This window comes from Lentzea sp. NPDC036949 (assembly GCF_055608075.1).
Window position 1 is genome coordinate 1 of sequence record NZ_JBVJRA010000009.1, and the last position, 230,686, is coordinate 230,686.

Below are 230,686 nucleotides of genomic sequence, written 5' to 3' on the forward strand. Positions count from 1 at the left end.
TCGGCACGGGCCTGCAACGCGGTCAAAATCCGCTGCCAGACTCCGGCCCGTTGCCAGCGGCGGAACAACCCGTACACGGTCTGCCAGGGACCGTAGTCAGGCGGGACGTCACGCCACAGGGCACCGACGCGCACCCGCCATCGGATGCCGTCGATCAACTGCCTTTTGCTCCACTTCGGCGGGCGCCCCGGCTTGGCACCGACGGGCAGCAGCGGTTGCAGCACCGCCCATTGCGCGTCGGTCAGGTCGGCTCGCCCCGCTGCCGCTACGCTGGCCACGAGGTCTCCGGTACTGCGGGTTTGCTTGGTCGCTAACCCACTTACCGGAGACCTCGCCACGTTCCGGCACCGACACGCCGCCGATCACCTCACCTTTGAAACACGACCTAGCGGCGGTGCGCGGCACGCCGTCTGCCCCTGCTTGAACGACGGCACCGCGGCCACGCCGGATGCGTGACCGCGGTGCTATTCGAGCGCTACGAGCTCAACGCGGCTGGTAGGTCAGGCAGTTGGCCATGTGGTCGCCTTCGCCCTGCCCGACCCGCACGCTCTGCGCGGTGCACTCCAGCGACGCGTTGTGCACGCAGTCGGTCCGGGTGCAGGCGCCCACCTGGGCCATCACCTTGTCCAGGCCGCCCTTGGTGCTCAGCGGGATGAACGTGCCGCAGTCGGCAGCCCCGTTGTCACCGCGCACGGTGATCGCGAAGGCGTGGCAGCCGTCGTGGTTGTAGGAGCAGCCGCTCACGGTGCACTCGTGGACGGCGGGCATCGCCGGGTTCTCGAGGGTGGTCATGTCCGCTCCTGTGATCCGTGGTGGGAATGTGGTCCGGTGATTCGGACGATGCCACCGCTCACCACGGCCCGCAATTCGAACGGCAATTAGGATAGCCTTCCCTCTCGGGATTCGGCAATGACCCGGAACCGGGCGTTGAGCTGCGGATACATGCTGCGGCCGCATTCATCTCACCATTCTGGTCGCGATCCAAACACCCCCGTCCGTGGACTATCTCCACGCAGTCCGCACATGCGAGCGGACCGGTCGGTCACGGACGTCGGGCTCGTGGTCCTCGCGATCCCGTGGCACCGGTTCGGCGAGCTCGACCCGGCGCCGTTCGCGGGCAAGGTCGTCGTGGACGCGATGAACCACTGACCACCCGCCGGCCGCGCACTCGGCGTCGCCGGCGACGACCCGGCCGCTGTCGCGCTGGTGGCGGAGTTCCTGGCGGGCATCGGGTTCGACCCGGCGCCGGTGGGCGCTCTCGCAGCAGGACGACTGCTCGAACCCGGCAGCCCGGTGTTCGGCGGCGCAGTCGACTGGGTCACTCTGGAAGGGGAACTCCAACACGCAAACCCGGGACTGATCCCGTGTTCATCTGAACACAGGAAGTCATGATCGCGGGAGCAGCGAGCCTTTTCCAACCTGTTTTGGCAGGTCAGGGCGCTGTCGCGAAAGCGCTGCGCGTCGTCGGCGCGCGGAAACGCTCTCACGCTGCCACCACAGAGTTGGTTGCAGTTACAGGCGAATGACAACGTTGTCAGATCACCCCAATTACCGCCAACCGGCCTATGTTCGCCAGTGAGAGCGCGACCATCAAGATCGTGAACGCGGTAACAGCGGGCCACCTGACAACACGGGATTCGTCACGTGTTCCGGTCCACCGCAGCCGACACGCGACCTGGGCTGGGCACGACCACACTTGCACATGCCCGGTGGTTCCGGAACGTCCACCGGCGGGTTCGACGGCGTCGTTGTCGCCGAGGAGCAGACCACCTTCGTGCCGGCCGGCACGAGCGCACGGGAACTTTCAGCGTAAAAGACCACCCAGGGCAAGGGCGACAGCGAGTACGCGAAGAGGCTCACCGGTCCGAACGGCGAGGCCCCAGGAGAGATCATCTGCGTTCAGGTCGTTCTGGCCGCGTGGCCGAAGGCTCCCGAACGGGAGGTAGCACGACGCCAGGAGAAGCGCCGGCTCAACGTGCGGGCCTACAACGTTGATTCGCTCGACACCCCTCGATGCGGCCATCGTCCTGGCGAACCGGGAATCCTCCTCGGCGCTTCTGCTGAAGGAGGTGGGTTCCGGGCCAGGATCACGTGACCCACCTGCTCGGCAACCGCGATTTCGGCCATGAACAGGCATACCGGCTCGGCACGCTTGCCCGACGCAGTTTGCCCGCTCTGCGGCGGCGTCTCGCGGTGTGTCCCGACACCTTCGTGCCGAAGTGGGGCTCGGAACCCGCAGCCGTCCGTGCGCAGGCAGCTTCTCCTCGGGGGCTGGGACGAACAAGCTGGTCAACCCCGGACTCGTTCCCGTGCGGTGGCCGCGGACAAGGCCCACTCCTCCAAAGCCGACCGAGCCTGCCTGCGGCGGCGGCGCATCACCGCGGTCGCATCGAAGACACATGTGATGGCGGTTCTTGCAGGTCTGCCGGAAGTCATGCCGCACAACCGGACCACCGCCCACGCAAAGCGCTCGACTGGGACACCCCAGCCGAGCGCCCGACCACGCTCCTGGCCGAAACCAGGTGACCACCTTTCTCGCGATGACCCCTGATATTTGTGCGGGTGCCGCGGCTACTTCCTCAGCACCTGTCGATACGGCGTGTTGAGGGACGGCCTCGTTGTGGGATCAATCGCCGAGCCCGTTCGATATCCAGTTCGTGATGACGCCGGTCAAGCAGGCTCCGGCAGCAGCGGCGGTCACAGCTCCAGGGCCGGCGGGCCACGCGTAGATGGCAGCACCCACGGCGCCGGCGAGACACGCCCTTGAGGTATCGGCGTACAGGCCAGTGGGGTCGACGCGGTTGACGGGGTTGCCGCCGACGTAGGCGTACCGGCTGGCGATGTCGGGCTCGAGGATCAGGCTGATGGGGTCGAGAGCAGTCCAGTTGCCGGTGGCCGAGTCGTGCCAGCGGACGCCGTGTTTGAGCCAACCGGTGTTCTCGTCAAGCAGACCTCGGGTGTGACGAATGGGGTTGGACGAGGCTGCGGTTCCGGTGGCGCTGAGCTGTTTTCCGGCGGGGTCGTAGGTGTAGGTGGCGGACACGGCTCCGGCGTTGGTGATCAGGTTGACCGGGCTGCCCTGGTTGTCGAGCGCGTAGTAGTGGACTCCGGCAGGGGTGTGCAAGGCGATGGGGGAACCGGTGGGGTCGGTGTCGATGTAGCTGGTTTGACCGTCTTTGGTGATCGACTGCAGCATCGGGACACCGTTGGTGTCGTTGCGTCCGTAGACGTAGCTCGTTGTGCTCCCCCCGGTGGTGGAGGAGACGAGCTCGTTCTGGTCGCCACCGCCCCATGTGTAGGTGCTCGAAGATGATCCTTGAGTACGGGCGGTCGTTTGGCCTGCCGCGTTGTAGGTGAAGTTGCCCCGGGCCGGGTCGGCGGTGCGGTTCCCGGCGGCGTCATGGCTGTAGCCGGTGTTCGAGATCTGGTTGCCCGTGTTGTAGGTCAGGGTCTGCGCGGTGGTGCCGTCGACCTTCGCAGTGAGCCTGTTGCCGGCCTTGTCGTAGGTGTAGGCGTAGTCGTGACCGCCGAGGTTCGAGACCGCGGTGAGCCGGTTGGAGGTGTCATAGCTGTAGAGAGACAGCGCGGAGTTCAAGTTGTCGGTCGACCACTTGATCAGACCTGTGTCGGTGCCGGCCGATGCCGACGGGCACGCTTGCCCGGCGACGTGGGGCGAGTAGCAGAACCCCGTGTCGAACGTCTTGGTCGCGTCGTTGGACGCGCGTGAGGTCCAGGTCCGTGAGATCCGACCGGCCTTGTCGAAGACGGTTTTCGTGTGGGCTGCGAAGGTGGTTCGGGAGACGTTGGCGTTGAACCAGGTGTCGGTGCGCTTGCCGTTGTCGTCATAGGCGAAAGCGGTCTTCTGCCCGTTCGGCAGGGTCATCTCGGTGACTTGGTTGGCCGCGTCGTACACGTAGCCGGTGGTACCGCGGGCGTCGGTCTTCGACGTCAGGTTGCCTGCCTTGTCGTAGCCGTAGGACAGTGTGCCGCCGCCGGAGGTCGCGGTGCGCGAGGTGACCCGGTTCTGAGCGTCGTAGGTGAACGTCGTCGTGCCCGAGGCGTCGGTCCGGGTGAGCACGTTCCCGGCATCGTCGTAGGTGAAGGCCACGTCGGGCGTGGTGTCGGAGTACTGGATGGTCTTGACCCGGTCGGCGCGGTCGTAGGCGTAGATCGTGCGCAGTCCGCGACCGTCGCGGACTGCGTGCAGCCGTCCGAACCCGTCGTAGGAGATCACCGTCGGTTCCAGGCTCGAGCCGGCCGGCGGGGTGATGTCGGTGACCTGGTGATCAGTGTTGGCGGTGTAGTCGGTGAGGTTGTCGCGCGGGTCGGTGGAGGTGTTGAGGGTGCCGTCGGCGTTGTAGTCGACCTTCGAAGTCGCGCTCGCGGTGGCGTTGGTCGAACTGAGCGGGTTGCCGGCGCCGTCGTAGGTGAGCAGCTTGTTGTTGCCCTGTTCATCGGTACCGCCGGACGGCAGGTACCTCGCCGCTCCGGTGTTGGCGTAGGTGGCGGTGGACTTCGCCCCGGTCGGCGACGTGATGCTGGTCAGCGACTCACCGGCGTTCACGGCCGGGTCGTGCCCGAAGACGGTGACGCCTCCGGTGCCGCTGGTCGAGGTCGCGACGTCGTGGAACGGGGTGTAGGTCTTGGCCCGTCCCCGGCCGAGCGGGTCGGTCACGGACGTCACGAGTTCCTGGGCGTTGAGGAAGTAGTCGGTCTGCGGGCCGTTGGCGGGAGTGGCCTCGGTGTTGTTCGGGCTCGCGACCAGCGTCTCCCCGGCGGAGTAGTAGGTGAATCGGGTTGCCGCGCCGCCGGCCGGGTTCTCCTGGGTCACTTTCTTGACCCGGTGCGAGGTGTCGTACTGGATGGCCGTCTGCTTGCCGGCGCCGTTGGTGATCGTGGTCAGATCGCCGGTGGTCGCGTCGTAGCCGAAGCGGGTGTCCCGCGAGGTCGGGTCGGTGATCTTGGTCAGCTTGCCGGAGGTGTAGGTGTAGACGACGCTGCGGGGAGTGCCTTCGTCGCCGGTCTGGGCGATGGTGGTGAGGTTGCCCGACCAGGTGAGGTTCGCCGTCCGGGCACCGGTACCGCCGCGGGTCGACACGATCTGGGTCAGCTTGCCGGAGGTGTAGGTGAACGTGGAGGTCTGGGCGTTGCGGTCCCTGATCGACACCAGCCGTCCGGTCGAGTCGAACGCCGACACCGAGTTGCTGTCGTGGTCGGTGATCGTCCAGCCCGAGGCGGTCTTCACCATCGCGACCTTGAAACCGGCAGGTGCCGTGTACGCCGTCGCACCGGAGGGCTGGAACAGACCCTCGCGGCCTTCGGGCGCGAGGTAGAGCACGGAGTTGTCGGAGTTCAGGACCACCTTGGTGTCCTGGCCGACCCTCATCGCCCATCCTGCGCCGGCCGATCCGGACGGCAGCGCGGCGCCCGTGCCCAGACGCAGGCTGTTGTAGGTCAGACCCAGCTGAAGATCGCCCTGGATGCCGGGCAGCGCCAGGTCGGAGGTCGTGACCAGCAGATTGCCGGTACCGACGTCGACCGACGCGGACACCTTGTCGGAGATCGAGAATGGAATCCGGGTCGCCGATGGGCGAGGACCGGTCATGCCTGCAGTCAGTACTGCGGCGGCCTCTGCCGGAGTCGGCGCAACCGCGACGACACTGCCGGAAAGCAGCATCAGCGCAACCACTGCGGCGTTCACCGAACGACGGCACAGCATACTTCGGTTTAACAAATCATCCCCTTGGGCTGTGAATGGACTTCCTGTGTTTTCGCGCGATGTTCGTGACCGCACGGCCACGCCACACGATGCCGACGCACCTGCACCCGGACAACACGCCACCATCCCGACATGGCGCGACATGCCCTGACCAGGCTCTACCTCCGAGCATGGGATGACTGCCATACTGGCCCGTGACACCTGAGCTTGGGGAGGGCGGTAGGTGTGCCGGAAGGGAACGAAGAACTCGCGTGCCACCTTGCGAAGCTCAAGCAGCGGAGCGGACTGAGCTATTCCGAGTTGGGCAGAAAAGCACACGTCAGCAGTTCCACCCTGCACAGGTATTGCTCTGGAAAAACAGTCCCGCCCGACTACCAGACCGTAGTCGGAATTGCCACGGCCTGTTCAGCCGATGACGTGGAACTGGTCGAACTGCTCGCGCAGTGGAGGGCGGCGACAGGCCGACCGGTGATGCCGCACACCGCGGATCGAGCACCGGAACCTCGTGCACTTCCTCGGTCTCTGCCGCGCACGCGCGCCCTGTCCCGGGTGTGCGTCGTGCTCATGCTCGCGCTCGTCCTGGTGTCGCTGGCAGCCAGCGGCACGGACGTCGGACCCGTTGCCGCGCAGCGGCAGATCACCGGTCCGTCCTGGCAGCGCGAGCAGCCGCTGGCTCCGTCGCTGTTCGGCGTGACGGCATCCTCGTCGAGCGGGGTGATGCCGTCGTTCCGGGTCGGCAGTCTGCGGTTCTGGGACAGTGGTACGCGGTGGGCGAGGCTGCAGCCGCGGCGCGACACCTATGACTGGACCGTCCTCGACCGCCTCGTCGTCGGCGCGCGGAAGGCAGATCTGCCGGCCACGCTGGTGTTCGGCGGCACACCGGAGTGGGCCGCGCCCGCCGGGCCGAAGGCACCGTACGGAGACGGTTCGCGTAGCGCGCCGCCCGACGACCTGACCGTGTGGGAACAGTTCGTCAGCGCAGTGGCAACCCGTTACCACGGCCGGATCGACGCCTATGAGGTCTGGGTCCACGCCAACGACCAGCGCTACTTCTCCGGTACGACGGCCACTCTGGTCGAGATGACCAAGCTTGCCGGGCGCGCCATCAAGGCCGCCGACCCGCAAGCGGTCGTGGTGTGCCCCTCGATCGATCGGCTGTGGACGTACGAGGGCCGCTCCGTACTGCGCGAATTCACCGAGCTGCGCGGCTACGACCACTGCGATGTCGCAGGACTCAAACTGCATCAGCAACGCGCGGCTGACCCGCCGGAAACCATGATCGACCTCCTGCAACAGATCGACGGTGCCCTGCACGACGCGGGCGTGCACCCACGCCTGTGGAACACCGGTGTCACCTATGAATACGTGCGCGACGAACGGCTGGACGAGCAGCGTGCGATCGACTACGCCACACGCTTCTACCTGGTCGCGATCCACGGCTCCCGCTTCAACCTCGAACGAACCTACTTCTACAACTGGGGCGGTGGCGGCCTGCCCATCACGCTGCAGACCGTCGGCAGCCCACCCACGAGCGCCGCACTCGCGGTGGAGGAGCTGCAACGGTGGCTGACCCGCACCAGGACCCGGGGATGCGGTCAAGGGCTCGCCGTCGGCCTGCCTGCCACCGTGTGGCAATGCGAGTTCACCGCGGACGACGGTCAGCTGCTCACGATCCGCTGGACCCACGAGCACACCGCGACGACAGCCCTCCCACCAGACGCCACAGAGGTGCGCACCCTCGACGGCACCAGCCGGCCAGTGCACGCAGGCGACAGCCTCACGGTCACCGGGACACCGGTACTCATCGTGCAGCTGCCAAGGGACTAGAAAGGCGAGTCCGCCCGGACAAGATCGTTGAGGGATCGGACGTCCCGAGAGGGCGGGGAGGAAGGCTCAAACGGTACGCCCGCGCGATCTGCCCAGCGGTATGACGTCCGTCAGCAAGTCTCGAATGGTTGCCACTGCACGGCAGCGCTACGTCCTCACCGAGCTGATTCCCGCACTTCATGCATCACGACGACCAACTTCGATCTGTCGCCGCTGACTTGCTCCACGCGACGCGCAGGTGGTCGCGCACGCCGCGCAGACCGCCTCCGCCGCACCGCGGCTCGACGTGGTCCAGCCGCGCCTAACGCACGCGGGGACTCACGAAACTGGTGATCGTGCGCACCGCCACGGTCGCCCACGACAGCGCCAGGGCCGCGTAGAGCACGACGGCCACGACGACGAACATCGGCGAGTGGACCTTCGCGGCCAGCGCGCTCGTGCCGGTCACCAGCGTGCCGAGGGGGAAGACGAAGCTCCACCACGTCAACGCGAACGACATCCCGGCCCGTGCCGCGCGCACGGTCGCCGCGGTCGCGATGGCCACCCACAGCAGGGCGAAGCCCCACGTGGTCGCGCCGTACAGCACGGCGAACGCGGTCTGGCCGGGCAGCACCGCGACGCCGGCGAGCAGGTTCGCGGCGGTGATCGACTGGCCGAGCGGGCCGAGCACGATCCACAGCGTCGGCACCGCACCGCCGGGGCCGTGCTGCACCAGCCGGTGCCAGATCTGCGGCACCAGGCAGACCGTCGCGAAGAGGCTCACGCCGAACAACGCGTAGCAGAGCAGGACCATCGTCTGCTGGAACTGGCCGGGCGGCAGGTGCGCGGCCAGCAGCGCGCCGGACGCCGCGGACACCATCGGCGGCACGACCGGCATCAGCCAGCCGGCGAACGGCAGCTCACCGCTGCCGAACATCCGCAGCGGCACCACGACCGACGTCACCAGGCCCAGCACGGTGCCGAGCGTCCACAGCGTCCAGTCGATCGCGAGCGCCGCGGTCAGGCCGACGAGGTCGGCGCCCAGCAGCAGCGCGCCGGTGCCGACCGTCATCAACCCCATCGCGGGCGCGCCCCAGAAGTGCGCCATCACCGGGTCGCGCAGCTGCGCGCGCACGGTCGCCCACGTCCAGCTGCGGACTGCGGCAACCGTGAGGAACACCAGCAGTGCCGCGTCCAGCAGCCACACGAACGTCGCCGCGGTGCGCAGACCGGGGACGTGCAGCGGGAGCGAGGCAGCCGCAGTGGCGACGATGCCGGTGCCCATCACGGACGCGAACAGGTTGGGGCCGAAGGGCGCCGCTCGTCGCACCTCATGGGGCACGGTGTGTGGGTGAGGTGCGAGAGCGGTCACGACACCAAGGTGCCCTGCGCGCGCCCACCTCGGTAGGCACCGATCTCCGATGACGACATAGGCTGCCCCTATGCCTTTGCCGGGACGCGTCACCGACCTCGTCAGCTACGAGCTGCTGCTGAGCGTCGCGGAGCTCGGCAGCATCGGCCGTGCCGCGAAGGCCCACGGCATGTCCCAGCCGTCGGCGAGCGAACGCCTCCGGGTGCTGGAGGCCCGCGTCGGCGTGGCGCTGCTCGAACGCACCTCGCGCGGCGCGACGCTCACCACGGCGGGGCAGCTCGTCGCCGGTTGGGCGGCACCGGTGCTCGCGAAGGCGGCGGACCTCGACGCCGGTCTGACGAGCCTGCGCGCCGACCGGCAGAGCCACCTGAAGGTCGCCGCGAGCCTGACCGTGGCCGAGTACCTGCTGCCGGCGTGGCTGATCGCGTTGCGCACGGTCAGCCCGGACACCGCGACCGTCCTGACGGCGGGCAACTCCGCGCACGTCGCCGACCAGGTGCTCGCCGACCGCGCCGACCTGGGTTTCATCGAGAGCACCGACGTGCCCGCCGGTCTCGACAGCCGCGTCGTCGGCCACGACGAGCTGGTGCTGGTCGTCGCGCCCGGCCACCCGTGGGCCCGCCGCCGCAGGATCACCGCCGCCACGCTGGCCGCCACGCCGCTGGTGTCGCGCGAACAGGGCTCAGGCACCCGGCAGGCGCTGCGGTCGGCGCTGCGCGGGATCGACCTGGAGATCACCGCGGACCCGTTGCTGGAGATGTCCTCGACCACCGCGATCAAGGCGGCGGCCACCGGCGGCATCGGCCCGGCCGTGCTCAGCGCCCACGCGGTCGCCACCGACCTGGCGACCCGCGCGCTGGTCCGCGTCGAGGTGACCGACCTCAACCTCGACCGCGCGCTGCGCGCCGTGTGGACCAGGGGCAGGGCACCCCGCGGCCCCGCCTCCGACCTGTTGACCATCGCGATGCGTACGCTTCCACCCCGTGGCGACCGGCGGTAGCAAACAGGTGCGCGCGGCACGCAAACGCCGCAAGCGGATGGCGCGCGTCGCCCACGACCTCTCCGACGCGCAGTGGGACGCGCTGAAGTCCTCGTGGGGCGGCTGCGCCTACTGCGGTTCCGCGGCCGGCTCGTTGCAGAAGGACTGCGTGCAGGCGTTGTCGCGCGGTGGCCGGTACACGCTGGGCAACGTCGTGCCCGCGTGCGGGTCGTGCAACGCCAGCAAGTGCAATGCCGAGGTCACCGGGTGGTTGCGGCGCAAGAAGCTGGACGAGAAGGCGTTCCTGTTGCGGCACCACGAGATCTCGTCGGTGCTCACGACGCGGTTCGAGCAGCCCTAGGCGGCGTTGCGGATGGCGGAGTAGCTCCTGAAGAGTGCGTCCCACGCGTCACGGCACCGCTGGTCCAACCGGGGATCGGCGGTCTGACCGCCCGCGGCGAACCACGGTTCGCACGACTGGATCTCCCCGAGCTGCTTGCGCACGTCCGCGACGGCGGTGCGGGTCGTGGGCGAGAGCCGGTCGCCCTTCTTCTCCACCTCGTCGATCACCTCGGACACGTCCGGCATGACCTTCGCGCAGTTGTCGGCGGGGTCGACGGGCTCGCCGCGCAGGCGGGTGACGCAGGAGGTGAGGAGGGTGCCGATGGCGTCGAGGCGGGCGTGCTGGTCGGCCAGCGGCGAGACGGTCTGCTCGGGGGCGGACGTCGGCGCGATCGCGGGAACCGACGTCTCGGAGCCGCAGGCGCTCAGCAGCAGCGCGAGTGCGACGAGGTGACGCTTGTGCATGGTTGACGAGCTACCACATCTTCTGGCGAATGGGTCTTGGCGGCGGGCTGCCGCCGCTATCCTGCCGCGTGCGCGGGCTGCTGTCAGCGGGAACACGCCAGAGGAGGGGCCATCACCAGGGTGAACGTGCTGGGGCCGCTGGAGGTGTGGCGGGACGGCAGCCGGATGGGCCTGGGCGGGGTGAAGCAGCGGGCGTTGCTCGCTCATCTCGCGTTGAACGCGAACAGCGCCGTGTCCCTCGACCAGATCGTCGAGGTCCTCTGGCCGAAGAGCAAGCCGCGGTCCGTGGTCGCGAACGTTCGCACGTACGTGTGGCAGTTGCGGCAGGTCCTCGGCGAATGCCTGCGCACGAACGGCACGGGTTACGTGCTGGCGTTGACGCCCGACGAGCTCGACGCGCTGCGGTTCGAGCACCTGGTCACCGAGGCGCGCACCAGCGGCGACGCACTCGACCTGCTGCGGACCGCGGAGGGGTTGTGGCGCGGCCGGCCGGTCGAGGACCTGCCGGAGAACGACGCGTGGCAGCCCGTGATCACCCGGTTGGAGGAAGCGCGGCTGACGGCGACCGAGCAGCGACTGGCGTTGCAGGTGGCACGGGGACAGGGCGACGAGGTCATCGCGGAGATGCGCGCCCTCCTCGAAGTGCACCCCTATCGCGAGAGCATCTGCTATCAGCTGATGATCGCGTTGAAGCGCACGAACCAGCGCGTCGAGGCGTTGAAGGTCTACACGGACATGCGCGCACGGCTCGCGAACGATCTGGGACTCGAACCCGGCCCTGTGCTGAAAGAGGCACATCTCGCCGTGCTGCGCGGCGAAGAAGAAGACAACGCACCGCCGATCCGGCAGCTACCGCCGTCGGTCGCCGACTTCTGCGGACGCGCCACGGAGATCGCCGAGCTCGCCGAAGCGTTGCGCGACAGCGGCAAGGTGGCGGTCGCGGGCGTGACCGGCGCTCCGGGCGTGGGCAAGTCGACGCTCGCGGTCAGGGTGGCGCACGAGGTCGCCGCGCACTTCCCGGACGGGCAGCTCTACGTCGACCTCGGCGGCACGGCCGAACGACCGCGCGACCCGGCCGACGTGCTCACCGAACTGCTGCACGCGCTCGGGATCACCGGTGCGGGGCTGCCGTCGCGGGAGGCGGGGCGGGCGGCGTTGTTCCGCTCGAAGCTCGCGGGGCGGCGGGTGCTGGTGGTGCTCGACGACGCGGCGTCGGTGCGGCAGGTGCAGCCGTTGCTGCCGGGTGCGGCGGGGTGCGGGGTGCTCTTCACGAGCAGGCGGCGGCTGTCGGAGCTGCCCGGTGCGCGGCAGGTGGAGCTGCTGCCGTTCGCACCGGCGGAGGCAGCGGAGCTGCTGACCGGGATCGCCGGACGCGATCGGGTGGAAGCCGAGCCGGACGAGGCGGCGGCGATCACGGCGGCCTGCGGGCACCTGCCGCTCGCGATCAGGGTCGCGGGCGCGCGGCTGGCCGGTCGGGGCGGGTGGCCGTTGCGGGTGCTGCGGGCGCGGCTGGTGGACGAGTCGACGCGGCTGCGCGAGCTGTCCTCCGGTGAGCTGGCGGTGCGGGCGAGCTTCGACCTGAGCGTGCGGCAGCTGCCTGCCGACGAGGCGGCCGCGTTCGTGCGGCTGGCGCTGCTGGGGCCGCACGACTTCCCCGGCTGGGTCGTGGACGCGCTGCTGGACCGGCCGGACAGTGAGCACCTGCTCGACGGGCTGGTCGACGCGCACCTGCTGGAGGCGTGCGGGACCGACCGCCTCGGGCAGCCCCGCTACCGGTTGCACGACCTGCTGCGGTGCCACGCCCTGGAGCTGGCCGACGCGCTCCCGGACCGGGCGGAGACGCTCGACCGCACGCTGCGCACGTGGTTGTGGCTCGCCGTCACGGCGGCACGTCGGCTGCCGGTCACGTTCGGCACGACCATCGCCCCGGTCGCCGCGGTGCGGGCGCCCGAGCACCTGCTGGCCGAACCGGTCGGGTGGTTCGAGGCGGAACGGCGCACGCTGTGCGGCGCGGTCGAGCTGGCCGCGGCGGCCGGGCTCGACGACGTGGCGTGGCAGCTGGCGGCGGCGTGCGTGCCGTACTTCGACCTGCACAGCCATTACGACGACTGGGCGCGCACCCACCGGCGGGCGCTGGCGGTCACGAGGTCCGCCGAGGGCAGGGCGGCGTTGCTGCGGGGCATCGCGCAGGTGCACATCTACCGCGACGAGTTCGACGACGCCGAACGCGGCATGCTCGCGGCGCGGGACCTCTACCGCGTGGCCGGCGACCCGCGCGGCCAGGGCATCTCGATCGCGGGCGTGGGCACGGTCTGGCGGCTGCGCGGCGAGCACGAGCGGGCGATGGCCTGCTACACCGAGGCGCTGGAGCTGCTGGAGACGGCCGGTGACCTGCACTCCGTCGCCCACCTGCGGGCGTCGGTCGGCGGGGTGCACGGTTCGCTGGGCGACCAGGAGTCGGCGCGCGTGTGGCTGATGAGCGGCCGCAGGCTCGCGGCGGACCTCGGTGACGCGCACCGGGAGGCGTTGGTGCTGGTCCGGCTCTCCGCCCTGCACCGCTCCCTGGGCGAGCACGACGCCGAGCTCGTCTCCGCGCGCAGGGCCGTGTCGATCCTGCAGGACCTCACCGACGAGCGGTGCACGGCGTTCGCGCAGGTGGAGCTGGCCGAGGCGCTGCTGTCGAACGGCTGCCCGGAGGCCGCGCACGACCTGGTGCAGCAGGCGCTGGAGACCTACCGCCGCACCGGCAACCGGGAGGGCGAACCCGCCGCGCTGCGCACGCTGGCGCGCGCGGCGGGTGCACTCGGTCAGTTGCTGTTGCCGGGCTTCCAGCCGAGGTAGTTGCTGAAGTAGCCGACCGAGCCGGCGTGGCCGATCTTGCCGCCGACGCTGGTCGACCAGAAGCCGCCGTTGCCGTCGGCGATGCCCACGTGGCCGTACTGGCTGATGTTCCAGAAGACGAACGCGCCCTTGGGCGGCGTGCCCGTGGTGCGGCGGGTGCCGTCGGAGGACCGCCAGTGGTCGATCGCCGAGGCGTGGTGCGTGGCGCGGTCCCACGCGAGCCGCACGGCGCGTTCGCAGTAGCCCTCGTAGGCGGTGCTGCCGCGGCGGCTGGACATCCAGTTGACGGCACCGGCCGCCGTCTGCTGGATCGTGAAGTCGCCCTCGGCCGCCGGCACGGACGCGGTGTCCTCGAGCCACGGCGCCGCGACCTCGACCGCGCTGGTGCCGGTGTACTGCTCGGTGGCGTTGGCGGGGGCGGCGGTGCTGATCAGAGCCGCGCCCAGTACGCCGACGACCGCGGCCGTCACTGTGGTGAAACGCATCGGAGAATCCCCTCTTCGCATGACCTGCTGTGTCGCGGTCAGGAGCCTTGCCGCATCCCATCCACGGCCGATACACCGCGGATACACCCGGGGTGCCGGTACCGGAGGGTCAGGCGTGGACGCAGGACTGCTCATCAGCCGGTGCTTCCTGTTGCTGTGACTGACTTTTCACTGCTCCTCCTCCTGGACGGGCGCGGCGGATCTGGGCGTGGAAGCGCGATCACCCCGGCGGCGGTGAGCACGACGGCCGCGCCGAGCAGCAGGGCCGGCTGGTAGCCGCGGCTGAGCAGCGGGGACGCCAGCAGCGGGCCCGCGACCTGACCAGCGGAGTAGCCGGCCGTCAGCAGGGCGGCGGAGTTCGGGTGCAGGCCGGCGCCGAGGTTCAGCGCGGTGAGGGCGATGCCGAGGAACGTGGCGCCGAACAGGACGAAGGCCAGGACCACGACGACCGGGTCCGTGCTCAGCGCGGGCAGTGCGATGCCGGCGGCCTGCACCACGAGGGCGCCGGTCAACGCGCGCCGCTGGTCGAGGCGGGCGAGCAGGAACGGTGACGCGGCGGCGGCCAGGCCGGTCAGGACCCACGCGCCGCTGCCCAGCGGACCGGCGGCGGCGACCAGGAACGTCCCGGCGATGATGTAGCCGACGCCTTCGAGCGCGTACCCCGCGAACAGCCAGGGGAACGAGCCGCCGCGCGCGGTCGCGGTACGAGGGCGCGGAACCGGGCGCAGCTGCCAGGCCAGGGCGGTGAACAGCGCGGACAGGCCCGCGACCAGCCACCACGAGACCTGCCAGCGGCTGTCGGCGAGCACGACCACCCCGGACAGTGCGATGCCGGCGCCGACACCGCTCATCCCCCAGCCGGGCCGGGTGCTGACGGCGAGCACGAAGACCAGCGCGCTGGCTGCTCCCGCGATGAACCGCAGCGCGGACCACGCCACGACGCCGTGGGTCAGCGGCATGCCCGCCAGCGACAGCGTGAGCACCACCAGCGCCGCCCGGTGCACCGCCCGCGTGTGCAGCCGCGCGGCCGTCGCGGCCACCGCCCCCGCGAAGTAGCCGAGGTAGTTGGCCGTGGCCAGACCGGCGCCCGCCGACGCGGTGAGCCCGGCCTGGGCGGTCATCAGCGGCAGGATCGGCGTGTAGGCGAACCGGCCGAGGCCCATGCCCGCCGCGAGGGCAACGGCGGCGCGGGCACTCACCGTCGGACCACCCGACGCCACAAAGGGTCCACTTCGGACTGCACGACGAGTTCGACTTCCATGCTCCCATCGTGCGTTCGCACACCCGTGATCTCCACGACCGTCCATCTCTCTGGTGGAAGGCGCAGCCTCCTACGATGAGACCGTGGAGCTGCGTCAACTCAGGTACTTCGTGACCGTCGCCGAGGAGCTGCACTTCGGCCGGGCGGCCGCGCGGCTGCTGATCGCGGGGCCGTCGTTGTCGCAACAGGTCAAGGCGCTGGAACGGTCGCTGGGCGTGGCGCTGTTCGACCGGGACCGCCGCACGGTGGCGCTGACGGCGGCCGGGGCGGCGTTGCTGCCAGAGGTGCGGGCGCTGCTCGACCGGGCCGACGAGCTGCGCAAGCAGGCGCAGCAGCTGTCCGGGTCGTCGCCGGTGCGGATCGGCTACGTGAACTGGGTGCCGCCGGACCTGTCGCTGCGCACCGCCGGGGTTGCACCGCTCTACGTCGACGCCTGGGTGGTGCCGTCGCACGCGCAGGCCGCGCGGGTCGCCGACGGCAGCCTCGACCTCGCGGTGTGCTGGGTGCGGGCGGCCGACCTCGACCGGCTCGGGCTCACCGCCGACCTGCTCGGCGCCGACCGGCTCTACGCGGTCTCCCCCGGCACCGACACGAGCCCGGTGCGCGCGCGGGACCTGGCGGTGCTGGTCGACGACGACGTGACCTCGTGGCGGTCGTGGAACGAGTACGCCGAGGAGCTCGCGGAGTTCTCCGGCGCGAGGGTCGTGCGGATCGACAACGGCGCGATCACCGGGCCCGCGTTCTTCGACCACGTGCGGCGCTGCGTCACACCGGTGCTGAACTCGCCCAAGGGCCAGACCACGCCGCTGCCGCCGGACCTGGTGGCGCGCCCGGTCGTCGAGCCGGAGGTGCTGTGGACGTGGTCGCTGGTGCGGCGGGCCGACGAGGTGCGGCCGACCGTGCTGGCCGCGGCCGAGGCGATCACGCGGGGCGTGGGCGACCTGGGGCTGCACCGGCCCGGCGTGTGGCTGCCCGCCGACGACCCGTGGCGCGCGGCTCGACCGGTTCCGAGCGGGTCGCCGCCGGAACACGCGTAACGGTCACCCTGGTGAGGATCGCGCCGGGGGTGGAACGGGCATGGGCGCTGTCGTGACGGGCACCCCCGTACCGTGAAGGACGTGAGCACCACTCTCGGCACCCAGTTCGCCACCGCCGTCCCGGAGATGGCCGTCGCCTGGGAGGCGGCGGAGGTCGGGGACCCGACCCTGCTGGCCCTCAACGAGCCGCTGGCCGGCGAGCTCGGCCTCGACCCCGCCTGGCTGCGCACCGGCGACGGCCTGCGGTTCCTCACCGGCAACGCGGCGGAGGGCGTCGCCCAGGCCTACGCGGGCCACCAGTTCGGCGGCTACTCCCCCAGGCTGGGTGACGGCCGTGCGCTGCTGCTCGGCGAGATCGAGGTCGACGGGCAGCTGCGGGACCTGCACCTCAAGGGCTCTGGCCGGACGCCGTTCGCCCGCGGTGGTGACGGGCTGGCGGCGGTCGGGCCGATGCTGCGCGAGTTCGTCGTCAGCGAGGCGATGCACGCGCTGGGCGTGCCGACCACCCGGTCGCTCGCGGTCGTGGGCACGGGCGCCACCGTGCACCGCGAGACGCCGTTGCCGGGTGCGGTGCTGGCACGGGTGGCGGCGAGCCACCTGCGGGTCGGGAGCTTCCAGTACGCGCGCAACACCGGTGACCTGGACCTGCTGCGGCGGCTGGCGGACCACGCGATCGCACGCCACTACCCCGGCCGTTCCTACCTGGAGTTCTTCCGCGAGGTCGTCGGCAGGCAGGCGAGGCTCATCGCCCAGTGGATGCACCTCGGGTTCATCCACGGCGTGATGAACACCGACAACATGACGATCTCGGGCGAGACGATCGACTACGGGCCGTGCGCGTTCATGGAGGCGTACGACCCGGCGACGGTGTACAGCTCGATCGACCACCGCGGCCGGTACGCGTACGGCAACCAGCCGGGCATCGGGCAGTGGAACCTCGCACGGCTCGCGGAGGCGTTGCTGCCGCTCTTCGACGAGGACGAGGACGCGGCGGTCAAGAAGGCCGTCGGTGTGCTGGAGGAGTTCGAGGGCCGGTACCTGACGGCGTGGCAGGAGGGCATGCGGGCCAAGCTGGGCGGTGCCGGCGACGACCAGCTGATCGGGGACCTGCTCAAGCTGCTGCACGAGAACCACGTGGACCACACGTCGTTCTTCCACCACCTGACCAGGGGCAACCCGCGCGACCTCGTCCTGGACCTGGCCGGCGTCGACGCGTGGCTCGCGCGGTGGCGTGCGGAGGGCCCGGACACGGCGGCGATGGCGGCGGTCAACCCGGTCTACGTGCCGCGCAACCACCTGGTCGAGGAGGCGCTCGCGGCGGCGACCGGGGGTGACCTGGGGCCGTTCGAGCGGCTGCTGGACGCGGTGCGCCGGCCCTACGACGAGCGCGAGGGGCTGGAGCGGTACGCGGAACCGGCCCCGCGCGACTTCAGCGAGAGCTACCAGACATTCTGTGGCACATGAACCTGTTCCCGATCGGGCACGTCGAGTCACCGCTCACCGACCGCGCTTCCGCACCCCGCCAGGGTGACGAGGGCGCACCGGAGGCGTGGGTCGTCGTCGTGCCCCAGTACGCGCGGGCGATGGCGGAACTGCAGGCAGGCCAGGAGGTCCTGCTGCTGACCTGGCTGGACCGGGCAGACCGCGCGGTGCTCGCCGTGCACCCGCGCGGTGACGAGGACCGGCCGGAGACCGGCGTGTTCAGCACCCGGTCGCCGGACCGGCCGAACCCGATCGGCCTGCACCGGGTGCTGGTCACCGGCGTCGAGGGCCAGAAGTTCCGGGTGAGCGGCCTGGAGGCACTCGACGGCACACCGGTGGTCGACGTGAAGCCGGTCCTGGCCGACGAACGCTGACCACCTCCTCCCCTCCTTGCTGCCCGGGCATCTGCAAGAGTTGGTAGTACTTGCAGATGCCGGCAGGGGGTCAGGGGTCGCGGGGGCAGCCCTCGTCTGGTTCCAGGCCTGCGGCCAGCCCGCCGCGGAACGGCAGTTCGCCGCACAGCAGCAGCGGTGTCGAGGTCGTGTCGGTGTTGGCGCGCAGCACGAGCACGGCCTTGTCCACCGGCAGGCGGGTCGCGGCACCGAACCCGATCTTGCCGGTGGCGCCCTGGATCGCGTTGTCCGGCCGGATGCTGCCGATGCCCGCGAGCAGTCCCTCCCGCACCCGCGCGCCCGGATCCGTGCGGCGCACCTGCCGGATGCCCTCCGCCAGCACCTGCATGGCGTCGTAGGAGGCGGCGGACCGGCCGTCGCCGAGCTGCTGGCACGTCTGGCGGAACACGTCGAGGTAGTTCTTGTAGAACGGCACCATCGCGCAGTCCGACCACGCCGCGGGGCTCGCGAACGACAGGTAGTCCAGCCGCACGTTGGGGAACTGCGCCATCGTGCCCTCGAGGATGAACCGGGTCGACGAGTCGCTCGCGAGCACCGGCGGTGTGCTGCCCTGGCACCTGCTGTTCATGCCGCGCAGGAACTCCGCGAGGAACTGGGCCCGGCCCGCGTAGAACACCGCGTAGCCCGGTTTCCCGGCGGACGGGCAGGCGCCCTGGCCGAGGCTCGCTGGTGCGAGGCCTTCGTCGTCGTTGGCGACCCGGTAGGACTTGTACTGGTCGACCGCGATACCGAGCAGCGCGAACGCGGTCTTCGCGTCGTCGGCGAGGTTCTGGCTGTAGCGGTCGGTGGGATCGCCGGAGTAGAAGATCGCCACGTTCGACACGCCCAGCCGCCACTTGGCGTAGAACGCCGCCACGGCCGCCTCGCGCAGGTTGTTGGGTCCGATCTGGTAGTAGTACTCGTTGATCGTCGCCATGTCGTCGGCCGAGGTCAGCGAACCGATCACCGGCAACGCGCTGCTGCCCAGCCGCTTCACCACCGACTTGGCCGTGTCGGTGCTGATCGACAACCCGGTCACCGCGACCACGCTGCGGTCGCGCGCCGCCAGCTCGATGATCTTGTCCGCCGCCAGGTCGCCCGACGCCAGACCGCGGCCACCCGGTCCCTCGCCGCCGTTGGCCAGCAGCATCCGGATGGGCACGTCACTGGTCTTCTGCGCCACCCACACGCCGCGGAGCTCCTCGACGAGGGCCGTGTAGCTGTTGGCGGTGCTCGGGGTCAGCACGCTCAGGAACACGATCGTGATGGCGTCCGGCCGGGTGGCGGCCTTGTCGTTCTCGGCCATGATCCGGCCGTAGACGTCCTGCAGCGAGGGCCGCACCTCCTCCGGCACGGACGGCGGCATGAAGTGGCGCAACGGGTCAGCGGACACGCCGATGCACTCCTCGCCGACCCGCTCCAGCGGCGCGCGCACCGACGGGGACCACCACGGCTCGCACCGGGCGTGGTTGACGAACGGCACGGCGGCCACGAGAGCGGCGAGCACCACCATCGCCAGCGGTGCGGCCACGGCACGGCGGAGCCGCATGGGCCCCATGTCCGACAACGCGCCGCTGACGCCCGGTGCCGGTTCGGAGGCGTCGGTCTGCAGCTCCAGCAGCCAGTTGTCCGACCGGGCCAGCTGCACGAGCCACCTGCGGTAGCCCGCCGACGCGTCGGCCGCGTGCCTCGCCGGTGCCTGCGCGGACTCGCCCGCCGCGATCACCAGCAGCGGATCGGGCCGGCTCAGCGAGTTCGCCCGCCAGGACTGTCCCTTGTGGACCGTGACGGTGTTGCGGGCGCGGCCGATCGAGTCGAGCAGCCACCGGCCGGTGCTGTCGCCACCGGCGGGACCGGCGTTCTCCACCAGCAGCCACGGGTAGCCGGTGCGCCGCCGTCCCGTCCCCCACAGCGACCACCGCCGGTGCGAGCGCCGCAGGTCCTCCAGGAACGCGCGCACCAGCAGGTCGCCGACCTCGTCCGCGTGCCGCTCTGCGAGGTGCTCCTTCACGAACGCGCGGGCCAGCCGGTAGAGCCCGCCCCGCGACCGGCCGCCGACCGGCTGCTCCCCCACCCACGTCGCCGGGCGCCACAGCAGCGCCGTCAGCGCCAGCCCGAGCCGCGGCGCCAGGGTGATGACGAGCCGGATCCACCACGGGAAGTCCTGGGCCAGGTCCTGCGACCCGTCGGGCCCGATGTTCATCCGCATCCGGCCGCGGACGTGGGCGCGGAACGCGCGGGCGATGTGCCGTTCCTCGTCCTCGGCGTCGCCGTCCTCGGGCAGGGTCAGCGCCAGCAGCCACCCGACGAGCGCGTAGTGCGGGAACCGCAGCCGCGCCGCGCCGGGCACCTTGCCGGCGAGCTGGCCGATCGCGTCGTCGAGGACCGCCCGCCGCGACTCGGGCGTGACCGGGTCGGCGCCGTCGACCCGTGCGCACGCGATCCGCTTGCCGCGCGCGGTCTCCGGCCTGCTCGCGAGCGGTTCGAGCGGACCGGCCGCGCCGGGAGGCCTGCGCAGGAACACGATCGGCAGCGGCACGTCCCGCGCGGGCCAGCGCGGGCGCCGCGAGAGCCGGTCCAGCAACGCGACGAGCTCGACCGCACCCAGGAAGTGCAGTCCGTCGGCCTGGTCCTCCCCGACGAACCAGTCCTTGGCCGTCACCATCGGCGCCCTCCCGTTCCGCTGGTCCCAAACGGGACCGGCACCCAGCGGATTGTCGGGTCAAGGGAGGTGCTCATTAGCCGGAACGACGGAATTCGTGCCGACCACGAATCCACGCGATGAGCTCAGGGGTGTGAAAACACGGGAGTTGTGGGTATACGGCGGTCATGATCGAGCCCTCTGCGCGCCAGCCTGCCGCGAGCCAGCCCGTTCCGCCGCAGCCGGAGCCGCCGCAGCCCGGCCCCGACCAGCCGCGTCCGGCGGGCCCGGACCCTGACCCCATCCCGCCGACGCCGGAGCCGCTGCCGCAGTCCACTGTGGCCGGTCGTGAGGCGGCGGGTCGGGTGCTCTGCCGCGGGGTTGTGGTCCCGCTGCGCCGGCCGAGTCGCCGCCGTGCGGTCGCGGGCGCCGGGGCGCACCCTTCGCGCAGGTCGGCCTAGCCGTTCACCTGCTCCGCACCGGTGAGCTCGGCAGCACGGGCACCGGTCCCGTGTACACCGGGAACACGACCGTGCCCTGCCTGCGCACGCTGAAGGCCATGCCCGGATAGCGGTCCTGCAGCTGTGCCGCGAGGTCCGCCGGTGGTTCCTCGGCCGTGCCCACCTCGACACCGGACCCGTCCGTCTTCGGGCCGGCGACGTTCACGTCCGCGCCCCGGCTCTTCCAGTGCTCGCGGTCGTCCATCACCCGCGTGACCGCTGCCTGCATCTCCGACTTGGTGTACCGGGCGTCCTGGAACAGGATGCGCGCATGCGGTGCGAGTCCCGCGATCTCGGCGTCGAGCGCCGGATCAGGCTTGCGGTGGACCACCAGCGTGTCGCCGCGGACCTCCAGACCCGCGTAGGTGGCGGTGTACCTCGACTCCAGCACCGGTTGGACGACGTCCGCGGCGGCCGACACCACCGGATCGTTCACCGCGGTGGTGGGCTGCGCCGAGCGGAGCTCACCCGAGCTGTTCTGGCCGCACGAGGCCACGGCCAAGGTCAACGCGATGAGCAGCAGTGCCTTCTTCACATTCCGACCCCCGTCTGGTTCCGCCGATGAAGACGGAAGCGGACGGGGGCCGGGTTGTCGTCCGGTCGGGTGAACTTCCCGGCCGGACGACGGCGATCAGGAGGCGGCCTTCTGCAGCTCCTTCTTCAGCTGCTCCTTGCTCATGCTGGAGGCGTTGGGAACACCCATGTTCTTCGCCTGCAGCAGCAGCTCCTCGCGGGTGGCCTGGCCGGGCATCTCACCGAGGTGGTCGGCGCGGCTGCGCGCGAACTTCTCCCCCAGCTCGTAGCGGCGCTCGGCGCTGAGGCGCTTGCGCATGCCGGGCAGCACGGTCTTCTCCTCCTCCTCCACGTGGTGGGTGATGGAGTCGATGACCTTCTGCAGCATCTGCTCGTACTGCGGGGAGTCCATCTCGGCGTCGAGCAGCTTCGCGAGGAGCTGCTCCGCCTCGGCGTGCTCCTCCTGGCTGTGCTCGACCTCGTCGGACTCGCCGGCTTCCTGCTGGGCCACGGGGTACACCTCGGCTTCCTCGGCCCGGCTGTGCGCGACGAGCAGTCCACACAGGACGGGCGTGAGCAGCGGTCGCTTCTCCGGGTGGTTCTTCAGCTCGTCGAACAGGCGCTCGACCTCGCGGTGGTCCTGCATGATCAGGTCGACGACGTCGTACTGCACGGTGGTTCTCCTCGTTGGTCAGTTCCTGGGAAAGCGGGTGTTGATCGGTGCGACGCCGCGGCGGCCGATGCGGCCGAGCGCCACCCCGAAGGCGGTGATCACGACGGTGGCCACGCAGAGGCCGATGACGATCGACCAGGTGAGGCCGGCGTGCAGCAGTCCGGCCGCTGCGCCCGCGATGGCGCCCGCGACGAGGCCGTTCACGAGGTTCACCAGACCGGCCACGCTCAGCGCGGTGCCGATGAGCCGCGGCCGCCGGGCGTTGCGCCAGGCGGTCTGGCCGGAGTCGACCTCGACGCCGACCGTGTCGTCGTGCACCTGCCGGACGAACACGTCCCTGGTGCAGGGTTCGATGTCGCCGTACATGTGCCGGATGCGGTTGATCCCCAGGCCGGCCTGGACGTCCTCGACGCCGAGCTCGACCGTGCGGAAGAGCGTGGCGAGGCCGATCAGGAACAGGCCCGTGAAGATCACCAGCATCAGCGTCAGCAGCACCGGCAGCGGCACGACCTGGGCCACGAACCCCAGCGCGATCATCGACGCGGAGATCGTGGTGAGCAGGTGGCCCGCCCGGCTGGACGCGTCGGCGATCGTCGCGCTGCGCACCATCTGCAGCGTGTAGTGCTCGGTGGTGAGGATCGTGAGCGTGGAGCCCTTGTCCTCGACAGTGGTGGTGGGTGGCACGTCAGCGTCCGAGGGCGTGGGCGAGCTCCTTCTTCGTCATGGACGAGCGGCCCTTGACCCCGCGCTGCCTGGCCTCGTTGTAGAGCTGGTCGCGCGTGGGGCCCTGGGCGCCGCTGTGGGACCGCTGCCCGCCGCGCTGCTGCGGCGACTTGTCCTTCGTGGACGATCGGCTGGCGGTCTTGGACTCACCGGCCTGGGCGCGGTTCTTGTTCACCGTGCGCGCGGCGATCTCCTTCGCCCGCGCGGGTGACTCACCACGGCTGCGGGCCGAGTCCTCGATGTGCTCGTACTGGCGTTCACGTTTGGCGTTCGATCCGCGTGGCATGATGACCTCCCGCTGGCCGAATACCCCCGGTCGTGCCGGTTCACACGCACACGAGCGGGTAGTCCGGTGCATGGCCATCTCTTCACGACTCGACACCACGCGTGTCTTCGCGACGGTGTTGCTGCCCACGCTGGCGAAAGGCGTCATCGTCCGCAGGCCGGGCGTGATGGCGCTCGCCGACAAGGTCCAGTCCGACTCCACCGCCATCGACACGATGCGGCACCTGCGGGACCGGTACGGGCCCGAACCGGTCCGCCTGCGCGTCACCGGCCGCAGCGTCGCCGTGCTGGTCGACCCGGCCGACGTGGGGCGGTTGCTGCGCGAGTCGCCGGAGCCGTTCGCGTTGGCCACCAGGGAGAAGAAAGCGGCGCTGCGGCACTTCCAGCCGCACGGCGTGCTCATCTCGGACGAACCGGAGCGCGACCGGCTGCGCGAGCTCAACGAACGCGCGCTGCGGCCGGAGAACGTGCCGGTCGAGGACGTCGTGCGCGACGAGGTGGACCTGCTGGTGCGGCACGTGATGAGCAACGGCGAGCTGACCTGGCAGGGGTTCAGCCAGGTGTGGTGGCGCATCGTGCGCAGGATCGTGCTCGGCAACGGCGCACGTGACGACGACCAGCTCACCGACGACCTGAAGGCGTTGCGGCAGAACGCGAACTGGGCGTTCCTGCACCCGCGGCAGGAGGGTCTGCGCGAACGCTTCCAGCACCGGCTCGACGAGCACCTCGCACGGCGCGAGCCCGGCAGCCTCGCCGCGTTCCCCGGCGACCTGTCCGGCCAGGTGCCGCACTGGCTCTTCGCGTTCGACGCGGCCGGGATCGTCACGATGCGGGCGCTGGCGGTGGGCGGCACCGGTGTGCGCGGTGTGCTGGAGTCGGCGCGGCTGTGGCCGACGACGCCTATCATCCTGCGGGAAAGCACGATCGCGACCCGCTGGCACGGCACGTGGCTGCCGGAGAACACCGAGTTCGTGGTGTTCACGCCGTTCTTCCACCGCGACCCGGACCGGTTGCCGTTCGCAGACCGGTACGCGCCGGAGCTGTGGGACGGGCCGCGCGACCCGGCGATCGTGCCGTTCAGCGGCGGTCCCGGCGAGTGCCCCGGCCGCGACCTGGTGCTGGTCACGGCCGGGGCGGTGCTCGACGCGCTCAGCGAACACCTGGCGTTCTCCGGTGTGCTGGGTGAGCCGCTGCCCAGGACGTTGAACCACTTCACCCTCCGCATGCCCGCGACCGCGGCGGGTACTCGCGTCCCATGACCACCGCACCCCTACCCCAGGACCGCGCCGGCGCGCCGCTGCGCGCCGTCGTGACCGGCGCCGACTCCGGCATCGGCAAGGCCGTCGCGGTCGCGCTGGCCGGTGGCGGCGTCGACGTGGGCATCACGTTCCACGACGACGCCCACGGCGCCGAACGCACCGCCGAGGAGGTCCGCGCGGCGGGCGGCCGGTGTGCCGTGCGCCGCCTCGACCTCACCGACCTGCCCGGTGCCGCCTCCGTCGTCGACGAGCTGGCCGAGGAGCTGGGCGGGCTCGACGTGCTGGTGAACTGCGCGGGCACCGGCAGCAGCGAGAAGGCGCTGGAGATGTCGTACGAGAAGTGGCGGGAGGTGCTCTCGGTCGACCTCGACGGCGCGTTCCTGTGCTGCCAGCGGGCCGCGCGGCACATGATCGCCGGTGGTCGCGGCGGCCGGATCGTGAACATCACGTCCGTCCACGAGCACCTCCCCCGCGTCGGTGCCGCACCGTACTGCGCCGCCAAGGCCGGACTCGGTGCGCTGACCCAGGTTCTGGCGCTGGAGCTGTCCGAACACGACATCACCGTGAACTCCGTTGCCCCCGGCGAGATCTCGACGCCGATGACCGGCCAGGAGGACGTGGACCCGCGCACGGAGCCGCGGCCAGGCGTCCCGCTCGGACGGCCCGGTCACGCCGCCGAGGTCGCCGCGGTCGTGGCGTTCCTGACGACCCCCGCCGCCGGGTACGTGACGGGCGCGTCGTTCGTCGTGGACGGCGGGATGTCGCTGATGGGACCGCAGGCGAGCCCGCTCCTCGGCGACGAGGGGTGGAGGCGGCCCTGACCCGCGTGCGCGCCGGGATCAGCGCCTGGTCCCGGCGCGCACGGCCAAGCCGATCACCGCACCGAGCGCCAGACCGCCGATGACGTCGGTCGGCCAGTGCACGCGGGTGCGCAGCCGGCTGTAGGCGACGAGCAGGACCAGCGGCGTGACGAACGCGCCGGCCACCGGGTCCTCCACCGCGGTGACGGTGCCGAAGGCGGCGGCCGTCACCGCGTGCTTGGAGGGGAACGACGACGAGTCCGGGTGCTCCGGCAACGCCTTGCGCGCGGGCAGCACCGAGTGCGGTCTGCGCCGGTGCACCACCAGGCTCACCAGGTGGCCCAGCGGCATGGCGGCCACGGCCGCGAGCAGCGCGTGCCGGGCGGTCCGCTTCCTGCCCGTCGCGGCGATGACACCCGCCACCGGCAACCACAGCAGGCCACCGCGCGCGCTCAGGCCGGCCGCGACGATCACCGGGTGTGGTCGTCTGGCGGGCAGGAAAACGCTGTCGAACTGGGAGTCCTCGTCGAGTTCGTTCACGGCCAGGACGGCTCCTGCGCGTGGGCGATCACGAGCTCGCGGACCTCGCACCCCTCGGGTTGGTTGAGCGCGAACAGGATCGCGGCCGCCACCCGGTCCGGCGGGTTGAGCTGGTCGAGGTCCTTCGGCCGGTACTGCTCGGTGCGGTCGTCGAAGAACTTCGTGCGCATGCCGCCGGGCACGACCAGCGTGACACCGGTGCGGCCCGCGGTCTCGGCCGCCAGTGCGCGGGTGAAGCCGACGACGCCGAACTTCGAGGCGCAGTACGCCGTGGCGTCGCTGACGGCCTTGAGCCCGAGCGTGGACGCGACGGTGACCACCCGGCCGCCCTCCAGGTACGGCAGTGCCGCCCGGACGACGGCCGCGGTGCCGAACAGGTTGACCCGCACGACGTTCTCCCACTCGTCGGCGGGCACCTCCGCGAGCGTGCCGCACCGGTCGATGCCCGCCGCGGTCACCACCGCGTCGAGTCCTCCGTTGCGCTCGGCGAGCGTGCGCACCGCCTGTTCGGCGGCCCGTCCGTCCGCGAGGTCGACCAGCTCGAAGTCGTGCACGCCTTCCGGCGCCGACTTGTCCAGCACCAGCGGGGTTCCGCCCGCTTCGCGCACCGCGTCCGCGACGGCCGCGCCCAACCCGGACGCGCCACCGGTCACCAGCACCTTCATCAAGCCCTCCTCGACAGGATCTCGGTCGTCGAATGCCCGCGGTGGTACGGCACCACGACGGTGCGCCCGCCCCACCGCCGGACCACCGCGGTCTCCGGCAGCAGCTCGGCGGTGTAGTCGCCGCCCTTCACCCAGATGTCCGGCCGCAGCCGGCCCAGGACGTGCTCGGGGGTGTCCTCGCCGAACACGACCACGTCGTCCACGGACTCCAGCGCCTTGAGCACCTCGATCCGCTCGGCCTGCCCGTTGACCGGCCGGTGCTCGCCCTTGAGCCGGCGCACCGACTGGTCGGAGTTCAGGCACACGACGAGGCAGTCGCCCAGCGCCCGTGCCGCCGCGAGCATCCGCACGTGCCCGGGGTGCAGCACGTCGAAGCAACCGCCGGTGGCGACCACGACCCCGCCGCGCCGGCGCACCTCGTCCACGGTGGAGCCGGGCTCCGCCCGCATGCCGGAGACACCGCCCTGCTGCAGGAACTCCGCCGCGCGCGCGACCGCGTCGGCCACGGCGTCGTCCGGTGCCGCGCCCCGGGCCAGCCCGGTGGTGACGGCGACGGCGAACCGGTCGCCGGCACCGCACGGGTCCACGGCCGGGATGACGGGCGCCGGAACGGCGACGGGTGTCCCTCCACAGTGGAGCAACGCACCGGACTTGCCCATCGTGACCACGACGGCACGCGCCTGCCAGGTCTCCCTCAGTGTGCGCGCCGCTTCCTCCGGGTCGGCGGTGCCGCTGAACGCGGTGGCCTCGGACAGGTTGGGCGTGACGAGCCGCGCGCCGGGCACCGGTCGCGGTCCGCGCGGGTGCGGGTCCCACACGACCGGGACGCGCGTGAGCACCGACCGCAGCCGTTCGTCGGCCAGCAGCCCACGCCCGTAGTCCGACGCCAGCACGAAGTCCGCGGTCAGCACCGCGTCGAGCATCTCGTCGGTGACCTGCGGTGCCGGGCCGCCCCCGCCGCGGTCCACCCGTGCCAGCGACGTGCCGCCGCTGCGCAGCCGGGTCTTCACCGGCACCGGTCCCGACTGCCCCACGACGGCGGGCACCTCGAACAACCCGCGCAGCCGCTGTCCGGCCTCGTCATCGGACAGGGCGGTCACCAGCGTGACGTCAAGACCGTCCCGCGCCGCCATGGTGGCGGCCAGCGCGGCACCGCCGGCACGGGCGTGCTCGTCGGCGACGTCCAGCACGGGGGCGGGCGCGTCCGGGCACACGCGGGTGACGGTGCCGCAAATGTCGATGTCGAGCAGCGCGTCACCGACGACCACGAGCTTCATGCCGTCCTCCGCTCTGCTGCGTGCGGTGGGCGGGCGGGCGCCGCACGCCAGGCTGTCGGCACTACCACGTCGCACCGCGCACGCGCCGTACCGCGCGATCCGGCCAGCTCGGGCCGCCCATCCCGCACCGCAGCCCGCGACGTCCCGGCCGCGGTCACGACACCCTCCGCCCCACGACCGGCAGCGCGGCCTCGAACGCCTCGCACAGCGCGTGCACCACGACCAGCTGCGCCTCCTGCACGTGGCACGGGTCGCCCGGCAGCGCGAGCACGTCGTCGGCCAGCGCGGCCAGCGGGTTCGGCAGGGCGCCGGTCAGGGCCCACACGCTCGCCTCCGCCACCCGACCGGCCCGTGCGGCCTCCAGGAGGTTGGGGCTGGAGCCGCTGGTCGAGATGAGCAGCACCACGTCGTCGGGGCGGGCGTGGGCGAGGACTTGGCGGGCGAACACCTGGTCGTAGCCGTAGTCGTTGGCGATGGCGGTGATGCTGGAGGTCTCGGCGTTCAGCGCCAGGGCCGCGAACGGGCGGCGGTCGTGGCGGTAGCGGCCGACGAGCTCCGCGGTGAGGTGCTGGGCCTCGGCGGCGGAACCGCCGTTGCCCGCGGCGAGCAGGCGGCCGCCCGTGGAGAGCAGGTGGGCCAGGCGGGCGCCCCAGCGGTGCACGAGGGAGGCCTGGGACTGCAGGCCGGACAGCGTGTGGTTCAGGCCTTCGAGGTGGCTTTCGAGGGTCACCGGGCCACCGCCAGCCGGTCGGTCGGTACGAGGCGGCCGGCCGCGAGGCCGCGGTAGACCAGCTCGGTGCGGGCCGCCACCTCGTCCCACGAGTACATGGCCTCGACGCGGTCGCGGCCGGCGATGCCGTAGGCCGTGCCGCGGGACGGGTCGGCCAGCAGCGTGCGCAGCGCCCGGCCGAGGGCACGCGGGTCGCGGGGTGCGGTCAGCACACCGGTCACACCGTCGACCACGGTGTCGGTCAGGCCGCCCACCTCGGACGCCACGACGGGCACGCCGCAGGCCATGGCCTCCAGCGGCACGATGCCGAACGGTTCGTACCAGGGCACGCACGCCACGACGTCCGCGGAACGCAGCAACGCGGGCATGTCCGTGCGCGCGACCTGGCCGGCGAGGTGCACGCGGTCGGCGACGCCGAGCGACTGCGCCACGGCCAGCAGCCGTCGTGCCTCCGGGTCCGCGGTGAGGTCCGGTGGTCCGCCCACGATCACCAGCTCGGTGTCGGGCACCATCGGCAACGCGGCGATGAGGTCGGCGAACCCCTTGCGCGGCAACAACCTGCCCACCGACACGATCCGCCGGGGCGCCGACCGCGGCACCACCGGGCCGGCCACGCCGAACAGGTCGGTGTCCACGCCGCAGGGCACGACGACGGTCTTGTCCCGCCGCAGGCCCATGGCGACCAGCTCCCGCACCTCGTCGGCGCAGGTCGCGGCGATGACGGTCGCCTCCTGCCCGACCAGGCGCTCGACCGCGACGCGCTGCGGCGGGCTGGTGTCGTCCGCGCCCTGGTGGCGGCGCTTCACTGTGCCGAGCGCGTGGTAGGTGTGCACGATCGGCACGCGGGAGCGGCGGGCGGCCAGCACGGAGGCGAGACCGGACATCCAGAAGTGGCTGTGCACGACGTCGGGTGCCTTCTCCTGCCACTGCTCGTGCAGGAACCGGCCGAACTCGGCCATGTGCGGCAGCAGCTCGTCCTTCGGCACCTCCGCGGGCGGCCCGGCCGGCACGTGGACGACCTCGTACCCGTCGGGCGTCGTCACGCGGCCGGGCAGTGCCTCGCCGTCGCGGCGGGTGTGGACCACGACGTCGTGACCTCGCCGCACCAGTGCGGCCGCGAGCGACGCGACGTGCACGTTCTGACCGCCCGCGTCCGCGCCGCCCAGCACGGCAAGCGGACTTGCGTGCTCCGACACCATTGCGATCCTCATCCGACCCACACCTCCTTCAGCACCACGTCCCAGCTCCGCAGGAACGCTTCGAGCCCGTAGCGGGCCAACGCGAACTCACGCGCCCGTTTCCCTTTCTCTTGTGCGAGAGCCGGATCTGCGATCAGCTCCCGCACCGCCGACACCAGCTCCTCCACGTCCGTCGAGATCGCACCGGCCTCGGGTGGCACCGCGCGCATGGCCTCCGTGCACGCCAGCGCGACCACGGGCATCCCGATGTGCATGGCCTCCAGCAACGACAGCCCGAGCGACGTCCAGCGCGGTGTGTGCACGTAGACGCGGCGGCGCGCGAGCTCGCGGTGCAACGACTCCAGGTCGTGGTCCCCCATGCCGCCGATCTGCTCGGTGCCCATGCCGAACACGTCGACCGGGTCGAACCGCGGCAGCAGGTCGGTGCCCACGACCCGGCCGCGCCGCACCGGTTCGTTGATCACGGCCGCCGCCCTGGGCAGCTCACCGGTGTAGAGCTGGCCGGGGTCGACGACCCCGTGCTCGACGACGATCGTGCGGGTCCTGCCGCAGTCCCACATCAGGTCGTTGAAGTGCGTGACGTGGACCAGGGTCCCGTCCCAGTCCGCCATCGGGTGCCGCTGGCCGGGCGCGGCGGGCGTGTTGTGCTCCAGGTACACGACCGGGATGCCGCGCGGTACCAGCGACAGCTCCTCGACCCGTTGCACCACGGCCACGTCGGGGTCCACATCGGACAGTTCGATCTCGCGCGCCGCGGGCCACGGCCGCCCGGCGAGCCCGATGCCGTCCGGCGGACCGGGCACCAGGTACTCGTGTCCGCCTTGGACGAACGAGTGCGTCCACGAACCGTGGACGTGCCACAACAGGATCCTCACGCTGTCACCTCCGCGACCGCCGCGACGACCGCGGCCGGGTCCACCAGGTCGAGACACGGATGTCCGGGCACCGGGCACTCGCGCGCCCTGCTGCCCCGGCACGGCGCGTTCTGGTCACCGAGCAGCACGTGCCTGCCGTACGGCGCCCACCGGACGGCGGGCACCACCGGCGCGAACAGCGACACGACCGGGGTGCCGACCGCGGCCGCGAGGTGGGCGGGTCCGGTGTTGCCGACGACGACCGCGGCAGCACCCTTCAGCACCCCGGCCAGCTCGCGGAAGCCGGTGCGCCCGCCCAGGTCGAGCCCGCACGCGCCGGCAACGTGCCCGGTCAGCTCGGCCTCGGCCGGTCCGCCGGTCACGACCACCCGGTGCCCGGCGGAGGTCAGCGCGACCACCGCCTTCGCCCAGCGGTCCGGCGACCAGGTGCGGGCGGGCGCCGTCGCACCGGGGTGCACCACCACGTACGGACCGCTCAGGTCCGCCTCCGGCGGGTCGGTGACGGCGAGCCGGCCGTCGTCGCCCTCCGGCAGCTCGAACCCCGCGGCGCGCGCGACCTGCAGGGCCCGCTCCGCCTCGGGGATGTCCGGGTCGTCGCGCAACCGCACGTCCAGCAGCGACCCCGGGTAGTCGGTCGAGCGGGCCACGATCTTGGGCACGCCCGCCAGCCGCAGCAGCAGCGCCGTGGGCAGCGGGCTCTGGTGGAACGACGTCAGCACCAAGGCCACGTCGGCGCGAATCCCGTGCACCAGCGCGATGACGGCCTCGATGTCGACCGGGCGCACGTCGGAGGCCGGGTTGACGATCCACGGGCACTCCCACTCGACGATCCGGCTGACGTCCGGCAGCAGCTCGGCGGCGCGGACACCGTTGGGGCCGCACAACAGCACGACCTCGCCCGCCGTCGCGGCCGCGCGCACCGCCGGACCGGCCAGCAGCACGTCACCGTCGCTGTCGAGGCGGGCGACCAACGTCCTCATCGGACCATCTCCAGCACGCCGAACAGGTCGGGTGCGGTGTGCGGTGCACCGGCGACCTCGTGCGGCCTGGTCACCTCGGTCGGCACGAGCAACGGCACCGCGCCCGCGGCCTGCGCGGCCTCGACGTCGGAGCCGATGTCCCCCACGAAGAGCGTGCGGTGCGGACTCACCCCGAGGGCTTCGCACGCGGCCAGGACCATCCCGGGAGCCGGTTTGCGGCACGCGCAGCCGTCCTCGGGCGCGTGCGGGCAGATCTGCCAGGTGCCGAACCGGCCGAGCAGCTCGTCGACCCGTGCGTTCACGGCCGTGACCTGCGTCTTCGTGAGCAGGCCACGGCCGATCCCCGACTGGTTGGTCACCACGCCGGTGAGCAGGCCGTGGGCACGCAGGCCGTGCAACACCTCGCGGGCGCCCGGCATGGGTGTCACGGCACTCGGGTCGCCGTTGTACGGGACGTCCCGGATGAGCGTGCCGTCGCGGTCGAAGAGGACCGCGTCGAAAGTCCCGTCCATAGAGGAGATTTAGCCGAGAAAAGCGGCTTGAAACGCTACTCGGCGAAGCGGTTCTCCCCGTCTCACAGCACCGGGCTGGCGTCGACCTCCTGACCGGCGCCGATGCCCCGAACAAGAGCGCGAAGAGCTTCCTGTGACCCGAAAGTGGGCTCCCAGCCCAGTTCCGACCGCGCCCGCGACGCGCTGAGCAGCGGCGATGCCAGTGCGAGGTCCACCCAGCCCGGCGGAGTCGGTTGAAGCCGCAACAACCAGGACGCGTGCGCCAAGAACCGCATCAGCCGCGCCGGCACGGGAACGTGGCGGCCACCGAGGACGTCGGCGAGAACACGGGGAGTGACAACGGGTTCGGCGACGAGGTTCACCGCGCCGTGCGGGCGGTGCCGCAGGATGCGCACCAGACCGTCGGCCACGTCGTCGGCGTGGACGAACTGCAGCACCAGGTGGCGCGGCAGCGGCAGCACCGGGATGCGGTGCCGGAACAGCCACTTCGGCACGAGGCTGCCGAGGAAGTAGTCGCGGATCTCGGACCCGGCGTCGGACTGCAGGATCAGGCCCGGTCGCGGGCGGGAGATGAGCAGCTGCGACTCGAACTGGCCCAGCAGGTGCTCCACCGCGGCCTTGTGCCTGCTGTAGAACGACGACCGCACGCCCTTGACCGGCCACGACTCGTCCACCCTGCGGTCCTTCGTCGCCGGCGAGTACGCGCCGACCGACGACATGTGCACCAAGTGCCCCACGCCCGCGTCGACCGCGGCGGTGAACACGCGTGCCGAACCGGCGATGTTCGTGCGGTACAGCGCGCGTTCGTCGTGCGACGGCTGGATCAGCCACGCCAGGTGCACGACGGCGTCGGCGTTCTCGAACGCGGTGGCCAGCACCTCCTCCGCGCCCGGCCGGCCGATGTCGACGGGCGTCCAGGTGATCCCCTGGTAGGGCGCGGCGTTCGCGGGACGGCGGCGGGAGATGCCGTGCACCTCGATGTCGGGCTCGTCGGCGAGCCTGCGCAGCAGGGCGGTGCCGACGTTGCCGGTCGCGCCGGTGACGACGACCTTCACGAGCGCGCCCGAGCCGTCGCGCGGGTGTTGGCCCTGTCGATCGCGTCGACCAGCTCGTCCTTGGTCATCTGCGACCTGCCCTCGACGCCCAGCCGCTTGGCCAGGTCGTAGAGGTGCTGCTTGGTCGCGTTCGCGTCCACGCCACCGGCGGTCTCACCCTGCTGCGGGGTGCTGCGCTCGGCCTGCGGGTCGGACGGCCCCTTCTCGTCCTTGGCCTCCCAGTGGTCGCCCACCTTCTCGAAGCTGTGCTTGAGCGCGGAGAACGCGGTGCGGTGCGCCCGTTCCCCCTCGCCGTAGGACTCGACGGCCGAGTCGTGCGCCTTGATCCACGTGCGCTGGGCCTTCTTCGACGACCGGGCCACCGTGCTGGGCAGTTCCTCGCGTCCGGGCATGGTTCTCCTCCCAGGTGTTTCTCCCTGCTCAGAAGGGCTACCCGGCGGACATGACCACCATGCACGCCATCGACGTCCGCAGCCCCTTGGACGACCAGCCGGTCGGCTTGCTCCCCGTAGCCGGCGAGGACGACGTGACCGCCGCGCTGGCCGCCGCGCGGACCGCTCAGGCGGAGTGGGCGGCGACACCGGCGGCGGAACGCGGAGCGGCGGTCGCCGCGGCGGCGGCCGAGCTCAGGGCGCGGGCCGGCGACCTGGCCGCGGTGATCGAGACCGAGACCGGGCGGCCGCTCGCCTCCGCGCGGGAGGGCGTGCTCGCGGGCGCCTCGACGCTGGTGCAGTACTCCGAGCTCGGTCCGGTCCACCGTGGACGGTCGTTGCACGGCACCGCGGTCGACTTCATGATCCCGCAGCCGCGCGGGGTGGTCGTGGCGCTGACGCCGTGGAACGACCCGGTGGCGGTGGCGTGCGGGCTGCTGGGGGCGGCACTGGTCACCGGGAACACCGTGGTGCACAAGCCGAGTGAGCGCTGCCCGCACACCGGTCTGCTGCTCGACGCGGTCCTGCGCCCGTTCTTCCCCTCCGGCGTGCTGCAGACGCTCACCGGCGCGGGCCCGGTCGGTGCGGCGCTGGTGAGCGGTGACGTGGACGTCGTCGCGCACGTCGGCAGCACCGCGACCGGACGCGCCATCGCCGCGTCCACCCGCGCGAAGGTGTTGCTGGAGAACGGGGGCAACGACCCGTTGCTCATCGACGACGACGTCGACCCGAGGTGGGCGGCGGCGCAGGCGGCGCTGGGCGCGTTCACGAACGCGGGCCAGCTCTGCGTGTCGGTCGAGCGGATCTACGTGCACAAGACGATCGCCGCACCGTTCCTGGAGGAGCTGTGCGCGCTGGCCCGCCGGTGGAACGAGCAGCCGCAGCCGCTGGTCGACGTGCGGCACCGGGAGTTCGTGCACGGCCAGGTCGCCGCGGCCGTCACCGCCGGGGCGCGGGCCCTCGTCGGCGGGGAGGTCCCGCCCGGTCGCGGCGCCTTCTACCCCGCGACCGTGCTGGCCGACTGCACCTCGGCGATGCAGGTCATGTGCGAGGAGACGTTCGGCCCGGTCGCCCCGGTGCAGGCGGTGCCGACGTTCGACGACGGGCTGGCCGAGGCGTGCTCCGGCGACTACGGGCTCGCGGCGACCGTGCTGACCGGGTCGATGGAGCACGCCACCCGCGCGTGGCGTGCGTTGCCGGTGGGCACGGTGAAGGTGAACAACGTCTTCGGCGGTGCCCCCGGCGGTGCGGCCCAGCCGCGCGGGGCGTCGGGCACCGGGTTCGGGTACGGGCCGGAGCTGCTGGACGAGATGACCACCGTGAAGGTGGTGCACCTCGGGGTCAGCGGCCGGTCGTGACCAGCAGGAAGCCCGCCTCGGCCACCTTGTCGCGCGGCACCACGTTGCGGGTGTCGAGGATGCGCGGGGTGGCCGTGTGGCGGGCGAGCTCCGGCCAGTCCAGCTCGGCGAACTCCGGCCACTCCGTGAGCACCACCAGCATGTCCACGTCCCGCGCCGCGTCGGCGGGGGTGGCGTGCACGACGATGCCGTCGAGGTCGCCGGTGACGCACGGGTCGTAGCCGGTCAGCCGGGCACCCTCCCGGGTGAGCAGCTCCGCGACGGCGAGTGCCGGCGAGTCGCGCAGGTCGTTGGTGCCTGCCTTGAACGTGAGCCCGAGCAGGCCGATCCTCTTGTCCCGCAGCGGACCGGTCTCCGCGCGGATGCGGTCGACGACGCGGTGCGGCTGGTGCCGGTTGGTCGTGACGGCCCCCTCCAGCGTGGGGAAGTCGACGCCGGCCTGCCGTGCGGTGGCCAGCAGCGCGAGGGTGTCCTTGGGCAGGCACGAACCGCCCCAGCCCGGTCCGGGTTCCAGGCAGGACGCGCCGATCCGGTCGTCGAGCCGCATGCCCTCGGTGACGCCGTCGATGTCGGCGTCGACCTGCTCGCACAGCTCTGCCAGGGTGTTGACGTAGGAGAGCTTCAGCGCCAGGAAGCAGTTGCTGGCGTACTTCACCAGCTCCGCGCTCGTGTTGTCGGTGATGACGGTGGGCGCGCCGGTCGGTTCGTACAGCGCGGCCACCTCCAGCGCGTGCCGCTCGTCGCGGGCGCCGACGACGACCCGTTGCGGCCGCAGGAAGTCCTCGACCGCGTGGCCCTCGCGCAGGAACTCGGGGTTCGACACCACCCCCGGGTACCGCGCGGCCGTTCCCACCGGCACGGTGGACTTCAGCACCAGCCGGCACCCCCGCGGTGCCTCGGCGATGACCGCCTCCACCGCCGTGAGGTCGGCCGCGCCGTCGGGTCCGGTGGGGGTCGGCACGCAGACGAACGTGAAGTCCACGTCGGACAGCGCCTCCCGGTTGCCGGCCACGAACCGCAACCGCTCGGCGTTGCGCACGACGAGCTCGCGCAACCCCGGCTCGTGCAGCCCGACCTCACCCGCGGCGAGGGCGGCGACCTTGGTCTCGTCGACGTCCGCGCACACCACGTCGTGGCCGAGGTGCGCGAAGCACGCGGCCGTGGTCAGGCCGACGTAACCCGCGCCGACAACACCGATCCGCTGGGGTCGCACAGCACACCTCCTGCAGCTTCGAGGACCTCGTCCACGGTGATCCGCAGCAGGCCGGGGTCGGGTTCGGCGGCGAACGTGTCGCCGGTGGAGCCGTGCCAGAGCACGAGGTGCGGCCCGTGCCGCGGCCCCCAGAGCTGAGGCGGCACCGGCCCGAACAACAGCACCGACGGGGTGCCGTAGGCGGTGGCGACGTGCGCGACGCCGGTGTCGCCGCAGATGACCAGCCGCGCGGTGGCGACGAGGTCCAGCAGCTCGGCCAGGCTGCCCGAGAACGGCGTCGGCGAGACCCTGCGGGCGAGCTCGCGTTCACCGGGCCCGGCGGTGACGACGACATCGCTGCCCAGCGCGCGCACCACCGTCGCGTACCGGTCAGCCGGCCAGCGCCGCGCCCCGGTGCTGGCGCCGGGGTGGACCACCATCCGGTTCGTGCGCGGCCCGACCGGCGGCAGGTGCAGGTCGGCCGGGTCGCACGGGATGCCGTTGCGCTCCAGCAGGTCGCACCACCGGACCACCTCGTGGTGGTCCTCGCGCCAGTACTCGTGCGTGATCAGCCGCTGCGGCCGGGTCGCCCGCAGCAGCTCCACGCTCTGCGGCCCGCGACCGTGCAGGTTCACGGCGAGGTCGGGCCGGTCGAACGCGATCGGCGCCAGCTCCTCGGTGGGCAGCAGGCGGTCGACCGCGTCGATCCGGTCCACGACGTCCCGCAGCCACTCCGGAGCCGCCAGGGTGATCTCCGCGTCCGGGAACGCGGCTCTCAGGCCGCGCAGGGCAGGTACGGCGGTCAGGAGGTCGCCGAGGCCGAGGGCGCGCAGGACGAGGACCCTCATCGGCCGGCCCGCCGCGGTCGCAGCTCGTCGGCCGGCAGCCGGTCGGGCTGAACGTCCCGGCGGTCGCCCAGGTCGGTGGCCTGGCGGTCGCCCAGGTTGGTGGCCTGACGGTCACCTGGGTGGGTGGCCTGACGGTCGCCTGGGTGGGTGGCCTGACGGTCGTCCAGGTCGGTGGCCTGACGGTCGTCCAAGTCGGCTGTCCGACGGTCGCTCAGCCCGGCAGCCAGCCGATCGCCCACCTCGCCAGAGCGCTGCCCATTCGGCGGCACAGCCTGCGGCTCGCCCACTCCACCGCTCCGCGGCCGGCCACCCTGCGGAACCGGCACCTCGCCGCCCTCCTGCGGCACCCGAGCGACCCGCCGGTGCCGCCACTCCCCGCGCACCCGGTGCCAGCACGCCACCGGCGGGATCGCCGCACTGGTCACCACCATCTCGGCGACCTCCCGCACGTCACGCGGCCCCGGCGCGATCCGCGCCCAGGCGAACCACCCGGTCAGCCCCGCCCACACCGCCGCCAGCACCGCACCGGCCCGCCGCCGGCCCGTCAGCCCGCACAGCACCGCGCCCACCCCGGCAGCGGTGGTCAGGGCGTGCACCCTCAACCGCCCCCGCCGGCCACCGATGCGCGACCGCCAGCCGGGGCCGAGCAGGCGGCGCATCAGGGCGTCGTCGGCGTTGCCGCGTTGCTGCTGCACGCTGGTGAAGAACGTCGCGGGCTTGACCGGGTGCGTCGTGACCCGTTCCCCGTGCACGATCCGGTACCCGCGGTCTTGCACGCGCAGCGCAAGCTCGGCGTCCTCGCGGTAGGCGCGCGGGAACCGTTCGTCGAACCCGCCGCACTCCGCCAGCGCGGAACGGCGGTAGGCCATGTCGGCGGTGATCCACAGGGCGTCGGCGAGGCCGGCGGTGCCGCGTTCGGCGTCGGTTGGCCTGCGGTCGGGTGGCAGCGGCACCACGATCCGCGCCTGGGTGGCGGCCACGTCGTCCGCGAGGCCTTCCAGGTCCGCGGCCAGCTGGGTCTTCCAGTCCCGCGGCAGCACCACGTCGTCGTCGACGAAGGCCACCCAGTCGCCGGACGCGGTGCGCCAGCCGGTGTTGCGGGCGGCGGCCGGGCCCAGGCGGGTCTCGCTGTCGTCGACGACGACGACCTCCAGCGGCTCCGGGCCGGGGCCGTTCTCGAGCACGTCGAGCAGCGCGTCCAGGGACGCGCGGCCGACGGTGGGGATCACGACGGAGTACTTCATCGGCGCACCACGAAGGGGCCGATGGCGAGCAGGTCCACCGGGGACGAGCCGAAGCACTCCAGCGCGTCGCGCGGGGTGTCGACCATCGGGCGGCCCGCGGTGTTGAGGCTCGTGTTGACCACGACCGGCACGCCGGTGAGCTCCTCGAAGCCGCGCAGCATCCGTTCGAGCAGCGGGTCACCGGCCACGGTCTGGGCCCGCGCGGTGCCGTCGACGTGCACCACGGCCGGGATGCGGTCCCTCCACTCCGGACGGACGTCGTGCACGAACAGCATGTAGGGGCTGGGGATCGGGCCGCGGGTGAAGATCGTGGCGGCCCGTTCGAGCAGCACCATCGGCGCCACCGGGCGGAACTGCTCCCGGCCCTTCACGTCGTTCAACCGGTTCAGGTTCTCCGGGAAGCACGGGTTCGCGAGCAGCGACCTGCGGCCGAGTGCGCGCGGGCCGTACTCGCTGCGGCCCTGGAACCAGGCCACGATCTTGTTGTCCGCCAACGCCCGCGCGACCTCGGCGGCCACGTCGGCGGGGCGTTCGTAGGGCACGGCCGCGGTCTTGAGCACCGACTCGATCTCGGCGTCGGAGAAACCCCGGCCCAGCGCCGCGGTCGGCATCGGCTCGACCACGTCGGTGCTCGCGTGCAGCGCGGCGCCGAGAGCGGTCCCGGCGTCACCGGCGGCGGGCTGGACCCACACCTCGTCGAACGGTCCCTCGGCGAAGATCCGGCTGTTCGCCACGCAGTTCAGCGCCACGCCACCGGCCATCGCGAGCCGCCGTTCGCCGGTGTGCTCGTGCAGCCACCCGGCCAGCTCCAGCAGCACCTCCTCGACGCGGACCTGCACGGACGCGGCCAGCTCCGCGTGCTCGGAGGTCAGCTCCTCGTCGTCGGCCCGCTGCTTGGCCAGGGTGTTCCAGTCGAACGGCGTGATCTCGAAGCCGCCGTCGCGGACCACCACGTGCTCGCGCATCAGGTCCAGGTGCACCGGCTTCGCGTGCGAGGCCAGCGCCATGACCTTGTACTCGTCGCTGGACCGCAGGAACCCCAGGTGCTCGGTCAGGTCCTCGTAGAACAACCCGAGCGAGTGCGGCAACCGCTGCGCCGCCAGCGTGGTCAGCTCCTGGTCGACGTACCGGCCGGCCAGGTGCGACCCGCACTCGCCGCGCCCGTCGGCCACCAGCACGGCGCAGTTGCCCGCGAACGGTGCGGCCAGACCGGTGGAGGCGGCGTGGGCGACGTGGTGCGGTACGAACTGGACGATGTCGGGGTCCAGCCCCGGCAGGACGGTGGAGAGGAACTGCGGCGCGCGCCGCACGTACTGCGTGCGCAGGTCCTCCCACGGCGCGTACTGCGCGTCGACCAGGTCCGGGTCGTAGGAGTAGGCGACGGCGTCGAGGTCCGCCGCCGTCAGCCCCGCCTGCTCCAGGCACCAGCGCGCGGCCAGCTCCGGCTGCTCCCACGCGGAGAACGGCACCGGGCGCTTGCCGTGCTTGCGGCGGGAGAAGCGTTCTTCCTCCGCTGCCGCAACGGTCTTGCCGTCGATCACGAGAGCGGCGGCCGGGTCGTGGAACACCGCGTTGATCCCGAGGACTCGCATGGTCAGCGGCTACCCGGCGAAGTGCCGGGCAAACGAGCGCAGCCCCTCTTCCAGCGGAACGCGTGGCTGCCAGCCGAGCACCTGCCGCGCCAGCGCGATGTCGGGGCGGCGGCGGCGCGGGTCGTCGGTCATCGGCTCGACGTGGCGGATCTCCGACGAGCTGCCGGTGACCTCGATCGTCTTGTGCGCCACGTCCAGCACGGTCACCTCGGCCGGGTTGCCGAGGTTGATCGGGCCGGCCTGGTCGGTGCGGGCCATCGCGAGCAGCCCGCGCACGAGGTCCGAGACGTAGCACAGCGACCGGGTCTGCCGGCCGTCGCCGTGCACGGTCAGCGGTTCTCCGGCCAGCGCCTGCCGCAGGAACGTGGGGATCATCCGGCCGTCGTGCGCGCGCATCCGCGGGCCATAGGTGTTGAAGATCCGCACGATGCCCGCGTCCACGCCGTGCTCCTGCCTGAACGCCATCGTCATCGCCTCGCCGAAGCGCTTGGCCTCGTCGTAGACGCTGCGCGGCCCGATCGGGTTGACGTGGCCCCAGTAGGACTCGCGCTGCGGGTGTTCCAGCGGGTCGCCGTACACCTCGCTCGTGGAGGCCACGACGACCCTGGCCCCCTTGCGGCGGGCCAGCTCCAGCGCGTGGTAGGTGCCGAAACCACCGGCGCGCAACGTGTCCACGGGCATCCGCAGGTAGTCCGCGGGCGAGGCCGGGCACGCCAGGTGCAGCACCAGGTCGACCGGGCCGAGAAGGTCGAGCGGCCGGGACACGTCCGCGGTGACCACGCCGACGCCTTCCGGCACGTTGGCCCGCGAGCCGGTGCGGAAGTCGTCGATGCACACGACCTGCGCACCGTCCCGCAGCAGCGCTTCGCACACGTGCGAGCCGAGGAACCCCGCACCCCCGGTGACGACGACCCGTTCAGGCGACATCGAGGACCGTCTTCAACCAGCCGTCCTCGCGCAGGTCGAACGACTTGTACGCGTCGATCGCGGCGGCGGGCTCCTCGTGCTTCGTGATGAACGCCGTCGGGTCCACGACACCGGAGACGACGAGGTCGAGCAGCCGCGGGAGGTAGCGGCGGTGGTTGCAGTTGCCCATGCGCAGGGTGAGGTTCTTGTTCATCGCCTCGCCGATCGGGAACTGCTCGAAGCCCGGCGGGTAGACGCCGATGATCCCGATGGAACCGGCCTTCGCGACCATCTCCACCGCCCACCTGAGCGCGAGGTCCGGCGCGTCACCGGGCTTCCACTGCTCCCCCCTCTCGCCACCGGGCTTCTCGGCGTCGACACCGACCGCCTCGATCACCCGGTCGACGCCGATGCCGCCGGTCAGCTCCTTCACCACCTCGGCGGGGTCTTCAACGTTGAAGTTCACCGTCTCGGCGTTCTGCTCGCGGGCCTTGTCCAGGCGGGACTCGATGCCGTCGACGACGATCACCCGTCCCGCGCCCTGCCGCTTGGCCGACGCGACCGCGAACTGACCGACCACGCCCGCGCCCAGCACGAGCACGGTGTCACCGGAGCCGACCTCGGCCAGCCGGGCGCCGAACCACGCCGTGGGGAAGATGTCGGAGAGCAGGATCGCCTGGTCGTCGCTCACCGCGTCGGGTATGCGCACCAGCGTCGTCATGGCGTACGGGATGCGGGCGTACTCGGCCTGCAGCCCGTCCACCGGTCCGGTCGGCTGGGGGCCGCCGAAGAAGCAGGTGCCGGCTTCCGGGCCGTTCGGGTTGGCGGTGTCGCACTGGGCGAAGTACCCGGCCCGGCAGTAGGAGCAGGTGCCGCAGCCGACCGTCGAGGTCACCACCACCCGGTCACCGGGCGTGAACCCGCGCACCGCGGACCCGACCTCCTCGACGACGCCGACGGCCTCGTGGCCGAGGACCGTGCCCTCCACCATGCCCGGCATCGTGCCGCGGACCATGTGCAGGTCGGTGCCGCAGATCGCGCTGCGGGTGATCCGGATGACCGCGTCGGTCGGTTCCTGGATGCGCGGGGCATCCACGTCGTCCAAGCGGATGTCGCCCACGCCGTGCCACACAACAGCCTTCATCGGCCCTCCTCGTTTCCAGGCTGGTTCCCGTGCCGGAGCGGCACAAACACGCCCGGACGGGTGTTTGCGGCGGGCGCACCCCGGGTAAGGCTCGTCCGATTTGCGCGCGATGTCCGCAGTTTCAGCAGGTCAGCGAGGGGTACCGCTTCCTGGTGAACCGCATCGACGACATCTGGGGACCGCGCACTCCGCACGCTCGCGACGCGCGCTGGCCGGTACGGGTGGACCTCGATCTCGCGGACGGCGTCACCGAGTCCGATGTGGACCAGTGGGTGCCGTCGGCCTGCGTGCTGTGCAGCAACGGCTGCGGCTGCGACATCGCCGTCAAGGACGGCAGGATGGTGGGCGTCCGCGGTCGCTCCGGCGACATGGTCAACCATGGCCGGCTCGGCCCCAAGGGGCTCTACGGCTCCTGGCAGGCCCATCGCACCGACCGCCTCACCAAGCCGCGCGTCCGCCGCGGTGGCGAGCTGGTCGAGACCGACTGGGACACCGCGATGGGCGAGGTCGTGCGCCGGTCGAAGGCGCTGCTGGCCGAGCACGGGCCGTTGTCGCACGGGTTCTACACGAGCGGGCAGCTGTTCCTGGAGGAGTACTACACGCTCGGCGTGATCGGGAAGGCCGGTCTCGGCACACCGCACATGGACGGCAACACCCGGTTGTGCACGGCGACGGCCGCGGCGGCGCTCAAGGAGACCTTCGGGGCCGACGGGCAGCCCGCGTGCCACGCCGACGTGGACCTGACCGACGCGATGTTCCTCTACGGGCACAACATGGCCGCGACGCAGACCGTGCTGTGGGCGCGGGTGCTGGACCGGCTGGAGGGCCCCGACCGGCCGCGGCTCGTCGTCGTGGACCCGCGCCGCACGCCCGTGGCCGAACGCGCGGACGTGCACCTGGCGCCGTTGCCCGGCACCAACCAGGCGCTGATGAACGGCCTGGTGCGCGCGGTGATCGCGAACGACTGGGTCGACCACGACTACGTCGCCGCGCACACCCTCGGGTTCGAGGACCTCAAGGCGGTCGTCGAGCCGTACACGCCCGAGCACGTCGCCGAGATCTGCCGCATCTCCCCCGTCGACCTGCTCAGGGCGGCGGAGATCTTCGGCACCACCGGGCGCGTGCTGTCGACGGTGTTGCAGGGCTTCTACCAGTCCCACCAGGCCACCGCGGCGTCCTGCCAGGTCAACAACCTGCACCTGCTGCGCGGCCTGATCGGGCGGCCGGGCAGCGGCGTGCTGCAGATGAACGGCCAGCCGACCGCGCAGAACACCCGCGAGTCCGGCGCGAACGGCGACCTGCCCGGTTTCCGCAACTGGGACAACCCCGACCACGTCGACGAGCTCGCGCGGCTGTGGAACGTCGACCCGCTGACCATCCCGCACTGGGCGCCGCCGACGCACGCGATGCAGATCTGGCGGTACGCCGAGCAGGGCACGATCCGGTTCCTGTGGATCTCCGCGACGAACCCGGCGGTGTCGCTGCCGGACCTGGCGAGGATCAGGGACATCCTGCGGCGCGAGGACCTGTTCGTCGTGGTGCAGGACGGTTTTCCGACCGAGACGACCGAGCTGGCCGACGTCGTGCTGCCCGCCGCGCTGTGGGGCGAGAAGCAGGGCACGTTCACCAACGCCACCCGTGTCGTGCACCTGTCCGAGCAGGCCGTGCAGCCGCCCGGCGAGGCCCGCAGCGACCTGGACATCTTCCTGGACTACGCGCGCCGCATGGACCTGCGCGACCGCGACGGCGCCCCGCTGATCAAGTGGAAGGACGCCGAGGGCGCGTTCGACGCGTGGCGTGAGTGCAGCCGTGGCCGGCCGTGCGACTACACCGACCTGTCCTACGAGAAGCTGCGCGGCGGCGGAATCCCCTGGGGCGGCGCGGAACGGCTCTACGCCGACGGCCACTTCCCCACCGCAGCCGACTACTGCGAGGACTTCGGCCACGACCTGCTGACCGGCGCGTCGGTCACTCCGACCGAGTACAAGGCGCGGCGCCCCGACGGCCGCGCGTTCCTCAAGGCCGTCGAGCACACCCCGCCGCCGGAGCAGCCGAGCGAGGACTACCCGTTGCTGTGCACGACCGGGCGGTCGGTCTACCACTTCCACACCCGCACCAAGACCGCCCGCGCACCGGAGTTGCAGCAGGCCGCGCCCAACCCGTGGGTGGAGGTCTCCCCCGCCGACGCCGAAGAGCTGGGCCTGGCCCACGGCGACCTGGTGCGCGTGGAGTCGCCGCGCGGCGCGATCGAGGTCCCGGTCCGCATCGGGCGGTGTCGGCCGGGGGTGGTGTTCGTGCCGTTCCACTACGGTTTCCAGGCCGCGAACGAGCTCACCCGCACCCAGTGGGACCCGGTCTCGAAGCAACCGACGTTCAAGATCAGTGCCGTGCGGATCAGGAAGGTGTGACCGGTGCACCTCTCGACTTACCTCGGTCTCCTGCACACCTCGCTGGGCACGCTCGCCGCCGCGTTCCGCGAGATCGCCGCCGGGCACGGCGACGAACCCGACGTGCAGCACATGTGCGAGGTGCTGGCCGGCCGGACCGACAGCCAGGCCGGCCACCTCTGGCCGTTCGTGCAGCGCTACGGCGAGCACCGCGAGGACGAACCGGAACGCCTGCACGCGGCCGAGGTCACCGAGACCCGCGGCGGTGGCGTCGGGCTGCTGCGCGACCTGCAGGACCTGTACGCGCTGGCGTCGTTCACGGACATCACGTGGACCGTCGTCGGGCAGGCCGCGCAGGGGCTGCGGGACCGCGCGCTGCTCGACGTCGTGAGCTCCTGCGAGAAGGAGACCAAGCGGCAGCTGTCGTGGCTGACGACGCGGATCAAGCAGGCGGCACCGCAGGCGTTGATCGCGGCAGCGAACTAGTTCCTTCGAGTGCATCAGGGAGGAATGCGTAATCCGGGACGTGCGGGCGCGATGTAGCTGTCGTGCCGTTCACCGTTCAGCGTCCCGCTCGGGCGCTTCTGCTGGTCGTCGTGGTGCTGCTGACCCAGGGCCTCGTGCCGCCCGGTGCGGCCTGGGCAGCGTCCGGCTACCCGTACTCCATGCCGGCCGACCTCAGCGGCGTGTGGGCCGCCGGAGTGCTGGGGACCGTGGACGGCGGGGCCGTCACGACGTGCAACTCCGAGCGCGCCCCGGTCAGCGCGGTCGGTCTCGCGCCCGGTGGCACCGAGCGGATGCGCATCAGCGCTCCCGCGCAGGGGTGGCGTGCGCTGAGCGGGTGTTCGACGAACACCGCCGTCGACGGGCAGAACCGGTACTTCGCCCCGTACGTCGACCACAACACCGATGACGTCGTGCAGATCGGCGGGTTCGACCCCACCGGCACGCGGCTGTGGCACACGCCGGTCCGGACGTCCTGCTCCAGCTACCGCTACTGGACGCAGGTGCACTCGCTCGCGATCGGCGCGGACGGGAACCTGTACGCGCTGGTCTACAACCACGACTGCCGTTCGGAGAACGTCCGGCTGCTCAGCCTCGACCGCACCACGGGCGCCGTGCGGTTCGACCGCCCGCTGTCCGCCAACGCCGCGGTCTCGCAGTACGGCTACCTCGGGTCGTTCCCGCTGATGTCGCCGCACCGCACCGGTGTGACCGTGCTGGACGGCAGCTCCGTGCGCCACGTCGACCACGACGGCACCGTCCGGCCGGACGCCGCGGAGGTCGTGCGCGGCTACGACACCGTCATCACCGGGTTCTCCGTCAATGCCGCCGGTGACGCGTTCGTCGCGGTCGACCAGCTCGACAACCAGGGTTCGAGCTGCGTGCGGCACGTCCAGCGGGTCGACCTCGACGGCACGAGCCGCGTGCACGGCCTGACGAACGCGGTCGGCTGGTGCACCGCCACGCGGGGGATGCGCGCCACCCCGGACGGCGGCGTGGTGCTGAGCACCTACGGCCGCCACACCGACCCGATGATCACCGTGTCCGCGTCGGGTGAGACTTCCTCCGCGTTCGCGCCGGTGACCGGTGCGGTGGTCCAGCACGTGACGGCGCCGCAGGTCGACCTCGACGGCAACGTCTACGTCGCCCGGTTCCTCACCTACACCGGGTCCGGTGACGAGCACGTCGAGGTGCGGCAGACCGACCGGCGCGGTCGGCTCCTCGCCGTCCACAACACCGGCGCCCAGCCCACGGTCGCACGCGACACGATCGGCACCCCGCACCACGGCGAAGGCCTCGCGCTGACCCAGGACGCGGTCCTGCTGGTCACCTGCGTGCAACCCGAGCACTGCAACCTCGGGCGCATGAACAACGGCCCCACGCCGCCGCTGACGCTGTGGCGGTTGCCGTTCAAGGGCGCGAGCATCGACTACCCGCGCGGAGACCTGCTCGGCCAGTCCGGCCGCGGCACCGGGCCGTTGCGGCACGTCGCGCTGGGCGACTCGTTCTCCTCCGGCGAAGCGGTCAAGCCCTACACCGCGCCCTCGGACGCCAACGGCTGCCACCGCAGCGCGCTCGCCTACGCCGAGCTGGTCGACCAGGACCGGACCCTGGACTTCACCACCGACTTCCGGGCCTGCTCCGGCGCCACGACCGCCACCGTGCAGGTGCCCGCGAACGGAGAACCGGCGCAGCTGAGCGCGCTGGGCGACGACACCCGGCTCGTCACGCTGACCATCGGCGGCAACGACGTGAAGTTCTCCGACTTCGCCAAGGCCTGCGTGTCCGGGTCGTGCGGTGTCGACTCCGCGCGGTACCGCGAGTCCAAGGCGCTCGTGGACTTCGTGCTGCCCGGTCTGCTCGACGACCTCTACGCCAAGATCGCCCTGAGGGCCCGGGACGCGGAGGTGTGGGTGCTGGGCTACCCCCAGCTGATCGCCGGCGACGCCGACTTCACCCCGTGCCGGTACCTGGGCCCCCTCGACGTCGACATCGACGAGACCGACCAGGCCGGCGCCCGCACATTGGTGACCGCGCTCAACGACACCATCCGCGACCGGGTCGGCGCGCGCGGCACGAAGTTCCACTACCTCGACCCCGCACCGCTGTTCGAGGGCCACGAGCTGTGCTCCACCCGCGACTGGCCCTACTTCTACGGACCGCAGGTCCCGGAGCTGGGCAGCAGCTACCACCCCAACGCGGCGGGACAGGCGGCCTACGCCGAACTGGTCAAAGAGCAGGCCATCCGGCAGCACCTGGGGTGGTGAGCCGGTGCGGGTCAGCGTCCGGTGACCACGAGGACTCCGCCGCGCCGCACGAACGACTCCGGCAGCCACGGCTGCTCCACCCGCCGGCCGTTCCACCGCACGCCGTCGACGTGGGTCAGCGCCGACCGCGGCGCCAGGACCGTGATCCCGCGACCGGCGATGCGGGCCTTCGCGAACATCGGGTTGGTCACGTGCAGCTCCGCGCTGCTGGGCGTGCGCGGGTACAGGCCGAGCGCGGCGAAGACGTACCAGGCGGACATGGTGCCGAGGTCGTCGTTGCCGGGCAGGCCGGCCGGGCCGGTGCGGTAGACCAGCGACGCCAGGGCGCGCACGGTCTCCTGCGCCTTGTCGGGGCGGCCGAACTCGCTGTAGAGCCACGGGGTGTGGATGCCGGGCTCGTTGGTCGGGTCGTAGCGCGCCGGGTCGCCGCCGGTGGCCCACGAGCCGTCGGCGCGGTGGAAGAACGCGTCGAGGCGGGTCACCGCGGCGTCGTCACCGCCCATCGCGGCGGCCAGACCGGCGGCGTCGTGCGGGACCATCCACGTGTAGGTGGCGCTGGACCCCTGCGCGAACCCGAGGTCGGAGGACGGGCTGAACGGCGTCACCCACGACCCGTCGGCGCGGCGGGCCTGCTGGTACCCGGTGGCCGGGTTGAAGGTGTTGCGCCACCAGCCCGCGCGGGCGCGCAGCTCGGCGGACGGGCGGCCGAGGCGGTCGGCGAGGTCCGCGAGCGCCTGGTCGGCGACCGCGTCCTCCAGGGTCTCGGCGGCACCGCCCCAGCAGTGGCAGGTGTCCTGCGGGGCGTAGCCGAGGCGCAGGTGCTCGGCGAGGTTGGGGCGCTGGCCCTCGCACTGGCCGGGACAGCCCTTGTCGGACAGGCCGTCCGGGTGCGGGACGGTGGCCTGGCGCAGCAACGAGTCGAACGCGCCGCGGACGTCGAAGTTCTTGGCCCCCATGGCGTGCATGCCGGCGACAGCGGGCGCGGACGGGTCGCCGGTCATCACGTGGGTGGGGCCGTTGACGTGCACCCAGCGGTCCCACACCCCGCCGTTCTGCCGTGCCAGGTTCAGCAGGGACTGGGCGTAGTCACCGGCGACGCGCGGTTCGAGCAGCGCCAGCAGCTGGGTGTGGGCGCGGTACTGGTCCCAGCCGGAGAAGTTGCCGTACTGGACCCGCTGGCCGGGTGCCAGGCGGTGCACGAGGCGGTCGCTGCCGAGGTAGGTGCCGTCGACGTCGCTGGCCACGTTCGGCTGCAGGAAGGCGTGGTAGAGCGCGGTGTAGAAGACCGTGCGCCGGTCAGCGGTGCCGCCGTCGACCTCCACGGCGCGCAGCTGCCTCGCCCACTCGCGCCGGGCGTCCCCGGCCACCGACTCGACGGTGTCCCGCTTCGAGATCTCGGCCTTCAGGTTGCGCTGTGCGGCTTCGAGGCTGGTGTAGGAGATGCCGACGCGCATGCGCACCTTGGTGTCCGCGAAGGACACGTAGCCGCCGGAACCCCTGCCGGCACGGGCGTTGCCGGTCAGGTAGCCCTCGCCGCCGGTCGCGGTGGTGGCACCGGGCTTGAGCGAAGCGTCGACCCACGTGCCGAAACCGCTGAACGCCTGGTCGAAGGAGGCGGTGAAGTACAGGCGGTAGTAGGACCTCTGGTTGTTCGTGCCGCCGTTCGCCCGCCGGCCGCAGAAGGCGCCGGTCAGCACGGAACCGGAGACCGTCCGCGCGGCCGGGTCGATGGTGACCTCGGCGTCCTCGCTGCCGTTCAACGAATTCGAGACGCGGAACAGCAGCGATGCCGGCTGGTCGGCGGGGAAGCCGAACTCGCCGATGCCCGCGCGGGTCGTCACGGAGAGGTCGGCGCTCGCACCGGACTTGAGCCCCACCCGGTACCGGCCGGGTTCGGCGACCTCGTCGGCGTGGGAGAAGTCGCTCGCGAAGACCTGGTCCCCGGTGTCCGCGGTCGGTGACGTGGTGATGGCGCCGACGTGCGGCATGATCGGCACGTCCCCCGCCGCGCCGGGGTGGCAGCCGGCGCCGTTGACGTGTGTCAGGCTGAACCCGCGCACCCGCGTGGCGTCGTAGGCGTACCCGTTGGCGGCACCGGTGTTCGTCTGGTCGCCACGGGTCGACGTCGGGCTCCAGGAGATCATCCCGAACGGCCGCACCGCGCCCGGATAGGTGTTGCCACCACCCGCCGAGCCGATCAGCGGGTCGACGGAGGACGTGTCGTCCCGCACCGCCGCGCTCGCGGGAGCCGCCAGCGCGGCGGTGAGGACAGCGACCAGGGTGATCGAGAGCGCTCTCACGCGCCGGAACGTACCCGGTCGCGACAACGCTGTCAGTAAACGCAGGGTGGCCGGTACCCGTCCACCTTCAGCCCCTTGAACGTCAGGTCGTTGGGCGTCTTGCCGACGAAGACCAGGCCGCGGGCGTCGTCGAGCGCGTCCGCCAAGGGGTAGTTCGGCGCACCGAGCTCCGCCAAGGTCGTCCACTTGTCAGGCGCGAAGCTGAAGAACCGCGAGACGACCTTGCCGCGGGTCGACGGGATCTTGGTGACCCACTTGGCCCCGCCGCTCCAGTCGGACGCGGGCCGCAGCTGGACGTACAGGTCGTCGGTGGCGCTGTAGGTCATCAGGAACCCGCGCGAGCGCGACAGGTCCGCCTCTGCCTCGAACCGGTTCCCGAGCCAGAGCACCATGACGTGCCACTCGGGGTTGAGGAACTTGATCTTCGCCGCGTACCGGTGCCGCCCGTCGGGGACGAGGGTGCTGCCGGTCGCGGGCTCGGTGGTGCCCTCACCGCTGGCCAGCCACTGCTGGTAGCGGTCGATGGACGGGGTGGCGCACTCGTGGCGGGCCGGAGCGGCCGCCGCCGCCACTCCGGAGCCGAGCGAGACCGCCACCAGCACGGACGCGATCACTGTTTTCAGGCGCATGCAGCCAACCTAATGGTTCAGACCACTGCGCGGTCGAGCTGAGACGGGTTCCGGTACCGATGGATCAGTGGAGCCGGAGCAGCGCCTGGATCGGGAGGTGGTCGGACGGGTACTGGGTGCCCTCGGCGTAGGTGTTGATCGCGGCGGCCTCGGTGGTGGCGCCGCGGGTCATGATCCAGTCGATCCGCGGGCCGTCCGGCACCAGCGGCGCGTAGCCGTGGAACGTGCCGTACGCGGGCGTGAGGCGGGAGCCGTTCCAGGTGTCCTCCAGGCCGAGGACGCGGTAGGCCTTCGACCCCGGCACGTCGTTGAAGTCGCCGGTGAGCACGACCGGCAGCGTCTGGGCGTTGAGGCGGTCGCGGATGGCCTCGGCGCTGCGCAGCCGCGCGAGCTCCGACTCGTGGTCGAAGTGGGTGTTCACGAAGACGAACTGGGCACCGGTGTGCTTGTCGGCGAAGCGGACCCACGTGACGATCCGGACCACGTTGTTGCCCCACGTCCGCGAGCCGATCACGTTCGGGGTGTCGGAGAGCCAGTGGTGGTCGAACGCGAGCGGGTCGAGCCGCGCGGTGTCGAAGAAGACGGCGACGAACTCGTCGTGGCTGCCGCCCGCGCGGCCGACGCCGATCCAGTCGTAGCGGTCCGGCAGGTCGGTCGCGACGTCCTTGACCTGTCCGTACAGGCCTTCTTGAGTGCCCAGGACGGTGGGTTGCTCCGCGTTGAGCAGCCGGGCCACCACCGGTCGTCTCGTGGCCCAGGAGTTCGGCTCCACGTTCGAGGCGAAGCGCAGGTTGAACGACATCACGTGCAGTCGGTCGTGGGGAGCCGGTCCGATCACCATTCGATCGAGCATAGGCCCGCCCGCGCCGGTGCGCGGGCGGGCCCGTTCCGTGCTATGCGGGCGCATAACCGGTGGGGCGGCTGGTGAACGTGCCGCGGCCCTGCGTCCGGCTGCGCAACCTCGTCACGTAGCCGAACATCTCCGCCAGCGGCACGCTCGCCGTCACCACCGCCACGTCCGCCCTGGTGGTGGAGCCGAGGATGCGGCCACGCCGGGCCGCCAGGTCGCCGAACACGCCGCCGGCGAACTCCTCCGGCACGGTGACCGTGACCTCGGTCACCGGTTCGAGCCTGGTCATGACGCCCTGGCGCAGCGCGTCGCGGAGCCCGAGGCGGCCCGCCGTCCGGAAGGCCATCTCACTGGAGTCCTTGACGTGCGTGGAGCCGTCGGTGAGCGTCACCCGCACACCGGCCACCGGGAACCCGAGCGGGCCCTCGGCGAGCGCGTCGCGGCAGCCCTGTTCGACCGCCCTGACGAACTCCTGCGGCACCCGCCCGCCGGTGACCGCCGAGCGGAACTCGAAGGCGTCGGCCGGTTCGGTGTCGATCACCACGTGGGCGAACTGCCCCGCACCTCCGTCCTGCTTCACGTGCCGGTAGACGAATCCGGACACACCCCGTTCGACCGTCTCGCGGTAGGCGACCCTCGGCCGTCCCGTCACGACCTCGACGCGGTGGGTCTGGCGCACCTTCTCCACCGCCACCTCCAGGTGCAGCTCACCGAGGCCGGCGAGCAGCAGCTGATCGGTCTCCCGGTCGGTCGTGACCTTCAGCGACGGGTCCTCCTCTGTGAGGTGGGCCAGCGCCTGGACCAGCCGTTCGGTGTCGGCGGCGGACCTGGCCTCCACCGCCACCGAGACGACCGGGTCCTGCGTGACCGGTTCTTCGAGCAGCAGCGGGGCGTCGGGCGCGCACAGGGTCGCCCCGGTGCGCGTGTTCTTCAGCCCCACCACGGCCACGATGTCACCGGCCGTCGCGGTGTCGACCGGCGTGTGCCGGTCGGCCTGGACCCGCAGGATCCGCGCGACGCGTTCCGTTCGGCCGTTCACGAGCACCGTGTCTCCCTTGTGGAGGGTGCCCGAGTAGACGCGCACGGAGGTCACCCGGCCCGTCGCGGTCGAGTTCACCTTGAACGCCAGCGCGGCGAACGGTTCCTCCGGATCCGCCCGTCGTCGTTGCCCGTCCACGCTCTCGATCGGCCGTACGTCCACAGGGGACGGCAGGTACGCCACGACCGCGTCCAGCAACGGTTCGACGCCGCGGTTGCGGTACGCGCTGCCGCACAGAACGACTGTCGCCTTGTTCGCGTGCGTGAGGTCGCGCAAGGCGTTCCTGAGCGTGTCGTCGGTGAGCTCGTCCTTCGCGCAGAACTCCTCCAGCGCACCGGGGTGCAGCTCGGCGACCGCTTCCTCCAGCCTTCTCCTGCGGGCGTGTGCTTCTTGCGGCACAGTGGTTTCCGCGCATTCGTCGGTCCAGACGTACGCGCGCATCGCGACCAGGTCGACGACCCCGCGGAAGCCGTCCTCCCGGCCGATGGGCAGCTGGACGACCAGCGGCGTGGTGCGCAGCCGGGTCCTGATCGACTCGACGGCCCGGTCGAGGTCGGCGCCGGCCCGGTCGAGCTTGTTGACGAACGCGATCCGCGGCACGCCGTACCGGTCGGCCTGCCGCCACACCGACTCGCTCTGCGGCTCGACCCCGGCCACCCCGTCGAACGCCACGACCGCGCCGTCGAGCACGCGCAGCGCCCGTTCGACCTCGTCGGCGAAGTCGACGTGGCCCGGCGTGTCGATGAGGTTGATGCGGTGGTCGTCCCACGTGCAGCTCACGGCGGCGGCGAAGATCGTGATGCCGCGGTCGCGCTCCTGCGGGTCGAAGTCGGTGACGGTCGTGCCGTCGTGGACCTCGCCGCGCCGGTGGGTGGTGCCGGTGACGAAGAGGACGCGTTCGGTGAGGGTGGTCTTGCCGGCGTCGACGTGGGCGAGGATGCCGATGTTGCGGATGGCGCGCATGGCGCGGTGCCTTTCGGGTGGTCTCTGGTGGTGCGGTCGGCGCGATGCGGCCGACGAGACCCGGACGGCACGACAGGTCACGTGCCGGGAGAAGAGGGGTCTTCGCGGACTACCGGTGCCCGGCGCGCAGCGGGCAGCCGGGGTGCGAGGACACGAGGATCACGTCGAAGCGGGGAGCGGTGCGGACGCGCACGGCCGTACTCCCCTCGCTCGGTGATGGTGATCAGAAGTCTACGAGGCGCGTTGCGGACGTGGAACCGGATTATTGCGATCACGGGCTCGGCGTCGTACGGTCTGCACTAAGTTCAAGCTTTGAACGAAAGGGTGGATCATGAGCGCGCCCACTCCGGCGGACAAGTTCTCCTTCGGCCTGTGGACCATCGGCTGGCCGGGTCGTGACCCGTTCGGCGAGGCCACGCGACCCGCACTGGACGTGGTCGAGGCCGTGCACAAGCTGGCCGAGCTCGGCGCGTGGGGCATGTCGTTCCACGACGACGACCTCTTCGACTCCTCCAACCGCGACCAGCAGGTCGGCCGGTTGAAGGGGGCGCTGGAGGAGACCGGGCTGACCATCCCGATGGTCACCACGAACCTGTTCACCCACCCGGTGTTCAAGGACGGCGGTTTCACCAGCAACGACCGGGGCGTGCGCCGGTACGCGCTGCACAAGGTGCTGCGCAACGTCGAGCTCGCGGCCGAGCTCGGTGCGAAGACGTACGTGCTGTGGGGCGGCCGCGAGGGCTCCGAGTACGACACCGCGAAGGACGTGCGGGCGGCACTGGACCGCTACCGCGAGGGCCTGAACCTGCTCACGCAGTTCGTCACCGACCGCGGTTACGACATCAAGTTCGCCATCGAGCCCAAGCCGAACGAGCCGCGGGGCGACATCCTGCTGCCCACGATCGGTCACGCGCTAGCGTTCATCACCTCGCTGGACAAGCCGGAGCTGGTCGGCCTCAACCCCGAGGTCGGGCACGAGCAGATGGCGGGCCTCAACTTCGTGCACGGCATCGCGCAGGCGTTGTGGCACGGCAAGCTGTTCCACATCGACCTCAACGGTCAGCGCAGCATCAAGTACGACCAGGACCTGGTGTTCGGCCACGGCGACCTGATGAACGCGTTCGCGCTGGTCGACCTGCTGGAGACGGCGGGCTACGAGGGGCCGCGGCACTTCGACTACAAGCCGTCGCGCACCGAGGACTTCACCGGCGTGTGGGAGTCGGTCAAGGCGAACATGCGGACGTACCTGCTGCTCAAGGAGCGTGCGGCGGCGTTCAGGGCCGACCCCGAGGTGCAGGAGGCGCTGGCCACCGCCGGTGTGCCGGAGCTGAGCCAGCCGACGCTGAACGACGGCGAGGGCTACGACGAGCTGCTGGCCGAGTCGTTCGACCCGGACAAGGCCGCCGAGCGCGGGTTCGGGTTCGTTCGCCTCAACCAGCTGGCCCTCGAGCACCTCATGGGAGCGCGCTGACATGACGCTCGTGGCGGGGGTCGACTCGTCTACGCAGTCGTGCAAGGTCGTCATCAGGGACGCGGACACCGGCGAGCTCGTGCGCGAGGGCCGGGCCGCGCACCCCGACGGCACGTCGGTGCACCCGTCGCACTGGTGGCGGGCGTACGAGGAGGCCGCCGCCCAGGCGGGCGGGCTCGACGACGTGGCCGCGCTCAGCGTCGCGGGGCAGCAGCACGGCATGGTGTGCCTCGACGACGACGGCGAGGTCGTGCGGGACGCCCTGCTGTGGAACGACACCAGGTCCGCGGCAGCCGCCGCGGACCTGACCGCCGAGCTCGGCGCGGACGTGTGGGCGGCGCGGATCGGCCTGGTGCCGGTCGCGTCGTTCACGATCACCAAGCTGCGCTGGCTGCAGCAGCACGAACCGGAGAACGCCAAGCGCACCGCCGCCGTCTGCCTGCCGCACGACTGGCTGACGTGGCGGCTGCGCGGCACCGGCGACCTCGCCGACCTGGTGACGGACCGCTCGGACGCCTCCGGCACCGGCTACTTCGACTCGGTGGCCGACGAGTACGTCCCGAGCCTGCTCGAACGCGGCCTCGGCCGCGCCGACGTGCAGCTCCCCCGCGTGCTCGGCCCTGCCGAGTCGGTCACCGCGGGCCACCTGCGCCTCGGTCCCGGCGCCGGCGACAACGCGGCGGCGATGCTGGGCGTCTCGTCGGGCACCGACGTCGTGGTGTCCCTGGGCACCTCCGGCGTGGTGACCGCGACGAGCGAGGTCCGCGCGACGGACCCGTCCGGCATCGTGGCGGGCTTCGCCGACGCCACCGGCCGCTACCTGCCACTCGCGTGCACCCTGAACGCCGCCCGCGTGCTGGACGCGACCGCCCGCATGCTGGGCGTGGACCTCGACCGGCTGAGCACGCTCGCCCTGTCGGCCCCGGCCGGCGCGGAGGGCGTGGTGCTGGTGCCGTACCTGGAGGGCGAACGCACCCCGAACCTCCCGGACGCGACCGGCGCCCTGCACGGCCTGACCCTGTCGAACGCCACCCCGGCGAACATCGCCAGGGCCGCCGTCGAGGGCATGCTGTGCGGCCTGGCCGTCGGCCTCGACGCACTCGCCGCCCAGGGCGCCGACGTGACCGGCGTGCAACTGGTCGGCGGCGCGGCTGCCTCACCCGCGGTCCGCCGGATCGCGCCGACCGTGTTCGGCGTGCCGGTGACCGTGCCGTCGCCCGGCGAGTACGTGGCCGACGGTGCGGCCCGGCAAGCCGCGTGGGTGCTCGCCGGTGGTGCGCAGCCGCCCGTGTGGTCGCGCGGGGCGGCGGAGGTGTTCGAGGCCGCCGCTGTTGCGGAGGTCCGGGCCCGGTATGGCGAGGCGGCGCAGAAGTACCTGAGCCGGTGATGGTGTGACCGGGGGCTTGGGAGTGGGCTTGGGCGGCGTGCGCGCGGTGGGAGTCGTGCGCACGCCGGCCGGGTTGTGTGTGGGGTGCGGTGTGGGCGCATGTGCCACCACCACGCGACTCGCCGCTCCCCCGCCCACCCGCGTCGGCCCACCAACCGGCATCCACGCGCACCCCTCCGCCCCCGCGCGGCGATACTGATGGCGATGACCACCGTCGACCACCTGCGGCAGGTACGCCTCGGCAACCTGCGCACAGTCCTGCTCGCCCTGGTCGACAAACCCGGCTCGCGCGCCGAACTGGCCGCCCGCACCGGTCTCACCAAGGCGACCCTGTCGAACCTGACCGAACCGTTGCTGGCCAACGGTGTCCTGGTCGAGGAGCCCGCGACCCTGACCGGGGTCGGACGGCCGTCGAAGCCGCTCCGGTTCCACCCGGAGGGGCCGGTCTCGATCGGCGTGGAGGTCAACGTCGAGCACCTCGCCGTCGAGGTGCTGGGGCTCGACGGCGAGACCGTGCACCGGCACCGGGTGCCCGCCGACAACCGGCACGCCACCGCCGAGCAGGTGCTCGCCCGCGTCGCCGACCTCGTCGAGAGTGCGAAGACCACGAGAACCGTCCTCGGTGTCGGGCTCGCGGTGCCCGGCGTGGTCCACAACGGAACGGTCGTCCGTGCGCCGAACCTGCCGCACCTCGTCGGCCACGACCTCACCGCGCACCTGACCGCGCGGCTCGGGCTGGACGTCGAGCTCGACAACGAGGCCAACCTCGCCGCCCTCGCCCACCTGTGGCCGAAGCACCTGGCGGGCGAGGACTTCGTGCACGTCTCGGCGGACGTCGGCATCGGCGCTGGGGTGGTGCTCGGCGGCGAGGTGTACCGCGGGGTGAGCGGGTTCGCCGGCGAGCTCGGGCACGTGGTCATCGAGCGCGATGGTGTGCAGTGCACGTGTGGCAGCCGTGGGTGCGTGGAACGGTATGCGGGGCTTGACGTCATGCTGCGGGATGCGGGACGCAAGCACCTCGACGAGCTCACGGAAGCCCTGAAGACCGATGAACGCGCACGGCACGCCGTCAGCGAGGCCGGACGGGCGCTCGGAGTGGGGCTGGCGACGTTGATGAACCTCTTCGACGTGCCGACCGTCGTGCTCGGCGGCAGCTATGCCGTCCTGCACGACCACTTGAGCGCCGCGATCCGGTCCGAAATGGACAACCGGGTGCTGGCGGGCGGTGAGCGGCACACGCGGCTGGTCGCGTCGCCGCTCGGCGAGTTCGCGGTCGTGCGGGGTGCGGCGGGGCTCATCACCCGGCGGACGGTCCAGCAGCCCGAGCGCCTCTACGCCTGAGCACGGCGGTGACCACCGCGGCCAGGCCCACGACCAGTGACACGTAGCCGCCGACGATGCCGTGGCCGGTGCCGGGACCGCCCTTCGCGAACGCCACCACCAGCACCCCGGCCACCGCGCCGGCGGTACCCGCGGTGAGAGCGGCCACCGCGAACCGGCGGCCGGCGAACGCGAGCACCAGCCCGGCCAGGCCGAGTGCTGCGCCGATAAGCGACCACGTGCGGCCCGCCGTCATCCCGTACGTGTCGGCGATCTGTGCGAGAACCACGACTTTCCCCTTTCAACGGATGGCCCCAGCGTGGCCGTGCAGACCGTCCGCGTCGTCGTGCGCGCACAGACACCCGTCTACTGCGTCCGCGGTAGCCGGAAGGTCCTCCCCGTGCAGGATCTACCAGCGTGAACATCCGGTTAGGGTGCACGCATGAGCAGGCGGTGGACGGACTGGGCGATCGCGGCCGGGGTGGCGGCGAGCCTCGTGGTCGCCGGTGCCTCCCGGCCGGTCACGACGCTCGAACCGCTCGGTTTCGCACTGCTGGCGGCGAGCGGACTGGCGTTGGTCGCGCGGCGCAGCCACCCGCGTGCCGTCCTCGCCGCCACCGGGCTCACCGCGCTCGGCTACCAGGCCGCCGGGTTCGACGTGCCGGTGATCGCGTTCCTGTTCGCCGTCTACGCCGCGATGCGCGCCGGTCACCACGTCGTCACGGTCGCCGGGTCGGTGCTGATGCTGGCCGCGCTGCCGCTCGCCGTCGTGCTGTCGCCGCGCGGGCTGACCACCGCCGAGGCGTTCACGCAGAGCCGGGACGTGCTCCAGATCGCCTGGCTCGTCGCGGCCGCGGCGGCGGGAGAAGCGTTGCGGCAGGCGGAGAGGAGGGCGGACGAGGCCGAGCGCACCCGTGAGGAGACCGCGCTGCGCCGGGCGAACGAGGAACGCCTCCACATCGCCCGCGAGCTGCACGACTCGCTCACCCACCAGATCTCGGTGATCAAGCTGCAGGCCGAGGTCGCCGTCCACCTCGCGCGGAAGCGGCGGGAGGACGTTCCGGACGCGCTCATCGCCATCCGCGACGCCAGCCGCGAGGCGACCAGGGAGCTCCGCGCTACGCTGGAGGCCCTGCGCGACGACACCGAGTACCACGGCCTGGGCGACGTGCCCGACCTCGTCGACCGCGCGCGGACCACCGGCCTCGACGCCCGGCTCACGATCGAGGGCGACCGCGCGGACCTCCCCGCGGCCGTCGACCGGACCGCGTACCGGATCGTGCAGGAGTCGCTCACCAACATCGCGCGGCACGCGCGGGCCGCGTCCGCCAGCGTCCACATCGACCACCGCGAGGACGCGCTCGTCATCCGGGTCGACGACGACGGCACCGCCACCCCGAACGGCACTCCCGGTGTCGGCCTGCGGGGGATGCGCGAACGGGTCACCGCGCTCGGCGGGCACCTGGACGCCGCGCCGCGCACCGGGGGCGGCTTCCGCGTCCACGCCGAGCTGCCGGTGGCACAGCCGTGATCCGGGTGCTGCTGGCCGACGACCAGCCGTTGATCCGCAGCGGGTTCCGCGCGCTGCTGCAGGCCGAGGACGACATCGCGGTCGTGGCGGAGGCGGCGAACGGCGCCGAGTGCGTCGAGCAGGCCCGTGCCCACCTGCCGGACATCGCGCTCGTCGACGTCCAGATGCCCGAGGTCGACGGCATCGAGGCCACCCGCCGGATCGCCGCCGACCCGGCGCTGGCGGGCGTGCACGTCGTCATCCTCACCAACTACGGCCTGGACGAGTACGTGTTCGAGGCGCTGCGGGCGGGCGCGGCCGGGTTCCTCGTCAAGGACGTGCACCCGGAGGACTTCCTGCACTCGGTGCGGGTGGCGGCCCGCGGCGACGCCCTGCTCGCGCCGTCGATCACCCGCAGGCTCATCGACCGGTACGTGAGCCAGCCGCAGCTCAACCGGCACGGCCTGAGCGAGCTGACCAACCGCGAACAGGAGGCCGTCGTGCTCGTGGCCCAGGGCCTGTCGAACGACGAGGTCGCCGCCCGCATGGTGATCAGCCCGCTCACCGCCAAGACCCACGTCAACCGCGCCATGACCAAGCTGCACGCCCGCGACCGCGCCCAGCTCGTGGTCCTCGCCTACGAGTCGGGCCTCGTCACGCCGCAGCGCCCGTGACGCGGACCCTGCTCGCCGACTTCAGCCCGTTGCCACAACGGGTGCCGCTCGCCGTTGCAGGGCAAGCGGTTGCGCGTGGAGACGCGGCAGGGCAGATGACGACGCTGTGGGTGAGGGCGGCCGCCGCGGAGGCGGCACCGGAGGCGGGCGCCGGTCAGGCGATGCCCGCCGCGATCAGCTTCGACCAGATCTCGCCCTGGTCCACCACCTCGACGCCGAGCTTCTCCGCCTTGGTCAGCTTGCTCGCGCCGACGTCCGCGCCCGTGATGAGCATGTCCGTGGTCGCCGAGACCGAGGAGGCGGCGGTGGCGCCGGCTTTCTCGCACATGCGCTGGAAGGTGGGGCGGGCGACCTTCTCGCCGGAGCGGGGGTCGCTGATGGAGCCGGTGATGACGATGGACTTGCCTTCGAGCGGGGCGCCGGCGGCGACCACGGGTGGGAGGTCCTCGTCGCGGACGTCGAGGTTCACGCCGCGGGCGCGCAGGCGTTCGATCTCGGGGCGCAGGCGGGTGAGGTGGTGGTTGAGGGACTCGGCGACCTTCGCGCCGATGTCGTCGACGGCGACCAGGGCCTCGACGCCCGCGTCGGCCACCTCTTCGAGGGAGCCGAAGCCGGCGCGGCACAGGCGGGCGGCGGTGCCCTCGGAGGCCATCGGGATGGCGAGGCCGATGAGGGCGCGGCGCAGGCCGACGGCGCGGCTGCGGTCGATCGACTCGATCATGCGGGTCGCGGAGACCTCGCCGACGCGGTCGAACTCCAGCAGGCGTTCCTTGGTGAGGGTGTAGAAGTCGGACGGGTTCACCAGGTCGCCGGTCTCGGCGAGGCGTTCGATCCACACCTGGCCGATGGCGTCGATGTCCGCCGCCGCGCGGGAGGACCAGTGGATGAGGCGGCGCACGGTCTGCGCGGGGCAGGCGGCGTTGGTGCAGAACAGTTCCCGGCTGTTGCCCTGCTCGGTCAGCGGCTGCGCGCACGAGGGGCACTCGGTCGGGGGCACGATCTCGCGCTCCTCGCCGGTGCGCTTCGAGGCGTCGAGCACGCCCGCCACGAACGGGATCACGTCGCCGGCGCGGCGGATCAGGACCGTGTCACCGATCTTGATGTTGCGGGCGCGGATGACCTCCTGGTTGGCCAGGGTCGCGCGGGTCACGGTCGTGCCGCCCACGAACACCGGCTCCAGCCACGCGACGGGGGCGATCTTGCCGGTCTTGCCGACGTCCCACACCACGTCGGCGAGCACCGTCGTCTTCTCCTCGGCGGCGAACTTGTAGGCGATCGCGCCGCGCGGTGAGCTGGACCGGGTGCCGGCGGCGGCGAACGCGTCGCGGTCGGCCAGGCGCAGCACGGCGCCGTCGAGGTCGTAGTCGAGGGAGTTGCGCTGCTCCTCGATCGAAGCGATGACCTCCTGCGCCTCCGCCGCGGTGCCGCAGTGCCGCATCTCGGCAACGCTGAAGCCGAGCTTGCGCAGACCGGCGTCCAGGTCGGAGTCCGCGCTCTCCGGCTCGGTCGTCAGGTCGAACGCGAAGAACTGCATGCGCCGGCCCTCGACCGCCTTGGGGTCCTTGGCGCGCAACGTGCCCGCCGCCGCGTTGCGCGGGTTGATCAGCGGCTTGTCCGGGTTCTTCCTGTTGTAAGCGTCGAAGGTGGACCGCAGCATCACGCACTCGCCGCGCACCTCGACCCGCCCCGGCGCGTCCACCCGGTCGGGCACGCCGTCGGTCAGCGCGCGCGTCAGGTACGTGACGTCGTCGCCCGTCGTGCCGTCGCCCCGCGTGACCGCGCGCGCCAGCCTGCCGTTCTCGTACACCAGCGCCAGCGACAGCCCGTCGAGCTTCGGCATCACCACCACCTGCTGGCCGGGGAACCGCCCGAAGAACGCCTCGACCTGCTCGGGCCGGTTCGCCTTCTCCAGCGACAGCATCGGCCGCGAGTGCCGCACCGGGGCGTGCAGCACGGTGGGCGCCCCCACCGAGTCGAGCGGGTTGTCCTCCGGCGTCAGCTCGGGGTGCTCGGTGAGCAGCGCCCGGAACTCGTCCTCCAGTGCGTCGTACTCGGCGTCGGCCACCAGCGGCGCGCCCTGGTAGTACGCGTCGCGCAGCTCGAAGAGGCGGGCGGCGAGCTCCTGAATCCGGTCCCCAGCGTTCATGGGCCAGACGTTACTCGGGGGGACCGACAACATCGGCTCGTTCCTGGTGGAGGCCCGCTTGAGTCCTCGTCAAGCCCGCTCCCGCGGCCACCCGATCCACATGCGACTCCGGATACTGGTTCGCGTGCCGGCGCCACGTGCTCAGCGGTGTCCACTCCGGACCTCCGTGAACGCCCGCAGGAACCTGTCGTCGGCGAACAGCCCGTGCGTGAGCATCTCCAGGCCCGTCACCGCCGAGGGTCGTGGCCGCGACGCCGTCCGCACCGAACGTGTTCGGTCTTGCCAAGATCAATTGATTCGGCGAACTCCCCGGAAAAGTGGACAAATGCTGGCCAGGCGATCACGGACTTGCTCGTGCCGCTACGCTTTCCGCTTTCCCCAGGGCGTTCAGGAGCGGAACGGATGCGGGCCCACGAAAACCGGAGACGAGACGGTCTCGAATCCGACGTGCGCAACGACTTCACCGGGCTCGCGACCGGTCCGGTCGTGCAGGTCGGGCACATTGGTGGAAACGTCAACATCCATTCCCGCAGACGCCGCTACGACCTGCGCCCGTTCACCAGCCCCATCCCACCGGACCCCGCTGAGCTGCGCAGACAGCCCAGCCAACTGCTGCTCGCCGGCAACCAGGTCGTGCCCTTCACCGGCCGGGAGAACGAGCTCGCCCGGCTCGACGAGTGGCGGCGCGGCGAGGGCCGGATCAGCGCGATGCTCGTGCACGGTCCGGGCGGCCAGGGCAAGACCAGACTGGCCACGGAATTCGCGGCGGAATCGATGTGGGCGGGCTACTCGGTGCTGGTCGCGCACCACGGCGGCGATTCTTCGGAGGCCTTCGCCGAACAGCTCACGGTCACCGAGCCGAACACGGGAATTCTCGTCATAGTGGACTACGCGGAAAGGTGGCCGCGTGCCGATCTGCTGGCGTTGTTCGAGGACCGGCTGATCCACCACGCCGGTCCCACCAGGGTGCTGCTGCTCGCCCGCTCGGGCGCGCGGTGGTGGGACCTGCTGCGCTACCCGCTGCTCAAGCGCGGTGTGGCGGCCGAGTCGGAACGGCTGACCGACCTCGCCGCCGACGTGGACGCGCGGCAGGCGGTGTTCGACTCCGCGCGGGACAGCTTCAGCACCGTGCTGGGCACGGACGCGCGGGACGCGACGCCCGCGGGGTCGTTGGCCGACCCCGCCTACCAGTCCGTGCTGACGATCCTCATGGCTGCGCTCGCCGCCGTGGACGCGTGCGACCGCAACCGGGTGCCGCCCGGTCACCCCGGCGCGCTCGCCTGCTACCTGCTCGACCGGGAGACCGACCACTGGGCCGGGATGCGGGCCGGTGGCAGCGTCGGGGCGAGCACGGACGTGCTGGGGCGGGTGGTGTTCCTCGCGACGCTGACCGGCCCGATGTCCTACCGCGAGGGCTGCCTGGCGTTGCGGGTCACCGGGCTCGCGCGGTCGCGGGAGGAGGCCGACCGGCTGCTCGACGACCACCAGGCCTGCTACCCGCCCGCCGACGACGGCACCGTGCTGGCCCCGCTCGCGCCCGACCGGTTGGGCGAGGACCTCGTCGCACGGGGCCTGAAGACCGATCCGCGCTGCCGGGACATGGTGCGCGCGCTGCTGACGACGGGCGCGCTCAGCCAGGTGATCACGGTCCTCGCCGAGACGGGCAAGCGGTGGCCGCACGTCGGCGAGCACCTCGACGCGGTGGTGCGCGAGGACCCGTGCCGCGTGATCGCCGCGGGTGGCAGCGCGTTGATGGCGGTCGTCGACACAGCGGGGACGGACCTGCTGGCCGCGATCGAGCCGCAGCTGCCGGAACGGCACGTGGACCTGGACTTCCCCGCGGCCCGGCTGACCCAGCGGCTGACCGAGCACCGGCTGGAGCAGACCCACCACCCCGCCGAACGCGCACGGCTGCTGACGGTGCTCGCCCGCAGGCTGGCCAACGCGGGCGCGTTCGACGAGGCGGTGAAGGCGAGCGAGCCCGCGGTGCAGATCTACGAGGGCCTGGCGCAGCGGCAGCCGGACAGGTACCCGCTCGTGCTGGCCGAGGCGCTGCACCACCTGGGCACGCACCTGTCCGGCGCGGGGCTCGGCCAGCGGGCGCTGGACGCCACGGCCCGCGCGGTGGAGCTGCGCCAGCGGCTCACACCGGCGTCGGCGGAGCTCGCGTCGTCGTTGAACAACCTCGCGATGGACCTGTCGGCGCTGGGCCTGCGCGGTCAGGCGCTCGGCGCGACCCGCACGTGCGTGGCGATCCTGCGCCGCCTGCGCCAGCCGCAGGAACCGCTGCTCGCGGTGGCGCTGAACAACCTCGGCATGCACCTCGCGGGCGTGGGCCGACGGCACGAGGCGCTGGAGGCGGCCCGGCACTCGGTCGACCTGCACCGCAGGCTCGCCGCGGTCAACCCGGCCGTGTTCGACCCGGACCTCGCGGGCGCGCTGCACAACTTCGGCCTGCACTGCTCCCACCTCGGCGGCTGGGAGGAGGCGCTGCGGGCCACCGAGCAGGCCGTCGCGATCCGCCGCCGGCTGGCGATCACGAACCCGGCGCTGTTCGAGCCCGGTCTCGCGCTGTCGTTGCGGGAGCTGGCCGCGATCTGCCTGGAGCTGGGCCGCGCGGCCGAAGGGCGGGAGTGGAGCGCGCAGGCCGTCGACCTGCACCGCACGCTCGCGACCGTGAACCCGGCGGTCTACGACGCCGAGCTGGCCACGTCCCTGCACAACCACGGCGTGCACCTGGCCCGCGCCGGTGAGCAGGTCGGCGCGCTGGCCGCCACCCGCAAGGCCGTGGTGATCAGGTCGAGCGTGTTCGAGGTCCACCTGCACGCCCACGAGCTGCGCCTCAACTCCGTGCTGACGCAGCTCGGCATCGCGCTGCCCGGCACCCCGCGCGCGTCGTCCGACAGCGACCTGCAACGGCGGGTGGACGAGATCTTCAACTTCCCGCGCCCCGGTTTCATGCAGTCCACCGACAACCTCGCGGCCCGCTCGGCCATCGCCCACCGCCTCACCGCCGCCGTGTGCGCCGTGCACCCGCGCTGGTCGGACCACCTCACCCCGTCCGCCGCCGCGCTGGTGACGATGGAGGCCCTGCTCGCCCGGTCGCTGGGCAACCTCAGCGCCCGCCACGCCGACCTCGGCAAGCAGGCGGAGGCCCTCACCGCGGCCGAACAGGCCGCCGACTCCTACCAGCGCCTGGCCGACCTCGACCACGCCCACCGCGCCGACTTCGCGACGTGCCTGGCCTCGCTCGGCACCCGCCTCGCCGAGTACGGCCGCCGCGACCAGGCCCTCAAGGCAACCCGCTGGGCCGTGGCCGGCATCGGCACCGGCCGCACCCCCCAGGTCGCCGCGGCACTGCACGCCTTCGCCTGGGTCCGCATGCACTCCAGCCTCGAACTGGACGACGCCGTCCGCGCCGCCGAGGCCGCCGTCCGCATCTACCGCGACCTCGGCCGGACCTCACCGGCGGTGGCGGCTGACCTGCGGTGCGCGCTCAAGACCTGTTCGGCGCTGCTGAGCCAGGTCGGGCGGGGCCGGGAGTCGCTGACGATCGCACGGGAGCTGCGCGCGCCGGGCGGTGAGGAGGCGCCGGCGACGGTGCGGTTGACGGCGCTGGAACGGCGTCCTGCTCTGACCTGATGCCCGCCCTCAGCGCGGGTCAGCGCGCACTCGTCCGCTTGAAGAGAGCGGCGACCTCTTCGGTCATCCAGTAGTGGGCGGTCTTGCCACCGGGATACCCCCAACACCACACCAACGCGCGGCCGAGCTGGTAGCAGCGCTTGCCTGCCGTGCCGAGGACGCCCGCCACACTGCTCTTGCCCTTGGGCAGGTCGAGCAGTCGGCTCAGCTCGTCACCGCTGAACTTCCTCCCCGGCTCTGTCATCAACTCCGAGAAGAGGGCTTTGGCGCTGTCGTTCAGCGTCTCCCACAGCTGCTCCGCAGCGGCACCGTCGGCACGGCTCCACGCGAGCCGGTCTTCAGGCACGGACCGCTCCTCTTCCTGGTCGGGTCGAGGCCCGACCGGCCACGCACGAGTCGCCACGAAAGATCATCGACGATTCGCCCCGCGTGTTACAGCACCTGCGCCGCGGCATCACGAACGGCAACCGCCCCGGTGCTAGTCCCGAGGACCGCGCAACGTCAGCACCACCCGCAGCACGTGCTCCACAGCAGCCGGGAACACCGCCCCGCGCAGCTCGTCGCGGTGGGCCAGGGTCTGGCCGGCGAACTCCACCATCCGGTCGGGTCCCACGCGGCGGACCACGAGCGCGGCGACCTCCTCCAGGTCGAGGCCGGGGTGGTCGAGGCGGGTCAGGGCGAACTCGACGACCAGCTCGTCATCGGTCACGGCGCCTCCTCCCACCGCGGTCCAGCCTAGTGGAGAACCGGTGGGCGAACCTGACGAGCAGGCGTCGCGAACGCGCGCTGGACCGACGGCTCGGCCAGGCCCCAGGCTGGGCACCATGATGTGGTTCACGCGGCCGGGTGCCCGGCAGTGGCGGTGTGCACCGGCGCCGCGCGAGGTGCGCGCCTTCCACGCGGGGCTGCCGGGTTACGCGCCGACGCCGCTCGTCGAGCTGCCGGACCTCGCGGCGGAGCTCGGGGTCGGGCGGTTGCTGGTGAAGGACGAGTCGGACCGGCTGGGGCTGCCCGCGTTCAAGGCGCTCGGGGCGTCGTGGGCCGTGCACCGCCTCCTCGAACGGGTCACCGCGCCGGTCACGCTCGTCGCCGCCACCGAGGGCAACCACGGGCGGGCGGTGGCGCGGATGGCTCGGCTGCGGGGGCGGGCGGCGCACGTGTTCGTGCCGGAGGCCGTGCACCCGCAGGTGGTGCAGGCGATCGCCGGCGAGGGTGCGCGGGTCACGGTCGTGCGCGGGTCGTACGGCGACGCGGTCCGTGCGGCCGCGGAGGCGGACGGGGTTCTGGTGCAGGACGTGGGGTGGCCCGGTTACGAGGAGGTGCCGGGGTGGGTCGTCGAGGGGTACGCCACGCTGTGCGCCGAGGTCGACGAGCAGCTCGGGCGGGCACCGGACCTGGTCGTGGTGCCGGTCGGGGTGGGGTCGCTCGCGCAGGCCGTGATCACGCACTACCGCAGCACGACGGCCGCGCCCTGCGTCCTCGCCGTGGAACCGGAGACCGCCGCGTGCGTCACGGCCAGCCTCATCGCCGGCGAACCGGTCACCATCGGCACGAGCGACACCATCATGGCCGGGCTGAACTGCGGGACGCCGTCGACCACCGCGTGGCCGTTCCTGCGCAACGGACTGGACGCCGCCGTCACCGTCTCCGACGCCGAATGCACCAAGGCAGCAGCGGATCTGCACGCGCGCAACGTCCACTCCGGACCGTGTGGTGCCGCCCCGCTCGCCGGGCTGCGGGCGGCACCACACGGGGACCTCGGGCTCGACTCCACGTCCGTCGTCGTCCTGCTCGGCACCGAGGGCACGAGCGCCAACCCGCGAGGAGCGACCGGCTGACGGCGATGATCATCCGGTTCTGCGGCTGAGCGGCGCCCGCTACCTTGCTCGGTACGCGAGGGCAGGGGGATTCGGGGATGCCACGCAGGGAACGACCGCTCGACGCGGGCGACGGCGCGGTGCTCGCGTTCGCGCGCGAGCTGAGGGCGTTGCGGGAGCGGGCGGGGAGCCCGACCTACCGCGAGCTGAGTGCGCGCACGCACTACTCGGAGGCGGCGTTGTCGCAGGCCGCGGCCGGGCGCAAGCTGCCGACGCTGCAGGTCGCGCTGGCATACGTGCGGGCGTGCGGCGGTGACGAGGACGAGTGGCGGCAGCGCTGGCAGGAGACGTCCGCAGGCCAGCGGCCCGCCGACGTCGACGACCGGAGCGCGCCGTACGCGGGGCTCGCGGCCTTCCAGGCGGAGGACGCCGACCGGTTCTTCGGCCGCGACCGGCTCGTCGAGCAGCTGGTCGAACGCACGGAGGAGCAGCGCGTCGTCGTGGTCGTCGGGGCGTCCGGTGCGGGCAAGTCGTCGCTGCTGCGGGCCGGGCTGCTGCCGCGCCTGGGCAACGCCGTGCTGTTCACGCCCGGTGCGCAGCCGCTGGAGGAGTACCGAGCACACGCACGTGAGAACGCCGTCCTGGTGGTCGACCAGTTCGAGGAGGTCTTCACCCTCTGCGCCGACCGCGAGACCCGGCGCCGGTTCGTCGAGAAGATCACCGCTCACCGGGTCGTGCTGGGGGTGCGCGCCGACTTCTACGGCCACTGTGCCGACTTCCCGGTGCTGGTCGAGGCGATGGGGTCCGGCCAGGTCACCGTCGGGCCGATGAGCACCGACGAGCTGCGCGCCGCGATCGTCCAGCCCGCCCGCGGCGTCGGGTACGCCGTCGAGACCGCGCTGGTCGCCGAGCTGGTCGCGAACGGGACCGGCCACGCGGGCGCGCTGCCGCTGCTGTCGCACGCGCTGCTGGAGACGTGGCACCGCCGCAAGGGCAACACGCTGACGTTGCAGGGGTTCCAGGCCGCCGGCGGGTTCGAGGGCGCGCTGTCCAGGACGGCGGAGTCGGTGTTCGGCGAGCTGACCGGGGCACAGCGGGAGCGCGCGCGGTCGTTGTTCCTCCGGCTCACCGCGGTCGGCGACGGCACCGAGGACACCCGGCGCCGAATCGCCCGCGCCGAGCTGGACGACGAACCGGACACGCGGCTGGTGCTGGAGGCGTTCACCGCGCAGCGGCTGGTCACGGTGGACCACGACCGGGTGGAGCTCACCCACGAGGCGCTGATCCGCTGCTGGCCCCGGCTGCGCGAGTGGCTCACCGCCGACCGCGACGGCCTGCGCGCCCACCGCGACCTCACCGAGTCCGCCGGTGTCTGGGAGTCGCTCGACCGCGACCCCGGCGCGCTGGTGCGGGGTGCGCGGCTCGCGGCGTTCCGGTCGTGGCTCGACGAGCCGCCGCACCCGCTGACCGCCCGTGAACGCGACTTCCTCACCGCGAGCCTGGCCGCCGAGTCCGCGGAGCTCGCGAAGGCCCGCTCCGACCGGCGCCGGCTCGGCCTGCTCACCGCGCTGCTGTCGGTGCTGCTCGTGGCCACGGCCATCGGTGCCGTCACGGCGGTCGACGCGGGTTCCGAGGCCACCCGGCAACGCAACAACGCGCTTTCGCAGAAGGTCGCCCAGGACGTGCACCGCCTGCGCGGCACCGATCCCGCGCTCGCCGCCCAGCTCGCGCTGGCCGCGTTCCGCCTGTCCCCCACCGTCGAGGCGCGCAGCGCGTTGCTGGGCTCGTTCACCCCGTCCTACGCCACCCTGCTGACCGGCCACACCGACGCCGTCAACGCGGTCGCCCACAGCCCGGCGCGGCACCTGCTGGCCAGTGCGAGCCACGACCGCACGGTGCGGCTCACCGACATCGCCGACCCGCACCACCCCCGTGAGGTGCGCACGCTGACCGCCCACACCGACAACGTCCCGCACGTCGCGTTCAACTCCACGGGCAACGTGCTCGCCACGGCCGGTTGGGACCGCACGGCACGCTTGTGGGACACCAGCTCCGGCGCCGTTCTCGCGACGCTGACCGGTCACACCGGGCCGGTCAACGCCGTCGCGTTCAGCCGTGACGACCGCCTGCTCGCGACCGCCGGATCGGACAACTCCGTGCGGTTGTGGGACCTCACGGACCTCCGCTCACCCCGCGAGGTCGCCGTTCTCCCGCACCCGGCACCGGTGGTGGCGCTCGACCTGGGCGACCGGCACCTCGTGACGGGGTCGTGGGACGGCTCGGCGCTGCTCTGGGACCTCGGCACCCGCCGGGCACGGCCGTTGACCGGGCACACCGGCGCGGTCCAGGCGGTCGCGGTCAGCCGGGACGGCGCCCTGGTCGCCACGGCGGGCCAGGACCGGGTGGTCAGGGTCTGGCCGGTCGAGGGCGGCGAGCCGCGCGTGCTGACCGGGCACACGGACGCCGTGCGCGGGCTGGCCTTCGAGGGCTCCCGGCTGGTGAGCACCGGCGTCGACCGCACGGCCCGCGTCTGGGACCTCGACCACCCCGGTGACCCGCTGGTGCTGACCGGCCACACCGCCGCGGTCGTCGGCGCGGTGGTCGCGGGCGGCACGCTGGTGACCGCGAGCGACGACCACACCGTCCGGCTGTGGGACCTGCCGTTGCCGTTGAGCCACAACGACTCGGTGTACTCGGTGGCCTCCTCCGGCCCCCTCGTCGCCTCCGGCGGCTACGACCGCACGGTCCGGTTGCTGGCGGACGGCCGGACGGCCGCGGTGCTCACCGGACCGGCCGGCGCGGTGAACTCGGTGGCGTTCTCCGCCGACCGCCGCACCCTCTACGCCGCGAGCGCCGACCAGCGCGTGCACCGCTGGGACATCGGCGATCCCCGGCAGCCACAACCGCTGCCGCCGCTGACCGGGCACACCGACGCGGTGAACGCCATGGCCGTCAGCCCGGACGGCAAGGTGATCGCCACCGGCAGCACCGACCGCACGATCGTGCTGTGGGACACCGCCACCGGCACGTCCCTGGGCACCCTGACCGGGCACGCGGAGTCGGTGCAGGCACTGGCGTTCAGCCCGGACAGCCGCAGGCTCGCGAGCGGCGGCGGCGACTTCGGCGTGCGGATCTGGGACGTGGACACCCACCGGGTCACGACCCACCTGCCCGGCCAGGGGCACGTGGTGAAGTCGGTCGCGTTCAGCCCCGACGGCACCCGGATCGCCACCGGGACCACCGACTTCGCCGTCCGCGTCTGGGACGCGGCGACCGGCGCCCGCACGGCGGAGCTGACCGGGCACACCGACACCGTCCACGCCGTCGCGTTCTCCCCGGACGGCACGACGTTGGCCAGTGCGAGCGCCGACCACGACGTGCGGTTGTGGCGCCTGTCCGACCACACCCCGTTCGCGGTGCTCAGCGGGCACACCGAACGGGTGTACGGGCTGGCCCACCCGGACGCGCACACGGTGCTCAGCGCGAGCGGCGACCACACCGTCCGGACGTGGGAGGCCGACGAAGAGCATGCCGCGCAACGGGTCTGCGCCACCGCGTCACCACCGTTGTCACCGCAGGAGCACGACCGGCACTTCCCCGGCGTCGGGCACACCCCGCTCTGCGGATCGTGACCTTCCCCGAACGGGGTGCCGGCCGTGGCGGGAGGCCCGGTACGTCCCCCGTACCGCACGCTTCCCGCCGGACGAGGGCAGACTGGCGTCCGTGACCCAAGACGTGAGGACCCGCTGACGTGCACGCCGCAGGACTGGTGCTGCACCCGCGCCGTGACTCCGCCGCCGCGGTCGAGGCCGTGCTCGGCTGGGCGGCCAACCGCGGTGTCGAGATCCTCGGCATCGACGACGAGATCCAACGCCTGCGCTGCGCCGCCACCCCGGTGTCGGCGGTGGAGCTGGGGCGGCGGGCCGACCTGGTGGTGAGCCTGGGCGGTGACGGCACGATGCTGCGCGCGATGCGGCTGGCCGACGGGGAGAAGGCGCCGGTGCTGGGCGTGAACCTGGGCAAGCTCGGGTTCCTCGCCGAGGTCGACGTGCCGGACCTGCCCGCTGCTCTGTCGGCCATCGACGCGCACGAGTTCACCGTCGAGCCGCGGCTGGCGGTCGACGCGACGTTCGGCGATCAGGAGGTGACCGCGTTCAACGACGTCGCGGTCGTGCGCACGCCCGGTCAGGGCAGTGCGCGGGTGGCGGTGCGGGTCGCGCGGCAGCCGTTCGTGAGCTACGCGGCGGACGCGGTGATCGTCGCGACGCCGACCGGGTCGACCGCGTACAGCTTCTCGGCCGGTGGGCCGATCACCAGCCCGTCGGTGGAGGCGTTGCTGGTCACCCCGGCCGCGCCGCACTCGGCCTACAGCCGCGGGGTGGTGCTGTCGGTGGCCGACGAGGTGGACCTCGACCTGCTGCCGTCGAGCGGGCGGCTGGCCGTCGAGGTGGACGGGCAGGTCGCGGGCTACGTCGAGCCGGGTGAGCGGGTGTCGTTGCGCGGGCGGCCAGCCGCCGCGAAGGTGGTGCGGCTGGGGATGACCACGTTCTACCAGCGGGCGCGGCGCAAGCTGCAGCTCACCGACTCGGCCGAGCTCACCTGAGCACCCAGTAGGTTGACCTCATGCCACAGATCACCGTCGAGTACTCCGCCGAGCTGGCCGGCGCGTTCGACCGCCGCGGGTTCGCCCTCGCACTGCACCGGGCCGTGTCACCGCTGGTCTCCTCCGAGGTGGCCGCGTTCAAGACGCGGTTCCGGCAGATCGAGGAGTCGGTGATCGGCGAGGGCGCGCCGGCCGCGATGGTCCACGTCCGGGTCGGTCTGCTCTCCGGTCGTCCGGCCGAGCTGAAGCAGGAGGTCGGCCGCACGGTCGTCGGGCTCGCCGGTGAGCACCTCAAGCCGGTGGAGGGCCTGCCCACGCAGGTGACGCTGGAGGTCTACGACATGGACCGGGAGCAGTACCGGCAGCTGGAGTCCTAGCCGCTCCTGCGGCGGGCGCGGTACTGGGCCGCCTTGATCCGGTTGCCGCACTCCTCCATGTCGCACCAGCGCCGGTTGCCGGTGCGCGAGCGGTCGATGAAGATCCGCGTGCACTCGGCGCGCCCGCACTCCCTGATCACCAGCTCGTCCGCGCGCTCCAGCAGGGCCGCTGCCGCACGCGCGATCTCGCCGCCCACCGCACGCGCGGTGCCGTGCCTGCGCACCCCGGTTTCCGTCAGCGTGAACGACGGCGCCGGGGCGTCCGCGTAGGAGTTCACCCGCAGCAGGTCGTCCTCCGGCCGGCCGCTGCCCGCGAGCGTGGCCCTGACCAGCCGGTACACCGACTCCCGCAGCTCGACGAGCGCGGTGAGCTGGGCCGCGGTCACCTCCGGCTGCTCCGTGACCAGCCCGGCCGCCACCGCCCACGCACCCACGTCCCGCGGGCCGGTCAGCAGCTCCTCGTCGTCGCCGCCGCGCCACTTCAGGGTGCCCAGGAAGTCCAGTGCCAGGTTGCCGCTGACGAACGCGAAACTCACGTCACCATCTTGACAGGTGACGCGGGTGCCCGGCAACGTTCGCGTCACCATCTGAGAAGGTGACGCGAACTGATGATCACTGTCGAGCAGTACCTCCACTTCACCGGCCAGGCCCTCGACGGCATGGCCGCGACCGTGCGCGACCTCGGAGCCGAGCGCGCGAACCGCACGCCCATTCCCGGCGTGAGCAGCCCGTACGCCCTGCTCACGCACTGCTGCGGCGTGGTCGACTACTGGGCGGGTGAGCTCGTCACCGGCCGGCCGGCGCACCGCGACCGCGACTCCGAGTTCGTCGCCACCGGACCGGTCGAGCCGCTGCTCGCCCGCGTCGGCCGCACGAAGGCCGCGCTGGAACGCGCTGTGCGGCAGGCGGACTTCCGCGCGCCGCTGAAGGCCGAGCCCGACTCGAACTTCCTCGGCCCCGGCCTCCCGCTCGACCAGGGCGCCGCCCTGCTGCACGTGTACGAGGAGCTCGCCCAGCACCGCGGTCACGTGGACATGCTGCGGGCCGTTGTCGAACGGGGCACCGCGTGAGCTTCGACCGGATCGACGAGTCCCGGCTGCGGTCGGGTTCGGGCGTGAAGTGGGGTTCGCTGCCCACGGGCACGATCGGCGCGTGGGTCGCGGACATGGACTTCGGCCTCCCGCCCGCGGTGAAGGCCCGGCTGTGGCAGGAGGTCGAGCGCGAGGACTTCGGCTACCCGCACTGGCCCTCCGGCGACCCGGTGGTCGCGGCGTTCGAACAGCGGATGCACACGCGCTACGGCTGGACGCCGTCGGCGGGCCACACCAGGGTGTTCAGCGACCTCATCCAGGTGCTGCAGGTCGTCATCGAGCACACCACCGCACCCGGTGACGGCGTCGCGCTGCACGTGCCGACGTACCCGCCGTTCCTCGCGAGCATCCGGCGCGCCGGCCGCCGGGTCGTGCCGATCCCCCTGCGGCACACCGGGGACGGGTGGCGGTTCGACGCGGAGGTGCTGCGCGGGACGGGGTGCCGGTTGCTCGTGCTCGTCAACCCGCAGAACCCGACCGGCCGGGTCTTCACCCGCGCGGAGCTGACCGGGATCGCCGCACTGGCAGAGGAACTGGACCTCGTCGTGCTGTCCGACGAGATCCACGCCGACCTCACCCACCCCGGTCACCGGCACCTCCCGTTCGCGTCGCTGAGCGCGGAGACGGCCCGGCGCACGGTGACCGCCACGTCGGCCACCAAGGCGTTCAACATCGCCGCCCTGCGCTGCGCGGTGGCGCACATCGGCGTTCCGGCCCTGCGCAGGGCGCTCGACGCGGCACCGCTCGACTACTTCGGCACGCCGAACACGCTGGGGCGGGCGGCCACCGTGGCGGCGTGGCAGGACGGCGACCCGTGGCTCGCGGAGCTGCTGGAGACGTTGCGGCGCAACCGGGACACCGTGACCGCGTGGCTGGGGCCCGACCGGCGCTACCACCCGCCGGAGGCCACCTACCTGGCGTGGTTCGAGGGCACGGCCGCGCCGGGGGTGAAGCTCAGCGAGGGCGCGGAGTTCAGCGCGGGCACCGGCGTGGACACCTCGGCGTTCGTGCGGCTGAACTTCGCGACGAGCCCGGACACCCTGGCGGAGGTCCTGCGGCGGTTGGCATCCTCGTAACGGTGTGCCCGCCGCGCTCGATGTCCTGCGGCACGCGTTGACCGGCACCCCGGACGTGCCCGCTCCCCCGTCCCGCCGCGAGCTCGCCGCCCTGCTCACCGCTCCGAACTGGACAGAGGTGCTGCACGTCCTCGCCGCGTCAGAGCCGGAAGCCCTGCGGCAGCTCGCGGAGGCGTTGCCGGCGCTGCACCGGTAGCGGTCCCACCGCACGGGACCCGCGGGCCGCCGGAAAGTTCCCGGCGGCGTTCAAGATCATCCCTTGGTGGCGCATCGGGCAGGAGGGGTGGCCGCGTGGAGCGTCCACATCGGATACTCCGGTGGCCTTGGCCGCGACCGGAGGAAGGCCGCACGATGACCACCGCGGAAATGCTGCTGCGCCTGGGCACGGGTGTGGGGCTGGGTGCGCTGATCGGCATCGAGCGCCAGTACCGCGCCCGCATGGCCGGGCTGCGCACCAATGCGCTCGTCGCCGCCGGTGCGACGTTGTTCGTGCTGCTGTCCGCGCACGGCTTCACCGGCGGCACCGCCGACCCCACCAGGGTCGCCGCGCAGATCGTGTCCGGCATCGGGTTCCTCGGCGGCGGTGTCATCCTGCGCGAGGGCCTCACCGTGCGCGGACTGAACACCGCCGCCACGCTCTGGTGCTCGGCCGCGGTCGGAGCGCTCGCGGGTGCCGGCCTGCACCTCATGGCGGTGGCCGGAACCGTTGCCGTGGTCGCCGTCCACCTGGTGTTCCGCCCGCTCGGCCGGGTGCTGGACCGGCGCCCGGACACCGGTGAGGAGACACCGGCCACCTACACCTTCCTCGCGGTCACGAGGGACGACGACGAGGCCCACGTGCGCACGCTGCTCGTGCAGGCCCTGTCGCGCACCGACTTCGCGCTGCAGTCGATCGAGAGCACCAACGCCGGCCGCGACGGCCTGGTCGAGGTGCGGGCGGCGTTGAGCGCCGAACAGCGCGACGACAAGCAGATGGAGTCGGCGGTCAGCCGCCTGTCGCTGGAGCCGTCGGTCACCAGCGTGCGGTGGCGGGTGCACGCACCCGGCGAGCGCAACGACGAGGACGGCTGGTGACGCGGTCAGCCGATCCAGTTACCCCGCACGAGGTCTAACACCCCTTCAGGTGGCCGGTACATCAACGCACGATCAGGGCGTGTCGCCCGTTCAGCTATCGCTTGACCAGCATGTTTTCCGCCCTCCGGCACGGTTATTCCCACCCCGGGAGTCACGGTGCTCCGTCGAGAGGAGGGCTCTGCGCGGACGTGGTTCCCATGCTGTGTCCCGCACATCCGAAACGACATCACGTTCCAAGGCAGTTGTCGTCAAGGAAGGAAGACAATGCGCAAGAAACTCAAGGGCGGTCTGCTGGCCGCCGCCGTGGCCGGTGGGCTCGTGCTCGCGAGCGGGCCCGCCTCCGCGGACGTCGCCGCGTTCCACCCGTACTGGTTCGGCGGCGGCGCACACCCGCTGGCCGGGGAGATGCTGCTGCACCACGCTTCACCGTCCACTGTGGCCGCTGAGGACGACGAGGACGACGAGGACGCCGAGGACGGGCACCACCCGCACGGCCACGGTCACCACCACACCGGCCAGGCCGACTCGGACGCCACCGCGCTCGCCGTGGGCGGTCACGGCGCCCCGTCCGGTGAGGGCGGCGACGCCGAGAGCCAGAACATCGCCCTCTCCGGTCACTCCGGTGACTCCGGCGACTCCGGTGACACCGGCGACAACAGCGCGATCATCATGTGCGTGCAGGCCGACTGCGCGGCGGACGTGTCCTCCGGCGACTCGGGCGACACCGGCAGCGGTGACACCGGCGACGCCGTGAACCTCAGCGCCACCAACGGCGGCGACACGGGCAACGGCGGCAACGGCGGCGACGCCGGGGCCATCGCGGAGAGCGCGACCGCGACCGGGTCGGAGGACGACGACCACGGCTCGGCGAACGACTCGGACGCCACCGCGGTTGCCGTGGGCGGTCACGGCGCCCCGTCCGGTGAGGGCGGCGACGCCGAGAGCCAGAACATCGCCGTCTCGGGCAACTCCGGGCACTCCGGTGACTCCGGTGACACCGGCGACAACAGCGCGATCGTGATGTGCCACAAGGCGAACTGCATCGCCGACGTGAGCTCCGGCCACTCCGGCAACACCACCACCGGTGACACCGGCGACGCGGTCAACACGAGCGTCACGAACGGCGGCGACACCGGCCACGGCGGCAACGGCGGCGACGCCGGCGCATGGGCCACTTCTCTGAGCGAGCTGTACGAACTGGACCTCGACTGATGCCGTGACCGCCGGTGGGACGGACGGGATCGCCCCCTGTCCCGTCCGTCCCACCGGCGGTTCAGTCGAATGCGGGTCTTCGCCATCCAGATGACCGGCAGGCACGGCAGCGCCGGTTCGGGCCCGTCCGGCGCTGCCGTTCCGGGCTGCGGCCTCCCGCTCAGCAGCTGATCCCGCACCGGCCGAGCAGCCGGTCCACCAGGTCGGGCAGCGGTTCGTCCGCGCCCTCCAGCCACAGCGCGACGCCGGTGCGCAGGACCGCGAAGAACGTCGCCGCCGTCAGCCGCGCCAGCTCCGGGTCGGGGCCGCGCGCCACCAGCACCTCCGTCAGGTCCCGTTCGACCGCCACCTGGTCGCCCGCCTGCCGCGCGAGCAGCGACGGGTGCCTGCGCAGCATCCGCAGCCGGGCCATCCACTCCAGGTCGGGCACGGGCCACGTGGCGTACAGCCGGGCCGTCGCCGCGCGTAAGGCCGGCCACGGCTCCTCCTCCGCCGGCCGTGCCGCGACCAGGGCGACCAGTGCCCTGGTCCGTTCGCGCTCGGCCTCCAGGACGGCGTCTTCCTTGCCGGCGAAGTAGTTCGAGAAGGTGCGCCGGGAGACCCCCGCCGCGTCCGCGATGTCCTCGACCGTCACACCGTCCAGACCGCGCTCCATGGCCAGCCGCAACGCCGCCGCGGCCAGCGACCGCCTCGTCACCGCCTTCTTCTGCGCGCGGAGCGTGGTGAGGGTCTCCATGCACCCAGACTAGCCGTGGAGTAAGTTGCCCATTGTGCAAATTTGCACGACGCGCAAGAATTGAGGGGACGAAGGGACTCGGGGTGAAGACGCAAGAGAGCGGCGCGATGGGGCACCGGCAGGTGCTCGAGTCGTTGTCCGGACTGCTGCTCGCGCTGTTCGTGGCCATGGTCAGCTCCACGGTGGTGTCCACCGCGCTGCCGCGGATCATCGGCTCGCTGAACGGCACGCAGACCCAGTACACGTGGGTGGTCACCGCCACCCTGCTCACCGCGACGGCCACGACCCCGGTCTGGGGCAAGCTCGCTGACCTGTTCAACAAGAAGACGCTGGTCCAGGCCGCGATCGTGATCTTCGTGATCGGGTCGCTGCTGTCCGGCTTCGCGCAGGACACCGGTCAGCTGATCGCCGCCCGCGCGTTCCAGGGCCTCGGCGTCGGTGGTCTGCAGGCGCTGGTCCAGGTCGTGATCGCCGCGATCATCCCGCCCCGCGAGCGCGGCCGGTACAACGGCTACCTCGGCGCGGTCATGGCGGTCGCCACGGTCGGCGGCCCGCTGCTCGGCGGCCTGATCGTGGACGTGTCGTGGCTGGGCTGGCGCTGGTGCTTCTGGGTGGCCGTGCCGATCGCCGCGCTCGCGTTCGTCGTGCTGCAGGCCACGCTGAAGCTGGAGACCGTGCGCAGGCAGAACGTGAAGATCGACTACCTCGGCGCCGCCCTGATCGCCGCCGGTGTCAGCGTGCTGCTGATCTGGGTGTCGTTCGTCGGCAACTCGTTCGACTGGCTGTCCTGGCAGACCGCGGCGATGGTGGGCGGCGGGCTGGTGCTGCTCGGTGCCGCCGTGGCCGTGGAGCTGCGCGTGCCCGAACCCGTGGTGCCGCTGCACATCGTCACCCAGCGCACCCCGGCGCTGGCGATCATCGCGAGCCTCGCGGTCGGCATGGCGATGTTCGGCGGCGCGGTGTTCCTCGGCCAGTACTTCCAGATCGGCCGCGGCTATTCCCCCACGGAGGCCGGCCTGCTGACCATCCCGATGATGGCGGGCGTGCTCGTCTCCTCGACCGTCTCCGGCCGCATGATCAGCCGTTCCGGCAAGGTCAAGCCGTACATCGTGTCCGGCACGGTCATCCTGGTGCTCGGCTTCCTGGGCCTCGGGTTCGTCGACCACGCGACCGCGCTGTGGATCGTCGGCACCGCGATGGCCGTGGTCGGCATCGGTGTCGGCATGACCATGCAGAACCTCGTGCTGGCGGTGCAGAACACCGTGCCGCTGCGGGAGCTGGGCGCCGCGAGCGCCACGGTCACGTTCTTCCGCTCGCTGGGCGGCACGATCGGCGTGTCCGTGCTGGGCGCCGTGCTGGCCAACCGGGTCACCGCCGACCTGTCCGCCGCGCTGCACGTGCCCGCGGGCCAGTCGACCGGCGAGACCAGCGCCCTGAACCTGCAGGCGCTGCCGCCGCAGGTGCAGACCGTCGTGCACACCGTGTACGGCGACGCGACCGCCCACATCTTCCTGATCTCCGCGGCCGTGGCCGTGGTCGGTGTGGTCGCGGCGCTGCTGCTGAAGCCGATCACCTTGCGCACGACCATCGACCTCGAGAAGAAGGACGCCGACACCGCTGTCGTGAGGTGACATCGTGGACCGTTCGCTCAACACCTTCGAAGCCACCAAGGACGACTTCGGCCCCCGCCCGGTGCCGTCCGCGCGGACCATCCTCGTCGGCGTGGACGGCTCCGACACGGCCATGCGGGCCGCCGCCTTCGCCTTCGGCTCGGCCCGCCGCCAGTGCGCCCGCCTGGTCGTCACGTTCGTCGCCTGCCACTCGACGCTGGCCTCGCTGAGCCCTGGCGCGGCATCGGTGTTCGAACACGAGGCCACGGCCGGCCTGTACGCCGAACTGCGCGGCCAGGTGCGGGCGGCCGCCGAGGAGCTGGACGTGCCGGTGACGTTCGTGAAGACCTTCGGCGACCCGTTCACCACCCTGCGCGACTGCGCCGACCGCTGCCAGGCGGACATGGTGGTGGTCGGCGCCTCGCAGCAGGCGGGACATCGCTTCGCGGGCTCGGTGGCGACCCGGCTGATCCGCACGGGCCACTGGCCGGTGCTGGTCGTGCCGTGAGTTTTTCGTCGGTGCTCGTCGCTACGGTCATCCCATGCCCCACGTCACGTTGCGAGAGATCGAAGAGTCCGACCTGGACGCGCTGTTCGAGCTGATGCGCGATCCCGAGTCGGTGCGCATGGCCGCTTTCGTCGCCGACGACCCGGACGACCGCGCGGCCTTCGACGCGCACTGGCAGCGCATCCTGGCGCGCCCCGACGTCACGAACCGCGCCGTGCTGGCCGACGGCCGGTTCGCGGGCACCGTCGCGAGTTTCGTGCTGGAGGGCGACACCGAGGTCACGTACTGGATCGACCGCAGCCTGTGGGGGCAGGGCGTGGCCAGCCGTGCGTTAACGCTGCTGCTGGAGCTCGTGCCCGTCCGGCCGGTGTACGGGCGGGCGGCGAGCGACAACGCCGGGTCGAGGCGGGTGCTGGAGAAGGTGGGCTTCGAGGTGGTGGGGACCGACGTCGAGTACGCCACCGGGCGGCGTGAGGAGGTGGAGGAGACGATCATGCGGCTGGGCTGAGCCCGGTCGGCTTTGGTCTGCGCGGTCGCGCTGGCCAAGCGGCCTGTGTTGCCCTGCGGGCTCATGGTGTCCGCCGGACCCGCGCCGCCTCGCCGATCCGACGCGCGTCGGATCGTGGGCTCACGTTGCCTAGTTGGCACGCGCCGACCCGCGCCGTCCAGCGAACCTGCGTCGCCCCCGACCCCCGCTGCCCAGCGGGCCTGCGCTGCCCAGCCGACCCGCGCTGCCCAGCCGACCCGCGCTGCCCAGCCGACCCGCGCTGCCCAGCCGACCCGCGCTGCCCAGCCGACCCGCGCTGCCCAATCGATCGCGACGCCCGCTGGCATGCGCCGCCCAACCGATCCGCCGTCCGGCTGCCCTGCCCAGCTGGCACGCGCCGCCAGACCGACCTGCTGCCAGGCGGCTTGCGCTGGCCTGCGCTCCCTGGTGGACCCGCGCTGCCCAGACCAGCCCGTCTCCCTCAGCCGACCCGCACCGCCCAGCCCACCGCATCGCCCACCCCATACCACCCAACTCGCCCGCGCAGCCAACCCCCACGTCGGCCCCAACCACTCTCCCACCCCACCCACTCGTGCTAACGATAATCATTGTCATGTACGCTGCCACCCATGGCAGCGAGGGTCGTATTGGTAGCCGGGTTCACGCAGCACGACGTGGCGGACGAGGTGTGGCGGGCGTCGCCGGACTCGGTGCTGGTCCGGCACGACCTCAGCCGCCTCGCCGACGGGGTGGTGCGCAGGTGGGTCGACGGCCGGTTGACGGTGCTGGAGCTGGCGCACGGGTGCGTGTCGTGCACGTTGCGGCTGGACCTGGTCCCGTTGCTGGAGGGGCTCGACGCCCGTGTGGTCGTGCACCTCGACCCGGCGTTGGAGCCGGAGGCGGTGTGCTTCGCCCTCAGCGCGACCGAGGTCGAGGTGGAGGCGGTGCTCACCGTCGTCGACCCGGCGCGGTGGCTGTCCGACGCCACCGGTGGTGACACGCTGGCCGAGCGCGGCATGGGTGCGGCGGCGGAGGACGAGCGGACGGTGGCGCAGGTCGTCGTCGGGCAGGCGGAGTTCGCCGACGCGCTGGTGCTCACCGCGGCACCAGACCCGGCGACGGCGGCGGTGCTGGAGCGGCTCAACCCGTTGGCGCCGCGGCAGCAGCTCGACGGGATTGACGTGCCGGCGTTGCTCGCCGCCATTCCCGCGACGGCGCGGCGGGGTGGGTTCGACGACGGGTTCGGGTCGTTGCTCTACGGGGCGCCGCCGCTGCACGCCGCGCACGGGGTGTCGGTGGTGTGCTTCAGCGAGGCGCGGCCGTTCCACCCGATGCGGTTGCACAAGGCGGTGGACGTGCTGCTCGACGGGGTGGTGCGCACGCGCGGGCGGGTGTGGGTGGTGAGCCAGCCCGACGAGGCGCTGTGGCTGGAGTCGGCCGGTGGCGGGTTGCGGGTGGGGAACCTCGGGGCCTGGCCGCGGGACAGGGGTCAGGAACTCGTCGTGATCACCACGAAGGACCCGGCGCGGATCACCGCCGCGCTGACGGCCGCGGTGGTCACGGACGAGGAGCTCGCGCTGGCGGACGAGCTCGACTTCGTGGACCCGTTCGGCGAGTGGCACGAGGAGGCGGAGCTCTGATGCGCACGCCCGTGACGGTGCTGTCGGGGTTCCTCGGCGCCGGCAAGACGACGTTGCTCAACCACGTGCTCGCCAACCGCGAGCAGCGCAGGGTGGCGGTGGTGGTCAACGACATGAGCGAGGTCAACGTCGACGCCGCGCTCGTGGCCGGGCAGGGGACGCTCGACCGCACCACCGAACGGCTGGTGGAGCTGACGAACGGCTGCATCTGCTGCACGCTGCGGGAGGACCTGCTGGAGAGCGTGGGCGAGCTGGCGCGGTCGGGGCGGTTCGACTCGATCCTCATCGAGTCGACCGGCATCTCCGAGCCGATGCCGGTGGCCGCCACGTTCGAGTGGACCTTCGAGGACGGCACCAGCCTGTCCGACCACGCCCGCCTCGACACGATGGTGACGCTGGTCGACGCGGCCGGGTTCCTGCGTGAGCTCAAGGCGGGTGACCGGCTCGACGAACGCGACCTGGCCGCCGCGGAGGAGGACGAGCGCACGATCTCGGACCTGCTCGTGGACCAGGTGGAGTTCGCCGACCTGATCGTCGTCAACAAGACGGACCTGGTCGGCGCCGAAGAGCTCGCGACGGTGAACGCGCTGCTCAAGCGGCTCAACCCGGTCGCACGGCTGCTGCACACCCAGCGCGGCGTCATCGACCTGGCCGAGGTGTTCGACACCGGCCGCTACGACCCGGTCACCGCGGCCCGGTCCCCCGGCTGGGCGCAGGAGCTCGCGGGCACCCACACGCCGGAGACCGAGGAGTACGGCATCCGGTCGGTCACCTACCGCGCCGACCGGCCGTTCCACCCCGGCCGGTTGCTGGCCGCGCTGGCGGACTGGCGGACACCGCTGCGCAGCAAGGGTTTCTGCCACATCGCCACCCGGCGGGACGTGCTCGCGGTGTGGTCGCAGGCCGGTCCCAACCTCACGTTCGAACCCGGCCAGCTGCTCACCGGTGACGAGCGGCCGCGGCAGGAGCTGGTGTTCATCGGTGTCGGCCTCGACCCCGACGAGCCGCGCCGCCTCCTCGACCCCGCCCTGCTGACCGACGCCGAGCTGGCGGACCCGGCCGGCTGGGCCGCGTTCGACGACCCGCTGCCGCCGTGGAGCGCCGAGGACCTCCACGCGCACTGACCGGTTCCACCGGTCTTCAAGCGCCGCTTGTTCGGATGTCCGCGCCGAGCAACGGGATGTGGGGGTAGGGACGATGGAGTTGAACAGACGCGGCGTCTTCGCACTGGGCGCCGCACTCGCCGCGGGCACGGGGGTCGCGGGCACCGGGGTCGCGAACGCGGAGGGCGCCGGGGCGAAGCACGCGGAACCGAACCTGCCCGGGTTCAAGCACAACTACGCGCGGGTGAACGGCGTCCGCCTGCACTACGTCACGGGTGGCAGCGGCGAGCCGCTGGTGCTGCTGCCGGGGTGGCCGCAGACGTGGTGGCTCTACCACAAGATCATGCCCGCGCTGGCCGCCCGGTACCGGGTGATCGCGGTGGACCTGCGCGGCATGGGCGGTTCGGACAAGCCGCAGTCCGGGTTCGACAAGAAAACGATGGCGACCGACATCCACGAGCTGGTGCGCGCGCTCGGGTACAGCAAGGTCAACGTCGTCGGCCACGACCTGGGCAGCATGGTGGCGTTCGCGTTCGCCGCGAACTTCCCCGCGGCCGTCGACAAGGTCGCGTTCATGGACGTGCTGCACCCGGACGAGAGCTTCTACCACATCCCGCTGCTCCCGCCGCCCGGCGGATTCAGCCTGTGGTGGTTCGCGTTCAACCAGGTGCAGGCCCTGCCGGAGCAGCTGCTCGCCGGCCGGTTCCGCCACCTCGCCGACTGGCTGTTCGCGAACACCGCGTTCACGCCGGCCGCGATCGACGAGCGGTCCCGCCAGATCTACGCGCGGTCTTACAACTCACCGGACGCGATCCGCGCGAGCAACGGCTGGTACCAGGCGTTCCACCAGGACATCGCCGACGGCAAGACCTACGCCAAGCTCGTCCCGCCGGTGCTGGGCCTCGCGTCCGTCTCGTCCTACGACCAGTTCCTGGGCGCGCTGCCGGCCGTGGCGAACGACTTCCAGGTCGTGCGGGTCGACGGCTCCGGCCACTGGCTCGCCGAGGAGCAGCCCGACTTCGTGGCACGGGCGCTCACCGAGTTCTTCGGCTGACCGCCCAGCGGCAGCGGGACGACCGCGGGCGCCGGGAGTGCGCCTGCCGGATCAGCCGGACCCGTTGTCCCGCAACCGGCGCAGCAGCAGCGCGAGGTGCAGCCGAAACCGCCCGCCCGCCGAGTCGACCTCGAACCCGAGCACCGTCTCGGCGCGGGCCAGCCGGACGGTCATGGTGCTGTGGTGGCGGTGCAGCACGGCGGCGGCCTTGCGCACCGATCCGGTGGCGCACAACGCGTCCAGTGCCGCGAGCGTGTCGGGCTGGACAGCGGCCAGCCGGTCGAGTGCGCGGACGTCGTCGAGCGCGGCGACGTCGTCCCGGTCGACTCGCTCGGCCACCAGCGCGAGGCCGCCGAGCCGGTCCCACCACACCACCGGTTCGCTGTCCGCGGTGAACCGCAACGCCTTCAGCGCGCCGTGCCACGACCGGGCCGCCTCGATCGCGGTCACCACCGGCCCGACGCCGACCCGCACCCCGGCGGCGCCTGGCAGCCCTGCAACGCCCGGTGCCCAGGCGGCATCCGGCACCCCGACGGCGCCTGACACCCCGACGGCACCCGGCAGCCCGACGGCACCCGGAAATCCAACGGCACCCGGCGCCCCGGCTGCGTCCGGCACGTCCGTGCTCAGCACTGCCCGCACGCTGCCCAGCACCACCGACCGCCCCGGCAGGTCGCCGGTGGTGGCCAGCACCCGCAACCGGCTCGTGGCGGCGATGCCGAGCAGGTGCAGCGCCCGCGAGCGCTCCGCCGTGCCGGCGCCCTCCGAGAGCACCAGCTCCACCAGCGCGGGATCGCCCAGTTCGGGCAACGGCACGCTGGAGTGGTCCAGCAGCACGGCGGCGGCGATGGCGAACCGTTCGAGCAGCATGTCGTCCAACGGCGCGGGCGCGCCCTCGCGGGCCATCCACACGTCGGCGCCGCCCTCCAGTGCGCGGACCGCTGCACGTGCGGGGGCCGGTGCGGCCGTCACGCCGGTGCCGGGGGCGGCGCGCAGCACCAGGCCCTGGCCGGGGGCCCGCAGGCCGACCGGGCAGCCGGCCAGCTCGGCCGTGCTGTGCACCAGGGTGTCGAGGCCGGAGCGCTCGGTGATCAGGCGGTCGAAGAACCCGATCACCCGCACGGCGTTCTCGGCATCGGCGTCCAACCCGGACAGCCGCAGCAGCAGGCCCTTCATCCCGTCACGATAGCCCCGCGGGACGGCCGCACCGGGCGATCCGCCACCTGGCTGTCCCGGAGCGCCGATCCCCCGCCACGTGTCGGCTGCCGCCGGAGCCGGAACGGCTCCATGATCGGTGCATGAGCTACGCCATCGACCCGGAACTGCTGCCCTGGCTCGACATGCTGCCCGCACTGCGGTTCACCGACCACGAGGAGCTGCTGGCCGCCCGCGCCAGGCAGTCCGAGCTCCTCGCCGCCATGCCGACGTACGAACCGGTGAACGCGATCGACGTCCGCGACACCACCGTGCCGGGACCCGACGGCGCGCCGGACGTGCCGGTGCGGGTCTACTCACCGACCAGGGACGCGCAGCCCGTGCCCGGCCTGCTCTACGTCCACGGCGGCGGGTTCATCGTCGGCGACCTCGACATGTTCCACTCCTCCGTGCTGCGCATGGTCGACGAGCTGGGCGTCGTGGTCGTGTCGGTGGACTACCGGCTGGCACCGGAGCACCCGTTCCCGGCACCGGTCGAGGACTGCTACGCGGCCATGCGGTGGCTCTCGGCCAACGCGGCCGAGCTGGGCGTCGACCCCGGACGCATCGGCGTGGCCGGGGAGAGCGCGGGCGGCGGGCTGTCCGCCGGGGTCGCGCTGCTGGCCCGCGACCGCGGCGGGCCCGCGCTGTGCTTCCAGCTGCTCGGCATCCCCGAGCTGGACGACCGCCTCGACACCGAGTCCATGCGCGACTACGTGGACACGCCGCTGTGGAACCGGCCCAACGCGATCTTCAGCTGGGCCAGCTACCTCGGTGGTGCCGAGGAGGTCTCGCCCTACGCCGCGCCCGCCCGCGCCACCGACCTGTCCGGGTTGCCGCCCGCGTTCGTGACCGTCTGCCAGTTCGACCCGCTGCGCGACGAGGGCATCGAGTACGCCCGCCGGCTCGCGCACGCGGGGGTGCAGGCCGAGCTGCGCCTCTACCCCGGCACGTTCCACGGGTCGAGCCTCGTCGAGAGCGCGGAGGTCTCGCGGCGGATGTTCACCGACGAGCTGGACGCGCTGCGCCGGGGACTGCGGATCACGGGCTGACCGGGGGCCGGGCCAGGCACGCGGTCAGGTGATCGACGCGCGTCACCCACTTAGGTAAGGGTGAGCTAACGTAGCGGCTCGTGAGCATCGTGGTGGAGCAACGCGGAGTCGACCCCGCACCGGCCGGTGGGGGCGCCGGTCCGCGACGGCGCAGGCTGCTGGGACTCGTCCTCCTGGTGGTCCTGCTCGCCGCCACCGCGGTGCTCTCCACGACGATCGGCGCACGGGCGCTCAGCCCGGCGCAGGTGTGGCAGGGGCTGTTCGGCGACCCCGGCACCGACCAGCGGCTCACCGAGATCGCGCTGATCATCCACACGTCGCGCATCCCGCGCACGGTCCTCGCGGTCGTGGCGGGGCTCGCGCTCGGGGTCGCCGGTGCGCTGATCCAGGGCCACACCCGCAACCCGATCGCCGACACCGGCCTGCTGGGCGTCAACTCCGGCGCGTCGTTCGCGGTGGTGCTCGCGGTCTACCTCTTCGGCCTGCAGAACCCGCTGCAGTACCTGTGGTTCGCGCTGGCCGGTGCCGCGGCGGCCGGTGTGGTCGTGTTCGGACTGGCGAGCCTCGGCCGCGGCTCGGGCAACCCGCTGACGCTCGCGCTGGCCGGGCAGGGCGTCACGATCTTCCTCGCCGCGATGACGACGGCGGTGGCGTTGCAGGACAAGGCGTCGCTGGACGTGCTGCGGTTCTGGAACGCCGGTTCGGTGCAGGGCGTCGGCTGGAACGTCATCGCGGTCGCCGGGGCGTTCGTCGCCGCCGGGCTGGTGCTGGCGGTGGTGAACCTGCCGACGCTCAACCTGCTCAACCTCGGTGACGACGTGGCGCGCGGGCTCGGCGTGAACATCGCGGCCGGGCGGACCGTCGGCGTACTGGCGATCACGTTGCTCGCCGGCGCGGCCACGGCGGCGTGCGGGCCGATTGCGTTCCTCGGGCTGATGGTCGCGCACATCGCGCGCTGGATCACCGGCCCCGACTACCGGTTCCTGGTTCCGTTCGCGGGGCTGCTCGGCGGGGTCCTGCTGCTGGTGGCGGACATCGCCGGCCGGCTGGTCGTGCGCCCGGCGGAACTGCAGGCGGGCATCGTCGTCGCGCTGCTCGGCGCCCCGTTCTTCGCGGTGCTGGTGTGGCTCGGGAAGTTCAGGCAGGCATGAGCACCCCCGCGGCCGACCCGGCCACCGAGAAGATGCCCGCGGGCCTGCGCCTGGGCGGCTGGTCCTGGGTCTGGCGGCCCTGGCTCGTGCTCGCCGCGGTGGTGCTCGCCGCGGCCACGTTCCTGCTGTTCTGCGTGTCCATCGCGGTCGGCGACTTCACCATCGACCTGCCCGCCGTGATCAGGACGATCTTCGGCCAGGGCGAGCGGGTCGACGAGTTCGTGGTCATGGACCTGCGCATGCCGCGGTCGCTCATCGGCCTGATCGTCGGCGTCGCGCTCGGCATCTCCGGTGCGCTCACCCAGTCGATCGCCCGCAACGCGCTCGCGAGCCCGGACGTCCTCGGCATCACCACGGGCGCCGGCGCGAGCGCGATCTTCGTGGTGACCACGTCGGGTGGCGCGGTGGTCGGCGGGTCGATCGGGCTGCCCGCGGCGGCGCTGGCCGGTGGCCTCGGCACCGGGCTGCTCGTCTACTTCCTCGCCTGGCGGAAGGGCATCGACGGGTTCCGGCTGATCTTGATCGGCGTCTCGGTGAGCGCGATGATGACGGCGCTGACGACGTGGCTGCTGGTGCTGGCCGACATCCGCGACGTCGCCCGCGCGCAGTCGTGGCTGGTCGGGTCGCTCGACTCGCGGTCGTGGGCCGAGGTGTGGACGACGCTGTGGATCACGGTCGCGCTGGTCGTGGTCGTGCTGGCGGTCTCGTTCCACCTGCGCCCCATGCACTTTGGTGACGACGTCGCCGCCGGTCTCGGTGTGCGGTACTCGCTCGTGCGGGCGGTGCTGCTGCTGTGCGCGGTCCTGCTCGCCGGAGTCGCGGTGTCGGCGGCCGGTCCGGTGCCGTTCGTCGCACTGGTCGCGCCGCAGATCACGATGCGGCTTCTGCGCACCCCGGTGCCGCCGCTGGTCGCGTCCGGGCTCTTCGGCGCGCTGCTGCTGATCGGTTCCGACCTGATCGCGCGGCAGGTGCTGCCCAACGACCTGCCCGTCGGCATCGTGACCGCGATGATCGGCGGCCCGTTCCTCGTCTACCTGCTGGTGCGCGCGAATGTGAAGCGTCCTGCCTGAGGTGAGCCTCAGTTAAGTAAGGTTGACCTATGACCGCGATGCGCAACGATGTCGCCCGGCTGGGCGCCCAAGGCGTCACGGTCGGGTACGCCGACCGGGTCGTGCTCGACGACCTGGACGTCGCCATCCCGACCGGGGTGATCACCACGGTGATCGGGCCGAACGGCTGCGGCAAGTCGACGCTGCTGCGGACGTTGTCCCGGCTGCTCAAACCGCGCCGGGGCACGGTGCTGCTGGACGGCGACGACATCGCGCGGCTGCGGACCAAGGACGTGGCGAAGCGGATGGGCCTGCTGCCGCAGACCCCGATCGCGCCGGAGGGCCTGACGGTCGCCGACCTGGTCGCGCGGGGCCGGCACCCGCACCAGAGCTGGGTGCGGCAGTGGTCGTCGGACGACGCGGAGATCGTGGCGAGGGCGCTGGCCATGACCGGTGTCTCCGACCTCGCGCACCGGCCGGTCGACTCGCTGTCGGGCGGGCAGCGGCAGCGGGTGTGGATCTCCATGACCCTGGCGCAGGGCACCGACCTGCTGCTGCTCGACGAGCCGACGACCTACCTCGACCTCGCGCACGCCATCGACGTGATCGACCTCGTCGACGACCTGCACGAGAACGGCTGCACGATCGTGATGGTGCTGCACGACCTGAACCTGGCCGTCCGGTACAGCGACAACCTGATCGTCATGAAGCAGGGGTCGATCGTCGCGCAGGGCCACCCGAGCCAGGTGATCACCAGCGAGCTGCTGCTGGACACGTTCGGCCTGCAGGCGAAGGTCATCGACGACCCCGTCTCGGAACGCCCGCTGATCGTGCCGATCGGCCGGACGCACGTGGTATCGAAGAGTGACCAAGGACTAGGTTAGCCTGCCCTAACTGGGTGATAAGGTTCGGCTGTCCTAAATTCCCCCGCCGCGTGGGCAGCGAAGATCGAGGTGCCGAATGGGCTTCAACCGTCCGAGAACAGCCATGACCTGGAAGCGGCTGACCGCTGTGGCCGCCGCCGTGGTCGTCGGCGGCAGCGTGCTCGCCGGGTGCGGCTCTTCCCAGCCGGCGTCCACGCCCGAGGGTGGCAACGCGAGCGGTGGCACGTTCCCGACCAAGGTCGAGCACTTCTTCGGCACGACCGAGATCAAGGAGGCCCCGAAGCGGGTCGTCTCCCTCGGCTACACCGACGAGCAGACGATGCTCGCGCTCGGCACGGTCCCGGTCGGCATGGTCGACCAGTACCCGAACCCCGAGGGCACCAGCCCCGACGTCAACACCCAGTGGCCGTGGGTGAAGGACAAGTGGGGCTCGACCAAGCCCGAGGTCGTCATGAAGAACGGCGACACCGAGCCCAACTACGAGAAGATCGCGCAGCTGCGCCCCGACCTGATCGTCGCGGTCTACTCCGAGGCCGACCAGGCCTGGTACGACAAGCTCAGCAAGATCGCCCCGACGGTCGGCCGCCCCAAGGGCGAGGCCGAGGCGTTCAGCGGCAAGTGGCAGGACACCACCCTGCAGATCGCCAAGGCGCTGGGCAAGCAGGCCGAGGGCGAGAAGATCATCAAGTCGGTCGACGACAAGTTCGCCGAGATCAAGAAGGCGAACCCGGACTGGGCGAACCAGACCGCGGTCGTCACCTCCTGGTACAAGGACGCCATTGCGCCGTTCGCCACGACCGACGTGCGCAGCCAGCTCGTGACCGGCATGGGCTTCAAGGGCAACACGAAGGTCGACGAGGTCGCGGGCGGCAAGTTCTTCACCACGCTGTCCCCCGAGCGCATCGACGTGATGAACGTCGACCGCATCTTCGTGATCGCCGACAAGGCCGACGCGGACAAGCTGAAGTCGTTCGAGCTCTTCGCGAACCTGCCCGCCGTCAAGGCGGGCAAGGTGTCGTGGCTGCTCGACAGCGAGGGCCCCGCGATCGGTGCCGCGATGTCGCAGGCCACGCTGGCCTCGCTGCCGTACGCGATCGACGAGATCGCCAAGTCCGCGAAGTCGTAGTACCCGCTCAACCCCTGCGAAAGGCCTCCGAACAGTGAGCACCACCGCGTCCGCGCCCGTGACCATCCTGCGCACGGCGACCGGACGGGAGGCCCTCCGCTGGGTGTACGACCACTGCCGCACCACCCCGCTGCTGCCGATCGCCACCGTGCTGGCGACGGTGGCCGGGGCGGTGCTGCAGGTGGTCCCGGTGTTCCTGCTGGGCACCGTCGTGGACGGCGTGCAGCAGGGCCGTGACCCGGCGGTGCTGTGGTCCATCGGCACCACCACGGTCCTGGCCGCGCTGGGCGGGGCCGTGATGACCTCCGTGTCGACCTACCTAGTCGGCCGGGTGGGCGCGGACCTGCTGGCACGCCTGCGGGAAGGCGCTGTCCGCGCGGTGCTGGGGATGCCGAGCGCGCGGATCGAACAGGTCGGCCGCGGTGACGTGCTGTCCCGCGTGGGCGACGACGTCGCCGTGATCTCCAAGGGTTTCCGCACCGCGATCCCGACGATCTTCTCCGCGACCGTGCTGGTCGTGATCGCCACGGCCGGCATGTTCGGCCTGGACTGGCGGCTCGGGCTCGCCGGTGCGATGGCGCTGCCCGCCTACTGGTGGGCGTTGCGCTGGTACCTGCCGCGCTCGCAGCCGCTCTACCGCGCCCGGTCCGAGGCGCAGGCCGACCGCGCGCAGGCGTTGATCAGCGGCCTCGACGGCATCGACACCGTGCGGGCCTACCGGCTGGAGAGCGCGTTCCGGGACAGAGTGACCGCCGAGTCGTGGCGGGTGCGCAACATCGGCATCGACGTCTTCCGGTTCTTCGGCCGGTTCATCGGCCGCGAGAACCGCGCCGAGTTCATCGGCCTCGGCCTGATCATCGTGGTCGGCTACCTGCTGGTGGCGAACGGGCAGTCGACGCTGGGCCAGGTATCGGTGGCCGCGTTGCTGTTCCACCGGTTGTTCAACCCGCTCGGCCTGATCATGGCGTTCTTCGACGAGGCGCAGAAGTCCGGCGCGGGCCTGACCCGGCTGGTCGGTGTGCTGTCGGAGTCCGACGGCGACCAGCTCGTGCGCAGCGCGGTGGCCGTGGACGCGAACGCGCGGCCGCTGCCCGTGTCGGTGCGCGGGCTTTCCTTCCGCTACCCCGAGTCCGACCACGTGGTGCTGCGGGACGTGGACCTGGAGATCCCCGCGGGCACGTCGCTGGCGCTCGTCGGCGCGACCGGTGCGGGCAAGACGACCCTGGCGGCCCTGGTCGCGGGCACCGGTACCCCGCTGACCGGGTCGGTGCACATCGGCGGGACCGACCTCGCGGACGTGGACGAGGCGGGTGCGCGGGCGCTGGTGAGCATCCTGACCCAGGAGGCGCACGTCTTCGCCGGCCCGCTCGCGGAGGACCTGCGGCTGGCCGCCCCCGACGCGACCGACGACGAGCTGATGGCCGCCCTGCGCACCGTCGGCGCCGCCGGGTGGGTGCAGGCGCTGCCCGACGGCCTGCGGACCGACGTCGGCGAGGGCGGCGAACGCCTCGACGTGACCAAGATCGCCCAGATCGCGCTGGCCCGCCTCGTGCTGGGCCGCTCCCCCGTCGTCGTGCTGGACGAGTCGACAGCGGAGGCGGGCAGTCAGGGCGCCGCACAGCTGGAGAAGGCGGCGCTGGCGGCCTGCCGGGGCCGGACGACGCTGCTCGTGGCGCACCGGCTCACCCAGGCCGTCGCCGCGGACCGGATCGCGGTGCTCGACGCGGGCCGCGTGGTGGAGCTGGGCACCCACGACGAGCTGGTCGCGCGTGACGGGCGTTACGCCCGGCTTTGGGCCGCTTGGCGACTCGGCTCCGCGACCACTTAGGTTAGGCTCACCTTCACCGAGATGAGGGGATGGCTGAGTCGTCGATGGAACTGGTGGCCGACCGTGACGTGCTTCTTCCGACCGCCCGGATCGACTCCGTCCGGCGCCGCGCCGGCGAGTACCCGCAGCGGACCGTCGCCGTCGCCGCAGCCGTCGCGCTGAACCACTGGGCGGACCCCGGTCTGCGGGTCGACGGCCTGGACCTCTCCCCCGCCACGCTCTTCGGCGACCTGCTCGTCTGGGCGGACAAGGGCGAGGACGCCGCGCGGTGGAACGTCACCGAGCGCCAGGAGGGCTGGACGATCGGCCTTCCCGCGGGCGTCCCGCTCGACGAGGCGCAACGGGTGCTGGACGACCTGGCCGAGTTCCCGAACCGGGCGATCGGCACGATGACCGCCCAGACCCCCGGCGACCGGCTCGCGGAGCTGGCCAGGTGGAACGACAACGACCTCCCGCGCGACCGGCCGAGCATCGTCGAGCTGTTCCGCGCCCAGGCAGCCGAACGCCCCGGCGCCGTAGCGGTCAACGACGGCGACCGCGCGTTCACCTACGGCCAGGTGCTCGCGCTGTCCAACCAGCTGGCCCGCCACCTCCTCGACCGCGACCTGCGGCCGGAGCAGGTCGTCGGCATCTCGCTCGACCGGTCGGCGGAGATGGTCGTGGGCCTGCTCGCCGTGCTCCAGGCCGGTGGCGCGTTCGTGCCGCTGGACCCGCAGTGGCCGGCCTCCCGCCGCGAGTCGGTGATCACCGACGCCGGAGTCGTCCTGCTGCTCGGCAGCGGTCAGGACGGTGAACCCGAGGCGGTGCGGGTCTCGTTGGAGGACTGGGACTTCAGCGCGTACCCCGCTGACCCGACCGAGGTCGAGGTCGGCGGCGCGCAGCTCGCGTACGTGATGTTCACGTCCGGTTCGACCGGCCGCCCCAAGGGCGCGATGATCCGGCACGAGGCGATCAGCGAGCGGCTGCTGTGGCAGGTGCACCAGATCCTCCACTTCGGACACTCCGACGCGTCGCTGTTCAAGGCGCCGCTGTCGTTCGACATCTCGATCAACGAGATCTTCCTGCCGCTGGTGTGCGGCGGGCGGACCGTCGTCGTGCGCTCCGGCGGGGAACGCGACCCGCACCACCTGCTGCGCACGATCGACCGGCACCGGGTGACGTTCGTGTACCTGGTGTCGTCGATGCTGGACGTGCTGCTGAACATCGCCTCGGACGGCGAGCTGGCCAGCCTGCGGCACGTGTGGTGCGGCGGCGAGGTGCTCACGCCCGAGCTGTACGAGCGGTTCCGCACGCAGCTCGACATCCCGATGTACCACGGTTACGGGCCCGCCGAGGCCACGATCGGCGTCTCGCACGTGATCTACCGCGGCGAGGCGGAGCGGCTGTCGACGTCGATCGGCAAGGCCAACCCGAACACCGACCTGTACGTGCTCGACGACGAGCTGCGGCCGTGCCCGGTCGGCGTCGGCGGCGAGCTGTACATCGGCGGGTTCCTGCTGGGCCGCGGGTACGTGAACGCGCCGGGTCTCACGGCTTCCCGGTTCGTCGCGAACCCGTTCGCCACCGACGGTTCCCGGCTCTACCGGACCGGTGACCTGGCGCGGTTCGCCGCCGACGGGTCGCTCGACTTCCTCGGCCGGGTCGACAACCAGGTCAAGATCCGCGGCATGCGGCTGGAGCTGGAGGACGTCGAGGTCGCCCTCGCCGAGCACCCCGGGGTCCGGCACACCTGTGTCGTGGTGAGGAAGAACTCCGCGGGCGGCAACTACCTCGTCGGGTACGTGATCCCGGTGACCGAGGGCCTGACCGCCGACGAGGTCAAGCGCTGGGCGGCCGAGCACCTCGTCGAGTACATGGTGCCCGCCCACGTCGTCGTGATGAGCGAGTTCCCGTTGACCCCCAACGGGAAGCTCGACCGGCGCGCGCTGCCGGAGCCGGTGGTGGACACCGGCCCGGTGACGGCCGCCGCCACCGACGACGAGGCCGTCATCTGCGCCGCCGTCGCGTCGGTGCTGCGGGTCGAGGCGGTCGGTGCCGACCAGGACTTCTTCGAGCTGGGCGGCGACAGCATCCTCGCGATCTCGCTGCTGAGCGCGCTGCGAGCCGAGGGCGTCTTCGTCACGGCCACGCAGATCTTCGTCCACCGCACGCCGCGCGCGCTCGCCGCCGTCGCCGCCCGTGACGGTGGTGCGGTGGCCGACCACGACGACGTGCCGACCGGTCCGGTGGCCGGGCTGCCGATCGTGCAGTGGCTGGGCGAGACCACCGACGCGATCGACGGGTTCGTGCAGTCGGTCGTGCTGAACACCCCCGCCGATCTGACCGCCGAGGCTTTGACGCGGATTCTCGACGCCCTGGTGGCACGCCACGACATGCTGCGCGCCAAGCTCGTGCGCGGCACGCGGTGGTCGTTCGACGTCCTGGAGACCGGTGCGGCGCTGTGGGAGGAGAGCACCGCCTCGCTGGAGGACTGCGTCACGGCGGCGACCGAGGGCCTGAACCCGGACGCCGGGATCATGCTGCGCGCGGTGTGGCGATCCGGTGCGCGGCAGCTCGTGCTCGTCGTCCACCACGTGGTGGTCGACGGCGTGTCGTGGCGAATCCTGTTCGACGACCTGGCGCTGGCGTGGCAGCAGGTGTCCTCGGGTGCGCCGGTGGAGCTGCGGCCGGTGGGGACGTCGTTCCGGCGGTGGACGCAGCTGCTGGAGCAGGCCGACTTCTCGGCGGACCTGGAGCACTACCGGCGGCCGTTGCCGGGTGCCGACGCGCTGCTCGGCCGTCGTGAGCTGAACGACGACGACGTCGTCGCGCGCGAACGGGTCCGGACGGTCACCGTCGGTGCCGCGGCGACCGCGGCGCTGCTGGGCGACGTGCCGGCGTTGTTCCACGCGAAGGTCAACGACGTGCTGCTGACCGGTCTCGCGGTCGCGCTCGCGAAGTGGCGGCGCGACAACGGCCAGGACCAGACGTTCGCGCACGTCGAGCTGGAGGGCCACGGCCGCGAGGGCCGGTTCGTGCCGCTCGACCCCGACCTGTCCCGCACGGTCGGCTGGTTCACCACGCTGTTCCCGGTGGTCGTCGACCCCGGCACGGTCGACGACCTGCCCGCCGCGCTGAAGAACGTCAAGGAGGACCTCGCCGGGGTGCCGAGCAACGGCGTCTCCTACGGTGCGCTGAAGTACCTGGGGCACAACGAGTTCGGCGGCACGCGGCCGCAGGTGCTGTTCAACTACCTGGGCCGGTTCGACGGCGGCGCCACCGGTGACTGGCAGCTCGCGGAGAACGCGGGCCAACTCGGTGAGAAGCGCGACCCGCGGATGCGGCTGCCGCGGGCGCTGGAGCTCAACGCGAGCGCCGAACCCGGTGACAGCGGTGAGCTGGAGCTCGTCACGGTCCTCTCGTGGCCGGAGGGCGTGTTCACCGACGCCGACGTGGAGCGGATCGGCGGCTACTTCACCGAGGCGCTCCGCGCGCTGGCGGCGTTGACGGAGGGCGGCCACTCCCCGAGCGACTTCGACCTGCTGCCGCTCACCCAGGCCGACGTCGACCTGCTCGACGGCCCGGCGTTGCGCGACGTCCTGCCGCTGACGCCGTTGCAGGAGGGCCTGTACTTCCACTCGATCTTCGACGACGAGTCGTCGCACCGGTACGTCGAGCAGCAGCTGCTGACGTTGACCGGCGCGGTGGACGCCACCCGGCTGGAGGCCGCGGCCGCACGGGTGCTGGAGCTGTTCCCGAACCTGGCCGCCCGGTTCACCGGCCTGCCCGACGGCCGGGTCGTGTCGGTGCTGGAGTCCGGTGTGCGCCCGGAGTTCGCCACGGTGGACGGCCAGGGCATGACCGGCGAGGAGATCGCGGCCTTCGCCGAACGGGACCGGCTGGCCGGGTTCGACCTCGCGCGCGGGCCGTTGATGCGCTTCACGCTGATCCGCACCGCACCCGGCCGGTACGTGCTCGTGCAGACCGTGCACCACATCATCGCCGACGGCTGGTCGGTGCCGCCGATGCTGCGCGCACTGCTCGCCGAGTACGAGGAGCCGGGGTCGGTGCACGTGCGCGGCAGCTACGCCGACTACGTGCGCTGGCTGGTCACGAGCGACGCGGCCGAGAGCGACCGGGTGTGGGCCGCCGAGCTCGCCGGGCTGCCGGGGCCGTCGTTCGTGGCGGAGGGGCACACGCCGTCCGAGCGGTTCGCGGACTCGGTGCTCGACGCCCCCGCGGGCCTCGACGAGTCGGTGCGCGCGGCCGGGGTGCCGCTGAGCGCCGCCGTGCACAGCGCGTGGGGCGTGACGCTGGGTGCGTTGCTGGGCAAGCGGGACGTCGTGTTCGGGTCCACCGTGTCCGGCCGGGACGCCGACGTCCCGGGCATCGCGGACATGGCCGGGTTGTTCATCAACACGATCCCCGTGCGGACGCGGTGGGGCGCTGACACCTCCGCGACCGAGCTGCTGGCGTCGGTGCGCGACCACCAGACGGCCGTGCTGCCGCACCAGCACGTCTCGCTGACCCGGATCGGGCGGCAGGCCGAGCACGGGTCGGCGTTCGACACGCTCGTGGTGTTCGACGTGGCGACCGACGTGACGGCGTTGAGCGGCCCGTTCACGATCGCCGAGGTCGTCAACGAGGGCGCGCCGCACTACCCGCTGACACTGGTGGTCGAACGCGGCAACGACGGTGCGCTGCGGTTCAACCTCGTCCACGACACGACCGTGGTCAGGTCCGCCGGTGCCGAGGTGCTCCTGCGGGCGTTCACCGGCACGCTGACCGCGCTGCTGTCCGGTTCGCTGGTCACGCCGGTGCTGGAGCAGGCGCGCCCGGCGGTCGCGGTGGAGCCGGCCACGCTGGTGGAGCTGTTCGACGCTGCGGCACAACGTGACCCGTCCGCGCGGGCCGTGACGATGTGCCACCTCGACGGCAGCTCGGAGGGCCTGTCGTACGGGGTGCTGGCCGACACCAAGAACCGGCTGGCGCGCTCGCTCGTCAACGCGGGCGTCGGGCCGCACGAGCGGGTGGCCGTGGCGATGCCGCGGTCGTTGCAGCAGGTCGTCTCGCTGCTGGGCATCGTGTCGGCCGGTGGCGCGTACGTGCCGCTGGACCTCGCCTACCCGGACGAGCGGCTGGAGTACGTGCTCGCCGACTCGGCGCCGCAGGTCGTGCTGGTCGAGCGGGAGCACCGGGAGCGGTTCGAACGGCTGCTCGCGCGTGCGGGCGTCACCGCGCGGGTTCTCGTGTACGGCGAGGAGGTGCCGGGTGACGGCGTGCTGCCGTCGTTCGACTGGCGCACCCCGGCCTACGTGATCTACACGTCCGGGTCGACCGGCAAGCCCAAGGGCGTCGTCGTCTCGCACGCGAACGTGGTGGCGCTGCTCGCGAACACCCAGCCGGACATGGACTTCGGCCCCTCCGACGTGTGGACCCAGTTCCACTCGTACTCGTTCGACTTCGCGGTGTGGGAGCTGTGGGGCGCCCTGGTCCACGGCGGCGAGCTGCTCGTCCCCGACCACGGCCTGACCCGGTCGCCGGTCGACTTCCACCGGCTCGTGCGGGCGCGCGGTGTCACCGTGCTCAACCAGACGCCGTCGGCGTTCTACCAGTTCATCGAGGCCGATCGGCTCTCCGACCCGCTGCCCGCGTTGCGGCGTGTGATCTTCGGTGGCGAGGCGCTGGACCTGTCCCGGCTGCGCGGCTGGGTCGAGCGCTACGGCACCGACCGGCCGGAGCTGGTCAACATGTACGGCATCACCGAGACCACCGTGCACGTCACGCACCGGGTGCTGGACTCCGCGGACTTCGAGTCCGGTGCGGTGAGCCCGATCGGCGGCCCGATCCCCGGGCTGCGCACCTACCTGCTGGACTCCTCCCTGCGTCCCGTTCCGCCCGGCCGGGTGGGCGCGATCTACGTGGCCGGCGACCAGCTGTCGCTCGGCTACCACGACCGCCCCGGCCTGACCTCGACCCGGTTCGTCGCGGACCCGTTCGGCGGCGGCCGGATGTACAACACCGGCGACCTCGCGCGCCGCACCCTCGACGGCGAGCTGGAGTTCGTCGGCCGCGCCGACGACCAGGTGCAGCTCAAGGGCTTCCGCATCGAGCTCGGCGAGGTCGAGGCGGCTGTCCGTTCCGTTCCCGGCGTCGTGGATGCCGCGGTGACGGTGGCCTCCTCCGCCGACCACCTGGTCGCGCACGTGGTCGGCACGCCTTCCGCTGACGTGGCCGGGTTCCTGGGCGCGAAGCTGCCGGTGCACATGGTGCCGCAGCGGGTGCTGTTCCTGGACGCCCTGCCGCTGACGGTCAACGGCAAGCTGGACCGCAAGGCGCTGGAGGAACGCGCTGCCGGCGAGGTCGAGGCGGTCGCGTCCGCGGACGCTCCGGCGCTGTCCGCTCTCGTCGCGATCTTCGCCGACGTGCTGCCGGGCTCTTCGGTGGACGCCGACACCGACTTCTTCGTCGCGGGCGGCGACAGCATCATCGCGATCGGCGTGGTCAACCGCGCCCGCGCCGCCGGCTTCTCCCTGACCCCGCGCGACCTCTTCCTCCACAAAACCCCCCGCCTCCTCGCTTCGCACGCGGGGCCCTCCCGTGCGCTCCTGGTGAACGAAAGCTCCCCGCGTGCACTCGAAACGGCGGTGGACGGGCCGGTTGTGCCGACGCCGATCGTGCTGCGGCAGCGGGAGCTCGGTGGGGAGCTTCGGCGGTTCGCGCAGGCCAGGCAGGTGGAGTGCGCGTCGCTGGCGGATGCGCAGCGGGCCGCAGAAGCCGTCGTGCGGGCGCACCCGGTGCTGCGGATGCGGCTGACGGTCGCGCACGGGGTGTGGTCGCTCGGAATCGATTCCGACTCGCAGGCCCCCAGGGGGGATCGGGTCCCCACTCCAATCGTCTCAGGCTGGTCTGACAGTTCCGGCGAGTCGCAGGTCGGGGGGCTCGCCGCCACGGACAGGCCGCAGGTCGAGGTGGTCGCCGCCGTCACCGACGACCCGCAGGTCGCCGCAGACGAGGCCGCCGACCGGCTCGACCCCGAAGCCGGTGTCCTGACCGCGTTCACCTGGCTGGAGGCCACCGGCACTCTCGTCGTCGTCATCCACCACCTGGCCGTGGACGCGGTCTCCTGGATGATCCTGCTCGACGACATCACCGCGGCCCTCCGCGGCGAGGACCTGGCGCCGGCCACCACGCCGTTCACCGCCTACGCCGCAGCACTCGCCCTGAGCGCCCACCACACCGCCGACCTGCCCCGCTGGGTCGACGCGCTCGACGCGCCGCCGCTCACCCCGCAGGTCGGCCAGGTCCGCGAGGTGACCGTCAACCTGGCGGCCGACATCACCGACCGCGTTGTCCACACCGCCCCGACCGCGCTCGGGCTTGGGCTGACCGAGCTGCTGGCCGGTGCCCTGCGCACCGCCCTCACCGAGATCCAGGGCACCCCCACGGACCTCACGGTCGAGCTGGAACGCCACGGCCGCGTCCCGGTCGAGGAGCACCACGACTACACGCGCACGGTCGGCTGGTTCACCTCCATCGCGCCCGTGAAGCTGAGCGCGCACACCGACCCGGTCGAGGCGGCACGTGAACTGACCGCCAGGCAGCCTGACGAGCAGCAGCACGTGCGGTACGGGCAGTTGCGCTACCTCAACCCGCAGACCGCGCCGGTGCTCGCCGCGCTGCCCCGCCCGCAGGTGCTGTTCAACTACCTCGGGCGTGGGAGCGAGGCGCAGGCGCTGCACGTCGACGCCGGTCCGCGGCCGGGTCCGTACGCGGTCGAGGTCAACACCTGGGTCGACACCACCACGGGCAGTCTGCGGGCCACGTTCGGGCTCTCCGAGGACGTGTCGGACGAGATCGCGGCACGGTGGCTGCTGGCGCTGGAGCGGATCGCGGACGCCTCGACGACCGCGCGCCGGACCGCGCCGGTGTCGCCGTTGCAGCGCGGGCTGTACTTCCAGGCCGAGCTGGCGCGCAGCGGCGGGCAGTACGTCGCGCAGAGCTGCTTCACGTTCCAGAACCGCCTTGACGCCGATGCGCTCCAGAAGGCCATGGCGCACGTCATCGCCCGGCACCCGGTGGTGGGCGCCGGGTTCGCGGACGAGGACGGTGAACCCGTCCAGGTCCTCGCACCGGGCCGCCAGGTCGCGGTCCGCACGGTGGACGTGCTCAACCAGGACGCCGTGGAGGCGTTGCGGACGGAGGACCGCGGCACTGGGTTCGACCTGGAGAACCCGCCGCTCGTGCGGCTGACGGTGCTGCGGCTGCCGGACGGCCGGGACGCGTTGCTGTTCAGCTACCACCTGCTGCTGTGGGACGGCTGGTCGCGCGAGATCGTGCTGCGCGAGCTGTTCGACGCCTACCGCGCGATCCGGAACGGCGAACCGGTCGACTCCTCCCCCGCCACGCCGAGCTTCGAGAGCTACACCCGCGCGCTGAAGGAAAAAGACGCGCAGGCCGCGGAACGGTTCTGGGCCGGCTACCTCGCCGACCTGCCCGGCCCGACGCTGCTCGGTGACGGGTCCACTTCGGACAGCCTGCCCACGAAGATCGTGCGGACGCTGGACGTCGAGACCTCCGAACGCGTCCGGGACGCCGCGCGCCGGCACGGTGTGACGCTCAACAGCGTCGTCACCGGCGCGCTCGGCCTCCTGCTCGGCAGCGAGACCGGCCGCGGTGACGCGGTGTTCGGCGTGACCGTGTCCGGCCGCGAAGAAGAAGGCACCGACGGGATCGTCGGCGTGCTGCTCAACACCGTGCCGATGCGGGTCACGGCCCGGCCGCACGACACGGCAGCCGCGTTCCTGCGGGGCGTGCAGGCCGGCCGGGTCGACGCGATGGACCACGAGCACGTCGGGCTGGGCGAGATCCAGCGCGCGAGCGGGCAGGACCAGCTCTTCGACACCCTGTTCGTGCTGCAGAACTTCCTGGACGACAGCACGTTCGAGGAGTTCAACACCGTCAACGGCATCGTGGGGCACGAGTCGGAGGACTCGACGCACTACCCGTTCACCTGGGTCGTGACGCCGGGCCGGCAGCTCACCGTCAAGCTGGAGTACCGGCCGGAGGTCACCGATCCCGCGCTGGCGCACCGGTTGTTCGACGAGTACCTGCGGATCGTCGACGACCTCGCCACCGCCGACGGCCCGGTCGGCGCGGTCCGCGGCACCGGCCCGCAGCCGGAGCTCCAGCCCTCCAACGACTTCGGCGACCGGACCGTCGTGGACCTGTTCGACGTCGCGGCCGACCGCACCCCGGACCGGATCGCGCTGGTCTCGCACGGCACCACGATGACGTTCGCCGAGCTGCGGGACCGCAGCCGCCACCTCGCTGGCGTGCTGAAGGACCGCGGCATCGGTGTCGAGACGTCGGTCGCCATCGCGGTGCCGCGCTCGCTGGACTGGGTCGTGGCGCTGTTCGGCGTCCTGCGCTGCGGCGCGGCGTACGTTCCGCTGGAGCTGGACCACCCGGACGAGCGGATCGCCGCGATCGTCGAGGACGCGCGGCCCGCGCTGATCATCACGACGCGAGCGGTCGCACCGCGCATCAACGGCACCCTGTTCGAGCTGGACGGACCGTGGCCCGCCGCCGAACCGGTGACCACGTTCGCACCGGACGACCCGAACCGGCTCAGGCACGCGGCCTACACGATCTACACCTCCGGCTCGACCGGCAGGCCCAAGGGCGTGGTGACCGAGTACGCGGGCCTGACCAACATGCTCGTCAACCACCAGCGGCGGATCTTCGAGCCGGTGCTGGCCGAGCACGGGCACCGGACGTTCCGGATCGCGCACACCGTGTCGTTCGCGTTCGACATGTCGTGGGAAGAGCTGCTGTGGCTGGCCGACGGCCACGAGGTGCACATCTGCGACGAGGAGCTGCGCCGCGACGCCACCGGGCTCGTGGAGTACTGCCTGCGGCACGAGGTCGACGTCATCAACGTGACGCCGACCTACGCGCAGCAACTGGTCGCCGAAGGGCTCCTGGCCGGTGAGCACCACCGGCCGGCGCTGGTGCTGCTGGGCGGTGAGGCGGTCACGCCGGCGCTGTGGCAGCTGCTCGCCGACACCCCCGGCACGGTCGGCTACAACCTCTACGGGCCGACCGAGTACACGATCAACACCCTCGGTGTCGGCACGTTCGACTGCGTGGACCCGGTGGTCGGCGTGGCGATCGACAACACCGACGTCTACGTGCTCGACCCGTGGCTGCGGCACGTCCCGGACGGGGTCGCGGGCGAGCTGTACGTCTCCGGCGTCGGCATCGCGCGCGGCTACCTCGGCCAGCCCGGCCAGTCGGCGGAGCGGTTCGTGGCCTGCCCGTGGGTGCCCGGCGAGCGGATGTACCGCACCGGCGACCTGGTGATCCGGCGCCCCGACGGCAACCTGCTGTACCTGGGCCGCACCGACAAGCAGGTCAAGATCCGCGGTCACCGCGTCGAGCTCGGCGAGGTGGAGGCCCGGTTCGCCGCGCACCCGGACGTCCGGTTCGTGGCGGCCGTCGCGCAGTCCGACCCGCAGGTCGACGGCGCGCACCGGCTCGCCGCCTACCTGGTGCTCGCCGACGGCGCGGACATCCCGTCGATCGCCGCCGAGGTCGGGGCGGGGCTGCCGGACTACCTGCGGCCCTCGCACTACGCGCAGGTGGACGCGATCCCGTTGACGGTCAACGGCAAGGCCGACACCTCGGCCTTGCCCGAAGCGCGGCCGATCGGCACGCTGATGACCAAGGTCGAGGAACGCGAGCTCACCGAGACCGAGACGGTGGTGCGCGAGCTGTTCGCCGAGGCGCTCGACCTCGACGAGGACGAGGTGGGCGTGGCGAGCGGTTTCACCGACCTGGGCGGGCACTCGATGCTCGCGGTGCGGCTGGTCGGTTTGCTCCGCCGCGAGTTCGGCCCGATCATCACCATCCGCGACCTGCTGGCCCTCTCCACCCCCGAAGCGATTGCGCAGCACCTTGACGAACACTGACACCACCCCCGACGTCCGCACCGGCAGGGAGATCCTGCGGATCGCGGTGCGCCGCAACCGGGGCGCGATGACGAGCGGGACCCTGCTGATGGGGTCCTACCAGGCAGCCGAGACCGCAGTGCCGGTCCTGCTCGGCGCGATCGTCGAGTTCGCGTTGCGCGGCGGGCAGCTCAGCTCGCTGGGCCTCGCGCTGCTGGGGCTAGGGCTCGTGATGGCGACGGTGTCGTACTCGTGGCGCTTCGGCATGCGAATCCTGCAGAAGGCCAACACGACCGAGGCGCACCGGTGGCGGGTCGCGGTGGCCGACCGCGGCCTGCAACCTGTGGCGCGCGACGTCGAGCTGAAGTCCGGTGAGGTGCTGACCGTCGCCACCGAGGACGCCGACCAGACCGCGGACATCATCGAGGTGGTGCCGCTGCTGATCGCCTCGCTGGTGTCGATCACGATCGCGGGTGCCGTGCTCGCGGTGATCAGCGTGCCGCTGGGCATCACGGTGTTCGCGGGCACAGCGGCGATCCTGACCGTGCTGAGCGTCATGTCACGGCGGATCGGCACGAGCACGCAGGTGCAGCAGGCGAAGGTGGCGCGGGCCGGCGCGAAGGTGTCGGACCTGATCGCCGGGCTGCGGCCGCTGCACGGTTTCGGCGGCTCGTACCAGGCGTTCCAGGCGTACCGGCGGGTGTCGGACGAGGCCAGGAAGCAGTCGGTCGTGGTCGCGCGGGTCAACGGCGTGTACGCGGGCACAGCGCTGGCGCTGAACTCGTTGCTGGCGGCCGCGGTCACGCTGTGGGCTGGCTGGCTGACGTTCGACGGGCAGATCTCCGTCGGGCAGCTGGTGACGGCGGTCGGCCTGGCGCAGTTCCTGATCGAGCCGCTGAAGCTGTTCTCCGAGATGCCGAAGTACGTGATGATCGCGCGTGCCTCGGCCGACCGGATGGCGCTGGTGCTGGCCGCGCCACCGCGGATGACGCCCGGCGTGGAGGAACCCGGCCCTGACGGCGGGCTCGAAGTCGAGGACGTGCACCACGGGGCGCTGCAAGGGGTTTCGTTCAGCGTGCGGCCCGGTGAGCTCGTCGCGGTGGCGGCCTACCAGCCGCAGGCGGCGGAGGAGCTGGCCGCGGTGCTGTCGGTCGCCGTGCCGCCCGCGGCGTACTCGGGCGTGGTGCGGATCGGCGGGCGCGAGCTGGCGCGGCTGTCGATCGAGGGCATCCGCGGGCACCTGCTGGTGAACCCGGCGCACCACGAGGTGTTCGCGGGGACGTTGCGGGACAACGTGGACCCGTCCGGCACCGCGAAGCTGGTCGACGAGGCCGTGGCGGCGGCGATGCTGACCGACGTCGTGGCGCTGCACGCCGAGGGCCTCGACTACGCGGTGCGGGACCGGGGAGCGAACCTCTCCGGCGGCCAGCGGCAGCGGTTGTCCCTGGCCCGCGCACTGGCCGCGGACCCGGAGGTCCTGGTGCTGCACGACCCGACGACCGCGGTCGACGCGGTGACGGAGCTGCTGATCGCCCGCAACGTCGCCGAGCTGCGCCGCGGCCGGACCACCGTCGTGATCACCAGCAGCCCGGCGCTGCTGGACGCGGCGGACCGCGTGGTGGTGCTCGACAACGGCGTGGTCACCGGTGAGGGCACCCACCGCGAGCTGCTCGGCCGGGACGCCGAGTACCAGCTCGCCGTGGCGCGCTGACCACGCCTCCCCCAGGAAAGGACCTCCACCTCCCATGCAGGCACGTTTCGCCGAGTACGGCCTCACCGCGGTCCCCGGCACCGCCGAGTTCTGGGACGCGGTGCGCGGGCCGGTCCCGGTCCCCGCTGACGGCGGCCACCGGACGTTGTTCCTCTGGCGCGGTTCCGCCGCGGTGCTGCGCTTCGAGTCGTGGTCGGGCCCGGTGCCGTTGCAGCGGTTCGAGGACAGCGACTGCTGGTACGCCGAGGTCGTCCTGCCGCCGCGGCTGCGCGTGACCTACCACTTCTTCGACGGCGACGACTACGACGGCGAGCACGCCGACCCGTTCAACCCGGTCGGCGCCGGTCCGAACCGCTCGATCGCCGCCACCCCGGACCTGGACCCGCAGCCGCACTGGCCCGTCGTGGGCCCGGACGAGGTGCTGGACGTGCCTTCCACTCGAATCCGGTGGAACGGCTCGCTGGGACGCAAGACCGTGCGTGTGCACAAGGGCGGTGAACCGGTCGTGCTGCTGCTGGACGGCGACGACTGGATGTACGTGCACCCGGCGGTGGCCGCGTTCGAGTCGGCGGTGCGTGCGGGCGAGATGCCGTCGGCCACGCTGGTCTTCCTCCCCACGCCCCGTGATCGCGACGCCGAGTACACGGGTGCGGCGCTGTGGCCGGCGGTGCGGGACGAGCTGCTGCCGTTGCTCGCCGAGAACGGCGTGACCGTCGACCCGCGGCGGTTCGTGGTCGCCGGGCAGAGCCTGGCCGGGTTGAGCGCCTTCCGCGCGGCACTGGACTTCCCGGAGCTGGTGACGCGGGTGGCCTGCCAGTCGGGGTCGTTCTGGTGGACGCCCGGCCTGCCCGACCAGGGCCTGTCGCTGGACGGCCCGGCGGGTGGCGACACCGCGGAACGGGTGCGCGGCGCGGACCTGTCCCACCTGCGGGTCGCGTTCGACGTCGGCGAGCACGAGCCGCGGATGCACCGCCACTGCGAGGCGGTCGAGGGCCTCGCGGAGAAGGCGGGGGCGTCCGTGCGTGCCACCCGCTCCCCCTCCGGGCACGACCGCGCGGGCTGGCGGCACGCGCTGGTCCGCGACGTCGCCTGGTTGCTGACCGAACGGTGACAGGCGCGCACTAGCAGGACACGTTCATCGACTGTTCACCTCCTGCTTGCGACCACCCCCAGCGCCACGGCGTCGGAGTGACGAAGGATCTGTTCTCCGGCAGATGGTTCGCAAAGGGTGGGCAGTGAAGAGAACGCTCGGCATCGGTTTGGCGGTCGTGCTCCTGGTGGGCGTGGTGGCCGCGGTCTACTTCGGCCAGGGCGACGGCGGGACCGCGCGGCTGCGGACCGTGCGCGGGGTGATCGGTTCGGAGAAGCTCGCCTTCTTCGCCGACCAGCGCGTCAGGGACGTGTTCGCGAAGCACGGCCTGGAGGTCGAGGTGGACCCCGCCGGGTCGCGGCAGATCGCCACCGCCACGGACCTGGCGCCGTACGACTTCGCGTTCCCGTCGAGCGCCCCGGCGGCCGAGAAGATCCAGCGCGACCGCAAGGCCGCCCGCACCTACGCGCCGTTCTCGTCACCGATGGTGGTGGCGACGTTCGACCCGGTCGTCGAGCTGCTGACCAGGGCGGGGGTCGTCCAGGACGGCCCCGGCTACCGGACGTTCGACGTGCGGGCCTACCTGGACCTCGCCGCCAGGGGCACGCGGTGGGATCAGCTGCCCGGCAACACCGCCTACCCGGCGCGCAAGAACCTGCTCGTCACCACGACGGACCCGCGTGACTCGAACTCCGCGGCGATGTACCTGGCGATCACGTCGTTCGTGGCCAACGGCGGTGTGGTCAGCACGCCGGAGGCCGAGGCGAAGGTGCTGCCGGCGGTGTCGAAGCTGTTCCTGGACCAGGGGTACACGCAGAGCAGCACCGAGGGGCCGTTCGAGGACTACCTGTCGGCGGGCATGGGCAAGACGCCGCTGGTGCTGGCCTACGAGGCGCAGTTCGTGGACCGGGTGGTGCGCGGCGACTCGACGGTCCGGCCGGACATGAAGCTGCTCTACCCGGCGCCCACGGTGCTCTCGAAGCACACGCTGGTGCCGTTGAAGGACAACGGCGACCGGGTGGGACAGCTGCTGCAGACCGACGCCGAGCTGGGGCGGCTCGCGGCCACGTTCGGGTTCCGCACCGCCGACCCGCGGCACTTCACCGAGGTGGTCAAGGAGAAGAACCTCCCGGTGCCGCAGGACGTCGTGGACGTCGTCGAGCCGCCGGCGCACGAGACGCTGGAGCGGATGCTCGAAGCGATCGCGAAGCAGTACTGACATGTCCGACTTCGTGCTCACTCCCCCGGACCCCGTCGAGCCGGTGCCGGTCGAGCGGGCGGCGGGTCTCATCCCGGTGCCCGACGACGCCAGGACCGAGCTTTTCACCAGGGCGCAGGCGTTCGTCGACGCGCTGGGTGCCGTTGACCCGCGGTCGCCGGACTTCGGCCGGATCGTGGACGAGGCGCTGGTGCTCGGCGAGGCGGAGATGCGGGTGGCCGCGCAGATCGCGGGCCGGCTGCTGGACCGCACGCTCGCGTCGGTGTCGTCGCCGAACACCACGCAGGTGACGGCGAGTCTGACCGAGCTGCGCCGGTCGGTGCGCGAGCTCGACCCGCAGGACCTGTCGAAGCTGACCGGCCGCAAGGTCCTCGGGTTCCTCCCCGGTGGCAACGCCGCCAAGGGCCTGCTGGCCCGGCTGCGGGCGGCCGACGAGCCGGTCAACCGGATCGTGCTGCGGCTGCGGTCCGGGCAGGACGCGCTGAAACGGGACAACGCGGTCATCAAGGGCGAACGGCAGCGGCTGTGGGACCTGATGACCAGGCTGTCGCAGGACGCCGCTTTGGCCGGTGAGATGGACGCGGCCGTCGACCGGCAGGTGCAGATCTTCGACCTGTCCGATCCCGGCCGCGCCACCGCGTTGCGCGCCGACGTGCTGTTCGGGCTGCGGCAACGGCACCAGGACCTGCTGACCCAGCTCGCGGTCTGCGCGCAGGGGTACCTGGTGCTCGACGTCGTGCGCCGCAACAACGACGAGCTGATCAAGGGCGTCGAACGAGCCGTCACGACCACGGTCACAGCGCTGCGGATCGGGGTCGCGGTTGCCGCGGCGCTGGCCGGGCAGCGCGAGGTGATCGACCAGGTCGACGCCGTGCGCGGACTGACCGACGAGATCCTGAGGTCGAACGCGACGCTGATGTCCGTGCAGGCTCAGGACGTCCAGCGCATTGCGGCGACGCCGACGGTCGGCATCGACGCGGTGCGGACCTCATTCGACCAGATCTACGCGGCGATCGACGCGATCGACACGTTCAAGGCCCGCGCGGCCGACTCGATGTCCAGCACGGTGCACGCGCTGGACGCCGAGATCCGGCGCGCCCACGACCACCTGAGCCGCGTGCGCGGCACCGAGGAGCCAGCATGATCCGCCGCTTCATCCCGGCAGTCGCCGTCGTGGCGCTGCTCGCGGGGTGCTCCGACGACCCCGACCCGGCCAGACCGGTCGGCGACGCGGAGCCGGGGGTGCTGCGCGTGCTCGCCGGCAGCGAGCTCGCCGACCTGCAACCCGTTCTCGACGAGGCCGCCCGCGCCACCGGTGTCACCGTCAAGTTCGACTTCACCGGCACGATCGAGGGCGCGGAGAAGGTCGCGTCCGGCGCCGCCGAGCAGGGTTTCGACGCGGTGTGGTTCTCCTCCAACCGCTACCTGGAACTCGTTCCGGAGGCGCAGAAGCGGCTCGGCACCGCCACGAAGGTGATGGGGTCGCCGGTCGTGCTCGGGCTGCCCGCAGCGAAGGTGCGGGAGCTCGGCTGGGAGGGCAGGCGGGTCGGCTGGGCGGAGATCGCCGCGGCCGCCGGGCAGAAGAGGTTCACCTACGGCATGACCGACCCGTCGGCGTCGAACTCCGGTTTCTCCGCGCTGGTGGGTGTCGCGGCGGCGTTGTCCGGCTCGGGTTCGGCGCTCGACGCGGCCCAGGTCTCGGCGGTGTCGCCGCAGCTCAAGGAGTTCTTCTCGGCGCAGACGCTGTCGGCGGGCTCGTCCGGCTGGCTCTCGGAGGCCTACGCACGGCGGGCCAAGGGCGAGGACCCCGGTGCCAAGGTGGACGGCCTGATCAACTACGAGTCGGTGCTGTTGTCGCTTAACGCCTCCACGCCGGAGCCGTTGACGTTGATCTACCCGAACGATGGCGTGGTCACCGCCGACTACCCGCTCACGCTGCTCACGTCGTCCTCCTCGGACGCGCGTGAGGCGCACCGGAAGCTCACCGAGCACCTGCGCGGGGCCGACGTCCAGCGCAAGATCGTGGAGTCCACGCACCGGCGCCCGGTCGTGCCGCAGGTGCCGCTGGACGGGAAGTTCGCGGTGCGCGACCTGGTGGAGCTGCCGTTCCCCGGCAGTCAGTCCGCTGTGGACGGTCTGATCACCACCTACTTCGACCAGCTGCGCCGCCCGTCCCGCACGCTGTACGTGCTCGACACGTCCGGGTCGATGGAGGGCGACCGCATCGACGGCCTGCGTTCGGCGCTCGTCGGCCTCACCGGCGCGGACTCCTCGCTGGCCGGCCGGTTCAGCCGCTTCCACGGCCGCGAGCAGGTGACGCTGCTGCCGTTCGACAGCAGCGCCCGGTCCCCGCTGACCTACGAGGTGCCGCAGGCCGACGCCCGCCCGGTGCTCGACCAGATCGGCACCACGGCGAAGTCGCTGGACGCGGGCGGCGGCACCGCGATCTACAGCAGCCTGCGCAGCGGCTACGACGTGCTGCGCCGCCAGCTCGACGCCGACCCGGACCGCTTCACCTCGATCGTGCTGATGACCGACGGCGAGAACACCGGGTCCGAGGGCATCGAGGACTTCACCGTGTTCCACACGACCCTGCCGCAGGACCTCAGGGGCGTCCCGGTCTTCCCGGTGCTGTTCGGCGAGAGCGCGACCGAGGAGATGGAGCGGGTCGCGAAGATGAGCGGCGGCAAGGTGTTCGACGCCCGCAGCCGTTCGCTCTCAGCCGCGTTCAGGGAGATCCGTGGCTACCAGTGACGCGGTGCTGCGCTACCTGGCGTCGTGGAAGAACCTCGCGGGCTGCGCCGGCGGCCTGCTCGGGCTGGCGCTGCACTTCGCCGGGCTGGCCGGGTCCTACTGGGTGCTCGTGGTCGCCGGCCTGTACGGGGTGGGCGCGCTGGCCGCGCCGCCGGAGGAGGTCGTGCTGGTGACCGCCCCCGAGGAGGAGGCGGGGCAGCTGCGTTCCGAGCTCGACGCACTGGTGGCGCGCGTGCACGGGTTCGGCGGCCGGGTGCCCGCCGAGGTGGCGCCGAAGCTCGCCGAGGTCGCCGACGTGCTGCGCGGCATGCTCGACCGGCCGCGCGTGCTGCGCGGCGACCCGGACGCGCTGCACTCGGTGACCCGGTTGATCGGCACGGACCTGCCGCTGTCGGTGCAGACGTACCTGAACCTGCCGTGGTGGTACGCCGCCGCGCGCGGGTCGGGTGCGGAGCTGCTGCGGCAGCTGGACCTGCTCAGAGCGGACGCCGTCCGGGTGGCCGAACGGTTCCACGCGGCGGACGAGCAACGACAAGCCGACCACGGCAGGTACCTGGAGGACCGCGACCGGCTCTGAGGCGGCTCAGGCCCGGCTGTCGCGACCGCGGACCTCGACACGGGCCCTACTGTCGTCGGGGTGACGGACATCGAGGAAGCGCTCACCGGACTCGACCTGGAGCGGAAGGTCCGGCTGCTGACCGGCGCCGCGCTGTTCGCGCTCCACCCGGAGCCCGCGATCGGGCTGGCGGCGCTGAAGGTGTCCGACGGGCCGACCGGCGTGCGCGGTGCCGAGCTGCGCGGCGGCACGATCGCCGCCCTGCTGCCCAACGCCACGCTGCTGGCCCAGCACTGGGACCCGGAGCTGGCGCGCGAGGTCGGCGCGCTGCTCGCCGACGAGGCCGCCGCCCAGCAGGTGCACGTCGTGCTCGGTCCGACGATCAACCTGCACCGCACGCCGCTGGGCGGGCGGCTGTTCGAGGCCTACAGCGAGGACCCGCTGCTCACCGGCGTGCTCGCGGCCGCGTACGTGCGGGGCTTGCAGGACAAGGGCATCGCCGCGACGCCGAAGCACTTCGTGGCCAACGAGTCCGAGACCGAACGGCGCACGGCCAGCTCGGTGGTGGACGAGAAGACGTTGCGCGAGGTGTACCTGCTGCCGTTCGAGGTCGTGGTCGAAGACGCCCGGCCGTGGGCGGTGATGGCCGCGTACAACCGGGTCAACGGCATCGCCGCCACCGACCACGCCGAGCTGGTCGAGGGCGTGCTCAAGGGCGAGTGGGGGTTCGACGGCCTGCTGATGTCCGACTGGTTCGCCACGAAGTCCACGGCGGAGAGCGCGAACGGCGGGCTCGACCTCGTCATGCCCGGACCGGGCGGCCCGTGGGAGGAGCGGCTGGTCGAGGCGGTGCGGGCGGGCGAGGTCGCCGAGTCGACCGTCGACGAGCACGTGCGCCGGTTGCTGCGGCTGGCCGACCGGGTCGGCGCGTTCGGGGAGCGGTCCTGGCCGACCGGCCTGCCGGCGCCGGACAGCCCGCGGCGCCGCGAGCAGCTGCGCCGGTTCGCCGCCGGCGGCATGACCGTGCTGACCAACTCCGGGGTGCTGCCCCTGGACGCGCAGGAGGTCGCGCTCATCGGCCGGCCCGCCCTCGACACCGTGGCGCAGGGCGGCGGTTCGGCCGGGGTGCGGCCACCGCACGTCGTGAGCATCGCGGACGGCCTGGCCGCGGAGCTGGGCGACCGGCTGTCCGTTGTGGACGGTGTGGAGGTGCGCACCCGCCACGCCGCACCGGCACCCGGCGTGCTGCGGAACATCCGTGCCACGACGTTCGACGCCGACGGAGAAGTGCTCGCCGTGCGGGACGTGGAGATCGCCGAGCTCGCCGCGTACGGCGGGTGGGCGCAGGGTGCCGCCGCGATCGAGCTCTCCGGTGAGGTCGTGCTGCCCGGTCCGGCACGGCTGCTGGTGGGCGTGCGCGGCTTCGGCGCCTGGACCGTCGAGGTCGCGGGCGAGCGGTACGAGGAGCGGCTGGCCTGGGCGGACGGCGTCGTGGAGGAGGCGCTGCTCAAGCCGCCGGCGTGGACCACCGAGGTCGAGCTCTCCCCCGGTGACCGGATCACGGCGACCGTGCGCGAGGCCGCCGCGCTCGTCGGCCTGATCACCCAGCCGGTGCCCCGCCCGGCCGCCGCCGCGATCGACGCCGCCGTGCGGGCCGCGCGGGAGGCCGACGTGGCGGTGGTGGTCGTGGGTCTCACCGAGGAGCAGGAGACCGAGGGCTTCGACAAGACCACGCTGGCGTTGCCGGGTGAGCAGGACGCGCTGGTCGCGGCCGTGGCCGCCGCCGCTGCACGGACCGTGGTCGTCGTGAACGCCGCCACGCCGGTGCTGATGCCGTGGCTGGAGCAGGTCGACGCCGTGCTGTGGGCGGGACTGCCCGGTCAGGAGGCCGGTGCCGCGGTGGCGGCGGCGTTGCTCGGCCACGTCGAACCGGCCGGGCGCCTGGTGACGACGTTCCCGCGCTCCGACGCCGACGCGCTGACGCCGGTGCCCGTGGGCGGCGAGCTGGTCTACGGCGAGGGAACCGCGATCGGGTACCGCGGCGCCACCGACCCGCTGTTCTGGTTCGGCCACGGCCTCGGTTACACCGAATGGCGCTACGGCGACCTCTCGGTGTCCACTCGGGACGATGCGGTCGACGTCGTGTCGGTGCGGCTGGACAACGCCGGCAACCGGGACGGGCGCGAGGTCGTGCAGGTGTACCTGCGACCGGAGCTCGAACCGGTCCGGCTCATCGGCTGGGCGGTCGCGGACGTCGCGGCCGGCTCGTCGGCGCTGGTCGAGGTGCGGTGCTCTCCGCGCGTGCAGCGGACCTGGTCGAACGGCTGGCAGCCGTTGACCGGCGACGTGCTCGTGGCGCGCGGGCTCGGTGACGTGCGGGCCGTGCACGTGCGGGTGCCTCGGGACGGACAGGACTGAGCCGCCCGGACGGTCATCCCTGCTCAACGGTGTCGTTGTGGCGCAACGACACCGTTGAGCGAGGAGGTGGCGCGCCGGGACACCGTGGCGGTGTGGGTGGACGGTGCCGGTGTGCGCGAGCCGCGCCATCCGCCACCGCACCACCGCGAGTGAGCGGTGAGAAGCCGGTCCGTTGATCTTCCTCGTCCACGCCGCGCCCTCACCGTCGCGGCGGTACGTTTGGCTCCGGGGGGAGGAATCATGGTCGAGCCGATCACTCCACCGGCGCCTGGGCCCGTGCGGTCCGCGCCGGTCCGCCGGCGGGAGGTCGCACCCGCTCGCGCGCTGCCGGCCCGTGGTGCGGTCGCGGCACCTCCCGGGTGAGGCCGGACCGGTCGAGGCGCACGCCGGGGGTGGTGGCCGCGGCCGGGCTGGGGGCCCCAACCGGGCCACCGGCCAGCGTGCTCCACCTGCCGTGGGTGCCGGTGCGGTCCGGCCGGCCCGCGGCGGTGGGCTGGTCCCAGGTGGCCGGCGTGTGCGGTGACTTTCACACGCCGGCCGGGTTCTTGGGGGAACCGGACCAGACCGCTGCGCCGACCCCCAATTCCCGGTCGGTCCGGCGGCGCAGTTGCCTGATCTGGGTACAAAGGTGCCAGGTGCCGTGCACAGATTTCGCCCAGACGGCGCACAGACCGTGACCAGGGCGAAGGCGACGATGGCGCACACACGCTTCGTGATCATGGAGGAGGACGGTTCAGGGTGGAGTTCCTGGTGCTCGGCTCGCTCGCGGTGCGTCGTGACCGGACGCCGCTGGAGCTGGGCGGGCCTCGCCAGCGCGCGGTGCTCACGATGTTGCTGCTGCACGCGAACGAGGCCGTGAGCGTCGCACAGCTGACCGAGGCGGTCTGGGACTCGCCGCCGGTGTCGCCCGAGTCGAACCTGCGCACATACGTGGCCGGGTTGCGGCGCGCGGTGGGCGACCGGCTCGTGACCCTGCCCGGCCACGGCTACCGGCTCGTCGTGCGGCCGGGCGAGCTGGACCTCGACGAGTTCGACCGGCTGGTGCGCCGGGGCGAGGAGGCGGCGGCCGACAACGACACCGAGGCCGCCGCGGACTTCTTCGCCCAGGCGCTCGGGAAGTGGCATGGCACGCCGGTGGAGGTCACCGCGGGACCGTTGCTGCGCGCGGAGTTCACGCGCCTGCAGGAGCGCAGGCTGACCGCGGTGGAGAAGTTCGCCAAGGCCGCCACCGAGCTCGGGCGGTTCGGCGACGTGATCGACCGGTTGCGCCGCGAGGCGGCCCAGCACCCGTTGCGGGAGGAGCTGTGGGCGCTGCTGATGCTCGCCCTGGACCGCGCCGGCCGCCGCGGCGAGGCGCTCGAGGTGTACGCCGCTGCCCGCAGGCACGTGGTCGAGCAGCTCGGCGTCGAACCGGGGGCCCGGTTGCGGCAGCTGCACCAGGTGGTGCTGGAGAGCCGGGCGCCCTCGCCCGCGGCTCTGAGCGCGCACCGGCAGCTGCCGATGGACATCGCCGAGTTCACCGGCCGCGAGGCCGAGCTGCGCAGGCTGTGCGAGCCGGGACCGCAGTCCACGGTGGTGATCTCGGCGATCGAGGGCATGGCCGGTGTCGGGAAGACCAAGCTCGCCGTCCGCGCCGCGCACCGGCTCGTCGAGCGGTACCCGGACGTGCAGCTGTGGGCGGACCTGCACGGCTTCGACCACGACGAGCTGCCCGCCGACCCGGCAGCGGTGCTGGAGAGCTTCCTGCGCCTGCTCGGGGTGCCCGGCGCGCAGATCCCCGAGTCGCTGTCCGACCGCGCCGCGCTCTACCGCGACCGGCTCGCGGGCAGGCGCGCGGTGGTGCTGCTCGACAACGCTGCGGGTGAGGACCAGGTCCGGCCGCTGCTGCCGGGCAGCTCGACGTGCCTGGTGCTGATCACCAGCCGGCGCAGCCTGCTCGGGCTGGACGGGGCGAAGTCGGTCTCCCTGGACGTGTTCACGCCGGACGAGGCGGTCGCGCTGCTGGCCCGCATCGCCGGCGCGGACCGGGTGTGCGCCGAACGCGAGGCCGCCGCCAGGGTCGCGCAGCTGTGCGGGCACCTGCCGATCGCCGTGGCGCTGGCCGCGAAACGGCTCGCCCGCCGTCCGCAGTGGACCGTGCTGGACCTCGTGGCACAGCTGGAGAGAGGCGGTCTCGGCGCACGGGGCGTGTTCGACCTCTCGTACCAGGCGCTGCCCGAGCACCAGAGGCGCCTGTTTCGGCTCCTAGGACTGCACCCCGGTGAGGACGTCACCGCCGAGTCCGCCGCCGCCCTCGCGGGGCTCACCGCGTACGAGGCGGAGGACCTGCTGGAGACGTTGCTCGACGAACACCTGCTCCAGCAGCACACCCCCGGCCGGTACGTGCTGCACGACCTGCTGCGCGCCTACGCCGTGGAACAGGCGAAGGCTGCCGAGCCGCCGCCCGCGCGCGCCACCGCGTTGCGCCGGGTGCTCGACTGGTACCTGCACACGTCGTGGCGTTCGGCCGTTCAGCTCAACCCGCAGCGCAAGCTGGAGCTGCCCGCGGCGGACCCGGCCGTGCACCCGCGCGAGTTCGCCGACCGCGACACCGCGCTGCTGTGGTGCGACACCGAGCGGGCGAACCTCGTCGCCGCCGTCCGCGACGCCGCCGAGCACGGCCTGAACGGGCAGTGCTGGCTGCTCGCGCAGTGCCTGTGGGACTTCTTCAACCTGCGCAAGCACTGGGCGGACTGGCTGGAGACGCACGGCGTGGCGCTCGGTGCCGCCCGCTCGGCAGGCGACCGTTCCGCCGAGGGCCGGATGCTGATCACCCTCGGCATCGCCCTGCGCGAGGTCCGCCGCCACGACGAGGCGATCGACTGCGGCCGGCAGGCGCTCGCGATCTTCCGCGCGATCGGCGACCGGTACCGGCAGGAACCCGTGCTCAACAACCTCGGCATCGCGTACATGACCACCGGCCGCCTCGACGAGGCGCTGAAGTGCTTCGAGCAGGCAGCCGAGATCGCCCGGGACCTCGGCGACCTGCACACCGAGGCAGTGCTGCTCAACAACATCGCCCTGCTGCACGCCGACGCCGGCCGCTTCCACGAGGCGCTGGACCGCTACCGGCGGGCGCTGGAGATCCGCGGCGAGGTCGAGGACCCCTACAGCGAGGCGATCCTGCTCAACAACATCGGCGAGGTGCACCGGGGGCTGCTCGACTTCCCGGAGGCCGTCGCGCACGTCGAACGCGCGCTGGAGACGTTCCGGCGCATCGGCGACCGCTACGGGCAGGCCGAGTCGCTCGACAACCTCGGTCTCGCGCTCGACGGGCTGGGCGACCGGCGCGGTGCCGAGAAGTGCTGGCTGGAGTCGGTGGCGCTGTTCGAGGAGCTGGGCGAACCCAAGGCGGACGAGGTGCGCGCCCGGATCGGCTGAGCGTTGTCGATCCGGGCTCCAGGCCCGGTCCATCGTGATCTCCGACCCTTCACCCACGGCCTCCCCGGCCTTCTCGTGAAGGGACAACTCCATGAAGGACCTCTCGTTCGACCTGGACGACCTGGAGCTCGGCGACCTCGCGGTCACGTCGATCCGCGACTCCGCGGCGCTGCCCGAGGGCGGTGCGTCCGGAGCGGCGTCGTCGTGTTCGTGCGGCAGCTCGTCGTGCAGCAGCTGCACCCAGCCGAACCTGCCGACGCTGAACGCATGACCGACCCGACGCGGGGAGAACCGGCGCCCTACGCACTGGTGCGCCTGGCCGCCCTGCCCCACCCGGACGGCGCCGCCGACGCGGCGCCGTTCCGGCGTGCCGCGGCGGCGCTGGCGGACAAGGAGGCGGAGCTGCTCGCGCTGGCCGGGCCGCTGGGCGAGCAGCTGCACGACAGCGCCGCCGAGCACGACCCCGGTTTCCACCGCCGGGTCGTGCTGCCGTTGCGCCGCGACGTCCACAACGGGCGGACCCCGCGGCCCGCGCTGGTCGAGGCCGCGGCGGACCTGGTGTCGCGCTACCCGGACCTGCGCAAGTGGCTGGAGCTGCTGGCCGAACGCGCCGCGCTGCTGGCGGAGGCCGACCGCGCCCGGCCCGCCGCGCTGGCCGCCGAACGCGCCGTGCTGGCCGAGGTGTGCGCAGCGGAACCACTGCGCAAGGCCGCCGTCTTCAGCGGCCGGGACCTCTGGCAGGGCCTCGCCCGCGCCGGTGCCGGTGACCGCCGCGCCCGCAAGGCCGAGCCGACCGTGCTGCGCTACGCCCTGCGCGCCACCGCGAAGACCAGTCCGCTGTCCTGGTACACCGCCGTCGGCTGGGGCACCTGGTCCGCCGACGCGCCCGCTCCCGAGTGGGGCGAGCCGGTCGCCGTCACACGGGTCAGCCAGGTGCTGCTGGCCCGTCTGGTCGCCGCGCTGCTGGCCGACCGCGAGCTGCTGTTCGACCACCCGCACCGCCTCGCCGCCGACGTGCACGAGGAGGGCGACCGGGTGCGGTTCCGCCGGGACGTGCCCGCGACCGGCCCGCTGCGCGCCCACGTGGGTGCCGAGGAGGACGTCGAGCTGGCCGCGAGCGCGCCGCTGCGCTACCTCGTCGGCCTGACCGCCGCGAACCCCGGGGGCATCACCCCCGCCGAGCTCGCGAGCGTGCTGGCCACCCGGCTGCCCGACGGCGAGTCCGAGCGCGCCCACTCCTACGTGGCGCTGCTGCTCGACATCGAACTGCTCCTGCCGGTGCTCCCGGTCGACCCGCAGGACCCGTCCGCCTGCCTCGCGCTGGCGGCGTGGTTGCGCGGCACCGGACGCGCGGACCTGGCCGACCGCGTGACCTCGGTGCACCGCGACACCACCGCGTTCAGCGGGCTGCCCGCCGCTGCCCGGCCGGCCGCGCTGACCGCGTTGTTCGCTGCCTGGGCGGAGCTGGGTGAGCTGGTCGGTGCCGACCTCACCGGCGTCACGCCGCTGAGCGAGGACGTGGTGCTGCCCCAGCCGGTCCGGCTCGGCCGCGCCCACGGCTACGACGGCGTGCGCTCGCTGGCCGGCCTGACGCCGTTGCTGATGCTGTTCGACCGGCACCTCGCGATCCGCAGGAACATCCGCGACCGGTTCGTCGTGGAGTTCGGCCACGGCGGTGTCGCCCGGCTCGCCGCGTGCGCTCCCCTGCTGCGCGACTCGCTGTCCGGTGCCCCGACCGGCGGCCTCGGTGCCAGCCGCGCGCAGGTGGCGGACCTGGTGCGGGACGGCGTGATCACCGACGAGGCCGTGACCGCGGCGGCGGACCTGCTGCCCGCGTGGATGAAGACCCGGCCGGTGTCGTACTCGTTCTTCGCGCAGCCCGCACGGGGCGGACTGGTGGTGAACCACGTCTACGACGGGTTCGGCCGCTTCCCCGGCCGGTTCCTGGACCTGCTGCCACCCGAGGCGTACGCGACCGTCCGGGCCACTTTGGACGGTGTGTTCCCGCGCGGTTTCGTCGAGTACCGGCCGGTGCAGGGCTTCACCCCGAACCTGCACCCGCTGCTCGGCCGGCGCGAGGTCGGCGAGGACCCGCACTGGGCCGACCTGACCCCCGACGCGCTGGAGCTGTTCCACGACCAGGAGCACGACGAGCTCCGGTTGCGCCACCGCGACTCCCGCGCCGTGGTCGACGTGCTGTACCTCGGCTACCTGATGCCGATCTCGCTGCCCGACCGGGTCGCCGCCCTGCACACCGACCTCACCTGCGGTGGCGTGGAGCTGAGCCCGTTGCGGCGCACCACGTCCGTCGACGGCGTCCTGCGTTCCGAGCGGCTGCGCCACCACGACGTGGTGCTCAGCCGCCGGTTCTGGGACGCCGACTCCGCACAGCTGACCGCGGAGCTCACCGACGTCGCCGCCGTGGCCCGGTTCCGCGCCCGCCACGGCCTGCCGGCACAGGTGTTCGCCGGACCCGGCGGCGTGATCACCTCGAACGAGGACGCCGTGGCCCGCATGGCAGCGGCGAAACCGCAGTACGTCGACCTCACCAACGCACTGCACCTGCGCGGCCTGTCCCGCCTGCTCGCCCGCTACCCCGGCCGCGTGCAGCTCACCGAGGCGCTGCCGGTGCCGTCCGGCCAGGTGCTCGAAGTGCTGGCGGAGACCTACCGGAGGGCCGGATGACCGACGTCGTCGTGCACTACCACGACCCCGTCAAGGCCCCGTTGCTGCGCGACGGCGTCCTGCCCGCACTCGCCGCGGCCACGGCGGCGTTCTCGGACGTCACGGGCCACGTGGAACGCCACTGGCTGCACGGCCCGCACCTGCGCGTCCGCCTCGACGGTCCGTCCGCCGACCCGGCCGCCCTGCTGCTCGCCGCACTGCTGCGCTCCCACCTGGCCGCCCACCCGTCCACGGTGGAGCTGTCAGAGGCGGAGCAGCTGGCCCACGCCTCGGCCGCCGCGATCACCGAACTGCTGCTGCCACCGTTCACACCGCTGCACCCCAACAACTCCGTGCGCATCGAACCCACCTCGCACGACCGCCTGCTCGACCTGCTGCCCGCGAGCCACATCCCGTTGCGCGCGCACGGCCTGCGCCTGGGCATCCCCGCCGTGCGGCAGTCGCTCGACGTCCCCCGCGCGGTGCTGGCGCTGACCGCGATCGCCGTGCACGCCAGCCGCTACCCCGCCGGCCTGCAGTACGGCTACCACTCGTTCCTCTCGCACGTCGAGGACTTCCTGCTCGCCAACGACCCCGACGGCACCCTGCGCACCCGCCTCGACGCCGTGTGGGCCGCCAACGCCGACACCGCCCGCACCCTGGTCTCCCGCGTGGCGTGGGGCCACCCCACCAGCGCACTCGAAGCCGCCTGGCAAACCTGGACCATCGACCTGCGCCTCGCCGCGGAGGCCCACTACGACGCGGGCCACCTCGACCCGGCCCCCAACCCGCGCCACGGCACCCGCGCCCGCGAGATCGGCGACCCGGCCACCGTCCGCCGCTACAACTACGGCGAACGCACCGAGTTCAGCGCCTACCACAGTGCCATGTGGACGGTCGACCTCTCCGACCCCGGCGTGGTCCGCAACATGACGGTGTACCGCTTCGGCACCAACGTCCTCTACCAGCTCCTGACGCTGTGCGACGTCACCCCGATGGAGCGCTACGCCGCCGCCCACCTGCTGTCCCGCGCGGCCCAGGACGTCCTCGGCACCACCTGGTCCGACCAGTTCGCCGCCCTGCCGAAGGTGGGGTGAGCACGTGCTCGTGCGCCTGCGCCCGGTCGTGTGCGCGACCCGGACCCCTGACGGCCTGCACCTGCGCGGCTGGGCGTCGAGCTGCACCATCACCGGTGGCGCGGGGCTGTGGCGGGTGTGGCAGCGCCTGGCCCCGCAGCTGTCCGCCGGGCTCACCGCGGACGCCCTCGTCGTGCCGGAGGAAACGACTCCGGCGGTGCGGGCGGCGGTGGAGGTGATCCTGGAGGCGTTGCGGGAGCACGACATGCTGGTGACGGTGCCGGCGGAGTGGGACGGGCCCGCGCCGGACGTCGCCGAGTGGCTGGAGTCCGTCGCGGCCGACCCGGTGGACGCGTGGCGGCGGCTGCGGGCCGTCACCGTTGAGATCACGGGATGTGGCGAGCCGGCGAGCGCGGCGGCACGGGCGGTCGAGGCGGTCGGCCTCGCCGTGCGGGTGAGCCCTCGTGTCGAACAGCCGACCTCCCTGCTCCTCCTCACCGCGGGCCCGTTCACCCTCCAGGCGGGGTGCGGCGCCGACGTCGGCTACGTCCTGCCCCCATCCTCTCTTTTAGCCAGCACTGAAGCCACTGCACAAACTGCTCGACTCAACGCCACCGGCACCTCGCCCGCCGTCCTGGCCGCCCTCATCGGCTCCACCGCCGTCCACCGCCTCCTCTGTGCCGTCGCCGGCCTCGAAGACCCCGCCGCAGCCGAAGCCAGAACCCCGCACCCACAGGTCCTGATCGCCCGCACCACCCCGCTCCGCGCCACCTACCACCCCCTGCTGACCGGCCCACCCCCGACGGACCCGTGGCGCGCCCTGGACGCCCTCACCGACGCCGAACTCGGCCTGGTCGAGCCCCCGGTGTTCGGCGAGCTGCCCCAGGTCCCGGCCAAGCTCGCCACCTGCGGCACCGCGCTGGGCATCGGCACCACCGCCGACGCGGCCCGCCTCGACGCCGCCCTCGCCGCGGTCAAGACCGACGCCGTCCTGGGGGTCGACGACCTCCACGCCCGCGGCGCCGCCCTGCGCCTCGCCGCACGCCACCACCCCGGCGAGCCGGTGGAGCCGCCGGACGACCCGACCGCACGGCGGTGGTGGAAGGCGCTGACGGAACGGTTCGCCGTCCCCGCCGAGCTCCGCACCACCCGTCTCGCGCCGGGTGTGCACCGGGCGGAGGTCCACCGGGGCCACCACCTGCTGGCCTGGGCCGTCGAGGCGACCGCGGCGGACGCGGTGGCGTTCGCCGCGCTGGCCGCCACCGGGCACGCGCAGGCCGGCCGCACCGGCACCGCCCACCTCACCGGTGCCGCTCCCCACCGCGCGGACGCCGGCCAGCCGAGCTGGGTCACCAGGGAGTGGTTGTGGCCCAACGACGTCCGTGACCGCGAGCAGGAGTTCCAGGAAGCCCTCACCGCACTGCCCGGTGTCCGGGTCACCCCACGACCGCTCGACCCGGAGCCGCACGCCGCCGGACTCGTCGCCTACGCCGTGGACCCGCGATGATCACCTACACCCCCGCCGACCCACCGGCCGTCCGTGCCGACGGCGCGCTCACCCTCGTCGGACCCACCAGCGGTGTCTGCACGGCCTGCGCGGAACACGCCCGCCTGACCGTCGCCGGCGCCCCGCCGCACGGCGACCTCCGGCTCGCGGGCCTCGTCCCGCCCGCGTTCCGCCCGTTCGTCGAGGCCGTGGGGCAGCTGGAACCCGGCACCGTCCTCGCCCTCCGCACCGACCTCGCCCTCGTCTCCACCCACCGCGTCCGCCCCCGTCCCGGCTGCTGTCCCCTGCCGGAACCCCGGGACACCACGGAGATCACCGGGAACGCCCTGCGCGCCGACAACCCGCTGACCACCGTCGAGAACCTCACCGCCGCGGTCGTGGACCACCGGTTCGGCCCGGTCACCGGGTTGTTCCGCGCGGGCCACCTGCCGCTGCCGACGATGACCGCCGAGCTGCACGGGCACGGCGCCGGTCACGGCCGCACCGCCGACTTCGAGCAGGCGGAACGGGTCGCGCTGTTCGAAGCGGTCGAGCGGTACAACGGAATGCGCCCGCGCAGCCACCGGACCACGTTCGAGGCGTCGTTCGCGGAGCTCGGCCCCGACCACGCGGTCGACCCGGCGACGCTCGGCCTGCCCGACCACCACCGCTACACCCCGAACCTCACCTTCCGCTGGGTCGAAGGCTGGTCGTACACGAGGCAACGCACCATCGCCGTACCGGAACAGGTGGCCTACTGGGACGTCGAAACCCCGCCGGAGCAACGGTTCCTGCACGAGACGTCCAACGGCTGCGGTCTCGGCAACAGCCTCACCGAGGCCGTCCTGCACGGCCTGTTCGAGGTCGCCGAACGCGACGCGTTCCTGATGGCCTGGTACGCGCAGACACCGTTGCGGCGCATCCGGCTCCCCAGGGACCCCTTGCTGCACCACCTCACCGACCGCCTGGAAGAGCTCGGCTACGAGCTGCTGTTCCTCGACGCCACCACCGACATCGGCATCCCGTCGGTGCTGGCGCTGGCCCGCACCGACCGCACCGACCGCACCGACCGCACCACGCTGCCCAGGGCCTTCTTCGCCGCCGGCGCGAGCCCCGATCCCACAGCGGCGCTGCGGTCCGCGGCCGTCGAGGTCGTCGTGGACGTCGAGTCGTTCGTCGACCGCGTCCGTGCGAACCCCGGGGCCTACGACCGGCACCGCCTCCTCCGCCTGCTGCACGAGCCGGAACTGGTGCGGTCGATGGACGACCACGTCGCCGTCAACACCCTGCCGGAGGCCGCCGACCGGTACGCCTTCCTCGTCGGCACCGGCGAGACCGTCCTCGAAGACCAGCGCGACCACACCAGCCTCGAAGGCCTGCTCGACCACTACAGCGCCCGGCTGCGCCACCAGGGCCTGGAACTGGTCGCCGTCGACCAGACCGACCCGGTCACCGCGGGCGGTCTCGGCCTGCACTCGGCCAAGGTCCTCGTGCCGGGTGCGCTGCCGATGACGTTCGGCCACCGGCGCACCGCCGGTCTGCCCCGGCTGCGGGCGAAGGCCCTGCACCCCCACCCGTTCCCGTGAGATGGAGCAGCTGTGACCTGGACCGGCCTGCACTGCAGGGTCTCCTGGAACCGCACGGACGTCGACACGTTCATCGCCGACGCGCTCGCCCCGGCGATGGCCGGCCACGAGTGGTACTTCCTGCGCTACTGGGAGACCGGCCCGCACCTGCGCGTCCGCGTCAAGGACGCCACCGGGGACCAGGTCGGTGACCTCACCGCGACGCTCACCCGGCTCATCGCCGCACAGGACTTCCAGCCAGGCACCGACGACCCGGACTGGTTGCCGCACGGGGACGTCCGCGAGGTCGAGTACGTCCCGGAGACCGAGCGGTACGGCGGCCGGGAGGCGCTGCCGGTCGCCGAGGAGGTGTTCTGCCGCAGCACGGAGGTCGCACTGGCCGTGCTGCGGGCGGCCCGCACGGACAGCGCCCGCCTCACCGCGGCCATCGACCTCACCATCGCCACGGCACGGGCGCTCGACCTGAACCTGCCGCAGGCCGCGAGCTGGTTGCGCAGCCTCGGCGCGGGGTGGCGCAACGTGCAGGAGCAGGCGCCGCCGCCCACGATCGGCTCGCAGCACGCCGCCTACCAACTCCTCGCCAAACGCGGCCGCGACCTCGCCGCCCGCTGGTACCGCGAGCCCCGCGGCGCCGTCTCGCACTGGACCGCGGCGGTCACCGACGCCGGGCGGCGCCTGGGCACCTGGTTGCCGCACGTGTGGGCGTCCCAGCTGCACATGCTGCTCAACCGCGTGGGCGTCACGCCCAACGAGGAGCGGATGATCTGCTGGACCACGGCGGCCGCCGCCCTGTCGCCCACCGGCCTGACCGACTTCCACGAGGACGGCGAGACCGCGCCGGACCGCCGTTACCTGGAGGCGAGCAAGTTCCTGCCCGGCTTCACCGACCAGCTGCCCCGCAAGACCGCCCCGAACCGGCGGGTCTGGCCGGCCACCGCCACGCTGCCCTCCACGGTGGACACCGACACGCTGCGGGCCCGCCGGACCAGCCGCGACCTGACCGGCGACCTCACCTCCGAGCAGCTCGGCACGCTGCTGTGGAACGCGATGTCCCCGAAGGACGGCCGCTGGCCCTACCCGAGCGCCGGGGCCCAGTACTGCGCCCGCATCCGGCTCATCGCGCTCAACGTCGACGGCCTCGCCCCCGGCCGCTACGAGGTGAACGAGGTCGACCGGGCGCTCACCTGGTTCGGCGAGGCACCGCCGGTGCCGGACCTGGAGGCGACCTCGATGTGGTTCGGGCCGGGCACGACCGAGCTCGGTGGTACACCGGCCGTGCTCGCGCTCTACATCCGGCTCGGCTCACTGCGGCAGACCTACGGCCTGCGGGCGCTGCGGTTCGCGTTCACCGAGGCCGGGCACCTCGCCCAGAACCTCACGGTGACGGCCGCGAACCTCGGCATCCGCACCGGGCTCGTCGGCGGGTTCTACGACGACATCGCCCACGACGTCATCGGGCTCGACGGCGTGGACGACGCGCTCGTGTACTTCCTGCCGCTGGCCTCGGACCCCGACTGACCCCGGCACCGCCTCGCACACCTGCGTCAGCATCGACGCCGACACCGAGGACCGGACCACGGAGCCGGCCGAGATCAGGGCCGGCAGCCCCCGTCCGGGCCCACCGCCCAGCTCGCCCCTGCTTGACTGGCGTGTGCAAGGTGCTTAGCTGACCGCTGTCCTGGTCGACGTTCCCTGCGCTCCCAGCGGATTCGGGGGAAGATCGCGGACGTGCTGTCCCACTGGCTCCAGACCGTCCCGCCGCTGCTGGTCTACGTGGTCGTGGGCCTGGTCGTGGGTCTTGAAAGCGTCGGCATCCCGCTGCCCGGCGAGATCGTGCTCGTCACGGCCGCGCTGATGGCCTCGCACCACGACGGCGTGAACCCGGTCGTCGTGGGCATCTGCGCGAGTGCGGGCGCGATCCTCGGCGACAGCGTCGGGTACGCGCTGGGCAAGCGGTTCGGGCCGCGCGTCTTCACGTGGGCGGAGGCCAAGTTCCCCCGGCACTTCGACGCAGGAAAGGTCGGCCGCGCCCAGGCGCTGTTCGAACGGCACGGCGCCCGGGCGGTGTTCTTCGGCCGGTTCGTGGCGCTGCTGCGGATCCTGTCCGGTCCGCTCGCGGCCACGATGGGCATGCACTACGGGAAGTTCCTGCTGGCCAACGCTCTGGGCGGCATCGCGTGGGCCGGCGGCACGACGGCGGCGGTCTACTTCGTCGGCGAGGCGGCCGAGCACTACCTGGCCGAGTTCTCCTGGGTGGCGCTCGCCGGCGTGCTGGTGGCGGTGGTCGCCTTCAGCGTCCGAGCCCGGCTCCGCCGTTCACGCCGATGACCTGGGCAGTGATGTGCCCCGCCTCCGGTGCGGTCAGGAACGCCACCGCGGCCGCGACGTCAGCGGGCGTGCCCGCGCGGCCGTTGGCGGGGTTGCCGACGAGCTTCTTCCGGCGTTCCTCCGACAGCGTGCCGCCGAAGAACTCGGTGTCCTCGACGACGCCCGGTGACACCACGTTGACCGTGATCCCCCGCGTTCCCAGTGCGAACGCCAGGTCCGCCGTCCACGCCTCGACCGCCGACTTGGCCGCGCCGTAGGCACCGGAGCCGCGCCGGCCCGCGATCGAGCCGATCGTGACGACGCGGGCGTTGTCGGCCAGCCGCGGTTCGAGCGCGGTCGTGACGAGCACCGCGCTGATGACGTTGGACTCGTAGTTGGCGATCCACAGGTCGCGGACGTCGGTCAGGTTCCGCGGCGCGGGCAGGCGCCGGGTCATGTTGCCGCCCGCGTTGTTGACCAGCACGTCCACCTGGGACGGCAGGTCGGCCACCGCGTTCTGGACGGCGTCGGGATCGGCGGCGTCGAAGACCACCGCCCGCGCACCGATCTCGTCGGCCGCGGCCTTGAGCACGTCCTCCCGGCGGCCGGTGACCACGACGTCGAGGCCCTGCTCCACAAGCCGCGCCGCCACCGCCCTGCCGATGCCCGTGCCGCCGCCGGTCACCACTGCTGTTCGGGTCATGCACCCGTTGATATCAGCCGGTTTCCCGCACGTCGATCGGCTTGTCGGGGCAGCGCGGTTCACGTCTGTGACTACGCTGCTCAGGGCATCCACAGCACTGGGGAGAACACCATGACGACCCACATCCTGGACACCGAGGGCGCCGCCATCGCCTACGACGTGGAGGGCGAGGGCGGCCGGCCGCTGATGATGATCGGCCAGCCGATGGACGCGAGCGGTTTCACGGCGCTGCGCGCGCAGTTCCCCGACCGCACGGTCATCACCTACGACCCGCGCGGCCTCGGCCGCAGCACCAGGTCGGACGGCCGCACCGACAACACCCCGGAGACGCAGGCGGCGGACGTGCACGCGGTGATCCAGGCCGTCGGCGGCCCGGTGGACCTGTTCGCGTCCAGCGGCGGCGCGGTCACGGCACTGGAGCTCGTCGCGTCCTACCCGGACGACGTCGTCACGCTCGTGGCGCACGAGCCGCCGATGATCGACGTGCTGCCCGACGCGGCCGCCGCCCGGCGCGCGCGTGACGCGTTCATGGCCGCATACCAGGCCAAGGGCGGCGGCGCGGGCATGGCGGCGTTCATCCAGATGAGCTCGTGGCAGGGCGAGTACACCGACGAGTACTTCGCGCTGCCCGCACCGGACCCGGCGCAGTTCGGCATGCCGTCCGAGGACGACGGCAAGCGCGACGACCCGCTGCTCGGCACCTCGTCGCTGGCGATCACCGACTACTACCCGCGCGTCGACGACCTCAAGGCCGCGTCCACCCGCGTCGTGATCGCCGTCGGCGAGGAGACCGGCGACGCGTTCACCGCGCGCACTGCCGTCCACACGGCACGGTTGCTCGGGCAGGAGGCGGTCGTGTTCCCGAGCCACCACGGCGGGTTCATCGGCGGTGAGTTCGGGTACGCGGGCAAGCCGGAGGAGTTCGCCGTCAAGCTGCGCGAGGTGCTCGGCTGAGCACCAGGTCGGCGGCCCGCTGCACACCGCCGCCGCTGCGGACAGCGGCCCGCATCCGGTCGACGTTGCGCCGGATGCGGTCGCTGGTCGCGACCCGGTCGACGACCGCACGCAGGTCCGCGAGGTCGTGCACGCGTTCGCCCAGTCCCAGCGCGGTGATGTGGTCGGCGTTGCTCACCTGCTCGGGCGTCTGCGGGACGACCACCAGCGGCACACCGGCGTGCAGGGCCTCCATGGTGGAGTTCATGCCGCCGTGCGTGACGAACACGGCCGCGTGCCGGAGGACCGCGGGCTGCGGGAACCACGGGCGCACGTCGATCGTGTCCGGCAGCGGGCCGAGGTCGGCGCGGGCGCTCAACGCGACCTGCCACGCGCCGTCGCCGAACTGCTCGACGCACGCCCGGTAGAAGTCCTCGTCGCTGAGCAACGAGCCGAGCGAGACGTAGAGCAGCGGCAGGTCGTGCCGCGGCGTCCACCGCTCGTCCAGGCGGCGGCCCAGCAGGGGTCCGACGAAGTGGCAGGTCTCGTCGAACGTGTCGCCGGCCGGCTGGAACTCCCGTGGCACCAGCACGATGCTGCACTCCTCCGGCGCGTCCAGCGTGCTCGCCACGTCGAGCTCGACGCCCTGCTCCGCCGCGAACCGCGCGCACGGTTCCTCGACCGCCCAGGCGATCGCGGGGTCCATCAGCCGGAAGTGCTCGTTGGACACGAAGTGCGGCACGGTCCGCACCGCCGGGATGTCCAGCTGGCGTGCCACCACCCGTGCGGGCCAGTTCGTGGCGTCGTAGCAGACCACGTCGGGCCGGTCGCGGCGGCAGTGTTCGAGCAGCACCGGGTGGATCGCGGCCATCGCGGCGAAGTAGTGCGGGAACCACTCGTCAACCGGGTTCGCGGTCTTCGGCTCGAACGGCGGCAGCGCGGGCAGTTCCAGCCAGCGCGCGCCCGCCGCCGTGACCGCGTCGGCGTGCTCGGCGGCGGTCGCGTACCACACCTCGTGGCCGCGCCGGGTCACCTCCTCGACCAGCGGCAACGTCGGGGTGAGGTGGCCGTGGCCGAAGAGGGTGACGAACAGCAGCTTCACCCCGCCGATCCTGGCGGGGCGTCATGCGCGCGGCAACGCGATTACCGCAGGAACGCCTCCACGACCTCGGCCACCCGCAGCCCGCTGGCGAAGTCCGCCAGGTCACGCGGGTGCTCCCCGCGCACGGCCTGCGCGAACAGCCCGAGCCGCGCCGAGTCCGAGCCGCGCGCACCGAGCTCGACCGGCTCCCACGGCCCGCCGTCCGAACCGGACAGCTGCGCCCACTGGCTGAGTCGCAACGACCTGCGCGTGCCCCAGACCGTCCACTCGTAGACCTCGGGCCCGGCGAGCCCGGAGAACGCCGACACGTGCACCGGCACGCCATCGCCGCTGCGCAGCACCCCGCGTGCCGCGACCTCGGCGGCGCCGGCCGACGGGAAGTCCGCCGACACCGACTCCACCGCCAGCGGCCCGAGCACCCGGTCGGTGAGGTACACGAAGTGCGACAGCACCTCCCGCACGAACCCGCCCTGCCGCGACTCGGCCAGCCACAGCGCGTCCTTCTGGAACTCCCGCGGCCACTTCGGGAACTGCAGCCGCACCTCGACCCCGCGCAGCTCGCCGAGGGAAGGCAGCTGCCGTTCGACCTCCAGCGTCGCGGCCATGTCCGACAGCGCGAAGTTCACCGCGTTCGGGTGCCCGGCCGCGGCCTCGGCCATCGCCCGCGCCTCGCCGAGGTCGACGGCCAGCGGCTTCTCGCAGAACACCGCCTTGCCCGCGGCGAGCGCTTTGACGGCCTGCCCGGCGTGCACGGCAGGCGGCGTGGCGAGGTAGACGGCGTCCACATCGGACAGCACGTCGTCGAGCGACGGCACCACGGGGACGTCCACCGCACGCGGCACGACGTCGACACCGGCGACCACGGTGAAGTCGGGATGTGCCTGCGCCGCCGTCAGCATCCGGGTGCCCATCGCACCCAGGCCGACGACGGCGAGGCGAATCGGATCAGCGACCATGCCGCACAGTCTCGCCTATTCGGCGGGCGCCCACGCACGGGCCAGCTTGACCCGTCCCCCGGTCTGCAGCAGCGATCCGGTGTAGAGCCGCGAGGCGACCAGCAGGATCACCACGACGGTGGCGGCGAGGATGCCGAGCGACACCAGCGCCTCCCACGGTGCGGCCTGCTGGGCGAACATCCGCACCGGCATCGCGACGCCGGCCGTGAACGGCACGAACGACATGACGCCGAGCACCGCGGGGTTGTCGAAGAAGAACTGGACGCCGAAGTACGGGCCCATCACCGCGAGCATCACCAGGCCCATGGTCGAGCCGAGGTCCTCCTGGCGGCTGACCAGCGCGCCCGCGACCGCCCACAGCGACGACACCAGCACGAACCCCAGGCACAGGAACGGCACGAACCACCCCAGCGCCGGTGCCACGACCGCGAGCAGCTCCTGCTGCCCCGCGACCCGCAGCGCGATCGGCGCGGTGAGGGCGAGCACCACCACCTGCCCCATCGTCAGGATGACGTGCCCGACGATCTTGCCGGCGAGCAGCGCCTTGACCGGCACCGTGGACACCAGGATCTCCACGATCCGGGTCTGCTTCTCGGTCACCGTGCTCTGCGCGATCGCGGCGCCGCCCATGCCGAACATGAGGAACACCAGCCCGAACACGAGCACCACGACGAACCGCTGGTCCGAGCTCACCGCCGACGGGTCGAGCAGCTCCACCGGCGGCGCCTGCACCAGCTGCGAGATCACCGCGGTCGGCGGGTCGTTGAGCGCCAGCACCTTGATGCCGGAGCCGTCGGGCACGATCGCCGCCTCGACCTCGTCCGCGCGGACCAGCTCCTGCGCGGCCTGGACGTCGGCGACCTCCCGCACGTCGAGCGGTTTGCCCTGCACGACCTGGGCAGCGGACCCGACCACCGCGACCTTCGGGTCGTCACCGCCGAACACCGTCGGCAGCACGGTGAGCGCGAACAACCCTGCGATGGTGGCGAGGAAGCCGATCCAGAACCCCTTGGTGCTGACGAACGTCCTCATCTCCCGCTCGGCGACCAGCCACGTCGCCTTCGTGAACGTCTGCGCCACGTCAGCTCACCTCCTTGAAGATCTCGTCGAGCGTGGGCACGACCGGCGCGAACGACCGCACCTCACCGCGTTGCAGTGCCTGTTCGAGCACCGCGCGTGATGCCCCCTCGAACACCACGCGCGGCCCGTCCAGCTCCACGACCGACACACCCGGCACGTCCCGCACCCACCCCGCGTCGGTGTCCACGACGACCTCGTACCGGTCGTTCGCGTGCCGCTGCCGCAGCTCCTCCCGCGACCCGCTGGCCGCGATCCGCCCCTTGGAGATGATCACGACGTCGTCGCACAACCGCTCGACGATCGCGAGCTGGTGGCTCGAGAACAACACCGGCACCCCGTTCGCGGCGCGCTTGCGCAGCACGTCGAGCACCGTGTCCACGGCGATCGGGTCGAGCCCGGAGAACGGTTCGTCGAGGATGAGCACGTCCGGCTCGTGCACCAGCGCCGCCGCGATCTGCACCCGCTGCTGGTTGCCCAGCGACAGCTGCTCCAGCCGGTCGTCGGCCCGGTCGGTCAGCTCCAGGTCGGCGAGCAGCTCGTCGGTGTTGCGCTGCGCGACCTCCCGGTCGACCCCGTGCAGCCGCCCCAGCCACGTGATCTGCTCGCGCACCTTCATCTTGGGGTAGAGCCCGCGCTCCTCCGGCATGTACCCGAAGTGCGGCTTGTTCTGCGGCGTGATCGCCTGCCCCCGCCAGCTCACCGCACCCCCGTGCGCGGCCAGCACCCCCAGCACGATCCGCATCGTGGTCGTCTTGCCGGACCCGTTGGCGCCCAGGAACCCCGTCATGCGACCGGGCCGCACGTCGAAGCTCACGTCGTCGAGCACCCGGTGGTCGCCGAAGCTCCGGCTGATCCCCGTCACCGTCAACATGCCGGGAACGCTATGCGGCCGGGTTCAAGATCGCGTCCGCCGCGCGGCATCATCCTCGCGGAGGACGACCCGTGCCGCGTGCCCGAGCGGGCACGCGGCACGGTTCCGGCCGGTTGCTCAACCACCTAGCACTTCTGGTCGCCCGGCCGTTCCCCGCCGAGGAGGTACGACGTCACCTTCTCGTTGGCGCACGCGTTGCCCGCGAACGGGTAGGCGCCGTGCCCACCGTGGTCGAGGGTCAGCACCGCCGCCCGGTCCCCGAACGCCCGGCGCATCGTCCGCGCACCGGACAGCGGCGTCGCCGGGTCGCGCTCGTTCTGCACCATCAGCACGTTGCGCGGCCCGCGGTCGGTGGGCTTGACCTGCTTCTCGACCGGGTCCGGCCAGAACGCGCACGGCATGATGTTCGCGCCCGCCGCGCCGAACAGCGGGTACCGCACGCGGTCGACGGCCACGTTGCGCTCGTAGGTGCTGACGGCGGTCGGCCAGCGGGAGTCGCCGCACACCACGTAGAACCGGCCGGAGATCAGGCTTTCGACCCGTGCCGGGACCGGCGTGTTGTCCGGCGGCAGCGGGGTGCCGGCGTCGAGGGCCTGCCAGCGGGCGGCCAGCTTGCCGAACGACGCGTCGGTCGTCGAGTACAGGCCGCCGAAGGTCAGCAGCCGGAACAGCTGGCCGGTGACGCCCTCCGGGGACGGCGTGCGGTCGAGCTTCCCGGCGATGGCGAAGTACTTCGCGCGCACCGCCGCGGGGGTGGCGCCCAGGCCCAGTTCGGGGCGTGCGGCGGCCCACCGCGCGAAGTCCGGGAACGTGTCCTCGGTGCCGCGGCCGTAGTTGCGGCTGCCCTCGACGTCCCAGCCGCCCGCGCCGAGGTTGCTGTCGAGCACCACGCGGTCGGTCGTGCGCGGGAACAGCGTCGTGTAGACCGCGCCCAGGTTCGTGCCGTACGAGTAGCCGAGGAACGACGCCTTGCGCTCGCCCAGTGCCTGGCGCACCGAGTCGAGGTCGCGGGCGATGTTCGCGGTCGTGTTGTGCGGCAACAGGTACGCCGTCGACGACGTGGTGCACTGCTGGGCGATCTGGCGGACCTCGTCGGCCCGCTTGCGCACGTCGGCCTGCGTCACCGCGTACGGCGGCACGTTGCCGAGGTACATCTGCTCCTCGGTCAGGTCGCACGTGGCCGGCGTGCTGTAGCCGAAGCCGCGCGGGTCCATGCCGATCAGGTCGTAGCCGTCCAGCACGCTCTGCGGCATCCCGCCGAGCTTGAGGTCACCGGGCAACGTCAGGCCCTCACTGGGCCCACCGGGGTTGGTCAGCAGGATGCCGCGGCGCTTCTCCGGGTTCGTGCTGGCCAGGCGCGAGATCATCAGCTCGATCTTGCGCCCCTCGCGCTTGCGGTAGTCCAGCGGCACCTGCAGGGTGCCGCACTCCAGCCCCGGCCGCGCCACGTCCGCGGGACACTCCCGCCACTGCACGACCGGTGCCGGCGTCGCCGATGCCGCGCCCGGCACCACCAACGCCGTCGCCGCGGCCAGCGCCGCGGCCAGGGACAACGCTTTTCGCATGTCCGAATTCCTCCCCCGACGGCGCGCTGCTCGAGCGCGCCCTCCACTGTGGAAACCCGGCCGTTCGATGCGGAACGACCGGGTCCCAGTCGAAACCGTGCCGTAGCGGCACGGTCAAGGCGGGAGGGCCGGTTTCAGCCGAAGGTCGACGGCAGGTGTCGACCTTCGTCGCCCCCGGGGGTGTCGTTCGTCCTCGTTCGTCGGTACGCACGGCGACCGAGGACGCGTCGGCGTGCTCCGGCAGGCGTTGGTCACGTCGCGTGTCGCTGCCGGCCTTGCCGTGCGACTGCCCTTGCGCGACGACCCCGGCACTGCCGCACGTGGCAACCGGTCAGAGGTCGCGCCCGGCCCCGGCCGACGGCACCGCGACGAACGTCCTGGGTGCGGTGAACCCGTTCTCCACGAACGCTTCCGCGACCCGCCGCTCGACCTCGCCGCGCACCTCCCGCGGCACCAGCGCGATGGCCGACCCGCCGAACCCACCACCGATCATCCGCGCCCCGAGCGCACCGGCCTCCTCCGCGGTGGCCGCGGCGACGTCGAGCTCGGCGCAGGACACCCGGTAGTCGTCGCGCAGGCTCGCGTGCGACGCGCTCAGCAGCGGCCCGATCTCCTCGTACCGGTCCTGCCGGAGCAGCGCGACGGTGTCCTCGACGCGCCGGTTCTCGGTGACGACGTGCCGGACCAGCGGCCGCAGGTGCTCGGGCAGCCCGTCCCAGCCCCCGGCGTCCCGCAGCGACGGCAGCCCGAGCAGCCGCGCCGCCTCCTCGCACCCCTTGCGCCGCTCCCCGTACCCGGACTCGACCAGCGAGTGGCTCACCCGCGTGTCGATCACGAGGACCTCCAGCCCGTGCCGCGCGGCGTCGAACGGCACCTGCTCCCGCTCCCCCGACCGCACGTCGAGGAACAGCACGTGCGCGTCCGTGCAGCACAGCGACGCCGTCTGGTCGAGCAGCCCGGTCGGCGCGCCCACGAAGTCGTTCTCCGCCACCTGCACCCACTTGGCGACGTCGCTCGCGGACTCCTCCCGCCCGCTCAGCCCCAGCAGCGCCAGCGCGCTCGCCACCTCCAGCGAGTGCGACGACGACAGCCCGGCCCCGCGCGGCACGTCCCCGCTGATCACGAGGTCAGCCCCGCCGGTCACGCCCTGCTGCCGCAGCACCCACGCGACCCCGGCGGGGTAGGCCGCCCAGCCCTGCACGCCGCCCGGCTCGACCTCGCCGACGGGGACGGGCTCGGCGGTCGTGGTCCGTTCGCCCTCGACGGTCGCGAGCGTGAGCAGGCCGTCCTCGCGCGCCGCCGCGGCCACCCACGTCCGCTGCGGGATGGCGAACGGCAGCACGAACCCGTCGTTGTAGTCGGTGTGCTCGCCGATGAGGTTCACCCGGCCCGGCGCGGACCACACCCCGGTGGGGTCGGTGCCGTGCAGCCGCCGGAAGGCCTCAGCCGCGTTGTTCGATCCTGTTGAGCTCATGCCACCTGATCCCACGCCGTCGTCCGTGTTGCCGCAGAAGTGCTGGCGATGAGGATGACGGGCGAGGGCCGGTCTTGACAATGTTGGATCTTGGTCGACAAAGTTCGATGACGTTCCCGCCCTGGTCACCCGCCGGGCGTGACGATCCCCTGCTCGTAGGCGAACACCACCGCGTGCGTCCGGTCGCGCAGCCCCAGCTTCGCGAGCACGCGGGACACGTGCGTCTTCACCGTCGCCTCCCCCAGGTACAGCGCGGCGGCGATCTCCGCGTTCGACGCGCCCTTCGCCAGCTCCACCAGCACCTCGTACTCGCGGTCGGTCAGCTCGGGCGGCCGGGTGCGCGCGGGTTGCCGGGGTGCACTGAAGCGGGCGATCACCCGCCGGGTCACCTCGGGCGAGAGCAGCGCGTCGCCGCGTGCCACCACCCGCACCGAGTCGACGAGGTCCTCCGGGGAGGCGTTCTTCAGCAGGAACCCGCTCGCTCCCGCCCGCAGCGCCTCGAACAGGTAGTCCTCGCGGTCGAACGTCGTGAGGATCACCACGCGGGTGCCGCCGTCGGCCGACAGGATGCGCCGGGTGGCCTCCAGGCCGTCCATGCGCGGCATCTGCACGTCCATCAGCACGACGTCGGGCCGCAGCCGCGCGACCAGCTCGACGGCCGCGGCACCGTCGCCGGCTTCGCCGACCACCTCGATGCCCGGCTCGGTCCCGAGGATGACCCGGAACCCGGCGCGCACCAGGTCCTGGTCGTCGGCCAGCACGACCCGCAGACTCACACCTTCTCCTCTGTCGGCAGCGATGCGCGCACAAGGTAACCCGCCGAGGTGCGCCGCGGTCCCGCTTCGAGGGTTCCACCGTGCACGGCAACGCGTTCGCGCATGCCCACGAGCCCGAAGCCGCTCTCACCGGAGGGGCGCCCGCGCCCGTCGTCGGCCACCTCCAGCTCCAGTGCGCTGTCCAGGTACCGCATCCGCACGTCGACGTGGCCCGCTCCGGCGTGCTTCACCACGTTCGTCAACGCCTCCTGCACCACCCGGTACGCCGAGACGGCGACGGCCGGCGGCACCTCGCGCGGCTCGCCGTAGACGCCGTGCGAGACCTCCAGACCGGCCGACCGGGCGGTTTCGAGCAACTCGGGCAGGTCGTCGAGTCCGGGCGCAGCCTGGAAGTCCTGTTCCGCGTCGGCCCGCAGCACGCCCAGCAGCCCGCGCAGCTCGCTGATCGCGGTCCGCGCCGTCTTCTCCACGGTCTGCAACGCGTCCCGCGCCAGCACCGGGTCCGAGTCCAGCACCCGCCGCGCCGCACCGGCCTGGATGCCCATCACCGACACGTGGTGGGCCACCACGTCGTGCAGGTCGCGGGCGATGCGCATGCGTTCGGCGGCGATCGCGCCCCGCACGTTCTGCTCCTGCGACCGGCGCAGCTCGTCGGCCTGGAACTCCAGCTGCGCCTGCCGCCGCGCCGCCGTCCACGCCATCTCACCGACCACATAGGCGAAGACGAAGAAGAAGATGTTGAATTCGAGTCCATAGAGGACACGGGCGAGCACCGGGTCCAGAAGGCCGGGCACGAGGTCCTCCGGCACGTCCGGGCCGAGCAGGAACTGCACGAGGTTGAACCCGAGCCACAGGAACATGGCGGCGATCACGCCGATCCGCGACCAGCGCGCCAGCACCCGGTTCGGCTCCCACGCGCCGACGGTGAAGATCGCGAGGAACAGCACGGCCGACGGGACCAGGCTGTCACCGGCCTTGTTCACCTGGGCGGCGATGAACAGCGCCGACACGACCAGCATCACCGCGATCGGGTACCGGCGGCGCACGACCAGCGGTACCGCCAGCGCGACCATCCAGGCGAGCTGCTCGCGCAGGCCGGCCGGGTCGGAGAACGCGTACCCGCCGATGCTGTCCACCAGGACGGTGAACTCGACCCCGCCCAGCAGCACGAGCACCGCGACGCCGATGTCCCGCCGCCGCTGGGCCGGGGCGGGGCCGGGCCGGCGCCACTGCAACCACTGGGGTTCGTCCACCGGCCAACCCTATCTTTCCGGCGGGCAGCGGACGGCGTTCGCACCGGGGACCGGGCAGGGCGAACTCCCGATTTTTATGGCCAATTGGTATGTACCTATTGGTCTGGACCTCATCTTAGGGTGTGGCGGCAACCACCCTGCACGCAAGGAGCGGACATGAACCGCAAGCTCATCGCCGCCGCCACAGCGGCGATCACAGCGGCCGGACTGGCCGCCGCGGTGGCGCTGACGACCAGCGCCACCGCGGCCGACACGACCGACCAGGGCATGCTGACCGCGATGGCCCGTGACCTCGGCATCTCCCCTGACCAGGCGCGTGCGCGCCTGAGCGCCGAGAAGGTCGCCGGCCAGACCGACGCCGCGCTGAGGGCGCAGCTCGGCGCGGCCTACGCCGGGTCCTGGCTGGACGGCACCGGCCGCACCCTCACCGTCGCGGTGACCGACTCGGCGCTGACGGGCGCGGTGCGCTCACGGGGCGCCGTCGCCGTCGCGGCGAAGCACAGCGCGTCCACTCTGGACAGCGCGAAGACCAGGCTGGACGCCAAGGCCACCACGGCACCTGACGCCGTTCCCGGCTGGTACGTCGACGTGCGCACCAACAAGGTCACCGTGCTCGCCCGCTCCGGTGGCGAGGCGCAGGCGAGGGCGTGGGCGACCGAGGCGGGGGTGCCCGGCGACGTCGTCACCGTCGAGGCCAGCACCGAGGACCCGAGGCCGCTGGTCGACGTCATCGGCGGCAACGCCTACAGCATCCCGGGCGGCGGCCGCTGCTCCATCGGCTTCGCCGTCGAGGGCGGCTTCGTCACGGCGGGCCACTGCGGGTCCGCGGGTGGGCGCACCTCCAACCCCGGCGGCACCATCCAGGGCAGCAGCTTCCCCGGCAACGACTACGCCTGGGTCCGCACCGACGCGGGCAACACCCCGCGCGGCCTGGTCAACCGCTACCCCGGCACCGTCCCGGTCGCGGGTTCCCAGGAGGCCCCGGTCGGCGCCTCGGTCTGCCGCTCCGGCTCCACCACCGGCTGGCGCTGCGGCACCATCCAGCAGAAGAACGCCTCCGTCACCTACCCCGAGGGCACCATCACCGGCCTGACCCGCACCAACGCCTGTGCGGAGCCCGGTGACTCCGGCGGCTCGTGGCTGACCGGCGACCAGGCGCAGGGCGTGACCTCCGGCGGGTCCGGCAACTGCCAGTCCGGCGGCACCATCTACTTCCAGCCGGTGACCGAGATCCTGCAGGCCTACGGTCTGCGCCTGGTCACCTCCGCCGGCCCGACCACGACCACCCAGCCGACCACCACGACCACGAGCACCCCGCCCGGCGGTGGTGACTCGTGGGCCGCGTACACCTACTACGCCACCGGCGCCCAGGTCACCTACGACGGCGGGTCCTACCGCGCGCTGCAGGGGCACACGGCCCTCCCCGGCTGGGAGCCGCCGAACACGCCCGCCCTCTGGCAGCGGGTCTGACGGCACTCCCCTCCCACCGCCCCCGACGGCCACCCGCCGCCGGGGGCGGCCCGTGTGCGGCTAGGGTCGTCCGGTGGTGAGCCTGCGCCTGACCGTGCTCGGCAGCGCGACCCCGTACCCGGCGGCGGACAACCCGTGCTCGGGCTACCTGGTGTCGCACGGCGACACTCGCGTGTGGATGGACGCGGGCACCGGCACCCTGGGCCCGCTGCAACGCCACACGTCGCTGGCCACCCTGGACGCCATCTGGATCTCGCACCTGCACGCCGACCACTGCGCCGACCTGCTCACCGCGTTCTACGCCCTGCGGTACGCCGACGTCTACCGCGCGCCGGTCCCGCTGTTCGGCCCGCCCGGCACCGCCGACCGGCTCGCCGCGTTCCTCACCAACGGCCCGCGGCGCAGCCCGGTCGAGGACGCCTTCGCGATCACCGAGCTCACCGACGGCCACGAGGCGCGGATCGGCGGCCTGCACCTCACGTCCAGGGCGGTGCGGCACGGCCTCCCGGCGTTCGCGGTGCGCATCGAGGCGGGGACGTCCCTGACCTACTCCGGTGACACGGCACCGTGCGCCGCCCTCACCGACCTCGCCCAGGACACCGGCCTGCTGCTGTGCGAGGCCGACGGCACAGTGCCGGACGAGGCGCACCACACGCCGGAGCAGGCGGGCGAGACGGCGCGGCAGGCACGGGCGCGACGGCTGGTCGTCACGCACGTGGGCCGCTCCCTGACCCCGCAGGACGCGGTCACCCGTGCCGGCACCCGCTACGAGGGGCCGGTCGGGTACGCCGCGCCCGGCGCCGTGCTCACAGCTGGTTGATGCGCACCAGGTTGCCGGCCGGGTCGCGGAACGAGCAGTCCCGCACGCCCCACGGCTGGTCCTCGGGCTCCTGCAGCACCTCGCCGGCGCCGGTGGACTCGACCCACTTCCGCGCGCGGTCGAAGGTGCCCTGGAGGTCCTTCGTGGCCAGTGACAGCGCCGTGTAGACGCCCTTGGCCATCAGGACGGCGATGGTGCGGCGTTCCTCGTCGCTCACGCCGGGGTCGGCGGCGGGCGGGTGCAGCACGATGCCGGTCTCCGGCTGGTCGGGTGGCCCGACGGTGATCCAGCGCATGGTGCCCTGGCCGACGTCCTGGCGGACCTCGAAACCGAGTGCGTCGCGGAAGAAGCCGAGTGACTTCTCGGGGTCGTCGGCCGGCAGGAACGCCGCGGCGATGATGACGGACATGGCGGTCAACCTAATCGGACGGACCGGCCGCCGCTTCTCGATTCCTGATGGGTCGCATCACGGCCTTCGCGAGGCAGTTCGGGATGCCCTGGCCGTCCTCGGCCGCGACCTTGCGGTACTGGCTCGGCGACATGCCGACGAGCTCGGAGAACCGGGTGCTGAACGTGCCGAGCGAGGTGCAGCCGACCTCGAAGCAGACCTCGGTGACGGACAGGTCGCCGCGCCGCAGCAGCGTCATGGCCCGCTCGATGCGGCGGGTCATCAGGTAGCTGTAGGGCGACTCGCCGAACGCCGCGCGGAACGCCCGCGACAGGTGCCCGGCGGACAGGTGCACCCCGCGGGCCAGCGCGGCCACGTCGAGCGGCTCGCGGTACTCGCGGTCGATGCGGTCGCGCACCTTGCGCAGGAGCACGAGCTCCTGCAGGCGCGGGTCGGAGGCGGTCACGCCGACCAGCGTAAGACCCGCGCCTGACAGATCGCTGACTCTCCTCAGCCGGGTGTCCGCGCCCCGGTCGCCTGCCGGTCCTGGCCGGCCGCCCACGACGCCAGCAGTGCCAGGCCGTCCGCGGCCGGCGTGCCGGCGGGTGCGGTGTAGACGGTGAGGAGCAGGCCGGGTTCGGCGGGCAGCTCCATCGACTCGACGTCCAGGTCCAGCCGGCCCACCACCGGGTGGTGCAGGCGCTTCCGGCCGGACCGGTGGTGCCGGACGTCCTGGGTCGCCCACCGCTGCCGGAACGGTTCACTGCGCGTCGACAGCTCACCGACCAGGGCGACCAGCTCCTCGTCGTGGGGGCTGCGCCCGGCTTCCAGCCGCAGCTTCGCGGCCACGTCGCCGACGATCCGGTCGTAGTCCACGAAGAACGCCCTCGCCGCCTCGGGTTCCAGGTACACGAACCGCGCGGTGTTCGCCGGCCGTCGCGCATCCGCCGGCAGCGGTGCGTACAACGCGCGGGCGAGCTGGTTCGTGGCCAGGACGTCGTACCGGCCGTTGCAGATCCAGGCCGGCGCGTCGGTGATGGCGTCGAGCACCTGCTGGAGCGCCGGACGCACCGTCACGGCGGGGCGCCGGCGGCGTGGACCGCCGGGTGTCCTGGACTGCCGCGCGAGGCGGAACAGGTGTTCGCGCTCGGCCTCGTCGAGCCGCAGGGCGGCGGCGACCGCGTCGAGCACCCCGTCGGAGGCGCCGGCGAGGCCACCGCGCTCCATCCGCACGTAGTAGTCGACCGACACCCCGGCCAGCACAGCCACCTCTTCGCGCCGCAGACCTCGGACCCGGCGGTTGCCGCCGCCGTGGGCGGGCAGTCCTGCCCGTTCCGGCGTGAGCCGCGCGCGACGCGAGCTCAGGAACTCCTTGATCTCGGTGCGGAGGTCGGTCGTCGCCATCCCCTCACCGTAGGCGTTGGCCAGACGGCGAGGGAGGTCCTGCCGGTACCCCGCACTACGTGCCCGACGCGGTCGTCGCGATGCCGCCGTCCACCGGGATGACGGCGCCGGTGAGGTAGGACGCGGCCCGGCTGGCGAGGAACACGGCGGTTCCCGCCATGTCGTCGTCGCGGCCCAGCCGGCGCAGCGGGGCCTTCGCCGCGATCCGGTCGCCGGCGGTCTCGATCGTGGCCGCCATCATCTGCGACGGGAACGGTCCCGGCGCCACCGCGTTCACCGTGATGTGCTGCGGGCCCAGCTCCCTGGCGAGCACCCTGGTGAGCTGGTGGAGCGCCGCCTTGCTGCTGGCGTAGGAGTAGTTGGGCGCCTCGGCGACGTGGATGGCGGCGATGCTGCCCACGTTGACGACCCGTGCGGGGTCATCGGCGGTGCCTGCCCTGCGCAGTGCCGGGAGCAGTGCCTGCACCAGCCAGAACGGCGACTTCACGTTGAGGTCGAGCACGGTGTCCCAGCCCTCGTCCGGGAACGTCTCCAGCGGCTCGCGCCACATCGCGCCCGCGTTGTTCACGAGGACGTCCAGGCGTTCCGAGCCGGCCTGCACGAGATCTGCGAGACGCCGGCACTCGTCGTGCCGGGACAGGTCGGCGGGAATCGCCCGGACGTCGCCGAACTCGGACAGCCGGCGCTGGGCCTCCGCGCACGCGTCCTCGTTGCGCGAGCTGATGACGACGCGGGCGCCCGCCTGCAGGAGGCCGCGCGCCATCATCATTCCGATGCCCCTGGTGCCACCGGTGACGAGCGCGTGCTTCCCGCTCAGGTCGAAGAGCTCCGCCTGGGTGGTGAACCGGTTGTCCGCCATTGGTTTTCCGTCTCCCTTGAGTCAGCTGCCCCGACACGCTGACAGACGTCCTGGGGAGTTCGGGAGACCCTGCTGTCACCGGTACTGCGAGAGCCCCTGAAGCAGAACGCGGGTCCCGAGCGGTCACACCCGCCCAAGACCCGCGTCCTGACGATCACCGCCTGCTAGCAGGCGCCCTGGTCGCGCCAGACGCCCCACTCACCGGTGGTGCCGGGCTCCTCGCCCTGCGTCCACCACTGGGCCCGCCACTTGCGGCCCTTGTGCGAGACGTCGTTGCCGCCGTTGTAGACCTTGCCCCGCTCCCACGCCGGCAGCGCGCACACCGGCGGGTTGGAGGTGGTCGTGGTGGTGGTCGTTGTCGTGGTGGTCGAGGTGGGCGGGGTGCCGCCGCCGATCCGCGGGTGGTCGGCGGAGATGGCGTAGGACTGGCCACCGAAGGTGAACACGAAGTTCGACGGCGTCGAGATCGGCAGCTGGTAGCTGACGGTCAGCTCGATCGACGCGCCCGGTGCGAGCGACTGCCACGACGGCAGCGCGAGCTCCGCCTTCTGGAAGTCGCCCTTGAGGCCGCCGACGTTCGGCCCGCTGTGCCCCTTCGACACGACCTTGAGCCCGAACCCGGACTGGTCGGCCATGCTGCCCGGCGCGCTGGTGCCGTAGTCGAACGCGATCTTCGTGCCACCGGGGATGGTGACGTTCGAGCGGTTGGTGAACTTGATCTTCGGCGTGATCGGGTAGTTGTTGTCGCCCAACGCGAAGCCGTGGACGTCGACGTCGACCGCGAGCACCTGTGACTGCTGGGTCGTGGCCTTCGCCGCACCGTAGGGCGCCGCGCCGTTCAGGCCGGTGTCGATCGTCGACAGCAGCGTGTCGCCGATGAAGTACTCCTTCTTGACCGAGTCGTACCGGTAGTCACCGGCGAGCTCCCAGATCATGATGCCACCGAGGCCCTTGTCGCGGACGTACTTGGCCTTGGCCGCGATCGACTGCTCGTTCTCGGTGGAGAGGAACACCTTCTTGTCGTTGTTCCACAGCCACGGCGACTGCATGGTGGTGTCGTAGAACGGCGAGTAGGTGCCGGTGAGCCGGTCGGTCGGGTCGTTCACCGGGTCGAGGCCGTACTGCGCCGAGTACGAACCGGTGATCTTGTTCTCCAGGTTCTTCGTGTGCCACAACGGGTTCACGCCCGACGGGACCTCGGCACCACCGGCGGTGACGTCGTGCCAGAGGTTGTCGATGCCGGTCGCGCCGTTGCCGCACGGCGTGGTCGAGCCGACCGACGTGCCGGTGCCGGGCGGGCACTGCGACTGGTTGGGCAGGGCCGCGCGGCCCCACAACCCGTTGGTGCCACCGGTGACGCCCTGCCAGCCGCGCGAGTAGAACGGCACGCCGACGTTGATCCGGCCGGCCTGCATGGCACCGCGGTAGTAGTGGTAGGACCAGTCGGTGTTCAGGTAGCCCATGCCCTCGTACTGCGGTGCCGTGTACACGCCACCGGCCGCGAGCTCACCGTCCTTGCCGTCGTCGTACAGCGCCGCGTTCGGGCCCACGAAGTGGTTCCACGAGCCGTGCAGGTCGTAGCTCATGACGTTGAGGTAGTCGAGGTACTTGACGACCTGGTAGGTCTCCTGGCCGCGCAGCAGCCAGCCGGAGGCGGGCACGGCGGCGGTCAGCAGGTAGTGCTTGCCGTCGGCGGCACCGGCGCGGTCGAGCTTCTCGCGCAGCGTCTTCATGATCGCCTGGTAGCCGGCCCACAGCGTGCCGCGGTTGGCGTTGGAGATCCAGAAGTCGTCCGGGTTGCCGGCATGGTTGTTCGACGTCGCGTACTCGTAGTCGATGTCGGCGCCGTTGAACCCGTACTGGCGCAGGAACGCGACCACGCTGTCGGCGAACGTGTCGATCGCCGCCTGTGACTGGCCGAGCTTGTAGAAGCCGCCGGAGGCGTTGCGGGTGCCGTCGGCGTTGAAGAAGCCACCGGTCTCGGCCCAGCCGCCGACCGAGATCAGCGTCTTGACGTTCGGGTGCTGCTTCTTGTACTTCGTCAGCTGGTTGAAGTGGCCCTTGTAGGGCAGCGACGGGTCCATCTCGGCACCCGCGACGCCCGGCCACTCCATGCCGATCGAGGAGTTGTTCGCGTCCGGCGCACCCACGGAGATCTTGTTCTGCGCGTCGATGTGGGCGAACGCGTAGTTGAGGTGGGTGACCTTGGTCCAGGGGACGTCCTTGGCGAGGTAGCCCGGCTGGCCGTTCTTGCCGGTGCGCCAGCTGGTGAAGTACCCGATCACCCGGCGGGACTTGTCGGTCCCCATGTTCTCGCGGCCGGCGGTGTCGTAGACGGTGCAGTAGGGCACGTCGACGCCCGGCGTCTTGTACAGCCCGTCCGGCCGGCAGTCCTCGTGGGCTGCGGCTGCGGTGGGCGCGTTCGTCACGGCTATCAGGGTCCCGGCTAGCAGGGCTAGCACCGGGACCACTCTGGCGAGCAGGCGCAAGGGAAGGACCTCCTGGCTAGGGCGGCGGCCACTGCCCCGAACCGTAAAATGGTCCAGACCTTTGCGTCAATACTCGATCACTGACAAGAGGTGTCAGCGGTATCGGTTCAGCATCTCCACCATGACTGCAAACGATTTCGACTTCCTCCACGGGCGCTGGCGGGTCGCCAACCGCAAGATCGCCGACATCGCCGGGCGCGGCACCGAGTGGGTCGAGTTCGGCGCGCGGGCCGACGTGCGGCCGGCGCTGGGCGGCGCGGCGAACGTCGACACCTTCGACGCCGGCGACTGGGAGGGCATGACCCTGCGGCAGTACGACCCGGCCGCCGGCCTCTGGCGCATCTGGTGGGCCTCGACCCGCGCGCCGGGCCAGTTGGACCCGCCGCTGGAGGGCCGGTTCACCGGCGGGCACGGCGTGTTCCTCGGCGAGGACGTCGTCGGCGGGCACGCGGTGGCGGTGCGGTTCGACTGGACGGCGGGCCCGGCACCGGTGTGGCGGCAGTCGTTCTCCTACGACGGCGGCGACACCTGGCAGGAGAACTGGGTCATGCGCTTCGAACCGGCCTGACCGGCGAGGAGCGCGGGGCGCCGGGGCGGGTACCCGGCGTCCCGCGCCCCACCCGGCTCAGTGGTGGTGCCGGTGCACGACCGCGTGCCCCTTGCCGCGCGCGATCATCCACCGGTTCACCGGCACCGTCACCGCGAACGCGACCGCCAGCGAGAACACCAGCGCCGCCCAGAACACCCAGTCCGCCAGTCCCGCGTCCATCGCACCCGGCACCAGCAGCATCACCGCGTTGTCGACGACCTCCATCACGGCGATCGACACGGTGTCGGCGGCCAGCGCGACGCCCACGGCCGCCTTGAGGGCGAGGCCGGAGCGCAGGACCGGGCGGATGGTGAGCGAGTAGCCGAACAGGAACGCCAGCGCCACGGCCAGCACGACGGTGGCCAGGTTGCCCCAGCCCAGCGCGGTGCCGACGACCATGCCGAGCACCTCGCCGATCGCACAGCCGGTGAGGCAGTGCAGCGTCGCCGAGACCGCCTGGCGGGTCAGGCTCACGGGTGCGTGGTCCATCTCGTCCTCCTCCGTCAGCGCCGAACGGTACCCCTAGGGGGTATGGGTATCAAGGAGGCGGACAGGTACGGTGGCTCACACGACGAGGCGCCTCCTCACGGCCCTCTGCGTGCTCGGGAACTGCCGAGTCCCGTCCACACGGCACCGTCCACAAGGCGCGGAGAACCCAGCCGCGAACAACGCCGCGGACGTCACGTTCGCCGGCTCGCGCTAGCCGATCTGGGTCAGCGCCAGCCCGCCCGCCATCAGCACCGTGCACGCCAGCGCGTGCACGCCCGGGTTCTGCGCCAGCAGCGCCACGAACTCGCGGATGAACGCGCTCGGCACGAAGTACCACGCCGTCGGCGCGCCGATCACCTGCATCCGCAGTCCGTGCGAGCGGGACAGCACGGCGGTGCGGAACACGTGGTAGTTGTTCGTCACCGCCACGACCGACCCGGTGAGCCCGCGTTCGACGAGCAGTTCCTTGCTGTAGCGCAGGTTCTCGTCGGTCGTGCCGGCCTGGTCCTCCAGCACGACGTCGTCCTCCGGCACCTCGCGCTCCAGCAGGTACCGCTTCATGGCGAGCGCCTCGGACACGTCCTCGTCAGGACCCCTGCCGCCGGTCACGACGATCACCGGCGTGCGTCCGGCTGAGCGTTCCCGCAGGTAGAGGCGCAGGGCGCGGTTGAGCCGGCTCGCGAGCAGCGGGGGCACCTGGGAACCGACCAGCCCGGCGCCGAGCACGACGATGCCGTCGAACCCGCTGCGCCGGCCCGTGCGGCCGTAGATCACCGAGTACAGCAGCAGGCTCACGAACAGGAACGCGATGTAGGCGGAGACGAGGAACAACCCGATCGCGCTGCCGCGGACCCAGTCGTTGGGCTGGGTGATGCCCCAGAAGAAGTAGGCCATCTCGCCGAGCAGCGCGAGACCAGCGAGGAACGACAGGAGGTTGCCCAGCGACCGGCCCTCGCGGCGGATCATCACCAGGCCGTTGGCCAGCAACGCGAGCGGCAGCAGCAACAGCCCGAACACCGCCAGCGCGAACGCGAGCAGCAGCGGCAGGCTCACCGCCGGGTTGTCCCGCCCCGCTTCGGCGAGCAGCAGCAGGAACAGCACCAGCGTGATGCCGAGCCAGATGGCGTTGCTCAGCCTGCGCCGGTCACGGACCACTCCGACGAGGAAGAACAAGGCGGGGATTACGACGAGCAGACCTACCAGCACCGGCCAAGGGTAGTACCCGTGATCACGCGCCGCTCTCGGGCAGGGGCCTCTCGGCGCCCTCGGCCTCCTCGGGAGCGGGCTGCGGCTTGGGGCGGGGCCTCAGCTGGACGACTCCGGTGGTGAGGTCGAGGGGACCGGTCTCCTCGAAGTCCTCACCGGTACCGGAGTCGCCTGCTTCGCTGCGGAGCTTGCGTCCGGGGAACAACTCACCCAACTGACCCATGCCCCGACCATACCGCTCGGACCGGCGGCGGGTCAGAAGACGGCGATGAGCAGGATGATGAACAGGACCACGACGGCGATCGGCAACCACGCGTTGAGCGGGCGCCTGCGGTAGTGGCTGCGGACCGTGGTGGAGCGGAACCAGCTGTACGGCGTGCGACGTCGGTGCCGCTGAACCCAAGGCATTTTTCCTCCCAGCGTTTCGTTGCACCGGGAATACCCAAAGTCAGAACCAGCTACTCCGGTTCTTGATGCCTTCCAGGCCGCTGGCGGCCATCGCCGGGTCGCCGTTGTCGTTGCCGAAGAGCACCTCGTACCACGGCCCGATCCGGTGCCACAGCAGCGAACGCTCCCGCAGCTCCGGCGTGACGCCGTAGGTCGCCGCCAGCGCGTCGGCGAACTCCGGCGGCGTCGAGTGCAGCGCCCACGCCAGGTCGATCGCCGGGTCGCCGACGTGCACGTCACCGAAGTCGATCACGCCGGTCAGCACGCCGTCGCGGCCCAGCACGTGCTCGGGGCCGAGGTCGCCGTGCACCAGCACGTCCGCCGGTGCGGCCGCGACCGCGTCGAGCAGGTCGGCCTGGTCGGGCACGAGCGGCAGCACCTCCGCGCGGAACCGGTCGAGCGGCACCGGCGGTGTCCCCACGCCGCGCGCGACCGCCCCGGCCACCGGGACCGCGTGCAACGCCAGCAGGAACTCCCCCAGCTGCTCGCCCTGCACCGCGTTCAGCGTCGCGAGCTCAGCACCGGGCACGAGCTCGTGCCGCACCACGAACGGGTCCACCGAGACCAGCTCCGGCACCGGGACGGGCAGCGGCAGCAACGGCGCGAGCCACGGCATCACGACCGTCTCGCGCCGCAGCACCGCCTCGATCGCGGGGCGCTGCGGCCGCCGTTCCACCCAGCGCCCGTCGACGAGCGTCGCCGTGCTGTCCCAGCCCTGTCCCAAGAACGTCACGGCGCCAGTGTGGCAAGCAGGTCCCGTGCGCCGGAACCGAATTTCGTCAGAGCACGTACTTGCCCGCCCGGCTCGCGTGCTCGCCGTCGACCAGCACGTCGTAGCGCTTCGCCTCCAGGGTCATGACGCTGGAGAAGTCGCGCTTGCCGCGGGTGGTCCAGTGCGCGGCGAACCCGAACACGGCTCCCCAGAAGGCACCGATCACCAGGCTGAGCACCAGCATCCACACCCAGGCCACACCGGAGGTGAACAGCCCGAACAGCAACCCGATGAGCACGCCGAACCAGGCGCCGCCGGCCGCACCGGAGACCGCGGCCTTCGCGCGCGTCATCCGGCCGGTCACCTGCTCGACCGTGCGCACACCGTCGCCGATGATCCGCACGTGCTCGACCGGGAACCCGTCGTCGGACATCCGGTCCACCAGCCGCTGGGCCTCCGCGTAGTCGGAGAAGCTCGCGAGCAGGCTCGACCGCGCCGCCGGCTGAGCAGGCACAGGCACGGGGGTGGTCGCCGGTTCCGTCGTTCCAGCCTCAGGAGTCACGGTCTACGACTAACCGGTCCGGGCGCCGCGCAAACACCAGGCCGAGCTACCGCCGCCGGCCGCGCACCGAGCTCGGCCTCGAACCGTCGGACCACACCCAGGCCCTCGTCCGCCCGCTGCTGCGCGCCTGAGGTTCGAGCCTCGGCCGGACGGGCTACTCCCCGTCCATGGACCACAGCAAGGCACCGGTGCTCGAAGCGCTGCAGGACTTCCGCTCACGCGGCTTCGTGCCGTTCACCCCACCCGGCCACCGCCAGGGCCGCGGCGTCGACCCGCGCGTGCTCGACGTGCTCGGCGAACAGGTGTTCACCGCCGACGTGGTCGCGCTGAACGGCCTGGACGACCGGCTGATGAGCGGCGGGGTGATCGAGGAGGCCCAGCAGCTCATGGCCGACGCCGTGCACGCCGACCACGCGTTCTTCTCCACGTGTGGCAGCTCGTTGTCGGTCAAGAGCGCGATGCTCTCGGTGGCCGGCCCGCACGAGAAGCTCATCGTCCCCCGGCACGCGCACAAGTCGGTGGTGTCCGGCCTGGTGCTGAGCGGCGTCAGCCCGGTGTGGCTGAGCCCGCGCTGGGACGCCGACCTGCACCTGTCGCACCCGCCGGGCCCCGACGAGGTGCGTGCCCTGCTGGAGGCGGAGCCCGACGCCAAGGGCGTGCTGCTGGTGACCCCCACCGACTACGGCACCTGCGGTGACATCAAGGCCATCGCCGACGTGTGCCACTCGTTCGGCAAACCGCTGATCGTCGACGAGGCCTGGGGCGCGCACCTGCCGTTCCACGCCGACCTGCCGCCGTGGGGCATGGACGCCGGCGCGGACGTGGTGGTGACGAGCGTCCACAAGTCCGGCGCCGCCGTGGAGCAGAGCTCGGTGTTCCACCTCCAGGGCGACCTCGTCGACCCCGCGGTGCTGAAGTCCCGCGAGGACCTGCTCGGCACGACCAGCCCGACCTCCCTGGTCTACGCCACCCTCGACGGCTGGCGCCGGCACATGGTCGAACAGGGCGAGTACCTGCTGACGGCCGCACTGGCACTGGCCGGCGCGACCCGTTCCGCGATCTCCGCACTCCCCGGTCTCCAGGTCGTGGACTTCACCGGCCTCACCCACTCCACCGACCCGCTCAAGATGGTCATCGACGTGTCCGGCCTCCACATCAGCGGCTACCAGGCCGCGGACTGGCTGCGCGCCGAACAGCGCGTCACGGTCGGCCTGTCCGACCACCGCCGCATCGTCGCCCAGTTCACCCACGCCGACGACCAGCGCACCGCCGACATCCTGGTCGAGTCGCTGCAGGCGCTGACGCGGGCCGACCTGCCCACGCCGAAGCCGGTCGACCTCCCCTCCCCCGACGACCTGCAGCTGGAGACGGCGATGCTGCCGCGCGACGCGTTCTTCGCCGAGGTGGAACAGGTGCCGGTCGAGAAGGCCGCCGGCCGGGTGGCCGCCGAGATGATCACGCCGTACCCGCCGGGGGCGCCCGCGGTGCTGCCGGGTGAGGTGATCAGCGAGGAGGTGCTGGCCTACCTGCGGAGCGGGCTGGCGGCGGGGATGGAGCTGCCAGACCCGGCCGACTCGGAGCTGGAGACCGTGCGGGTGGTGGCACGGGGCTGACGCCGGGGGAAGTGGGCGGCTCGCGCTGAGGGCGACCGCGCCGGTAGCGGCTCGCGGTGGCGGCGACGACCTGCGTGGAAGACGCGGCTTGCGGTAGCTGGGACGGCTCGCGGCGGCTGGCGTGGCTCGGGTTCGCGGCGCCACCGCGTTCGCGACGCGGCTCGTTCGCGGCACGGCTCGTTCGCGGCACGGCTCGCTCGCGGCGCGAGCCGCCCCTCCACCGGACAATTCCTGTCCTGCCCGACACCGCCGCCGGCGTTGACCGCTCCTCCTACCCCGCGCCAAGGTGAGAACGTTCTCACCGCCGGACTCCGGGGAGCTGACAACGATGTCAAGGCTGCTGGCCGCCCTCACGACCGCCCTCCTGCTCGCTCCGACCCCCGCCACCGCCGCACCCTCGTCCAGATGGCAGGTCCACGGCCACTCCGCGCTCACCGCCACGGTGGAACTGACCAACGGCTCGCCGACGCTGGGCGTCACCCGCAACGGCGTCCCCGTCCTCGCCCCCGCTCCGATCGGTCTCCGGACCACGACCGCCGACCTCACCACCGGCCTGCGCCTGACCGCCAGGAAAGACCGGACGGTCACCGAGCGCTACTCGATGACGACCGGCAAGGAGCGGCAGCGGTCCACGACCATGACCGAGACGACGCTGACGTTCGAGGGCGCGGGCCGGTTCGACCTGGTCGTGCGGGTGGCCCCGGACGGCGTGGCCTACCGGTACGTGCTCCCGGCCGCCCACACCGTCACCGGCGAGGCGTCCGCGTTCCGGCTGCCCGCGGACGCGCCGGCCTGGCTGCTCCCCTACAACGCGTGGTACGAGCAGAACAGGGTGCGCACGACGGCGGGCGCGGCCACCGGTGAGTTCGGCTACCCGTCGCTGTTCCGGGCGGACGGCGCGTACGTGCTGCTCACCGAGTCCGATGTGGATGGACAGCACTCGGGCAGCCGGTTGCGGCGCACCACCGGCGACTACGAGGTCGTGCTCGCCGACGCGCAGGTGACGCTGACCAGGACGCCGTGGCGCACGGCGGTCATCGGTGACCTCGCGACCGTCTCGACGTCCACGCTCGTCGACGACCTCGCCTCACCGTCCGAGCTCGCCGACACGTCGTGGGTGAAACCCGGCAAGGTCGCGTGGTCGTGGCTGAGCGAGCACGACAGCCCGCGGTCGTTCGAGCGGCAGCAGCGGTACGTGGACTTCGCCGCCCGGTCCGGCTGGCCGTACGCGCTGGTCGACGAGGGGTGGAGCGCGCAGTGGGTGCCGGAGCTGGTCCGGTACGCCCGCGCCAAGGGGGTCGAGGTCCTGCTGTGGCTGCACTGGACCGACCTCGACACCGCCGAGGAGCGCGACACCCTGCTCCCCCGCTTCAGGCAGTGGGGCGTGAAGGGCGTGAAGCTCGACTTCATGGAGTCCGACTCGCAGGCGCGGTACCAGTGGTACGACGCGGTGCTCGCCAAGACCGCGGAGCTGCGGCTGATGGTGAACTTCCACGGCTCGACGATCCCGCACGGGCTCGCGCGGACATGGCCGCACATCATGACCATGGAGGGTGTGCGAGGAGCGGAGAACTCGCCGCCCGCGGGCAACAACCCCGTGCAGTTCTTCACCCGCAACGTCGTCGGCTCGATGGACTACACGCCGGTGTCGCTGGAGGTCGGCACGCGGGAGGCGTCGGTCGCGCACGAGGTGGCGTTGCCGGTGGTCTACGAGTCGGGCTGGACGCACTTCGCCGACAAGCCCGAGGCTTACGAACGGCATCCGCAGGCGTTGCGGTTCCTCAACCAGGTGCCGACCACGTGGGACGAGACGCGGCTCCTCAGCGGTGACCCCGACACGCACGCGGTTGTCGCACGGCGCAACGGCGCGCGTTGGTTCATCGGTGCGATCTCGGCCGACGCGCGCACGCTCGACGTGCCGCTGTCGTTCCTCAGTGGCGGGCAGTGGCTGGTCGAGACGGTCCGGGACCCGGCTGTCCGCGGTGACGTCACGCGTGACCGGCAGGTGGTGTCGTCGGCTCAGACGCTGTCGCAGGTGGTGCAGCGCAACGGCGGGTTCGCGGCGGTCGCGTGCCGTTACCGGCCCGGTCTGCAAACCTGTGACCAGGTGATTCCGCAGGTGCCGGTGACGTCGTTGACGATCACGCCGACCAAGGTGGACGTCGCACGGGGTGCGTCGTTCGAGGTGTCCGGGACGTTCACGAGCACCGCGGACGTGTCCGACGTGGTGCTGACGGCGGCCCCTCCCGCGGGCTGGATGGTCACCGGTGCGCCGGTGACCAGGACGAAGCTGCGGGCGGGCGAGACGGTGACCGGCACCTGGACGGTGCGGGCGGGCGGCCCGGTGGGGTTCACGGACGTGCCGGTGTTCGCGGAGTTCCGCGCGCATCAGACCGTGCACGTGGAACGGGCGGTGCGTGCGTTCGTGCCGCCGCCGGTGCCGAGCGGGACACCGTTCGCGAGCGACCTGCCGTTCGTCAGCGAGTCGAACGGCTGGGGTCCGGTGGAGCGGGACCGGTCCAACGGTGAGACCGGCGCCGGTGACGGGCGGCCGTTGCAGATCGCGGGCGTCACCTACGCCAAGGGCCTCGGCACGCACGCCCCGGCTGAGGTCACCCTCTACCTGGGTCGCGGGTGCCGGGCGTTCGACGCGCTGGCCGGCCTCGACGACGAGACGACGTCACCCGGTTCGGTGAGCTTCCAGGTGTTCGGCGACGGGCGGTTGCTGCACGACAGCGGTGTCGTGCGCGGCGGCGACCCGGCCCGGCCGGTCTCGGTGGACACGACCGGGGTCCGGATGCTGGGCCTGCGGGTCACCGACGGTGGCGACGGCCGCGACTTCGACCACGCCGACTGGGCGGACGCCCGCCTGTCCTGCTGACGCACGGCAACGGCCGGGGCAGGTCAGGTGCCCCGGCCGGTCTTCTCCTGCAACCGGTCGATGAGCTGCGACGCCTCGACCTTCGTGAGCTCGCCCGGCACCTCCTCGCCCGCCTCCTGCGCGAGGGTGTGCAGGTACGACTCCTGCGGCCCGGTCATCGGCTCGTCACCGGTCGTCCAGTCCTGCGGGTCCTTCTCCGGCGTGCGGTTCACGATCGTCCCCTTTCACTCGAACGCCCGTTCGAAATACCCGAGGGGACGCCGGTTCACACCCGGATCGGGGTGGTGGGCGGCACGGCCTGGCTCGGCAGCACCACCGCGGGCTGCCCGGTGCCGGACTGCGCCAGCAGCCGGTGGGCCACCGTCAGCAGCGTCCGCGCCTCCATCAGCTCGCCGTGCGCGAGGTGGTCGTCGGCTGCCCTCACACAGGCCAACGCCTGCGGCGGCACCGCTCCTGCCAGGGACAACGCCTCCCGCAGGTCCTGGACGGCCGGTCCGGGTGCCCCGGTGCGGAGGTGGGTGAGTGCCGAGGTAACGGCATCGTCGAGATGCACGGTCATCGCCGCCTTTGAACAGCCGAAGGTATCGCGCCGACTGCTTGACGCGCCGGACGCGAGTACCCGGTCCGATCCACCTCAAACCACGACTTCACCCGTTCCGGTCACGGTGACGGACGTGGGTGGTGGCGAACTGGCGCGAGAACAGCACGCCGTGGCGCGGTGAGCCCACCTCCTGGCCCGACATGCGACTGATGGCCGTCTGCCGGCTCGCCCACGCCCACGGCACCCACACTGCCCGCCACCCTCCCTCCCCAACCCCCCGCTTGACCGCACGCGGGGCCCTTTCGTGCGCTCCTGTCGCACGCGGGGACCTTTCGTGCGCTCCTGTCGCACGCAGGGACCTTTCGTGCGATGCCCGCGCACGAGGGCTACCTGCGTGCGCAACGAAAGGGCGCCCTCCGAGGAGGGCGCCCTTGGGGAGCGAGGGTCAGAGCTCGTCGAGCGGGCGGCGGGTCACCGGCGGTGTGACGTCGCCGAGAACCGGGGAGGCGGGACCGGTCGCGGGCACCTGCTGCTCGGCCACGACCCCGGTCGAGGTCTCGGCCGGCACGTGGCCGCGCGCCGTGTCCCCGCGACCGCGCCGGTACGCCTGCGGGAGCACGGCCTCGGCGCGACGAGCCAGCCCTCCCACCGCCACTCAACGCTCACGAAGCCGGCCGCAGGTCCCGATCACTCGCCACCAGGTCGCTCCACGTGCGGCCGCGCTGGCTCGGCGGGGCGGACCCGTCCGCCGCGCAGATCGGGTACACCAGACCGAAAGGAACCGGCTGATCGAACTCGTCACCCGTGTGGACGTCTACCAGCCGACGCACGTGTGCCATCACAACCACTCCTCACGACCGAACAGGGCCGCACGCATCCGGGCAATCGCCGGGGCGGGGGGACCGGGGTTTGGAATCATTGATTACCCCGCGAGCTGCGCGAACATGCGCGCAAACGTTGCTGCATAAGAGTGAAACAAGTGTCCTAAGTGGACAAAGTCACGGCGGGGACACCGCTGTGCCGCACAAGATCACCCCTCGACGCGATCACTTCGGCGCGTCACCCGCGCGGTCGACCACGGCGAAGTCCACCGCGGAGGAGGAGACCTCGGTGCCCGGCTCCAGGCCCTCCCACGCGCCGGTGCCGGAGCGGAGCAACACCCACCGCGTGCCGATGTACCGGCCGGTCGCCGGGTCGATGATGATGTCCTCGCGGGCGTCGGCGCGCGCCAGGCCGAGGGCGGTGCCGGTCTTGCCGTCCAGGTTCGCCGTCTCCTCGGTGACCCGCAGGTCCGGCAGGTGCTGCAGCGCCTGGTAGAGCGCGGACCTCAGCTCCGGCGACGCGTCGGGTGCCGCCAGAACCGTTGCGGCGTGGGACAACGCGTTCGCGGCGTCGTTGCGCGCATCGGCCCACAGTCGGTCGTACAGCGCCTGCGGAGCGGTCGGCAGCGAGGCGAGGAAGCGGGGGTTGGGCCGGTACCAGCTGCCCGCGCGCTCGGTGCACGGCTTGCCCCAGTCCGGATCTCCGCCGAGCTCCTCGTTCACGTCGGGGTAGTCGCCGCACGGTCCGCGGCGCTCTTGCACCGGCGGGTTGCCCGCGAACAGCCCCCCGTCGCCCTCGGCCGCGACGAGCTCGTCACTGCCGACCAGCCACCGGCTGCCCAGCGTGGAGCGGCGTTCCAGCCACTCGCCGGTGCGGTCGGCCGGGACCCAGACCTCGACGAGGGTGTGGATCAGTGCCGAGAGGGGCTTGCCCGTTCTGGTCGTCGCACTGCCCAGGTCCCAGGAATGCGTTGCCACGTAACGGTACTGGCCCTCCGACGGCGCGGTGTGCGCGGTCGTGGCCGCGGCGGCGCGGCGCAACGTCTCCGCGGCGCTCGCGGCGGGACCCGAGTCGTCCGACCACAGCGGGGGGACGGCGACGAGGGCGCCGACGACGAGCGTGACCGCCGCCGCGGCGACCAGCCAGCGCTTCCTGCCGGGCCGCGGCGCCTCCGCCGCCAGCATGCGGGCGAGCGCCCGTTCCCGCGCCGCCGCGCTGAACGCCGGACCGGCCGGCTGGTCGGCGATCGCCTGGTCGAGCTCGTCGTCGGTCCACATCTTCTCAGTCATCGTTGTTCTCCAGGACGATGTCGGGACACGCGGTGCGCAGCTGCCGCCGCACGCGGTGGAGCCGGGACCGCACGGTGCCGACGGGGATGTCGAGCGCCTGTGCGACCTCGGCGGAGTCCAGCCCCGCCCAGCCGGTGAGCAGCAGCACGTCGCGGTCACGCGGTTCGAGCCGTTGCACCGCCACGGCGAACTGGCGTGCCCGGACCTCGGCGTCCACGGTGTCCACGACGCGGCTCTCGTGGCTGTCGCTCTCCCGCCCGTGCACGAGGCGCGCGTACGCCTCGCGTTCCCGCCGGCGCCCTCGCAGGTGGGTGTGCAGCAGGTTGGTCGCGATGCCGAAGAGCCACGCTCGCGCCGATCCGCGCGAGGGGTCGAAGCGGGCACGGCTGCGGATCGCCGAGACGAACACGTCCCCGACGAGGTCGTCGGCCGCCATCGGCACCCAGCGGGCCAGGTAGCGGTGCAACTCGTCGGCGTGGCGGGTGAACAGAGCTGTGAAGTCCTCCCCGTCCGAGTGCTCCGCCGAGCGCTCGTCGTCTGGGGGGACTCCGTCCCGCGAACTGCGGTTGATCACGGTCATCACACAGGTACTTAGCCGCAGCCCGCTTCCACGTTCACCGGAGTGGCCCCAGCGTACCGGCAAGCTGGGCCACCCACCGCACCCGTCAGCGTGCTAATTCGAATTATTACAAGGGGTTGACGACACCTGGGCCGCCGCAGCACAATCCGTGCCAATTCGAATTGGCAGGTGGTCATGGCCAAGCGGCTCACCCAGCAGGACATCGCCAGGATGGCAGGCGTCAGCCAGGCCACGGTGTCGCTGGTGCTCAACAACCGCCAGGACGGCGGCGTCCGGATCGCGCCGGAGACCCGCGCACGGGTGCTGGAGGTGATCCGCAGGACCGGCTACGTCGCGAACCCGATCGCGCGCAGGCTGCACGACCGGCGCAACCAGATCCTCGGCGTGTTCACCTACGAGGCGGTCTTCCCGAGCACCCGCGCCGACTTCTACCAGCCGTTCCTGGAGGGCATCGAGGAGCAGGCCGAGGCGGTTGGCTGCGACCTGCTGCTGTTCACCGGCGCCAAGGCCGTCGGCGGGCAGCGGCGGATCTTCAGCGACGACAGCCGGGTGCGGCTGGCCGACGGGTGCCTGCTGATCGGCCGCACGGTCGACCGCGACGACCTGGCCCAGATGCTCGCCGAGGGCATCCCGTTCGTGTCGATCGGCCGCCGCGACGACGCCGGCGCGGCCGTGCCGTGCGTGGGTGCCGACTACCGGGCCGCCGTGCGCGACCTGGTCGACCGGGCCGTCGCCCACGGCCACCGCAGGATCGCCTACGTCGGACCGGGCACCGGTGCCGAGTCGTCCGCCGACCGGTTGCGCGGGTTCCGCGACGCCGTCGCGGCCCATGGGGTCGAGGGCACGCACCTGCCGGCCACCACGCTCGGCCACGTGCGCGGTGCGGGCGTCACGGCCGTGCTCGCCGAGGAGGTCTCCGACGGTGCCGCGCTCGTGCTCGCCGCCCGCGAGCACGGCCTGTCGGTGCCCGGCGACCTGTCCGTGCTCATGCTCGGCGCGGCCACCCGGCCCGCACCGGGCGACGTCGACCTGACCGGGTTCCGCATCCCCCGCCGCGAGATGGGGCGCAGGGCGGTGCAGGCGCTGACCGAGGTGCTCGAACACGGCACCACACCGCGGGAACTGCTGCCGTGCGCGTTCGTCGAGGGTTCGACGCTCGGCGCACCGGTGGACCACTGAGGAGGAAGCTTTGCCGCACCACACGGACGTCGTCGTCATCGGCGGCGGACTCGGCGGAGTCGCCGCGGCGCTCGCACTGCTGCGCGCCGGCCGCCGGGTCGTGCTCACCGAGGAGTTCGACTGGCTCGGCGGGCAGCTCACCAGCCAGGCCGTGCCGCCGGACGAGCACAGCTGGGTCGAACGCTTCGGCGTCACGGCTTCGTACCGCGCCCTGCGCGAGGGCATCCGCGACCACTACCGCCGCAACTACCCGCTGACCCCGCGGGCACGGGCGTGGCGCGAGCTCAACCCCGGCGCGGGCAACGTCAGCCGGCTGTGCCACGAGCCGCGCGTCGCCGTGGCGGTGATCGACGAGATGCTCGCGCCCTACCGCGGCAGCGGCCGGCTCACGGTCCTGCAGCCGGCGCGGCCGGTCAGCGCCCGCACCGACGGCGACCGGGTCGTGTCCGTCACCGTGGAGCACCACGGCAGCGAGGTCGAGCTGTCCGCGCCGTACATCCTCGACGCCACCGAGACCGGCGAGCTGCTCCCGTTGACCGGCACCGAGTACGTGACCGGATTCGAGTCCACACTGGACACCGGTGAGCCGAGCGCACCGGAGGTGGCGCAGCCGGCGAACATGCAGGCGATGTCGGTGTGCTTCGCGATCGACCACGTCGACGGCGACCACACGATCGACAAGCCCGCGCGCTACGACTTCTGGCGCGAGTACCAGCCGGACTACTGGGGCGACCGGATGCTGTCGTTCCGCTCCCCCGACCCGCGCACGCTCACCACCGCCGAGCGCACGTTCACGCCGAACCCGGACGACGACCCGCTGTCCGTGCTGTCGGACCAGCGGCTCAGCGCGGGCGACAGCAACCTGTGGACGTTCCGCCGGATCGCCGCGCGACGCAACTTCGTCGAGGGCGCCTACGACAGCGACATCTGCCTGGTGAACTGGCCGATGATCGACTACTTCGAGTCGCCGGTGATCGACGTGCCGGACGCCGACCACCACATCGCGGCGGCACGGGAGCTGTCCAGGTCCGTCCTCTACTGGCTGCAGACCGAGGCACCGCGCCCGGACGGCGGCACCGGCTTCCCCGGCCTGCGGCTGCGCGGTGACGTCACCGGCGGCGGCGCCGACGGCCTCGCCCAGGCGCCCTACATCCGCGAGTCGCGCCGGATCAGGGCCGAGTACACGATCGTCGAGCAGGACCTGTCGCTGGCCGTGCGCGGCGACAAGGGCGCGGTCCAGCACCACGACGCCGTCGGGGTCGGCATGTACCGCATCGACCTGCACCCCTCGACCGGTGGCGACAACTACCTCGACGTCGCGAGCTGCCCGTTCGAGATCCCGCTCGGCGCGCTCATCCCGCAGCGGGTGGAGAACCTCCTGCCCGCGGGCAAGAACATCGGCACCACCCACATCACCAACGGTTCCCACCGGCTGCACCCGGTCGAGTGGAACGTCGGCGAGGTCGCGGGCGCGCTCGCGGACTTCTGCCTCGCGCACAACACCACCCCCCGTGCCGTGCGCAACACCCCCGGCCTGCTCGCGGACTTCCAGCACCGGCTGGACCGCGACGGCGTCGAGCTCCGCTGGCCGGACGTGTCCGGTTACTAGTCCAGGGAGACAACGATGTCCCGACTGCTCGCCCTCATCTGCACCGCACTGCTCGCCCTCACCGCCTGCGGCGGCTCCTCGGCCCAGTCCGGTCCGAAGACGCTGCGCATGACCGTGTGGACCGCCAACGAGGCACATCTCAAGCTGCTCACCGAGATCGCCACCGAGTACAAGGCCGCGCACCCGGACGTCACCGAGATCAAGTTCGACTCGGTGCCGGCCGACGGCTACACCACCACGCTCACCACCCAGATCGCCGGCGGCAACGCACCGGACCTGGCCTGGCTGCTGGAGGAGTCCGCGCCGGACTTCGTCTCCTCCGGCGCGCTCGCCCCGATCCGCGGCAAGGTGGAGAAGGCCGACGAGCTGGTGCCGTCCGCGACCAAGCTGTGGGAGAAGGACGGCGAGCTGTACGCCTACCCGTTCTCCACCTCGCCGTTCGGCCTGTTCGTCAACACCGACCTGGTGAAGGAGCTGCCCACGACCTGGGAGCAGGCCGTGGCGGCGTCGGCGGGCAAGAACCTCGTGCTGCCGGACTTCAAGTACCAGAACTGGGCCGTGCTGTCGACCATCTGGCGCGGCTGGGGCGCCAACGCCTGGAGCGAGGACGGCAAGAGCTGCGGGTTCGCCAGCCAGGAGATGAAGGATGCCATGGCGTTCGTGCACAAGGCGATCTTCACGGACAAGGCGATCCCCGGACCGGGCACGACCGTCGACTTCTTCGCGGGCAACGCGGCGATGGCCGTCAGCCAGATCTCGCGCGCCGGTGCGTTGAAGGACGCCAAGTTCGGCTGGACGCTGCTGCCGCTGCCCCAGGGCCCGAAGGGCGACTACGCGGTGATCGGCCAGGCCGGCGTCGGCGTGCTGAAGCGCTCGAAGAACGCCGACGCCGCCGCGGACTTCCTCGGGTTCCTCACCAACCCCACCAACTCCGCGAAGCTCGCCCAGTTCTTCCCGCCGGCCAGGCAGTCGCTGCTCAACGCCGACACGCTGGCCAAGTCCAACCCGCTGCTCAAGCCCGAACAGCTGCAGTCGGTCGTCATCGACGGCATCAACAAGGGTGTCGTCAAGCCCAGCCACCAGGGCCAGGAGGAGCTGAACCAGACGATCCGGGCGGCGCTCGACCCGCTGTGGAAGCCCGACGCGAACGTCGGCCAGGTGCTCGACGGGGTGTGCGCGAAGATCAAGCCGCTGCTGGAGCGCCCGTGACGTTCTGGACCTACCGCAGGCGCGACAACCTGGTCGGCTACCTGTTCGTCGCGCCCGCACTCCTCGGCAGCATCGCGTTCGTGCTGGTCCCGCTGGCCCTGGTCGGCTGGTACAGCCTGAACGAGTGGAACGTGCTCGGCGGCACCTTCGAGTTCATCGGCGCGGAGAACTACGAACGCCTCCTCGCCGACGAGAAGCTGCGCGACTCGCTGGTGGCCACGGCGTGGTTCGCCGGCGGGCTGGTGGTGCTGAACCTGTCGCTCGCGCTGCTGCTCGCGGTGCTGCTGAACCAGAAGCTGCGCGGCACCACGTTGTTCCGCACGCTGTTCTTCTCACCGGTGTTGGTGTCGCTGGTGGCGTGGACGCTGGTGTGGCAGCTGATGCTGCAACCGGAGGGCAGCGTGAACGGTCTGCTCGGGTTCTTCGGGGTGGACGGGCCGAACTGGCTGCGCGGCGAGTCCACGGCGATGGTGTCGGTCATCGTCGTGCAGGTCGTCAAGAACGTCGGCCTGAACATGGTGCTGTTCCTGGCGGCGCTGCAAGGTGTCCCGGCGCCGCTGTACGAGGCCGCGGAGCTCGACGGCGCCGGGGCGTGGACGCGGTTCCTGCGGATCACGATCCCGTTGATCAGCCCGACCATCCTGCTCACCTCGATCATCACGATCGTCGGCTCGTTGCAGGTGTTCGCGCAGATCGCCGTGCTCACCCAGGGCGGGCCCGGCACCTCGACCACCGTGCTGATCTACTACCTGTACCAGCAGGCGTTCCAGTTCCACCACTTCGGCTACGGCGCGACGATCTCGGTGCTGCTGTTCGCCATCGTCGCCGTGCTGACGCTGGTGCAGTGGCGGATGCGCCGGAAGTGGGTGCTCCATGAGTCGTAAGGTCTGGCTGTACGGGTTGCTGTGCCTGCTGTGCGTGCCGTTCGTGTTCCCGACGTGGTGGATGGTCACCTCGTCGATGAAGCCGATCGGCGAGATCTTCTCCGTGTCGCTGCTGCCGTCCGACTGGACGTTCTCGACGTACTCGCAGGTCTTCGAGCTGCAACCGTTCGGGCAGCAGTACTGGAACAGCCTCTACATCGCGGTGGTCGTCACGATCGGCACGATGGTGGTGGCGGCGATGGCCGGGTACGCGTTCGCCCGCATCCGCTTCCCCGGCCAGAACGCGCTGTTCGTGGTGGTGCTCGTCGGCCTGCTCATCCCGAGCGAGGTCACCATCGTGCCGCTGTTCCAGCTCTTCCAGCAGCTCGGCCTCACCAACACGCACTGGCCGCTGATCATCGTGCCGATCTTCGGGGCGCCGTGCGTGCTGGCGATCTTCATCATGCGCCAGTTCTTCATCGCCCTGCCCGCCGAGCTGGAGGAGGCCGCCCGCATGGACGGCCTGGGCAGGGCCGGCATCTTCTACCGGGTCGCGCTGCCGCTGTCGCGGCCGGCGCTGGGCGCGGTCGCGATCTTCACGTTCCTGCACTCGTGGAACCTCTACCTGGAACCGATCGTGTACCTGTCCACACCGGACATGTTCACGCTGCCGCAGGCGCTGACCCAGTTCGTCGACATCTACGGCGGTCCGATGTGGAACGTGCAGCTGGCCGCCGCGACGATGACCGCCGTGCCGATCCTCATCGTGTTCGTGCTGGCACAACGGCAGTTCATCGAGGGCCTCGCGCACACGGGCGTGAAGGGGTGATCGACCGGGAGATCGCGGCCGCCGCCGACCTGTCCCGGCCGCCGCTGACGCCCGGCGGCATCCCGGAGCGGCGCCGCACCGGCCGGGTGGTGACCGACGCGGAGCTCACGCGGGGCGGTGCGGTGACGTTCTCGGAGGAGGACGCGGACGGGGTGCCCGTGCTCGTGCTGCGGCCCACCGGCGGTGACGGGCCGCCCGTGCTGCACCTGCACGGCGGCGGGATGGTCGCGGGCACCCGCCGCTCCGACCTGCACGTGCTGGCCGAGTGGGTGGAGGAGCTGGGCGTCACGCTGGTCTCCCCCGAGTACCGGCTGGCGCCCGAGCACCCGCACCCGGCACCTGTGCGGGACTGCTACCGGGCGCTGACCTGGATGGACCGCGCGGGTTTCGCCCCACCGGTGGTCGCCGGAACGTCGGCGGGCGGCGGTCTCGCGGCGGCGGTGACGCTCATGGCCCGCGACCGCGGCGGTCCGGCCGTCCGCGGTCAGCTGCTGATGTGCCCGATGCTCGACGACCGGTGCGAGACCCCGTCCAGCCACCAGTTCCTCTCCGGGACGACGTGGGTCCGCGCGTCGAACCTGACCGGCTGGACGGCGTTGCTCGGCGCGGCCCGCGGCGGCCCGGACGTGTCGCCGTACGCCGCACCGGCCCGTGCCACCGACCTCTCCGGCCTGCCGCCGACGTACGTGGACGTCGGCTCGGTGGACGTCTTCCGCGACGAGGCGGTCGACTACGCGGCCCGGATCTGGCGCGCGGGCGGTGACGCCGAGCTGCACGTGTGGCCCGGCGGCTGCCACGGCTTCGACCAGCTGGTGCCGGACGCCGTGCTGTCCCGCCGGGCCCGCGCGGCCAGGATCGAGTGGCTGCGCCGCGTGCTGTAGCCGCGGCTTCGGGCAGCGGGGCACGACCGGTGCCGGCCAGACGCGTGCCGCGGCGTCGCTGGGCGATGCCGTTCCCGAGGACCGCTGACTAGTGGGCGGATTCTCAGCGGAGAGCATCAATAATCCGCCCGTTGCGGGTACCCCGAGCTCATGACTGCCACCACCCGCACGATGCAAGCCGACGCAGACATCGTGTTCAACACCGCGTCGGACGACACCCGCGCCCTGGCCTGGCTGCCGCCGTCGCTGCGCACCTGCGAGACCGTCGTGCACACGGAGGAACGAGCCCTGGAATGGCGGCGCGACGACGTGCAGCAGGCCTACCTGCGCGTGGCGCCCGGCGGCGCGGGCACGAGCGAGGTCGAGCTGCGGATTCCGGACGACACCGACGGCGACGGCGCGTTGCGCGCGCTGGAGGCCGAGGTGGCGGACAACTTCACGGCGGGCTGAGGGTGCGACCGTCCGCGGGCCAGCCTCGCGGCGGTGTGAACTTCCCCGCGGGCGGCATAGCGCCCGGCCCGCGGGGTAACCGCGCGGCATGACCGATCCCGTGAACCCGGAGGCCCCGCACTCGCCGGGCACCCCCGACCTGGACGACCTCGACACGCCGGAACCCGATGTCACGCAGGATGGCGCCGACACCGAGCCCGAGGTCCCGCAGGAGAACCCCGACGCCCCCGAACCCCCGGACTGACCGCCGGGGCCCGTTCAGACCCGGACCTCCCGGTCCGACCTCGGCCACACGTACGGCAGGTCGTCCGGGACGTCCGGGAAGAACCGCCGGTAGAACTGCGGGTCCTTGCGCACCAGGGCAGACCGGTGGCTGCGGTGCAGTCCCTCGTCACCCAGCCACCACGGCAGGTCGCCGTCCGCCGCCAGCTGCTCCTGGGTGCGCACGACCGTGATCTCCTTGGCCCGCGCCAGGTCCGCGCGCATGGTGGTCTCGCACGTGTCGCGGTACCCGCCCGCGCGCCACTGCGCGCAGATCTCGATGCCGTACCGCACGAGTGCTTCCTCGTAGCCCGCCCACATCCGCACGGCCGGGTGGTTCCGCCAGCCGTGACCCGGCACGACCAACGCGCGCTGCACCTGCAGGGTCTCGACGCGTTGTTTGCCGAGCCTGCGCTGGTCCAGCACGCGGGCCGTGAAGGTGAAGTCCTCGTAGGGCAAGAAGGTCTGCACGACAAAGGCGTACCCGCACAGCCCCGTCGCAATCCCCGCACAGGTTTTCGGGGTCACCGCACGGGTAGCCGAGCGACATGAGCACGGATGTTCGAGTCATGCCGATGGCCGCCCACGAGTACGCCGCCGAGGTGCGCGAGGGCACCGAGACGACCCGGCACCACGTGGTGCTGTCCGAGGGGTTCTTCGACGACCTCGCACTGGTCGAGCCCGACGAGCCCGTCCTCGTCAGCGAGATCATCCACTACCTGCTCGACCGCGAGCCGAACACGTCGGTCCCGCACGAGCTGGACGCCGCCCGCCTGGTGGCCGAGGACCCGGAGTTCCTCCCGGAGCTGCGCCGCCGCCTCACCTGACCAGCCGAGTGGGGCACCTGGGCTGCTCGTGCCGCACGAGGGCACGAGCAGCCCGTCCACGTCACGCCACCGCGGTCCCCTCCAGCTCCATCACCAGTCCCGGCACCGCCAGCCGCGACACGCCGAGCATCGTCGTCGCCGGCGCCACGCCCGCGGCGCCCAACCGGCCGGCCAGCACGCCGTAGTGCGCGAACAGCGCGTCCACGTCGGTCGTGTACACGGTCAGGCGAACCAGGTTCGCGAGCGCCATCCCCGCGGCGGCCAGCACCGCCTCCAGGTTGTCCAGGCTCAACGCCAGCTGCGCGCCCACGTCACCGGCGTGCTCGGGCTCACCGGAGGCGTTCATCGCGGCCTGCCCGGAGCAGTACAGCGTCCGGGTCTGCCCCGACACGACCTCGCCCTGGTTGTACCCCAGCTCCACCGACCACTCCCACGGGTTGACGGCGGTCCGTTCCACTGCCACTTCCAGCTCCATTCGTCGAATCCGAAAAGGAGCTTCGCAAGCAAAACACGACACCCTGTGTCATGTATTGCCGTACGGTTCGGGCATGCGCGCCGATCGCCTGGTGAAGCTGGTACTGCTGCTGCGCCAACGAGGACGGCTCTCCGCCACCACGATCGCCCGCGAGCTCGAGGTCTCCACGCGCACGGTTCTGCGTGACGTCGAGGCGCTGTCGACCGCGGGCGTCCCCGTCTACGCCGAACGCGGGCGCAACGGCGGGTTCGCGTTGCTGCCCGGCTTCCGCACCGAGCTCACCGGGCTCGGCCACGACGAGGCGCTCGCCCTGCTGATCGCGGGCTCACGGCGGGGCGCGCAGGTGTTCGGGCTCGGCTCGGCGCTCGCCTCGGCCGTGCTGAAGGTGGCCGACGCGTTGCCGGCGGGCCACCGCGACCTCGCGGCCGGTGCCGCCCGGCGGCTGCTCGTCGACCCCGACACGGACCTGCTGGAACGCCGCACCGCGACCGAGGAGCTGTCCGACGCGCTCGTGACCGAGGTCCGGCGCGCGGTGTTCGCCGGGCACAAGCTCAAGATCCACTACGCCGCCCGCGGCCAGCAGCCGCGGTGGCGGACGGTCGACCCGATCGGGCTGGTCACCGTGCGGGGCCAGGGCTACCTGCTGGCCACGGCGGACGGTGCCGACCGCACCTACCGGCTGGCGCGCATCAGGGCGGCGGAGGAGCTCGACGCCCCCGCCGACCGCCCGGACCACGTCGACCTCGGCAAGACCTGGCAGGAGCGCGGCACCCGGTTCCGCACCGGCGGCGAGCAGACCACGGTCCTGCTCCTGCTCGACCCGGCGCGGCGGCAGCAGCTCGCCGACACCGCGCTGACCGTCCACTCCGAACACACCGAGGCCGACGGCCGGCTGCGCGTGGAAGCCTCGTTCCAGGACGCCTGGCACGCCGAATGGGCGCTGTGGCAGCTCGCCACGAGCGCGGAGGCCCTGTCACCGCCGTGGCTGCGCACCGCGCTGCACGACCGGGCCGCCGCGATCGCCGGCCGCTACCGGTAGCGCGGGTGCGTGGTGTGCCACTCGAACCCGCCACCCATCCAGGCCTTCACCCCCCTGAGGAACCGGTGCAGCTCCACCGACGGCACCGCCAGCAGCGCCCGGTGCCCGGCCTCGAAACGGCTCGTCGACACCGGTCGCGACGTTCGACTGCGCCCGCAGCTCCCGGTACGGGATGGTGTCGGGCATCAGGGCAGCCTGTTCTCCCACGGCGACGCGGGTGCTCCTGTTCGTTGGAACGCTCACTGCCGAACAGCAACTGACCCTTGCACCTTTCGCAGCAGTCGGCGATACACCGTTCAGGGTTGTTTCGGCCGCGAACGTGTCGGTCGGCTGATCGCGCGGGTAGGTGCCTTAACGCACACTTCAGGTACGAAAGCCCCGCTTCTGATGGTTTGCTGCACCCGTTCGCATGACAACGCTCCGCGTTATTCCACGCGACCTGACAGCACCAAACGGGGGAAAGAACGGCAAAGCACCACACGGCGCCCGGTCGGCGCACCAGGCTGTGAGCGGATGACTCTAGGAGAACCGATGGCGGACGCGGTCGCCGTGCACAACCAGGGCGGTGCGCTGATCGAGCAGTACCAACGCACGGGCGACCACCGCCTGCTCGACGAGGGCGTGTCGGTGCTGCGCGACGCGTTGCGGCTGGGCGGTCTCACCGAGACGATCAGCACCCTCGCGTCGTCGTTGCTGCACCGCTACGAGACCGCGCACGACCCGGCCGACCTCGACGAGGCGATGGACCTGCTGACCCGCCTGGTCGACGGGCCGGGCGTGAACCTCACCCAGGCCACCGAGATCGTCCGCATCCAGCGCCACCGCTACGAGCGCGACGGCGACCTGAGCAGCCTGAACGAGGCGATCGCGCTCGCGCAGGGCGTGGTCGGCCAGACCGGTCCCGGCCAGCGCGACTACGACCTGATGCAGCACCTGCTCGGGTTGGCGCTGGCCGAGCGCTACGACCGCACCCGCCACCTCACCGACCTCGAAGGCGCGATCGCCGCGCACCGCATCGCCGCCGACAACGCCCGTGACGAGCTCCGGCCGGGCATGCTGCTGAACCTCGCGGCCACGTTGCGCGCCCGGATCGCGGCGACCGGCGACCTGTCGATGCTGGAGGAGGCGGAGGCGATGGTCGGCGGTGCGCTCGCCGCCCTGCCCAAGACGGACCCCGAACGCGGCAACGCCGAGTGGCTGATCGGCGCGCTGGCGCAGTTCCGCGCCCAGCTCAACCGCGACACCGACGTGCTGACCGACGGCATCGGGGCGTTGCGCAGGTCCGTGGAGTCCGCGCGCGACCCGGAGTCGCTCGGCACCCGGCTCGACAGCCTCGCCGGTGCGCTGCTGCAGCGGTTCGAGCAGGCCGGGGAGCCGGGGGCGCTGGACGAGGCGATCGAGGTGCTGCGCCGCACGCCGCCGACCGCCGAGCACCTGACGAGCCTGGGCAACGCGCTGCGGCTGCGCTACCGGCACCTCGGTGACGTGGACTCGTTGCGCGAGGCGGTGCGGGTCCTGCGCGACGCGGTGGCGGCGGCCGTCGACCCGCACGCGCACACCGCGGCTGCGACCAGCCTGACGCGCGCGTCGACCGAGATGGCCGAGCGGTTCCCCGAGCTGGTCACCGACGCCGTCAACGCCGCACGGGCCCTGGTGGCCGCGACGCCCAGCGCCGACGCGAACGAGATGCTCGCCGTCGCGCTGCGGATGCGGTTCGACGTGACCGACGCCCGCGAGGCGCTGATCGAGGCGGGCGAGCTGTTCGAACAGGTGCTGCGGCAGCGCCCGGCCAAGGACCCGCTGCACCCGCGGGCGCTCGCGAACCTCGGCGGGTTCTGGCAGCAGATCTACGAGCTCACCGGCACGCCGGAGACGTTGAACGAGGCGGTCATCTACTACGGCAGAGCCGCGCGCGCCGACCCGCAGCAGGCCTCCTACCAGCACTGCTTCGCCCGGTTGCTGCTGCGCCAGGCCGAGCAGGCCGGTGACTCGGGCCGGTTGCGCGCGGCGGCGCGGGCGCTGGCGGAGGCGGCGGCGAGCGAGGCGCTCGACCCGGTGACGCGGGTGCTGGCCGCGCACACGGCGTCGGTGACGTCGGCGGGGATCAACGACTGGGAACAGGCGCTGCGCGGTGCCGAGCGGGCGATGGCGTTGCTGCTGCGGCTCCGGCGGGCCGACGTCGAGAACGGGCTGGCCGAGCTGACCGGGCTGGTGGCCGACGCGGCGGCGTGCGCGGTGCAGGCCGGACAGCTGGCGCTGGCGGCGCAGTGGCTGGAGTACGGCAGGGACCTGTTGCTGGCGCGCGTGTTCGAGGACGACCGGCAGGTGGCGTTCCCGTCCGTCGGCGACCTGCAGCAGTCCGCGGTGGACGGTCCGGTGGTGCTGGTCAACGTGAGCCGGCTGCGCTGCGACGCGCTCACGCTGTGGCCGGGCCGGGTGGAGCTGCTGCCGTTGCCGCGGCTGCGCTACGACGACGCGGTTGCGCACGCCGAGCACTTCGGCAGCGACGACCGGGCGTTCGCCGAGACGCTGGAGTGGTTGTGGGACACCGTGACCGAGCCGGTGCTCGAAGGCGTGCCCGAGCACACGCACGTCTGGTGGTCGCCGACCGGCCCGCTCGCCGGGCTGCCGCTGCACGCGGCCGGGCGGGACGGGCGGACCGTGCTGGACCGCGTGGTGTCCTCCTACACGCCGACGGTGCGCGCGCTCACCTGGGCCCGTGCCCGCGCCGCCGCACCCGTGGGCGCGCCGAGCATGGTCGTGGTCGCGCCTGCCGACGCGCCGTACGAGGTCGCGGTGCTGGCCGAGCTGTGGGAGGCCGCCGCGCTGGAGGGCCCGCTCGCAACGCGGGAGAACGTGCTGGCGGCGCTGGAGCACCACCCGTACGTCCACTTCGCCTGCTCCGGCTCCCCCGACGACAACCCGGCGCGCAGCGGGCTGCGGTTGCACGACGGGCCGTTGACCGCGCTCGACGTCGCCCGGCTGGGACTGCCGGCCGCCCGGCTCGCGGTGCTGTCGTGCGGGCACCTCGCCGGTGCGTTCCTGCTCGCCGGCTACCCGAGCGTCGTCGACACCCTGTGGGAGGTCGGCGAGCAAGCGGCGGCGGACGTGAGCGTCGCGTTCCACTCGGCCCTGCTCGACCACGGCCTGAGCCTGCCCGCGAGGGCGCTGCACGCCGTCGTTTGCGAGCTGCGCGACCGGTATCCGGCGCGGATCTGGGCGGCGTTCACCCACACCGGAGCTTGAGCCCGGCCGACCGCTCGCTCGATTCAGCAGCGTGAGCTGGCGGTGCCCGCGGGCGGTTTCGGAATTCAGTAATTGAAACCCTTTGCAGGAAGACAATTTCAGTCACGTGAATGTTTGACACATTCCGCGGCTGTCGGCTACAAAGATTTCGCCCCGCCCTGCCGAAGGGTTCCCGCAAAGATGCGAACTCCGATAGCTCTGCTGTCCGCGGTTGTGATAGCCGGTCTCGCCCTACCCGTGACCGCGACGGCCACACCTGCGGCGACCGGCCTGGACGTCTCGTCCAGCAACCGGCGGGCCGCCATTCCCGACCTCTACGACTGGTCGAAAGCCGGTTATCGCGGCACCGGCGTGCTGCCCGGCGACAATGACGTGAACCCGAGCGCGAGCTGCCGGATCACGTCTGCGGAACTGGCTTCCCGGTTCGGCGTCCGGCCCGATGACGCGGCCGACGACACCGCCGGGCTGCAGGCCGCGATCGACTTCGTCCGCACGTCGTGCTCACCGGGCGCGAGCTACTCCAGGCTGAGCCTGATCACCCTGCCCACCGGGGTGCTGAAGGTGTCGAAGGAGCTCCACGTCGATGCCGACCACCTGGTCATCAGGGGCGCGGGCGCGACCGCGACGAAGATCGTCTACACCCCGGACGCGACCACCCGCTACGACGCGCTGACCCCGGACGGCTCGGACTGGGACGAGGACGGGATGACGTTCGGGCAGGGCAAGGGCGGCTGGCTGTGGCCGGGCCGCGGCCTGTTCCGCGTGCAGTCGCGCGGCGTTCACCCCGGCTACGCGAGCGACCACTCCCAGGCCCCGGAGAACCGCAAGGACATCTTCGAAGGCACGGTGAACGTGCACTGGAAGGCCGGCACGAAGGTCAGCGCCGCCGCGAAGACCGGTGACCGCACGGTGAAGGTGGCGTCCACCACGAACATCACGGCCGGGTCGCTCGTCAACGTGCGCGCGGCGAACTCGGTGAAGTTCTACGAGCAGCAGAACGCCACCGGCACCCCGCACCCGTTGCTGAACATGCACATGCGGCAGCAGATCTTCACCGTCGCGTCCGTCTCGGGCACGACGGTGACGCTGGACAAGCCGCTGGAGTTCGACGTCCCGGTCAACTCCACCTCGGACGGTTCGCCCGCGATCGACGGGACGACGTACGACTCGAAGGTCTCCCCGCTGGTGGACCCGGTCCTCGGCGTCGGGTTCGAGAACTTCGGCTTCACGCAGGAGGTGCCGGGTCTCGACCCCGCCGGGGCCGTCCACGACTACGGCAACATGGCGCCGGCCGACGAGATGCACGGCATCGTGTTCAAGTGGGCGGCGAACTCGTGGGTGCGCGGTGTCCGCGCGGAGATGACCGGGTCGCACCCGATCGTCACCGAGGAGGCCAAGAACCTGCAGATCGTCGACAACGTCCTCGACGGTGCGTGGAACAAGGGCAAGGGCGGCAACGGCTACTTCCGCGGTTCGCGGGTGTGGGACTCGCTCTACGCGGGCAACACCTCCCGCAACCTGCGCCACTTCACCTTTCAATGGTCGGCCTCGGGCAACGTGGTGATCGGCAACGACTTCGACTCCGACCTGAACCTGCACGGCGGCTGGGAGCGCAACAACCTGTTCGAGAACAACACGGTTCGCGTCCCCCACGCCCACCGCTCCGGCAACTGCCGCGCGAACTGCGGTGAGGAGGGCGGCGGCGGTCCCGACGACTCGAACTGGTTCCCGATCTGGTGGGGCGCGGGCCAGAAGGCCGTGAAGTGGTCGGGCGCCTCCGGTCCGCGCAACGTCTTCTTCAACAACGCCATGACCAAGCAGCTGTCCGCCGGCGGTGGCTACGAGCCGTTCTACGCCGACCGCCGGCGCGTCTACCAGTTCGGCTGGAACGGCAGCGGGTACCGGCACCTCGACGTGAACGGCACGCCGATCACCGACTGGGCGAAGAACGAGCAGCGCGACTACACCGGCGGCCACGGCGTGGACGCGACCAGGACCGACGCGGCGAAGTCGTTGTTCCTCAAGAACGTCCCCGACTCGACCGCACCCGTCGAGGAACCGGCGGGCACGGTCCCGGTGTCGACCGCCGGCCAGCTCCAGGCCGCACTGGCGAACGCCCGGCCCGGTGACGTCATCAGCCTGGCGCCCGGCACCTACCGGGGTTCGTTCGTCGCGCAGAAGGCCGGTACCGCGAGCAACCCGATCACGCTCACCGGCCCGTCCTCCGCGGTGCTGGTCAACGACGGCCCGTCCGGCACGGCACCGACCCCCTGCCCGGTGCCGGCAGCGGGCTGGGACTCCGGTTACGGCCTGTGGTTGTTCGACGCGCCGCACTGGACCATCAGGGGCATCACCGTCGCGGAGTCCAAGAAGGGCATCGTCCTCGACAACTCCCACCACGTGACGATCGACGGCGTCACCGTGCGGAGGACCGACGAGGAGGGCGTGCACTTCCGCCGTTCCTCCGCGGACGGCGTGCTCAAGGGCTCGACGATCACCGACGCCGGTGTCGTGACGAAGGACTACGGCGAGGGCGTGTACATCGGCTCCGCGAACTCGAACTGGAAGTGCCACGGCAACTCCGGCGGCGTCGACCGCTCCGACCGCGTGCAGGTGCTGGACAACCGGATCGGCCCGAACGTCTCCGCCGAGCACGTCGATGTCAAGGAGGGCACGCAGGGCGGCCTGATCGCCGGCAACACCTTCGACGGCACCGGCATCAGCGGCGCGAACTCCGCGGACTCGTGGGTCGACGTGAAGGGCTCCGGCTACCGGATCGAGAACAACACCGGCACGTTCACCGCTCCCGGCACGTTCAAGAACGGCTACGAGACGCACAACCCGAGCACCACGCCGTCGTTCGGCAACGGCTGCGGCAACGTGTGGCGCGGCAACCGTTCCGACCTCGGCGGCGTCGGTGAGTACGGCGTCCACGTCAGCTCGACGTCGAAGTGCAAGGACAACCCGAACGTCGTGCACGCCTCGAACACGGTCTCCCGCGCGACGAAGGGCCTCACGAACATCCCGGTCACCCCGTGACCCGGGGTTGAGGTGGTCCGGCCGGTGCACGGCGGCGTCACCGGCCGGACCACGTCGCGGCTCTCAGGCGGGGGTCACACGTTCGCCTTCAACGCTCGCACCTCGTCGCGCAGCGCGCGCACCTCCTGCAACAGCAGGTCGTCGTGTGCGCCGGAACGGGGTGCGGGCAGCGTGACCTCCTCCTGCATCGCGCTGCACACCACCGCGATGAACAGGTTGAGCATCGTGAACGTGCCGACCAGCAGGTAGACCAGGAAGAAGATCCACGCGTACGGCTTCTGCTCCATCAGGTCGCGCATCACGTCGGACCACCCGTCACCGGTGGTGATCTGGAACAGCGTCAGCAACGTCGATCCGAGCCCGGAGAATCGCGGGTCACCGGTGTCGCCGAACAGGTTGCTCGCGATCACGCCGCCCACGTAGACGAGCAGCACCAGCAGACCCGACAGCGACACCAGGCCCGGGATCGACCGCACCAGCGCCGTGACGACGCGGCGCATGCTCGGCACCATCGCGACGAGGCGCAACGCGCGCAAGATCCGCAACGCGCGCAAGACCGACAACGGACCCGCGGACGGGATCAGCGCGATGGCCACGATCACGAAGTCGAACACGTTCCACGGGTCGCGGAAGAACCTCCAGCCGAACGCGTACAGCCGCGCGCCGAGCTCCAGGGTGAAGATCATCAGCGCCAGGCGGTCGACGAACGTCAGCACGGGACCCAGCTCCGCGTGCAGCACCGTCGTCGTCTCCGCGCCCAGCGCCAGCGCGTTGACGACGATCACCGCGACGATGAACGCCTGGAACCGGTTGCTCTCCACTGCCGACGCGACACGGGCGCGCACCATCTTCACTTGCTCGCTCCTAGCACAGGGGTTTTGGGTGCTATCGGCGGTGGAGGCGCTCCACTGTTCACCCGATGGAGTTGATCAGCTCCAGCCGGCTGGCGGTGCGGGCGAGGTCGAGGGCCCGGCCGCCGACGATCTCGGCCAACGGGTGGTCGCTCACCAGGGTCAGCCGGGCGTCGCGGTCGACGAGGACGTCCACGACGTTCGCGAACCGCTGCTGCGCCTCCCGGTCGCACGTCTCCAGCCGCGGCACGCCCACGACCACCCAGTCGTCGTGGCGGTCGGCGAGCGCCAGGTAGTCCGCTGTGGACGTCGGCTTCTCGCACAGGTCGCCGAAGTCGAACCAGATCCGCCGCCCGTCGACACCGAGCGCGGTGATCGCCCGGCCGCCCACGTCGAGCACCACCGGGACGGCCGGCAGCTCCACCGCACGCACGACCGCCCCGGTCTCGAACCGCGAGCGGGCCCGTCCGCGCAGGTGCCGGTAGTCGGTCGGGCCGTCGAGCTCGACGGTGTCCATCAGCTCCTCCACGAGCGCGATGCCCGGCAGGAAGTGGTCGTGGTAGAGCGGGTTGGGCAGCAGGCCGTCCGGCGGGTAGTTCGAGGTGGCGATGATCATCACCCGGCGTGCCCGCAGCTCCTCCAGCAGCCGCGTCATCAGCATCGCATCGCCGACGTCGTGCAGGTGGAACTCGTCGAACGCGAGCACGTCACACCGGCCGATGAGCTCCTTCAGCGCGTGGGCCACCGCACCGCGTTCGTGCAGCCGTGACGAGATCCGGGCGTGCAACTCGTGGAAGAACGCGTGGAAGTGCACGCGCCGTTTGTGCCGCACGGGCAGCACGTCGAAGAACGCGTCGGCGAGGAAGCTCTTGCCCCGCCCGACCGGCCCGTGCAGGTAGACGCCCCGGCGCCGCTCCCCCAGCCCTGCGAGCCGCTCGACCGCCCGCACCTGCGCCTCGTCCAGCTCGTACCCGCTGCTCGCCACGCGCGCGAACAACCCGTCCCGAAGATCCACCACCGCTGCCCCTAGCTCTCACCTGTCTGCTCCCATGCTGCCCCCACCGGCCGGACGCCGAGCCCGCCGGGGGGCTCGGCTCAGGAGCCACGTGCTCGCTGAACCACGCCTACGATCACCGGCGTGAGCAACGTCGAGGTCGAGCCCGCCGAAGTCACCTGCACGCCCACGCCGGGCGGGGTCGAGGTTCTCCAGCCGCGCGACGTGCCGTTGGGCGGCCCGCGGGCGATGTCAGTGCGCCGGACGCTGCCGCAGAAGCAGCGGTCGTTCATCGGCGCGTGGTGCTTCTGCGACCACTACGGGCCCGACAACCACAAGATGGACGTGGCGCCGCACCCACACACTGGGCTGCAAACGGTCAGCTGGTTGTTCACGGGCGAGATCGAGCACCGCGACAGCCACGGCGTGCATGCCTACGTGCGGCCCGGTGAGCTCAACCTGATGACCGGCGGCCGGGGCATCTGCCATTCCGAGGTGTCCACGGCGGCGTCGACGGTGTTGCACGGTGTCCAGCTGTGGCTCGCACTACCCGATTCCAACCGAGATGCGGCACGTGATTTCCAACACTACGTGCCACCCGCCGTTCAGCTGGACAACGCCACCGTCAAGGTGTTCCTCGGCGAGTTGGCGGGTTCGAAATCTCCCGTTCACACGTTCACCCCGCTGCTGGGCGCGGAGATCGTTCTCGCACCGAACAGCAAGATCACTCTTGGTACCAAGACCGACTTCGAGCACGGCGTGCTGCTCGACACCGGCGACGTGAAGATCGACGAGACCGCTCTCACGCCGGGGCAGCTCGGGTACGTCGGCACTGGTCGGAGCACCCTCACCCTCACGACGGAGGCCGGTGCGAGGGTAGTTCTGCTGGGTGGCACGCCATTCGGGGAAGAGATCGTCATGTGGTGGAACTTCGTCGGCCGCACCCACGACGAGATCGCCGCCTATCGCGAGGAATGGCAGGCGGAGACGGACCGGTTCGGCCGTGTCGAGGGCTATGCCGGAAGCCGCCTGCCTGCGCCTCCGCTGCCCGGTGGCCGTCTGCGCCCGCGCGGCAACCCGTCGTGACCAATGTCAAAAGTCATATTCGGACCGCTTGAAAGTCGCGTTGTCATCGATTTTCCTGATGGAGGCATCCAGGGAGGATGTCGCACGTCTTAGGAGGCATGACGAACGTGACACGAGTGGGCGCCGAGTCGGTCTTCGCCTTCATCGCACCGTCCGGGCGCCCCATGCCCGTCGAGGTCGAGCTGGGCTACCGCGCCGACGACCCGCACGCCGTGACGATGACGTTCCGCATGGGACGCCAGGAGACGGTCTGGCTCGTCAGCCGCGACCTGCTCGCCGACGGCCTCATCACCTCGGCCGGCGCCGGTGACGTGCGGCTGCGCCCGCACAACTCCACGACCGCCGTGCTCGAACTGCAGTCCGACGTCTCGCACGCGGTCTTCCACGTGCGCTCGACCGAGCTGCAGGAGTTCCTGAACTCCACCTACGACGTCGTCGCGCCCGGTCGCGAGACCGACCACTTCGACTTCGACGCCGAGCTCCGCAAGCTGCTCGACTAGAACTGGGTTGGAACTGTGGCGTGACCCTCGACCTCGCCGCGCTCTACCGCGACCTGCACCGGCACCCCGAGCTGTCGTTGCAGGAGTTCCGCACCGCCGGAGTCCTCGCCGACGCACTGCGCCCCCTGGGCTACGCCGTCACGACCGGGGTCGGTGGCACCGGTGTGGTCGGCGTGCTGCGCAACGGTGACGGGCCCACCGTCCTGCTGAGGGCCGACATGGACGCCCTGCCGGTGCGCGAGGAGACCGGGCTGCCCTACGCCAGCACAGCGCGCGCGGTGGACGCCAACGGCGACGAACAGCCTGTGGCGCACGCGTGCGGCCATGACATGCACGTCACCTGTCTGGTCGGCGCGGCCGAAGCGCTCGCGAACACCCGTGACGAGTGGTCCGGCACGCTGCTCGTGGTCGGCCAGCCCGCCGAGGAGCTCGGCCGGGGCGCCCGGGACATGGTCGAGGACGGGCTGTTCGAGCGGTTCGGCACGCCGGACGTCGTGCTCGCCCAGCACGTCGCTCCCCTGCCCGCCGGGATGCTCGCTCACGGCAGCGGCCCGTTGATGGCGGCCAGCGACACCGTGAACGTCACCCTCTTCGGCCGCGGCGGTCACGGTTCGTCGCCGGAGACCGCTGTCGACCCCGTGCTGATGGCCGCGCACGTCGTCGTGCGGTTGCAAGGGATCGTCGCGCGCGAGATCTCCCCCAGCGAACGTGCGGTGGTCACGGTCGGCCAGATCCACGCCGGGACCAAGGAGAACGTCATCCCGGACACCGCCGGGCTGGGCATCAACATCCGGACGTTCAACGACCACACGAGCGGCATCATCCGCGACGCCGTCGAACGGATCGTGCGCGCCGAGGCCGCCGCCTCCGGTGCGCCGCGGGAGCCCGAGTTCGAGTGGCGGGACGCCATGCCGCCGCTCGTGTCGGACCCGGACGCCACGGCACGGATCGTGGCCGCGTTCACCGAGCACTTCGGTACCGAGCGCTTGATCCCCGGTGCGGTCGTCAGCGCCAGCGAGGACGTCGGCGTGTTCGGCACGGCCGCCGGCGCACCGACGGTCTTCTGGTTCCTCGGTGGAATCGACTTCAACGCGCGCACGCCCGACCCCGTGCCGATGAACCACTCCCCCGCCTTCGCACCCGATATCGAACCAACGGTGAAAACCGGCGTTGAAGCACTAGTGGTCGCCGCGAAAGCATGGCTTGATCACTAGCCCGCTGTTTTCACCCGAATGTGGCTATTACTTGTTCCAAAAACAAGCCATAGCGTATTTGGCATGACCGCGATGACCTCTACGGCCTACAGCCGAGACCTCGGCGACGAACTGCGCCGGCTCCGGGAAAAGTACACGACGATGACGGGCCGGGCGCTCGCGACCCAGCTGGGGTGGGACCCGAGCAAGGTCTCCAACGTCGAGAACGGCAAGGCGCGGGCGAGCGAGATCGACCTCGTCCAGTTCCTCACGGCCTGTGGCCAGAGCCTGGACTTCATCGAGACCTTCCGCCGCCGCTACACCAACGCCTTCAACACCTACTACGCGCAGATTCCTGACAACCTGCGCACGCTGGCCATGACGGAGTCCATGGCCACGAAGATCACGAGCTTCGAGGTCCTGAAGGCGCCCGGCCTGCTCCAGACGCGGGAGTACGCGCGCCAGCTCCTCCTCGACACCGCATACCACGAACCGGCGGAAGTCGAGAAATTCGTCGACCTCCGCATCGAACGGCAGACGATCCTCCGACGCCCCTTCCGCCCGGAATGTTTGTTCTACGTCCACGAGCTTGCACTGCAACTAATCCTGGGCGACGCGAAGCTCATGGAGGACCAGTACCTGCGTCTGCTGTTCAACACCCACATCATGCGAATCGTGCCCGACCGCTATCGGGCCGTCGCACTACAGGGAAAGACCACGTTGTACGAGTTCGACAAGGCCGACCCGATCACCTACAGCGAGTCGGACCTGGTGCAGGTGTTCGCGCAAGACCGTGCGGCCGTCGCGCGCACACGGCAGCTGTTCGACCATCTGGATGCTATCGCCTTGGACGAGGAACAATCGAAGAGCATGCTGACGGAGTACATCAGCGCTCTTCGAAAGGACTCCGATGACCCAGGACCGGACGTGGCGTAAGAGCACCTACAGCGGCGGCAACGGCTCGACTGACTGCGTGGAGGTCGCGCTGACCCAGGACGCGCTCGTGCGGGACTCGAAGAACACCGGTGCCGAACTGACGTTCTCCGGTCCCGCCTGGCGCGCCCTGGTCGGCTGGGTCGCCGAGTAGTCCGCTCAGCGGGCCGTGAGACCTGGCTGCAGCGGCAGCAGCGGTGCGACGACCCGCGCGAACGGCCCGCTCTGGGCCGTCGCGCCGGTCGGCACCGCGAACGGTGCGGCGGCGTCGAGCACGTCGGGCAGCCGGGCGTAGACCGCCCAGTGCTCGTCCCACGCCTGGATCACGTCGAGGTGGCCGCCGGGCAGGAACCGGGTCAGGTGCACCCCTGCGACCTGACCGGTGTTCCCGAGCAGTGGCAACAGCCGGAAGCCACCCTCCCGGCGCAACCTCTCGATCAGCTCCGTGCTCTGCATCGCACCGTCACATCTCCTACGCCTAGTGGGCGGCCAACTCTGCACTCTCCCGATAAGCGCGCACGGCGTCATCACGTTCGGCCGTGGTCCACCCGAGCGGACCAGCGACCAGATCGGCCACCCGGTCGACGACCGAGGCGCCGCCGTCGAGGTGTTCCACCGCGATTCGCGTCCGCCTGGCAAGGACGTCGTCGAGCGAAAGCGCTCCCTCGTGCGTCACGGCGTAGACGACCTCGGCGGCGAGGTGGCCGGCCACGTCCTCGGTGAGCGCCGGGTCCCGGGAGACCAGCGCGAGCACGTCGGAGATCGCCGAACCGTAGCGGCGCAGCAGTCGCTCCACAGTGGATGCGGACAGGCCGGACTCGGCGGCGACACGGGTCCGGTCTGCCCACAGCTCTTGGAAGCCAACGGCTCCGCACAGCGGCAGGCGCGCGGTCAGCGACGGCGCGACGGCCTTGCCGAGACCCGCGACGGCGGCGTTGACGACGTCGGCGGCCATCACGCGGTAGGTCGTGTACTTGCCGCCCGCGATCACGAAGAAGCCCGGTTCCGGCTGGGCCACGGCGTGTTCGCGCGACAGCTTCGCGGTGTCGCCGGACGCGCCGTCGAGCAGCGGGCGCAGACCCGCGTACATGCCGACGACGTCGTCGACCGACACGCTGTCGCGCAGCACGGCGTTGACGTGGTCGAGGATGTACGACACGTCCTCGGGGGACGCCGACACCGCGGCCGGGTCGCCGTCGTAGGGCGTGTCCGTGGTGCCGATGATCCAGTACGCGCCCCACGGGATCACGAACAGCACGCTCTTCTCGGTGCGCGTGATCAGGCCGCCGTCGAGCTGGATCCGGTCGCGCGGCACGAGGACGTGGACGCCCTTCGACATCCGCACGTGGAACGGCGGGGTGCCGGGGCTCATCGAGTTCAGCGAGTCGGTCCACACGCCGGTCGCACTGATCACGCGCCGCGCGCGCACCACGTGCGTCACACCGGTCAGCTCGTCGCGCACGGACGCGCCGGCGACGCGGCCGCCGTTGCGCAGCAAGGAGGTGACCTTGGCGCGGGACAGCACGGTGGCGCCGTGCTGCGCCGCCGTGCGCACCAGCGTGGTGACGAGGCGGGCGTCGTCCACCTGCGCGTCGTAGTAGCGGATGGCGCCGGCGAACGCCGAGGTGTCGAGCGAGGGCGCGACCTCGGCCATCCGCCTGCGGGACAGGTGCCGGTGCATCGGGACCGCACCGGCACCGCCGATCGAGTCGTACAGCAGCACGCCCGCGCCGACGTAGGCGCGTTCCCACTGCTTCTCCAGCGGGAAGAGGAACGGCACCGGCCGCACCAGGTGCGGTGCGAGCCGGCGCAGCAGCAACCCGCGTTCCTTCAGCGCTTCGCGGACCAGCTTGAACTCCAGCTGCTCCAGGTAGCGCAGCCCGCCGTGGACGAGCTTGCTGGACCGGCTCGACGTCCCCGCCGCCCAGTCGTGGGCCTCGACCAGTGCGACCGAGAGACCTCTCGACGCCGCGTCCAACGCGGCACCCGCACCGACGACACCTCCACCGACGACGAGCACGTCGAACTCGGTGCCGTCCAGGGCAGCCAGCGAGTCGGCACGTCGAGCCGGATCCAGCCTTGCGAACACCTTCAACTCCCTCAGCAGAAAATCAGCGGACGTCGGCGTCGACCCAGTCGAACGACTTGGTCACGGCCTTCTTCCAGTTGCGGTACTGGCGCTCGCGCTCGTCGGCGTCCATCTCGGGCGCCCAGCGCTTGTCCTCGGACCAGTTGGCGCGCAACTCGTCGAGCGAGGACCAGTAGCCCACCGCGAGACCGGCGGCGTAGGCGGCGCCCAGCGCGGTGGTCTCGGCGACGACCGGCCGGATCACCGGCACGTCCAGCACGTCGGCCTGGAACTGCATCAGCAGCTCGTTGGCCACCATGCCGCCGTCGACCTTCAACTCGGTCAGCGGCACGCCGGAGTCGGCGTTCATGGCGTCGAGGACCTCGCGCGTCTGGAAGGCGGTGGCCTCCAGGACGGCGCGGGCGATGTGGCCCTTGTTGACGAACCGGGTGAGGCCGACGACCGCACCGCGGGCGTCGGAGCGCCAGTACGGCGCGAACAGGCCGGAGAACGCGGGCACGAAGTACGCGCCACCGTTGTCCTCGACCGACTTCGCGAGCGTCTCGATCTCCGGCGCCGAGCCGATGATGCCGAGGTTGTCGCGCAGCCACTGCACCAGCGAACCGGTGACCGCGATCGAGCCCTCCAGGGCGTAGACCGGGGCCTCGTCGCCGATCTTGTAGCAGACCGTGGTCAGCAGGCCGTTCTTCGACGCGACCTTCTCCGTGCCCGTGTTGAGGAGCATGAAGTTGCCGGTGCCGTAGGTGTTCTTCGCGGTGCCCGGCTCGTAGCAGGCCTGGCCGAACGTGGCGGCCTGCTGGTCGCCCAGGATGCCGGCGATCGGCACGCCCTTGAGGACGCCGCCGGGGCCGCCGTGGCCGTAGACCTCCGAAGAGGACTTGATCTCCGGGAGCATGGACAGCGGGATGCCCATCTCCTCGGCGATCGTGGCGTCCCACTGCAGCGTGTCGAGGTCCATGAGCATGGTCCGCGACGCGTTGGTGACGTCGGTGGCGTGCACGCCGCCGTTGGGGCCGCCGGTGAGGTTCCACAGCGTCCACGTGTCGGTGTTGCCGAACAGCAGGTCACCGGCCTCGGCGCGCTCGCGGGCGCCCTCGACGTTGTCGAGGATCCAGCGGATCTTCGGACCGGAGAAGTAGGTGGCGAGCGGCAGGCCGACCTTGCCCTTGTAGCGGTCACCACCGCCGCCGAGCCGACCGAGCTCGTCCACGATGGCCTGGGTGCGGGTGTCCTGCCAGACGATCGCGTTGTAGACCGGCTGCCCGGTGTTCTTGTCCCACACGACGGCGGTCTCGCGCTGGTTGGTGATGCCGACCGCGGCGATGTCGCTCGTGTTGAGGTCGGCCGTGGCAAGCGCCTGGCCGATCACGAACCGGGTGTTCTCGGAGATCTCCACCGGGTTGTGCTCGACCCAGCCGGCCCGCGGGAAGATCTGCTCGTGCTCCTTCTGGCCCACGGAGACGATGGAACCGCTGTGGTCGAAGATGATCGCCCTGGTGCTGGTCGTGCCCTGGTCGACGGCGAGGACGTACTGCGTCATCGAAACTGTCCTTTCGGGATGGTCAGAACACGGTCAGAACGCGAGAGCTGCGACGACACCGGCGAGCGCGCCGCCGAGGAGCGGGCCGACGACCGGCACCCAGGCGTACGCCCAGTCGGAGTCCTTCTTGCCGACGGCCTCACCGTCGGTGCCCTTGTAGGACAGCGGGAGGATGGCGTGCGCGATGCGCGGGCCGAGGTCACGGGCCGGGTTGATGGCGTAGCCGGTGGGGCCGCCGAGGGAGGCACCGATGCCGACGACCAGCATCGCGACGGCCAGCGGGCCGAGCTGGGTCGGGGTCTTGCCCAGTGCGAGGATCACGAAGACCAGGACGAACGTGCCGATGATCTCGCACACCAGGTTCCAGGCGTAGCTGCGGATCGCCGGGCCCGTGGAGAAGACGGCGAGCTTGAGGCCCTCGTCGGGCGTCTCGTCGAAGTGCGGCTTGTAGGCCAGCCACGCGAGGACGGCACCGAGGAACGCGCCGAGCATCTCGCCGGCGAAGTAGACGAGCGTCGAGCCGACGCCGACCGGCACACCGGGCGCGAACTCGGCCGCACCGCTGGTGAGGATGCCGACCGTCACGGCGGGGTTGAGGTGTGCCCCCGACTTGTACGCGATGTACACACCGGCGAAGACCGCGAGACCCCACCCGAAGTTGATCAACAGCCAGCCGCCGTCGAACCCCTTCGACTTGGCGAGCAGCACGTTGGCCACCACGCCCGCACCCAGCAACAGCAGGATGCCCGTACCGAGCACCTCGCTGAGGAACACTGTCCCGAGACCCACGCTGGCCTCCCATTCGTCCTTGAACGGCTGATCACCCCGTGGTGACTGCCGCGGAACGTAATGACCCGCGTCACGCCTGCTCAACGGGTGCTGTTCGACAATGTCGACACCGACCGGGTGCACTGCTGTGACCGACCGGTCACGCTGCGCTCAGACAAGGTGTTTCAGGCGCGTGTCCAGCGGTGACGCGGGTCGTAGCCGTTCGACATTGCCGACACGGGTCGTCTCAATTACGTTGCTCGCGTGCCGGGACCCATCCAGTCGATCGAACGCGCCGCAGCCGTGCTGCGGCTTCTCGCGCGCGGGTCCGGCCACCACGGTCTCACGGAGATAGCCGCCTCGCTCGGTCTGGCCCGCGGCACCGCGCACGGGATTCTCCGCACGCTGCAACGGGTCGAGTTCGTCGAGCAGGACTCCGCGACCGGCCGCTACCGCCTCGGTGCCGCCCTGCTGCACCTCGGGACGAGCTACCTCGACGCGAACGAGCTGCGTTCCCGATCGATCAACTGGGCCGACACGCTCGCCGCGCGCTCGGGTCAGGAGGTGCGGATCGGCATGCACCACGACGGCGCCGTGCTCGTCGTGCACCACGTGTTCCGCCCGGACGACTCGGTGCAGACGCTCGGCATCGGCGCGATGCTGCCGTTGCACGCGACCGCGCTGGGCAAGGTGCTGCTCGCCTACGACCCGGACCTGTCGGCGGCCGCGCGCAAACGGGAGCTGACGTCGCTGACCCGCCGCACGATCACGCGCACGCAGGCGTTGGAGCGGGTGCTGACCGAGGTGCGCGCGCAGGGCTGGGCGGGTGAGGCGGAGGAGTACATGCCGGGTGAGGCGAGCATCGCCGCGCCGATCCGCATCCCCGGCGGCCTCGTGGTCGGCGCGATCGGCATCTCCGGCGCCGTGGACCGGCTCTGCGACTCCACCGGCCGGCCGCGCACGGCGCTGGTGCGCCAGGTCGTGCAGGCCGCCGACGCGGTCACCACCTCACTGGTCGACGAGAACTGAGAGGACCGGCGTGCAACGCTTCGTGATGGCGATCGACCAGGGCACGACGTCGACCCGGTGCATCGTGTTCGACCAGAACGCCCGCCTGGTCGCGGTCGCCCAGCGCGAGCACCGCCAGTACCGCCCGCGGCCGGGCTGGGTCGAGCAGGACGCCGTGGAGATCTGGCGCAACGTCGACCGGATCATGCCGCAGGCGTTGCGGCAGGCGGGGATCACCGCCGACCAGGTCGTGGCGCTGGGCATCACGAACCAGCGCGAGACGTTCGTGGCGTGGGACCGGCACACCGGTGTCCCGGTGGGACGCGCGATCGTGTGGGAGGACATCCGCACCGAGGAGCTCGTCGCGCGACTGGAGGGGCAGCCGGGCATCGAGGAGGTCCGCGAACGCTGCGGCCTGCCGCTCGCGACCTACTTCTCGGCGCCGTCGCTGCGGTGGCTGCTCGACACCGTGCCGGGCGTGCGCGAGCGGGCGTCCCGCGGTGACGTGCTGTTCGGGACGATGGACACCTGGCTGATCTGGAACCTCACCGGCGGTGTGAACGGCGGCCTGCACGTCACCGACGTGACCAACGCGTCCCGCACGATGCTGATGAACCTCAGCACCCGCCAGTGGGACCCGATGCTGCTGGACTTCTTCGGCGTGCCCGCGGCGATGCTGCCGGAGATCCGGCCGTCGTCGGAGATCTCCGGTGTGACGGCGCGGGTGGTGCCGGGCATCCCGATCACGGCGGCGCTGGGCGACCAGCACGCGGCGCTGTTCGGGCAGACGTGCTTCGAGAAGGGCTCGATCAAGGGCACGTACGGCACCGGTGGGTTCCTGCTGATGAACACCGGCACCGAGCTGGTGCGGTCGAAGCACGGCCTGCTGACCACGATCGGGTACCAGATCGGTGGTGAGCCGACGTACGCGCTGGAGGGCTCGATCGCCGTCGCCGGGTCGCTCGTGCAGTGGTTCCGCGACAACCTCGGCCTGATCCACTCCGCGCCGGAGATCGAGACGCTGGCCCGCACGGTGAAGGACAACGGCGGCTGCTACATCGTGCCGGCGTTCTCCGGGTTGTTCGCGCCGCACTGGCTCGCACAGGCGCGTGGGATCGTCGTCGGCTTGACGTCGTACATCAACAAGGGGCACCTGGCGCGGGCGGTGCTGGAGGCGACCGGGTGGCAGACGCGTGAGGTGGTCGACGCGATGAACGCCGACCTGGGCGCGCCCACGCCGGTGCTCAAGGTGGACGGCGGCATGACCGCCGACCACCTGCTGATGCAGTTCCTCGCGGACGTGCTGGACATCCCGGTGATGCGGCCGCTGGTGGCCGAGACCGTGTCGCTGGGCGCGGCCTACGCCGCCGGGCTCGCCTCCGGCTACTGGCCGGACCTGGAGGGGTTGCGGCGCAACTGGCACCTGGCCGCGCGGTGGAACCCCGTGATGGACGCGGCGCACCGGGAGAACGAGTACGCGAACTGGAAGCGGGCCGTGGAACTGACGTTCGCCTGGGCCCGCTCGACCCCGTCCGCTTAGGCATCTGCAAGTACTGCCAACCACCACGTTGGCAGTACTTGCAGATGCTCCAACAGCAGGGGGCTAGGCGCGGTTTGACCGCACCCAGGCCGCGATCTCGTCCGCGTCGATCGGCAGCGCGTCCGACAGGACGTCGGCGCCGTCGCCGGTCACGACCAGGTCGTCCTCCAGCCGCACGCCGATGCCGCGCAGCTCCGGCGGCAGCGTCTCGTCGTTCGGGTGGAAGTACAGGCCCGGCTCGACGGTCAGCGCCATGCCGCGTTCGAGGATGCCCTGCTGGTAGGTCTCCTGACGGGCGTCGGCGCAGTCGTGCACGTCCAGGCCGAGGAAGTGCCCGGTGCCGCAGACGATGTAGCGGCGGTGGTGCTGGCCGGACGGGTCGAGCGCCTTGTCGACGCTCACCGGCAGCAGGCCCCAGTCGTGCAGGCCCTCGGCGAGCACGCGCATGGCGGTGTGGTGGAAAGCGCTGTAGTCGTTGCCCGGCTTGACTTCCGCGAGCGCGGCGACGTGCGACCTGAGCACGAGGTCGTACACCTGGCGCTGGGCCGCGCTGAACTCGCCGCCGACCGGCAGCGTGCGGGTGACGTCGGCGGTGTAGAGGGTCTTGGTCTCCACGCCGGCGTCGAGCAGCAGCAGGTCGGCGTCGCTCACCTTGCCGTCGCAGCGGGTCCAGTGCAGCACCGGGGCGTGCGGTCCGGACGCGACGATGGAGGTGTATCCGGGCCCGTTGCCCTCCGTGCGCGCGCGGCGGTCGAACGTGCCCTGCAACCAGCGCTCTCCCCCGCCGCGCACGGCCTGGCCGAGCTCGCCCGCGACGTCGAGGAAGCCCCTGACCGTGGCGTCCACGGCCTGGCGGAGCTGGTCGACCTCCCAGTCGTCCTTGATCCGCCGCAGCTCGGACAGCACGGTCCGCAGCTCGTCGCTGTGCGAGCCGGTGAGCGCGTCCAGCAGCGGGTCGACGCCCTTGGCGGTGAGCGTCTCGGGGTGGCGGCCCTGGAGCGCGCGCGGCAGGTCCTCGATCGGGCGCACGGTGAGGTCGAGGGCCTCGGACCACTCCTTCGTGCCCGCCGCGGCACCGATCCAGAACGGGCTGCGGTCCGCGTCACCGAAGAAGTCCACGGTGTGCGGCTCGGACGGCGTCGGCACGAACAGCGTGGCGTCGTCGTTCTCGACCACGACGACCGCGCCCTCGACCTGGCAGCCGGTCAGCCACACGAAGTCGCTGTCCGCGCGGAACTCGTGGAACGTGTCGTTCGAACGCACGTGGGCGCGTCCGGCGGCGAGGGCGATGCGCCGGCCGGGGAGCTGCGCGGCGAGCTTGGCCCGGTGCTGCGCCGCGGCCTCCTTCGCGCCCGCCGGGAGGTCGATGGGGTTGTCCCACTCGCCCCAGCCGTCGCGGATGTAGGTGCGGAAACCGTCCGCGTCCACCAGTTTCGCCATGTCACGGCGTGTGCGGGCCAATTCTCGTCCTTCCGGGGGTCTGTTTTCCCACAGCCTCCGCCGAACGGAGGGCTTCCGCCCATCCGACTTGGAGATAGCCTCGTCCTATGGAACTGGAGATCCGCCACCTGCGGGCCATCTGCGCCATCGGCGACGCGGGCAGCCTCTCCCGCGCGGCGACCCAGCTCGGCATCTCCCAGCCGTCCCTCACCACCCTGCTGCAACGGGTGGAACGCCTGGTCGGAGGCCGGTTGTTCGACCGAGGACGGGCCGGCGCGGAGCCCACACCGCTGGGTGCGCAGATGCTGCAACGCGCGCGGTTGCTGCTGGTGGAGCTGGACGCGTTCGGTGCGTCCGTGGCCGGTCGTGGCGGGCCGGTGCGGTTCGGTTCCGTGCACATGGAGTGCGTCACGAGGTTGTACACGCGCCTGGAGGAAGCGCTGGAGGACGTCACGCTGCACGTCGATCCGTCGTCCACGGGCCTTGCGCTGGCGTTGGCCAACGGCCACCTCGACGCCGCCGTGATCGCGGTCGACGAGGACGGCGACCTGGGCTTGCCACGCGGCGTGGCGCAACGGGTCGTGGTGCCGTGGGTGCCCGTGCACATCGCATTGCCCGCCTCCCACCCGTTGGCCTCTCGGTCCGAAGTCGAGCTGGCGGACCTCGCCGGTGAGGCGTGGGTGGGGCCGCCGGGTGCCGAGGACGGGTCGCTGACGGCGTTGCGCGCGGCCTGCCGGGCCGTCGGGTTCGTGCCGAAGATCCGGTTCGAGGTGCCCAGCGGTGCCGGGCGGCAGCTGATCGCGGCGGGCAAGGCGGTGCAGCTGGTCGAGCCGACCTCGCGGGGCGGACAGGGCGTGACCGTGCGGCCGTTGGCGGGGGCGCCGATGCGGCTGAGGGTGGTGTTCTGCTGGCGGCGGGAGCGGCTGACCTGGGACCAGGCCAGCCGCATGTTCACCGACGTGCTGGAGGCGTACGCCGCCGCCGCGCTGGCCAGCCCGGCGTTCCGGCCGTGGTGGGAGGAACGCGGCGCGGCCCTCACAGCGAGCTGAGCCAGCCGTACTGCTCAACGCGCACGAGGGCGGCTGATCGCATCGAGGTCCTCCGCAGGGGTGTGAGGTGTTCGGTAGCGTCACACCGCCCGCAGGCCGGGGAGCATCCCTACTCGGCATAGCCTGCCACTATGGGAGCGTCTCACTCCGGCTTCGTGGGCTGCGCGAACAGCAGGTGCCGCACCCGCGGCTCCTCGCGCGCCAGCTCACGGGCGATCCCCTGGTTCTGCTGGTCCACGACGGTCCCGCGCTCCAGGTGCTGCCGCAGGTGCTCCTGCCAGGTGGCCACGGTGAACGTCTCCAGGAACACGTCCGGCTGCTCGGTGTCGCGGAACAGCCCCCACATCGTCGCCCCGGTGCGGCGGCGGGCGCGGCCGACCTTCTGCATGGCGTCGACGAACCGGTCGTGGTTCTCGGGGGCGACGGGCCATTCGACGGTGACCAGGACCGGACCCGCGTCGGTGTCGTCGAGCTGGGGCGGTTCGTTCCAGTAGGTGGCGGGGGTGACGTCGAGCGGGCGGTCGATCAGGGGCCACCAGCGGGTGGCGACCAGTGCCAGCACGGCCATCGCCACCGCGGGGACGATCATGGCGGGGTGCAGGCCGTAGACGTCGGCGACGGTGCCCCACAGGACGGCGCCGAGGGCCTGGCCGCCCATCAGGATCAGCTGGTAGTAGGCGAGCGCGCGAGCCCTGGTCCAGGCGGGGAGCAGGACCTGGGCGATGGCGTTGAAGGTCGACAGGGTGGCGATCCAGCAGGCACCGGTCAGCAGCATCGCGACGATGACCAGCGGGAAGCTGCCGACCAGCACCGAGGTGCTCGTGGCCAGCGCGTAGACCAGCGTGGCGCCCAGCACCATGCTGTTCTTGCTCATGCGCTGCAACAGTTTCGGCACGACGAAGGCACCACCGATCGCCCCCGCGCCGACGCTGCCGAGCAGGACGCCGTAGCCGCCGGCGTCGAGCCCCAGGGGGCCGCGGGCGATGGCGGGCAGCAGCGCCCACAGCCCGCTGCCGAAGACGATGAACACCAGCAGCCGGGTGAGCACCCGGCGGAACAGCGGTGAGCTGGCCACGTAGCGGGCGCCGGTGCGCACGGCGGTGGCGATGTGCTCGGTCCCGAGTGGACGGTGGTCGGACGGGCGGCGCCAGCGGGCCAGGACGATCAGCACGCCCAGGAACGACACGGTGTTGAACGCGAACGTCGCCTCCGGACCGGCCAAGGCGATCAGCAGACCGCCGAGCGCGGGGCCGATGGCGCGGCCGACGTTCATGTTGACGCCGTTGAGCAGCGCGGCCTGCGGGATCTCCTCGCGGCTGACCAGCTCCGGCTGGATCGCCTGGAACGACGGCATCGACAGCGCCTGGCCCATCGCCATCAGTGCGAGCAGCGCGAGCAGGCTCGACGGGGTCGCCCGGTCGGTGCCGGTGAGCAGCATCAACCCGGCTGCGCCTGCCAGCATGAGCGCCTGGCCCGCGAGCAGGACCCGGCGGCGGTCGAGGATGTCGCCGAGCGCGCCGGAGGGCACCACCAGCAGGAACACCGGCAGGGTGGTGGCCGTCTGGACGAGCGCGACCTGCAGTGCGCTGCCGCCCAGGTCGCCCATGAGCCACTGGGCGCCGACGGTCTGCGCCCACGTTCCGATGTTGCTGGCGAACTGGGCCAGCCACAGGGCCCGGAAGGCGCTGCGGCGCAGGGGCGCCCACGCGGAGACGGTCACGCTCCGATCTTCACACCTGCGGGTGCGGGTCGCCGACCGCCAGGACAACACCTTCGGTTTGCGCTGAAATCATCAAACGCACGAGAAATGAGATTCGGGCACCCCCGTAGTCGCTAACGGGTTCGTATCGGCGACCCCCCAAATGGATGTGATTTGCATCACTACGACTCATCTGAAGCACCCTGCCGGAATCGACGAGCAACCAGTCCGCGTCGACACGGAGCGCGACTTGGCAGCGCTCCCAGACCCTGGTCTCACGCGGGCTTCCCAGGCCTGGCGACACGGAAGCGGGCCGAATGCGGGCAGTGCGGCGGATCGTGAACATTCCGTCTCAACCGGGTACGCAACCCCACAATGATGAACGCCCGACGCGTTCCTGCTCGATACTGCGCGCAACGCAGGCAGAGCAGAAAGGTTCCGAGCACTCGTGATCACGCCCGAGTACTTGCTGTCGACCCGCGAGTTCGAGGTGCTGTGGCAGACGCTGCGGCTCGGCAGAATGCCGTACCCGCTCGACGTGCCCAGCGAAGGAGCTACCGCGAGCGAGCTCACAGCGTTGCAGGAACGGACGATCGCGGACCTGCGGAGGCGCGGGCTCGCCGATGACGCGCGGCTCGAGGACCTGATGCGCCTGCTCGGCGAGCACGACGTGTCCGTGGACGCCGTCGCCGGGCTCGACCGGACCGTGCGGGCGCTGGCCGCCTCCGACGGCAACGAGGGCGTGCTGGCCGTGATCGACGGTGACGCCGTCGGCCTGTCCGAGATCAGGCCCACCGCGCTGGCCCGCGAGATCGTGCGGGTCCTGCCCCACGGCGTTGCCGGACCCGGCAGCGCGCTGTCGGTGCGGCTGGAGACGTTGCAGCAGGCCGTGGCGCTGCAGGAAGCCGAGCAGGACGAGGAGTCCGAGGACCCGTGGGGTGCGGCGGACGACGAACTCGACGACCGCCAGGCACTGCTCAGGGCGGGGTTGTCAGCGCAGGACGCGCGCCAGATGGACGAGCTCGCGGCGAACCGCGTGGCAGGCGGCCAGTTCGGCGTGACGCACGGCCGGCACCGCGCCGACGTGGTGATCAACTGGTTCGACACCCACCAGGGCCGCTACCTCATGGTCCGCTCCGACGGGTGGCTCAGCCTGTCCCCCACCGACAACGACCGGATCGCCATGCGGATCGACTCCGTGCTGACGTGACCGGCCGCGGCCTGATCGGATCGGGCAAGTCGGGCTTCCACGGGAACGCCCGCGTTCCGCTAACCTCAAGACAGCCCTAAATCACACATTCAGACCACTGTGACTTCGGTCACACCGGCCCTGTCGAGGGCAGATCCGATGGCGTGGACGGAGATCGAAAGCCCGAGCGGGCAACGTCCCGAGAGCGCTTCCACAACCTGCGGAAACGACATGCTTGTTACAGTCCGTTCATCTGGAGCCGGCGGTTTCCCTCCACTGCAACGCTTTGCGCGGACAAGTCTCAATTGGGACAGGCCTGGAACGGAACGCGCGATGTGCGAAAAGACCCCCGATACTGCCCGCATGTACATCGTCGGTGACAAAGAGGCTGTCCCGCTCGGCGAGACCGTCTCCTCGGGGCAGGTTCAGCTCGACCCGGCAGCGGGTGAGGAGCTCCGCAAGCAGTTCCAGGCCCAGATAGACCAGGTCGACTCCTGGATCGAACGCGCGACCAGCAGCATCGCCCGCCCGGCTCCGCTCGGAGCGAACCCGGTCGGCGACAAGATGCGCGACAAGTTCACCCACCGCGCGGACGGCGAGCAGTACTCGTTCGTCAGCGTCATGACCGCGTACCGCACGGTTCTCGAGCAGACGAAGAACTCGATCGTCGAGGCGATCGAGAACTTCACCCGCCTCGACGAGGACCAGCAGGCCGAACTGAAGAAGCACATGGGCAACAGCTGATCTTGTGGCCAGTTGACCCAACGACGTGAGAGGCGAGCCGGTCATGCCCCCCGAGACCGTCCCGAGCGACATCGAGAACGTCCCGGTCCTCACGGACCCGCAGAACTGGGCGTCTCGTTCGCACCAAGAGCTGTACGCCGCGGTGCACAACAACAACGACCCCGGTCAAGCCGGCCAGATCAGCTCCGACTGGGGCAAGTACGGCACCGAGCTGACCGAGGCGTCGCGCACCATCAACTCGGTCATCGCGGCGTCGGAGTCCGGGTGGACCGGTGACGCCGCCGAGGCCGCCCGAGCCGCGATGAAGAAGCTCGGGGACTGGGTCGACGAGACCGCTCGCACCGCGGTCGAGGTCGGCGCCAAGGTCGCGGACCAGGGCCGCGTCATGGAGAACGCCCGCGCGCAGATGCCCCAGCCCGTCCAGTTCGACTGGAACAAGGCGGCGGCCGCGCTGTCGCAGCCGGGCACGCCCGCGTTCGTGCTGGCCTCAGCGGACATCGCGCTGGCCAACGCCGCCTCGCGCGCGGCGCACGAGCAGGCCGTCACCGTGATGACGGACATGGAGAACAACTCCCGTCAGATCGACTCGACGACCCCGACCTTCAAGCCGCCGTTCAACCCGAACACCGGCCAGGTCGAGCAGCCGGTGATGGCGGTGCGGCGCATGGGAGACGTGCCCACGCTCAACGGCAACGCGGACGCTCTCACGGCGACGCACGCGCAGAGCGGTGCCGGTGTGGCCGCTCCCCCGTCCCCCGCGGGTGCCGGAACCGGAGCCGGCACCACGACCGGGACCCAGCCCGCCGCGGCGGCCTACACGCCGACCGCGCCCGGCTACACCGGTGCCGGAAACGGCGGTGGCGGTGGCGCCGGCGCGAACTACACGCCGCAGATGCCCGGCTACAACCCCGGCAACACGAGCACCAACACCTCGGCGGCGTACACGCCGACCGCGCCGGGCTACACCCCGCAGCTGGGTGGCAACTCCGGCAACACGTACCCGAGCGGCAGCGGTGGTGGCGGCGGCAGCTACACCCCGACCGCGCCGGGCTACACGCCGCAGCTCGGCGGCACCGGCACCGCCAGGCCCGGCGGCGGCCAGAACCAGAACATCCCCAGGACCCCGGTGGTCGGCAGGGACATCGCGAACCCGAACTACACCCCGCAGAACCCCGGCTACACGCCGCAGAACCCCAAGGGTCCCGCGGCGTACACGCCCACCGCGCCCGGCTACAACGGCCCCGGCGGTGCGGGCGGTGGAGCCGGCGGTGGCGGCGGAGCCGGTGGCGGCGGTGGCATGAAGGGCGGCCCGATGCCGTACACCCCGCAGATGGGCGCGGGTGGCGGTGGTGGCGCCGGCGGCGGTGCGTTCGGCGGTGGCGCGGGTGGTACCGCGGGCGCCGGTGGCGCGATGCAGTCCGGTGGCGCGGCGGGTGTCCAGAACGCGGCCCGCGGCGGCATGCCGATGGGCATGGGTCCCGGTGGCGCCGCGGCGGCCGGTGCCGGCATGGGTGCGGGCGCGCCGATGGGTGGCGCTCCGGGCGGCGGCGGCAGGGGCGAAGAGGACAAGGAACACCGCTCCGCCAGCTTCATCATGGGCGGCGACCTGTTCGAGGTCCCCGGTGAGAACCTGCCCCCGTCGGTGATCGGTGCCGCGAAGGTCAAGAAGCCGAAGGGGGCAGAGCCCGCGTGATCACGCCTGAGTTCCTGCTCACGCCGCGCGAGTTCGACGTCCTGTGGCACGCGCTGGACCTCGGCAGCGTGCCCTACCCGCTGGACGTGCCCAGCGAGGGCGCGACGGAGCAGGAACGCCGTGTGCTGACCGAGAGGACGCTCGAGGACCTGCGCTCGCGCGGTCTCGTCGACAACGAGCGCCTCGAAGGTCATCTGCGGCTGCTCGACGACCACCGGGTGTCCGTGGACGCCGTGGCCGGACTCGACCGCACGGTGCGGGCGCTCGCCGTCTCGAACGGCGAGCGCGCCGCGCTCGCGATCATCGACGACGACCGGGTGGGGCTGCTCGGCATCCGGGAGACCGGCATCGCCCGCGAGATCGTCAAGGTCCTGCCCGACGCCGTGCCCGGTCCGGGCACGGCGGTGAACGTGCGGGTCCAGTCGCTGCAGGACGCCGTGGCGCTGCAGGAGACCGAAGGGGCCAAGTCCGCGGACGACCTGTTCGGCGAGGGCGGGGTGGACGACCAGGAGGCGCTGCGGCAGGCCGGTCTGTCCGCCCAGGACGCCAAGCAGTTCGACGAGCTGGCCTCGAACCGCGTCGCGGGTGGCCAGTTCGGCGTCACCCTCGGCCGGGAGCGGTCGGGTGTCGTCATCAACTGGTTCGACACCCACCAGGGCCGTTACCTGATGGTCAACTCGGACGGCTGGCTGAGCCTCTCGCCGACCGACAACGACCGCATCGCAACCCGTATCAACGCTGTGCTCGCGTGATCTGACGCGTCTCAGTTGAACCGCCGCCGCCGGAGGACCGTGTGAACCCCGCGAACCCCACCCAGTGGGTCGAAGAGTACGAGGCCAAGCTGGCCGACCTGAAGAAGAAGTCGGAGGACCTCACGGAGAACTTCGCGGCCGCCTCCGCCACCGTGTCGTCCAAGGACGGCTCGGTGACCGTCACGGTGGGCCCGAACGGAGGCCTGCAGAACCTGCAGCTCGGGCACCGCGCGGTCGAGCTGGGCGCCGCCCGGCTCACCGCGGCGATCCTGGAGACGGCGCGGCAGGCCCAGAAGCAGGCGGCGTTGCAGGTCCTGGAGCTCTTCAAACCGCTCGGCGAGGGCACCGAGGCCTACCAGATGGTCTCGGACTCCATCCCGGACGACGACGAAGCCGAGGACACCGGCGACACCTATGACGAGATCGACGACGACCCGGAACCGGCCCCTGCGGCACCGCCGGCGTCCCGGCCCGCGGCGGCTCCCCAGCCGCCGCCCGTCCGCGGCAGGCGCCGCGCGGACGACGACGATGACGACGACAACCAGCCCTGGTAAGGAACAGCGATGACCGCGCCGGAAACTCCACTCCCGTCTCCTCCCGGGATGAACATCACCGAGGAGAACAAGCTCAAGGGCTCGCTGTTCATCGAGGCCTACGGCAGCCTGATCGACGGCATCAGCAAGGACGCCGAGAGCGAGACCGAAAAGGCCCTGGACATCACGTTCAACGCCATCGGCGCCGCCTCCGCCACGGTGATGCTCGCGATCGACCCGCTGGGCAGCATCATCGGTGCCGGCGTCGGCTGGCTGATCGAACACGTGTCGTTCCTGCGCGACGCCCTGAACCAGCTGATGGGCAACCCGGAGGAGATCCAGGCCAACGTCGAGGCGACCAAGGCCCGTGCCGCCGAGCTGCGCGTGCTGGCCGAGGACCACAAGAGCGGTCTCGCGACGTTCGACGGCTGGACCGGTCAGTCCTCCGAGCGCTTCAAGACGTCCATGGACTCCATGTACCAGGAGCTCGACGACCTGGCCAACGCCGTCGAGACCAAGGCCAAGATCACCGCGATCATGGGCATGCTGGTCACGGTGCTGCGCGACATCGTGCGCGACCTGATCGCCCAGCTGATCGGTTCGCTGATCGGTGGCGCGATCCTCGCCGCCGCCGCGATGATCCCGACGTTCGGCGCCTCGATCCCGATCTTCATCGGCTTCGCCGTCGGCAAGGCCGTCGCGCTCGGCGTCAACATCGCCTCGCGCGTCGCCCGCGTCGTCGCCGCGCTCGCCCGTCAGATGAAGCGCATCGGCGACCTCGACGAGATCATGAAGAAGGTCAGCAAGGGCTGGGAGCGGTTCGAGAACTCCGCCGACGCCGCCGAGATCACCTACGAGGGCTACAAGGCCCAGGACGGCGTCAACGACAAGATCGACGAGGCGCTCCAGAACAAGCAGGGCGGTGGCAGCGGCACGGCTCCGGGTGCCACCACCGGTGAGACCACCACGGGCACGACCGGCACCGCCACGGCGACGCTGCAGAACTCGGTGCGCCTCGCCGACGCCGAGCCGACGCAGGCCCGCATGGCGGTGCACCAGGCAGAGCAGTTGCAGCCGACCCATGCCGTGCGGGCGATGCAGGCGGAACCGCTCCAGGCGACTCACGCCGTGCGGGCCATGCAGGCGGAGCCGTTGCAGCCGACTCACGCCGTGCGGGCCATGCAGGCGGAGCCGTTGCAGCCGTTGCAGCCGTTCCAGCACGCCGAGCCGATGCAGCCCCTGCAGCGCGTTGAGGCGATGCACGCCGTCGAGCCGATGCAGGCCGTGCACCGCACCGAGGCGGTTCAGCCGTTGCAGCCCATGCAGCGCGCCGAGGCCGTGCAGGCGCCCATGGCGTTCCAGCGCGGCGAGGCCGTCGAAGCGCCCATGGCGTTCCAGCGCGCCGAAGCGGTCCAGGCCCCGATGGCGTTCCAGCGCGCGGAGGCCGTGGAGGCTCCTGTGGCGTTCTCCCGTGGCGTCGCTTCGGACTCCACGATGGTGTCCGGCGTCAGCATGACCTCGGGCGGCTCGCTGCACGAGGCCGTGCAGCCGATGCAGGCGCGTGAGGCCTACACGAGCGCGGACACGCAGTCCGAGCCGTTGCAGCAGACCACGGCCTATGAACCGCTCGCGCGCACGCAGGTGTCGCACGCGTACGACGGTCTCGAACCGTCGCAGCCGCGTGAGGCCTACTACGCCACGGGCATCGAGGCCGAGTCCGCCGTCTACGAGAACGTCAACCCGCTCGTGGCGAACGAGCCGTTGCGCGCGGTCGCCGCCTTCGAGGTGGACGCTCAGGCCAGCGGTGCGGCGGCGGAGCCGGTGCAGCCGACGTTCCAGCGTTCCGTCCGGCCGACCGAGTAAGTCCAGCCAACAGCCGGGATCCGAGGTCCCGCCTTGTTCTGACGCAGTACTGGAGAAGCACCGCCCATGGCCAAGGGGAACGTCAATCCCAACCCGTCGCCGAACCCGGGAGCGAACCCACCCCCCTCGGCGCCACCGGCCGGCACCGGTACGGGTGGTGGTCCCACCGGCAACAGCGGTTACTCCATGAGCGACTCCTCGATGCAGGGGTTGCAGAACAAGGCAGGCGACCTCGGGTCCCGCCTGGCGAGCATCTCGAGCGGCCTGCGCGGCCTGAGCTTCAGCGGCAACGCGCTCGGCCCCATCGGCCTGTTCGCGGTGCCCGCGCTCAACGCGTCCAACGACAACGCGGTCGCGCAGGCGGACAGGGGCGCCAAGGCGTTCACCGACGTCCAGTCCGGCCTGAAGGCCACGCACCAGACGTCGACCACGACGGACACCAACCAGAGCTCCAACCTCCGCTCGATCGACACGAGCACCAACGCGAAGCCGCCGGCCGGCACGACCGCGCCGCCGCCCTCCGGTCCGAGCACGTCGGGTGGCAAGGTCAGCGACCCGGGGTCGGTCAAGGGAGGCGGCAGCTCCACGCCGGGCCCGAACGGGCAGAGCGGCCCGAAGGTGTCCGGTCCCGGCACGGTCAAGGGCGGTGGCGTCAACCCCAGTTCCACCCCCGGCCCGCAGGGCGGCGGCAAGGTCACCCCCACCCAGGGTCCCAAGGGGGGCGCGAACTTCACGCCCACCCTCGGCTCGGCACCGGGTGGTGGCAAGGTCGGCGACGTCCAGGGTCCCAAGGGCGGCGGCGCCAACCCCGGCTCCACCCCCAACTCGCAGGGCGGCGGCGGCAAGGTCTCCCCCACCCAGGCCCCCAAGGGCGGCGCGAACTTCACGCCCACCCCCGGCTCGGCACCGGGCGGCGGCAAGGTCGGCGACGTCCAGGGTCCCAAGGGCGGTGCCGGCTTCACGCCGACCGCCGGCGCCACTCCGGCGGGTGGCAGCAAGGTCAGCCCCACCCAGGGCCCCAAGGGCGGCGGCGCGGGTTTCACGCCCAGCGTCGGCCCCACGCCGGCCGGCGGCGGCAAGGTCAGCCCCACGCAAGGCCCCAAGGGCGGCGCGAACTTCACGCCGAGCCTCGGCAAGTCGCCGGGCGGTCCCGCGGCCGGTGCGCCGCCGGTCGTCGGTGGCACGCCCGGTGCTCCCGGCGCCTCCGGTTCGAAGGGCGGCGGGTCCGGCGTCAAGAGCCCTGCGGCCTTCACGCCCTCCGCTCCCGGCAGCGCCGGCGGCAAGGGCGGTGCGACGCCTGGCGCGACCCCCGGCTCCACTCCCGGCGGCAGCGGGACCAAGGGTGGCTCCACGCCCGGCGGCTCCACCCCCGGCGGCGGCGCGAAGACCCCCGCGGCGTTCACGCCGTCCGCGCCCGGCTACAAGGACCCCGGTGGCGCGGCGGGCACCAAGCCGTCCACGGGCGTTCCCGGCTCGCAGGGCGCGGTGACGTCACCTCCGCGCGGCGGCGCGACGCCTCCCCCGATGGCGCCCGGCATGGCCCCGCCGGCGGGTGGCGCGATGCCGGGTGCGACCGGCGGCGAGCGCGGTGGCAGCAAGGTTCCGATCAGCGGTCAGAAGGGCGTGTTCGACGCGCCCAAGCCCTCCACGCCCGACAACACCATCACCAAGGCACCGGGAACGTCACCCTCGACCCCGCCGCCGGCGCCGAAGCCCAACGCCAACATCCCGCTGACGCCCGGTTCGACGCCCGGCTCCACCCCTGGAGGTTCGACTCCGGGCGGAGCGAACCCCGGTGGCAGCGCGAACCCCGGTGGCGGCGCCAAGGCTCCCGCGGCGTTCACGCCGTCCGCGCCCGGCTACAAGGACCCCGGCAACACCCCCGGCTCGCAGAGCGCCGTCAGCACCCCACCGCAGAGCACGGGTTCGCGTGGCGGCACGGCTCCGAGCGTGACGTCTCCCGCTGCGGGCGCACCCCCCGTGGCCCCGCCGATGGCACCAGGCGGAACCCCCGGCGCGACCGGCGGTGAACGCGGCGGCAGCAAGGTTCCGATCAGCGGTTCGAAGGGCGTGTTCGACGCGCCCAAGGCCCCCACGCCCGACAACACCATCACCAAGGCACCGGGAACGTCGCCCTCGACGCCGCCTCCGGCACCGAAGCCGACGCCGACGACCCCGCCTCCCTCCAGCACGCCGTCCGCTTCCCCGGCGGCGAACCCGAACACCGCGCCGCCCGCCCAGTCCCGGCCGGGCACGCCGCCCGTGTCGTCCCCGCCGGCGTCGCCCGCGCCCAACACCAACGCGCCGTCGCCGCGCCCGGACGCCACCCCGGCCGCACAGCCGCCGCGTTCCGACGCACCGCCCGCGCAGACCCGTCCGGCACCACCGACCAGCGCACCGCCGGTCAACACCCCGCCGGTCAACACCCCGCCGGCTGCGACCACGCCGAAGCCCGAGACCAGCGCTCCGACGACCACGCCGCCACCCGCACAGACGCGACCGGCTCCCCCGCCTCCCACCGGCGTGACTCCAACTCCTGCCGCGGCCGTGACCCCGACCCCGAATCCCGCCACCGACTCCGGACGCGGCAGGCCCGAGGACGCGCAGCCCCGTCGTGCACCGGTCAACTTCAGCCGCCCGACGCCGCAGAACCCGGAGGCGGGTCCCGCGGGACAACAGGTCCCGGCGCCGATCAACTTCAGCCGCCCCACGAGGCAAAACCCGCAGACGGGTCCCGTGGAGCAGCAGACGGCGGCTCCCATCAACTTCAGCCGCCCGACGAGGCACAACCCGCAGATGGGCCCTGCACAGCCGCAGACGCCGGCTCCCATCAACTTCAGCCGCCCCACGAGGCACAACCCGCAGATGGGCTCCGCAGACCCGCAGGCGTTGGCCGACTACGGGGACATAGTGATCGGCTACGACCACGACATCGCCGTGGCGGAGGGCATCGCCGGCCCGGACCACGACGCGATGGTGGACCACCTCGCCAACCGCGAATCGGCCTACGACCTGCTCGACTCGATCATCGACGACTACACCGGCCCGGTGACGACGCGGGACTACGAGTTCGCCAGTGACGGCGTCGAGCCGCAGTTCGTCTGGCAGGGCACGAAGGTGGTGCTGGAACCGCGTCCGGGTCAGTTCCCGTCCGTGGTGCCGGTGGTGGAGACGGGCGTGGCGGCGAAGCCGGAGATGATGTTCTCCTCGGACAACAGCCTCGCTCTGCCGCTTGCTCGTGGCGGCAACCAGTTCAGGGAGTTCTACGCGACACCGGAGGTGATCGCGGACGCTCAGGCGCGGTTGAAGGAGGTGGGCAGCAAGCTCGAACTGAAGGTGGCACCCGGCAACACGGTGCGTCATGGGGACACAACGCTGCTCATGGTCAAGCCGCACTTCGCGAGCAGGCCGCCCGGAGTGTGCAGCGAGTTCTCCCAAGGCATCATCGGTGGCACGCACAGCCAGGCGGTCATGCGGCCACCGGATGGTGCGCCGGTCGTCGCCAAGGTCGGCAACGGCGGTCCGCTGCAGTTCAACGGAATGCACGAGATGGCCTTCGCGCTCGCCCACGCGGCGAGGCAACCCTCGTCACCGTCCACCACGCTCACCCCGCAGCAGGTGGCCGACGCCATGGTCGCCCCCTCGACGAACCCACCGCCGGTGGGTGCTCAGTACGGCTCCGCGCTGATGCCGGGCACCGAGCAGCGGGCCAAGCTCGACGAGGCGGCCGAACAGCTGGGTGTCAACCAGTTCGCCTGGGCCAAGCCGGGCGAGGCGTACATGATCCAGTCGATCGCGGCCCCCGATCCGGCTGGCGCCAACTACGGTCTGAACTACACCCGCACGGGTGACGGGCAGCAACTTCCGCAGGTGTGGGGCTACCACCTCGGTTCGGTCGTGGTGAACAGCGCCGCGGACGACATGCAGATCAGCGTCGAAACCGTTCGGCAGGGCGGTTACCGCAAGGAGCTGCTGAACCAGGCGATCGGTGAGAACCTGCGCAGGCACCAACACGAACTTCCCGGTATCGAGGCGGAACTTCGCAAGCAGCCACCGGGGACGGTGGACGCGGAGCTCATGCTCGTCGAGGCGCTCACGAAGATCCAGGACAGCCGTGCGGCCCTCGCCGACCCCTCGGTCCAGGGCGGCGATCGCCAGAGCGCGGAGACCACGCTGAACCAGGCCACGTTCCAGGCGCGGCTGGCGATCAACAAGATCGCGGGACCTCAGCTGCCGCAGCCGGGTGAGATGTGGTTCTTCAACGACTACAGCAAGCAGCCCGGCCAGTCGTTCTTCGACAAGTGGGGCCACGTCGACGATCCGGACGTGCAGATGCAGCTGGCGAACCCGCTGGTGGCCGTCGCGACATCGCACCAGATCACGACGAGCTACCAGGTGCCGATGGGCGACGCCAAGAACCTGGACGCGGAGCAGGTCGCGGCCGGCGCGCAGAAGCTGCCCGGGAACGCGAACAGCATGCTGACCGGTCTGGCACAGCAGACGGTCGAAGCGGCGCTGTGGCGGCATCGCAACGGAATGCCCCTGCCTGAGATCCAGTTGCACGGCTACAGCAACAACCTCCTCAACAGCGACGCGGCAAGTCAGCAACGCGCTGATGTGGCCGCCGCGTGGACCAGGTCCGAGGTCGCGCGTCTGCTGGACGAGCTGCAACGCGACGTGCCGCCCGAGCGGCGGCTGGACGCCGGGCAGATCCGCGTCGATCCGATCTCGCACGGTCGCGAGGTCCCTCCGGACTCGAAGAACCCCAAAACCGATCGCCGCAACGTCCGCGCGGAAGTGGTCATCCCGGACACCACGACTGCCGATCGACAGTCGGCCCCCCGCGACGTCCCCGTTGCCGACGCCACGAACACCGCGGCGGACATCAGGGAGAAACCGCTGCCCCCGCTGCCCGCGGAGGCGTTCGCGGCGGAGAGCAGCCGTGGCGGTGCGGACACGAACGCACTCAGGCCTGCTCCGGCCAACACCGGAGTCCCGGGGCAGGGCCGCGACGGCGGTGTGCCGCCGGTCCCGTCCACGTCATCCGCCGGCACGGCCACGAACACCACAGCGGACGGCAGTGGGAAGTCCGTGCCCACGCCGCCTCCGCTGCCCGCGAAGCCGTCCGCGGCGGAGAGCAGTCAGGGCGGTGCGGGGACGAACACGCCCGGTGCTGCTCCGGAGACTTCCACGGAGCCGAAGAAGGTCCGCGGCGGTGGCGCGCCGCCGCGGATGACGCCGCCCACCCCGGAGTCGCACCAGGGCAAGGACGTGCTGTCCGACGAGTCATGGCGGCACGACCCCGCCCGGACCGCGGAGTGGTCCGAACCGGACAGCCCGGCCGACCGCAGCACGTGGGCCGATCGCCGCAACGACACCGACGTCCGCACCGTCGACCTCGACGTCCGCGACGTGCGCACCGACAGCACGCCGTCGAAGATCGAGGCCTACAAGGGCCTGATCAACTACGACCTGCGCCGCATCGAGACCAGCCCCGGCAAGTTCGTGCAGGAATACACCGTCAAGGTCCACCTCGAACCAACCGGCAAGACCACCGCCGAACAGCTCGCGCAGATCAGGGACAACGCCACCAACGGCGTCAACAACCTGCTCAACCAGGGTTTCCGGCTGCCCAGCGGCGACCAGTTCCACGTCAACCTGGAGTTCACCGACAACAAGGCCGACGCCCACACCACCGTCCAGGTCGACCCGAACGACCCGAAGGTCAACCAGGACCACTGGAACCCCGACACCAGTCCCGAGGTCCTGGCCCACGAAACCCTGCACTACCTCGGCATCCCGGACGAGTACAAGGACACGACCCGGGTCCTGCAGCAGCACGAGACGAACTCCGGCGTGCACGAGAACGACGGCGGCCTCATGGGCTCCGCCGTCCACCTGCCCGACCCCGGCATCCTGCCCCGTCACCTCTGGCTGATCGAACGCACCGCGAACAGCCAGGTCATGGTCCCGGACACGAGGCTGGAACCGCCCGGTCCCGCCACCGTGCCGCCGCCCGCGGGCTGGACGCCCAAGCCACCGTCGAGCGACGGCCCGGTGTCCACGCCCGGCACCGACGGCACCGTCGACACCAAGACGGACTCGGATTCGAGCCTCGACACCGACCTCGACCTCGAAACCAGGCCGGCGACCATGCCCGGCCGGTTCTTCGACTCGGACAGCGACGTCGACGTCGCTGTCGACGCCGCCGCCGCCCGTCCGAACCAGACGCACCTGCCGAACCTGGACCGCGTCGGTCTGGTCGAGTCGGTGCTGCGCAGTGCGGCGTTCCAGAACGCGCCGGTCCCGAACGCCTCGCCGCTGGTCGGTTCCACCGACGTCAAGTCCACTGTGGACACAGTGCTCGGCGATGTCCGGCAGAACCCGCGCAACCACAACCACTCCGGTCTGACCCCGCCCGCTCTGGCGAAGTGGGTGGCGAACCAGGTCAGCCAGGAGACCCTGGCGAAGTTCCACCCCGACCTGGAGCCGAACCTCCCCGGCCTCACCTCCGACGCCAAGGCCGACCAGTGGCGGGCGAACCTCGCCGACGACCTGGCGAACGGGTCGTCGAGGCGCTGGGACGTCGTGAACGCCGGTCCCAAGGCCGCCGGCACGAACCCCGGCGACGTCGAGGTGATCAACCACCTGACCCAGCAGCTGAAAGCGAACGGCGCGTTGCCGTCGCCCGCCGACCTGGTGGACAAGGCGCTGCAGACGCCGTCGTGGGCCGACTCCCACGTCGGCTCCCACCTGCCGGCGTCGATCGCGCAGGCGTTGGACGTGCAGCTCGTCGTCGACAACAACGGCGTGCAGACCGTGCACGGCCCGGGCGGCGCGACGCAGGTGCAGATCAGCTCGCAGAACGGCACCTTCGGTGCGCTCGGTGCCCCGTCGGCCCAGGAGGTCCGCGCCGGCATGGAGGCGTGGCTCGCGGGCAAGTCCTCGGCGGAGGTCAACCAGACCATCGCCGATCTCTACAAGGGCCGCCAGGACGAGGGTCTCTACAAGGCCGCGCAGACGGTCCAGCTCGTCAAGCGCGCGGCCGCGCACCCCGGTGGCCCGCAGGCGTTCGTGAACGCCCTGCGGGAACGGGCCTCGACCCTCGAGAACCGCATCGCGGAGGTGAAGTCCCAGGCACCCCGCCGGCCCAGCCTGTGGAAGACGCCGCAGCACACCGCACAGCTGGCGCAGATCGACGCGCAGGTCAAAACCCTCACCGACCTCCTCGACAGCACCAACAGCCAGATCGAGACCATTGCCGCGCAGGGGCCCGCGCTGGGCACCACGCACCTCATCGACAAGTTCGTCGCGGGACCGAACGCGGACAAGCTCGAACACGTCCCCGCTGACGTGCTCCCCCGGCTCGACAACCAGCTGACCGCGCAGATCACGGCGGCCGAGAACGCCGGGTTCGACGCCTCGGACCTGAAGGTGTTGCAGGAGCGGGTGCGCAACGAGGCGGACGTGCGCATCGTGATCAACCACGCCTCCACGCGTGGCCTGGACGGCCTGAGCGCCCAGTTGGAGGACGCCAAGGAGGCGTTGCAGAACTACCGCGACGGCAAGTCGTCGACCACGGGTGTCCAGGGCTTCCTGAACCAGATGCTCGGGCACGAGGTCGACACCTCCGTCGACTTCGACCAGAAGATCGCCCAAGCCGAAGCCCTGGTGCAGCAGGCAGAGCGCAACCTGGCGTTCACGAATGATCCCGACTACGGCAACCGCTTCGAGAAGGCCGCGGAGAAGTACGCGCAGCTGCAGGCGACGATGCAGCGGTTGGAGCGGTTCAACGCCGAGCTCGATGCGCGTGCGGAACGCCTGCGCGATCTCGGGGTCAGGACTCGCGAGTTCCAAGTACGCCAGCTCGCCCGCGCTCTCGAAGAGCAACGCACGCAGCGGGACACCGCAAGCATTCACAGCGCTCCCGGTTTCGACACGCAGTCGGATGTCGACGCGCGGTCCGACGCCGATGCGCAGTCCGACGTGGACGCGCGGCCGGACAACCGCGTGCTGACCCCGCGGCACGAGCACGCGGCGTTCCGGGCCTCGCTGTACGGGAAGTCGCAGGCCGAGCTCGCCGATCTGGCCGCGCAGCACAGCACCCACCCGGACCGCTCGTTCGAGATCGAGCAGATGTCCCGCTACCAGGAGATCGCCCACAAGGAAGGCGGCCTCCAGCAGCACCTGCGGGACCTGCAGAGCGAGATCCGCCAGACCCGCGAGGAGGCCCGTGACCTCAAGCGGACCACCGACGCCCTGCCGGACGTGTTCAAGTCCGAGCTGATGCGCACGGACCAGGCGCAGCGGCAGGCGGAGCAGCAGCGGCTCACCGACCATGCGCGCCAGCTCGACCAGGAGCTCATGCGGCTGCAGTACGACCGCACCGACGCGCTGACCACCTACGCGCTCAACCTGCCCGCCGACACGACGGCACCCGAGTGGCAGGCGGTGACACCGGCCGACGCCGAGATCATCGAGAACCGCGTCACCGACCTGATCCGTGACGCGCGCATCGGCGGTCTCCCGACCCCGGAGCTCGACCGCCTGTACGACCAGATCCGGGAAATCCGGATGATGGAGACGCCGTCGCCGTCCCGGCCCGACACGCCGGTGCCGTCCCGGCCCGACACGCCGACGGCCGAGGTGGACGACTCGGCGTCCGTCCGATCGGACGACTCCTCGTCAGCTGGTTCGGACACCGACGCGCGGGACAGCGACACCGCCCCGCCGGTCGAGGCCCGGCAGGAGCAGGCCGCCCCCGCGGCCGAGCCGCGGCCGTTCATGCAGGACCCGTCGGCACGGTCCGCGGCCCCGGACATGGACCTCGTCGTGCCCGGTGGCTTCGGCCCCGTCCACGAGGGCACGCCGCAGCGGTCGTTCGAGGCGTCGCTGTACGGCCTGGACACCGCGGCGCTGCGGGACCTGCAGCAGACGTACGGCCGTGACGCCGCGCGCTCGGCGGCGATCGAGCACATGATCGAGGTGTCCCGGCAGGCGGGCCCGCCCGCGATCCACGACCAGCGCACGCAGATCGCCGAGCAGCGCCTCGACGAGATGAAGACGGCCCGCGACCGGTGGAACGCATCGGACCTGGTGCCCGACCGCCTCAAGACCCAGGCGATGCTCGACGAGCAGGCGGCCAGGCGGGCGGCAGCGGACCGCCAGGTCGAGTACTACCAGCAGCGGGTCGACCAGCTCACGAACAACCGCGACGCCGCTCTCACCACGCACGCGCTGCAGCTGCCGGCCGACGTGGACGCGCCGGCCTGGCGGCACTTCGGCGACGCCGACCTCGCGGCCGTGCGGAACCACGTCGACCAGCAGATCCGGGACGCGCAGGCGGGTGGGCACAACACCGCTCACCTCGAAGCCTTCCTCGACTTCACCACCGAGCTCCAGGAGACGCGTCAGAACGAGGACGCGGACACCCGTCCCGCGCCCGAACCGGACACCCGTCCCGCGCCGCCCAGGCCGACGCCCAACCCCGTCATCCCGATGACGACGATGGCGCCACAGCCGGTCGGCCAGCTCCCGGACACGAACCTGCCGAGCTTCTTCCAGGACAACAAGGCGCTCGGCTCGATCGTGCCGACCGACGTGCGCGGCGCGGACGCGGTGGTGCGGGAGATCAACGGGCTGAAGCCCGACGACGCCGCCCGCATCAAGAACGCGATCGAGAACGACTTCGAGACGTTCCTCGGCGACGGCCGCAACTTCCAGGTGAAGATCGGCAACGCCTGGTTCGAGGCGAACGTCCGCGCCGAGATGCACGCGGACGGGAGCAGCACCACCGACGCCGCGACCACGAAGGTCGACAAGAACTACCAGGCCGCCGCCGCGTCCACGACGACGAACAGCATCTCGACGTCCAACGACGTCGGCGGTGCGGTGACGGCCGGCGTGGCGATGGGACCGTACGGCTCGCTGGGTGGCAAGGCCGCGCTCGCGACACCCGCGGTGTCGCAGGCCACCAGCACCTCCGTCACCGAGCAGCGTGCGATCAAGGGATCGGACTCCGGGTCCAAGAAGATCACCGTGCCGGTCTCGTACGAGATCACGCTGTACGACGCGTCGGGCAACCCCACGCTGTTCTCGACGCTCAGCACCGGCCCCGACGTGACGCTGCAGGTGCCGACGGACCTCAGCACGATCGTCGACTCCGGCAAGTCCTCCGCGGCGGTCACGCCGTCCGACGCGGCGTGGGGCGTCAAGGCGGAGAACGTCGTGCCGGAAGCCGTGGTGGTCAAGGACTCCGGGAAGCTGTTCAACGACGTCGCGGAGAACCTGCACCCGTCGATCACCAAGATCGGTTCGCCGGGGCGCGAGGCGCTGCAGAACTTCCTGAGCCCGACCTCGATCCGCAACAACCTGCCCGCCATGCTCGGCGGCTTCGTCACCTCGCCGGACCTCATCAGCCCGCACGCCGGCAAGGGCGCCGCGGTGCAGATGAAGGCGACGCTCAAGGACGCGAAGCTCGTCGGCACGCACGCCGACGCGGCGCTGGACCTCAAGGACACCTTCTCCTGGGGCAGCAGCGTGTCCGCGGCCAGCAAGACCGGGTTCGACGTCACCGCAGGCTTCGGGGGCAACATCGGTGTCCCCGGCCAGGTCGGCGGCACCGTCGGCGCGACCGGCGGGTACTCCGCGCGCACCGCGGAGGGCGTCAACGCGGGGACGAGCTCCAGCCGCAAGTCCGGCATCGGGGTCAAGGCCGAGACCGGTCTGTACGAGGTCACCGCCGAGGTCGAGGTCCAGGGACCCGCGGGCAAGCCGGTGACCATGGAGGTCACGACCCACATGCGCATGGGTCTGGGCGAGGCCGGTGCGGCAGGCCTGCCGACCCCGGACGGCACCCGCAACTCCACGACCGACCCGGCGACCGCGGACACCAGGTTCCTGCCGCCCTACGTCGCTGACACGCTCGCCGCGGGCAACGCCAAGGTGGGCGAGTTCGTGCCCGCGACGCAGGTGCAGAACCAGGTCGAGACGAAGCTGCGCGAGCTGCCCGGGTTCGAGAAGTTCCTGCCGAAGTGGAACAACCCGGCCGCGAACCCCCGCTCCAGCAAGGGCCAGGGTTTCGGTGACGTGGCCGTGCAGCTCGCGAACCAGCGCAAGCTGGACGCCAGCCTGTCCCCGGCCGCGCTGAAGGCGAACATGGACAGCCTGCTCGGTCCGGGCGTCCAGGTGCAGCTGAAGAACTCCGGCAAGACGACGAACACCTACGTCAACGTCACGGTCAAGGCGAAGCTGACCAACCCGAAGCACCTCGGCAAGGCCGATGGGCACCCGGTCAGCGACTCCACGACCACCGGCCCGAAGCTCGACGCCAACACCAGCACCACCAAGGGCTGGAGCGGCGGCATCACCGGCAGGGCCAACATCCCGGTGAAGACCGGCGTCGCCTCGCTGACCCCGATGCCGCAGGCCGGTGTGTCCTACAGCCACTCGTGGACGGACAAGACCTCTGCGGGACCGGCGGTGAGCGCCACCTCGTCGAACCCCGGCAGCGCGGACGCGCAGGTGTTCCAGGGCGACGTGGAGTTCGAGGTCGAGATCACCACGTTCACGCGGCCCCGGACGTGGGTCCGCACGATCGTGCCGGGCGCGCCCGGGCAGCACGCGCCGGACGTGAAGACCGTCGCCAAGACCGGCGCCGGCCTGAGCAAGATCGACGGCAAGGTCAACCTGTGGGTGTCGGACTCCTCGACGCTGAAGGACGACCCCGGTGACGGTTTCAAGCCGGGTGATCCGAAGGCCACGCCGATCGGCAACTCCCCGACCGTCAAGGACCTGCTGAACCCGGGAGAAGCCCGGCAGAAGTCGCCGGAGTTCCTCAACGTGGAGGCGGTCGCCAACACGACGGAGCTGCGGGACCAGGCGATCGACGCGCTCAACCGCGCGGCCAAGGGCGACTCGGCGCTCACCACGCCGGGCACGGCGTCACGGGCGCAGATCGACAAGATGTTCGCCCCGGAGAACATCAAGGCGAACCTGCAGCGGCTCATCGAGACCGGTGTGCAGGAGCAGGGCCTCAAGTACGACCGCCGTGTCACCGACCGCTCCGGCGCGATCGGCATGTCGGTCAAGCTCGGTGCGGCGAAGCTGGTGTCCATCTCGGACGCCACCGGCACCGACAACTCGGTCAGCGGTGGGTACAAGGCCGGTGGGTCGTCCACGACGAGCCGGTCGGTCGACCTCGTCGCCGGCATCAACGTCCCGGTGCGTCCCAACGTCACCCCGCCGCCCGCCGGTCAGCCGTCGAACCCCAGCGGGTCCGGCGGTGTCGCGGTCACCGGCAGGTGGACGCCGTGGTCGGACAACAAGACCACGTCGAACGAGATCGGCGGCAACGTCGACCGCGGCCGGACCACACCGGACGACGCCAGGACCGTGCTGGTCCAGGTCGACGCCGAGTTCACGATCGTCGGTGAGAGCCGCGCCGAGAACTTCGTGCACGGCGGCACGCCGAACGCCGAGGGCGTGAAGGTGGACCTGCCGAAGTCCGTCTTCGTGCGGGTGTCCGAGGACGTCGCGCGGGAGATGGGCGTGCTGCCGAAGGTGGCGCCGAACGTCCCCAAGCCCGAGTTCCCGAAGATGGCGCCGCCGTCGACGGTGGCTCCGGGCGAGCCCGGCGCGCTCGGGCTGTCCAACGTGGAGAAGGTCCCCGACCTCTCCGCGGCGGTCAACGAGCTCACGACGAAGCTGTCCACGAACACCAAGAAGTTCGGCAGCGCCCCGCTGATCCCGGACTCGGTGCTCAAGGACTCGATGAGCAACCTGCAGCGCATCGTCGACCTCAACTCGCCGTCGAGCGTCAAGGCGATGATCGACAGCGCCCTGGACGGCGGCGTGCCGCTGCTGGTCCACCAGCCCGGCACGTTCGGCAAGGACTCCTACCAGGTCACGCTGCGGGCGAAGACGGGCGAGCCGAAGTTCGACCAGGTCGTCAACGACGGCGTCGACATGTCCCACAACGACGGCGGCTCCCGCAAGGACGGCGACGGCGAGGGCCGCGGCACCGGCTGGGGCCTCGGCCTGCGGGCGCCCGGCCTCGCCGCGCCGGGGAGCGCGAACCCGAACGTCTCCGGCACCGCGGGTCTCAGCGCGATCGCGAACGTCGGCTCCGCCGAGAGCACGTCGGTGACGACCTCGACCAGCACGGCGTTCGGTCACAACCGCACGGCGAGCGGTCCGGCGGCGCGCTACACCGTGCCGGTCGAGTTCGAGCTCGTCGTGGAGAAGGGCGCCAAGGAGGTCGCGAAGGTCCACAGCGCCGAGCAGGACATGGTCGTCCGCACGCACGCGGACAACCAGAAGGTCTCGGCGCCGACGACCGGTCGCGGCGCCCCGCAGCCCTACATGTCGGCGGCGAGCAGGCGTGGCAGCGAGTTCGGCACGCCGGACGCGACCTACGCGTTCCAGCAGGACAGCCGGGCCACCCAGCTGCCGGCGACCGCGTCGGTGGAGAACCTGCGCGGCGCGGGCGACCTGCGCGACGCCGCCGTGAAGGCGATGACGGAGGCCGGCGCGGGCAAGGGCCTCACCGGCAAGGGCACGGGCTCGCTCAACAGCCTGCTCTCGACCCTCAGCCCGGAGAACCTGCAGCCGCACCTGCCCGCGATGCTGTCCGGACCGCTCGACGTGCCCGGCCTCAAGGAGGCGGCGCTGACGTTCGGCCAGGACGCCGACGTCAAGGTCTACGCGAAGCTCGTGAACCCGCAGCTGGGCTCGCTCAGCGACGGCGTCAAGATCGAGACCCCGCTGATCACCAAGACGACCGACGTCTCCAGCGAGGCCAAGGTCGCCGACTCCTCTGACGTGGCCGTGGGCCTCGCCCAGGGCAGCGCGGCGGTCAAGCAGGGCGACCCCGCGGACACCGTCAACGTCGGCTCCGGTGGCGTCGAGCTGAGGCACGCGAACGAGGAGTCGTCCGCGGTCTCCGGCGGCCCGGCGCAGGCGCAGGGCGGCGGTGTGAAGCCCAAGGACCCGTCGCGCACCGGTCTCGTGCAGTTCGACGTCGAGTACCGCGTCGTCGCGACGGTCGGCGGCAAGACCGGCGTCGTCGACCTGACGGTGCCCGGCTCGGCCGGCGTGCGCATGCCCGCCACCGAGGTCGAGTCGATGCTGAACCAGAACTTCAGCGACTCGCTGAAGGACGCCCAGACCGAGGTCAAGAAGACGGCCGACGACTGGCGCGAGGCGGAGAAGAAGGTCGACGAGGCCCGGCACGAGGCCCAGGAGGTCATCAACTCCGCGGCCGCGGTGCTGGCGAGGACCGACCAGCCGCTGGGTGACGCCGCGACGAAGCTGAACACGGCGATCGAGAACCACGTCAACGCCGAGGCCGAGCTCCGGACGCGGCAGACGGCGTTCGACACCGCCGTGGCGGACGTCGCGCAGACCCGCGCGGCGATCCAGGACCTGACGCCGCAGATCTCGTCGCTCAGCCAGGACGCGCTCACGACCAAGGACGCCCTGGACGACGCCCAGATCAGCGGAGCGCCGAAGGCCGAGCTGGACCGGCTGGGCCAGGAGGCCGACGCGGCGCACACCGCGTTGACCGACGCCCAGCAGCAGCTCACCGACGCCCACGCGCAGCTCGACGTGCAACGCAAGGCCGCCGTCGACGCCCGTGCGGAGCTCCAGGCGCAGCAGAAGGCCGTCGCCGACGCCGAAACCGCCCGCACCACCGCCGAGGAAGCCCACAAGGCGCTCTCGGCCGAGCGCACCGCGGCCGAGAACAAGATCAAGGAAGCGGAGACCAAGCTCGACGACGCCCGCAGGGCCGCGGACGCGGAGCAGAAGAAGTGGTGGGACGCGAAGGCGGAGGCGGACCGCCAGGTCGACCTCTACAACTCGACCCCGCCACCCGCGCCGCCCGCACCGTCGGCGCCGCCCGCACCGTCGGGCCCGTCCGCCCCGCCGGCCCCGTCCGCGTCACCTGGCGACGCGAGCACGAGCACGCCTCCCGGCAACGCGACCACGGGCACGCCTGGCCGCGACACGACCACGGACACGCCTCCCGGCAACGCGACTACGAACACACCTGCCCGCGACACGACCACGAACACGCCTCCCACCGGCGCGGCCACCAATACCCCACCCGCCGACGTCACCAACACCGCGGCGGGTGCGAGCCAGAAGCCGCTGCCCACGCCGCCTTCGCCGCCCGCGGAGTCGTCTGCGGGCAGCGGGGGCAGTCGCAGCCGTGCGGAGACGGGCACACCCAGTCCTCAGGTCGCCGCACCGGCCACCCGCAGCAACGCCGAGGCGTCACTTCCGCGACAGACCACGGTGGTCACGGGCCCCGCGGATGTCCAGCCCACGACGCCGAGCCCCACCGTGCACCCGACGACCGCTTCCGCCGAGGCCGAGGTCGAGGTCGAGGCTGAGCCGCAGGCCGTGCTGAGCAACGAGTCCGAGGCTGCGACCACGGACCCCAGGACGAACGAGGCACCACCAGCCACGTCGACTCCTGACACCACCGACAACCCGCACGCCGGCCCAAGCGAACCGCGACGCGAGACCACCGAACCCGGCGCGGCAACGACCGCTTCCGCCGAGGCCGAGGTCGAGGTCGAGGTCGAGGTCGAGGTCGAAGCTGAGCCGCAGACCGTGCTCCACAACGAGCCCGAAGCCGCGACCACGGACCCCAAGACGAACGAGGCACCACCAGCCACGTCGACTCCTGACACCACCGACAACCCGCACGCCGGCCCAAGCGAACCGCCACGCGAGACCACCGAACCCGGCGTGGCGACGACACCGGAGCAAAAACCCGAGGCCGAGATCGAGGCCGAGCCGCAAACCGTGCCCGACAACCCGCACGCCGGCCCATCCGAACCACCACGCAAGACCACCGAACCCGGCGCGACAACGACGCCGGAGCAGGAAGCCGGCGCCGCGGCGGTCAGCAGCGCGCTCACCGGCCCCCCGGCGGACCAGGACGCAACCGGGTCCAGCCGTGCCGGTGGTGCGGGCGAGCGGACGACCCCGGGTCAGCCGGTCGAGCCGCAGCTGCCGGAACCGGACCTCGGCAAGCCGTTCGTCGAGGACCTCTTCGACGAGATCGACGCCAAGACGTCCGCCGCGCCGCGTCCCGCGCAACCGCGGGACTCCGTGCAGTGGCGGGTTCCGGACGACGCCGCGCCGCTCACCCCTGACCGGCTCGAAGGGGAGTTCGGCATCCCCAAGCGCAACCAGGAGCGGTTCCAGAACTTCGTCGACCGCTTCAACATCGTGCTGGACGTCCGTCCCACGAACCCGGACTCCGTTCGCTGGCTCCACGACGGCGCGATGCCGAAGCCCAAGGACATCAAGGCGAAGACCATCAACCAGGCCGACGTGCTGCTCGGTGCCGACGCGGAGCACGTCGGGCTCGTCGGGTTCTTCCAGCCGGACCCGGACCCGGACCTCTCCGGCGTCGACCCGGCGATGCGGGACAAGGTCGCCAAGCGCTTCCACGAGCGCACCGCCGAGTTCGCCGAGCTGATCGGCACGATGGAGCAGTACGAGCAGGAGGGCAAGTTCAAGGTCATCGACGGTGTCGTCCACGGGTCGAACTCGCGGGGCGACCTCATCTGGGTGACCGGTGACGCCGACATGTACGGCATGTACGACCCGGAGGGCAACCGGCTCGGCGAGGAGGACTACGAGAGCATGGTCTTCCTGCTGGTCAACCGCAACGTGGGGGTCCAGCACGGAGCACACCTGTACTGGGACCCGGCCACCGACTTCGACCGGAAGATCTTCGACACGATCGTCAACAGGCACGTGACCGAGGAACCGCTGGTCCGGTTCAGCCCTGGCCGGTCGGCGTCCCTGGTGCTCGCCGACCCGGTGCCACCGCGCGTCGACCCGGTGCCACCGCTCGCCGACCCCGTGCCACCGCTCGCCGACCCGGTGCCACCGCTCGCCGACGCCGACGGCCAGGTCGCGCCGACCGGTTCCGGAGGACCCGAACAGCCCGAGGTGGCGGAGGCCGCCCCGTCGAGCCGGCTCAGCGAGTACGAGGAACACGTCAGCAGCACGCGGCGGCACCTGCGGCACCTGGCGTTCGACGTGCTCAACCGGCCCGCTCCCCCGCCCGTCACCTCGGACGGCCTGTACGCGGCGGTCGCGGAGGTGGTGCGCCAGGACCCGGCAGCCCTGCGCGCGCAGGTGCTGAACCAGGCCGCCACCACCGCGGCGGTGAGCCGGGCGGTCGCGGACTTCACCTCGTTCAGGCCGGCTCACACCGGACACCTGACCGGTGCGCTCGTCGAGAACGCCAACTGGGCGCTGCACCCCGACGCGAACGAGAACACCGGCGCGGGGAACGCGCGCGACCTGCTCGGCCACCTGATCGCCACCCGGCTGGGCACGACCTTGATGATCCACCAGGGCACGGGCACCGCACCGCTGGTGCTGGCACCGATGGGCGAGCACACCGGAGCTCCCGTCGAGGTCGACGTGGTGGTGGTCGACGGCCGCGTGACCTACCGGCCTCACCAGCCACTTCAGCCGGGCAGGTGAGTGCGTTAGCGTGACCGGCGTGGACGAGTTCGCGCAGGCTCTCCGGACGGCGATCACGAATCGCGGTCTCGGTCTGGAGCGCCTGCGCGAGCACCTCTCGCACAACGGCGTCTCCGTCTCGATGGCGACGCTGAGCTGCTGGCAGACCGGTCGCAGGCGGCCAGAGCGGCAGAAGTCGCTGCAGGCCGTCGTCCACCTCGAGCACATCCTGCGGGTGCCTCCCGGCCACCTGTCGGAGCTGCTCGACCCCCCGCGCTCACGCGGCCGCTGGCTGCGCGGGGCGCCGGCGCCGGTGTCGGCGTTCTGGCCGGTCCCCGCGCCCGTCGAGCACGCCCTGCACGACCTGGACACGCAGTGGGACGACCAGCTCCTGCGCGTGAGCCAGCAGGACTTCGTGACGATCGGAGCGGACCGCACCGAACGGGTCTTCCGCTCCCGGCAGGTGCTGTCGGCGTTGATGAACGGGCCCGACCGGTGGGTCGTGATCCTGCACGCCGACGACCGCGACCGCCCGCCGCCGCTGGTCAAGGCCCTGAAGAACTGCACGGTCGGACGGGTCGTCCAGGAGCCGGCCGAGGGGTTGCTGGTCGCGGAGCTGCTGTTCGAACGGCCGCTGCGCAAGGGTGAGAGCGTCGTGGTCGAGCACGAGATCGTGAACCAGGCGCCCTGTCCTCCCGCGACGAGCTACGAGCGCAAGTTCCGCCTGCCGACGCGGGAGTACGTGCTCGAGGTGACGTTCGAGGGTGCCCCTCCCGCCTCCGCCGTCCAGCTCGCGGACGGGTCCGAGGTGGCTCCCGGGCGCACGTTGCTGGACGTGGCTTTGAACGTGCGGCCCGGTGTGCGCGGGTTCAGCTGGTCGTGGTCCTAGCGCGACATCGCCGAACGCGCGGAACGGCTGTTCCCCCGTGCCTCGGGAGAACAGCCGTCCTGCGGCAACCGTCCGGTGTGGACTCTCAGCCGATCTTCTCGATCAGTGCCCTGCGGATCAGGAACTTGCCGGGCTCCCGCACCTGTTCGAAGGCGGCGTTGTTCAGCAGCGCGCAGCTGCCGGACACCGACGCGACCTTCACGGTGGTGGACTTGTCGTTGTCCAGGTTCGTCACCTTGAGCGTGGTGCCGATCGGGAACTCACCGCTGGACGCGGCGGGCGCGCCGCCCTCGCCGGACAGCGTGACGGTCGAGCCGGCGCAGACCTGCTGCCCGGACGCGCCACCGTTGCCCTGACCGGTGCCGGGCTGCTGGGGAGCGGGCTGCTGGGGAGCAGGCTGGGCCTGGTCGGCGTTGCCCGCGCCACCGTCACCCGCGCAGCCCGCCGCCTTGCGCCGCTGCTGGATGAGGTCGACCACGGCCTGCCGGTTCGCGATGCGCGCCTGGGACTGCGCGTCCGGGTTCGCCTTCTGGCCCGCGATGAAGCTCAGGTTGTTCTGCAACGCCTTGTCGAGCCCGCCGCAGTCCTCACCGGACGTGGCCGCCTGGCCCTTTTCCGGTTGCGCCTGGACGTTGCCACCACAACCGGCGGCAGCACGTCGCTGGTTGATGAGGTTCACGACCGCCTGGCGGTTCGCGATGCGGGCGTCCGACTGGGCGTCGGGGTTCGCCTGCTGACCGGCGATGAAGGTGAGGTTGTTCCGCAGCGCCTGGTCCAGTCCGCCGCAGTCCTCGGCCGCGTTCGAGTTGGTGCCGCCGAAGGCGAAGATGCCACCGGCGACAGCGGCGACCGCGAGCACAGCGCCCGCGCCGATCATGGCGGGCTTGCGGTGTCGAGCGCCCATCCTGTGTCTCCTCGGGGTGGATCGGTGTTGTACCGATGACTACGGGGAGATCACGGAGCGGGTTCAGAATTCGGTTGCGGGCAAAGGGTTTTAAATCGGTTTAAGGTCCGTGGAATTCTGCGCGGTCAGCCCGACTCCGCGACCTTCTTCAACCGCTCCAGCGTCGCCTCGATGTTCCGCTGGTTCGTCACCGCCCGGTCCTTCACGCCGGTGGCCAGCCGCGTGATCGGCACGTACCACCCCGGCCGGCGGTCCCAGGTCGACTCGGTCACCCGGCACCCGCCGGCGGTCGGCTCGATGTCGTACTGCCAGCGCGCCACCGCAAGCCCCAGCGACCTCACCTCGAACGCGAACCGGGTCACGGAGCAGTCGGTCACCGTGGAGGTCGTCGGCCACACCCGCCGTCCGCGCCGGTTGACGCCGCGGAACCGCGCGCCGACCGACGGGCCGGAGCCGTCCAGCCACTTGCCGCCCGCGTACTCCTCGGCGACACCGCTCAGGTTTCGCAGGTCGCTGACCAGTTCGAACACTCGCTGCGGTGAGGCGGCGACATCGACGTGCGCGGTGGCGTCCGGGGTCATGCAGGCGAACCTACTACGGGTAGGTTCGCTGCACCAGCAGCTGATCTCCTGCTGATCAGTCCGTACCCCGGACGACCCCCGCTGCCGGGTTTTCTTCCTCGTCGTCGAACCATTCCGGCCGCAGCGGAACACTGCACAGCGTGGGGAAGTCGTCGAGATCCGGTGCACCGCCGCGCAACTGCTCTTGAACGCTCATGGTCACTCCTGGTGAAATCCCCCGCTGGCTTTGTTGAACGATGGCAATGAATGTAGTCGAAAGGGTGTGACCCAGATCGCTGAGTTCCACGGGGTGGAACGCGGGTTCTCCGCCGGCTCGGTTCACTCCGCGGACGGCACGAGGAAGCGCGACACGCTGCGCAGCTTCTCCCGCGTCTCCTCCAGTTCCCGTTCAGGGGTGGACTGGGCGACGATGCCCGCGCCTGCCCGCAGCCAGATGTCGCCGTCGCGGCGGAACACGCTGCGGAGGACGAGAGCCGCGTCGATGGCGCCGTCCTGGTCGACGGTCAGCACGGCGCCGCTGTAGAGGCCGCGCGGCTGCGTCTCGGCGCGCCGGATCAGCTCGCACGCGGAGGCCTTGGGGATGCCGGACGCCGTGACCGCGGGGAAGAGGGCGGCGAACGCGTCCCAGCCGGTGCGGTCCGGTGCGAGCGAACCCGAGAGCTGGGAGGCGAGGTGTTGCACGCTGCCGCGTTCCTTCACGCTCATGAACTCCTCGACGCGGACGGTCGACGGTCTGCACACGGTCGACAGTTCGGTCGCGGCCAGGCGCACCGAGATCGCGTGTTCGAAGACCTCCTTGGCGTCGCGGTAGAGCTCGTCACGCCGCACCCGGTCGGCTTCGTGATCTCCGAAGAAGGCGCGCGTGCCGGCCAGCGGCTGGGTGACCACCTCGCCCTTGGAGCTCACGCTGATCACGATCTCCGGGCTGAACCCGAGGACCTCCCAGCCTTGAAGGCGCAGGAGGAACGATCGCGCCGGGTTGTTGGCAAGACGGCCGGTGAGGTACGTCGTGGGCATGTCGATGTCTTCCTGCACCGGCACCACACGGGAGAGGATCACCTTGTCCAGCGCGCCGGAGCGGATCTCCGCGATGCCCGCCGCGACCGCGGCTCGGTAGCTCTCCGCGTCGTGGCCGTCGACATCGACCTCCACGCGCGCCTCCGCCGGCTCGACCCCACCGGTCAGCACGGCAGCCGCGAGCCGCGACTCCAGCGCGTTCACGTCCGCCGCGGTGAGTGCGCGCAGGAGGGCGATGCCGTTCTCGAAGCGCACCTCACGCCGCGGGATCATCAGGGTGACCGTGTCGGTCGTCGGCGCGTCGTCCAGTCCGTACAACGCGTAGGACAGCTCGAAGGTGGCCCAGCCGTAAGCGCGCCAGTTGTCGACGTCGACCTCCGCGAGCCGGGTGGCGAGCGCCGACAGCGGTTCGCCCGCCCGCGTGGTGACGGTCGCATGGGCGCCCTCACCCCAGCAGATCGAACCTTGGTTCTCGTAGAGCACGTTGTCCTCGGTCGACGTCGCCGCGAGCGTGGCAGCCACGCGAAGAGGATCGGCCGGCAGTGCGACGTGACGTTCCCAGTACCTCAGTGCAGTTCTCCTAGGTCGAGTCGGTTCGCAGCTCGCCCGCATCCGGGCGCGTGGGTCGTGGTGGCTCAGGCCGCGGCCGGGTTGTCCACCCACAGCCGCACGGGGCCGCGGAAGCACGCGTTCTCGTGGTAGCGCACGACTTCACCGTCCGCGAGCCGGAGGTGGGGCAGGCGTGCCGTCAGCTCCTCCAGCACGACCCGCATCTCCAGCCGAGCCAGCGGAGCACCGAAGCAGGCGTGGATTCCCCTGCCGAAGGTGAGGTGCTGCTGGGGGTTGGACCGGTGGACGTCGAACCGGTCCGGGTCGGCGAACCGTGCCGGGTCGTGGTTCGCGGAACCGATGAGGAGCAGGAGCTTGGCCCCCGCCGGGACGGTGACCCCGCCGATGTCGACCTGCCTGGTGGTGATCTTGCGCCAGGTGTGCAGGCTCGGGTCGAAGCGCAGACCCTCCTCGACCGCGTTCGGGATCAGCGACGGGTCGGCGCAGATCGCCTCCCACTGCTCCCGGTGCGTGAGCAGCCGCTGCAGCGTGCTCGACGACGCGTTGGTCGTGGTCTCGTGGCCGGCGAAGCTCACCGCGTGGATGACGTTGACGATCTCCTCGACCGACAGCGCGGCGGGATCCGCGAGGTGCGAGCGGAGCAGGTCGCTGGTGAAGTCGTCCCGCAGGTCCTCCTTGCGCGCGGCGACGAAGTCCGTGCAGTACCGCCAGTACTCGACCATCCTTCCCGCGATCCTGACCTGTTCGTCCGGTGTGGACCGTCCCCAGGTGAAGGCCATGCGGTTGAGGGCGAGCGCCTTGAGCGCTTCCGAGTCCGACTCGGGAAAGCCGATCAGGCTGAACACGATCTTGGCGGGCAGTGGTGCCGTCAGCTCGTGCACCAGGTCGAACCGCGACTTCGAGGCGGCACCGTCGAGCAGTTCGGTGGTGCAGGCGCGGATGACCGGTTCGAGCCCCGCGATCCTCCTGGCGGAGAACGCCTTGACGTTGAAGGCGCGCACCCTGGTGTGCTTGGGCGGGTCGCAGTTGGAGACGGTCGGGGTGGCGTGGAACCCGGCGTCGAGGATCTCCTTCGCTTCCTGCGCAAGCGGGTAGAAGGGCGTCTGGGTGATCGCACCGGAGAAGCTCTCGTGATCGGTGAGGACGCGCTTGACGTCCTCGTGCCGGGTCACCGGCCACATGTCGAGCTGCGGTTCGTAGAAGACCGGGCTTTCCTCGCGCAGGGTGGCGAGCGCCGGGTACGGGTCGGCGAGGTAGTCGGGAGCCAGCGGGTCGAACCGCCCTTGCACAGGGCAACGACCCGTGCTGCTGTTCAGCATCTCATCTCCACGGAGTTGGCTGGGTGAACCGGAAGCCCGGAGGAACAACCGCTGAGGCGCGCTCACAGCCGCCTGCCGAGCACCTCGGCCTCCCGGATCGACGTGAGCATGGTTCCCGGCGCGTACGCGTCCCCGATGACGTGGACTGGCACCCCGCTCGCCGACAGCGGACCCGACAGCTCGTCGACCGGCTGACGCGGGGTCGACCAGGTGAACAGGGCCACGTCCTCGATCTCGGTGAGCCGCCCGGTGAAGACGTTCGCACAGCGCAGCACGCGGTCCTCGTACAGCAGCGGTTCGGTCGACAACTCGATGCGCACGCCCGCCTCGTGCAGTCTCCGGTGGACACCAAGGCGGCTCACGTACGGCACCGCGTCGCCCAGGGACGCCCTGGGCGTCATGAGCACCACGTCGCGGTACCGCCGCGCCAGGAGGTCGGCCACCGCGTAGGTCCCGGCCGAGTGGTCGAAGTCGAACAGCACCGCTGTGCCGTCGCTGCCTCCGCCGTCGCCGTGGACCAGGTGGTCGCGCACGCTGACGCCGTCCTCGCCGTGGGCGGCCAGGGTGGGCGGTCGCATCATTCGCGCCCCGGTGGCGAGGACGACGACGTCGGGACCGGTCGCGAGGACCATCTCCTCCGTCACGCGCGCACTCCGCTCGACGCGCACGCCGTTGCGTTCCACCAGCCACAGGTGGTGCTCCAGCGTGGTGGCGATGTCAGCACGTCCCGGCAACAGCGACTCCACCCTCGCCTTGCCGCCGAGGTGCGGTCCGGCCAGCAAGGTCACCCGGTGCCCTCGTTCGGCCGCCGCCGCGGCGGCCCGAAGACCTGCCACACCGGCGCCGACCACGGTCACCGCACGCTTCGTCGACGACCCGCGCACCCGGCCGGCGGCTTCACCACCGGTGCCGAGGTCGGGGTTGACCACACAGGCGATCGTGCGGCCACTGGTGACCTCTCCCCAGCAGACGTTGCAGTAGAGGCACGGCCGCACCGCCTGCTCGCGGCCCGCCCGCACCTTGGCCGGGAAGCCGGGATCGGCCACCAGGAGACGTCCCAGGCCGACCAGGTCACCGACCCCGTCCCTGACCACGGCCTCGGCTTCGGCAGCGGAGGTGACGCGGCCGAACGCCACGACCGGGACGTCCACCGCTGCCCTGAGGTCGCGCTGGATCCCGAGGTACGGGCCGGGCGGGTAGTGCATGTCGGGCACGTGGTCGCCGAAGCTGAGCGAGGAGTTGCCCTGGCCGAACGCGAGGTAGTCCGGCGGAGTCTCCTGGCCCACCCGGTTCGCGATGCGAGCCGACTCCTCCGCGGTGATGCCTCCCCGCACCAGCTCGTCACCCGGCATCTTCAAGCCCAGCAGGAAATCCGTCCCGCACACCGACCGGATGCCGGCCAGGACCTCGCGCAGGAACCTGGTCCGCCCGTCCAGGTCGCCGCCGTACTCGTCCTGCCTGGTGTTCGACCACGGCGACAGGAACTGCGTGATCAGGTGACCGTGCGCCGCGTGCACCTCGACGCCGGAGAACCCCGCACGCTGCAGGACGGCGGCCGAAGCCACGAACGACTCGGCGATCATCCGGACCTCCGACGTGGACATCACGTGCGGAACCGTCCAGCTGTACGGGTCCGGCAGGGGCGACACCCCGATCGAACTGTCCGACACCGGACCTCGCACCTGCTGCCTGCCCGAGTGCAGGAGCTGACCGACCATCCGGCAGTCGTGTTCCTCGACCGCGGCCGCGAGGCGCTCGAAGCCCGCGGTGTTGGCGGGTTCGTACGCCGCGAGACCCGTCTGCGGGGGCACCGAGCTCGGGTGGACGAACAGCGCCTCGGACACCACCATCGCCGCGCCACCGGCCGCGCGCTCGGCGTAGAAGGTGACCGTGCGGTCGGTCACCAGCCCCTGGCGCGCGTAGTTGTTCATGATCGCCGGAAACACGATCCGGTTCTTCAGCCGCGCGTTGCCCACCCGCAACGGGGAGAACAGGTGCGGATACCGGTCCTGTTCCTCGGTGGTCACGCCCTGGTGCCTTCGCCCGCCGCGGAGACGATCTCGCGCAGCTCGCGGCCGATCTTGCCGATGTCCGGCTCGGCACCGTCGAACAGCGCGCCGCCGTCGGCGTCCACGAAGACGGTGGTGATCCGGTCGCGGTGGATCGACCGCAGCGGTGCGGCGTAGGGCGACATCGCGTGGATCGCGGTCTCCTGCCGGCTGGCCTCGCCGACGGCGAGGATCGTGATGCTGCCGTCGAAGCCGGTCGGCGGGTCGTAGGTGAGCATCGCCGAGAGGTTCGCCTTGTAGATGGCCATCCGGTTGCGGAAGACGTCGAGGTCCATTCCGGACAGCAGGTCGTGCTCGTCGACGTAGCGGACGACGAACTCGACCTGTGCGTCCTCGTCGAGCTCGTTCAGCTCGTCCCACGGCAGGTCGATCCGCACGGCCAGCAGGCGTTCGATGATGTAGACGTAGTCCATGATCGCCCGCTGCTGCAACGAGGCGCTGTCGACCGGCAGCTCCTTCCAGGGGCGGTTGAAGTTCGGCATCAGGTGCAGGACGAGACCGGTGCGTTCACCCTGCTCGTGGAGCTGGCGGGCCGTCTCGTACGCGGGCAGTCCGCCCATGCAGTTCCCCGCGACGTAGTAGGGGCCCTCCGGCTGGACGCGGCGCATCTGGCGGATGCCGTGGGCGGCCAGCTCCTCGACCGTGCGGTACGGCGCCTGCTCACCGTCCATTCCCGGGGTCTGCAGGGCATACACGCCCCAGGTCTCGGGGATGTGCGGCAGGTAGTTGTTCATGTAGCTCACGCTGCCGTCCGTGGCCGGGTAGAGGAACAGGATCGGGGTGCCCTCCCGCAGCACCTTGACGTTCGACCCCTCCAGGGTGAGCAGCCGGTCGTTCCCGATGTTCTTGTTCTCCAGCAGCCGCAACAGCGCCAGTCGCTTGGTGTCGGACAGCTGCTGGAGCCGGTCGGTCGTGTTCACACTGTCTCCTGGTTCGCTGGTTCGCTGGTTCGCTGGTTCGCTGGTTGGTCAGTGGAGGCCGTCGAGCAGGCGGGCGACGTCCTCGTCCGACATCGACTCGAGCTGGTCGAGCGCGGCGCTGATGGCGAGGTCGTCCCGGACACCGCGGGTGAGGTCGTCGTCGATCCGTGCGGCGAGCGCCGACACCGTGGGGTGCGCGAAGAGGTTCTGCAGCTCCACCCGCACGCCGAAGCGCTCCTCGACCTGGAACAGCGCCCTGGTGGCCAGCAGGGAGTGCCCGCCCAGGTCGAAGAAGCTGTCGTGCCTGCCGACCCCGGTCCGGCCGAGGAGGTCGCCGTAGATCTCCGCGACGACCGCCTCGGTCCCGCCGGCCGGCGGTTCGTGCGCGGTGGCGCTCGGAGCCGGCTCCGCGACCATCGACGACAGCGCCGTGCGGTCGACCTTGCCGTTGGGAGTCATCGGAAGCGCGGTGTGCAGGACGAAGCGCTGCGGCACCATGTAGGCGGGGAGGACAGGAGCGAGCAGCTCTCTGAGCCGACCCGCGGAGACGGTGTCGCCGTCATGCGCGGCCAGGTGGGCGACGAGCACTCCGTCCGCCGCCAGGGTGACCGCGGCGTCGACGACCGCGGGGTGCCGGCGCAGCGCGTGTTCGACCTCGGCGGCCTCGACGCGGTGACCGCGCACCTTGAGCTGCTGGTCCGTCCTGCCCAGGAAGGTCAGCGTGCCGTCCGCCGACTCGCGGACCAGGTCACCGGTGCGGTAGACGCGCTCGGGCGCGTCGGCCACCCCCGCCAGGTCCGTGAATCGCCGCTCGGTCTCCTCCGGCCGGTTCAGGTAGCCGTTCGCGACGCCCTCCCCCGCGATGCACAGCTCGCCCGGCACTCCGGGCGGCACGAGCAGGCCGCGTCCGTTGACGACGTAGAACCGGGTGTTCTCGATCGGTTCCCCGATGCGCACGGGACCGGTCGCGTCGACCTTCCAGCGGGCGGACCAGATGGTCGTCTCGGTCGGACCGTAGAGGTTCCACACCTCCCGGCACCCGGCCAGGAGCTGGTCGGCCAGGTCGCGGCTCATGGCCTCTCCGCCGCACAGCGCGGTGAGCCGGGAGAGCCCCTTCCAGCCGGAGTCGAACAGCATCCGCCACGTGGAGGGCGTCGCCTGCATGACGGTGGCACCACTGGTGTCCAGCAGGCCGGCCAGGCGAGCCGGGTCCGCCGCCTCCCCCGCGGTGGCGACGACGACCGCCGCACCGGTGACCAGCGGGAGCAGCAGCTCCAGCAGCGAGATGTCGAACGACAGGCTGGTCACCGCGAGGAACACGTCGTCCTGCCGGATTCCCGGCTTCACCGCCATCGCGTGCAGCAGGTTCAGCAGGTTGTCGTGCCGCACCTCGACTCCCTTGGGCCGGCCCGTCGACCCGGAGGTGTGCAGCACGTAGGCGGGACTGCCGGCTGCGGGCGGCTCGAGCGGCCGGTGCGGCGTCGCGTCCGGTGACCCGTCGACCAGCAGCGGCCGGACCCGCTCGGGCAGGCGGGCGGCGAGGTCCGATCGCGTGACCGCCAGGGACATGCCGGTGTCCTCGACGATCCAGGCCATCCGCTCCTCGGGCAGATCGGTGGCCAGCGGGACGAAGACCGCTCCCGCGCGGACCGCTGCCAGCACCGCCACCACCATGTCGGGACTGCGGTCCAGGAAGATCCCGAGTCGCCGGCCACGACCGCCCGCGGCGTCGATGCGGCAGGCCAATGCCGACACCGCGCGGTCGAGCTCCGCGTAGCTGAGCTCACGGCCGTCGCAGCGGACGGCGACGCGCTCGGGGTCGGCTTCGGCCCATGCCGCCACGAGCCGGTCGACCGTCGTGTCCCGTGCGTGGTCCGATGCGGTGCTGTTGCGCCTGCGGAGGTTCCGGCGCTCCAGCTCGGTCATCAGGGAGACGTCGCCGATCGGCAGGTCCGGGGAGCCGACCAGCAACGCGGCGAGGTGCTGCCAGCGGCGGGCCATGGCCTCGACCGTCGACCGCTCGAACAGTGCCGTGTCGTAGTAGAAGCTCCCCAGCAGTCCCCGTTCGCCGGCGTCGGGGTGGAAGTGCAGTTCGAGGTCGAACTGGACGCTGCCGGTGTCGAACGGGCGCAGCTCGGCCGTGGCGCCGGGCAGCCTCAGCGGGTGGAACGCGTCCTGGAAGGCGAAGAACGCCTGGAACAGCGGACTGCGGCTGAGGTCGCGGCTGCCGGCCACCTCGCTCACCAGCTTCTCGTACGAGTAGTTCTGGTGGTCCCAGGCGTCGGCGCACACGGCGGCGGTCCTGCGCACCAGCTCGCGGAAGCTCAGCTCGGCGGACAGGCCGACGCGCAGCACCAGGGTGCTGACGAAGCACCCCGCGGTCCGCTCGAAGCCGGGGTCCAGCCGGTTGGCGCACGGCGTGCCGATCGAGATGTCCTCGCGCTCGGTGGAGTGCCACAGCAGCACGAGGTACACGGCGAGCAGCGTGGCGAACCGGGTTGCCGCTTCCTCCCTGCCGAGCTCCGTGAGCCCGGTGGTGAGCTCCGGTCGCAGGACGAAGTCGACCCGCGCGCCGACGTGGCCGCGCCGGGGCGGGCGCGGGTGGTCCAGCGGCAGCTCCAGCGGGGTGCTTCCCGACAGCGCACCCACCCAGTGGTCCAGGTTCCCGGCCGAGGCGGGGCTGTCGGCGTGTGTGCGTTCCCACTCGGCGTAGTCGGTGTAGTCCAAGCCCGCGTCCGCACCGCTCTCGCCGTTGAGGATCTCGGAGACCTCCCGCACGACGAGCCCGGTGGTCCACCCGTCGGCGACCAGGTGGTGCAGGGTCAGCCCCCACACGTGTTCCCGCTCCCCGGTGCGCACGAGCACCGAACGCGCCAACGGGCCACGAGCGAGGTCGAACGGCGCGATCAGGGCCGCTCGCAGCTCCCGGTCGACTTCCTCGGCATCGGCGCCGAGGAGATCGGCACTCCTCAGCACGGGTGCCGACTCCGGGTCGATGAACTGGACCGGCACTCCCCCGATCTCCTCGAAGGTCGCCCGCAGACCGGGGTGGCGGCGCCAGACGGTCTCCAGTGCGGTGGCGAGCGCCGGCGCGTCGACCGGCCCCTCGATCCGGTAGGTGACGGTGAACGTGTACGCCACTCCCGTCGGGTCGAGCCTGTCGAGGAACCAGATGCGGTTCTGCACACCGGTCAGCCGGCAGGCCGAGCGCCCGCCGAGCAGCTCCAGCAGCTCGGACCTGTGCTCCCGCACCGCATCCCGCTCGGCGGGGTCGAGGGTTCCCGGAGCAGCCCGCAACCGCAGCCGGTCACCGGCCGGCGTCAGCTGCACGCCCCGCCTCAGCAGTTCCACCAGTGAGGTCATCGCGTTCACAGCTCCATCCAGTCCATCGATCCCACGAGCGCCGCCGCGCCGGGCGCCGGCTGGCCGGCACCGGTCGACGGCTGGGCCTCGGCCGCGAGTGCGGAGACCCCGTCCGCCCGCAGCACGCGTGAGACCGGGATCTCCACGGCCAGATCACGCAGGACCAGGTTGCGGAGTTCCATCGCCATCAGGGAGGTCATGCCCAGCTTGCTCAGCTGGACGTCGCGCTGGACCTCGTCCTGCCGCAGGCGCAGCACCCTGGCCACCCGGTTCGCCAGCCGGTCCTCGAAGGCCGCACCGTCGTCGGAGCTGCTCGCGGCCTCCTGCGGGACGACTTCCTCCGGCTCCGAGCGCGAACCGTCATCGATCGCGCTCGTCATCTCGCGGCGAGTGCCACGTACGCGGTCGAGCCAGTACCGCTCGCGCTGCCAGGGGTAGGCGGGCAGCGGAACCGTGCGGCCACCGGCGGGCTGCACCCGGTCCCAGTCGACCTCGCACCCCGCCGTGTAGAGCGCCGCGACGGCTTCCAGCAGGCCTGTCCGCTCACCGCGCTTCCTGTGCGCCTTGGCGACCGTGGTGGCCGTCGCGCCGACCGAGTGGAGCGTCGCGTCGATCGCCGGGCCGAGCACGGAGTGCGGGCTGATCTCCAGGAACACCTGGTGCCCCTGCTCGGCGAGCAGGGCGACGGCCGGGCAGAGCATTACCGGTTCACGCAGGTTCCGCAGCCAGTACGACGTCCCCAGCTCCTCGCCCGCGCTCAGCGCACCGGTGACGCTGGAGCAGAACGGCACCGAGGTCGCGGCGGGCCAGACCCCGCGCAGCTCGGCGCGGAGCTCGCCGAGCAGCGGCTCCACCTGCCGGCTGTGCCCGGCCACGTCGACGACCATGCGCCGTGCGAACACCTCCGTGCGCTCGAGCTCGCCCAGCACCTCTTCCACCGCCTCGGGACTCCCGGCCAGCAGTGTCGAGGACGGGCTGTTGCTCGCCGCGACCTCGACCTGGCCGTCCCACCGGCCGATGAGCTCCCGCGACTCCTCCAGGCCGAGCTCGACCAGCGCCATCGCACCCTGCCCGCGGATCGACGCCAGGAGCGTGCTGCGGCGGCAGATCACGAGTGCGGCGTCCTCGAGGGACAGTGCGCCGGCGGCGTGTGCCGCGGCGATCTCCCCCATGCTCTGCCCCACGACCGCGGCCGGTTCGACGCCCCAGGACCTCCACAGGGCCGTCAGCGCGACCTCCATCGCGAACAGGGCCGGCTGCACCTCCTCGATCAACGGGATGTCCGCTTCCCCGTTCTCCCGCCGCAAATAGTCGAGGACGGAGAACCCGCTGACCCGCCGGATGGCCGCGGCGCAGTCCTCCAGCGCATCCCTGAACACCGGCTCCGTCGCGGCGAGCTCCAGGCCCATGCCCGCCCAGGCGGCGCCGTGGCCTGGAAAGACGAACACGACGGACGGTTTCTTCCACGTCGGCGCCAACGGCCGTTCCGCGGCTCCTTCGAGTGCATCGGCCAGCTCGGTCCGCGAAGCACCCGCGACGGCCAGTCGTCGCGCGTGCGGAGAGCGGCGGGCGGCCGTGTGGGCGATGTCCCCGAGGTCAGCGGCGGTCCGCACGACCTCGGCGAGTGCCGTGGCTCCCTCGGCGAGCGCGGCCGGGGTGTGCGCGGACAGGGGCAGCACCACCGGTTCCCGCTCCTGCCCGTCCGGTGCGTGCGGGCGTTCCGCCGGCTCTCGGCCGGTCCGGGCGTGCACACGGGACCAGTTCACGTCCTGCCCCAGGCAGTACAGGCGGCCGAGGGAGTCGAGCAGCACCGGGCGGCTCGGCTCCGCCCGCCGGGAGGACGGCAGCACGTGACCTTCGCGGCCCGCCTCCGCCAGGCACTCGGTCACGTTGTGCACGAGGAGCGGGTGCGGGTTCACGTCGATGAAGTCACGCCGCCCTTCGGCGACGAGCAGCCGCACCACCTCCGCGAAGAGGACCGGCTCACGCAGGTTGTCGCACCAGTACTCGGCATCCAGCTCGTCACCGGCCACGTCCTGGCCGACGACCGTGGAGTAGAAGGGGATGACACCGCGGTGGGGACGCACACCGCTCAGCGCCGACCGCAGCTCGGGCAGCAGCGGGTCCATCTGCGGTGAGTGCGACGCGTAGTCCACCTGGATCGGCCGCAGCGTGACGCCCGACCGCGCGAGCTCGGACGAGAGGTCCCGCACGGCGTCAGCAGCTCCGGAGATCACCGTCGCGTTCGGACCGCTGCTGACGGCGATCGAGATCTCGTCCGCGCGGCTCGCGATCACCCGGCGAGCCTCCTCGACCGGCAGGTCGACCACGGCCATCGCGCCCGAGCCGGACGCGGCGCCGTGCACGATCGTGCTGCGGACGCAGACGATCCGCACCGCGTCCTCCAGGCTCAGGCACCCCGCCACGTGGGCTGCCGCGATCTCTCCCAGGCTCTGCCCGGCGACCGCGCCGGGGTGCACTCCCCAGGAGCGCCACAGAGCGGCGAGGGCGACCTGCACGGCGAAGATCGCCGGTTGCACCAGCCTCAGGTCCTCCAGCCAGGCCGGGTCGTCCGCGAGCACCACGTCCAGCACCGACACGTCGAGGTAGGGGCGCATCGCGCGGTCGCAGCGCCGCATCGCGGCCAGGAAGGCCGGTTCGAGCACCAGGTCCCTGCCCATGCCGAGCCACTGCGATCCCTGACCGGCGAACAGGAAGACGGGGTTGCCGCGATCCGCTTCCACGAGGCCGGTCACCGTGCCGGGCAGGGGACGGCCGTCGAGGTGCGCGGTGAGCCGCCTCGCCAGATCGGCGGGGTCCTCCGCGGTGACCGCCAGCCGCTGTCCTTCCCCGACTCCCCGTGCCACGGCACCGGAACGCAGCGCCGGCATCGTCGCACCGGGTCGCTCGCACGCTTCGAGCAGCTCTGCCGCCGCAGCGCGCAGCCCGTCTTCGTCACGGGCCGACAGCGGCACCAGGTGCGGCCCGCCCGTGCCCGCTTCCTCCAGGACCACGTGGCAGTTGGTGCCGCCGAAACCGAAGGCGCTCACCCCGGCGAGCCCGGGACGGTTCCGCCGCGGCCACGGCGTGCGTCGTGCAGCGACCCGCAGCCGCAGGCCGTCGAAGTCGATGTGCGGGTTCGGGGTCTCGAAGTGCAGGCTCGGCGGGATGGAACGGCGGCTCAGCGCCAGAACGGTCTTGATGAAGCCCGCCATCCCCGCGGCCGCTTCGAGGTGGCCGATGTTGGTCTTCGCCGAGCCGAGCAGCAGTGGGCGGTCGGCCGGGCGCCCCGCCCCGTGCACCGCGCCCAGCGCTCCCGCCTCGATCGGGTCGCCGAGCATCGTCCCGGTGCCGTGCGCCTCGACGTAGTCGACGTGCGCGGGGTCGATCCCGGCGTCGGCGCAGGCGTCGCGCAGGACCTCCACCTGGGCGGCCGGGCTGGGGGCGGTCATGCCGTTGCTGAAGCCGTCGTTGTTGATCGCGCTCCCCCGGATGACGCAGTGGACGGGGTTGCCGTCGGCCAGCGCGCGGGACAGCGGTTTGAGCACCACCACACCGCCGCCCTCACCCCGCACGTACCCGTTCGCCCTGCTGTCGAACGCCTTGCACCGCCCGTCGGGCGCCATCGCGCCGAACCGGTCCATCGCGACCATGCTGTCCAGCGCGAGGATCAGGTTGACCCCGCCGGCCAGTGCGAGCGACGACTCGCCGAGCAGGAGGCTCTGCCGTGCCTGGTGGATGGCGACCAGCGCGGACGAACAGGCGGTGTTCAGGGTGATGGCGGGTCCGCGCAGCCCGAGGAAGTAGGAGATCCTGGCGGGGATGATGCTGAGGTCCTGCCCCGTCGCGGTGTGCTGCGTGGTTCCGGCGAGGTCACCTGCGGCCAACTGGGCGTAGTCGTGCCACATGGCGCCGAAGAAGACGCCGGTCCGGGTGTCCCGGAGGCTGTGGGGCGCTATGCCCGCGTCGTCGAGCGCCTCCCACGACAGCTCCATCGCCAGCCGCTGCTGTGGGTCCATCTCGGCCGCCTCACGCGGTGAGATGCCGAAGAACTGCGGGTCGAAACCATCGACCCGGTCCAGGAAACCACCCCGCCAGCCGTCGGTCCCGGCCGGAGCGTCGCCCGCGTGCCACCGCTCCGACGGCACGGTGCCGACGGCGTCGACCCCGTTCGACAGCAGCGACCAGTACGCGTCGAGATCTCCGGCCCCCGGGAACCGGCAGGACATGCCGACGACGGCGATGGCCTCGTCGGAGCGGGCACCGCGCGTGGCCGGAGCGGGAACCGGGCTCGGCTCCCCGTGCCGCACGGAGGCGCTCACCGCCTGGGCGAGTGACCTGACGGTGGGGTTCTCCCACATCATCGTGGGCCGCAACGGCCTGCCCAGCTCGGTCCCGAGATCGGTCAGGAGCCGGACCATCTGCACCGAGTCGCGGAGGTAGCGGTTGATCCGTTCGTCCACGTCGACGAACTGAGCGGGTGTGCCCGTGAGCTCTGAAAGGCGTTCCACGAGCCGCTCTTCGACTGCGGTGGCGGAAATTTCCAAGTCGGAGGACATCGCTCGGTTCCTCAGCTCTCGATGAGTCGCAGACACTTCCCGCGTGATCCACTCTGGAAGTGGATCATGACTCGGTCAACGAACCGTCCCGCGTACCGGAACGCGGCAGCCCGACCGGGCCGGTCATTCCGCTCGGCGCGGAAATCGTTGTCCTGCCTGGAAAACGACGCAACGGCGCCGGGGTCGACCGGGACCCGGTGAACCGTCAAGCGGGACCCAGGCTCCTGACGTGCCCAGCAGGATCGTCACCGGTCGGGACCAGTGCGATGATCGGTGTCGTCAGGCCGTTGTCCACATAGGATCGAATTCGCTCGCGGCAATCTTCGGGCGCGCCGTGCACGACGAGGTCGTCCACGACCTCGTCGGGAACCAGCTCCAGCGCCTCACGCCGGTCACCGCGGTTCCAGGCGTCGTGCACCGGCTTGAGCGCCTCGCCGCGGCCGAGCCAGTCCTGGAACGCCGCATAGGCGGGCACGGTCAGGTACTCCGCGACGAGTCGGCGGCCGAGCCTGCGTGCCAGCGCCCTGTCCGCGGTGGGGCAGACGAAGATCCTGGCGGCCAGCTCGACGCCCTGGCCGACCTCCTCGCGCACCCGGCGCACGTCACCGGGAGCGAGCCAGTTGGTGATCACACCATCGGCCTCCTCCGCGGCCAGCCGCAGCATTTCCGGCCTCAGGGCGGCGAGCGCGATGGGAGGCGGCGGATCGACCGCGTTCTGCAGGCGGAAACCACTGACGGAGAACGTCTCATACGCCTCGGTCACCTTCTCGCCGCCCAGCGCGGCCCGCAGGAACCGCAGCGTGTCCCTGACTCTGCGGAGAGGGGTGGTGTACTCCGCGCCGTTCCACTGCTGCACGATCACCCGCGACGAGGCGCCGATCCCCAGCACGAACCGGCCGGGGGCCAATCCCGCAAGGGTCGCCGCGTTCATCGCGAGGAGCGCCGGACCACGGGTGTACACGGATGCCACCGCGGTGCCCAGGCGCAGCTGCTCCGCCCACTGGGAGACGAGCGCCAGAGGGGTGAAGGCGTCGGTGCCCGCCTTCTCGGACGTCCAGACGTCGGTGTACCCGAGGTCCGGGAGCTCCTCGACGATCTTCCGGTGGAGCGCGAGAGACATCCCGGGCAGGGGAACGGTGATGCCCCACCGGCTCACAGGCCCTCCTGGAGTTCCACCGCCGGCCATGCCACGCCCTCGCCGCCTCAGGGCTTCGCGCCGCGCTTGCTCGCCTGCGGCCGCCAGATCGGGTACAGCGACGGACCACCTCGCAAGGTGATGGGCTCGCCCAGCCGCACCTGCCCGAGCCGTTCGTACAACGCGAGGTTGCGCAGGCAGCTCGCTTCGCCGTACACGCCCGCGTCCGCATCGTCGGCGATGGCGAACTGGGCGTTCTTGAGCACGGTTCCGAGCCCTTTGCCCTGCCACGCAGGGACTGTCGAGAGGAAGGTGCCGTACAGGTGCGGTGGCACGTTCCGCGGGTGGTTGTCGTTCAGCAGGTCCACGAAGGCCACCGCCCGCTCAGCCTGGTCGCCCAGCCGCTCCGTCAACCGCCTGACGACCTCGGCGTGGTCCTCCGCGGTGGGCAGCACGGACGGCGGGTAGAACAACGAGACCGCGCTGAAGTCCTCGACCTGGAGCGCGAGTCCACCGCCGGCGAACGTCGTTTCCACGATGACGGTGAAGAACTCCCGGTTGGCGTCCATGCGGCGGTCCGGGTCCGGGAAGATCCAGGAGAACACGGGGTCGTCGTGGAAGGCTCGGGCGTAGACCTCGACCAGGGACTCGGCCTGGTCCTCGTGAACCGCGTTGATCATCGACACGGGTGCTCTGTCCTCTCGGTTCGCGACGAACGGGCGGGGCTCAACTCGCTGCGGGCGAACGGTGTGCCGCCGCGTGTCGCGCGATCTCGGCACAGGTGGCCCACCAGACGCCGGTGCGGGCAGCGATGTGCGCCAGCAGCTCGTCCAGCACCTTGACGCGGGAGCGGTGCCCGATGATGTGCGGGTGGAGCGCGAGGGTGAACAACCCGCCTTCGGCGTAGGCCGCGTCGAACTCGTCCTGCCACGTCCGCAGCACTTCACGCGGCGCCAAGACCTGCTTCCCCAGAGCGTCGTCGGGGAAGTAGGGGGCGTCGTCCCGGATCCAGGACACCGGGATCTCGGTCACCCCGGTCGCCTCACCCCGGTGCAGGAGCTCGTAGGGCTGGTCATCGGCCATGAGGGAGGAGTCGTACTCGAGCCCGAGCTCCCTGATGATCGGCAGCGTGTGCACGGTGAAGTCCCAGTACGGCGTGCGCAGACCGACCGGACGGACGCCGGTTGCGGCCTCCAGCCCGTCCGCGCTGCGCAGAGCCAGCTCCCGTTCCTGTTCCGCGGTCAGGTCACCGCACTTCTCGTGGATCCAGCCGTGCAGACCGATCTCGTGCCCGTCCGCCCGCACCGCGGCGAGCCCGGCGGGATCCAGCAGGGTCGAGACGACCGGGTAGAAGAACGTCGCAGGTGCGGAATGCCGGCGGAGCGTTTCGAGAACGCGCGGCAGGCCCACACGCGCACCGTACTGGCCCTGCGAGAGAAGGCCGGGTCCGGTCTCACCACGGGAAAGGGGAAGCGTCTCGTTGTCGACGTCGACCGAGATCGCGACGGCCACCCTCG

General features: G+C 71.8%; 177 protein-coding genes and 2 pseudogenes (1 of these 179 cut by a window edge). 92 read left to right on the plus strand and 87 right to left on the minus strand.

All coding sequences use genetic code 11. From position 1 onward, the window contains the following. The coding region (locus ACZ7CD_RS24770) for a transposase (protein ID WP_470379756.1) at positions 1 to 278 on the minus strand (278 nt) is incomplete at its 3' end. A 205-nt stretch (positions 279 to 483) separates the two neighbouring features. After that, positions 484 to 792 (minus strand): DUF1540 domain-containing protein, encoded by a 309-nt coding sequence (locus ACZ7CD_RS24775; RefSeq protein WP_360384459.1) that lies wholly within the window; start codon positions 790 to 792, stop codon positions 484 to 486. A 231-nt stretch (positions 793 to 1,023) separates the two neighbouring features. On the opposite strand from ACZ7CD_RS24775, the gene ACZ7CD_RS24780 reads away from it, so the two are divergent. Then, positions 1,024 to 1,149, plus strand: coding sequence for a hypothetical protein (locus ACZ7CD_RS24780; protein WP_470379757.1), 126 nt, complete (start codon positions 1,024 to 1,026; stop codon positions 1,147 to 1,149). Between the two features lie 1,477 nt (positions 1,150 to 2,626). On the opposite strand, the gene ACZ7CD_RS24785 is transcribed toward ACZ7CD_RS24780, so the two are convergent. After that, the gene (locus tag ACZ7CD_RS24785; RefSeq protein WP_470379758.1) at positions 2,627 to 5,800 is read right to left on the minus strand and encodes an RHS repeat-associated core domain-containing protein; all 3,174 of its coding nucleotides are present in this window, start codon (positions 5,798 to 5,800) and stop codon (positions 2,627 to 2,629) included. Between the two features lie 144 nt (positions 5,801 to 5,944). On the opposite strand from ACZ7CD_RS24785, the pseudogene ACZ7CD_RS24790 reads away from it, so the two are divergent. Both ACZ7CD_RS24790 and ACZ7CD_RS24795 read left to right on the plus strand, forming a co-directional pair. Continuing rightward, positions 5,945 to 6,142: pseudogene (locus ACZ7CD_RS24790) on the plus strand (helix-turn-helix domain-containing protein); the annotation flags it as partial. 135 nt (positions 6,143 to 6,277) lie between these two features. After that, complete coding sequence (locus ACZ7CD_RS24795; protein ID WP_470376402.1) at positions 6,278 to 7,546, plus strand: hypothetical protein; 1,269 nt, start codon at positions 6,278 to 6,280, stop codon at positions 7,544 to 7,546. Between the two features lie 301 nt (positions 7,547 to 7,847). On the opposite strand, the gene ACZ7CD_RS24800 is transcribed toward ACZ7CD_RS24795, so the two are convergent. After that, positions 7,848 to 8,867 carry a TDT family transporter gene (locus ACZ7CD_RS24800; RefSeq protein ID WP_470379759.1) on the minus strand — a complete coding sequence of 340 codons (1,020 nt, stop codon included), beginning with the start codon at positions 8,865 to 8,867 and terminating at the stop codon, positions 7,848 to 7,850. Positions 8,868 to 8,967: 100 nt separating this feature from the next. Between ACZ7CD_RS24800 and ACZ7CD_RS24805 the strand changes: the two genes are divergently transcribed. Both ACZ7CD_RS24805 and ACZ7CD_RS24810 read left to right on the plus strand, forming a co-directional pair. After that, complete coding sequence (locus ACZ7CD_RS24805; protein ID WP_470376387.1) at positions 8,968 to 9,897, plus strand: LysR family transcriptional regulator; 930 nt, start codon at positions 8,968 to 8,970, stop codon at positions 9,895 to 9,897. Then, on the plus strand, positions 9,881 to 10,237 hold the full coding sequence (locus ACZ7CD_RS24810; protein WP_360384469.1) for an HNH endonuclease: 357 nt from the start codon (positions 9,881 to 9,883) through the stop codon (positions 10,235 to 10,237). Before ACZ7CD_RS24805 ends, ACZ7CD_RS24810 begins: the two co-directional genes overlap by 17 nt. Here ACZ7CD_RS24810 and ACZ7CD_RS24815 read toward each other — a convergent pair. Beyond that, entirely contained in the window at positions 10,234 to 10,683 is a 450-nt protein-coding gene (locus ACZ7CD_RS24815) for a hypothetical protein (protein ID WP_470379760.1), read from the minus strand. The genes ACZ7CD_RS24810 and ACZ7CD_RS24815 overlap by 4 nt on opposite strands. 120 nt (positions 10,684 to 10,803) lie before the next feature. Here ACZ7CD_RS24815 and ACZ7CD_RS24820 point away from each other — a divergent pair, with 120 nt between their 5' ends. Then, the gene (locus ACZ7CD_RS24820) at positions 10,804 to 13,524 is read left to right on the plus strand and encodes an AfsR/SARP family transcriptional regulator (protein WP_470379761.1); all 2,721 of its coding nucleotides are present in this window, start codon (positions 10,804 to 10,806) and stop codon (positions 13,522 to 13,524) included. Here ACZ7CD_RS24820 and ACZ7CD_RS24825 read toward each other — a convergent pair. Both ACZ7CD_RS24825 and ACZ7CD_RS24830 read right to left on the minus strand, forming a co-directional pair. After that, positions 13,491 to 14,009 carry a hypothetical protein gene (locus ACZ7CD_RS24825; protein WP_360384475.1) on the minus strand — a complete coding sequence of 173 codons (519 nt, stop codon included), beginning with the start codon at positions 14,007 to 14,009 and terminating at the stop codon, positions 13,491 to 13,493. The genes ACZ7CD_RS24820 and ACZ7CD_RS24825 overlap by 34 nt on opposite strands. A gap of 134 nt (positions 14,010 to 14,143) precedes the next feature. Continuing rightward, positions 14,144 to 15,208, minus strand: coding sequence for a YbfB/YjiJ family MFS transporter (locus tag ACZ7CD_RS24830; RefSeq protein ID WP_470379762.1), 1,065 nt, complete (start codon positions 15,206 to 15,208; stop codon positions 14,144 to 14,146). Between the two features lie 145 nt (positions 15,209 to 15,353). Between ACZ7CD_RS24830 and ACZ7CD_RS24835 the strand changes: the two genes are divergently transcribed. The 3 genes from ACZ7CD_RS24835 (at position 15,354) to tsaA (ending at position 18,163) form a co-directional block, all read left to right on the plus strand. Then, on the plus strand, positions 15,354 to 16,307 hold the full coding sequence (locus tag ACZ7CD_RS24835; RefSeq protein ID WP_470379763.1) for a LysR family transcriptional regulator: 954 nt from the start codon (positions 15,354 to 15,356) through the stop codon (positions 16,305 to 16,307). Positions 16,308 to 16,388: 81 nt separating this feature from the next. Next, the gene (locus ACZ7CD_RS24840) at positions 16,389 to 17,771 is read left to right on the plus strand and encodes a protein adenylyltransferase SelO (protein ID WP_470368973.1); all 1,383 of its coding nucleotides are present in this window, start codon (positions 16,389 to 16,391) and stop codon (positions 17,769 to 17,771) included. Beyond that, positions 17,768 to 18,163, plus strand: coding sequence for a tRNA (N6-threonylcarbamoyladenosine(37)-N6)-methyltransferase TrmO (tsaA, locus tag ACZ7CD_RS24845; protein ID WP_458432666.1), 396 nt, complete (start codon positions 17,768 to 17,770; stop codon positions 18,161 to 18,163). Before ACZ7CD_RS24840 ends, tsaA begins: the two co-directional genes overlap by 4 nt. A 70-nt stretch (positions 18,164 to 18,233) precedes the next feature. Here tsaA and ACZ7CD_RS24850 read toward each other — a convergent pair whose 3' ends face one another. The 5 genes from ACZ7CD_RS24850 to ACZ7CD_RS24870 form a co-directional block, all read right to left on the minus strand. Continuing rightward, positions 18,234 to 20,846 carry an ABC transporter substrate-binding protein gene (locus tag ACZ7CD_RS24850; RefSeq protein ID WP_470368972.1) on the minus strand — a complete coding sequence of 871 codons (2,613 nt, stop codon included), beginning with the start codon at positions 20,844 to 20,846 and terminating at the stop codon, positions 18,234 to 18,236. A gap of 441 nt (positions 20,847 to 21,287) precedes the next feature. Then, positions 21,288 to 21,857 (minus strand): hypothetical protein, encoded by a 570-nt coding sequence (locus ACZ7CD_RS24855; protein ID WP_470379764.1) that lies wholly within the window; start codon positions 21,855 to 21,857, stop codon positions 21,288 to 21,290. A 96-nt stretch (positions 21,858 to 21,953) separates the two neighbouring features. Then, a complete protein-coding gene (locus ACZ7CD_RS24860; protein ID WP_360384491.1) occupies positions 21,954 to 22,508 on the minus strand; it encodes a hemerythrin domain-containing protein in 555 nt (184 codons plus the stop codon). Positions 22,509 to 22,526: 18 nt separating this feature from the next. After that, positions 22,527 to 23,192, minus strand: a complete 666-nt coding sequence (locus tag ACZ7CD_RS24865; protein WP_360384493.1) for a hypothetical protein — start codon at positions 23,190 to 23,192, stop codon at positions 22,527 to 22,529. 1 nt (position 23,193) lies between these two features. Continuing rightward, positions 23,194 to 23,517 (minus strand): plasmid stabilization protein, encoded by a 324-nt coding sequence (locus tag ACZ7CD_RS24870; RefSeq protein WP_470375362.1) that lies wholly within the window; start codon positions 23,515 to 23,517, stop codon positions 23,194 to 23,196. A gap of 70 nt (positions 23,518 to 23,587) precedes the next feature. Here ACZ7CD_RS24870 and ACZ7CD_RS24875 point away from each other — a divergent pair, with 70 nt between their 5' ends. After that, on the plus strand, positions 23,588 to 24,775 hold the full coding sequence (locus ACZ7CD_RS24875; protein ID WP_458432669.1) for a cytochrome P450: 1,188 nt from the start codon (positions 23,588 to 23,590) through the stop codon (positions 24,773 to 24,775). Then, positions 24,772 to 25,596, plus strand: coding sequence for an SDR family oxidoreductase (locus ACZ7CD_RS24880; protein WP_470379765.1), 825 nt, complete (start codon positions 24,772 to 24,774; stop codon positions 25,594 to 25,596). Before ACZ7CD_RS24875 ends, ACZ7CD_RS24880 begins: the two co-directional genes overlap by 4 nt. A gap of 18 nt (positions 25,597 to 25,614) precedes the next feature. Here the strand turns inward: ACZ7CD_RS24880 and ACZ7CD_RS24885 are convergent, their stop codons facing one another. The 10 genes from ACZ7CD_RS24885 to ACZ7CD_RS24930 all read right to left on the minus strand — a co-directional run bounded on the left by ACZ7CD_RS24885 (position 25,615) and on the right by ACZ7CD_RS24930 (position 33,800). Then, entirely contained in the window at positions 25,615 to 26,115 is a 501-nt protein-coding gene (locus ACZ7CD_RS24885) for a phosphatase PAP2 family protein (RefSeq protein WP_470379766.1), read from the minus strand. Further along, entirely contained in the window at positions 26,112 to 26,780 is a 669-nt protein-coding gene (locus tag ACZ7CD_RS24890) for an SDR family oxidoreductase (RefSeq protein ID WP_458432672.1), read from the minus strand. The genes ACZ7CD_RS24885 and ACZ7CD_RS24890 overlap by 4 nt, the downstream gene beginning before the upstream one ends. Continuing rightward, positions 26,780 to 28,057 (minus strand): D-glycero-beta-D-manno-heptose 1-phosphate adenylyltransferase, encoded by a 1,278-nt coding sequence (rfaE2, locus tag ACZ7CD_RS24895; protein ID WP_470379767.1) that lies wholly within the window; start codon positions 28,055 to 28,057, stop codon positions 26,780 to 26,782. Before rfaE2 ends, ACZ7CD_RS24890 begins: the two co-directional genes overlap by 1 nt. A gap of 154 nt (positions 28,058 to 28,211) precedes the next feature. After that, positions 28,212 to 28,787 carry a D-sedoheptulose-7-phosphate isomerase gene (locus ACZ7CD_RS24900; protein WP_360384507.1) on the minus strand — a complete coding sequence of 192 codons (576 nt, stop codon included), beginning with the start codon at positions 28,785 to 28,787 and terminating at the stop codon, positions 28,212 to 28,214. Further along, positions 28,784 to 29,998 carry a glycosyltransferase gene (locus ACZ7CD_RS24905; protein ID WP_470379768.1) on the minus strand — a complete coding sequence of 405 codons (1,215 nt, stop codon included), beginning with the start codon at positions 29,996 to 29,998 and terminating at the stop codon, positions 28,784 to 28,786. Before ACZ7CD_RS24905 ends, ACZ7CD_RS24900 begins: the two co-directional genes overlap by 4 nt. Next, complete coding sequence (locus tag ACZ7CD_RS24910; RefSeq protein ID WP_458432675.1) at positions 29,995 to 30,861, minus strand: glycosyltransferase; 867 nt, start codon at positions 30,859 to 30,861, stop codon at positions 29,995 to 29,997. Before ACZ7CD_RS24910 ends, ACZ7CD_RS24905 begins: the two co-directional genes overlap by 4 nt. Continuing rightward, positions 30,858 to 31,841: a glycosyltransferase family 9 protein gene (locus ACZ7CD_RS24915; RefSeq protein WP_470379769.1), complete on the minus strand. Its 984-nt coding sequence runs from the start codon at positions 31,839 to 31,841 to the stop codon at positions 30,858 to 30,860. Before ACZ7CD_RS24915 ends, ACZ7CD_RS24910 begins: the two co-directional genes overlap by 4 nt. After that, positions 31,838 to 32,353: a D-glycero-alpha-D-manno-heptose-1,7-bisphosphate 7-phosphatase gene (locus ACZ7CD_RS24920; protein ID WP_470379770.1), complete on the minus strand. Its 516-nt coding sequence runs from the start codon at positions 32,351 to 32,353 to the stop codon at positions 31,838 to 31,840. The genes ACZ7CD_RS24915 and ACZ7CD_RS24920 overlap by 4 nt, the downstream gene beginning before the upstream one ends. Before the next feature lie 62 nt (positions 32,354 to 32,415). After that, the gene (locus ACZ7CD_RS24925) at positions 32,416 to 33,408 is read right to left on the minus strand and encodes an NAD-dependent epimerase/dehydratase family protein (protein WP_360384517.1); all 993 of its coding nucleotides are present in this window, start codon (positions 33,406 to 33,408) and stop codon (positions 32,416 to 32,418) included. Further along, entirely contained in the window at positions 33,405 to 33,800 is a 396-nt protein-coding gene (locus ACZ7CD_RS24930) for a ChaB family protein (protein ID WP_360384519.1), read from the minus strand. Before ACZ7CD_RS24930 ends, ACZ7CD_RS24925 begins: the two co-directional genes overlap by 4 nt. A gap of 50 nt (positions 33,801 to 33,850) precedes the next feature. Between ACZ7CD_RS24930 and ACZ7CD_RS24935 the strand changes: the two genes are divergently transcribed. Beyond that, positions 33,851 to 35,197 (plus strand): aldehyde dehydrogenase family protein, encoded by a 1,347-nt coding sequence (locus ACZ7CD_RS24935; protein WP_458432677.1) that lies wholly within the window; start codon positions 33,851 to 33,853, stop codon positions 35,195 to 35,197. Here ACZ7CD_RS24935 and ACZ7CD_RS24940 read toward each other — a convergent pair. Genes ACZ7CD_RS24940 through ACZ7CD_RS24965 form a run of 6 tightly spaced genes read right to left on the minus strand, consistent with a single transcriptional unit; the run spans position 35,181 to position 42,123 of the window. Further along, positions 35,181 to 36,410: a UDP-glucose dehydrogenase family protein gene (locus tag ACZ7CD_RS24940; RefSeq protein ID WP_470379771.1), complete on the minus strand. Its 1,230-nt coding sequence runs from the start codon at positions 36,408 to 36,410 to the stop codon at positions 35,181 to 35,183. The genes ACZ7CD_RS24935 and ACZ7CD_RS24940 overlap by 17 nt on opposite strands. Then, the gene (locus ACZ7CD_RS24945) at positions 36,362 to 37,237 is read right to left on the minus strand and encodes a glycosyltransferase family 9 protein (RefSeq protein WP_360384525.1); all 876 of its coding nucleotides are present in this window, start codon (positions 37,235 to 37,237) and stop codon (positions 36,362 to 36,364) included. Before ACZ7CD_RS24945 ends, ACZ7CD_RS24940 begins: the two co-directional genes overlap by 49 nt. After that, the gene (locus ACZ7CD_RS24950; RefSeq protein WP_470379772.1) at positions 37,234 to 38,481 is read right to left on the minus strand and encodes a glycosyltransferase; all 1,248 of its coding nucleotides are present in this window, start codon (positions 38,479 to 38,481) and stop codon (positions 37,234 to 37,236) included. The genes ACZ7CD_RS24945 and ACZ7CD_RS24950 overlap by 4 nt, the downstream gene beginning before the upstream one ends. Beyond that, on the minus strand, positions 38,478 to 40,073 hold the full coding sequence (locus tag ACZ7CD_RS24955) for a carbamoyltransferase family protein (RefSeq protein WP_360384529.1): 1,596 nt from the start codon (positions 40,071 to 40,073) through the stop codon (positions 38,478 to 38,480). Before ACZ7CD_RS24955 ends, ACZ7CD_RS24950 begins: the two co-directional genes overlap by 4 nt. A 9-nt stretch (positions 40,074 to 40,082) precedes the next feature. Then, positions 40,083 to 41,000: a UDP-glucuronic acid decarboxylase family protein gene (locus tag ACZ7CD_RS24960; protein ID WP_360384531.1), complete on the minus strand. Its 918-nt coding sequence runs from the start codon at positions 40,998 to 41,000 to the stop codon at positions 40,083 to 40,085. Beyond that, positions 40,990 to 42,123 carry a zinc-dependent alcohol dehydrogenase gene (locus tag ACZ7CD_RS24965; RefSeq protein ID WP_470379773.1) on the minus strand — a complete coding sequence of 378 codons (1,134 nt, stop codon included), beginning with the start codon at positions 42,121 to 42,123 and terminating at the stop codon, positions 40,990 to 40,992. The genes ACZ7CD_RS24960 and ACZ7CD_RS24965 overlap by 11 nt, the downstream gene beginning before the upstream one ends. Before the next feature lie 149 nt (positions 42,124 to 42,272). Here ACZ7CD_RS24965 and ACZ7CD_RS24970 point away from each other — a divergent pair, with 149 nt between their 5' ends. The 3 genes from ACZ7CD_RS24970 (at position 42,273) to ACZ7CD_RS24980 (ending at position 47,281) form a co-directional block, all read left to right on the plus strand. Further along, positions 42,273 to 44,531, plus strand: a complete 2,259-nt coding sequence (locus tag ACZ7CD_RS24970) for a molybdopterin oxidoreductase family protein (protein WP_470379898.1) — start codon at positions 42,273 to 42,275, stop codon at positions 44,529 to 44,531. A gap of 3 nt (positions 44,532 to 44,534) precedes the next feature. Then, the gene (locus ACZ7CD_RS24975; RefSeq protein ID WP_470379774.1) at positions 44,535 to 44,996 is read left to right on the plus strand and encodes a hypothetical protein; all 462 of its coding nucleotides are present in this window, start codon (positions 44,535 to 44,537) and stop codon (positions 44,994 to 44,996) included. Positions 44,997 to 45,058: 62 nt separating this feature from the next. Continuing rightward, complete coding sequence (locus tag ACZ7CD_RS24980) at positions 45,059 to 47,281, plus strand: SGNH/GDSL hydrolase family protein (protein ID WP_360384537.1); 2,223 nt, start codon at positions 45,059 to 45,061, stop codon at positions 47,279 to 47,281. Between the two features lie 11 nt (positions 47,282 to 47,292). Here ACZ7CD_RS24980 and ACZ7CD_RS24985 read toward each other — a convergent pair whose 3' ends face one another. The 4 genes from ACZ7CD_RS24985 to fusA form a co-directional block, all read right to left on the minus strand. After that, positions 47,293 to 49,581 (minus strand): GH92 family glycosyl hydrolase, encoded by a 2,289-nt coding sequence (locus tag ACZ7CD_RS24985; protein WP_470379775.1) that lies wholly within the window; start codon positions 49,579 to 49,581, stop codon positions 47,293 to 47,295. 32 nt (positions 49,582 to 49,613) lie between these two features. Beyond that, positions 49,614 to 50,210, minus strand: coding sequence for a hypothetical protein (locus tag ACZ7CD_RS24990; protein WP_470379776.1), 597 nt, complete (start codon positions 50,208 to 50,210; stop codon positions 49,614 to 49,616). Between the two features lie 64 nt (positions 50,211 to 50,274). Further along, positions 50,275 to 51,051 (minus strand): endonuclease/exonuclease/phosphatase family protein, encoded by a 777-nt coding sequence (locus tag ACZ7CD_RS24995; RefSeq protein WP_360384543.1) that lies wholly within the window; start codon positions 51,049 to 51,051, stop codon positions 50,275 to 50,277. A gap of 52 nt (positions 51,052 to 51,103) precedes the next feature. Next, positions 51,104 to 53,062 carry an elongation factor G gene (gene fusA / locus ACZ7CD_RS25000; RefSeq protein WP_470379777.1) on the minus strand — a complete coding sequence of 653 codons (1,959 nt, stop codon included), beginning with the start codon at positions 53,060 to 53,062 and terminating at the stop codon, positions 51,104 to 51,106. A gap of 331 nt (positions 53,063 to 53,393) precedes the next feature. On the opposite strand from fusA, the gene xylA reads away from it, so the two are divergent. From xylA to ACZ7CD_RS25015, 3 genes are all read left to right on the plus strand, one after another. After that, a complete protein-coding gene (xylA, locus tag ACZ7CD_RS25005; RefSeq protein ID WP_360384547.1) occupies positions 53,394 to 54,533 on the plus strand; it encodes a xylose isomerase in 1,140 nt (379 codons plus the stop codon). A gap of 1 nt (position 54,534) precedes the next feature. Continuing rightward, positions 54,535 to 55,920 (plus strand): xylulokinase, encoded by a 1,386-nt coding sequence (locus tag ACZ7CD_RS25010; RefSeq protein ID WP_470379778.1) that lies wholly within the window; start codon positions 54,535 to 54,537, stop codon positions 55,918 to 55,920. 204 nt (positions 55,921 to 56,124) lie between these two features. Beyond that, positions 56,125 to 57,261 carry an ROK family protein gene (locus ACZ7CD_RS25015; protein ID WP_360384551.1) on the plus strand — a complete coding sequence of 379 codons (1,137 nt, stop codon included), beginning with the start codon at positions 56,125 to 56,127 and terminating at the stop codon, positions 57,259 to 57,261. Here ACZ7CD_RS25015 and ACZ7CD_RS25020 read toward each other — a convergent pair. After that, positions 57,218 to 57,529: a DUF6223 family protein gene (locus tag ACZ7CD_RS25020; protein WP_470368953.1), complete on the minus strand. Its 312-nt coding sequence runs from the start codon at positions 57,527 to 57,529 to the stop codon at positions 57,218 to 57,220. The two genes, ACZ7CD_RS25015 and ACZ7CD_RS25020, sit on opposite strands and share 44 nt — an antisense overlap. A 153-nt stretch (positions 57,530 to 57,682) precedes the next feature. Between ACZ7CD_RS25020 and ACZ7CD_RS25025 the strand changes: the two genes are divergently transcribed. Both ACZ7CD_RS25025 and ACZ7CD_RS25030 read left to right on the plus strand, forming a co-directional pair. Beyond that, positions 57,683 to 58,771, plus strand: coding sequence for a sensor histidine kinase (locus ACZ7CD_RS25025; RefSeq protein WP_470379779.1), 1,089 nt, complete (start codon positions 57,683 to 57,685; stop codon positions 58,769 to 58,771). Then, the gene (locus ACZ7CD_RS25030) at positions 58,768 to 59,424 is read left to right on the plus strand and encodes a response regulator transcription factor (protein ID WP_360384557.1); all 657 of its coding nucleotides are present in this window, start codon (positions 58,768 to 58,770) and stop codon (positions 59,422 to 59,424) included. Before ACZ7CD_RS25025 ends, ACZ7CD_RS25030 begins: the two co-directional genes overlap by 4 nt. Before the next feature lie 154 nt (positions 59,425 to 59,578). On the opposite strand, the gene ligA is transcribed toward ACZ7CD_RS25030, so the two are convergent. Next, complete coding sequence (gene ligA, locus ACZ7CD_RS25035; protein ID WP_470379780.1) at positions 59,579 to 61,570, minus strand: NAD-dependent DNA ligase LigA; 1,992 nt, start codon at positions 61,568 to 61,570, stop codon at positions 59,579 to 59,581. Between the two features lie 402 nt (positions 61,571 to 61,972). On the opposite strand from ligA, the gene ACZ7CD_RS25040 reads away from it, so the two are divergent. Next, entirely contained in the window at positions 61,973 to 65,212 is a 3,240-nt protein-coding gene (locus ACZ7CD_RS25040; RefSeq protein ID WP_470379781.1) for a tetratricopeptide repeat protein, read from the plus strand. 19 nt (positions 65,213 to 65,231) lie between these two features. On the opposite strand, the gene ACZ7CD_RS25045 is transcribed toward ACZ7CD_RS25040, so the two are convergent. Next, positions 65,232 to 65,558 (minus strand): DUF6416 domain-containing protein, encoded by a 327-nt coding sequence (locus ACZ7CD_RS25045; RefSeq protein WP_360384563.1) that lies wholly within the window; start codon positions 65,556 to 65,558, stop codon positions 65,232 to 65,234. Positions 65,559 to 65,690: 132 nt separating this feature from the next. Next, positions 65,691 to 65,921, minus strand: a complete 231-nt coding sequence (locus ACZ7CD_RS25050) for a hypothetical protein (protein WP_360384565.1) — start codon at positions 65,919 to 65,921, stop codon at positions 65,691 to 65,693. Between the two features lie 115 nt (positions 65,922 to 66,036). On the opposite strand from ACZ7CD_RS25050, the gene ACZ7CD_RS25055 reads away from it, so the two are divergent. From ACZ7CD_RS25055 to ACZ7CD_RS25070, 4 genes are all read left to right on the plus strand, one after another. Further along, entirely contained in the window at positions 66,037 to 67,050 is a 1,014-nt protein-coding gene (locus ACZ7CD_RS25055; RefSeq protein WP_470379782.1) for a pyridoxal-phosphate dependent enzyme, read from the plus strand. Between the two features lie 77 nt (positions 67,051 to 67,127). Further along, complete coding sequence (locus ACZ7CD_RS25060; protein ID WP_470379783.1) at positions 67,128 to 70,661, plus strand: nSTAND1 domain-containing NTPase; 3,534 nt, start codon at positions 67,128 to 67,130, stop codon at positions 70,659 to 70,661. A 119-nt stretch (positions 70,662 to 70,780) separates the two neighbouring features. Further along, positions 70,781 to 71,632, plus strand: a complete 852-nt coding sequence (locus ACZ7CD_RS25065) for an NAD(+)/NADH kinase (RefSeq protein WP_360384571.1) — start codon at positions 70,781 to 70,783, stop codon at positions 71,630 to 71,632. Between the two features lie 20 nt (positions 71,633 to 71,652). Then, positions 71,653 to 72,009 carry a 5-carboxymethyl-2-hydroxymuconate Delta-isomerase gene (locus ACZ7CD_RS25070; protein WP_458432697.1) on the plus strand — a complete coding sequence of 119 codons (357 nt, stop codon included), beginning with the start codon at positions 71,653 to 71,655 and terminating at the stop codon, positions 72,007 to 72,009. On the opposite strand, the gene ACZ7CD_RS25075 is transcribed toward ACZ7CD_RS25070, so the two are convergent. Then, the gene (locus ACZ7CD_RS25075; RefSeq protein WP_470379784.1) at positions 72,006 to 72,545 is read right to left on the minus strand and encodes a CGNR zinc finger domain-containing protein; all 540 of its coding nucleotides are present in this window, start codon (positions 72,543 to 72,545) and stop codon (positions 72,006 to 72,008) included. The two genes, ACZ7CD_RS25070 and ACZ7CD_RS25075, sit on opposite strands and share 4 nt — an antisense overlap. A gap of 72 nt (positions 72,546 to 72,617) precedes the next feature. Here ACZ7CD_RS25075 and ACZ7CD_RS25080 point away from each other — a divergent pair, with 72 nt between their 5' ends. The 5 genes from ACZ7CD_RS25080 to ACZ7CD_RS25100 all read left to right on the plus strand — a co-directional run bounded on the left by ACZ7CD_RS25080 (position 72,618) and on the right by ACZ7CD_RS25100 (position 76,462). Continuing rightward, the gene (locus tag ACZ7CD_RS25080) at positions 72,618 to 73,079 is read left to right on the plus strand and encodes a mycothiol transferase (protein ID WP_470368948.1); all 462 of its coding nucleotides are present in this window, start codon (positions 72,618 to 72,620) and stop codon (positions 73,077 to 73,079) included. Continuing rightward, on the plus strand, positions 73,076 to 74,176 hold the full coding sequence (locus ACZ7CD_RS25085) for a MalY/PatB family protein (protein ID WP_470368947.1): 1,101 nt from the start codon (positions 73,076 to 73,078) through the stop codon (positions 74,174 to 74,176). Before ACZ7CD_RS25080 ends, ACZ7CD_RS25085 begins: the two co-directional genes overlap by 4 nt. A gap of 4 nt (positions 74,177 to 74,180) precedes the next feature. Beyond that, a complete protein-coding gene (locus tag ACZ7CD_RS25090; protein WP_360384582.1) occupies positions 74,181 to 74,372 on the plus strand; it encodes a hypothetical protein in 192 nt (63 codons plus the stop codon). Between the two features lie 155 nt (positions 74,373 to 74,527). Next, a complete protein-coding gene (locus ACZ7CD_RS25095) occupies positions 74,528 to 75,250 on the plus strand; it encodes an MgtC/SapB family protein (protein WP_360384584.1) in 723 nt (240 codons plus the stop codon). A gap of 264 nt (positions 75,251 to 75,514) precedes the next feature. After that, positions 75,515 to 76,462 carry a hypothetical protein gene (locus ACZ7CD_RS25100; RefSeq protein WP_470379785.1) on the plus strand — a complete coding sequence of 316 codons (948 nt, stop codon included), beginning with the start codon at positions 75,515 to 75,517 and terminating at the stop codon, positions 76,460 to 76,462. Positions 76,463 to 76,622: 160 nt separating this feature from the next. Here ACZ7CD_RS25100 and ACZ7CD_RS25105 read toward each other — a convergent pair whose 3' ends face one another. Next, positions 76,623 to 77,198 (minus strand): TetR/AcrR family transcriptional regulator, encoded by a 576-nt coding sequence (locus tag ACZ7CD_RS25105; RefSeq protein ID WP_470379786.1) that lies wholly within the window; start codon positions 77,196 to 77,198, stop codon positions 76,623 to 76,625. Between the two features lie 107 nt (positions 77,199 to 77,305). Between ACZ7CD_RS25105 and ACZ7CD_RS25110 the strand changes: the two genes are divergently transcribed. The 6 genes from ACZ7CD_RS25110 to ACZ7CD_RS25135 all read left to right on the plus strand — a co-directional run bounded on the left by ACZ7CD_RS25110 (position 77,306) and on the right by ACZ7CD_RS25135 (position 83,600). Then, a complete protein-coding gene (locus tag ACZ7CD_RS25110; protein WP_360384984.1) occupies positions 77,306 to 78,829 on the plus strand; it encodes an MDR family MFS transporter in 1,524 nt (507 codons plus the stop codon). A 4-nt stretch (positions 78,830 to 78,833) separates the two neighbouring features. Then, a complete protein-coding gene (locus ACZ7CD_RS25115) occupies positions 78,834 to 79,316 on the plus strand; it encodes a universal stress protein (protein ID WP_360384590.1) in 483 nt (160 codons plus the stop codon). 34 nt (positions 79,317 to 79,350) lie between these two features. Beyond that, positions 79,351 to 79,824 (plus strand): GNAT family N-acetyltransferase, encoded by a 474-nt coding sequence (locus ACZ7CD_RS25120; RefSeq protein ID WP_360384592.1) that lies wholly within the window; start codon positions 79,351 to 79,353, stop codon positions 79,822 to 79,824. Between the two features lie 608 nt (positions 79,825 to 80,432). Continuing rightward, complete coding sequence (locus ACZ7CD_RS25125; RefSeq protein ID WP_470379787.1) at positions 80,433 to 81,443, plus strand: CobW family GTP-binding protein; 1,011 nt, start codon at positions 80,433 to 80,435, stop codon at positions 81,441 to 81,443. Further along, positions 81,443 to 82,567 carry a GTP-binding protein gene (locus ACZ7CD_RS25130; RefSeq protein WP_458434418.1) on the plus strand — a complete coding sequence of 375 codons (1,125 nt, stop codon included), beginning with the start codon at positions 81,443 to 81,445 and terminating at the stop codon, positions 82,565 to 82,567. Before ACZ7CD_RS25125 ends, ACZ7CD_RS25130 begins: the two co-directional genes overlap by 1 nt. Before the next feature lie 73 nt (positions 82,568 to 82,640). Continuing rightward, on the plus strand, positions 82,641 to 83,600 hold the full coding sequence (locus ACZ7CD_RS25135; RefSeq protein WP_360384598.1) for an alpha/beta fold hydrolase: 960 nt from the start codon (positions 82,641 to 82,643) through the stop codon (positions 83,598 to 83,600). Between the two features lie 51 nt (positions 83,601 to 83,651). On the opposite strand, the gene ACZ7CD_RS25140 is transcribed toward ACZ7CD_RS25135, so the two are convergent. Beyond that, entirely contained in the window at positions 83,652 to 84,776 is a 1,125-nt protein-coding gene (locus ACZ7CD_RS25140; protein ID WP_470379788.1) for a helix-turn-helix domain-containing protein, read from the minus strand. A 122-nt stretch (positions 84,777 to 84,898) separates the two neighbouring features. Between ACZ7CD_RS25140 and ACZ7CD_RS25145 the strand changes: the two genes are divergently transcribed. The 22 genes from ACZ7CD_RS25145 to ACZ7CD_RS25250 all read left to right on the plus strand — a co-directional run bounded on the left by ACZ7CD_RS25145 (position 84,899) and on the right by ACZ7CD_RS25250 (position 125,123). After that, positions 84,899 to 85,846 carry an alpha/beta hydrolase gene (locus ACZ7CD_RS25145; RefSeq protein WP_470379789.1) on the plus strand — a complete coding sequence of 316 codons (948 nt, stop codon included), beginning with the start codon at positions 84,899 to 84,901 and terminating at the stop codon, positions 85,844 to 85,846. A gap of 80 nt (positions 85,847 to 85,926) precedes the next feature. Continuing rightward, positions 85,927 to 86,997: a FecCD family ABC transporter permease gene (locus ACZ7CD_RS25150; RefSeq protein WP_360384604.1), complete on the plus strand. Its 1,071-nt coding sequence runs from the start codon at positions 85,927 to 85,929 to the stop codon at positions 86,995 to 86,997. Then, positions 86,994 to 88,067 carry a FecCD family ABC transporter permease gene (locus ACZ7CD_RS25155; RefSeq protein WP_470379790.1) on the plus strand — a complete coding sequence of 358 codons (1,074 nt, stop codon included), beginning with the start codon at positions 86,994 to 86,996 and terminating at the stop codon, positions 88,065 to 88,067. Before ACZ7CD_RS25150 ends, ACZ7CD_RS25155 begins: the two co-directional genes overlap by 4 nt. 29 nt (positions 88,068 to 88,096) lie before the next feature. Then, positions 88,097 to 88,930, plus strand: a complete 834-nt coding sequence (locus ACZ7CD_RS25160) for an ABC transporter ATP-binding protein (RefSeq protein WP_360384608.1) — start codon at positions 88,097 to 88,099, stop codon at positions 88,928 to 88,930. Positions 88,931 to 89,033: 103 nt separating this feature from the next. After that, positions 89,034 to 90,056: an iron-siderophore ABC transporter substrate-binding protein gene (locus tag ACZ7CD_RS25165; protein ID WP_458432713.1), complete on the plus strand. Its 1,023-nt coding sequence runs from the start codon at positions 89,034 to 89,036 to the stop codon at positions 90,054 to 90,056. 34 nt (positions 90,057 to 90,090) lie between these two features. Continuing rightward, entirely contained in the window at positions 90,091 to 91,884 is a 1,794-nt protein-coding gene (locus ACZ7CD_RS25170; RefSeq protein WP_470375340.1) for an ABC transporter ATP-binding protein, read from the plus strand. A 29-nt stretch (positions 91,885 to 91,913) separates the two neighbouring features. Beyond that, complete coding sequence (locus tag ACZ7CD_RS25175; RefSeq protein ID WP_470379791.1) at positions 91,914 to 102,836, plus strand: non-ribosomal peptide synthetase; 10,923 nt, start codon at positions 91,914 to 91,916, stop codon at positions 102,834 to 102,836. After that, positions 102,823 to 104,526 (plus strand): ABC transporter ATP-binding protein, encoded by a 1,704-nt coding sequence (locus ACZ7CD_RS25180; protein ID WP_470379792.1) that lies wholly within the window; start codon positions 102,823 to 102,825, stop codon positions 104,524 to 104,526. Before ACZ7CD_RS25175 ends, ACZ7CD_RS25180 begins: the two co-directional genes overlap by 14 nt. A gap of 34 nt (positions 104,527 to 104,560) precedes the next feature. Further along, entirely contained in the window at positions 104,561 to 105,637 is a 1,077-nt protein-coding gene (locus ACZ7CD_RS25185) for an alpha/beta hydrolase-fold protein (protein WP_470379793.1), read from the plus strand. Between the two features lie 124 nt (positions 105,638 to 105,761). Beyond that, entirely contained in the window at positions 105,762 to 106,835 is a 1,074-nt protein-coding gene (locus ACZ7CD_RS25190) for a hypothetical protein (RefSeq protein ID WP_470379794.1), read from the plus strand. A gap of 1 nt (position 106,836) precedes the next feature. Next, entirely contained in the window at positions 106,837 to 107,979 is a 1,143-nt protein-coding gene (locus ACZ7CD_RS25195) for a toxic anion resistance protein (protein ID WP_470379795.1), read from the plus strand. Beyond that, complete coding sequence (locus tag ACZ7CD_RS25200) at positions 107,976 to 109,589, plus strand: substrate-binding domain-containing protein (protein ID WP_470379796.1); 1,614 nt, start codon at positions 107,976 to 107,978, stop codon at positions 109,587 to 109,589. Before ACZ7CD_RS25195 ends, ACZ7CD_RS25200 begins: the two co-directional genes overlap by 4 nt. Then, the gene (locus ACZ7CD_RS25205) at positions 109,576 to 110,166 is read left to right on the plus strand and encodes a hypothetical protein (RefSeq protein ID WP_470379797.1); all 591 of its coding nucleotides are present in this window, start codon (positions 109,576 to 109,578) and stop codon (positions 110,164 to 110,166) included. The genes ACZ7CD_RS25200 and ACZ7CD_RS25205 overlap by 14 nt, the downstream gene beginning before the upstream one ends. Before the next feature lie 60 nt (positions 110,167 to 110,226). Continuing rightward, positions 110,227 to 112,563 (plus strand): glycoside hydrolase family 3 protein, encoded by a 2,337-nt coding sequence (locus tag ACZ7CD_RS25210; protein ID WP_470379798.1) that lies wholly within the window; start codon positions 110,227 to 110,229, stop codon positions 112,561 to 112,563. A gap of 738 nt (positions 112,564 to 113,301) precedes the next feature. Then, positions 113,302 to 115,983, plus strand: coding sequence for an AfsR/SARP family transcriptional regulator (locus ACZ7CD_RS25215; protein ID WP_470379799.1), 2,682 nt, complete (start codon positions 113,302 to 113,304; stop codon positions 115,981 to 115,983). Between the two features lie 91 nt (positions 115,984 to 116,074). Next, positions 116,075 to 116,254, plus strand: a complete 180-nt coding sequence (locus ACZ7CD_RS25220; RefSeq protein WP_360384633.1) for a thiazolylpeptide-type bacteriocin — start codon at positions 116,075 to 116,077, stop codon at positions 116,252 to 116,254. Further along, complete coding sequence (locus ACZ7CD_RS25225; protein ID WP_470379800.1) at positions 116,251 to 118,668, plus strand: lantibiotic dehydratase; 2,418 nt, start codon at positions 116,251 to 116,253, stop codon at positions 118,666 to 118,668. The genes ACZ7CD_RS25220 and ACZ7CD_RS25225 overlap by 4 nt, the downstream gene beginning before the upstream one ends. After that, entirely contained in the window at positions 118,665 to 119,744 is a 1,080-nt protein-coding gene (locus ACZ7CD_RS25230) for a hypothetical protein (RefSeq protein ID WP_360384638.1), read from the plus strand. Before ACZ7CD_RS25225 ends, ACZ7CD_RS25230 begins: the two co-directional genes overlap by 4 nt. A 4-nt stretch (positions 119,745 to 119,748) precedes the next feature. Beyond that, positions 119,749 to 121,230: a hypothetical protein gene (locus ACZ7CD_RS25235; RefSeq protein WP_470379801.1), complete on the plus strand. Its 1,482-nt coding sequence runs from the start codon at positions 119,749 to 119,751 to the stop codon at positions 121,228 to 121,230. After that, complete coding sequence (locus tag ACZ7CD_RS25240) at positions 121,227 to 122,795, plus strand: YcaO-like family protein (RefSeq protein ID WP_470379802.1); 1,569 nt, start codon at positions 121,227 to 121,229, stop codon at positions 122,793 to 122,795. The genes ACZ7CD_RS25235 and ACZ7CD_RS25240 overlap by 4 nt, the downstream gene beginning before the upstream one ends. Positions 122,796 to 122,807: 12 nt before the next feature. Continuing rightward, a complete protein-coding gene (locus ACZ7CD_RS25245; protein WP_360384644.1) occupies positions 122,808 to 124,313 on the plus strand; it encodes a thiopeptide-type bacteriocin biosynthesis protein in 1,506 nt (501 codons plus the stop codon). A 210-nt stretch (positions 124,314 to 124,523) separates the two neighbouring features. After that, positions 124,524 to 125,123, plus strand: a complete 600-nt coding sequence (locus tag ACZ7CD_RS25250) for a DedA family protein (protein ID WP_470379803.1) — start codon at positions 124,524 to 124,526, stop codon at positions 125,121 to 125,123. Here ACZ7CD_RS25250 and ACZ7CD_RS25255 read toward each other — a convergent pair. Beyond that, positions 125,086 to 125,805 (minus strand): SDR family NAD(P)-dependent oxidoreductase, encoded by a 720-nt coding sequence (locus tag ACZ7CD_RS25255; RefSeq protein ID WP_470368925.1) that lies wholly within the window; start codon positions 125,803 to 125,805, stop codon positions 125,086 to 125,088. The genes ACZ7CD_RS25250 and ACZ7CD_RS25255 overlap by 38 nt on opposite strands. Before the next feature lie 111 nt (positions 125,806 to 125,916). On the opposite strand from ACZ7CD_RS25255, the gene ACZ7CD_RS25260 reads away from it, so the two are divergent. Beyond that, positions 125,917 to 126,759 (plus strand): alpha/beta fold hydrolase, encoded by an 843-nt coding sequence (locus ACZ7CD_RS25260; RefSeq protein ID WP_360384648.1) that lies wholly within the window; start codon positions 125,917 to 125,919, stop codon positions 126,757 to 126,759. Here ACZ7CD_RS25260 and ACZ7CD_RS25265 read toward each other — a convergent pair. From ACZ7CD_RS25265 to ACZ7CD_RS25300, 8 genes are all read right to left on the minus strand, one after another. After that, complete coding sequence (locus ACZ7CD_RS25265; RefSeq protein WP_470375324.1) at positions 126,734 to 127,840, minus strand: macrolide family glycosyltransferase; 1,107 nt, start codon at positions 127,838 to 127,840, stop codon at positions 126,734 to 126,736. The two genes, ACZ7CD_RS25260 and ACZ7CD_RS25265, sit on opposite strands and share 26 nt — an antisense overlap. A 41-nt stretch (positions 127,841 to 127,881) precedes the next feature. Continuing rightward, positions 127,882 to 128,796: a Gfo/Idh/MocA family protein gene (locus ACZ7CD_RS25270; RefSeq protein ID WP_470379804.1), complete on the minus strand. Its 915-nt coding sequence runs from the start codon at positions 128,794 to 128,796 to the stop codon at positions 127,882 to 127,884. A gap of 15 nt (positions 128,797 to 128,811) precedes the next feature. Then, entirely contained in the window at positions 128,812 to 129,876 is a 1,065-nt protein-coding gene (locus ACZ7CD_RS25275; RefSeq protein ID WP_360384654.1) for an ABC transporter permease, read from the minus strand. Between the two features lies 1 nt (position 129,877). Then, a complete protein-coding gene (locus ACZ7CD_RS25280; RefSeq protein ID WP_360384656.1) occupies positions 129,878 to 130,747 on the minus strand; it encodes an ABC transporter ATP-binding protein in 870 nt (289 codons plus the stop codon). 125 nt (positions 130,748 to 130,872) lie between these two features. After that, positions 130,873 to 132,312 (minus strand): alpha/beta hydrolase, encoded by a 1,440-nt coding sequence (locus ACZ7CD_RS25285; protein WP_470379805.1) that lies wholly within the window; start codon positions 132,310 to 132,312, stop codon positions 130,873 to 130,875. A 331-nt stretch (positions 132,313 to 132,643) separates the two neighbouring features. Next, a complete protein-coding gene (gene galK / locus ACZ7CD_RS25290) occupies positions 132,644 to 133,786 on the minus strand; it encodes a galactokinase (protein WP_470379806.1) in 1,143 nt (380 codons plus the stop codon). Positions 133,787 to 133,911: 125 nt separating this feature from the next. Continuing rightward, positions 133,912 to 134,562 (minus strand): response regulator, encoded by a 651-nt coding sequence (locus ACZ7CD_RS25295; protein WP_458432742.1) that lies wholly within the window; start codon positions 134,560 to 134,562, stop codon positions 133,912 to 133,914. Beyond that, positions 134,559 to 135,815: a sensor histidine kinase gene (locus ACZ7CD_RS25300; protein ID WP_360384665.1), complete on the minus strand. Its 1,257-nt coding sequence runs from the start codon at positions 135,813 to 135,815 to the stop codon at positions 134,559 to 134,561. The genes ACZ7CD_RS25295 and ACZ7CD_RS25300 overlap by 4 nt, the downstream gene beginning before the upstream one ends. 156 nt (positions 135,816 to 135,971) lie before the next feature. Between ACZ7CD_RS25300 and ACZ7CD_RS25305 the strand changes: the two genes are divergently transcribed. Both ACZ7CD_RS25305 and ACZ7CD_RS25310 read left to right on the plus strand, forming a co-directional pair. After that, entirely contained in the window at positions 135,972 to 137,285 is a 1,314-nt protein-coding gene (locus ACZ7CD_RS25305; protein WP_470379807.1) for an alpha-lytic protease prodomain-containing protein, read from the plus strand. Positions 137,286 to 137,358: 73 nt separating this feature from the next. Then, a complete protein-coding gene (locus ACZ7CD_RS25310; protein WP_470375319.1) occupies positions 137,359 to 138,105 on the plus strand; it encodes an MBL fold metallo-hydrolase in 747 nt (248 codons plus the stop codon). Here the strand turns inward: ACZ7CD_RS25310 and ACZ7CD_RS25315 are convergent. From ACZ7CD_RS25315 to ACZ7CD_RS25335, 5 genes are all read right to left on the minus strand, one after another. Then, on the minus strand, positions 138,092 to 138,514 hold the full coding sequence (locus tag ACZ7CD_RS25315; RefSeq protein WP_360384671.1) for a VOC family protein: 423 nt from the start codon (positions 138,512 to 138,514) through the stop codon (positions 138,092 to 138,094). The two genes, ACZ7CD_RS25310 and ACZ7CD_RS25315, sit on opposite strands and share 14 nt — an antisense overlap. Positions 138,515 to 138,524: 10 nt before the next feature. Next, complete coding sequence (locus ACZ7CD_RS25320) at positions 138,525 to 138,959, minus strand: helix-turn-helix transcriptional regulator (protein WP_458432745.1); 435 nt, start codon at positions 138,957 to 138,959, stop codon at positions 138,525 to 138,527. A gap of 44 nt (positions 138,960 to 139,003) precedes the next feature. Next, the gene (locus ACZ7CD_RS25325; RefSeq protein WP_470375318.1) at positions 139,004 to 139,897 is read right to left on the minus strand and encodes a helix-turn-helix transcriptional regulator; all 894 of its coding nucleotides are present in this window, start codon (positions 139,895 to 139,897) and stop codon (positions 139,004 to 139,006) included. 55 nt (positions 139,898 to 139,952) lie between these two features. After that, complete coding sequence (locus ACZ7CD_RS25330) at positions 139,953 to 140,756, minus strand: SDR family oxidoreductase (RefSeq protein WP_470379808.1); 804 nt, start codon at positions 140,754 to 140,756, stop codon at positions 139,953 to 139,955. Between the two features lie 164 nt (positions 140,757 to 140,920). Beyond that, complete coding sequence (locus ACZ7CD_RS25335; RefSeq protein ID WP_470375317.1) at positions 140,921 to 143,185, minus strand: glycosyl hydrolase family 18 protein; 2,265 nt, start codon at positions 143,183 to 143,185, stop codon at positions 140,921 to 140,923. A 181-nt stretch (positions 143,186 to 143,366) separates the two neighbouring features. Between ACZ7CD_RS25335 and ACZ7CD_RS25340 the strand changes: the two genes are divergently transcribed. Next, the gene (locus tag ACZ7CD_RS25340; protein ID WP_470375316.1) at positions 143,367 to 143,813 is read left to right on the plus strand and encodes a hypothetical protein; all 447 of its coding nucleotides are present in this window, start codon (positions 143,367 to 143,369) and stop codon (positions 143,811 to 143,813) included. 57 nt (positions 143,814 to 143,870) lie between these two features. Here the strand turns inward: ACZ7CD_RS25340 and ACZ7CD_RS25345 are convergent, their stop codons facing one another. The 6 genes from ACZ7CD_RS25345 to ACZ7CD_RS25370 all read right to left on the minus strand — a co-directional run bounded on the left by ACZ7CD_RS25345 (position 143,871) and on the right by ACZ7CD_RS25370 (position 147,202). After that, the gene (locus ACZ7CD_RS25345) at positions 143,871 to 144,323 is read right to left on the minus strand and encodes a DUF4396 domain-containing protein (protein WP_360384681.1); all 453 of its coding nucleotides are present in this window, start codon (positions 144,321 to 144,323) and stop codon (positions 143,871 to 143,873) included. Between the two features lie 210 nt (positions 144,324 to 144,533). Next, positions 144,534 to 145,529 carry a YdcF family protein gene (locus ACZ7CD_RS25350; protein WP_360384683.1) on the minus strand — a complete coding sequence of 332 codons (996 nt, stop codon included), beginning with the start codon at positions 145,527 to 145,529 and terminating at the stop codon, positions 144,534 to 144,536. Positions 145,530 to 145,551: 22 nt separating this feature from the next. Then, on the minus strand, positions 145,552 to 145,752 hold the full coding sequence (locus ACZ7CD_RS25355) for a hypothetical protein (protein ID WP_360384685.1): 201 nt from the start codon (positions 145,750 to 145,752) through the stop codon (positions 145,552 to 145,554). A gap of 32 nt (positions 145,753 to 145,784) precedes the next feature. Next, on the minus strand, positions 145,785 to 145,937 hold the full coding sequence (locus tag ACZ7CD_RS25360; protein WP_360384687.1) for a hypothetical protein: 153 nt from the start codon (positions 145,935 to 145,937) through the stop codon (positions 145,785 to 145,787). 40 nt (positions 145,938 to 145,977) lie between these two features. Continuing rightward, a complete protein-coding gene (locus ACZ7CD_RS25365) occupies positions 145,978 to 146,709 on the minus strand; it encodes a phosphotransferase (protein WP_470379809.1) in 732 nt (243 codons plus the stop codon). A gap of 46 nt (positions 146,710 to 146,755) precedes the next feature. After that, positions 146,756 to 147,202, minus strand: coding sequence for a YflT domain-containing protein (locus ACZ7CD_RS25370; protein ID WP_360384691.1), 447 nt, complete (start codon positions 147,200 to 147,202; stop codon positions 146,756 to 146,758). Between the two features lie 215 nt (positions 147,203 to 147,417). Here ACZ7CD_RS25370 and ACZ7CD_RS25375 point away from each other — a divergent pair, with 215 nt between their 5' ends. Next, positions 147,418 to 148,863 carry an aminotransferase class I/II-fold pyridoxal phosphate-dependent enzyme gene (locus tag ACZ7CD_RS25375; RefSeq protein ID WP_470379810.1) on the plus strand — a complete coding sequence of 482 codons (1,446 nt, stop codon included), beginning with the start codon at positions 147,418 to 147,420 and terminating at the stop codon, positions 148,861 to 148,863. Positions 148,864 to 149,191: 328 nt separating this feature from the next. Beyond that, the gene (locus ACZ7CD_RS25380; RefSeq protein ID WP_470379811.1) at positions 149,192 to 151,744 is read left to right on the plus strand and encodes an NPCBM/NEW2 domain-containing protein; all 2,553 of its coding nucleotides are present in this window, start codon (positions 149,192 to 149,194) and stop codon (positions 151,742 to 151,744) included. 23 nt (positions 151,745 to 151,767) lie between these two features. Here ACZ7CD_RS25380 and ACZ7CD_RS25385 read toward each other — a convergent pair whose 3' ends face one another. The 5 genes from ACZ7CD_RS25385 to ACZ7CD_RS25405 form a co-directional block, all read right to left on the minus strand. Continuing rightward, the gene (locus ACZ7CD_RS25385; RefSeq protein WP_360384697.1) at positions 151,768 to 151,956 is read right to left on the minus strand and encodes a DUF3072 domain-containing protein; all 189 of its coding nucleotides are present in this window, start codon (positions 151,954 to 151,956) and stop codon (positions 151,768 to 151,770) included. A 53-nt stretch (positions 151,957 to 152,009) separates the two neighbouring features. Further along, positions 152,010 to 152,303 (minus strand): hypothetical protein, encoded by a 294-nt coding sequence (locus ACZ7CD_RS25390; protein WP_360384699.1) that lies wholly within the window; start codon positions 152,301 to 152,303, stop codon positions 152,010 to 152,012. 427 nt (positions 152,304 to 152,730) lie between these two features. Next, complete coding sequence (locus ACZ7CD_RS25395) at positions 152,731 to 152,934, minus strand: hypothetical protein (protein ID WP_458432760.1); 204 nt, start codon at positions 152,932 to 152,934, stop codon at positions 152,731 to 152,733. Between the two features lie 397 nt (positions 152,935 to 153,331). Next, a complete protein-coding gene (locus ACZ7CD_RS25400) occupies positions 153,332 to 154,396 on the minus strand; it encodes a CU044_5270 family protein (protein ID WP_470379812.1) in 1,065 nt (354 codons plus the stop codon). Continuing rightward, a complete protein-coding gene (locus tag ACZ7CD_RS25405) occupies positions 154,389 to 154,976 on the minus strand; it encodes an RNA polymerase sigma factor (RefSeq protein WP_360384705.1) in 588 nt (195 codons plus the stop codon). The genes ACZ7CD_RS25400 and ACZ7CD_RS25405 overlap by 8 nt, the downstream gene beginning before the upstream one ends. A gap of 174 nt (positions 154,977 to 155,150) precedes the next feature. On the opposite strand from ACZ7CD_RS25405, the gene ACZ7CD_RS25410 reads away from it, so the two are divergent. From ACZ7CD_RS25410 to ACZ7CD_RS25445, 8 genes are all read left to right on the plus strand, one after another. Next, positions 155,151 to 156,155, plus strand: coding sequence for a LacI family DNA-binding transcriptional regulator (locus ACZ7CD_RS25410; RefSeq protein WP_360384707.1), 1,005 nt, complete (start codon positions 155,151 to 155,153; stop codon positions 156,153 to 156,155). Between the two features lie 10 nt (positions 156,156 to 156,165). Beyond that, on the plus strand, positions 156,166 to 157,764 hold the full coding sequence (locus tag ACZ7CD_RS25415; RefSeq protein ID WP_360384709.1) for an FAD-dependent oxidoreductase: 1,599 nt from the start codon (positions 156,166 to 156,168) through the stop codon (positions 157,762 to 157,764). 15 nt (positions 157,765 to 157,779) lie between these two features. Continuing rightward, the gene (locus tag ACZ7CD_RS25420) at positions 157,780 to 158,973 is read left to right on the plus strand and encodes an ABC transporter substrate-binding protein (RefSeq protein ID WP_470375308.1); all 1,194 of its coding nucleotides are present in this window, start codon (positions 157,780 to 157,782) and stop codon (positions 158,971 to 158,973) included. Next, positions 158,970 to 159,857, plus strand: coding sequence for a carbohydrate ABC transporter permease (locus tag ACZ7CD_RS25425; RefSeq protein WP_470379813.1), 888 nt, complete (start codon positions 158,970 to 158,972; stop codon positions 159,855 to 159,857). Before ACZ7CD_RS25420 ends, ACZ7CD_RS25425 begins: the two co-directional genes overlap by 4 nt. Further along, positions 159,847 to 160,665 carry a carbohydrate ABC transporter permease gene (locus ACZ7CD_RS25430; RefSeq protein ID WP_360384715.1) on the plus strand — a complete coding sequence of 273 codons (819 nt, stop codon included), beginning with the start codon at positions 159,847 to 159,849 and terminating at the stop codon, positions 160,663 to 160,665. The genes ACZ7CD_RS25425 and ACZ7CD_RS25430 overlap by 11 nt, the downstream gene beginning before the upstream one ends. Beyond that, positions 160,662 to 161,546, plus strand: a complete 885-nt coding sequence (locus tag ACZ7CD_RS25435) for an alpha/beta hydrolase (RefSeq protein WP_470379814.1) — start codon at positions 160,662 to 160,664, stop codon at positions 161,544 to 161,546. The genes ACZ7CD_RS25430 and ACZ7CD_RS25435 overlap by 4 nt, the downstream gene beginning before the upstream one ends. A gap of 150 nt (positions 161,547 to 161,696) precedes the next feature. Continuing rightward, complete coding sequence (locus tag ACZ7CD_RS25440) at positions 161,697 to 161,996, plus strand: hypothetical protein (protein WP_360384719.1); 300 nt, start codon at positions 161,697 to 161,699, stop codon at positions 161,994 to 161,996. A gap of 88 nt (positions 161,997 to 162,084) precedes the next feature. Next, positions 162,085 to 162,240, plus strand: a complete 156-nt coding sequence (locus ACZ7CD_RS25445; protein ID WP_360384721.1) for a hypothetical protein — start codon at positions 162,085 to 162,087, stop codon at positions 162,238 to 162,240. 14 nt (positions 162,241 to 162,254) lie between these two features. Here the strand turns inward: ACZ7CD_RS25445 and ACZ7CD_RS25450 are convergent, their stop codons facing one another. Further along, a complete protein-coding gene (locus ACZ7CD_RS25450; RefSeq protein ID WP_360384723.1) occupies positions 162,255 to 162,728 on the minus strand; it encodes an MSMEG_6728 family protein in 474 nt (157 codons plus the stop codon). 77 nt (positions 162,729 to 162,805) lie between these two features. On the opposite strand from ACZ7CD_RS25450, the gene ACZ7CD_RS25455 reads away from it, so the two are divergent. Beyond that, positions 162,806 to 163,084: a hypothetical protein gene (locus ACZ7CD_RS25455; protein WP_360384725.1), complete on the plus strand. Its 279-nt coding sequence runs from the start codon at positions 162,806 to 162,808 to the stop codon at positions 163,082 to 163,084. 61 nt (positions 163,085 to 163,145) lie between these two features. Here the strand turns inward: ACZ7CD_RS25455 and ACZ7CD_RS25460 are convergent, their stop codons facing one another. Next, on the minus strand, positions 163,146 to 163,541 hold the full coding sequence (locus ACZ7CD_RS25460) for a RidA family protein (protein WP_470379899.1): 396 nt from the start codon (positions 163,539 to 163,541) through the stop codon (positions 163,146 to 163,148). A gap of 91 nt (positions 163,542 to 163,632) precedes the next feature. On the opposite strand from ACZ7CD_RS25460, the gene ACZ7CD_RS25465 reads away from it, so the two are divergent. After that, a complete protein-coding gene (locus tag ACZ7CD_RS25465; protein WP_470379815.1) occupies positions 163,633 to 164,598 on the plus strand; it encodes a helix-turn-helix transcriptional regulator in 966 nt (321 codons plus the stop codon). On the opposite strand, the pseudogene ACZ7CD_RS25470 reads toward ACZ7CD_RS25465, so the two are convergent. Next, positions 164,589 to 164,714, minus strand: a pseudogene (locus ACZ7CD_RS25470) (family 2 encapsulin nanocompartment cargo protein terpene cyclase); the annotation flags it as partial. The gene ACZ7CD_RS25465 and the pseudogene ACZ7CD_RS25470 overlap by 10 nt on opposite strands. Before the next feature lie 415 nt (positions 164,715 to 165,129). Between ACZ7CD_RS25470 and ACZ7CD_RS25475 the strand changes: the two are divergent. Continuing rightward, the gene (locus ACZ7CD_RS25475; protein ID WP_458432770.1) at positions 165,130 to 167,844 is read left to right on the plus strand and encodes a CHAT domain-containing protein; all 2,715 of its coding nucleotides are present in this window, start codon (positions 165,130 to 165,132) and stop codon (positions 167,842 to 167,844) included. A gap of 180 nt (positions 167,845 to 168,024) precedes the next feature. Beyond that, the gene (locus ACZ7CD_RS25480) at positions 168,025 to 170,883 is read left to right on the plus strand and encodes a right-handed parallel beta-helix repeat-containing protein (protein WP_470379816.1); all 2,859 of its coding nucleotides are present in this window, start codon (positions 168,025 to 168,027) and stop codon (positions 170,881 to 170,883) included. A 74-nt stretch (positions 170,884 to 170,957) separates the two neighbouring features. On the opposite strand, the gene ACZ7CD_RS25485 is transcribed toward ACZ7CD_RS25480, so the two are convergent. Both ACZ7CD_RS25485 and zapE read right to left on the minus strand, forming a co-directional pair. Next, positions 170,958 to 171,731 carry an ion transporter gene (locus tag ACZ7CD_RS25485; RefSeq protein ID WP_360384994.1) on the minus strand — a complete coding sequence of 258 codons (774 nt, stop codon included), beginning with the start codon at positions 171,729 to 171,731 and terminating at the stop codon, positions 170,958 to 170,960. A 64-nt stretch (positions 171,732 to 171,795) separates the two neighbouring features. Further along, entirely contained in the window at positions 171,796 to 172,749 is a 954-nt protein-coding gene (gene zapE, locus ACZ7CD_RS25490) for a cell division protein ZapE (protein ID WP_470379817.1), read from the minus strand. A gap of 123 nt (positions 172,750 to 172,872) precedes the next feature. Between zapE and ACZ7CD_RS25495 the strand changes: the two genes are divergently transcribed. From ACZ7CD_RS25495 to ACZ7CD_RS25515, 5 genes are all read left to right on the plus strand, one after another. Continuing rightward, entirely contained in the window at positions 172,873 to 173,814 is a 942-nt protein-coding gene (locus ACZ7CD_RS25495; protein ID WP_360384735.1) for a pirin family protein, read from the plus strand. Positions 173,815 to 173,912: 98 nt separating this feature from the next. After that, positions 173,913 to 174,314, plus strand: coding sequence for an SsgA family sporulation/cell division regulator (locus ACZ7CD_RS25500; protein WP_360384737.1), 402 nt, complete (start codon positions 173,913 to 173,915; stop codon positions 174,312 to 174,314). Between the two features lie 20 nt (positions 174,315 to 174,334). Further along, positions 174,335 to 175,528 carry an amidohydrolase gene (locus ACZ7CD_RS25505; RefSeq protein WP_470379818.1) on the plus strand — a complete coding sequence of 398 codons (1,194 nt, stop codon included), beginning with the start codon at positions 174,335 to 174,337 and terminating at the stop codon, positions 175,526 to 175,528. A gap of 63 nt (positions 175,529 to 175,591) precedes the next feature. Continuing rightward, positions 175,592 to 176,443 carry a helix-turn-helix domain-containing protein gene (locus ACZ7CD_RS25510; RefSeq protein ID WP_458432775.1) on the plus strand — a complete coding sequence of 284 codons (852 nt, stop codon included), beginning with the start codon at positions 175,592 to 175,594 and terminating at the stop codon, positions 176,441 to 176,443. After that, positions 176,418 to 176,594 (plus strand): DUF397 domain-containing protein, encoded by a 177-nt coding sequence (locus tag ACZ7CD_RS25515; RefSeq protein WP_458432776.1) that lies wholly within the window; start codon positions 176,418 to 176,420, stop codon positions 176,592 to 176,594. Before ACZ7CD_RS25510 ends, ACZ7CD_RS25515 begins: the two co-directional genes overlap by 26 nt. A gap of 5 nt (positions 176,595 to 176,599) precedes the next feature. Here ACZ7CD_RS25515 and ACZ7CD_RS25520 read toward each other — a convergent pair whose 3' ends face one another. From ACZ7CD_RS25520 to ACZ7CD_RS25535, 4 genes are read right to left on the minus strand one after another with little or no spacing between them, the layout of a single operon-like run. Continuing rightward, entirely contained in the window at positions 176,600 to 176,896 is a 297-nt protein-coding gene (locus ACZ7CD_RS25520) for a hypothetical protein (RefSeq protein ID WP_360384745.1), read from the minus strand. A gap of 22 nt (positions 176,897 to 176,918) precedes the next feature. Then, positions 176,919 to 178,529 carry a glycerol-3-phosphate dehydrogenase gene (gene glpD / locus ACZ7CD_RS25525; protein ID WP_360384747.1) on the minus strand — a complete coding sequence of 537 codons (1,611 nt, stop codon included), beginning with the start codon at positions 178,527 to 178,529 and terminating at the stop codon, positions 176,919 to 176,921. 22 nt (positions 178,530 to 178,551) lie between these two features. Beyond that, on the minus strand, positions 178,552 to 180,069 hold the full coding sequence (gene glpK, locus ACZ7CD_RS25530) for a glycerol kinase GlpK (RefSeq protein WP_470379819.1): 1,518 nt from the start codon (positions 180,067 to 180,069) through the stop codon (positions 178,552 to 178,554). Between the two features lie 33 nt (positions 180,070 to 180,102). Then, the gene (locus ACZ7CD_RS25535; RefSeq protein WP_360384751.1) at positions 180,103 to 180,858 is read right to left on the minus strand and encodes an MIP/aquaporin family protein; all 756 of its coding nucleotides are present in this window, start codon (positions 180,856 to 180,858) and stop codon (positions 180,103 to 180,105) included. 243 nt (positions 180,859 to 181,101) lie between these two features. On the opposite strand from ACZ7CD_RS25535, the gene ACZ7CD_RS25540 reads away from it, so the two are divergent. After that, positions 181,102 to 181,866, plus strand: a complete 765-nt coding sequence (locus ACZ7CD_RS25540) for an IclR family transcriptional regulator (protein ID WP_360384753.1) — start codon at positions 181,102 to 181,104, stop codon at positions 181,864 to 181,866. A gap of 25 nt (positions 181,867 to 181,891) precedes the next feature. Beyond that, positions 181,892 to 183,385 carry a glycerol kinase GlpK gene (gene glpK, locus ACZ7CD_RS25545; protein WP_360384996.1) on the plus strand — a complete coding sequence of 498 codons (1,494 nt, stop codon included), beginning with the start codon at positions 181,892 to 181,894 and terminating at the stop codon, positions 183,383 to 183,385. Positions 183,386 to 183,448: 63 nt separating this feature from the next. Here glpK (ACZ7CD_RS25545) and ACZ7CD_RS25550 read toward each other — a convergent pair whose 3' ends face one another. Further along, the gene (locus tag ACZ7CD_RS25550; protein WP_360384755.1) at positions 183,449 to 184,825 is read right to left on the minus strand and encodes an aminopeptidase P family protein; all 1,377 of its coding nucleotides are present in this window, start codon (positions 184,823 to 184,825) and stop codon (positions 183,449 to 183,451) included. A 107-nt stretch (positions 184,826 to 184,932) separates the two neighbouring features. Here ACZ7CD_RS25550 and ACZ7CD_RS25555 point away from each other — a divergent pair, with 107 nt between their 5' ends. Continuing rightward, on the plus strand, positions 184,933 to 185,874 hold the full coding sequence (locus tag ACZ7CD_RS25555; RefSeq protein WP_360384757.1) for a LysR family transcriptional regulator: 942 nt from the start codon (positions 184,933 to 184,935) through the stop codon (positions 185,872 to 185,874). Between the two features lie 142 nt (positions 185,875 to 186,016). Here ACZ7CD_RS25555 and ACZ7CD_RS25560 read toward each other — a convergent pair whose 3' ends face one another. Continuing rightward, positions 186,017 to 187,594 carry an MFS transporter gene (locus ACZ7CD_RS25560; RefSeq protein WP_360384759.1) on the minus strand — a complete coding sequence of 526 codons (1,578 nt, stop codon included), beginning with the start codon at positions 187,592 to 187,594 and terminating at the stop codon, positions 186,017 to 186,019. Positions 187,595 to 188,021: 427 nt separating this feature from the next. On the opposite strand from ACZ7CD_RS25560, the gene ACZ7CD_RS25565 reads away from it, so the two are divergent. The 8 genes from ACZ7CD_RS25565 to ACZ7CD_RS25600 all read left to right on the plus strand — a co-directional run bounded on the left by ACZ7CD_RS25565 (position 188,022) and on the right by ACZ7CD_RS25600 (position 212,732). Next, positions 188,022 to 188,783, plus strand: a complete 762-nt coding sequence (locus ACZ7CD_RS25565) for an ESX secretion-associated protein EspG (RefSeq protein WP_360384761.1) — start codon at positions 188,022 to 188,024, stop codon at positions 188,781 to 188,783. A gap of 342 nt (positions 188,784 to 189,125) precedes the next feature. Then, complete coding sequence (locus ACZ7CD_RS25570; RefSeq protein ID WP_360384763.1) at positions 189,126 to 189,506, plus strand: hypothetical protein; 381 nt, start codon at positions 189,126 to 189,128, stop codon at positions 189,504 to 189,506. A 43-nt stretch (positions 189,507 to 189,549) separates the two neighbouring features. Then, the gene (locus ACZ7CD_RS25575) at positions 189,550 to 191,199 is read left to right on the plus strand and encodes a PPE domain-containing protein (protein WP_470379820.1); all 1,650 of its coding nucleotides are present in this window, start codon (positions 189,550 to 189,552) and stop codon (positions 191,197 to 191,199) included. Then, complete coding sequence (locus ACZ7CD_RS25580) at positions 191,196 to 191,951, plus strand: ESX secretion-associated protein EspG (RefSeq protein ID WP_360384767.1); 756 nt, start codon at positions 191,196 to 191,198, stop codon at positions 191,949 to 191,951. Before ACZ7CD_RS25575 ends, ACZ7CD_RS25580 begins: the two co-directional genes overlap by 4 nt. Before the next feature lie 41 nt (positions 191,952 to 191,992). Then, a complete protein-coding gene (locus ACZ7CD_RS25585; RefSeq protein ID WP_360384769.1) occupies positions 191,993 to 192,505 on the plus strand; it encodes a YbaB/EbfC family nucleoid-associated protein in 513 nt (170 codons plus the stop codon). A gap of 48 nt (positions 192,506 to 192,553) precedes the next feature. Further along, positions 192,554 to 194,347 (plus strand): WXG100 family type VII secretion target, encoded by a 1,794-nt coding sequence (locus ACZ7CD_RS25590; RefSeq protein WP_470379821.1) that lies wholly within the window; start codon positions 192,554 to 192,556, stop codon positions 194,345 to 194,347. Positions 194,348 to 194,533: 186 nt separating this feature from the next. Next, on the plus strand, positions 194,534 to 211,864 hold the full coding sequence (locus tag ACZ7CD_RS25595; RefSeq protein WP_470379822.1) for a hypothetical protein: 17,331 nt from the start codon (positions 194,534 to 194,536) through the stop codon (positions 211,862 to 211,864). A 19-nt stretch (positions 211,865 to 211,883) separates the two neighbouring features. Next, positions 211,884 to 212,732 (plus strand): XRE family transcriptional regulator, encoded by an 849-nt coding sequence (locus ACZ7CD_RS25600; RefSeq protein WP_360384775.1) that lies wholly within the window; start codon positions 211,884 to 211,886, stop codon positions 212,730 to 212,732. An 85-nt stretch (positions 212,733 to 212,817) separates the two neighbouring features. On the opposite strand, the gene ACZ7CD_RS25605 is transcribed toward ACZ7CD_RS25600, so the two are convergent. From ACZ7CD_RS25605 to ACZ7CD_RS25660, 12 genes are all read right to left on the minus strand, one after another. After that, entirely contained in the window at positions 212,818 to 213,402 is a 585-nt protein-coding gene (locus ACZ7CD_RS25605; protein ID WP_470379900.1) for a hypothetical protein, read from the minus strand. A gap of 359 nt (positions 213,403 to 213,761) precedes the next feature. After that, positions 213,762 to 214,217 carry an SRPBCC family protein gene (locus tag ACZ7CD_RS25610; protein ID WP_360384777.1) on the minus strand — a complete coding sequence of 152 codons (456 nt, stop codon included), beginning with the start codon at positions 214,215 to 214,217 and terminating at the stop codon, positions 213,762 to 213,764. A gap of 55 nt (positions 214,218 to 214,272) precedes the next feature. Beyond that, on the minus strand, positions 214,273 to 214,503 hold the full coding sequence (locus ACZ7CD_RS25615; protein WP_458432785.1) for a hypothetical protein: 231 nt from the start codon (positions 214,501 to 214,503) through the stop codon (positions 214,273 to 214,275). A 32-nt stretch (positions 214,504 to 214,535) separates the two neighbouring features. After that, positions 214,536 to 215,756: a salicylate synthase gene (locus tag ACZ7CD_RS25620; RefSeq protein WP_360384781.1), complete on the minus strand. Its 1,221-nt coding sequence runs from the start codon at positions 215,754 to 215,756 to the stop codon at positions 214,536 to 214,538. A 113-nt stretch (positions 215,757 to 215,869) separates the two neighbouring features. After that, on the minus strand, positions 215,870 to 217,123 hold the full coding sequence (locus tag ACZ7CD_RS25625) for a cytochrome P450 (protein ID WP_458432786.1): 1,254 nt from the start codon (positions 217,121 to 217,123) through the stop codon (positions 215,870 to 215,872). A 62-nt stretch (positions 217,124 to 217,185) separates the two neighbouring features. Continuing rightward, positions 217,186 to 219,150: an oxidoreductase gene (locus ACZ7CD_RS25630; protein ID WP_470379823.1), complete on the minus strand. Its 1,965-nt coding sequence runs from the start codon at positions 219,148 to 219,150 to the stop codon at positions 217,186 to 217,188. After that, positions 219,147 to 220,112, minus strand: a complete 966-nt coding sequence (locus tag ACZ7CD_RS25635) for a thioesterase domain-containing protein (protein ID WP_458432788.1) — start codon at positions 220,110 to 220,112, stop codon at positions 219,147 to 219,149. Before ACZ7CD_RS25635 ends, ACZ7CD_RS25630 begins: the two co-directional genes overlap by 4 nt. 48 nt (positions 220,113 to 220,160) lie before the next feature. Beyond that, on the minus strand, positions 220,161 to 223,475 hold the full coding sequence (locus tag ACZ7CD_RS25640; RefSeq protein WP_470379824.1) for a non-ribosomal peptide synthetase: 3,315 nt from the start codon (positions 223,473 to 223,475) through the stop codon (positions 220,161 to 220,163). 5 nt (positions 223,476 to 223,480) lie between these two features. Further along, entirely contained in the window at positions 223,481 to 228,034 is a 4,554-nt protein-coding gene (locus ACZ7CD_RS25645; protein WP_470379825.1) for a type I polyketide synthase, read from the minus strand. 205 nt (positions 228,035 to 228,239) lie between these two features. Next, positions 228,240 to 229,190: an LLM class F420-dependent oxidoreductase gene (locus ACZ7CD_RS25650; RefSeq protein ID WP_360384793.1), complete on the minus strand. Its 951-nt coding sequence runs from the start codon at positions 229,188 to 229,190 to the stop codon at positions 228,240 to 228,242. 47 nt (positions 229,191 to 229,237) lie between these two features. Further along, complete coding sequence (locus ACZ7CD_RS25655; protein WP_360384795.1) at positions 229,238 to 229,849, minus strand: hypothetical protein; 612 nt, start codon at positions 229,847 to 229,849, stop codon at positions 229,238 to 229,240. A 46-nt stretch (positions 229,850 to 229,895) separates the two neighbouring features. Then, positions 229,896 to 230,686 carry the 3' portion of a polysaccharide deacetylase family protein gene (locus ACZ7CD_RS25660; protein WP_458432792.1) on the minus strand. It continues 55 nt past the right edge of the window, so the window shows 791 of its 846 coding nt (coding positions 56–846); the start codon falls outside the window, past its right edge; it ends in the stop codon at positions 229,896 to 229,898.

What these genes read in the sequence shown, in the direction of transcription:
- ACZ7CD_RS24775 (WP_360384459.1), bottom strand. Translation starts at nt 792, where the DNA reads ATGACCACCCTCGAGAACCCGGCGATGCCCGCCGTCCACGAGTGCACC.
- ACZ7CD_RS24780 (WP_470379757.1), top strand. Translation starts at nt 1,024, where the DNA reads ATGCGAGCGGACCGGTCGGTCACGGACGTCGGGCTCGTGGTCCTCGCG.
- ACZ7CD_RS24805 (WP_470376387.1), top strand. Translation starts at nt 8,968, where the DNA reads ATGCCTTTGCCGGGACGCGTCACCGACCTCGTCAGCTACGAGCTGCTG.
- ACZ7CD_RS24815 (WP_470379760.1), bottom strand. Translation starts at nt 10,683, where the DNA reads ATGCACAAGCGTCACCTCGTCGCACTCGCGCTGCTGCTGAGCGCCTGC.
- ACZ7CD_RS24825 (WP_360384475.1), bottom strand. Translation starts at nt 14,009, where the DNA reads ATGCGTTTCACCACAGTGACGGCCGCGGTCGTCGGCGTACTGGGCGCG.
- tsaA (WP_458432666.1), top strand. Translation starts at nt 17,768, where the DNA reads ATGAACCTGTTCCCGATCGGGCACGTCGAGTCACCGCTCACCGACCGC.
- ACZ7CD_RS24850 (WP_470368972.1), bottom strand. Translation starts at nt 20,846, where the DNA reads ATGGTGACGGCCAAGGACTGGTTCGTCGGGGAGGACCAGGCCGACGGA.
- ACZ7CD_RS24870 (WP_470375362.1), bottom strand. Translation starts at nt 23,517, where the DNA reads ATGCCACGCGGATCGAACGCCAAACGTGAACGCCAGTACGAGCACATC.
- ACZ7CD_RS24875 (WP_458432669.1), top strand. Translation starts at nt 23,588, where the DNA reads ATGGCCATCTCTTCACGACTCGACACCACGCGTGTCTTCGCGACGGTG.
- ACZ7CD_RS24880 (WP_470379765.1), top strand. Translation starts at nt 24,772, where the DNA reads ATGACCACCGCACCCCTACCCCAGGACCGCGCCGGCGCGCCGCTGCGC.
- ACZ7CD_RS24890 (WP_458432672.1), bottom strand. Translation starts at nt 26,780, where the DNA reads ATGAAGGTGCTGGTGACCGGTGGCGCGTCCGGGTTGGGCGCGGCCGTC.
- rfaE2 (WP_470379767.1), bottom strand. Translation starts at nt 28,057, where the DNA reads ATGAAGCTCGTGGTCGTCGGTGACGCGCTGCTCGACATCGACATTTGC.
- ACZ7CD_RS24905 (WP_470379768.1), bottom strand. Translation starts at nt 29,998, where the DNA reads ATGAGGATCGCAATGGTGTCGGAGCACGCAAGTCCGCTTGCCGTGCTG.
- ACZ7CD_RS24915 (WP_470379769.1), bottom strand. Translation starts at nt 31,841, where the DNA reads ATGAGGACGTTGGTCGCCCGCCTCGACAGCGACGGTGACGTGCTGCTG.
- ACZ7CD_RS24920 (WP_470379770.1), bottom strand. Translation starts at nt 32,353, where the DNA reads ATGGACGGGACTTTCGACGCGGTCCTCTTCGACCGCGACGGCACGCTC.
- ACZ7CD_RS24930 (WP_360384519.1), bottom strand. Translation starts at nt 33,800, where the DNA reads ATGCCCGGACGCGAGGAACTGCCCAGCACGGTGGCCCGGTCGTCGAAG.
- ACZ7CD_RS24935 (WP_458432677.1), top strand. Translation starts at nt 33,851, where the DNA reads ATGACCACCATGCACGCCATCGACGTCCGCAGCCCCTTGGACGACCAG.
- ACZ7CD_RS24945 (WP_360384525.1), bottom strand. Translation starts at nt 37,237, where the DNA reads ATGAGGGTCCTCGTCCTGCGCGCCCTCGGCCTCGGCGACCTCCTGACC.
- ACZ7CD_RS24950 (WP_470379772.1), bottom strand. Translation starts at nt 38,481, where the DNA reads ATGAAGTACTCCGTCGTGATCCCCACCGTCGGCCGCGCGTCCCTGGAC.
- ACZ7CD_RS24955 (WP_360384529.1), bottom strand. Translation starts at nt 40,073, where the DNA reads ATGCGAGTCCTCGGGATCAACGCGGTGTTCCACGACCCGGCCGCCGCT.
- ACZ7CD_RS24960 (WP_360384531.1), bottom strand. Translation starts at nt 41,000, where the DNA reads ATGTCGCCTGAACGGGTCGTCGTCACCGGGGGTGCGGGGTTCCTCGGC.
- ACZ7CD_RS24965 (WP_470379773.1), bottom strand. Translation starts at nt 42,123, where the DNA reads ATGAAGGCTGTTGTGTGGCACGGCGTGGGCGACATCCGCTTGGACGAC.
- ACZ7CD_RS24990 (WP_470379776.1), bottom strand. Translation starts at nt 50,210, where the DNA reads ATGCGCCTGAAAACAGTGATCGCGTCCGTGCTGGTGGCGGTCTCGCTC.
- ACZ7CD_RS24995 (WP_360384543.1), bottom strand. Translation starts at nt 51,051, where the DNA reads ATGGTGATCGGACCGGCTCCCCACGACCGACTGCACGTGATGTCGTTC.
- fusA (WP_470379777.1), bottom strand. Translation starts at nt 53,062, where the DNA reads ATGCGCGCCATCCGCAACATCGGCATCCTCGCCCACGTCGACGCCGGC.
- xylA (WP_360384547.1), top strand. Translation starts at nt 53,394, where the DNA reads ATGAGCGCGCCCACTCCGGCGGACAAGTTCTCCTTCGGCCTGTGGACC.
- ACZ7CD_RS25010 (WP_470379778.1), top strand. Translation starts at nt 54,535, where the DNA reads ATGACGCTCGTGGCGGGGGTCGACTCGTCTACGCAGTCGTGCAAGGTC.
- ACZ7CD_RS25015 (WP_360384551.1), top strand. Translation starts at nt 56,125, where the DNA reads ATGACCACCGTCGACCACCTGCGGCAGGTACGCCTCGGCAACCTGCGC.
- ACZ7CD_RS25025 (WP_470379779.1), top strand. Translation starts at nt 57,683, where the DNA reads ATGAGCAGGCGGTGGACGGACTGGGCGATCGCGGCCGGGGTGGCGGCG.
- ligA (WP_470379780.1), bottom strand. Translation starts at nt 61,570, where the DNA reads ATGAACGCTGGGGACCGGATTCAGGAGCTCGCCGCCCGCCTCTTCGAG.
- ACZ7CD_RS25040 (WP_470379781.1), top strand. Translation starts at nt 61,973, where the DNA reads ATGCGGGCCCACGAAAACCGGAGACGAGACGGTCTCGAATCCGACGTG.
- ACZ7CD_RS25055 (WP_470379782.1), top strand. Translation starts at nt 66,037, where the DNA reads ATGATGTGGTTCACGCGGCCGGGTGCCCGGCAGTGGCGGTGTGCACCG.
- ACZ7CD_RS25060 (WP_470379783.1), top strand. Translation starts at nt 67,128, where the DNA reads ATGCCACGCAGGGAACGACCGCTCGACGCGGGCGACGGCGCGGTGCTC.
- ACZ7CD_RS25070 (WP_458432697.1), top strand. Translation starts at nt 71,653, where the DNA reads ATGCCACAGATCACCGTCGAGTACTCCGCCGAGCTGGCCGGCGCGTTC.
- ACZ7CD_RS25080 (WP_470368948.1), top strand. Translation starts at nt 72,618, where the DNA reads ATGATCACTGTCGAGCAGTACCTCCACTTCACCGGCCAGGCCCTCGAC.
- ACZ7CD_RS25095 (WP_360384584.1), top strand. Translation starts at nt 74,528, where the DNA reads ATGACCACCGCGGAAATGCTGCTGCGCCTGGGCACGGGTGTGGGGCTG.
- ACZ7CD_RS25100 (WP_470379785.1), top strand. Translation starts at nt 75,515, where the DNA reads ATGCGCAAGAAACTCAAGGGCGGTCTGCTGGCCGCCGCCGTGGCCGGT.
- ACZ7CD_RS25105 (WP_470379786.1), bottom strand. Translation starts at nt 77,198, where the DNA reads ATGGAGACCCTCACCACGCTCCGCGCGCAGAAGAAGGCGGTGACGAGG.
- ACZ7CD_RS25110 (WP_360384984.1), top strand. Translation starts at nt 77,306, where the DNA reads ATGGGGCACCGGCAGGTGCTCGAGTCGTTGTCCGGACTGCTGCTCGCG.
- ACZ7CD_RS25120 (WP_360384592.1), top strand. Translation starts at nt 79,351, where the DNA reads ATGCCCCACGTCACGTTGCGAGAGATCGAAGAGTCCGACCTGGACGCG.
- ACZ7CD_RS25125 (WP_470379787.1), top strand. Translation starts at nt 80,433, where the DNA reads ATGGCAGCGAGGGTCGTATTGGTAGCCGGGTTCACGCAGCACGACGTG.
- ACZ7CD_RS25130 (WP_458434418.1), top strand. Translation starts at nt 81,443, where the DNA reads ATGCGCACGCCCGTGACGGTGCTGTCGGGGTTCCTCGGCGCCGGCAAG.
- ACZ7CD_RS25135 (WP_360384598.1), top strand. Translation starts at nt 82,641, where the DNA reads ATGGAGTTGAACAGACGCGGCGTCTTCGCACTGGGCGCCGCACTCGCC.
- ACZ7CD_RS25140 (WP_470379788.1), bottom strand. Translation starts at nt 84,776, where the DNA reads ATGAAGGGCCTGCTGCTGCGGCTGTCCGGGTTGGACGCCGATGCCGAG.
- ACZ7CD_RS25145 (WP_470379789.1), top strand. Translation starts at nt 84,899, where the DNA reads ATGAGCTACGCCATCGACCCGGAACTGCTGCCCTGGCTCGACATGCTG.
- ACZ7CD_RS25155 (WP_470379790.1), top strand. Translation starts at nt 86,994, where the DNA reads ATGAGCACCCCCGCGGCCGACCCGGCCACCGAGAAGATGCCCGCGGGC.
- ACZ7CD_RS25160 (WP_360384608.1), top strand. Translation starts at nt 88,097, where the DNA reads ATGACCGCGATGCGCAACGATGTCGCCCGGCTGGGCGCCCAAGGCGTC.
- ACZ7CD_RS25165 (WP_458432713.1), top strand. Translation starts at nt 89,034, where the DNA reads ATGACCTGGAAGCGGCTGACCGCTGTGGCCGCCGCCGTGGTCGTCGGC.
- ACZ7CD_RS25175 (WP_470379791.1), top strand. Translation starts at nt 91,914, where the DNA reads ATGGCTGAGTCGTCGATGGAACTGGTGGCCGACCGTGACGTGCTTCTT.
- ACZ7CD_RS25185 (WP_470379793.1), top strand. Translation starts at nt 104,561, where the DNA reads ATGCAGGCACGTTTCGCCGAGTACGGCCTCACCGCGGTCCCCGGCACC.
- ACZ7CD_RS25195 (WP_470379795.1), top strand. Translation starts at nt 106,837, where the DNA reads ATGTCCGACTTCGTGCTCACTCCCCCGGACCCCGTCGAGCCGGTGCCG.
- ACZ7CD_RS25200 (WP_470379796.1), top strand. Translation starts at nt 107,976, where the DNA reads ATGATCCGCCGCTTCATCCCGGCAGTCGCCGTCGTGGCGCTGCTCGCG.
- ACZ7CD_RS25220 (WP_360384633.1), top strand. Translation starts at nt 116,075, where the DNA reads ATGAAGGACCTCTCGTTCGACCTGGACGACCTGGAGCTCGGCGACCTC.
- ACZ7CD_RS25225 (WP_470379800.1), top strand. Translation starts at nt 116,251, where the DNA reads ATGACCGACCCGACGCGGGGAGAACCGGCGCCCTACGCACTGGTGCGC.
- ACZ7CD_RS25230 (WP_360384638.1), top strand. Translation starts at nt 118,665, where the DNA reads ATGACCGACGTCGTCGTGCACTACCACGACCCCGTCAAGGCCCCGTTG.
- ACZ7CD_RS25240 (WP_470379802.1), top strand. Translation starts at nt 121,227, where the DNA reads ATGATCACCTACACCCCCGCCGACCCACCGGCCGTCCGTGCCGACGGC.
- ACZ7CD_RS25255 (WP_470368925.1), bottom strand. Translation starts at nt 125,805, where the DNA reads ATGACCCGAACAGCAGTGGTGACCGGCGGCGGCACGGGCATCGGCAGG.
- ACZ7CD_RS25260 (WP_360384648.1), top strand. Translation starts at nt 125,917, where the DNA reads ATGACGACCCACATCCTGGACACCGAGGGCGCCGCCATCGCCTACGAC.
- ACZ7CD_RS25270 (WP_470379804.1), bottom strand. Translation starts at nt 128,796, where the DNA reads ATGGTCGCTGATCCGATTCGCCTCGCCGTCGTCGGCCTGGGTGCGATG.
- ACZ7CD_RS25280 (WP_360384656.1), bottom strand. Translation starts at nt 130,747, where the DNA reads ATGTTGACGGTGACGGGGATCAGCCGGAGCTTCGGCGACCACCGGGTG.
- ACZ7CD_RS25285 (WP_470379805.1), bottom strand. Translation starts at nt 132,312, where the DNA reads ATGCGAAAAGCGTTGTCCCTGGCCGCGGCGCTGGCCGCGGCGACGGCG.
- galK (WP_470379806.1), bottom strand. Translation starts at nt 133,786, where the DNA reads ATGAGCTCAACAGGATCGAACAACGCGGCTGAGGCCTTCCGGCGGCTG.
- ACZ7CD_RS25305 (WP_470379807.1), top strand. Translation starts at nt 135,972, where the DNA reads ATGAACCGCAAGCTCATCGCCGCCGCCACAGCGGCGATCACAGCGGCC.
- ACZ7CD_RS25315 (WP_360384671.1), bottom strand. Translation starts at nt 138,514, where the DNA reads ATGTCCGTCATCATCGCCGCGGCGTTCCTGCCGGCCGACGACCCCGAG.
- ACZ7CD_RS25325 (WP_470375318.1), bottom strand. Translation starts at nt 139,897, where the DNA reads ATGGCGACGACCGACCTCCGCACCGAGATCAAGGAGTTCCTGAGCTCG.
- ACZ7CD_RS25330 (WP_470379808.1), bottom strand. Translation starts at nt 140,756, where the DNA reads ATGGCGGACAACCGGTTCACCACCCAGGCGGAGCTCTTCGACCTGAGC.
- ACZ7CD_RS25340 (WP_470375316.1), top strand. Translation starts at nt 143,367, where the DNA reads ATGACTGCAAACGATTTCGACTTCCTCCACGGGCGCTGGCGGGTCGCC.
- ACZ7CD_RS25345 (WP_360384681.1), bottom strand. Translation starts at nt 144,323, where the DNA reads ATGGACCACGCACCCGTGAGCCTGACCCGCCAGGCGGTCTCGGCGACG.
- ACZ7CD_RS25355 (WP_360384685.1), bottom strand. Translation starts at nt 145,752, where the DNA reads ATGGGTCAGTTGGGTGAGTTGTTCCCCGGACGCAAGCTCCGCAGCGAA.
- ACZ7CD_RS25360 (WP_360384687.1), bottom strand. Translation starts at nt 145,937, where the DNA reads ATGCCTTGGGTTCAGCGGCACCGACGTCGCACGCCGTACAGCTGGTTC.
- ACZ7CD_RS25375 (WP_470379810.1), top strand. Translation starts at nt 147,418, where the DNA reads ATGGACCACAGCAAGGCACCGGTGCTCGAAGCGCTGCAGGACTTCCGC.
- ACZ7CD_RS25380 (WP_470379811.1), top strand. Translation starts at nt 149,192, where the DNA reads ATGTCAAGGCTGCTGGCCGCCCTCACGACCGCCCTCCTGCTCGCTCCG.
- ACZ7CD_RS25390 (WP_360384699.1), bottom strand. Translation starts at nt 152,303, where the DNA reads ATGACCGTGCATCTCGACGATGCCGTTACCTCGGCACTCACCCACCTC.
- ACZ7CD_RS25400 (WP_470379812.1), bottom strand. Translation starts at nt 154,396, where the DNA reads ATGACTGAGAAGATGTGGACCGACGACGAGCTCGACCAGGCGATCGCC.
- ACZ7CD_RS25405 (WP_360384705.1), bottom strand. Translation starts at nt 154,976, where the DNA reads ATGACCGTGATCAACCGCAGTTCGCGGGACGGAGTCCCCCCAGACGAC.
- ACZ7CD_RS25410 (WP_360384707.1), top strand. Translation starts at nt 155,151, where the DNA reads ATGGCCAAGCGGCTCACCCAGCAGGACATCGCCAGGATGGCAGGCGTC.
- ACZ7CD_RS25420 (WP_470375308.1), top strand. Translation starts at nt 157,780, where the DNA reads ATGTCCCGACTGCTCGCCCTCATCTGCACCGCACTGCTCGCCCTCACC.
- ACZ7CD_RS25430 (WP_360384715.1), top strand. Translation starts at nt 159,847, where the DNA reads ATGAGTCGTAAGGTCTGGCTGTACGGGTTGCTGTGCCTGCTGTGCGTG.
- ACZ7CD_RS25440 (WP_360384719.1), top strand. Translation starts at nt 161,697, where the DNA reads ATGACTGCCACCACCCGCACGATGCAAGCCGACGCAGACATCGTGTTC.
- ACZ7CD_RS25445 (WP_360384721.1), top strand. Translation starts at nt 162,085, where the DNA reads ATGACCGATCCCGTGAACCCGGAGGCCCCGCACTCGCCGGGCACCCCC.
- ACZ7CD_RS25455 (WP_360384725.1), top strand. Translation starts at nt 162,806, where the DNA reads ATGAGCACGGATGTTCGAGTCATGCCGATGGCCGCCCACGAGTACGCC.
- ACZ7CD_RS25465 (WP_470379815.1), top strand. Translation starts at nt 163,633, where the DNA reads ATGCGCGCCGATCGCCTGGTGAAGCTGGTACTGCTGCTGCGCCAACGA.
- ACZ7CD_RS25475 (WP_458432770.1), top strand. Translation starts at nt 165,130, where the DNA reads ATGGCGGACGCGGTCGCCGTGCACAACCAGGGCGGTGCGCTGATCGAG.
- ACZ7CD_RS25480 (WP_470379816.1), top strand. Translation starts at nt 168,025, where the DNA reads ATGCGAACTCCGATAGCTCTGCTGTCCGCGGTTGTGATAGCCGGTCTC.
- ACZ7CD_RS25485 (WP_360384994.1), bottom strand. Translation starts at nt 171,731, where the DNA reads ATGGTGCGCGCCCGTGTCGCGTCGGCAGTGGAGAGCAACCGGTTCCAG.
- ACZ7CD_RS25500 (WP_360384737.1), top strand. Translation starts at nt 173,913, where the DNA reads ATGACGAACGTGACACGAGTGGGCGCCGAGTCGGTCTTCGCCTTCATC.
- ACZ7CD_RS25510 (WP_458432775.1), top strand. Translation starts at nt 175,592, where the DNA reads ATGACCGCGATGACCTCTACGGCCTACAGCCGAGACCTCGGCGACGAA.
- ACZ7CD_RS25515 (WP_458432776.1), top strand. Translation starts at nt 176,418, where the DNA reads ATGACCCAGGACCGGACGTGGCGTAAGAGCACCTACAGCGGCGGCAAC.
- ACZ7CD_RS25520 (WP_360384745.1), bottom strand. Translation starts at nt 176,896, where the DNA reads ATGCAGAGCACGGAGCTGATCGAGAGGTTGCGCCGGGAGGGTGGCTTC.
- glpK (WP_470379819.1), bottom strand. Translation starts at nt 180,069, where the DNA reads ATGACGCAGTACGTCCTCGCCGTCGACCAGGGCACGACCAGCACCAGG.
- glpK (WP_360384996.1), top strand. Translation starts at nt 181,892, where the DNA reads ATGGCGATCGACCAGGGCACGACGTCGACCCGGTGCATCGTGTTCGAC.
- ACZ7CD_RS25550 (WP_360384755.1), bottom strand. Translation starts at nt 184,825, where the DNA reads ATGGCGAAACTGGTGGACGCGGACGGTTTCCGCACCTACATCCGCGAC.
- ACZ7CD_RS25555 (WP_360384757.1), top strand. Translation starts at nt 184,933, where the DNA reads ATGGAACTGGAGATCCGCCACCTGCGGGCCATCTGCGCCATCGGCGAC.
- ACZ7CD_RS25570 (WP_360384763.1), top strand. Translation starts at nt 189,126, where the DNA reads ATGTACATCGTCGGTGACAAAGAGGCTGTCCCGCTCGGCGAGACCGTC.
- ACZ7CD_RS25575 (WP_470379820.1), top strand. Translation starts at nt 189,550, where the DNA reads ATGCCCCCCGAGACCGTCCCGAGCGACATCGAGAACGTCCCGGTCCTC.
- ACZ7CD_RS25590 (WP_470379821.1), top strand. Translation starts at nt 192,554, where the DNA reads ATGAACATCACCGAGGAGAACAAGCTCAAGGGCTCGCTGTTCATCGAG.
- ACZ7CD_RS25595 (WP_470379822.1), top strand. Translation starts at nt 194,534, where the DNA reads ATGAGCGACTCCTCGATGCAGGGGTTGCAGAACAAGGCAGGCGACCTC.
- ACZ7CD_RS25610 (WP_360384777.1), bottom strand. Translation starts at nt 214,217, where the DNA reads ATGACCCCGGACGCCACCGCGCACGTCGATGTCGCCGCCTCACCGCAG.
- ACZ7CD_RS25625 (WP_458432786.1), bottom strand. Translation starts at nt 217,123, where the DNA reads ATGCTGAACAGCAGCACGGGTCGTTGCCCTGTGCAAGGGCGGTTCGAC.
- ACZ7CD_RS25640 (WP_470379824.1), bottom strand. Translation starts at nt 223,475, where the DNA reads ATGACCTCACTGGTGGAACTGCTGAGGCGGGGCGTGCAGCTGACGCCG.
- ACZ7CD_RS25645 (WP_470379825.1), bottom strand. Translation starts at nt 228,034, where the DNA reads ATGTCCTCCGACTTGGAAATTTCCGCCACCGCAGTCGAAGAGCGGCTC.
- ACZ7CD_RS25655 (WP_360384795.1), bottom strand. Translation starts at nt 229,849, where the DNA reads ATGATCAACGCGGTTCACGAGGACCAGGCCGAGTCCCTGGTCGAGGTC.